Below are 230,166 nucleotides of genomic sequence, written 5' to 3' on the forward strand. Positions count from 1 at the left end.
GCGAGCCTTCCGATGTCCAACCGGAAGTAGCGGTCCAAACGGTGCTCCACTGAGTCCATTTGGGCGGCGTTCACCGCCTCAACGGATGTAGCTGTCCGCCTACGAGGTTGCATTTGAGAGCCGGCGTACGGCCCCACATCCACGTGCCGCAGTATCTAGGCATGGGACGGTTGCCATTAACGCGCAAGCAGTTGGGGAGCGCCCGCGACGCGGCGCGATCCGGGCGGTACCAACTACTCCTCGGCGCGGGCGCCAGCGTGGGTGCTGTCAACTCATACGGCCCATTGCCCCTAGCCAAGGAACTTGTAAAGATCCTGGCTGACCAGTACCCATCCGTGCCTATAAATGATAGTGACTCGTTGCCCCGTGCGTACCAGCGCGCCGTCTTCGCGAGCTCCTCCGACGCCGTTTGGAAATTCCTTCGAACGATCTTTGCTGATGCGTCACACGAGCCTTGGTTCATGGACATGGTCCAGTTGCCGTGGCGTAGAGTGTGGACTCTCAACATCGATGACACCTTTGAACGGGCGTACGACGCGACAATAAATCCTATTAGTAGAAAGCTTCAAATTGTCAACTGGGACGAGCCGTATTCGGAGAGTGGTGATTTGCAGGTCATCCACCTTCACGGCCACGTCAGGGGGTCTCGGCCGAGCAAGCTGGTGTTCTCTTTCGCGGAGTATCAGGCGGCAGCTAAGACCCATCCAGTGTGGGATCAAGTCTTGGCTGGCGTTATGGGTACTGAACCGTTCCTGGTTATTGGCGCTCGCATGCTCGAAGATCCCGACATTGAATCACTTCTAATGAAGAGACCGCCGAATGGAACGGCACCTTCATTTGTGGTTGATCCGTATATTTCAGCCGGCAATAAATGGGAGCTCGAACGGCTGGGCTTCGTTGTCCTCGAGCTAATGCCTGAGGAAGTTCTGCAGAAGTGGCGTCACGAATTCGACCTGATGCCCGAAGCTCTACTTGCGTTGACGCAGTCTCATGCGCTTTCTGTCCCGCAATTTTCGAAACTTCAGACCAACCGTACGAGTCCACCTCCAAGTGGTCATGACTTCTATGGTGGAGATTTGCCATTGTGGTCAGATGCCTGCGACGGGCGCATTGCCATATTCAGCTGGGTCAAGCGAGTTGTAGATGACCTTGAGCGATGGACTGACGCTTCATCGATAAGAAGCGAGCCAACATTGCATATCGTTTACGGCTTAAGACTCACCGGTTCGTCGTCTGGGTTGCATGCGGTTGCCCGAGAGGCGATCAGTATGCATGTCGACCCGTATGTCTTCGACAAGTCGTCGCGATGGGATGTGCCTCTTCTGGTTGACCTGGCTCGCCAACGGCCTGCGCTCATCATAATTGATGGAGGGGCAGAGTTCGCGGACGACGTGGACCGAACCCTCAAACTTGCAGAGGAGGACGGCGTTCGGCTATATATTTTATTAGCTGAGACGCCCCACAACGATCTTCGCCTCGAAGGCCGCTTGTCTGGTACATATTCGAAGGTTGTAACGCATGTGCCTGAGCGGCTGAATCGAATCGACGGAGCTGCACTGGTTACAAAGTTGGAAAAATTCGGTCGTCTCGGCTCGCTCGAGCTAAAGGAATCCAGGCAGCGATTGCAACATTTCGTTGGCCGCGACGTTTTTTCGTCCATGATGGATGTTGAGTACGCCCTGGGCTTCCGCAAACGTCTCGAGGGCGAGCTAGCCGAGCTTCATGCTGACTGGCGACTGGATTTGGTTTTCCTGCTTTCGCTTGCTGCTCAGGCAAATCGGCCCGTGGGTCTTATAGACGCCTCAATCGCGATAGGTGTCGCGGCTGACAAGATCAATGAGCAACTTCGTGCAGATGGGCATCTGGCGGCCGTGGTTGAACAGCTGGATGATCGACTGGTCGCAAGGCAGAGGGATCGTGCAGTTGAATCGGTAGCTAACATCATCGGCTCGAACCGGGCGCTCGACAAGCTGCTTGAATTCATTCAGAGACTGGCGCCACTCGCAAGTCGATCTAGCCTTCAGCGGCGAAATAGAGTACCCCTGCTGGTTGGCCACTTGATGACAAGTAAAAACTTGCAAGCGACATTTCCAGGGCATGATCTGGACAACTTCTATGAATCGCTGCGGCCGACTTTCGGCGACTGGAATGGGCGATACTGGGAGCAGCGCGCGATCTATGCTAAGGCGACATTAGATTGGTCTCGCGCCGAGTCCTTTGCGGCTCGCTCTGTCTCGCTGTACGACGACGCGTACACCCGCACCACCTATGGAACCATCCTTATTAACAAAGCCGAGAACCTCGCTGCGCTGGGTGATTCCGCGTGGCGTGAATATTACGACCGTGGAAGGCAGGAGCTAGAAACTGCCCAAGCGAAGGAGCCGGGCAGTAGAGTGACCGCATTTGCATACTTGGAGTCGACTCTTGCCCTATTACAACGACTTGCTGAGGCGGGCGCTGATGATAGTCAGGATGCGGTGACTGTGGCCGCGGACTGGAGCGCCTACTATGCGACCTTACGGATTGGTCTCACCGGCGAACACCTTCAATCTGTATCAAGAGCGGAGCGGCTCGGCGAGCGCTGGGAGCGCTTGAGGTTGGCGAACCGTTCTTGATGCTGTGAGTGCAACTTGCGGGTACTGTGAACGCCTGTTTCCTACCTTCGCGACGTGCGTCGTGGGCCCGCGGCCGAACACGCTCGTGACCCATTGAGCCATTTTCATCCTGAGTAGCGGCTGGTCTCGAGCTGGTGCAGGACGAGGATGGCCTGCACGATCGCGGTGGCTCGGTGCGGGCAGCAGCGCAGCTTGGTGAGGAGCTTCCAGGTCTTGAGGGCGGCGATTGCCCGTTCGCCGCAGGCGCGGACCTTCGCGTGGGCCTTGTTCACCGCCTTCTGTCGACGGGACAGCCTCGGCCGGTGCCGGTGGCGTTTGGACGGCGTCCGCACGGTTCCGCCGGCGCCTTGGTGGCCCTTGTCGGCGAACGTCATGACGCCCGCGTTGGTCAGGGCGTCGAGGATGCCGTGGGTGCGGGCGGCGGTCAGGTCGTGTACCGCGCCGGGCAGCGCTGCCGATGCCCAGAGGAGTCGTCCGGCGGCATCGGCGATGACCTGTACGTTCACGCCGTGCCGTCGATGCTTGCCGGAGTAATACGGCCGCTGGTCGGCGACACGGTCGATCGGGATGAGGGTGCCGTCCAGGATCGCGAAGGCGAGAGCACGGATGCGGGCCATCGCTGTGGCAAGGTCCTCGGCGGCCGCAGCCAGCAGGGCGACCGCTTCCTGAACGTAGCGCCAAGCCGTGGCCACGCCGACGCCGAACCCGGCAGCGAGGCGGGTGTAGGTGTCGCCGTTGCGCAGATGCGCCAGCGCGAGCAGGGCCTGACGGGCCGGGTCGAGGCGCCGCCACCGCGACCGGCGCTGGCGGCGGTGCCGGCGGATGCGGTCGGCAAGGTGCGTGAGGGTTCGGCTGGACAGCGGGATCGTGGCGGGGCAAGACAGCACAGCGAGACTCCGGTCGGGGCATCGGACCTTGGTCGACGCTTCTATATGCGTGGTGATCGAGTCCGGGTATTCGTGATCCGCTAGGTTCGGCGCTGGCCGTGACGGTGTGACCCCACAGCAATCTGACCATTGACGTATGTGTCGTGTAGTCGACCTGTCCACCGTCGCGGCCGGCATCGGCCGCCACCCTTACTGGCCTGATCAGAAGCATGTCCGCTGGCCACGCCAGCGTGACCCATCACAGATCTGCCGTCGGGTGAACCTCCCGGGCCGACGCCGTTGACCGGCATCAGCCTTCAGGAAGGACACCCACCGTCATGCCAATCGAGGCAGGCCAGCCCGCCGATTCTCGCCCTGATCGACGCCGATGGGTCGTCGGAGTCGACACTCACACCGACACCCATGCCGCCGCACTGGTCGACGCCCTCGGCGAGGTCCATGCCCAGACCGAGGTCAGCGCCGACCCAGACGGCTACATCCGGCTGCTGGCCTGGGCCGGCGAGCACCTTCCCGCCGGCCAGCGGATGTTCTGGGCCGTCGAAGGCACCCGCGCGCACGGACACGGCCTGACCCGAGTGCTCCAAGCAGCTGGCCACCAGGTCATCGAAGCCGTGCCCCCCGTGCGAGGCAGCCGCCGCCGCGGCGGCAAGTCCGACCGGCTCGACGCCATTCACGCCGCTCGCACAGCGTTGATCAACGACCATCCCGCCACGCCCCGCGCCGACGGCCCTCGCGAAGCGCTGCGCCTGCTGGTCACGGCCCGCCAGCACTACTCCACGACGCGCACTGCCACGATCAACGTCTTCAAGTCGGTGATTCTCGGCGCCACGGAGCTGCGCGAACAGCTACGTCATCTACTCACTGCGGCCCAGATTCGCACCGTGCTCACCCTGCCCGAGCCCGAGACCGCCGATGTTGAGGAACGCATCCGTCTGCAACAACTCCAGACTCTCGCGCAGACCGTCACCGACCTGAACGCCGTCCTGGCCGCCAACTACCAGCAGCTGGAAGACCTCGTCCGACAGCTCTGCCCAGCGCTGCTCGACCTGCCAGGCGTCGGGCCGCAAACTGCCGCTGTCGCACTGACCGCCTGGTCGCATCACACCCGGCTGCGCGACGAAGCGGCATTCGCCGCTCTCGCCGGCGCCGCACCGCTACCCGCCAGTTCAGGACGCCACCAGCGCCACCGCCTCAACCGCGGCGGAGACCGAACCCTCAACGCCGCACTCCACACGATCGTTACCACCAGACGTCGCATGAAACACCCAGCCACCAGCGCATACATCGCCCGCCGCACTGCCGAAGGACTCACCCCGAAGGAAGTCCTTCGCTGCCTCAAGCGCTACACCGCACGCCAACTCTTCCGGCTGATGCAGACCACCGCACCCGCAACCACTTGACAAACACTACTCACAGACTGCTGTCTTACCTGGAGCCTCGCCCTCATCGATCTCCGGGCTTGCCGCACCTACCTTGAACTGCACGGTCAGGTTGGAAATGGCTCATTGCCTGACTGGGCGCTATTAAGTGGATCACTGTCCATTGTGGGTCGGGCCGGGCTCGACACGTCCTCCGCTGTTTCTGGACCCCGCACCGTCGTCCTGGACGCGGCCCGCCGGGCTGCATGAGAATCTAGACAATATCCCACTAATTGACACCGACAATACTCGTAAAACCGGACATAACGCGCCTTGTAATCGGAAGGTTGCGGGTTCAAGTCCCGCCGTCGGCTCTCTGGATCAAGCCCCTGATGCGCCCGTATGGCGATGGTCGCCCGATCCCGGTTCATGTTCGGCGGATACAACGTGCTCGTTCTGTGCTCTGCGGATCGGCGCGGTGAGAAGTAGAGGGACTGATCTGTCCCTCCGCTGTAGGTGCGTTGAGTGCGCTACTCGTGGACTTTCTCCTTCATCATCTGTCGGCGAATGCGCTGCCGGTGACGCGTACACACGGTTGAAGCTTCGTGCAGGTTGAATCCTGCCGGGGGCATCACAAACAACTGCGACACGTCCGGCCGCGTCCTGGTCGTGAGCGCACACTTCCCCTTCCTGCACCGCGTCGCCGCAGCTGGGGCACCGCAGGGCACTCATTGGCGAGACTCCCAACAGGACGGTGGAGGTCGATCAACGCTTGCCTTCGCCGGAGTTCCACGCCGTCCACCCTGCTGACGACCACCGAAGTTGCCGCGTTGCTGCACTGCTCGCGGCAGCACGTCGTCGACCTGTGCAGCAATGGGACGCTGGCGTTCGTGCGGGCTGGTACGCATCGGCGGATCCGGCGGGACGACGTTGAGCGGCTGCTGCGGCTGCCGTTTCGTCGTGAGGTTGAGAAGTCGTTGTAGCTGCATCGGGCCGTGGCCGGCACGCTCGTTGCCGACCCGGTGCGCGGGATGGCGCTGGCGTACCGCAAACCTCGCGCACCGTCGGGAAGCCCACGCGGACGGCAGTGCTGACGCCTGGTTCGATGCCTGGGAGCGGCTGCTCGGCGGGGGAGTGGATGCGGTAGTGGACATGATCACGTCGCGGACCGAGCTGGCGGCGGAGTTCCGGCAGAACACGATGTTCGCCGGGCTGCTGGCTGAGCGGGAGCGCCTGAAGGTGCTGGCGGCGTTCGACACCACGCATCCCCGGGCGGCGAGGTCCGCATGAAGCGCGCGCAGCTCGAACACGTGCTGCGCGTCGGCTACGAAGGGCGGACGCTCGAGGACGGACCTCGGCGGATCGCCGGGTCGGGGCCGCGGCGGATCAGCGTTGCTCGACGACGCTGGCGCGCTGCTGCCGCCGGGCGCGGACGAAGCCTGTGACGACGAAGGCGACGACCAGCAGCGTCGTGATCGCCAGGGCGACGCCGTGCAGGCCGAGCATGGGAAGGATCAAGCCGGCGCAGACGATGACCCAGAACACCGGGCTCTTCGTCGTGATGATGTTGGACATATCGGCTCCTTTTCATGGTATCTCCGAGCCGGCGGTGCGGCGATCGGTCGATATGTCGATCACTGTAGGAATCGGCGCCGGGGTGGCATCAGGGTCACGGGTCAGCGCTCTGGCATGACAACTGTCACCGAAATGTCCGGACGCGTTATCGTGGCCCGCGACGGCGGCGGCGATCTTGGGAGGGGCGGCGGATGGTTCGGTGGAGCCGGTCGGCGGCGCCCGGTGAGGTCGCGGCCGTCCTGGGTGTGTGGCTGCTGGTCATGCTCCTGCTCCTCTTCAGCGTCGGGCAGGCCGTCGCGCAGCGCCGGCAGGCCGGCCTGGCCCCGTCGGTCGAGGCGGTCTGCGACGGGTTGAGTTTCGTGATCGCCGGGTGCTACCTGCGGTTCGCCGTCCTGCTCGACCGGGGGCGGCGGGGTCCGCGGATCCGGCTGCTCGTGTGGATCCAGGCGGTGGCCGCGCTGGTGGTGCTCGGACTGGGCAGTGCCTGGACGATGCTGTCGCTGCCCTTGGCGGCGGTGCTGCTCGTCGCCACCGGCCGGCGCGGGCTGCTGGCCGTGTCGCTGCTCGGTGCGGCCGACGTGGTCGGGCTGTTCGTGAAGCGGGACGGCACCCCGGTCGACTCCATGATTGCCCTCTTCGTGACGGTGATCGTGTGCGGCTTCGGCCTCTTCGCCATGACCCGGCTGCGCGAGGTGCTCCACGAGCTGCGCCGGACCCGGGAGGAGATGGCCCGGACCCGAGTGGACGAGGAGCGCCTGCGGATCTCCCGTGAGCTGCACGACCTGCTCGGCCGCACGCTCGTCGCGGTCTCGCTGCGCAACGAGGCCGCGCTGCGGCTGCTCGACTCCGACGTCGAGCGTTGCCGCGTCCAGCTCATCGCTCTGCAGTCGCTGGTCATCGACGGACAGGCCCGGCTCCGGGCCCTGACCAGCGGGCCGTCGCTCATCAGCCTCGGTGACGAGCTCGCCAGCGCCCGTGAGCTGTTCGACCTGCTCGGCGTGCGGGCGGAGATCGACACCGTCGCGGTCGACGACGACGTGGTCGGCCAGACGCTGGCCGCGGTCGTGCGGGAGGCGGTGACCAACACCCTCAAGCACGGGCGGCCCACCTGGTGCCGGATCGGCGTGCGGCGCGAGTCCGGGGACGTCGTCGTCACGGTCGTCAACGACGGGGTCGTCCCGTCGGCCGGCGATGGCGCCCGTACCGGGCTCGACGGCATCCGGGCGCGGGTGACCGCCCTGGGCGGTGTGCTCACCGCCGGACCGATGCCCGGCGGCCAGTTCCGCGTCACCGGACGAGTCCCGGACATTGCGGCGCATCCGCCGGCTCCGCGCGACGGAGAGCCGGCCCCGCGGGAGGCGGTCGGCTCATGAGCGAACAACCGCTCAGACTGCTCATCGCCGAGGATCTCGAACTCGTCGCCGAGGCGTTGGAAGCCCTGCTCAGCACCGAGCCCGCGTTCCTGGTCGTGGCCCGGGTCGGCCGCGGTGACCACGTGCTGCCGGCGGTCGAGCGGTACCGCCCCGATGTGGCCCTGCTCGACGTGGACATGCCCGGTGCCACCGGGATCGAGGCGGCCCGGCTGGTGACCGCCGGGTATCCCGACTGCAAGGTCATCCTGCTGACGGCCCTCCCGGGCAGCGGGCATGTGCACCGGGCGCTGACGGCCGGAGCGTCCGGCTACCTGGTGAAGGCGACGACCGGGGCGCGGCTCATCGACGCGATCAAGGCCGTCGCGGCCGGGACGATCGTCATCGACCCGCAGCTCGCCGCGGACGCCCTGCGCAGCGGGCCCAACGCGCTCTCCGAGCGGGAGCAGCAGATTCTGCGTCTCGTAGACCAGGGGTATAGCACCCGGGCGATCGCGGCCGAGCTGTTTCTCTCGCACGGGACGGTCCGCAACTACCTGTCCACCGTCATGACCAAACTCGACGCCCGTACCCGGGTCGAGGCGGTCCGGGCCGCCCACCGCCGCGGCTGGCTCTGAAGCGGACGGCCGCCACGCTGCTCCGCGCTGAAGTGCGTACGCCGTCCGAGCCGGCTGCGCTAGAACGGTGCCGGGCCGCGGCCGGCCAGCGACATCAGGATCTGGGTGGCGAGGAGACGCCGCGTGCCGGTCACTGCCACGTCGCCGAACTCTTCGTACGGCAGCTCGATCTGCAGGCCATCGCTCGGGGCCTGAACGGCGTCGGTGGTTTCGTCGGGCCGGAATGTGCCACCCCAGCCGGCGGGATGACCGTGTTGGTTGGTTTTGAGCGAGGCTGTACCCGGCACTCGTGTGCCGTCGGCGAGGATGAGTCGGGCCGGCCCCGAGTAGGTGCTCATAATGCCCAATTCTAGCTGCCGGGGGGTGCCACCGCCTTCGGCGGGTTGTCGCGGCCCGACAGATCGCGAACCTTTCCGAGCGGCAATAGGGATCGTCCCTTGTGGATCTTTCTGTGCTCGACGCGTGCTCCGGCGTGGCTGGATGCCGCCCTCCCGCGTCGGAATCAAGCCGATCGGCTGGACTGGAATCCGGACAAGACAGCACTAAAACGGACCGGTGCGTGTGCGACCCCGAACGGCGCAGTCGTCGGCAATGGCCCTGGTAGGCTTCGGCGCCCGCAGACCCAGACCTTCCGTGGAGGCGACGCGTGTCCAGCCAGCCAGTTGTCCTCATTACCGGTACGTCGTCCGGCATCGGTCTGGCTGTCGCGGTCGCGGCGGCCCGGGCCGGGTGGCGCAGCGTGGCCACGATGCGGGACACCGCCCGCGCCGCGCGGCTTGTCGAGGCTGCGGAGGCGGCCGGAGTCGTCGATCGCGTCGAGGTGCGGCAGCTCGACGTCACCGATGCGAAGCAGGTCGCCGACTGTCTCGGTGCGGTCGTCGCCGACCACGGCCGGCTCGACGCTGTGATCAACAATGCCGGCGCGGGGCATCTGGGCACTGTCGAACTCGAGCCGGTCGAAGCGATTCGCTCGGTGATGGAGGTCAACTTCTTCGGTGTGGTGCAGGTGAGCCGGGCGGCGATGCCGCACCTGCGCGCCTCGGGTGGGCGGCTGATCACCGTGACGAGTGTCGGCGGGGTTGTCGGGCAGCCGTTCAACGAGGCCTACTGCGCGGCGAAGTTCGCGGTGGAGGGGTTCATGGAGGCGCTCGCTCCGGTTGCCGCGACGGTCGGTGTCGGCGTGAGTGTCGTCGAGCCCGGGGCTGTCGCGAGCGACTTCGTCGCCAATGTCGGTGTCGACCCGGAGGCGGCGCTCGCGGCGGCCGGTCCGTATGCGGCTGCGCTCGGCGCGTATCTCGCGCGTACCCGCAGCCAGTTCGCCAACGCGGCGCAGAGCCCCGATGAGGCCGCGCAACGGATCGTCGAGGCGCTCACTGCCGACAAGCCCGCGTTCCGGCTGCAGACGTCCGGCTCGGCCCGGCAGTTCGTCGGCCTGAAGCTGGCTGATCTGGACGGCGCCGCGGTGCAGACGGTCACCGGCGGCTGGGTCGGGTAAGCGCGGCCGGTTCATCGCGAAGGCAACGGGCCTGTCACGCCGGTGGCGTGACAGGCCCGTTGTGGCAGGTGTTCGGTGGTTCAGCAGGAGAGGTTGCCGCCCGCGGGGACGCCGAGGATGCCGGCGAACTGGTTGTAGAGGTTGACCCGGCTCTGGACCTGGGCGGGGTTGCCGCCGTTGCACTCGATGCTGTTGATGGCGCGGATGGTGGTGCCGAAGCCCTGGCCGTTGACCATGGCGTTGTGGGAGGTGGTGCCGGCGTTGCCGGTGCCGGTCATCCAGTACCACAGCCCGGTCTGCCAGGAGATCGAGGCGTTGGTGCCGACCAGGCCGGGGTTGTTGAGCAGGTCGACGCCCAGCGCGTCGCCCGCGGCCTTGTAGTTGAAGTTCCAGCTGAGCTGGATGGGGCCACGGCCGTGGTACGCGGACTGCCCGGCCGGGCAGCCGTAGGGCTGGCTGGTGTCGCAGTAGTGTGGCCAGTTCGCGGTGTTGATCTCGTCGATGTAGACCAGGCCGCCGGTCTCGTGGCTGACGTTGGCCAAGAACGCGGCGGCTTCCTGCTTTCTGACCGTGTCGCTGCCGGTGGTCGCGAACGCGGGGTACTTCTGCATGGCGTCGGTCAGGCCCGCGTAGGTGTAGAAGCCGTTGCGGGACGGGAACATCTGGTTGAACTGCGCCTCGCTGACCACGAAGCCGCTCGTGCTGGGGCCGCCGCAGGAGTAGGGCGACCAGAACCAGGTGCTGATCGTCGGGTCGTAGCCGGGGTTGTCGTGGGTGGCCTGGTACAGCTGTCCGTTGGTGTACCGCACGACCGCGCCGGTGGTGTACGACTGTCCGGCGACCCAGTTCGGGTAGTTGCACGAGCCCGTGCCGCCGCCCGGCACCGTCCACTTCTGGTTGGCGCCGCCGTGGCAGGACCAGGTCAGCAGCGGCGTGCCGTCGGCCGTACCCCAGCCGGAGGCGTCGAGGCACTTGTTGGCCTGGGGGTTGACGATGTCGTTGGCGCTGCTGACGGCCCACTGCTGGGCGCCGGTGTTGTTGCAGTCCCACAGCTGGACCTTGGCTCCGTCGGCGGTGGAGCCCCCGGAGACGTCGAGGCACTTGCCGAGGGCGCGGATCGTGCCGTCGGTGCCCACTGTCCAGTTCTGGGCGCTCGTACCGTTGCAGGTCCACAGCTGGATCTGGGTGCCGTTCGCGGTGTTGGCGCCGGCGACGTCGACGCACTTGCCGCCGTATCCGGAGATGGCACCGGTGCCCGCGGCGGCCGCGGTGCCGGGGCTGAACGGAATCAAGGAGACGGTGCAGAGCGCGAGAGCGGCTGCCCCGACAAGCACCCGGCGCACGCGCGCCGATCTCGATCTGTCCATTGGGGACGCTCCTGGGAGGGGAAGTCGACCGAGGTGGATACCCGGTCCTAGGGCGTCTTTCTATCGCACGCCTGATTAACTGTAAAGAGTGTTTACTTTTGTCTGAGCACCGCAAGATCGTCGAGGGTTTGGGGCCGGTCGTCATGGGTGCTATGTGACCCAGGTCACGCCGATTCGCGATCCTCCAGGTGTCCCGCGGTCGACCATCTAGGCGTGGGAGGAAGCGACCTGGACGAGGAGCGGCTGCTGCGGCGGGTCGCGCGGGCTGACCTGGACGCGTTCGACGAGCTGTATCGGCGCACCTCGCCCTGGTTGGCGGTCCGGCTGCGGCGGCGGTGCAGTGACGACGGGATCGTCGCCGAGGTCCTGCAGGACACCTACCTGACGGTGTGGCGGGCGGCCGGGTCGTTCACCGGGCTGCGGCAGTCCGGTGGGGCCGATGCGCCAGGTGGGACGGCCGTCGGGTGGATCTGGACCATCGCGGCGCGCCGGCTCGTCGATGCGCTGCGGCGGCGGTCGCGGCTGCGCGAGGTGCCCGCCGAGGTACTGCCGGAGCGCAGCACGCCGGCCGCCGAGGACGAGGCGCTCGCCGGCTCGATCGGGCTGGAGCTCGGCGCGGCGCTGGACAGCCTGGCGCCGGAGCTGCGGGCGGTGCTGGCCGCGATGGTGCTGGACGGGCTCAGCGTGCGCGAGACCTCGATCCTGCTGGGGTTGCCGGAGGGCACCGTGAAGAGCCGGGCGCGGCGCGCTCGCACCGCACTACGGGAGGCGCTGACATGACCGCGCACGTCGCACCGCCGGCCCTCGCGGCATACGCCGCCGGCACCCTCGGGCCCGACCACGCCGCCACCTGGGCGCTCGAGGTGCACCTGGAGGGGTGCGCGCAGTGCCGGGCGCGGCTGGCCGAGCTGGCGGGCGCGCCGTTGCAGCGGCTGCTTGACGACACCCGCACCGCGATCCTCGCCCAGGCGCGCAGCGGGCCCCGGCCGGTGCCGCCGCGGCGGTGGCGATGGTGGCAGTTGCGGTGGGCCGACTGGTCGCTGTTCGGCTGGATGGCCATGACGTTCACCGCCATCCTCGCCGCCGTCCTGCTGGACGTGGGCTACCCCGACCGGCCGTCGACGGTGCTGCTGCTGGCGCCGGTCGCACCGCTCGCCGGGCTGGGAGTGTCCTGGTCGCGGCGGGCCAACCCGGACTGGGAGATGATCGCCGGTACGGCGCGGGCGGGGCTGGAGATGCTGCTGCGCCGTACCATCGCCGTCCTTGTGTTTGTCCTGCCTCCTCTGGCGGTGGCCGGACTGGTGCTGGGGCGCAACCCGGCGCTGTGGCTGCTGCCCTGTCTGACGTTCACGGCCGCCACGCTGCTGCTCGGCAGCCGGATCGGGGTGCCCCTCGCGGCGGCCGTGCTTGGCGGTGGCTGGCTGGCCGCGGCCGGAGCTGTCACAGGCATTGCCGCGGCGCCTGTCGAAGGGCTGATGCGAGCGCAGACCATGCCCGCGTGGGCGGCCGCCGCCGCCGTGCTGGCCCTGCTGACCGTGCTGCGGGCCGACCACCTGCGAAGCCCCGCCACCTGGCGCTGAAACCGAAGGAGACGACATTGGTACGCGCAGTGAGCGCCGACGAGGTGGCGCCGACCCGCCACGCCTGGCCCATCGAGGCGGCCGGGCTGTCGGTGAAAGCGGGTCGGCACCTCGCCGTCGACGGGCTCGACATCCGCCTCGGCACCGGCGTGCACGGGCTGCTCGGGCCCAACGGCGCCGGCAAGAGCACCCTGATGCGGGCCCTGGCCACGGTCGTGCGCCCGCACCGCGGCCGGCTGGTGCTGCTCGGCGCCGACGCCACCGCGGGCCGGGCCCTGCGGCCCGTCCGGGCCCGGCTGGGGTACCTGCCGCAGCAGTTCGGTTTTTACCCGCGCTTCACCGTGCGCGACGCCGTGGAGTACATGGCCTGGCTGCGGGAGATGCCGCCCGCGGCGGTGCCGGCGGCCGCGCAGCAGGCCATCGACCGGGTGCGGCTGACCGACCGCGCCGACGCGAAGCTCAAGTCGCTGTCCGGGGGCATGCTGCGCCGGGCCGGGATCGCCCAGGCGATCGTCAACGAGCCGGAGCTGCTGCTGCTCGACGAGCCGACGGTCGGGCTGGACCCGGAGCAGCGGGTGGAGTTTCGCGAGCTCATGCGCGAACTGGGCGCCGACAGCTGCGTGCTGGTCTCCACCCATCTCGTGGAGGACGTGGTCGCCGCCTGCTCCGACGTCATCCTGATGGATCAGGGAAGGCTGGTGTTCCAAGGGGTCCCCGCCGACCTGGTCCGCCACGGCGAGACGGGCGGCGTCGGTGACAGCGCCGCCGAGCGTGGCTACTCAGTGCTGCTGCACCGGCACCGGGGTGCGGCATGATCCGGCCGCTGCGCACCGAACTGCGTCGCTCGAACGCCCCGGTCGTGGCCACGCTGCTCGTGGCGGTCGGTGCGCTGTCCGCGGCCAGCATGTACACCTTCTGGCAGGGGCAGTGGCTTCGCTTCGGCTACGTGCAGACCTCAGGCATGTTCATCCTGGTGCCGCTCGCGCTGGCCGGCGGCGCGGTCCTCGGCCGCCGGGATCGCCGCACCCGCGCCGAGGACCTCCTGGGCAGCACCGGCCGGCCCCGCTGGCAGCGCGCGCTGCCAGCGATGGGCGCTCTGGGCATCGCCGTCGCGGCCGCCCACCTCATCGTCCTGGCCGCCGGGGCCGTCGTGGTCGCCGGCACGTACCTGGGGCTGCGCGGGGTCGGCGCGGCGCTCATCGACGCGCTGGTGCTCGTCGGTGCGGCCTGGACGGGCGTGGCCGTCGGCCGGCGCTGGTCCGCGCCGCTGCTGCCGCCCCTGCTCGCCGCTGTGGTGCTCGTCGTGCAGGTCGGCGCCTCGGAGATCGCGCACGGAGACGACCGGCTCGGCAACCTCTCGTTGATGATCTCGTGGCCGCCGGACACCGAGTGGGAGACGATGTCCACCCGCCTGCTGCTCAGCCACCTCGTCCTCGGCGTCGGGCTGCTCCTGGCCGGCGTCCTGCCGGCGGCGGGCGCGTCGTGGCTCTGGCGGGCCGGCGGGTTCGCGAGCCTGGCCGGCGGCGTGGCCGGCCTGGTCCTGATCGCCACGCCCGGCCCGGCCGGCATCTGGCAGCTGGACTCCGGCGCGTACCGGTACGTCTGCGCCGACGGTACCCCCCAGATCTGCGTCACAGCGGTGCACGCCCATCTGCTGCCCGGCGTCACCGCCGACGCCCGCCGCGCCCTGCACGCTCTGGCCAAACTCCCGGGCGCACCGACCCGCGCGGTCGAGCTGCGGCTGGACGGCATCGGCGACAACGACAGCGAGCAGTGGTTCCGCCCCAAGCCGCCGCCCGGCACCGTGCAGTTCCAGCTGGAGGTCGATCCGGCCACCGGCCGTGATCCCGACGTGGCGGAAAGCATGAGCATGGGTGGGGGTACCCGCTGGGCCGGCTGCGGTCACGCCGGCGACGACGTCGCGCAGGCCATCGCCGCCGCGTGGCTCCTGGACACCGACACGGTCCGGCTGTGGGACTCGTGGCTCGGCTTCGACTACATGGACAGGTATCAGAACGACATCCGGGCCGGGGTGCAGGCGCTGCGAGCGCTGCCGGCGGCCGAGCAGCTGCGCCGGGTGACAGCGCTGCGGGACGCGTCCGCGCGCTGCGAGCAGGACCTCATGCCGTACCTCACCGGCCAGGCCGCGGCGTGACCCGCGGGCCGTGGCTGTACCTGCGTTCGCGCCGGGTCGCGTTCGCCGTCGCGGGCTCGGCGGGCGGCGTGGCGCTGGTGACGGCCGCCTGGTCCGGCCTGATGAGCCGGGCCGACGTGCCCGCGGGCCTCGCGGTGCTCACCGCCGCGATGGCGGCGGCGCCGTTCGGCTCGACGCTCGCCGGCCCGGACCCGGCGCTCGACCGCACCGCCGCCCTGCCGTGGCCGCCGCGGCGCGGTGCGCATCTGCTCGCCTGCGGCCTCGTGGTCGCCGCCCTGCTGCTCGCCGCCCGCCCGTTCGGCGCCGACTTCGGCCCTGCATGGGTGGTCCTGCGCAACGCGGCCGGCCTGACCGGGCTGATCGGCCTCGGCGCCGCTGTGGCCGGCGCCCGCGCCGCCTGGCCGGCCCCGGTGGCGTGGGCGGCCTTCGCCGCATTCCTGCCGGCGCCGGGCGGACCGCGGTGGCGGCAGGCCGCGCTGTGGATGGTGCAGGACCCGAGCAGCCGCGTCGCCGCGCTCACCGCCGTGGTGCTGCTGCTGGCCGGGGTCGCCGCGTACGCCGTCCGGGTCGGCCCCCAGGTCGCCCCGGTCGAGGCGGCGATGGACCAGTAACCGGGACGGCCGGGAACCGGTTGGGTGATTCGCCGCCTTTGCGGCTTTCGCGGCGCACCCTCGAGGATCTGGAACCGGCCCGTCATGTCCCCTCTCGCTGCGGCGGCCCGGCGCCTGATGATCCGGCTCGGCCGCTGGGCCGCGCGCTACCTGCCGTCGGAGGTGGTCGGGGCGGCGGCGGCCGTCGCGACGGCCACCGCGTTCGCCGCCGCCGGCCACGCCGCCGTTGCGGCCGCCGTCGCGGCGACCGTCGCCGAGGTCATCGGCTTCTACGGCGTGATGGCCTTGCGTCTGTGGCGCCGGCAACGTCGTCATCGAGACGCCGGTGGCCGGCCCGACGGCGCCGGGCGGACAGCTGTCCGGGTGGCGCGGCAGCTACTCGCCGAGTTCGGCCTCGCCGAGGTCGCCGACTCGTTCCTGATCCGCCCGGCGGCCATGCTGGCCGGGCCGCTGCTCACCGGCGCCACGGCCGGCGGGACCCTGCTCGGGAAGCTGCTCGCCGACCTGGTCTTCTACACCGTCGTCATTCTCAGTTACGAGCGGCTGCGCCGGGCCGGCGGCGAGGTTTCCCCGGTCGCCGGGGTCGCCGGGCCGCCGCCGGAGGTGCCCCACACGCAGTGACCATCTATGTCACACTCCCCGGGTGACGCTGCCCCCTCGGCCGAACTTCCCGAACTATCCAGGTCAGCCGCCCTACCCGGGCGCCGTCCCGCCGATGTACGGCGCCCCGGTCCCGCCACTGCCGCCGCCGCCGAAGAGCAACGCCGGGCTCATCATCGGCATCATCGCGGGAGTGCTGGTGTTGGTCGCCGGCGTGTGTGTGGCCGGCGTGCTGGCCTTCGGCGCCTACCGGCACGACCGGGCGGCGTCGTACGCGGAGGATCAGGGGCCCCTCTCGGCGGCCACGCGCGACGACACGTACGCGGCGCCCACCACGAAGGCGGTGCCCACCACGCAGGCCGCTCCTCCGCCGGCGCCGGCGCGGGTCGGGGACTGCATCGTGGTCGACGAGGCCGGGACGTATCTGGGGCCGGGGAACTGCAACGGCACCCAGGGGACGTACAAGGTGCTCTCCGTCGACCACTCGCGGGACACCTGTGCCGATTCGCAGTCGCCGTACCTGACCGAGAGCGGGTACCGGCTCTGCCTCGAGCTGTACCTGGTGCGGACCTTCTGCTACAAGTTCCCGAGCGGGCCCGGCTGGGTCGTCGCCGCATCCGCGTGCAAGGCCAAGGGGACGGTGCACGTCATCGACATCGTGCCCGGGGCGGCCAACGGGAACAACTGCACGCGCGACCTGAAGTGGAACCGGTGGTATCAGTTCACCCACCCGACGGTCGTCTACTGCGTCATGCAGTACTGACGGCCCGGGCCGACCGGTGCAATGCCGGCGGCCGTGGCGTACTTCACCGGAGTGCTCAAGCAGCGGCTCGCCGTCGGGAACCATGTCGTCGTCCACGACCTCGGCGCGGGGACGTTCGACGTGAGCGTGGCGGGTGTACCGAGTCCGGATTCGATGTCGTCGCCGGCGGCGGGCTGCCCGATGTGGGCGGGCTGGACCTGGACGCGGCGGTGGTCGCGCACGCTCACGGGTTGACCGGCGCCGCGGCCGCGCTGTGCGGGCTGCTGGTGATCGTCAGTGTCATCTCGAGTCTGGGGACCGGGTCCAGTCCCGGGCTGCTCGTCGCGACGTTCGTCTGCGCCGGGGCGGGCGGACTCTCGTGCTGGCCCGCGGTCGGGCTGCGCCGATCCGCGCCGGGCGCCCGCGGAGCCGTCTACGTGCTGGCGTTCGCGGCCGTCGGTGTCTTCGTCACGCTGTGGCGGCTGCCCGGGCTGCCCATAGCGGTCGTCGTCATCAGTGCGGCCGTCGCGGTCAGCCGGCCCTCGGCGCGGCGTTGGCTGACCCGGTGACACGGGCGCCCGGCTGGCGCAGTTCGGGAGCCCCGCCCGGGAATGTGCTGCTGGAAGGCGGGAGTGGCGCTATGTCGATACCGTGCCGGGGGAGATCACACGGCAGGAGGCTTCCCCGGTGTCGGACAGCGCGTTTCAGGACTGGCTCGTCAGTGACAGCTGGCAGGACTACAGGCAGCAGCGGGCGATCCGGGAGATCGAGTCCTCCCTCGACGGGCAGCGCGCCGAGAGCCGGGCGCTGCGCTCGCAGCTCTCCCGGCTGCAAGGGTCGCTGGAGCAGCGCCTCAGCCGGCTGATCAGGTCCTTCGACGCGTTCGTCGAGCTGAGCGACAGGCGCGCCGAGCTGGCGGGGTTCGACGAGGCGGCGCGGGTGCGGTACAGGATGCGGCAGGTTCTGGCGTTTCGGGCCGGTGCCGCTCCCGCCCTTCCGGCCACGCTCGAGGACGTCGACGGATACTGGCTGGCACCGGCCGCCGCGGCTGTCGCCGCCATCACGCGGGGTGACGATCCGGCCGCCGAGCTGGCGCGCGCGGCGGAGCGGGACCACCGGCGCACGGCGCTGCTCCTGGTCATGTCGGGTGCCGACGTGGACGTACGGTGGGTGAGCGCGGCGTTCTCCGAACTGCTCGCCGACACCCAGGTCACCGTGGCCGAGCGCGCCCTCTGGGTGGCGGCCGCGGACGGTCACCTCGGCGACGCGGCCCTCGAGGTCGTGACCGCGCGGCTGCGGGCGCTTGTCGCCGGCCTGGGCGACGAGCGGCGGGCGGATCTCGACAGGTGGATCACGGAGCGTGTCCACGCTCAGCCGGTGACGCGCCTGACGTCGTCGGCCGACCGCCGGGCCGTCGTCGCGCTGACTGCCGCTTCCCGGCTCGCCGCCCTGCGGGACTGGGCGCGGGAACCCGCGAGCCCGGCCGCCGACAGCCAGTCGCTCGCGGCGTTGGAGGCGCTGCTGCCCGGGCTGGTGGACGAGGGCAGCGACGAGGAAGCGGCGACGCTGCACCGGATCAAGGAGCTCCGCGCGGTGATCGACGACCGGGAGATCGCGCCCGCCGCACGCTGGAGCGACCCGGTCGAGCTGCCGCTGACGCTGCTGGTGGCCGACGCGTTCGGGGAGGCCCCGGGGCCGCGGGTGCTGGCCCGGCGGGTGCTGCGGGACCGTGTGCTCGCGGTCGGGGAGGCCCTGCGCGCCGAGACCGACGTGCCCGACCCGCAGGAGCAGTCCGTGGCCGTGGAAGGGCAGACGGTCCGGGTCCGCACGAACGGCGCGGCCCCCGCCGACCTCGACGCACTGCACAGGGCGATCGAGGCGCGCTACCCCCTCGGGCCGTCGAAGGTGTGGCAGCGGTACGCCTGGTTCGGCGCCGCGGCCCTGCTGCTCCTCGGCGCGCTCGCGGTGCCCCTCGGATTCGCCGTCATCATGATCATTGCTGCGGTGGTACTCGCATTCGTCGGCGTTCGCCGCATCTTCGCCGACCGCATGGAGGCCAACGGGCGCAACGTGAGCATCAGCGCCGCCCGGGAGCGGGCCGACAAGACGGTTGAGCAGGAGCGCAAGTCCCTCGTCGAGCTGTGCCGCCGCCTCGACGAAGCCCGCCGGCAGGCGCCCGAGGACCTGGCCGCCCTCCGCACGGCCTTGTAGTTCGAGGGTGCCGCCGGTGCTTCACGGACCGACGTGCCACCTCGAGCACCATCTCCGTCAGCGGCCGGGCCGGTTCGAGCGCTTGTCGCCCGCCGCCGGTGGCGCCTCGGCCCACGCATCGAGCGCCTCGTGCACCGCCGCCGTTCGCCGCTCGTCCGAATCGGCGTCGGGGTCCGGTTCGAGGAGGGCCATGGCGGTGTTCGCCATCGCCAGGGCCGGCAGTGACCACGGCTCGGGGCCGGCGGCGCCCGGCGGGCAGGCGATGATCTCCCGGGTGGCCACGTCCGGCGTCGACAGCGCGGCCAGGACCAGGCCGCGCATGGAGGCGCTGAGCAGGGTGGCGAGGGTGTCGAAGCCGGCGGCGAGCTCCGGGCGCAGCCGATAGCCGATCACGGCGGCGATCTGCTGCCAGGCTCGCGCGATGAGCGCATTGTGACTGCTCTCGGCCTGGTTGAGCGCCGTCTGGACCTGGTCGCGCAGGTCCCCGTCGGCCAGGCCCGAGAACGTCGCGTGCAGCGCGAGGTACGTGCGCCACGCCGGTGAGGCCAGCACGCTGCGGAAGTCGAACAGCGCGAGCCGGCGCACCAGCTCCAGGATCAGGGCGGGCCGCTGCTGCGGACTGTGCAGCCAGTCCTCGTGCTCGTCGATGATCTCCCGGATCAGGGCGACCTCGTCGGCGACGATCCCGGGCGTGGCGGTTCGGGCCAGCTCCTTGATGAGGTCGCTGAAGAACAGGTCGCGGTAGGGCCAGTGCCGGTAGGCGGTGCTGCGGGCCACGTCCGCGTCCCGGATGACGTCCTCGAACCGGATGTGGTCGAGGCTCACCGTCAGCCCCTGCTGGTTGATCATGTCGATCGCGGCGCGCAGCATCCGGTCCCGCGTCTCCTCGTCGGACAGCCGGCGCTGGCGGCGGCCGAGACCGGGCTCGTTGCGCATGCCAGCAATCTAACATCGGGACTTTGGACTCTGTATCCCAAGTCTCAACCGCCGCATCCTCATCACCAGACGACGATGCAGAGGAGCGGGCGATGGCACGGTGGCCGTACAACCACGAAGACCTGCGGGCCATGTACGCGGGAGGGCGGGGCAATACGACGGCCCGCCGCTGGGCCCGCTTCTGGGCCGCCGTGCACGGCACCGGCGCGTTCCCGCGGCGCTGGGTGACGCTCGAGGTGCCGGGCCGCCGCTCGGGCCGGACCACCCGCTTCCCGCTCGGCCTGGCCGACTGGCAGGGCGGCTGGTACCTCGTCTCGATGCTCGGCGACGACTGCAACTGGGTCCGCAACGTGCGCGCCGCCGACGGCCGCGCCACGCTCCGCCACGGCCGCGCCCGACCGGCTCACCTCGTCGAGGTGCCGGTGGACGAGCGAGCTGCGATCATCCGGCGGTACCTGCAGAAGGTCCCCGGTGCCCGGCCGCACATCCCCGTGCACCGCACGGCGCCCCTGGCCGAGTTCGAGGCAGTCGCCGCCCGGTATCCGGTGTTCCGCGTCGACTACGCTCCCGCACCGGCTCGCCGCCGCCGTCGTTGGCTGCGCTTGTCGCTCGCCGCGATCGTGGCGCTCGTCGTGCTGCTGGCCGGGGCGGTCGTCGCGGCCGTGAAGCTGCAGCCGGTACCGTCGCCGCTCGCATTGCCGGCGACCGCCGCGGCACCGGCAGGCACCCTTGACGGTGCGTATCAGCCGGCGCCCGGCTCGCTGGCCGGCTTCCGGATCCAGCAGACGGTGCTCGGCCTGACGAGCGACGTGGTCGGCCGTACCGCCGACATCGGCGGCGCCGCGACCATCACCGCCGGCCGGGTCACCGACGCGACGCTGCGGATCGGGCTGCTCGCGCTCACGTCGGGCAACGGCAAGCGCGCGCCGCAGTTCGACATCAGCCTGGACACCGCGCACTACCCGGACGCGACGGTGACGCTCACGCAGCCGGCGCCGCTCGATGCGTCACTGTCCTCCGGCGCCGCACTGCCCGTGACCGGATCGCTCACCCTGCACGGCATCACCCGGCCGGTGACAGTGACCCTGTCCGTCCGCCGGGACGGCGCCGGCCTCGATGTGGCCGGATCGATGCCCGTCGCGTTCGCCGACTTCGACCTGGCTTCGCCGCAGGGCTACGGCGCATTCGGGTCGCTCGCCGACCACGGCACCGCCGAGTTCCTGCTGCTGCTGCAGCCTCGCGCTTAGCCCGGCTGCTCGGTCAGCTTCCGGGCATAGTTCGCCATGGAGCGCTGGTACCGCGGTAGATGCGGGGCCAGCGCCGCGACCGCGATCGACACCGCCTCGCGTTCGCGTCCGGCGTCGGTCAGGCACAGGGCGAGCACCGCGCTGACGGCGTCGCCCAGCCCACGGGTCGGCTCGTCAAGCGTCGCCGGGTCGACGGACCGCTCGGCTTCGAGGTGCTTGATTGCCTCGTCGAGCCGGCCGATGTTGCGCAGGGAGCTGGCCATCTGGATGACGGCACGGCGGCGTCGGTAGCCTGGCAACCCCTGGTCCAGAGCCTGGCGGTAGAGCGGCACGGCCCGATCGGAGTGGCCTGTCGAATCCCACGCGCAGGCGCGCTCGAAGGCGACTCTCGGGTCGCCGGCCGGGAGTTCGGCGGCCAGGTCGTCGATGCGGGCCCGGAAGTCAGCCTCGCGACCGTCGTAGTCGCCGATGGCGGCCCAGGCCTCGTCAACCCGCTGCTCCCAGTCGCTCATGTCCCTATGCTTTCACGGTGCCCCCTGCACTGCGCGACGCCGCCGACGGCTCTTCGATCATGAGGCGGGCCGTGCTGCTGGCCGGGTGGGTCGGGGCCGGCCGGCCGGTGACGGCGAAGGGCGTCCTGCGACCGGTCGACGTCGCGGGGGCGCTGGCGGCCATCGGGCGGTTGATGCGGACCGGGTGGCTGAATCGACGCATATCGGTCTAAGGTGTTGACGATCATCTTTCGCAGGCGCACGGGGGTGTCCTGGCGAGGCTGTGCTGTGCGACCCCGTGCGCCCTCTGTGTGAGGAGCGTCAAATTGAAGCAGCGCATGGGGGCGGCCCTGGCCGGGCTGTGCGTCGGGTTGCTGGCGGTGACGCTGGTGGCGCCGGCCGCTTCGGCATCGCGACCCGCGACGCTTACCGTTCCGGGTGACGACTACTACCCGGAGAGCATCTCCGCCGCGGCCAACGGCGACCTGTATGTCGGCAGCATCACGACCGGCGCCATCACCCGCTTCCGCGCCGGTTCGTCGGTGGCGGAGCCGTTCGTCGCGGCCGGCGTCAACGTCGGCACCGCGGGCGTGCTCGTCGACGACGCGCGGCGGGTGCTGTGGACCTGCAACATCGACCTGAGCTTCCAGCAGCCGACGTCGCTGCGGGCGTTCTCGCTGCGGACGGGTACGCCCGTCGCCGACTACGTACTGCCCGACGGCGGCGTATGCGCCGACATCACAAACGTACGCGGCGCCCTCTTCATCACCGACACCACCAACCCGACCGCCTCACCGCAGGCGCCGGGCCGCATCCTCAAGCTCACGACGCCCAACCCGGTGAGCGCGGCCGGCGGCACGCTCAGCGTCTGGTCGGCCGACCCGGCCTTCACCGCGGGCCCGGGGCTGCAGATCAACGGGATCGCCTTCGACGGCTTCGGCACGCTGTACACCACGAACTACGGCTCCGGTCAGCTGATCCGGGTCCGCATCGCCCCGGACGGCAGCGCCCAGCCGGCCGAGCTCATCGCGACGCCGCGGCCGCTCGTCAACCCCGACGGGATCCGCATGCTGAGCCCGACCCGGCTGCTGATCACGGAGAACCCGGGGCGGGTGAGCTACGTCGACGTACGGACCGGCGCGGTGGTCCTGATCAGCGACGCCGTCGACCAGCCGACCTCGGTGGTGCGGGTCGGCCGCGACCTCTGGGTCGCCGAGGGCCAGGTCCTGCGCCTCCAGGCCGGCGAGGCTCCGCACCTGCCGTTCACGGTACGTCGCGTGCCGCTCCCGGCCGGTCTCTGAGCAGTCTTCGCGGGTGGGCGATCATCGGTCGTCCACCCGCTCACATGTCACCGCGTAGTTCGGCCGCGTCCCGCAGCGCGGCGAGGTCGGCCACCGTCACCGAGCGATAGCCGGTGACGATAAGTCCATCCCGCCGGAAGTCCCTCAGCGCCTTCTGCACCGTCACCTGAGCGGCGCCGCACAAGCTCGCAAGTTCCAGCTGGGTCAGCTCGAATCCGATCTCGATGCCGGTCGGCGTCCACCGCCCGTACGCGAGCGCCATCTTCACCAGGACGCGCGCGACGCGGACCTTTGCGGAGTATGCGGTGAACTCCACCCGGAACTGGTTCGCCCAGCGCAGGCGATCGGCGACCATGCCGGCCAGTGCGAGCGCCGCACTGGGCTGTCGCTCGAGAAACGTCTGCAGCTGCCGGCGATGGATCACGCTGTACACCGATTCAGTGCACGCCGCGACGGTCGCGGAGCGTGGAAGATCGTTGAGGGCGGACATCTCCCCGACAAGATCCCCACCGACCCGGATCGCCAGAAGTGACTCCGATCCATCGCTCGTCAGGGCGGTGACCTTGAAGACCCCGCCCTGCAACAGCACGACGTACCGGTCGAGCGCGCCCTGATGTATCAGGATGTCGCCCGGCTCGGCGCGGCGGCGCGGGGCGATCGCCTGGAGGTCGTCGCACGCCTGAATGGTGAGTCGGTGCAAATAGGTCCCGGGCGGCCACTTGACCGCGTCGGTGTTCGCGAGGCCCATCGCCAATTACCCTTCGCCTCTTAGGGATACACACTCTGCCATATAGTGGTGGCTCGCTGTAGCGCTTACCGCGCGGCCAAGACGAGCCCGAGGCCGAGCCAGGTGATCGAGCTCGCCACGGTGACGGCCATCCAGGGCAAACACGCTTGGATTGCCCGGAACTTCTGCATCGCGATATCCGCCAGGGTCGCCGCGGCCGCCCAGGCCTCGTCGCGCTGCTGCTCAACCGACGTGACTGCGGCGGGTCGGCGGAAGGTCCCGAGATCCGGCAGCGCGAAGCGGTTGCCGGGCACACCTCCCGGCTCGCCCAGGCGTGGCGCGAGACAGCGGCCAAGATGCCAGATCGCGACAGCCGCACTGGTGGCGATCGTCGACCCGAGAGCGACCAAGCTGACGGTCGCCGCGACGCCGGACCCGGGTGCGGAGGAGGTGGCACCGGGCTGATCGGCGATCATGGCAACGATGCCGGCCAGGCTCGTGAGCAGCAGCGCCGCTTTGGTGTCGGCGTGTTGGATGGACGCCTGCGTCGACGCCCCTACCGCCAGGGCGAGCCGTAGATCTTCCAGAGGATCCAGGCACTCCGGTGTTTCGCTCATGAAAGCCATTGCAGCCGGCACCGATCGGAGCGATTGCCTCGGAAGATCGGTTGACCGCCTTCGGCCATGCCGTATTTCGACGGAATCTCCACCGACATTCATCGATATACAAGACGGGTCGCCGACGCTCATCGCGTGGCGGCCCGCGGGTCCAAGGAGGCGGCAATGCCCGAACCAGTTCATCCCCGACGTCGCATCGTTGTCGCCCTCGACATCGAGCGTTACAGCCCTCGGGACAACGTCCGGCAGTATCAGGCGCAACAGTCGTTCCGAGACGCCCTGCACGAGGCGGTCGAGAGTGTAGGACTCGACCGTCGCAGCTGGACCACCCAGCAGTCAGGCGATGGCGAGCTGGCGATTCTGCCGGCCGAAACCTCGGAACTGACAGTCGTGGCGGACTTCGTTCCGGCGCTGGATCGGATCCTGTGCGAGCACAATCGCAGCCTCCTGCCCGAGGCCAAGGTGCGGCTCCGGGTCGCGATCCATCAGGGCCTGGTCCATCTCACCGGCGCAAACGGGTATCCGGGCGAGGCCATTGTCGAGGTCTGCCGGCTGCTCGATGCCGAACCGCTCCGGCACGCCCTGACGGTATTTCCCCGCGCGTCCGTTGCGCTCATCGTGTCGCGCAGCATCTTCCAGGACGTCGTCCGGCACGGGTATCGCGGGCTGAGCCCCGAGCGTTTCGCTCAGGTTCACGTGGCGGTGAAGCAGCTGACGGCTGACGCCTGGATCTATGTGCCGGGCGAGGACGCGGGCGCAGTGCAGTGGCCGCGGCCGGCCGCGGCTCCGTCGGCTCCACCGGTTGAGCAACCGAGCTCGGACGCTGCCTCGTACCAGATCAGCGGTGTGACAACGCACGGCCCGGCGGTGTTCGGCTCCGGTGGCACGGCAATCGGTACGGTCAACGGATCGTGGGATGGAAGGTCCGGCCGGTGACCGCCATCAAGGAGCCGGGGCCGAAGGCGGAAGCGCCGGAGCAGGACGACGGCACCGCCGACGACGCGCGTTCTCTCTCGCCGCAGACAATCCGGTCCTACGGCATCTCCGACTCGGAGTTCCTCGGACCATCGGCCTTCGGCCCGAACTCGACGTCGATCGGCGCGATCCTGAATGTCGGCCGTGATCGGGAGAAGCGGCGGTCGGTGAACCGACCCCTGGACGGCGGACTGGTGCTCGAGCGCATGCACACCTATGCCGAGACCGCGACACCGGACCGTCTGGTCGGGCGGCTCAACCATCGGTCGGTCGCCTACCTCAGCGGCCCACCGGGCAGCGGGCGATTCACCGCCGCGCTCGTTGGGCTGGCTCGCCGCCACCCCGCGAACCAGATCACCCAGGTGTACCTCGTCGGCGACGATCCTCTCCATACGTACTACTCGGACCCAGAGCTACTGCGATCCGGATACGGACACATCGTGGAGCTCGCCCCGGCCGTCAAGCCGGACTTCTCGGAACTGGCCCAGCTGTCGGCGCTTGCCCAGGCCGCCCGAGCATCGATCGTGTTCGTGAGTGCCGACACCGGGCACGGACTCGTCGACTATCGCGTCGAGCATGAGAGCCCCGAACCCGGTGCCGTCTTCCTGGCGTGGCTGGAGCGGCGCCTCCGCGACCGCGGCCACTGCATCGATGCCTGCCTGCCGTGCGACGGCGAATGTGTGCGCCGATATGTCGAGTACTGTCGCGCTGAGTATCTGCGTCTTCTGTCGGTGACCACGATGACCGACGCAGTCCGCTTTGCGGCAGACTTCGCGGAGCGCCGGCCGGACCCCGGCAACGCGGCGGACCTGCTGGCCGACAGCGCTTCGGTGCGAAACAGGGCAATCGAACTGTTCAAAACGGCTCAGCCACCAGACGAAGCGAGCCGAGACCGGCACCGGCTCCGGCGAGCCGCACAGCACAGGCGCGCCGCCCGCCTGGCTTTCGCCGTGTTCGACGGCTACCCGTTGACACGAGTCTTTGCCGCGACGAGTGCATTGATGCGGCGGCTTGATGACGCGGCCGGTCGAGCCGCGAGCGACCGCACAGTGCTCGAGCACAACCTCGATGACCTGCTCGACGAGATCCGCTCGGATGCGCAGCCCGACGGCGTGGTCGGCGCCGCCCGGATCGCGCGGCTCCGGCAGCCGCGGTTGGTGCGTGGGCTGCTCGACGTTGCCTGGCACGAGTACGACACGGCTCGCCAGCCGTTGCTGCGATGGCTCGACGACCTGACCGAGACCGGCGATGTCCGTCCGGTTGCGGCGGCGGCTGGACTGCTCTGCGAATACGATTTCAAGCAGGTCCATCACGACCTCTTGGACAAGTGGGCGGTGAGCCCACAGCCGTCCCGCCGTCAAGCGGCCGCGCTCGCCTGCGAGTTGGCAGTACGCAATCCGGCTCTGACGTCCCGGGTGCTCGAATGCGTCGCGGGATGGGTGCAGCATCCCGGATACCGGCGAGATACGGCTGTTCGGACGTACGCCACCAACACCTTCAGGCGCGGCTACGCACTCGAGGCGCTGGCGGTGCTGGAGGTGGCGGCGCATGACGCGATGCAGAACGGAAGCAATGCGATACCCGTCGGCATCCGCGGAATCTATGACACGCACCCGGCTGAGGTCGTGAAACGGCTCGTCGACTGGGCGGATTCCGAGATTCCCAATCTTCGGAACATGGCCAGCCGCTGCCTGATACGCCTGGCCGCCGCGGACTCCGATGCCGTCGGAGCCTCGTCGACACGAGCGTGGCCAATGCTGCTGCACCAGACGGTGAACGGCGACGTGGCCGCCGCCGACCACGCCCGCCTCTGGCCCAATGCGCTGCTGCACCCGAAGACCGCCCGCCAAGCGTGGCCCGCCGTGGAGCGTTGGATCCGGCTGTCGGCCGACGATGCCCAGCTGCGAGACGTGTTCCGCCTGGTGTTCGGCCCGATCTTCCGCGAGGGTCCGATCAATCGCCGCGCCGACTTCTACCTGCGGTGCTTCTGGCGGCGCAGCATGCCTGACTCCCCGATCCTCGACACCGTCGCCGAGATGTTGCAAGGAGCGTCGCGATGACCACCGACTTCTACACGGCCGATCCAATGGCGACACGATCGCGAGGGCAGGGGTTCCGCGAATTCTTCGCCACGCTGCTGCGGCCTCCCGCGGTCCAGCAACCGGAACTCGAGTTCGAGCTGACCGAGGTACGGACGGATGCGCCGATCGCCCTGGCGGCGAAGGGCGAGGCGTTCGACTTCTACGTCCGCCCCACCTTCACCTGGCGGGCCGAGGACATGGTCCGGACCCGCTTCGAGGAGCTCGTCGATGCGTACACGCCCGACGCGTTGCAGGCGCTGCGCGATCGAGCCGAGCGGCTCGCCAGGGCCTTCGAGCCCCATCGATCGCAGGACCTCGAACACGAGATCAACAGGCTCCTGGCGGCCCGAAACTGGGCTCTGGGCCCGAAGCACGAGCGGATCACCTGTCAGCCGGAGGTCTTCGTGCTGCCGGATCGGCGTGTCCGGGAAGCGATGCAGCCCTACTGGCGCCAACGAATCGAGATGCAGACGGAGCACGAACTGGCAATGCGCCGAGCCGAGCTGACCCGCGAGCGAACACAGGCATGGTCCAGGGCCATGGCGGCGCTGGAGACCGACTCACGCAATCGCCACGCGGCCGCGCTGGTCGGGCACGAGGCGTTCGCCACGGCCTTCACGGCGATGACGCAGGGGCGTAAGGACGAGCTGCTGAAGCTGATCGACCTGCTGGAGAAGGCGGGGCACGGTTTCAACGGGCTCGGCTTGTACGAGTACGCGGAAGGGCTGGATGCGGCGCTCGCGGAGTACCGCAAGCGCGCGGCCATGGACGAGACCGGGTAGCGCTCCGCAGTCACCCGTCCGAGCGGTTTGGGGTTCGTCTGGTGGCCGTCGTCCGTCGCCTGACGGACCTATGTCGTTTGTCCCTTATGTACCGGTCTTTGGAACGGACATGGAGGGATTGGCGTATGAGGCTTCGTCAAGCGTTCACCGCGGCCACCGTCGCCGCCGTCGGGCTCATGCTCGTCGTTGGCACCGGGGCCTACGCGGCGGGGCAGGCGAGTGGGAAGCTGGTTCGGCTGGCGCCCTGCAGCACGGTTCGGCACGGCAATACCGAAGGGATTCTCACCACCTCCAACGGTGAGGCACCCAGCCCGACGAACCCCAACTCGACGGCTGTGCTCACGCTGCAGCGGGAAGGCGTCGACGCGACACTTCCGGACAACAGCGCGAAGGCTCTGTACCTCGAGGAGCCGAGCAGGACCGTCAAGCTCAACCGGATCGGCAAGCTGACGTACCGCACCGTGCAGCTCGCGCAGAGCGGTGTCGCCGTGTGGTCGTACCAGATCCCGATCGACATCAACGGCGGCACGCTGCAGGCCGGCGACTTCACCACGCTGGTGTACGAGCCGTACCAGGACGGGCAGACGATCACGCCCGGTAAGTGGCAGAACTGGGATGCGCTGCGTAAGGGGCAGGCCAAGTGGTGGAGCACCCGGGCGCTCACCAACGTGGCGAACGGGGCAACGCAGACCTTCCCGACCGCCTGGTCGACGATCATCGCTGCCTACCCGGACGCCACCGTGCTCGCGTACGGCCTGGACCTGGGCAAAGGCGCGCCCGGCGCCTCGTCGCGGGTCGACAGTCTGACGTTCGGGGCGGACACCACGTGCGCTCAGCACCGGTGGTCGACGCGCTTCGGGCGCACGTCACACCCGCTTTCGCTGTTCCAGATCTGGCGGAAGTGGTTGCTACGGTAGGGGCTTAGGCATCTCGGCTACGCAGGGGAGGGCAACGGGTGACGGAGCGTCGTCAACCGGAGCTCTCCCCTGTGGCGCACAGCTCGATGCGGGCGCGCTGGCGGGCGCTCATCCTCACCGACCCGGTTGCGCGTCTGGTGCGCAATGCCGTGCACGCGGACATTCACGAAGGCTATGACCTGCGGCAGCTCGCCCTCGCGGCGATCGATCTGGCCGTTGCGTCGCTCGGATTCGCGCGACCGCTCACGCTCGCGGAGCTGATCGAGTCGATCGCCGAGCTGGCCGGGCACATGCGGGCGGCCCCGACCGGCGAGCACGAGGACGCGGCCCGGTGGGTGGTCAAGGGCCTGCTCAACGACGCCGACAACCAGCGGGCGTTCGTCTACTCCTTCAACAACAGCGAGGAGTACGCGTTCAAGCTCCTCCAGCTGCAGGACGGCCCCGACGGGGCTGTGGTCCTCGCGTCGCCACAGGCTGTCATGTTGTACCTCTCGGGCCTCGATCTGGACGTCGACGACGCAGAAGCCGCATTTTCGGTGGTACTGCAGCGCCAGCTGCGAGACCGCCGGTTCGAGGCGGCCGGGCGCACGGCAATGCAGGCCGAGCGCGTATCCGTCGCCATGTCCGCCTCACTCGCCGACATTCTTGACGCGACGAAGCGGGACGTCCGGTCGGTCGACTGGGAAGCCGACGTGCCCCAGCGGCTGGCCCGGGCGCGGGAACACGTCGAGGCGCGGATCGCGGCCGACGCGGATGTGCTCAATCACGTTGCCGCCGGCATCGACACCGAGACCGATCCGGCCGTTCGGCGAGCCTCCGGGGAACTTGTCGACACGCTGCGGAGAATCCGCCAGGTGCACCTCGACCTGGCCGAGCGAGTCGGCGATGCCCGGAGCGTGTTTCTCGAAGCGCAGCTGCTGCAGGTCTTTGCCCGGCGAGTACACCTGCGGCTTTTGCATGTCGAGCAGGAACTGCTCCATCCGGTGCTCCGGCTGCCGCAGGAACCGGCCACCGAAGTGGTCGAGGCGTTCGGCGACCGGGTGGTCGGGATGCAGATTCCGCGGCTGCTGCAGCTCGACAACCTCGTCGATGTGCTGCTCGCGCCGCCGCGATTGAGCGGGGCCGAGGACGAGGAGGCCGAGGAGCCCGGCGAGACCGAGGGCGTCGAGCTGCAGGCGTATCCGCCGGCGGTGGTCGCCGAAGCCAACCGCATTCTGCGCCGCGTGAAGGATCGGCCGGCGTCGCTTTCCGAGCTGCTCGCCGACGCGGGTGACGGGCCGGCCGCAGAGCTGGTGCTGCTGTCGGCGCTGTGGGCTTATGCACCCGATGTCGCCGAGCCCGACGAGGAGCACAGAATCACCATTCAGGCCGAGCGGACCGGGGCGTCGATCGACCACCCGCTGGTGTGGGGAGACAACCTGTTGGTGTCGTACACGGAGGAAGCGTGACCATTTCCATCGAGGACGTTCGCGCCGCGGCGGAGTTGGTGGCGTTGGGGTTGCGGACAAGCGCGCGGCCCACCGACGGGAATCCGTACGGGCGGCTCGTCGAGCGATACCGGACGCAGACGCTCTTCCGCGACACCGTCGACGCGATCGCGGGCGGCCTCGGGCTCACGGTGCTCGGGGCGCCGGCGCGGACCGGGCTGGTGCTCAGCACGCAGCCGGGCAGCGTGTTCGCGGTGCGGATGGGCGACCTGCGCAGCACCGGCATGTCCGCGGACGAGAAGCTCATCTCCGGGCTGATCGTGCTCGGCGTGGCCGCGTACGCATTCCCGCAGGAGGCGGACCTGGACAGCACCGAGGTGAAGACGGTCGAGGTTTCGGCGCTCGACAAGTTCATCCGCGACACGATCGATCGGGTCCAAATGATCCCGGGTGCCGACGACACCGTCGATGGGCAGGCACGGGTCGCGGCCGAGATCTATCGGCGTACCGCGGCATTCCGACCCAAGGACCGGCAGCCCGGACCGGCCAAAGGGTGCACGCAGTTCGCGGTGGCCGAGGTGCTGGGATGGCTCGTCGAACGCGGGGCGGCCCGGCCGATGCCGCAGCTCGGGCCGAGCACATTTCAGCTCACCGACCGGTTCCGGCTGCTTGTCGCCGACGTGGCCGGCGGAGAGGCACTCGAGGCGATGCGGGCGGTGAAACACTGATGGCCGCGCCCGCAAAACTCTGGCGGATCCGGCGCATCTATCTGGACCGGATCGGGTCGCCGGCGGCGCGATTCCGGGAAGTGTGGCTGGATCTGACCGGCCGCGACGGCACACCGCTGGACACGATCCTGTGGATGCGCAACGGCGGCGGCAAGTCGACGCTCATCGCGCTGGTGTGCGCGCTCATTCGGCCCGATCGGCGGGACTTTCTCGCCACCGGCACCACCGGGCGGCACCTCGAGGACGCGATCCTCGGCTCCGACACCGCGCACGTCGTCGTCGAATGGATCGACCCGACCGGCCAGCGGCTCGTCACCGGCGGTGTCTACGAATGGGCCGATCGCGCACAACCTTCGGACCCGAACGCCGCGCACGAGCGGCTCCGGCAGACCTGGTACACCTTCACGCCCGCCGACGGCGTCGAGCTCGAACAACTGCCGTACGGCTCGGCCGAGCTCAAGGACTTCGCGAAAGCGGTCGAGGCGCTGCCGTACAGCTGCGAAATGGTCGTGACGAGCAAACAGGAGCGCTGGGCGCAGGCGCTCCAGGACCGCGGCCTGGACCCGGGACTGTTCACCGCCATCCTCAAAATCAATGCGACGGAGGGCGGTATCGAGCACCATTTCAAGTTCAAGACCGCCGATGAGTTCGTGCAGTATCTGCTCACGCTCGTCACCGAGCCGACGTCGGCCGGCAAGGTCGCCGCGATCCTGCGCACCACGCGTGACCGCCTCGCGCGCCAGCCGCGGCTGCGGGCCGAGGTCGCGTTCTGCGACGAGGCCGCCACGCTGCTCGTGGACGGCGCCGCGGCCCGGGACGCGCTCGTCGACGCCGAGCTCGCCGCGCGGGCCGCTCGCCTGGACGCCGCGGGCCTCGCGGGCGCGCTGAGCGCCGCCGTGCAGGCCGCCGTGACTGTCGCGGAGCGTCAGGACGCCATCGCCGGTGAGGCGTCTGCGGGGGTACTGCGCGCGGCTGCCGAATCGGCCACGCTCGACGCCCACGTGCGGCACTACCGGTGGCGGGCCGCGCAGCTCGTGCACGAACGCGCGGCGGCGGCGGCCCGTGCGGCCGAGTCGCTCGTCGCCGAGCGGCGGCACGCGCACCGGTCATGGCAGCTGGTGCCGACGCTGATCCGGCACGTCGAGCAGGCACAGCGCCTGGAAGTCGCGCGCCGCCGGCAGGAGCAGGCCGAGGCCGGCGCGGCGCCGCTGCGTCGGGAACGGGCGGACGCGGCGGCGGTGTTGCTCGCGGTGTTGCGCAACGCGGCGGACGAGCTCGATGCGCGAATGGACACGTTCGCGCACGAGGCGTCGTCTGCGCGTGAGCGGCAGGTGTCCGCCCGCTCGCTCGCCGACTCGCTGCGCGGGCGGCTCGGGAGCCTGGATGCGCAGCAGCGCACGCTCGAGGCGCAGGTCGGCGCGTTCAACAGTGACCTGGCCGCCGCGGCCGGGCACCTCGGCGACGATGACCTCGATGTCGCGCTGGCCAAGGCGCAGCGGGCCGAAGCGGCGGCCGCGCACACGATCGAACACGAACTGCCCGCCGACGCTGCCCGCTTGGACACCGATCGGCGCGCGTACGAACGCGATCGCGCGGAGGCGCAGACAACGCTCACGGAGCTGCTGCGGGACAAGGCGGTGCTCGACGCCGAGCGCGGCCCGCTCCTGGCCGAGATCGAGGCGCTCGGCACCGATCCCCGGTTGACGGCGCTGGCCGAGCAGGACCGCGTCGACCCGATCGCGTCGCAGCGGTTCCTGACCGACCTGCTGACCGAGGCGGTCATCACCGCCGATCGGCACCGCATCCAGCTCGCCGTCGCGGACGCCGAGGACGATCGGGCGGTGCAGGCCCTGGCCTCGCCGCGCGGCCTGCTGCCGGCGGCCCTGGACCTGGCCCGGGCGGCGGACGTGCTCGCCGCGGCCCGGATTCCGGCGAGCACCGGGTGGCATTTCCTGGCCGACTCGGTGTCGCCCTCCGCCTGGCCGGCCGTGATCGCCGACGCGCCGCACCTCGTGGGCGGGTTGCTGGTGCACGATCCGGACGACCTGGAGCGGGCGCGCACCGAGCTCGTGGCGGCGCAGCTGTTCGCGACTTCGGCCATTCAGGTCGCGACGACCGCCGACCTACGGTCCATTGTGGACGCCGACCCGGGCAAATCGTCCGGGTTCGTGCTGCCGCCGGCCTCCGCGATGTACGACCGGACCGCGGCGGCATCCGAGAGCGACAGGCGCAATCGCGGGCGGGACGAGCGCAACCAGCGCGTGCACGAGCTGCTCGAAATGCGCGACCGCGACATCCGGCTGCGCGGTCAGCTGCTCGATCTCGTCGCGCACTGTCCATCCGGGCACCGCGAGCATCTCGACGCTGCCCATTCGAACATCGAAGAGGCGCTGGCCGCGGTGCAGGAGCGGCTGGCCGGGCTGCAGGAGACCCGGCTGCTGCTCGACGAGCGGGCCGCGCTGCTCGAGCACACCCGCCGTGACCTGGCCGAACGACGCCGTGTGCTCACCATCCGCATCGCCGCGCTGGCCGATCTGACCCGGCGGGCACCTGACGTTGCGCAAATGCGCACCGAGCTGTCCGCGCTGCCCACTCTGCGCGCGCAGCTGCACGCGGAGATGGCCACGGCCGAGGAGGCGGAGCGCACCGCGGCGACCGCGGCGAACCGCCTGGCGGCCGATGCCGAGCGGGCCGGGTCGACTGTGCGCGAGTACAAGATCCGGTGTGAGGAGTTGCAGCGCATCGCCTCCGAGATCGTTGTCACGGCGCGGCCCAACCTGACCGAGGCGACGAACGCGTATCAGGCGGCGCACGACGCGTACGTGCGGCAGACGTCCGGGTCCGCGCTGGAGGCGACGATCGCCGAGATCACGAGCCGGCTGGCCGCACTCGACGAGGAGATCCAGCAGTTCGCGGCGGCCGAGCGCGCGACCGCGCAGACACTGCTCGACGAGTCCGACCCGGCGGCGGTACGGCGGGCGATCGAGCAGGCCGAACACGACTTCCTGACCGCCCAGCGCGACGCCACGCTGGCCGGGGCGGCGCTGTCGAATGCGCACGCGGCGCTGCAGGCCTGTGCACCGTCGACGCTCGATCTGGCGGTCGATGACGACGACGTCGTCCGCCTGGCCGAGCAGGCGCAGCGCGGGCTCGACGAGTCGCGCACGAACGAACAGGCCGCACGCGAGCGGGCGAGCACCGCCGAGGCCGCGGCGGTCACCGCTCGCCGCCGCGCCGACGACTTCCAGCAGCTTGTCACCGACCTCACCGAGGACACCGACGCGATCGCCGGTGCGGCTGACGTCGCCGCGTTCGCCGGCGATGTCGACGCCGCCCGCGAGTCGGCGCGCGCGGCCCGCCGGGCGTTGCAGGCGGCCGACCGCGCGGTCAACGCGGCGCGCAACCGGCTCAACGCCGAGGCGCACCGCATCGACAGGTGGGCGCTCGACGAGCGGTTCGCCACGGTGAGCCCCGAGGTTCGCGACCGGTTCCGCGAGGGCCGCCTCGACTTCGACACGACCGAGCAGCTGGCCGCGCAGCTCCTGACCTACCGCCACGGGCTGGCCGGCGAGCTCGACGCCGTCGAGAAGGACAAGCATCTCGTCGTGACGGCGCTGTGCGCGGAGGTGCGCGAGGGCCTCAAGACCCTGCAACGCGCGCAGCACCATGCGCAGCTGCCGCCGGGCCTGGCCGACCACTTGCGCAACCGCCGCTTCCTGGACGTCGGCCCGCGGTCCAGTGTGGACACCAGTGACGCCACGCTGCGCAGCCGGGTGGAGCGGCTGGTGGACAAGCTGGTCGCCGGCAAGGACCCGATCCCGGACGGCCTCACCCTGGCGTGGGAGGCGATCGCCGCCGTCGTGGGCCGCGGCAATTTCGTCGCCCGTGTGCTCAAGCCCTCCACCGAGCTGACCGATGACCGCCAGCCGGTCGAGCTCATGAGCAAGTGGAGCGGCGGTGAGAAGGTGACAATCGGGCTGCTGCTGTTCTGCATGCTGGCCCGCCTGCGCGCCGCGAACCGGGGCGGTGACGTGCCGGGCCTGGGAGTACTGCCGATGGACAATCCTTTGGGAACGGCGAACTACGTGGCCTTCCTGGATCTGCAGCGAAGAGTCGCCGCCGCCAACGGCATCCAGCTGATCTTCCTGTCGGGCCTGGGCGACATGCGCGCGGTGGGCCGCTTCCCCAACGTCGTACGCATGCGCAACACGCACAACCGCGGCCGCAACTACGCACGTGTGATGGACCGCGAGCTGAACGAGGACCAGATCCTGGAGAGCATCACGACGGCCAGGTTGACCTTTCCGGTACAGGGGACGCTGCTGTGAGGACTGCACGGCTGGAGCTGCGGCGACTGACCGCCGACGACGTGGACAACCTCGTCGAGCTGGACAGTGACCCGGAGGTCATGCGGTACCTCAACGGCGGGCACCCGACGCCGGTTGAGGAGATTCGGGACGTCGCACTGCCCCGCATCCTGGCGTACTACGACCGCGGGCCCGACTACGGGTACTGGGCGGTGCAGGCCGGCGGCGACTTCCTGGGCTGGGCGTTCTTCCGGCCGCACCGGGGCGACGGGCCGCCGGTTTCCGTCGACCGGTCCGGGATCGAGATCGGGTACCGGCTGCGGCGCGCCGCCTGGGGCAAGGGCTACGCGACCGAGGTGTGCCGGATGCTCGTCGCGCGCGGCTTCGACGAGGTCGGCGTGGACCGGGTGTTCGCCGAGACGATGGTCATCAACACGGGGTCGCGGCGGGTGATGGAGAAGTCCGGCCTGCGGCACGTGGCCACGTTCTACCCCGACTGGCCGGACCCGATTCCCGGGGACGAGCACGGCGAGGTGCAGTACGCGCTCACCGCCTCCGAATGGGCGGGCCGGGAGCGGTCAGAATCCTGAGCGCCGCCTGACCGCGGGTGCGCACTTCGCCGGCCACGGCTCGCCACCATTGCCCGGCCGCGCAGCTTCTCGATGATGCGAGGTGCGGCGTGGTCGGCGATGAGGACGTCGACGACGTCGGCCGTGCTCGACATGAGATCGATGGTGGCGTCGCCGCGGCGGAAACGGTGGGCAATCGCGGTTGGGCAGCCAGCCACCTGGCGGTGACAGGACCTCTATCGTGGGCCGCTCAGTCACGGAACCGCTCCAGCGCCGCAGTCAGCGCCTGCCGGCCGGCCCGGCGCTCGCGAGTGTCCGGCGACTCGGCCAGATCCAGTGCTGCGAGCACCGGCCCGGCCTCGGCGAGTTCGGCCACGATCTCGATCGGCATGCCGGTGGCGCGGATGGTGAAGCGTCCGTTGTCGTCGAGTACCAGCCCGTGTCGAGCGATCAACTGATCAAGGGCATTGGCGGAGACGTACCCGTCCACGGCGGCAGTGTCGGCGAGCCCGAGGACCGCGGCCCCGGCTGCGGTGTCGACGATCTCGTTGCGCAGACGTGGCCCGGTGCTGGGATGACCGGCGTACCGAGATGCCGTCGCGCGGGCCCTGGCCCGGACAACGAGCTCGGGAGAGTCCAGCCGGCGCAGCCGTCCTCGCAGACGCGAGCGCTGGCTGTCGCCCACCCACGGGGCGTTCCGGTCCGAGAGCAGTGCTACAGCGGCCCAAGCCGTCGCTTCCGACCAAGGCCGCGTTCGCGATCCGCCGCGGGCCGCCAGCAGCCGGTCGACGGAGGCGTCGTCGACGACTCCGCGGGCGAGGGCCCGCAGCTCTCCGCGCGCGATGAGGTACTGCACCCGTCGTGCACTCACCCCGAGCCGCTGCGCAACCTCGGTGACGGTGAGCAAGGCCATAACAGATAGGTTCGTAAAGGCGAACCTATCTGTCAAGTCGGACCCGCTCGGTGTCGTCTTGATCGCTGTGCGTCGAGAGTGTGACCCGGCGCCGGTCGCGGTGTGGTGAGAGGCGGCGTAAGCAGGCCGTTTGTCGCGATCAATCCACCTTTTCGTCGATATTTGTCCGGCGGGAGTTCTGTCACGTTGACGTGATGGACCATTCAACTCATGTCACGTTGGGGGGATTCCTGCTCGGTGGGCTCGTGGGGTTCGGGTTCGGCTTCCTCTACGCCATGGCGCGCCGGGCCTGGGCCAGTCACGCGTCGGCGCGGGAACTGGCCAGCGGGGCCGGCAAGTCGGCCTGGGCGCGGACCGGCGAGCTGATCGTGCTCGGCTTCTTCCTCGCCGTGTTCGCGGCACTCGTGCTCGGCGGCCTCGCCGATCGGTGACGGACAGCTTCGTGGCGGCGAAGCTGTCCTTCGTGCGCCGCCCGCTGCTGGAAGGGCCAGGTCCGGTGCCGCAGTGCCAGATGTTGAGAGTGCCGTCGGCGGTGTCCCGGCCGCCGGCGTCCAGTGTCTAGGCGGGGACGCGGTGCTGGTCGAGGTGGGTCATGACTGCCTCGTTGGCTTCCCAGCCGTCGGGGAACTTCACGATCTCGTTCAGGTAGACGCGGCCGGTTGACGGGTGGGCGTTCAGGAGTTCGGTGATGCCGGCTCGGGCTACCGCTATGCAGGCGTGCCGGTGGCGGGAGGTCAGGACGCAGAGGCGGCCGGCTTCCAGGTGGAACGCCGTGGCGTCCCTGCGGCCGGACAGTGGATGCCAGATGACCGTGACGTCGTACTCGCGGCCCTGGAGGCGGTTGGCTGTGTCGACGGTGATGCCCGAGTCGGCGGGTAGGTGCTGGCGCACGGCGGCGGCCTGGTCTCGGTGGGCTGTGCCTATGGCGATTCGGTCCGGCGTCACCGGGACCGGCTCCGGGGAGCGCTCTGAGATCGCTGTTGCGCCGCGCTCCACCAAGCGCTGGGCAACCGCTGCGCACGCCCTCGCTACCTCGGCGTCGGTTCGCATGCTGTGCCGGGCCGGGAGCTCGTGCAGGGCCCAGCCGGTCTCGGCGGCCAGTTCGAGCGTCTTGTCCACCGGTGACGATCCGAAGGCGTGGGTGGTGAAGGTCAGGCTGCGGTCGGATCGGGTGGTGCCCGCGGTGAAGCCGGTGAAGGGGTAGAAGGCGTCGGATACGACAGGGGCGGCTGTGGCCGGCAGGCGCCAGGAGACCGGCAGGCGGTGCTGGGGGATGTTCGGGTTGTGGCGCAGGAGCACTGCCACGGCGCTGAGTTGCGGGTCCCAGGACAGGCCGGCCCAGCGCTCGGTGTCCACTGTGGAGAACGGGTCCAGCTGGCCGGGGTCGCCGACGAAGAGGGTGCGGCTGAAGCGGCCGGCTATCTGCAGGAGGGCGTCCGAGCGCATCTGGTACGCCTCGTCGACGATGGCGCACGGCCACTCGCCCGACGTCACCGTTGACCACTTCGCGGCGGTGCCGATGACGATCGCGGAGCCGGCCAGGCCCGCCACCGCGCTGTCGACAGTGACGTTGCCGTGTCGGGCGATCCTCGGGGCCGCGGCATACCCTTGCGCTGACAGCCGGCCTATGGGCGACCGAGGGACAGCGCGAGCCAGGTTGACGATCAGGTCGTCCACCTGCTCGTTCGTCTGGGCGACGATTGCCAGGGGCTCGCCGTGTGCAGCGATGTGCTCCGCGGCTCGGACTACAAGCGTGGACTTCCCGGCTCCCGGCGGGGAGTCGACCACCACACCCGAGGACCGGGCCAGGTCCGACATGACGGCGGGGAGAATGTCGGTCATGACCAGGTCTCCACTGCGTCCTCTTCCGTCGGTTCCGGGGGCGGGGGCGGCCCGCCGTGGGTCCACGGGGTTTCGTCAACCGGCGGGAAGTTGCCGCCGGGCTGGTAGGCGGTCGAGACGGTGCTGTACGTGACCCGCTCGCCCAGCTCCGGGACGCTGCCCGGGGCCGGGGTCAGCGCCCGGCCCATGCCGCCGGTCAGCTCCAGGGTGATGTCGGTGCCGTCGATCGAGACGATGCGAGCGGTCTGCGCGCGGCGAGACGGGGACTGGAGGTCGGCGCCCACCGAGAGCTTGAGCGGGTCCGTCGTGCGGACTGTCACGTGTGGACGAAGCTTGCGGCGGGGGCCGGATGCGTCAAGGCGGGTCGGGTCGGCGGCTACCACGTCGCCGGCGAAGGCCTCGCCGGCCAGGCGGAACTCGGCCATGACGAGCGGGTCGTCGAGCGCGCGCTGGGCGTCGTACTGGGACTGGGCCCGTTCCAGGCGGTTCAGGCGCTTCGCGGCGGCTACCGCGCTGTCGCGGCGGGGCTGGGGTAGCGCACTGCCGGCCTGGAGGTACTCGATGTAGTTGGTGTACGTGTCGCGGTCGTCGGACCAGCGTTCCAGGACGGTGGCGCCGGGCGGCAGCGCGCGCAGCAGGCCGATGCCGCGCCACATCAGGGTCCAGGTCGGGTCGAGCTGGCTGCGCAGCGCCGCGGTCAGGTGCTCCAGCGCCTTCTCGCGGGCGAAGGAGTCGGCGTCGGTCTTGTCGTAGCGCTTCATGGCCGGGGCCAGCGTGGCGGCGTCGAACGTCGGGTCCGTGGTGGGGCCGACCGGGGGCCAGCGCTCCGCGTCCTCGGCCTCGCGGGCGGCGTCGAACGGGTCGGGTCCGAACCAGGCCATGAGCGCGGCCAGGTTGGCGTCCTCCATGGCGCTCTGACCGGTGGCCCAGTGGGCGGTGAGCACGGAGGTCATGGCCAGCGCCAGGGAGGAGCCCGGATACTCGGCCTGCTCGGCGAAGAAGGTGAGCCACTTGCCCAGCGTGGGGACCACGGGCTTGACGGCGTACTCGCCCCAGGTCCGGCGGAGCCTGGTCGAGCGGCCGAACAGGCGCAGGAAGCCTACGCCGCCCTCGTTGGGGACCAGGAGCTGCGGGGCGTCGGCGTACCGGCGCCGGCCGCGGGCCTCCTCCTGGTAACGCTTGAAGCTGTCCACATAGGACACGAGAATGTGGCCCAGCGCGGCGGCGAACTGGAAGCGTTGGTCGCGGTTTCTCGGCTGCGGGACGATGAGGAGGTGCGGCTCGTCCGGGTTGTCGCCAAGCATTGCGGCCAGGGGAGCGTTGGCCTCGCCGGCCAGGGTCAGAGGGATGAAGACCAGCGGGCGGTCGGCTATGTGGACGTGGCGGACAGTGGTGATGGGCTGGGCGGCCTCCGATCGGACGGCCAGGGCGCGGGCCAGGGCGGTGAGCGTGGTCATCGGGCCGGGCCCAGGGACTCTTCGCGGAGGCGTAGGGCGGCCTGCAGTACCGACGAAGCCTCGGTCTGTTCTATCGAAGGCAGGAGCTTGCCCTCGGCCAGCTGCAGCGCAGTCTCGACCCACTCGATGCTGCCCAGCTCCTCGGCCACCGACTTGCCCAGGGCGTGGGTGGTGCCGCGGGCCTCGTGGCGGCAGAAGTACGACATCTCGCACGTGGAGAGGCACTCCGGGGAGTAGCGCGCCGGGATGTCCTCCAGCGCGGCGCAGAGCTCGCCCTTCGGACGGGTGGGGTGGCCGTCGCGGTTGGGGGCCAGGTCGAAGGTGATGTCGGTCGAGACGTTGGCCAGCACCTCGTCGATCCGGGTCATGTTGCGGAGTTGGCGTTTGAGGACGGTGAGCTGGCGGCGTACGTCCAGCTTGGTGGCGACCGCCTGATTGGAGAAGTCTTTCGGGCAGACGAGGATCACCCGGTCGGAGACGGTGGCCGGGTCGTGGTCCAGCTCGTGCAGCAGCTGGCGAAGGGCCAGCACGTATACGCCGGACTGGACGGCGGCCGCGGCCACCTTCCCGCCGTCGGCCTGGCCGTCGATGACCGCGAAGCTCTTGATCTCGATGATGTGGAACGTGCCCCGGTACTGGAAGGCGATCAGGTCCGGCTCCAGGAACACCTGGCGGCCGCCCACCGGGAGGCGCAGGAGCGGGTGGTCGAACAGCGTTCCGGCGTCGTCGGAGAACGCCGCGGCGGCGCCCAGGATCTGGCGGGCCCGCTGGTGGCGGACCTCCTGGCTCTCGTTGCCGCCGACGTCCTCCAGGTCGTTGTAGGCGACCTCGGGAATTGACAGGTCGAGGACCTCGCGCAGCATCCGGAGCAGCTCCGCGCAGCCGTTGGCCTTGACCTGGTTCACGAAGGCGCGGGTGCGGGTGATGGCGAATGGCGACTGGCCGTACGGCGGGGGGAAGTCGATGCGGGCGGCGACGGCGCGCTTGTCGACCCCGGCGGCGTCCATGATCGCGCGGCGTCGGCAGCCTGGGTTGGTGGTCAGGGCGGCGATGGTGCGGGCGTTGTGGGGAAGCGGCGGGGTCGGGCCGCGCAGCTCGGCTAGCCGGTCTTCTGTGCTGTCCACGATGGTTGGGCACCTCTTCTTAGGTACCGGTGTGCGGCACCGCTTTCAGGTTGACGCCGAACAGCTGGCCGGCGTCGTCCAGTTGGGCCCGAGCCCGGGCGGCGGCCGCTTCGCGGTGCGACCGGTCGATCGGCTCGTGCGTCTCCAGCTCCGCGTTGGCGGCGCGGATGACGGCATGCGGCTTGGCCTGGCCGATCCCGTCCGCGGCGCCGGGGATGTTTTCCGCGAACAGCCACAGTAGGCGCGCGGTCGCCCGGTCGGTATCGGGAAGGCGGTGGACGTGTTCCGCGATGCTGACCGCGGCCCGCAGGAAGTCCACCCGTGGGCTCAGGGCCCCGACGATGCGCTGTTCGAGGGGCCAGGTCGAGATGGCGAGCAGGCCGCGCACCGGGGCGAAACGGTCGGCGGTGAGGGCGGCGCACAGGTAGTACGGGCGCGAGAACGGCGCCGTGCGGAACGATCGCTCCTCGTCGCGGCGCAGGCTGGTGAGCTTCGCGCTGTTGATGTCGCCGCCGAAGCAGGCGTTGTAGACCTGGGCGATCAACTTGGGTGCGGCCGCCACGTTGAGGAGCGTCAGGGCGCCGTGGACCTGTTCGCGCAGCGGCAGCAGCGAACCGCTCTCCCTGGGTGCGTCGGCTTCGCTGCGTGCGTCGGACGGGCCCAGATCGGTGAGCGCCGACTCCCACTCGTCGTGGAGAGCCTGGTGCTGGGCGCGCAGCATGCGCTCACGCGGCCGGTCCCCGGCCGCCCGGGCCTGCCGGATTTCCGCGAGCAGGGCTGTGAGCTGCTGCTCCAGCTCCTCGGCGGCGTCGGGCATGGTTCGACGGTACGCCTCCCAGTAATTTCCAGCAATCCCCACTTCTCTCCAGAGCGACGAGTTGCTAGCCTCCAGTATATTCCCGTAAGTTCCAGTAACTGCTCGGTGTCCGGTTCTAGGGAGTCGAGGGGGACCCCATGTCAGAGCCCGATGGTGCAGAGCCCCGGTCCGTCAGCATTTCTGGCGAATATCCCCTGGTGGCGAGCGAGTCGCGCCGCCGCGATGACGAGGTGAGCCAGATGGTCGCAATGTCTGATGAGCGCCGCATGACCGGCGGCGCCGCCCTGGAAGCCATCTTGGAAGGGCTGCGCTCGTCGGGATTGAACCCGGTCGTCGTGGCCGACTTTCCGGGTGACGGGGAGATCGTGGTCGTGGCGGTGACGCTGGGGCAGAGGCGGGGGTGGGCACTGCTGAGCGAGCGTGAGCGGGCCGTGGCCGAGCTGGCTCGCAAGGGCCTGATCAACCGCCAGATCGCGACGCGCCTCGGCATCACCACGCACACGGTGAACTACCACCTGCGGCGGATCTACCAGAAGCTCGGCATCGGCTCGCGCGTCGAGCTGGCCGCCTTCACCGGGCCGGAGTGAACGGCCGGGCGGTGGGCAACACGCAAGGCATGGCGGTTGTACTGCTGACCGGGGCTTCCGGTTCGATCGGGCACATGCTGCGCCACCGGCTGCGGCATCACGAGCTGCGGCTCACCGACGTCGAGGCCGGTGACGGGGTCGAGGCGCTCGATGTCACCGATGGTGCAGCGGTTGCGCGGATGTGCAGGGGTGTGGACGCGATCGTGCATCTCGGTGGCATTGCCAGCGAGGGGCCGTTCGAGGATGTGCTCGCCGTGAACGTGCGCGGGACCGAGCGGGTGTTGCAGGCCGCGCACGAGACGGACGTTCGCCGGGTAGTGCTCGCGTCGAGCAATCATGCGGTCGGGCTGTACGAACGCGGGGACGGCAGGCTCGCCGATGATGTGCCCGCGCGGCCCGACTCGTACTACGGGTGGAGCAAGGCGGCGATGGAGGCGCTCGGGCGGCTCTACCACGACCGGTACGGGCTGCACGTCGTCTGCCTGCGCATCGGGACCTGCAACGAGCGGCCCGAGCACGCGCGGGACCTGGCCACCTGGCTCTCGCCCGACGACGCCGGGCGGCTGGTCGGGGCGGCGCTGGGCGCGGACGGGTTCCGGATCGTCTGGGGCGTGTCCGCGAACACCCGGCGCTGGTGGTCGGACGAGGGCGGCCGCGCGATCGGGTACGAGCCGCGGGACGACGCCGAGCGCTTCAAGGACGAGGTCGACGGGCCGAAGGACGAGGACCGGCTGGTCGGCGGGGACATGGTGAGCCGGCCGCTCGGGGTGTAGAAAACTGCACCCCGAGGTGGGAATCCACCCTCAATCCGCCGGGGCATGAAGATCTTTAGATTTATCGCATGCCACACGACACGGAGCCGGCGCTCGCGATTGCCGGGTTGACCAAGCGGTTCGGGGACAAGGTCGCCGTCGATGCGATCGATCTGGAGGTGCCGCGGGGCTCGTTCTACGGGCTCGTGGGGCAGAACGGGGCCGGCAAGACCACCACGCTCTCGATGGCGGTCGGGTTGCTGCGGCCCGACGGTGGCGCCGCGCGGATCTTCGGCGCCGATGTGTGGTCCGAACCTGACAAAGCAAAAGCCTTGGTGGGTGTACTGCCAGACGGCCTCGCCATGCCCGAGCGGCTCACGGGGCGCGAGGTCCTGACGTACCTGGGGCTGCTGCGCGGGATGGCGAAAGAGGTCGTGGCGCAGCGGGCCGACGAGCTGCTGGCCGTGCTGGAGCTGGACGGCGCCGAGCGGACGCTCGTCATCGAGTACTCCACCGGCATGCGCAAGAAGATCGGGCTCGCCACCGCGCTGCTGCACGCGCCGCGGCTGCTGGTGCTCGACGAGCCGTTCGAGGCGGTCGACCCCGTGTCGGCGGCGACGATCAAGACGATCCTGCGCGGGTTCGTCGACGGCGGTGGGTCGATCGTGCTGTCCAGTCACGTCATGGCGCTCGTCGAGCAGCTGTGCGACCACGTCGGCGTGGTCGACCAGGGCCGGGTGAAGGCCGCGGGGCCGCTGGACGCGGTGCGGGGCGCGCGGTCGCTGGAAGAGACGTTCGTCGAGCTGGTCGGCGGGGACCGGAACACCGCGAAGGGGGAGCTGTCGTGGCTGTCGCGTTGACAATGGCGCAGATGAAGCTCGCGGTGATGCGCCACGCCTACCGCGGGCAGCGGGCCCAGACCGCCGGCACCGGCGCCGCCATCGGGGTGGTGCTGGCGGCCGGGACCGCGTACCTCGGGTACCTGAACCCCGACTGGCTGGCCGCCGGGCTCGCCGTGTGGATGCTCGGCTGGATGCTCGGCCCGGTGTTCATGGGCGGTGGCGATGAGACGCTGCGGCCGGAGTACTTCGCGCTGCTCGGACTCTCGCCCCGCAAGCTCGCGACCGGGCTGCTGGCCGCCTCGTTCGTGGGTGTCGCCCCGCTCGTCAGCCTCGGGGCGCTGGCCGGGCTCCTGGTGGCCGGGGTCCGGCTCGGCGTGGTCAATGCGCTTGTGGCAGTACCGGCGATGGCTCTGCAGCTTGGTGTTTTCGTGCTGCTGTCGAAGATCGCCGTTGCGGTCGTCGGGGTCGCGCTGCGGTCGCGGGCCGGGGCCGTCGCGGCGGGGGTCGTCAACGGCGTGATCCTGTCGTCGCTCGGCCAGATCTGGGTCTTCATGGTCGCGTTCGGCGTGACCGGGACGCCGGCCGCCGTGTGGTGGGCGCCGTCGGCCTGGGGCCTGCGCGCGGTGCGCGGTGAGTGGACGTTTCTGCTTGCTCTGGCGGCTCTGGTACTCGTCCTGCTCGCACTGTGGGCCCTGCTGCTCGGTCGCCGGGCCGGGCGGCCGCGGGTCTCCGGACGCGGACGGCGCCCGATCACCGCCGGCACCGCCGCCGGCGCGGTCGTCGCCAAGGAGCTGCGCACCTGGTCGCGGGACCTGGTGCGCAATCACCAGCTGGCGTTCGCGCTCGCCTACGGCGTGTGGTTCGCGGCCAGCCCGCTCATCCTCGGCTGGAACGGGATGCTGCCCTACGCCGGGCCGATCTTCATCGTCATGGCCGCCGGCATGGCATCGAACCTGTACGGGACCGACGGCACAGCGCTGTGGCTCACCGTGATGACGCCGGGCGCGACGGACGTGCGCGGCCGCCAGCTGGCCTGGGTCACCACGCAGGGCGCCATCGCGATCGTCATCACCGTGGTCTGCACCTCGATCACCGGTGGCCCGTGGCCGCTGGTCCTGGCCCTGCTCGCCGCGCTGCTCGGCGGGGCGGCCGGCCTGGTGCCGCTCGTCTCCGTGTACGCCCTCGTCCCCGGCACCGACCCCCACCGCCGCTCCGGCAACCCGCTGCGCACCAGCGAGGACGAGGGTGGGCTCACCGGCCTGGCGTACCTGATGCTGGCGCTGGTCCTGGTCACCGGCGCTCCGGCGGGTATCGTCGCGTACTGGCTCGGCTGGCCCGGTGTCGTCGTCGGCCTGGCCACCGGCGCGCTGTGCTACTGGTACTTCGGCCGGCTCGCGGCGCGCCGTCTCACCTCGCACGGCGACGAACTGCTCGACACCATGCGGACCGGGCGCAAGACGGGTAGGAAGGTCGAGTTCGCTCACCTGTCGAAGGCGCGCAAGAACGTCGCCGGCCTCGGGTTCGGCCTCGGCGCCATCCCGCTCTTCCCGCAGGGTGTCGTCGCGCTGCTCTTCCTGGCCGACGGGAAGGCTGACGCGTCGTGGTTCCTGGCCACGTATCTGCCCGCGCCGTGGAACTATGCGGTGGCGATCGGCTTCGTCCTGCTCGGCCTGACCATGTACGGATCGGCCCTGTGGGCGGTACGCAAGCGGCCAGAAGCTGACCGCATTACGGCCTAACGTTCTTCCTGTCAGCACCGCCTGCTTCTTGATTGGAATGATCACGATGACCGCTCAGACCCTCACCGGCGAGCGCGCCGACCTGCTCGAGACGCTCGGCACGGCCCGCCACTTCCTCCGGCACACCGTGCAGGGCCTCACCGACGAGCAGGCCCGGCTGCGGTCGACGGCGAGCGAGCTGACCCTCGGCGGCCTGATCAAGCACGTCGGCGAGATCGAGCTGGGCTGGGCCCGCTTCGTGACCGAGGGCCCGGCCGCCGTGGCGCCCCCGACCGAGCAGGCCGGCTGGGAGAAGTGGACGAACGACTTCAAGATGCTGCCGGGCGAGACGCTCGAGGCAATCCTGCAGCGGTACTCCGAGATCGCCGCCGCCACCGACGAGCTGGTCCGCACCGTCGACCTCGACGACTCCCAGGAGCTCCCCCCGGCCCCCTGGTTCCAGCCCGGCGCCCGCCGCTCGGCCCGCCGCGTCTTCATGCACATCGCCGCGGAGACCGCCCAGCACGCCGGCCACGCCGACATCATCCGCGAGTCGATCGACGGCCAGAAGACCATGGGCTGACGCTCGCCGGCTCTGCTCAGGGCACCCACACGACGGTGTGGGTGCCCTTCGCTGTCGGCCACTGCCCGCCGGCGTGCGGGTGCCCCGACTGCTTGCCGTTGCGCAAAGCTGTGTTGCCGCGATAGCACAACGTGCGAAACGAGTGCTGGCGTTCGCAATTGCAGACTGCAATGATGGGATTACACAATGGCACCGGGCTCCGTTGAGGAGGGCGTCATGGATCGCGACGTGACGCGGCACGACGAGATCAATCCCCAGTTCGCCCGGGACAGCGTCGTCCCGAAGCGAGACCCGAACCGCCTCGAGCGAGCGGCCGAGCTCCCCATCCGCCGCCACCGCCGCCGCGAGTACCCCCAGCCGGACGAGGCCTGAGCGACAGGCGTTCGCGGTGGCTGCCGCGGACGCCGTCGCATCCCGGAATGCGTCAGCAGTTCGGCCGGTGATGAGATCGGCCGCGCTCCGATAGCGTGTTGCCGCTTCACCAGGTCTGGGAGGGCGAGTGGCGCGTCGGCGGGGCATCATTGCGCAGATTCAGCGGGCGAACGCGCAGCAGGTTCGGGCGCACCAGCGCGCACAACTGGCCCATGTCAAGCAGCAGCAGGCCATGCACCGGGCGGCCGAGCAGGCGATGAAGGCGGCCGAGCGGGCCGCGGTAGCCGACGAGCGGGAACGCAAACGCCTCTACCTCGAAGCCCGGGCGGCCGAGGTCGCCGCCGACAACGCCGACCTGCAGGCGCAGATTGCGGAGCTCGACGGCGTTCTGCAGGCGACACTGGCCGTGGATGACCACGTGGATCTCGTCCGGCTCAAGCAGCCGTTCCGGTTTCCGCCGTTCGACCCGGGGCCGCTCGGAGTGCCGCTGCCGCCGCCGGACTGGTCGCGGTTCGAGCCGCCGGCCCCAGCCGGGCTCAGCAAGATGTTCGGCCGGGCGAAGCACGACCAGCAGCTGGCGGCGGCCCGGTCCCAGTTCCAGCTCGCACAGGCGCAGCACGCCGCCGCGGAGGCCGATCGGCAGCGTCGGTTGGCCGCCGCCCACGGGGCGTACCAGCAGCAGCGGCAGCAGCGAGAGGTGGAGGTCGCGGCCCAGAACGCGGAGATCGACCGGTTCGCGGCGGCATTCAAGGCCGGTGAGCCGGAAGCGGTAGTCGACTACTTCGGCATGGTGCTGGCGAACTCGGTCTACCCGGACGACTTCCCGCAGAACTACCGGCTGGCCTACGTGCCGGAGTCCTGCCAGCTCGTGGTCGAGTACGAGCTGCCACCGCTGGAGGTCATCCCGGCCGTTCGGGAGTACCGGTACGTCAAGACCCGCGACGAGGTGACGTCGTCCGCCCGCCCGGCGAAGGAGATCAAGGAGCGGTACACTTCAGTGGTCACCCAGGTGACGCTGCGGACCCTTCACGAGCTGTTCGAGGCCGACCGCGCCGGCCTCGTCGAGACGATCGCGTTCAACGGCGTCGTCGACACCACCGATCCCCGCACCGGCCAGAGCATCCTGCCCTGCCTGATCACCGTACGCACGACCGGCGAGCAGTTCCGCGTCCTCAACCTGGCCAAGGTCGACCCCGCCGCCTGCCTGCAGCACCTGAGCGCCGCCGTGTCGAAGCGGCCCGAGGCACTCGCGCCGGTGCGGCCGGTCCTCGAGTTCGACATGGTCGACAAGCGCTTCGTCGACGAGGTCGACGTGCTGGCCGATCTGGACGAGCGCCCGAACCTGCTGAAGCTCACCCCCACCGAGTTCGAGTCGCTGATCCAGAACCTGTTCACCCGGATGGGCCTGGACACCAAGCAGACCCGCCCGTCCCGTGACGGCGGCGTCGACTGCGTGGCGTTCGACCACCGCCCGATCTTCGGCGGCAAGGTCGTCATTCAGGCGAAGAGGTACCGCCACACCGTCGACGTCTCCGCGGTGCGGGACCTGTTCGGCACGCTGCAGAACGAGGGCGCATCAAAAGGCATCCTGGTCACCACGAGCGGCTACGGGCCGGCGTCCTACGAGTTCGCCTCGGGCAAGCCGATCGAGCTCATCGACGGCTCCAACCTGCTGTACCTGCTGGCCGAACACGCCGACCTCCGGGCCCGCATCGACCCGGCCGAGCTCGACTGACAGCCGAAATTGGGCGGCGGCTTCCGGCCCGGGCGGCTAGGTTGCCGGGGTGGGCAGAGTCATTTCCATCAATCTGGCCGTCCCGGAGCCGAACCCGGCCAAGGACGTCGGCACCACCGGCATCAACAAGCAGCCGGTCGACCGGCTGGTCGAGGTGCGCGCCCCCGGCCCGAAGACAGTCGGGCTGCAAAGCGGACTCATCGGCGACCAGATCTTCGACACCGTGAACCACGGCGGTGACGACCAGGCCGTGTACGCGTACGCCCGCGAGGACTACGACTGGTGGCAGGCCCGCCTGAGCCGCCGCCTCGCCAACGGGCTCTTCGGCGAGAACCTGACCACCGAGGACGTGGACGTCAACGGTGCGGTCATCGGTGAGCGCTGGCGGGTTGGGCCGAAGCTGGTGCTGCAGCCGACGTTCGGGCGGATTCCGTGTGCGACGTTCCAGTACAAGATGGGCGAGCCGCGCTGGCTGAAGACCTTCACCCGGGCCAACCGCACCGGCGCCTACCTGCGCGTCCTGGAGCCGGGCGCGATCTGGTCCGGCGACCCGATCACGGTGGAGGACCGCCCGGCGCACGGGGTGACCATCGCGCGGGCGTTCGCGGCGTACATGACCGCCACCGACCGGATACCGGAGCTGCTCGCCATCGACGGCCTGCCCGACAGCCTGCGCAAGGTCCTCGAGGAGCGCCTGCCCAAGCGGCGGTAGCGGATTCAGCAGGGGCGGGTGGCGGTGTTGGTCGGGGTGGCGGCCGTGCGACCGTCGGCTGCGGTGGCGCGGATCTGCCACATGGCCTGGGAGATCTGCAGGCCGCGGACCTCGGCGGCGGCCAGGGAGCCGCTGACCACCAGGGGCTGGCTGTGGCTCGAGCCGGCGGGGTCGGTCCAGGTGACGGTGGCCGAGGAGAGCTCGGTGTCGGCGGTGGCGCTGACCAGCAGGGTCCAGGCGGCGCCGTCGCAGCGGGTGGTGGCGAAGGGGGCCAGGGTGAACGGCTCCGCCAGGACGGCGGCGCCCGGCGGTGGGGCTTGTGACGTCGCCGGTGCCGCGGGGCCGGGAGTTGCCGGCGGCGCCGCCGGAGGTGCTGCGGATGGCGGTGGGCTCGGGCGGGTGGCGGGGGTGGAGGCCGGCGGCTGCGTGGGTGATGGCGGCGCGGCGGATGTGGGGGTTGTTGCGGCGGTCGGCGGCGTGGCGAGCGCTGTGTCAAGGGGGACGGCCGGGGGGTGGGGCGCGGAGTCGGCGGTGTCGTGGGATCGGGGGCCGGCCGGTGTGAGGGCCCAGATCGCGACCCCGACCATGAGCAGGAGCGCCAGGGCGGCGGCGGACAGGGCGAGGGCTTTGCGCCTTCGTCGCCCGGCGGTCTCCGCGGCCGAGGGTCCGAAGTCGCCGGCTCTGTAGACAGTTCCCGAGGCGGTCGGAGAGTCGTCGTCCCCGGTGTCGGTGGTTGCGTGCGAGACGAATGTCGGCGGCGGGGTCTCGTCGACGGGGAGGAAGACGGGGGCGTAGCCGGCCAGGAGGGCGGCCGGGTTGCAGTGCTCCCGGCGTTGCTCGGTGCACTTCGCGCAGGTGTCGACGTGCCTGGCTACCCGCTTGCGCATGGTGGGGGTCAGGCGGCCCTCCCAGCCCTCGATCAGGGTGGCCAGCTCGGGGCAGCCGGTCGAGCCGCCCCGGGCCACCAGCAGCGCGCCCAGGGCCCGTTCCAACTGGCTGCGGGCCCGGGACAGGCGGGCGTGGGCGTTCTTGGGGTTCAGGCCCAGCACCTCGCCGACCATCGGGGCCGAGAGGTCGTGCTGGATCGCCAGGTAGACGACCTCGCGGTCGCCGGGGCTCAGGGTGTCCGCCGCTGCGTGGACAAGCGCGCGGATCTGCGCGGCGTTCACCGGAGTGGCCGGGTCGTCGTCGGCCGCGGCCGGCTCCTCGATGGACTCCAGCGGAACGTCGCGGGTGCGCAGCTTGGACTGGCGGCGGCATTCGTTGCGCACTATCGCATACAGCCAGGGGCGTAGCTGGTCGGGCGCGCGCAGCTGGGCGATGTGTTCGGCGGCGGCCAGGAAAGCGTCGTGCAGCACGTCCGCGGCCGTCTGGTCGTCACGAAGCAGGGTGCGGGCGTACGTGAGCAGGCGGGCGGCGTAGCGACGGTACACGGCGGCCCAGGCCTCGGGGCGGCCGTCGCGCATGGCGGCTACCAGCGTTGCGTCATCGGCGTCCTCGTCAAGCAACGAAAAATCCCCCACCGAAAACTGTTGGCTCTGCCGGGCGGCCGCACTCCTACGGATGTCGCACACCACAGCAACCCGACGACAACCGAAGGAGACGTCATGAGGATTGCGAATTCCGTCCGCCGGGCGATCGCGTCCACCCTCGCGAGTGCACTGTTCGCGGGGCTCAGCTGCGCGATCGGGGTGCCGGCGGGAGCGGCCGATCCGCCTTCGGCGCAGCTTTCGTTCGAAGTGGACACGGGACTGCGCCCGGATGTGCGGGCGGTCGAACCGGTCGGGCGCTCTGGCAGTACCCGTGAAATCGGGGTTGTGCAGAGTCTTGACTCGGGGCCGGCCGAGCTCGTGCTCGACGAGGTGATGGTGCACACCGCCGATCAGGCCGGGCTCGACGCGTTCGTGTCGCGGTGGGGCGGGGAGGTGCTCGATTCGTACGCAGACGGACAGGACCACCTCGTGCGGGTGAACGTGGCCGCGGCGGACCCGGCCGCGCTGCCCGCCGACCTGCTCGCGGCCGAGCCGCGGCAGCGAGGGGTCTACCGGGCGAGCGACGAGCGGGTGTTGCGGCTGCTCGCGCTGGCGGCGAAGGAGTGGAAGGCCGGGAACGAGGTGGTGGTCAACTGGCTCGTCGAGCCGACCTCCATCGCGCAGGGCAAGGCGTTCGAGGCGCCGGACATCGCGGCGAACGTGTTCGACTGGGCGTACCTGCGGGCGGGCGGTGACCTGGACACCGGCGTGGCGCCCGCGTGGCAGCTGCTGCAGAGCAAGGGCAAGCTGCAACCCACGCTCAAGTACATGGTCGTCGACGGCGGTTTCCAGCCGAACAACGACTTCCCGGACGAGTACTCGATTCACAAGGGCGCCTGGGGTGACAGCAATCCCAAGGACTGCACCAATGGCGCCAGCTGCCCGTGGCACGGCACCGAGGTGTCGATGACCGGGGTGGGGCGGGTCGACAACGGGTACGGCGTCGCCGGAACGGGCGGGCCGGTCGTCAAGAAGCTCGTCGCGGTCGGCAACGGGCTCGACTACTGGAGCGTCATGCGCCGCACCGAGAAGGCGGCCGAGGACGAGCACCCGGACGTGGTGAACATGAGCTTCACCCGCGATGTGCACATCGGCGCCGGATACGCGCGCACGTGGACGGACCGGCGCATGCAGCACGTCGCCGCCACCGGCGCGTTCATCGTCGCCGCGGCCGGCAACAACGGGACGAGCGTCGACACGGACACGCTGTGGGTGCCGTGCGAAAGCAAGCACGTGATGTGCGTCGGTGGCATGAACAACAACGCCACCCGCGCCGCCGGCTCCAATTTCGGACAGGTCGACAACCAGACGTCGGTGGAGATCTACGGGCCGATGTGCGTGCGGGCGCTCGCCGACGCGGGGCACCCGCTGGCGACGGCGACCACCAACCGGTGCGGCACCAGCCTGGCGTCACCGTTCGTCGGCGGCGTGGCCGCGCTCGTCAAGGCCGCGAACCCGGCCCTGAGCGCGCCCGAGATCCGGCAGATCCTCAACGACACCGCACACGTCGGCGGGCTCGGCGCGGACGTCACCGGCAGCCAGCGGCGGGTCGATGCCCTCGCCGCGGTGGGCAAGGCGCTCAACGTGCCGATCGCCGCGCCGAAGGTGGTCATCGAGAAGCCCGCGCCGAACTCGAAGGCCAGCAACGGGGCGACAGTCGACCTGTGGGGCACCGCCATCGACTTCAAGGGCGCCTCCGTGCCGATCACTTGGACAAGCGACAAAGCCGGTCTCCTGGGTACCGCATCCAAAATGGTCGCAGGGCCGCTCGCGACCGGCACGCACGTCATCATCGCGAGCGCGACGGACAGCACCGGTCGCACGGGCACGGCCAAGGTGACTGTCACCGTCACCGACGCTCCGCCCACGGTGAAGATCTCGTCGCCGCCGGCCGGCATCGAGGTCGTCGAGGGCGAGGCGGTGAACCTGGCCGGCGTCACGTTCGACCCGGACACGTTCCAGCCGGTGCCCGACAGTCAGGCCAAGTGGGAGGTGCGGCGCAACAACGTGCTCGTCTTCACCGCGGCCGGGCACAAAGCGACACTGCCCGCGAACAAGGTGCAGCCCGGCGCGTACAGCGTGAAGTTCACCGCCGGACCGACAGCGGCAACCCGTACGTTCACCGTCGTCGCCCTGCCGCCCGGCGCGGGCAAGCCGACCGCGACGATCACGACCCCGGACAAGGACCTGTGGGTGCAGTCCCTCGGTGGCGCGCCGTTGGCGTTCGACCTGGCCGGAAAGGGCACCGACCCCCAGGACGGCGCGCTGGCGGGGGAGCGGTTCCGGTGGACCGCCTACTCGCCGGGCGGCGTCAAGAAGGTGCTCTGCGAGGGCAGCGCGATGCCGTCGCAGCACGGCGGCATCGTGCAGCCGCACAACTGCGCCACGACCACCGCGGAGCTGGGCGTCCTCTTCGACGAGGGGCTCGACGTGACGGCGTGGACAGTCCGGCTCGAGGTGTTCGACAAGGGCGGACTCGTCGGGACGGACACGGTGACCATCTCGGTGGCGTTCGCGGTGCTCTGAACCACGGCAACGCCCCGGACATCACGTGATGTCCGGGGCGTTCGCGCCTGTCGACCGGTCGGTCCCTGCCCGGGTCAGACGGCGGGGGCCTCGGGCATGATCGGGGCGATCGGGGCCGGGGTGGGCTCGGCCGGCATGAGGATCCACAGGATCGGGTAGATCAGGATCTGGGTGCCGGGGATGGCCAGCAGGATCAGGACGAACAGCAGCCGGGCCGGCCACGGGTCGATGCCGAACCGCTTCCCGAGTCCGGCGACGACACCGCCCAACAGCCGGCCGTGCGTCGGACGAACCAGACCGTGCTGACGCATCGTGCCGTAGACGGTTTCCATGTCGCGCTCCCTTTCGAGGTGCCTCATCTGATGCACCAAGCATGGCCGCGACAAGGGTCTGCGGGCATCAGGGACCGACCCCGGCCGGCCCCTGGCCCGCGTACCCTGAGTCGCCTACGGGAGCAGTGACCGGGGTTACGCGACGGCCGCGGCAAACATCGCGAACAGGTCGCCCGACAGCGGTGTTTCTAGCTGCCACGTGACGGCCATTGGGCGGTCGCCTTCGTGGGTAACGTATGTGGCGGGGCCGAGGAACCAGAAGGCTCGTTCGTCGACGCTGGGTCGCGCAAAGAGCAGGATCGTTCGCCCCATCGCCGCGTGAGTGCGGTAGCGGCGGCCGGTCGGGCTATCGCTGGCGGTTGTCGACTGACTCTCCCAGTGGATCAATTCCCGATTGATTGCATAGTCGCGGTAGCGGGTCGTCGGGGAGAAGCCGCCGCTGGTCTTATCGAGCGTGAAGGCAAGCAGGTCGACGCCGGCCGACTTGGCGTCATATACACCTTCGCGCCACTGCGGCGTCTTGGCGTTTACACCCTCGCCGACCGCTGCGAGGATCTCGATGCGGGTGTACTGGCTGTGGACCTGCAATGGGATGTCCGGAAGCGCCTGATGTTGCATGTGCCGAGGCTCGTCGCCGAGCACCTCAAGCAGCTCGCGAAGCTCGGCCCGGACCTGCGGATGCTCCCACATGAGCTCGACCGCCGACTGCAGTGAGGCATCCTTCGCAATGACCTGATCGCCGAGGTTGGCAACGAGCATGCGGGCCAGTCGCTGTTCGACGGTGTTCAACTGCCCGACGTCCGGCCGATTCACCCGATCCAGCAGCGCGCGGTACGCCTCTACCCGCTGCCGGTCGTCGACGTGCTGCATGCGCGCAATGCCGCGGCGCAGCGCCCGCTCGTGCGGCCCGGCGGCGGCAACGGGCAGGCCGGCCTCCTCCCGCAGGGCCGACCAGCCCCGATCGCCGCTGGTGTAGACATCGGCGAGCTCCAGGCCGGTCTCGTGGAGATAGGTGGCCAGTGACACTTCGGGCCGAGTCTGGGCGAGGGAGCGCAGCTCGGCGACCTTGGCCGGCCACCGGCTCGGGATGGCCTCACGGACACTGCGCAGCACGATGTCGCGAGCGACGCGGTCGAGCTCCATGTGACAGCCCGCCGGCAAGAACGGGAAGCCTTCCTCGACCGCCCGCTCCAGGTCTCGGCGGCTGCCACCGAGGAGCGCGCGGTACCGCAGATCGAAGCGGAACTCCTGGCGGTGCAGGCCGACGAAGTCGAGTACCGTGCAAACGCTCTTGTCTTTGGCCGTGCGCAGGCCGCGGCCGAGCTGTTGAAGGAATAGCGTGGCGCTTTCGGTCGGCCGCAGCATGAGCAGCGTGTCGACCTTCGGCACGTCGAGGCCTTCGTTGAACAGCTCGACCGAGAAGATGACCTGTAGATCGCCGTCCTTGAGCCGGCGGATCGCCGCGTCGCGCTCGACCTGTGGCGTATCACCCCACAGCGCGATCGCGTTAATGCCGAGCGCTCGGAACTGCTCGGCCATATAGCGGGCATGTGCGACTGTGACGCAGAACCCGAGGCAGCGCATGGCGGCGACGTTTGTGACGTGTTGCTGAAGCTGCTGGAAGACGAAGCGCACCCACGACTCGTTGCCGATGTAGACCTCGGCCAACGCTTCCTCGTCGTAACCTTTTCCGCGTTGCCACGGCACCTTGCTCAGGTCGGTGCCGTCGTGGATGCCGTAGTAGGCGAAGGGCGCCAGCCGGTGCTGCTCGATCGCGTCCCAGAGGCGCAGCTCAGCGGCGATACGGTCGCCGAACCAGTGCAACAGTTCCCGGCCGTCGGCGCGCTCGGGGGTCGCGGTGAGCCCGAGGAGCTCTCGCGGTGTGAGTGTTTCGACGAGCATGCGATAGGAGGGTGCCGCGGCATGGTGAAACTCGTCGATGATAACGACGTCGAAGTGGTCCGGGTCCAAGTGCGGTAAACCGTTGACGCTCAAGCTCTGTACCGAGGCGAAGACGTGGTCGAACCGCGATGGCCGCTCGCCGCCGACCCACATCTCGCCGAAGGCATGATCGCGCAGCGCGTGACGGAACGTCGCTCGGCTCTGGTCCAGGATCTGCTTTTGATGCGCGACGAAGAGCAGGCGGGAACGGTGCAGCCGTTCGCGCAGGCGTCCGTAGTCGACAGCCGCCATGACGGTCTTGCCCGTACCCGTCGCCGACACCAACAGGTTGCGATGATGGCCGCGCTGCCGCGAAAGCTCGATGAGCTCGAGCATGCGCTCCTGGAACGGCTCAAGTCGAATCTCGATCGGACTGAGCACGGCGGCTACGCGCTCCTCGGGCCGCTGCATCCGCTCGAGGGCCTCGTCGAATTCGGCCTTCACATACGGAACGAAGTCGACGCTCTCCCAGTAACTCTCGAAGACCGCCTCGATCTTGCGCAGCACGTCAGGATTGCGAGCACCGGAGACTCGGACGTTCCACTCCATGCCGGCGACCTGGGCCGAGTGCGTGAGGTTCGATGAGCCCACATACGCCGTGCTGAACGCCGATCGGCGGTGGAAGAGCCAGGCTTTCGCGTGCAGGCGTGTAGTGGAAAGGTCATACGACACGCGGACGTCGGCGCCGAGCTCGGTTAGCAGTTCGAGCGCCCGGCCCTCGGTCGAGCCGGTGTACGTCGTCGTGAGCACTCGCAGTTTCCCGCCGCGAGCGCAGTACTGGCGCAGCGCCCCGAGAATCGGATTCAGTCCGGTGACGCGGATGAAGGCCATCACCAGATCGATTCGGTCGGCGGACTCAATCTCGGTAAGAATCTGGTGCCCCACCCGAGGCTCGCCGGGCGAGTTCGTCAACAGCGTCGTATCCAGCAGCGGGATACGTGGAAGTCCGGCGTGGCGGACTGTGCCGTCGGGCCGGTACTCGCCGATGTGATTGAGCATTTCGCCCGGAGCCAGTGGCCATTCCAGGGTGGATTCGCTGTTCGGCAGTCGGGCATCGAGGGACTCGAGCAGGCGCTGCGCCACCTCGACGCCTACCGCGACCCGCTCGGTCTCCGGGACCGCGTCGAGGGCCCGCTGGATCTGGCGGGCCAGCAGCAGGGCGATGCGGTCGGCGGCGTCGGCCGACCGCATCGCGTTGCGCTTTACAAGGTCCGGGTCAATGCGCGCAAGTCGGGCCTCGAGTGCCTTCGTGACGACCGTCTCGTAGAGCCCTGCTGCTAACTCGTCATGCACTAACCCAGTCTGCCTCACCCATGGTGCTGGTGAGCGGATCGTCGACCGCTAGAACTGCGAGTTGACGCTGATGAGGAAGCCGGTATCGATCGGGGCGCCGGCGTTGGTGAAGCAGTTGACGTCGCGGACGACGGTGTCGGGTGGGAAGTGGAACCAGGGGGTGTTCAGGCCGCAGAAGTCCGACGTCGGGCCGGCTGCGGTCACCTGGACGGTGTCGGGGGTGATGGCCAGGTTGGGGAACTTCAGCAGGGACAGGCCGACGCCCGCGGAGGCGATCGAGTTGACGCCGCCTGTCGAGTTGAAGTTCGTCGAGGCGGGGCCCAGGGGCGGGCGGTTCCAGAGGTAGCCGAAGTACTTCGGCGGGATCGCGGCGCCGTACAGGGAGCGCTGGTACTGGTACGTCAGCGTGAACCGGGTGTTCACCGGTGCGCCGGCGGCGTCGAAGCAGCCCACCAGGACCGTCTGGCCGGACGGGTTCGAGGCCCACTTGAAGACCTTGCAGCGGGCCGCTGTCGCCGAGACCGCCGTCGCCTGCAGGCTGCCGTCGGTCGGGCCGGGGGTACCGAGGGCCGGGAACTTGACTGTCCACTGGCCTACCGGGCCGGGGACGACCGAGTTGGCGCCGCCCGCCGAGTTGAACGAGTCGACCAGCGCGCCGGTCGCCTGGGAGTCGACGTAGCCGAAGCGGCCGGGGACGGCGGCGATGGGTGGGGAGCTGCGCTCGAAGAACGCGGTGAACGGGGTGAAGTCGGGGGCGCCGCCGGCCTTGTAGCAGTCGACGTACACGACCTCGTCGGCCCCGGCCGGGCCCCAGGAGTTGGCCTGGCACCAGTGCGGGACGGTGTTGACGGCGGTCGTGTGGACGACGCCGCGCGGGGCGGCGGCGCCCGGGAAGACGATGCGGTAGCGGCCGGGCGGGCCGGTGACGACGGTGGTCGCGGCGGGGGTCGTGCCGGTGGCGACGGTGGCGGAGCCGTTCCAGAGCACGAATGCGAAGCTGTCCGGCAGGGCCGCGCTGGCGGGCGCGGTCCAGGCCGTGGCGCCGGCGGTGAGCGCCATCAGGAGTGCGGCCCCTCGGGCCAACAGTCTCTTCATGACCAGAGATAGAAGCATGTAAATCTATCCCTCTGTGTCGGATACGTTACACAGCGCGGTCACGGCGGACAAGGCGACGGTCGCGGCGGCGATGCCGAGCACCCACCCCCACGGCACCGCGATCGGGAGCGGGCCGGTGATGCGCAGCAGCGTGAGCCAGAGCCCGCCGACGGCCAGCAGGGCGCAGAGCCCGGCCAGCACGAGGCCCACCGCGACGGCGACAAGCGTCTCGGCGACGGTCACCAGCAGCACGAACGCGCGCGACGCCCCGAGCCGGCGCAGCGTGCGCCGCTCGGGCGCGCGGTCCGGGGCGGCCATGATCAGGGTGTTGACGAGGCTCAGCGCCGCATAGCCCAAAATGATGGCCAGGACGACGTATAGCCCGGTTTCGCTCGCGCTCGGGCGCGGCGGCGAAGTGCCCGCCGCGGCGGAGGAGGCGCCGGCGGCGGCGGAAGCAGCGCCAGCGCCGGTGGAAGAAATGTCCGCCGAGGTGGAAAAGGCATTTCCCGCACCCACCAGCACATCGGACGGGCTCCCGAGCGGAAGTTCCCCGATCACGCGCAGCGCGGCCGGCGATCCGTCGGCCAGCCACACGTGGGCCGTCGAGCCGACCGGCAGCTCGAGGTCGGGGGTCGCCATCATCGCGTCGTCGGGCACCCAGGCGACGGCGGCGGCCGGGCGGCGGATGAGGGCGCTGCCGCCTTCCAGGGTGTACACGGTCGTGGCCGTGCCCGGGGGCCGGCCCATCGCCGCCTTGGCGGTGCCGGTGAGCGCGGACGCGGTGAGCAGCGAGGTCGCGAGCCCGACGATCATCAGTACCGGGGCCGCGATGGCCGCGGTCCGCCGGGTCGACGCGCCCGCCGCAGTGGACGCGACAAGGCCCACCGCGCCCGGCGCCCGGATCGACATTGTCCGCTCCAGCACCGCCGCGCCGGACGAGAAGAGGCGGACCAGAGCGGGTGCGAGCAGGCCGGCCGCGGCCACGAGGAGCATCACGACGGGCATGTACGTCTTGCGGTTCAGCGCTCCCGCGGGGTCGGCTATGGCGTTCGTCGCCATCAACGCCAACGTGGCAACGAGCGTCCCCACGCCGAGCACCCAGCGCGTGATCGGCATCGTCCGCGACTCGACGACCGTCTCGCGCAGCGCCTCTGCGGGGCGTACCCGGCCGGCCCGCCACGCCGCCGTCAGGGAGCCGAGCAGGGCGACGAGCGCGCCGGAGCCGACGGCGGTCCACAGTGGCCAGTGGGCGTGGCTGAGTACGGAGATCCAGCCGGGCGCCAGCCGCGGCAACGCCAGCGAACCGAGCCAGGGGCCGCCGGCCGCACCGGCCCCCGAGGCCGTGGTGGCGATGAGGAGCGACTCGCAGTACACCAGGCGGCGAATTTGTCCGGAAGTGGCGCCGGTGGCCCGCAGGAGGGCGAACTCGGCCCGGCGCTGCGCCACGGCGAACGCGAACGTCGAGGCGACGACGAACATCGCCACGAAGACGGCGAATCCGAGCGCGATGCCGGCGATCGTCGCGGCGTTGTTGCGGTCGCGGGCGTCGGGCTCGCGGTTGGCGTCGAGGCGGGCCCGGTCCGCGCCGGTGAGCACCAGCGCGCGGTCGCCGACCATGGCCCGCACCTCGGCGGCCGGACGGCGCAGCGCCAGCGCGTCCGCGCGCGGGGAGAGTCCGGCCGCCCGCGCGTCGCTGAAGAAGATCGCCGGCTGCGGCCCATTCGAAACGAGACCCACGATGGTGTACTGCGAGGGCCCGCCGTCGGTCACCACCGGCACCCGGTCGCCGAGCCGCCCGTCCGCGACCGCTATCTCGTCATCGGCCGCTGGCGCCCGGCCCGCGGTCAGCACCTGCCCGGCCAGCCCGAGCGCCGACCAGGGCCGGCCGACGGACGCGCGTCCATGGGCGGCGCGGAACACCCGGTCCACGACCGCGTCCGGCAGCGCGGCGACGACATCGGCCGGCACACCGCGCGGCACGGCGAGCGGCGCGCTCGCGGAGCCACGCGCGGTCGCGACGGTGAGCGTCTGCGGGGCGGCGACGACGACGGGCACGGTGGAGTACCGCTGCGGGGGCCGGCTGGGAGCGGTGACGGTGGTGTCGAGAACCAGGCCGAGCGCGGCCACGAGCGCCGAGCCGAGCGCGAGCGCCACGAACGTGCCCGCAAACGACCGCCACCGCAGCCGCAGCCCGGCCAGCGCGATGGTGATCATGCGAGCCGCCCGTCGACGATGCACAGGACTCGATCGGCGTGCCCGACCGCGGCCCGGTCGCGCGCGGACGCGTCCCAGTTGTGCGCATCCGCGACCCGGTCGCGCCCGGACGCGGCCGGGTAGCGCGCGGACACGGCCCGGATGTGCGCGGACGTGCCCGGGTGGTGCGCGGACACGGCCCGGATGTGCGCGGACGTGCCCGGGTGGTGCACGGACACGGCCGGGTGGCGCGCGGACGCGGCCCGGTTGCGCGCGGGCGCGGCCCGGTTGCGCGTGGATGCGGCCGGGTGGTGCGCGGGCGCGGCCCGGTTGCGCGTGGATGCGGCCGGGTGGTGCGCGGGCGCGGCCCGGTTGCGCGTGGACACGGCCCGGTTGCGCGTGGATGCGGCCCGGTTGCGCGTGGACGCGGCCGGGTTGTGCGCGGGCGCGGCCGGGTTGTGCGCGGGCGCGGCCGGGTCGAGTGGGGTTCGGGCCGGGTCGTGGGTGATCGTGTTCATGCCAGCCGCCCGTCGACCATGTGCAGGACGCGGTCGGCGTGCGCGGCCGCGGTGGGGTCGTGGGTGACCATGATGATCGTCTGGCCGTGCGTGTCGACCAGGTCGCGCAGCAGCCGCAGGACGTCCTGGCCGCTTGCGGAGTCGAGCGCGCCGGTCGGCTCGTCGGCGAAGAGCACGGCGGGCGCGGTCACGAGCGCCCGGGCGATCGCCACCCGCTGCTGCTGGCCGCCGGACAGCTCGTGGGGCCGGTGCCCGCCGCGCTCGGCCAGCCCGACGGCGGCCAGACCCCGCTGCACCGTCGCCGCGTCCGCGCGCCGACCGGCCAGCCGCAGCGGCAGGCCCACGTTCTGCTTTGCGGTGAGCGCAGGCAGCAGGTTGAACCCCTGGAACACGAACCCGATCCGGTCCCGCCGCAGCCGGGTCAGCCGCCGCTCGTTGAGGGCCGTCAGGTCGTGCCCGTCCAGGACGACCCGCCCACTCGTCGGCCGATCCAGCCCGGCCGCACACTGCAGCAGCGTCGACTTCCCCGACCCGGACGGACCCATGATCGCGGTGAACGAGCCCGCGGCGAAGTCGATCGAGACCTCGTCGAGCGCGCGGACGCCGTTGGGGTACCGGCGGATGAGCTTTTGCAATTGCACGACTGGCATGGGGCGACGGTAGGAATCCGGTTACCCGAGGCGGTACCGGACGGATGACTGGGCGGCCCCGTAGGGGCGGGTAGGCTCGGCTGTCGTGTTGTGGGGGCGGGAGGCCGACCAGGCGCTGGTCGCGGGCGTGTTGCGGGTGCTGGCCGGCGGCTCGCGGGCCTCGACCGACGGCGCGCGGGTGCCGTTCACCGGCTCGGACACGTCGCGCGGTAGCGTGCCGCCGGCGAGCGACAGCCCGGGGCCGGCGGCCGGTGGCGTGCGGGTGCCCTTGAGCGGCTCGGACACATCGCGCGGTAGCGTGCCGCCGGCGAGCGACAGCCCGGGGCCGGCGGCCGGTGGCGTGCGGGTGCCCTTGAGCGGCTCGGACACATCGCGCGGTAGCGTGCGGCCGGCGAGCGACAGCTCGGAGCCGGCGGCCGGTGGCGTGCGGGTGCCCTTGAGCGGCTCGGACACGTCGGGCGGCGGCGTGCGGCCGGCGAGCGACAGCTCGGAGCCGGCGGCCGGTGGCGTGCGGGTGCCCTTGAGCGGCTCGGACACGTCGCGCGGTAGCGTGCCGCCGGCGAGCGACAGCCCGGGGCCGGCGGCCGGTGGCGTGCCGGTGCCGTTCAACCGCTCGGGGATGGCGGGCGGTGGCTTGCCTACGTCGCGCGGTGGCGTGGGGCCGTCGGGCGGTGGCGCGCGGGCGGCGGGTGGCGGCGTGCTGGTGCTGCGTGGGGACCCGGGGATCGGCAAGTCGGCGCTGCTGGATCAGGCGGCTGCGGCGGCGTCGGGATCGACCGTGCTGCGGTGTGCGGGGGTGCCGAGCGAGGCTGACATCCCGTACGCGGGTGTGCACCAGCTCCTAGGCTTGCCCCTCGACGGTCCGGCCGTCCTTGCGCGGCTCATCGAGCTCGCCCCCGTGGCGTGTTTCATCGACGACGCGCAGTGGCTGGACGACGCGTCCGCGCGGGCGCTGCGGTACGCGGCCCGCCGCCTCCCTCCCGCGTCGACCGCTCTCCCTCCCGCGCCGGGAGTGCTGCTTTCCGCGCCGAAAGTGGCACCCTCCGTGTCGGCCGCGCCTCCTCCCGCGTCGGCCGCGCCTCCTCCCGTGTCGGCCGCGCCTCCTCCCGCGTCGGCCGCGCCTTCTCCCGTGTCGGACACGCTTCCTTTCGCGTCGAACGTGGTCCACTCGGCGTCGACCACGCTTCCTTCCACACCGACCGTGGTTCCTTCCGCGCCGACCGTGGATCCTTCCGCGCCGGGCGTGGGCCACTCCGCGCCGGGCGTGGGTCACTCTGCGCGGAGCGTGGTTCCTTCCGCGCCGGGCGTGAGTCCCTCCGCGGCGATTGTGATGATCTTTGCGGCGCGCGACGAGTTCGATTCGGCTGATCTGCCGGCTCACCGGCTCGGGCCGCTGCGCGCGGACGCGGCCGAGCGCCTGGTCGCCGACCTGCCCGCGTCCGCGCGGGCGCGGGTGCTCGCCGAGGCGGCCGGCAACCCTCTGGCCCTGCTCGAACTGCCACGCACCTTCCCGGATCACCGCCCGCTGCCGTTGCCGCCGCGCATCCAGGCGGCGTTCGCGGAACGCCTCGACGCGCTCCCGCCACCGACCCGCGCGGCCCTGCACTTCGTCGCCGCGGACCCGGAGGCTGATCTGGCCACACTTTTTGCCTGCGGGTGTACCGCCGAAGCCCTCGCCATCGCCGAAGAGGCCGGCCTGATCGAGGTCGTGGGAGCCCGGGTCGGCTTCACGCATCCACTCCTGCGCGCCGCGGTGTACCGCCGGCCCACCTTCGACCGCCGCCTGGCCGTGCACCGCGCCCTGGCCGCCGCCGTCACCGATCCCGTACGCCGCGCCTGGCACCTCGCCGACGCCGCCACCGGGCCCGACGAGGAGGCCGCGGCCGCGCTGGAGGCCGTGGGTGCCTGGGAGCGGGCCGCCGACCTCAGCGCCGACGCGACCGCGCGTGACGCCCGGCTTGTCGCCGCGGCCTACGCGGCCGACTCCGACGACCGCGCCCGAGCGCTGCTCGACCGGCTCCCGCTCGACCGCGCGCCGGCGCTGAGAGCCCGGCTCACCTTTGCCGCCGGAGACGCCGCCACCGCGCACGACATTCTGGTGACCGCGGCCGCGAAGGCTCCGAAGCCCGAGGCGGGGGAGCTGCTCGTCGCCGCGGCCCGCAACGCCTGGCTGCTCGGGGACGGGCCGCGCCTGGCCGAGATCGCACGGCTCCTGCACGCCCGGGGTCTGCGCGCGGCCGCGGGGCTCGAGGCGGTCCGGGCGGCCGTCGAGGGCGACCCGGTATCGGAGGAGGGCCGGCAGGTCATCGCCAACCTCATCGCGGACCGCGACGGACCACCCGAGGCGCGCCGCACCGCCGAGTTCGTCGCCGGGCTGGTCGGTGCGTTCGAGGGCAGCAGCGACCCGGCGGCCGCGCTCTATCTGGGGCGCTTCGACGATGCATTGGCCTCGGTTGCTTCAGGCCATTCGGCTGCTTCAGGGCCTTCGGCTGCCTTGACTGCGTCGGCTGGTGCGCGCCCTCGGGTTGCCTTGGCCGCTGCGGCTGGTTCGGGCCATTCGACTGGCTCCGGTGCTGCGACTGGCGTGGGTGCTGCAACTGGCTTGGGTGCGCCTGGCTCGGACGGTGCGACTGGCTCGGGCGGTGCGGGTGTCTCCGGCGGTGCGGGTGTCTCGGGCGCGTCAGGTGCTTCGCGCGCCGAGGAGGTCGGCATCCGCGCGTGGCTCGCGGCTGTGCGCGGGGACGACGAGGAGTGTGTCCGCCTCGCTGCGACCGCGGATCGGGTCTGGGCCGAGTGGGCGCTTGCGCTGCTGGACCTGGCGCGCGGACGCGCGGATGCGGCGTCTGACCGGTTCGAGCGCCTGCCGGCCGCCGCTCCGGTGTTCCTGGTGCCCGATCGGGTGGAGGCGGCGGTTCGCGCCGGTCGTCCCGCGGTCGCAGCGGACGCGGCCGCGCGGTTGGAGGCGTGGCCCTGGCCGTCGAATTGGGCAACGGCGGCCCAGCATCGGTGCCGGGCCGTGCTCGGGGTCGCGGCGTCAGTGGATACCGACCTGCCGTGGGAGGCCGCGCGGACGCACCTCGTGCTGGGCGAGCGGCTGCGCCGAGAGCGCCGCAAGACCGAGGCCCGCGGCCATCTGCGCGCGGCGGCCGAGCTGTTCGACCGCCTCGGTGCCGCGCCGTGGGCCGAACGCGCCCGCGCGGAGCTGCGAGCCGCCGGTGAGGCCGTGGCCGAGGCGCGCGCGGGGCGGAACACGTTGTCCCCGCAGGAGCTGCAGATCGTCCGGCTGGCCGCGGCCGGGCGCACCAACCGCGAGATCGCCGCGATGCTGTTCATCAGCCCGAAGACGGTGAGCTACCACCTGTACCGCGCCTTCCCGAAACTGGGCGTCACGAGCCGCACGCAACTGGCCCGACTGACGCTCTGAACGGCGCCGTGAATACCGCGACCGACCCTCAACCGGCGCGACCGCGCGTTGCCGTAGCCAAACCCAGCATCGCCCCACCGGCCGCCACCTGTGCTGAGCGTTGCGGAATCCAGGCGTCACGCGGCGGACGCACTTCGCCCCGCTAAGGCTGTGAGCGATGCCGCGATCCGCGCGACCGCGCGTTGGTGAAGCGCAGCGTCACGCGTCGGACGCGGGGGAGTCGACAAACGCTGTGAGCGGCGTCGTCGGCACGGCGATCCAGCCCTCAATGCGCGCGACCGCGCGCTGGTCCGGGTCCGGCGTAGTGGCCAGGCCGAGCGCGGCCGCGCGGGCCGTGAGCGCGGCGATCACCGCGTCGAACGCGTCGTGGCTGGCCCGCATCAGCGGCGCGTGCGGCCCGAGGTCCAGCCAGGAGGGCAGCGCTTCGACAGGCATCTCGGCCTTTCCCTTGTACCCCCTGTGCGGCAACCCCCACCGCAGCAGCGACGCGGACGGGTAAGCCTCGACGATGCGCCCGGCGCCCGAGCGGTCCACGTCCACACCTGAAGCGGCAAGCATCGCCAGGATCGCCGCGCACCGCATCGCCGCGTGGGCCAGGCGGTCGGCGGAGACGCTCAGCGGAATCAGGCCGGGGAACAGGGCGCGCACCGCCTCGTCGGTCGTGCGGTACACCATCGTGCGCCGCCAGGCTGAGCCGGCGCCGGTCTGTGGCAGTTCGTGCAGGTGGCCGTCGCGGTGCGCGATGAGCATGCGGGTGAACGGTTCCGGCCAGCCGAGCGCGCAGTCGATGCCGGCCTTGTCGCACTCGGCCACCGCGGCCACGATCCGTTCGTCGCTGACGCCGAGCTCGAGGGTGCGCAGCTCGGCCCCGCGGGGCGACCAGGCGATCGCGGCCAGTGCGGTCCGCTCGTCGGCGGCCGCGAGGTCCACGCCCACCGTCAGCACAGTCTGTAATTTACAGCGACATTTGCCGATGTTACGTCACAACACGAGGCGTGTTTGCAGGGTTGTTGCAGGTGGTTGACGCTGATTTCGCGGCGCATCTACGGTCCCTGACCAGGAAAGCGCTTTCCACATGATGGAGGAGCAGATGCAGTCCAGTCCCACGCGGCGGCGGGTGCGAATCGCGCTGGCGGCCGCGTCCGGTGTCGTCGCGGTGGCGGGGGTGACGCTCGTCGCCACGACCTCGGCGTCGGCCGCCACCGTCGACACGAGCGCCACGTACGTCTTCGTCAACCGCAACAGCGGCAAGGCCATCGACGTGTACAACTGGGCGACGAACGACGGCGCCCCGGTCGACCAGTGGTCGCGCAACGACCTCGCGGTGCAGCAGTGGAAGTTCGTCGACGCCGGCTCCGGGTACTACAAGATCAAGTCGGTGATGAGCGGGAAGGTCCTCGACCTGCCCAACTCGACCGACGGTCTCCAGCTCGTCCAGAACGCCGACAGTGGCTCGACGACGCAGCACTTCCGGCTCCAGGACTCGTCGGGCGGGTACGTCCGCTTCGTCAACCGCCACAGCAACAAGGTCATCGAGACCTGGCAGTGGTCGACCGCCGACGGGGCGATGCTCGACGGATACCAGAACCTCGACGGCGCCAACCAGCAGTGGCAGCTCGTGAAGCTCGGCTCCGGCGGCGGGGGCACCACCCCGACCGCGGGCGGCGGCTCCACCCCGACCGGCGCGTGGCCGACCGCCACCGGCTCCGCGTCCGGTGCCAAGACGATCAAGGTGAGCGGCACGCTCGACGGCGGCATGAAGCGGTACTGCTGCATCGGCGACGGCGGCCAGAGCGAGTCGCAGGACCCGATGTTCGAGCTGGCCGACGGCGCGACGCTGAAGAACGTCATCATCGGCTCGCCCGCCGGTGACGGCGTGCACTGCCTGGGTCGCTGCACGATCCAGAACGTGTGGTGGGAGGACGTGGGCGAGGACGGCGCGACGTTCCTGGGCACCAACGGCGGTGACTCGTACGTCATCGGCGGCGGCGCCCGGTCCGCCAGCGACAAGCTGTTCCAGCACAACGGCAACGGCACTGTGCACATCAGCGACTTCTACGCCAGCGGCATCGGCAAGCTGTACCGCGGCTGCGGCAACTGCACCAACCACTACGAGCGCCACGTCGTGGTCGACAACGTGCTGCTGGTGAACGCGAAGTACGTGGTGGGCATCAACACCAACTGGGGCGACACCGCCACGCTGACCCGGGTGGTCGTGCAGAGCTCGTCGGGCATCCACATCTGCGCCGAGTACACGGGCGTGGCGAAGGGCAGCGAGCCGAAGTACCTCGGTGACGGCATGGGTGACGGCCACTGCAACTTCAAGTCGTCCGACATCACGTACAAGTAGGCGGTCCCCAACTCCTGCCCGCAGTGGTGGACAGCGCGCCACATGAGCCGGCGCCGACCCGTGCACATGCTGCGCGTACGGGTCGGCGCCGGGCACTGTACGTAGCTCGGTCCGAACTTTACGTAGCTGCGCGGCATCGTATCGATCCCGCTCGTCCCGCGCTGCCGTGCGCCGTGTGACATTGCCCAATCCGAGAGGGTCTTCGGTTTGCCGACAGTGCGTGATCAGGCCCCGGTGTAAGGTAGCCCCGTTCGCAAAGAGGCCGGTATGAAGAGGAACTGATGGTCGACGTTGCGCTGCTGCTGGGCGGCCCGTCCGAGGAGCGCGGAATCTCGCTCAACTCCGCACGCTCCGTAGCGGACCACCTGGAGGGCGCGGTCGTCACCCTCACCGAGATCATCTTCTTCGACCGTCAGCTGCGGCCGTACTCGATCCCGCGCGGCCTGCTGTACTGCAACACGCCGTCGGACTTCGACTTCAAGCTCGCCCACGAGGGCCGGCCGCTGACCGAGGACGAGCTGATCGAGCGCCTGCGCCCGGCGGGCCTCGTCTTCCCCGTCATGCACGGTGAGTTCGGCGAGGACGGGCAGGTCCAGGCGCTGCTGGAGAAGGCCGGGGTGCCGTTCGTGGGCACCGGCGCGCAGGCGTGTATGACGGCCTTCGACAAGTACCAAGCCAAAAATGCCCTTGATGCTGTTGGTATTGGCGCGGTGCCCGCCGTCCTGGTCCACGCCGGGATGTCCGACGCGGAGGCCGAGCGGGTCGTCGCCGAGGCGTTCCCGGACGAGGCGAAGCTGGTGCTCAAGCCGGCCAAGGGCGGGTCCAGCATCGACGTCTTCGTCGCCCGGGACCGGGCGGCGGCGACCGACATCCTGCGCACGCTGCGCCAACGCCACGACCGCATCGTCATCCAGCCCCGCATGGGCGGGCACGAGGTCACCACCATCGTGCTCGAGGGCGAGGACGGGCCGGTCGCGCTGATCCCGGTCGAGATCGAGCTGCAGAACCAGGTAGGCGACGACGAGATCTTCGACTACCGCCGCAAGTACCTGGCCAGCAACGACTCCCACTACCACTGCCCGCCGCCGCGGGACGACGAGACGATCGCGCACATCCAGCGCACCGCGGAGGCCGTGTTCGCCTCCCTCGGCCTGCGCGACTTCGCCCGCATCGACGCCTGGCTGCAGCCCGACGGCTCGGTCCTGGTCTCCGACGTCAACCCGATCAGCGGCATGGAGCAGAACAGCTTCCTGTTCATCCAGGCCGCCCAGCTCGGCATGACCCACGCCGACGTGCTGCGCGAGGTCCTGCGGGCCGCCGCCCGCCGCAACGGCCTGCCGTTCGCCGTCTCCTACGACACCACGATCCAGACCGGCGAGCCCGTGGCCGTCCTCTTCGGCGGCGCGACGGCCGAACGCCAGGTGTCGGTGCTGAGCGGCACCAACGTGTGGCTCAAACTCGCTCGTTCCGAGAAATACGCGCCTGTTCCGTACCTCCTGGCGCCGGACGGCACCGTCTGGCAGGTCTCGTACTCATCGGCGCTGCGCCACTCGGTCGAGGAGATCGTGTACGCCTGCCGCGACGGCCTGCGCCTCGAAGAGCGCCGCCGGCGGCTGGCCGAGCAGATCATCACGCGGCTCAAGCTGCCCGCGGAGGCCCTCAGCACTTCGGTCGCGCCGCCGGTGCAGCTGACGATGGACGAGTTCCTCGACCGCCACGACCTGGTCTTCATCGCCCTGCACGGCGGCGCCGGCGAGAACGGCACCCTCCAGGAGGTGCTCGACAGGCACCGGATCCGCTACAACGGCTCGGGCCCGGCCGCGTCCCGGCTGTGCGCCGACAAGTACGAGACCGGCCAGGTCATCGCCACGCTGGAGAGCGAGGGCATCCACACCGCCCGCCGCGTCCGCGTCGACGTCCCGGCCACTGTCGACGGCCCCGCCGTCGAGACGCTCTGGCACGACATCATCACCGAGGTCACCGACACGCGCGTGGTCGTCAAGCCGCTCGACGACGGCTGCTCGGCCGGCATCGTCCCGCTCGGCAATGCGGCTGACCTCGGCCGGTACCTCGAGCTGATCAACGCCAACGCCCGCCGCATCAAGGGCGCCGGCTTCTCCCTGCTGAGCCCCGACCAGCTGGTCGAGATGCCGACGAGCCGCCCCCAGCACCTGCTCTTCGAGGACTACATCGACACCGACGACGTCCGCGTCGACGACCACTCCGGCCAGGCCGAGCTGTCCTGGGGCCGCGACCGCGACACGGGCTGGATCGAGGTGACGGTCGGCGTCATCGGCCCCCGCGGCGCGATGGTCGCCATGAACCCCTCCATCACCGTGGCCAGCGCGGGCATCCTGAGCCTCGAAGAGAAGTTCATGGGCGGCACCGGCATCAACATCACCCCGCCCCCGGCGCCGCCCCTGGGCCGCGTGGAGCCGGGCGCCGTCGAGGCCGTCCGCACCCGGATCGCCCGCGTGGCGAACGTCCTGGGCATGGAGGGCTACGGCCGCATCGACGCCTTCATGCACCGCAAGACGGGCGAGGTGATCATCATCGAGGCCAACTCGCTGCCGGGCCTGACCCCCGCGACTGTCTTCTACCACCAGGGCCTGGCCGAGGACCCGCCGGTCCCACCCCGCCAGATCCTCGAACGCATCCTGGACCTCGCCACCCACTCCTGACGTGGAAGCTTGCACAGGATGCAAGGTACTATGCATCCTGTGCAGGTAAGGTCTCGGCTGCTGCCACTGCTGCGCTCGCCGCTCCTCGGTGAGCTGCTGGCTTGGCTGTACCTGCACCCCGGCGACAGCTCCTCGGTGGCGGAGCTGTCCCGCCGCTTCGGCACCTCCCAGTCGACGGTCAGCCGGGAGGCCGACCACCTGGTCCGGGCCGGCCTGCTCCGCGAGGAGCGGCGCGGCAACCTGCGCCTGCTCCAGGCCGACCTGACAAACCCGCTCGCCCGCCCGCTCACCGACCTGCTGGCGCTCACCTACGGCCCGGCCGCCGTGCTGGCCGACGTCCTGCCCGCGATCGCCGGCGTGGAGGCGGCGTACATCTACGGCTCCTGGGCGGCCCGCTACGCCGGCGAGGCCGGGCCCCCGCCGGTCGACGTCGACGTCCTCGTGGTGGGCGACGCCGACGAGGACGACCTGGCCGACGCCGCCCGCGCCGCCGAACGCCGGCTCGGCCGCGAGGTCAACATCCACCGCGTCTCCGCGGCCGCCTGGCACGCCCCCGGCGACGACCCGTTCCTGACGTCGGTCCGCTCCCGCCCGTCGTACGCCATCGTGGAGCCGGAGGCCTGACAATGAGATGGCAGCAGGGCCGCTCGACACTCGACGCCATGCTCGCCCGCGGCGACCTGGAGCGCGTCCCCGCCAGCCGCGACCACGCCGAGCTCCTCCTGGCCCAGTCCCGCCGCCACCTCGCCTCCGCCACCGCGATCGCCGCCACGGACCCGGCCGGCGCCTACCAACTCCTCTACGACGCGGCCCGCAAGGCGCTCGTCGCGGTGCTGGAGAACCAGGGCATCCGCGCCACGAGCCGCGGCGGCCACATCGCCGTCCGCGACGCGGTGACGGCCCAGCTCGACCCGCCCCTGGGCGCCGCCCTACGCCCCTACGACCGCCTCCGCCGGCGCCGCAACCAGGTGGAGTACCCGGCCGCGGGCGCCCCGGCCGTCAGCCCGGACGAGGTCGGGCGCGACATCCCCAAGGTCGAGCAGATCATCGACCTCGCCGCCCGCGTCCTCGACCAGATGGAGCCGCGCTGACCCCGGCTCGCTACTCGCAGGCCACGCCGTCGCCGTCGCGGTCCAGGGCTTTGCGGTAGCCGGGCTCGCCGCGGTAGAGGGGGGCCGCGCCGGCCTGCCTGGCCTCGGTGCAGTTCGTGTAGTAGACGAGGCAGTAGCCGTGGTCCTGCCGCGGCCTGGCCTCCTCCGGGACGATCATCTGGAGGTAGCCGGCCGGGGCGTGTCGCTCATGTCGCCAGCGCGCTGATGAAGCGGCCCATGCGCTTGACGGCCTCGTCAAGCAGCGGGAGGGCCGTGGCGTAGCTGCAGCGGATGTGGCCCTCGCCGCTCGGGCCGAAGACGCTGCCCGGGACCACTGCCACGCGCTCGGCCTCCAGCAGGCGCTCGGCGAACGCCTCCGAGGAGAGGCCGGTCGAGCGGATCGAGGGGAAGGCGTAGAACGCGCCCTGCGGCTCGTGGCAGGTCAGGCCGATCTCGTTCAAGCCCTTCACGAAGACCCGGCGGCGGCGGTCGTAGTCGGCGACCATCTCGGTCACCTGGGACTCGCCCGAGCGCAGGCCCTCCAGCGCGGCGGCCTGGGAGACGTGGGGGGCGCACAGCATCGTGTACTGGTGAATCCGCCCGGCCAGCTCCAGGATCGGAGCCGGGGCGCAGATGTACCCCACCCGCCACCCCGTCATCGCATGCGCCTTCGAGAACCCGCCCAGGACCACCGTGCGGTCGCGGGCGCCGGGGAGCGAGGCCAGGCACGTGTGCGGGGCGTCGTAGCTCAGCCGCTCGTAGATCTCGTCCGACACCAGGTACAGGTCGTGGCGCACGGCCAGCTCGGCCAGCTCGGCCAGGAGCGACGCCGGCTGGATCGCGCCTGTCGGGTTGGACGGCGACGAGACCAGGATCGCCTTGGTGCGGGGCGTGATCGCGCGCTCGATCTCGTCGATCAGCAGCTCGAACGTCGGCGACGAGGGCACGTAGACCGGGGTGCCGCCGGCGAACGTCACGCACGGGCCGTAGGCGACGTAGCACGGCTCGGGGATGATGACCTCGTCACCGGCGTCGAGCAGCGTCCGCATGACCAGGTCGAGACCCTGCGACACGCCCGAGGTGATCAAGCACTCCGTGGCGAAGTCGAAGCTGACCGCGTACCGCTGCGAAAGGTCCGAAACGATCGCCTGGCGCAGCTGCGGAAGCCCGGCGTTGGACGTGTACGTCGTGTAGCCCTGCTCGAGCGCGTAGATGCCGGCCTCGCGCACGTGCCAGGGCGTGACGTAGTCCGGCTCGCCGACGCCGAGGGAGATGACGCCCTCCATCGTGGCCGCGATGTCGAAGAAGCGGCGGATGCCCGACGGCGGGCAGGCGGCGACGATCGGGTTGAGCGGCTTCACGGCGTGACCGGGAGGCGACGGTCGGGAATCGGGGCCGCGTAGAGCTCGTCGTCGTCCTTGTAAGTCTTCATCACGAAGTGCGTGGCCGTCGCCGTGACCCGCTCGATCGTCGACAGCTTCTGCGCCACGAAGTCCGCGATGTCGTGCATGCTCCGCCCGGCCACGACACAGCGCAGGTCCTGGGCGCCGGAGACGAGGTACACCGAGCGCACCTCCGGAAAGCGCGAGATCCGCAGCGCCACGTCGTCGAACCCCAGCCCCCGGGCCGGCATCACGGCGACGTCGATGAACGCGGTGATCAGCTGCTCACCGCTTATCTCGCGCAGCCGGTCGGCGTCGACCACGGCCTTGTACCGCCGGATCACGCCCTGCTGCTCCCACGCCGCGACCTGCGCCCGCACCCGCTCGACGTCGATCCCCGTGAGGTCCGAGATCCGTTCGGGCGTCGCGTGCGCGTCTTTCCGGAGGATCTCCATGATCTCCAACACCGGGCAATCTTACTGTCCGTGCAGCAGCGCACTCCAGCCCGACGCGGCTCGCAACAACGATGTGGATGCTGTCGTGACCACCCGGATATCGAACCCATGTGCTAAAACAAAGCCATGCCTCGCCGGCGGAGCCCTGATGCGCCACGGGTGGTGTACCGCACCGCCCGGGTCGGGCTACGGCTGACCAACGCACAACGGAACCGCTGCTTCGGGCTGCTGCGTTCGGCGGGCGACGTGTGGGCCTGCGTCCTCGAGCTCAACGCATGGCGGCGGCAGCGACACGATACGCCGCTGGTGGCATACCAGGCGTTGTGCCGCGAGCTGGCCGCGTCCGGTCCCGAGACGTTCGCCGGACTCGACAGTGTTGGCGCCCGGTCGGTCCTGCGCCGGTTCTCCGACGCCTGGTTCGCCGCGGCGAAGCGGCGCAAGGCCGGCGACCTGGCGGCGCGATTCCCCCGCCGCCGACGCGCATTGCTGCCGGTGCGCTGGTATCACGGCACCTTCGTGCTGAACGGGCGACGACTGCGCCTGCCGTCTGCCGCCAGGGGTGCGCCGTTCTGGCTCCGGCTGGACCGAGAGGTGCCATACCCGGCGGAGCAGGTCCGGTCCGTGACCCTCCTCGCCGACGGCGGGCGACTCTGGATCGAAGTCACGGCAGAGGTTGCGATCGTGAGTTATCCGGCCGGGACGGCCCCGGAACCAGATCGGAAGGCCGGGGTAGATCTTGGCATCATCCATCGCTACGCGGTAGCCGGGCCGGACGGTCAGGCGTTGCTGGTGTCGGCCCGAGCGATCCGCGCCGAGCAGCACCTGCATCTGGCCGACACCAAAGGCCGTCGGCGCGCCGTGGCCCGCCGAGCGCCCAAGCCCGGACGGCGAGGGTCGAGAAGATGGCGAAAGTATCGGCGCCGCACCCGCCTCGTCGAAGGCCGTCACCGGCGTCGAATTCGCCAAGCGCAGCACGAAGCCGCTCGATCCGTCGTGGCCTGGGCCGTCGAACAGCGCATCGGCACCCTTGCGGTCGGTGATCCCCGCGGCGTGCTCGCACTGAAAAGCGGGCGGAGGCACAATCTGCGGGTCAGGAACTGGCAGGTCGGCCGGAGCATCGCGATCCTGCGCGACAAGGCAGAACTTGCTGGGATCGCCGTTCACCTCGTCGATGAGCGGGGCACCTCCTCCACGTGCCCGGTCTGCCGCAACCGCGTTCCCAAGCCGCCCGGCCGCACCATGGCCTGCACGTCCTGCAACGCAACCGGTCACCGCGACCTGCTCGCGGCGGCCAACATCGCCACCCGTGCACCTGCGGGCGGCGGTCTTGTCCAGCCGGCAGTACCGCCCGCTGTGATCACGCACCGTCGAGCCGGACGGCACCTTCCCGGTGCCGGACGGTCCCGGCGTGACCCCGTCGCCCGCACCGATCACCCGGTGTGACGCCGGTGGCGTCAGTTGGCCGCCTGAGGTCCGCCCCGCCCGAGGCAGCGGGGAGTCGCTCGTACGCATCCTGCGGCGAGGAACCATGAACAGCGCCACGGCCCAGGCAATGTTTACGGTTTCAGGATTACTATTCCGCGAATGGACCCAGTCTCGGTCGCCGGGGTGGCGTCGATTGTCGGCGGTAAGGTGCACTTCCAGGGCGAAGAGCGCGAAGTCGGCAGCGTCGCGATTCACTCGGACCGGTTACAGGCCGACAGTCTGTTCTTTGCGCTCAATGGGGTTACTGACGGTCACCGGTTCGTGGCGCGGGCGCTCGCGAACGGGGCCATTGCGGCGGTTGTGGACGAGGCGCGCCTGGCCGAGCTGCCCGCGGGGCAGGGGACGCTCATCGCCGTCGCCGATCCGCTCGCGGCGCTGCAGGCGATGGCGGTCTGGTGGCGGCGGCAGCTCAGCTCGACGACGTTCGTGGCCGTCGTGGGCAGCAACGGCAAGACGCTCACCAAGGATGCGCTCGTCGGGCTGCTCGCCGGGCACCGCACCACGTACGGCAGCCCGGGCAGCTACAACAGCCAGCTCGGCGTCGCGCTCTCGGTGCTGCAGTGCCCGAAGGACGTGCCGGTGGCCGTGATCGAGGCGGCCGCGACCGAGCCCGGGGAGATGGCCCGGCTCAAGCGGATGGTCGACCCGCACGCCGTCGTGTTCACCAACCTCGGCTCGCGCAGCGGGCAGAACTTCGGCAGTCGCGACGAGCACGCCCGTGAGCTGCTCAGCATGGCGGCCGGCCTGCCCGAAGACGGGTGGCTGCTGATGGGCGAGGACGATCCGGGGGTGATCGCCCAGGCCCGGCAGATCGTGCCGGAGCGCCAGATCCAGAAGGACGCGCTGCCCCGCCTGACCCGGCAGCGCCACGTCGAGCGGTCGTCGCTGGTGCGGGCCGCGCTGCCCGACGGCACCGAGGAGGACCTCCTGGTGGCGACGCCGTCACCGGAGGTACTCAAGGATCTGGAGCTGGCGATGGGTGCGGCGACCCTGCTCGGCATGCGGGGCGCCGACCTGCTGGCCGCGGTGGCCGACTACACGCCGCCGTCGACGCGGATGCAGATGTGGCGGCGGCCCGACGGCGCGACAGTCGTCGGCGAGCTGGCCAACATCGACCCGCTGGCGCTGAGCAGTGCGCTGCGGACGGCCCGCTCGCTCATGGGCGCACAGGGCCGCACGCTGATGATCATCGGTGATCCGCTGGCCGGGCTGACCGCCGAGACCGCCGAGGCGATGGCCCGCTGCCTGCGTGCCGAGAACGTCCAGCTGGTCTGCGGCCTGTCGGCCGACACGCACGGCCTGATCGAGGCCGCGCTGGTCGGCAGCGACGTGCGGGTGCACCGGTTCGCCGACGAGGACCGCATGCGCGCGTTCGTGGCCACCGAGCTGCGCCCGGACGACGTGGCGCTCGTGCACGTCCCGCGGGACACGATGGTCACCGACTCGTGGATGCACCTGGTGGAGACGGCCGCCGCGACCCGGCTCTACGTGGACCTGGCCGCGGTCAAGGACAACGTCGCCGCGTTCCGCAAGCTCGTCGGCCCGCACACGAAGCTGATGGGCGTCGTGAAGGCGGAGGCCTACGGCACCAACCCTGTGACAGTCGCGCACACCCTGCGCGAGGCGGGCGTGGACTGGCTCGGCGTGGCGACCGCTGACGAGGGGGTGGCGCTGCGGCGGGCCGGAGTACAGATGCCGATTCTGGTGTTTCTGGCGGTTCCGGGGGATCTCGATCGGCTCGTCCGCAACCGCTTGACGCCGTCGCTGTACTCCATGGAGATGTACGACGCCGCCTGCCGGGCCGCGGCCGGGAGTGGGCGGCGCCTCGACGTGCACGTCGAGGTCGACTCGGGGATGCATCGCAGCGGGCTGTATCCGGAGGCGGCGATCGAGCTGCTCGGGAAGCTGCGCGGCCACGAGCACCTGCGGCTGGCCGGCCTGATGAGCCACCTGGGCTGCCCCGACGACCCGGACGAGGACGACCTGACCCGCGAGCAGCTCAAGCGCTTCGGCTCGGTGTGCGCGGCCGCCGCCGAGCTCGGCTTCGAGGATGTCGTGCGGCACACCGCGGCGACGGCCGCCACGATCCGCTTCCCGGAGGCCCGCTACGACATGGTCCGCATCGGCCTGGGCCTCTACGGGCTTCAGCCGTCGACCGCGACCAGCAGCCTCATCACGCTGACACCGGGCGTGGGCCTGGTGTCACGGATTGTCGAGATCCACAACATGGTCCCGGGCGAGCGGGTCGGCTACGGCGGCCTGTTCCGCGCGCAGTCACCGGACACTCGCATCGCGCTCATCGCGGCCGGCTACTACGACGCCGTCCCGCGCGCGTTCCGCAAGGTCGGGTACGTCCTGGTGAACGGCCGCCGCTGCGAGATCGCCGGCACCATCTCCATGGACTCGATGGCGATCGACATCACCGGCCACCCGGACGCGGAGGTCGGCTCCGACGTGCTCATCTTCGGGCAGTACGCCGGCTTCTCCACCCCGATCGAGCAGGCCGCCGCGGCGATGGACACCGTGTCACACGAGGTCCTGACGCAGGTCGGCCCGCGCGTTCAGCGGATCTTCACCCAGCACTAGGCAGTGGCCGGGGCGACGGCGAGCGGGGCCTCACCGACTGGGTGAGGCCACCAGCTCGCGCCACTCGGGGCGCCCGCCCATCCAGGCGTCGGCGAGGATCTGCGCCGCGGCCCGGCTGGGGCACTCGTGCTTCTTCGTGGGGCCGGAGGCGCCGCCGGTCTGCGCCTGGACTTCCCACTGCGGTCCGTTAGAACAGAGATACACATCGCGTCGACCGCGCCCGCCGTGTACGCCGTTCCACCAGTGCCGCTCGACTGTCATGAACAGACCGTACCGGGCTGGAGGCCTTGAGCGGAATCCGCCGACGTCAACCGGTTGTTCATACTACTCAGACATCATGGCTCGATTACGGAGCGTGCCTGCCGGCGGTACGCGAACCAGAGCAGCACCATCGCACCGGCGGAGAAGATGACGTTGCCGGCCAGATCGACGGCGAGATCGGCCCCGCCGACCGGATTCTGGACGAACGAGTGCCAGGCGTAGGTCAGCAGCGCGGCGGCGCCGATGGCCAGGCGGTGCGCGTCGCCCCAGCCCGCCCGGGCCGAGAACAGCGCGGTCGCGACCAGGAAGGCGACGATGCCCGCGGCGGCGACGGCCACGCCGACCCAGACCGGGATGGCGTCGACGGTGGCGATGAGGATGAACGCGCCCGCCGTCACCAGCGTGGTCACGAACACGACCCAGGGGCGCGGGGCGGTGCCGGTGGGGGTCGCCGAGCGGAACCGGATGAGCGCACCGGCCGCGACGAGCGCGAGCACGAGCACGATGGTGACGGCGTACTGGGCGGGGCTCGCCGAATAGGGCCACATCGCCTGGGTGACGGCCGCGGTCGCCGCGGCACCGAGCACGAACAGGATCGAGATCACGATCAGGCCCCGGCGCTTGAGCCACGGGGCCGTACGCCGCTCGCCGGCGAAGCCCTCCATCAGCAGGATCGGTGCGCAGATGCTCCAGAAGACGTGGATGCCGACCACGAACAGCGTCCACGGCACCCCGATGCCGAGCGCGGGGATGTACCCGGGGTCGAGCAGGTGCTGGTCGACGTAGTTGGGGTTGAACAGCGACTGGGTCAGCAGCCCCTCCTCCAGCACGCCGTAACCGGTGGCCAGCAGGAGCATGTTGGGCCAGCCCAGGCCCCGGCGGCGGGCCAGCTCACGGATCAGCAGGGCGCCGCCGCCGTAGAGCGGGGCGTAGATGATGATCGCCGGCAGCAGCACGATCGGGGTGTTGCCCAGGAGGAACTCCCCGACGAGCGGGGCGAGGAAGAAGAGGCCGAGCACCAGGGCGTTGCGCTTGATCATGCCTACAAATAGACGCCTGTGGACGGTCCATCACCCGGTACATGCGCAGCGCATCGCCCGGTACAAATGTCATGCCCCGCCCGTGGCCATCCGCAGGCCCTTGGCCGCCAGGCGGTCGGCCCGCTCGTTCTCCGGGTGCCCGTTGTGCCCCTTGACCCAGTACCACTCGACCTGGTGCTTGGCGACGAGCGCGTCGAGCTCGGTCCACAGGTCGACGTTCTTGACCGGCTGCTTGTCCGACGTCTGCCAGCCGTTGCGCTTCCAGCGGGGTACCCAGGCGGTGATGCCGTTGCGGACGTAGGAGCTGTCCGTGTAGAGGTGTACGACGACCGGCCTGGTCAGGCTCTCCAGCGCCCGGATCGGCGCCGTCAGCTCCATCCGGTTGTTGGTGGTCGCCGCCGCCTCGCCGCCACACAGCTCCTTCTCCACCGCGCCGTAACGCAGGACGGCGCCCCAGCCACCCGGTCCCGGGTTTCCGCTGCAAGCGCCGTCCGTGTAAATCTCTACGTGGGTCACATACGTATTAAAGGCCACCGGCCCGCTGTCACACCGTGTGCCACTTCTGGTTGGCCGTGCCGCCGCAGTCCCACAGCTGCAGCCGCGCGTCGTTGGCCGGGTTCCAGTCCTTGATGTCGACGCACTTGTTGGCCTGCGGGTTGACCAGGTCGCCGGCCGCGCTGAGCACGAACTGCTGGGCCGCGTTGCCGGAGCACGTGGCGATCTGGATGTTCGCCCCGTTCGCGGTCGAGCCCCAGGCCACATCCATGCACTTGTTGTTGTCGGTGCGCAGCGTGCCGTTGACGAACGTCCACTTCTGGTTGGTGCCGCCGGTGCAGTTCCACACGATCAGGAACTGGCCGTCGTTGAAGTTCCAGTTCGGCACGTCGATGCACTTGCCGTTCCAGTTGCTGGCGACCGCCTTCACGTTGCCCGGGTTGGCCGGCGGCTGCGTGGTGCCGCCACCGGTCGGCGGCTGGGTCGTGCCACCGCCGGTCGGCGGCTGGGTCGTCGTCGGCGGAGGGTTGGAGCCGCCGGTGAACGGGCTCAGCGTGATGCCGGCCGAGCGGGGGTCGCCGTCGTGCACGAGCGACTCCTGGTTCTGCACGTCGTCGAACGCGAAGCCGTAGGCCTTGCCGTCGGCCATGTTCGCGTGGATCAGCCGCGAGTAGTGGTTGGTCAGCGCGCTCTTGTAGAAGTCGGCGGCGGTACCGCCGGGCTGCGTGTCGATGGTGCCGAGCGTGCTGCGGTGCAGCGCCGCGCAGAGCGTGCGCGCGATCGGGCCGACGACCTGGTCGTTCGGGGCACCGAGGGCGCCGTCGCAGCCCCAGACGTTCGACGTCGACGGGCGCTGGAACGAGGCGACCTGCTGGCCCGAGCCGTTCGTGAAGTTCATGACGGTGCCGCTGGTCCGGCCGAAGTACTTCACGTTCGGCTGGTCGGTGAACGGCACCACCGTCAGGGTCTTGGTGGTGTAGGCGTTCCAGGCGTTGGCGATGTACGGGTCGAGGTACGTGGCGCTGAACAGCCCGGCGTCGGCCGCCTTCCCGGGGCTGAGCACCCGCAGCACGGTGCCGTCGCCGCGCGTCACGACCGTGTTGCCCCAGCCGGCCTGGGCCTTGATCTGGTCGATGACGTTCTGCCGGCCGTTGGCCTTGAGTGCGCCGGTCGTACTCGTCGTGCCGTTCGATCCCGTGACGCTCACGGCGTGCGGCACGGCGAACATGTCGACCTGCGAGCTGTTGAGCCACAGACCCGAGTCGTTGTAGGTGAACTCGCTCCAGTCGAACAGGATGTCGTGGTTCGGGTCGCCCGCGGCCCACGGCGCCGGCTGGACCAGCCCGTCGGGGGTCAGGAAGAACTTCAGCTTCTCGCCGAGCGACATGTACACGCGGCCGGAGAGGTTCTTCGGCAGCTGGATCGTCTTGCTGGCGCCGTTGACCGGGCCCGGGATCGACACGTCGGGGGCGGGCATCGGCGGGTTGGTGCCGGCCGACCACTGCGTGAACGTCCCGTTGGCGGAGACGTACCCGAGCTTGCCGGTGCTGAGGTTGGTGCCGAGGACGTACAGGTAGACAGAGTCCCCGCGGCCCGTCGTATTGGTGACGTTGAACGGCAGCAGCGACGGGCCGGCCGCCTGAGCCGACGGCAGGGCGGCGATGGCCACGGGTATCGCGGCGGCGACCAGGGCCGCCGCGCCGAGCAGCTTTGTCCTCAAACGCACGGGAACTCCTAGGGAAGATCGTGAGAGCGCTTTCAGGGTCGCGGCCAGGAGGAACGCGAGTCAACGGAAGCGAACAAGACCCAACGATCTCTTAAGGATGTGTTGAGATAGACGGGTCTAGAAAACCGTACGTACGTCTTGCTACTGTGGCGGCATGCCAACACTGCCTACGGGGGCTCTGCGGCTGCTGGTCCTCATCTCGCTCGTCAACACCACCGGCACCGGACTGTGGATGGTGTCGAGCGCCATCTACCTCACGCGGTTCGCCGGGCTCTCCATCGCCCAGACCGGCCTCGCCCTCACCCTGACGGGCCTGGTGGGGATGGTGGCGAGCGCGCCGATGGGCTACGTGGCCGACCGCCTCGGTGCCCGCGAGGTCTTCGTCGCCGGGCTTGTCGTCCAGGCTCTCGGCACGACGGCGTTCATCGCGGTGCACAACATCTGGGTGTACCTCCTGATCGGCGTCCCGCTCGCCGTGGCCGACGCCGCCCAGCGCGGGGCCAAGGGCGCGGTGATCGGCGGCGCCGTCCCGCCGGAGGAGCGCGTGCGCACCCGTGCGTACCTCCGCTCCGTCACCAACGTGGGTATCGCCATGGGGTCCGCCCTGGCCGGCGTGGCCCTGGCGGCCGACACCCGCTGGGCCTACGTCGCCATGATCCTGGGCGACGCACTGACGTACCTGGTCGCCGCCGCCCTCGCCACCCGCCTCGACCCGATCCCGCGCACCGCCCACACGCCGGGGGCGCCGCGGCTGACCGCCCTGCGCGACCGGCCGTTCCTGGTGTTCGTCCTGCTCGACGGGCTGATGTCGACGCACTTCGGGCTGTTCGAGGTCGGGCTGCCGCTGTGGATCGCCCACCGCACCGACGCGCCGACGTGGCTCGTCGCCGTGGTGTACCTGACGAACACCACGGCGGTCGTACTGCTGCAGGTGCGGGCGGCCCGTGGCACCGACGAGCCCCAGGGGGCCGCCCGGGCCGCCCGCCGCGCCGGGCTGGTCCTGTTCGCGGCCTGCGGCCTGTATGCCCTCTCCGGCCACGCGAACGGGCTCGTCACCATCGCCCTGCTCATCGCCGGCGCGCTGGTGCACGTGGTCGGCGAGCTGTGGCACTCGGCGTCGGGCTGGGGCATCTCGTTCGGCCTGGCCCCGGCCGACAGGCACGGGCAGTACCAGGGGGCGTACGCGATCGGGATGCAGCTCGGGCAGATGCTCGCGCCGGTCATGGTCACGACGCTGGTGGTCGGCTGGGGCGACCCCGGCTGGCTGCTGCTCGGGGCCGCCTTCGCCCTGGCCGGCGCGGCGATGCCACCGACGGTCGGCTGGGCGCTGCGCAACCGGCCCGGCGGCACGGATCAGCCGACACCCAGGCTCGACATGGCGGCCGAGGGGTAGCGGTCGCCCCGGGCGGAGCCGGCCGGGACCGCCCGCTCGATCTCGGCCAGGTCCTCGGCGGTCAGGGTCACCGCTGTCGCGGCGAGGGCCTCGGCCAGCCGCTCCCGGGTCCGGGCCCCGATCAGCGGCATGATGCCGGCGCCCTGCGCGGCGACCCAGGCGATGGCCAGCTGCGCGACGGTGCACCCTTTGGCGTCGGCGACCCGGCGCAGGGCCTCGACAAGGGCCAGGTTGTGCTCGAGGTTGCCGGGGGAGAAGCGTGGAGTACGGCCGCGGAAATCTCCTGGAGCATTGCGGCCCGGTCGGTAGTGCCCGGAGATCAGCCCGCGGGCCAGCACCCCGTAGGCGGTCATGCCGATCCCGAGCTCGTTGAGCGCCGGCAGCACCTCGGCCTCGACGGCCCGCGACACCAGTGAGTACTCGATCTGCAGGTCGGCCACCGGGTGCACGGCGTGCGCGCGGCGGATCACTGCCGCGTTGACCTCCGAGAGGCCCAGGCGCCGCACGTACCCGGCGTCGATGAGCTCCTTGATCGCCCCGACCGTCTCCTCGATCGGCACCGCGGGGTCGAGCCGGGCCGGCCGGTACACGTCGATGTAGTCGGTGCCGAGCCGGGCCAGCGAGTGCGCCAGGAAGTTGTGCACCGCCTCGGGCCGGCTGTCCTGGCCGCCGGGCAGGCCGCTCGGGCTGAGCAGGACGCCGAACTTGACGCTGAGCTCGTAGCTGTCCCGCGGCCGCCCCTTGAGCGCCTCGGCGAGCAGCATCTCGTTGTGCCCGGCCCCGTAGTGGTCGCTGGTGTCGATGAGCGTGATCCCGGCGTCGAGCGCCGCGTGCACCGTCGCGATGCTCTCGTCGCGGTCGGCCGGTCCGTAGGAGCCCGACATGCTCATGGCACCCAGGCCGAGGTTTCGTGTCTGCATGCCCTTCACCGTGCCCCCGCCGCCCCGTTCGCGGGAGCGGAGCGCTCATCGTGGGAGAGCCGCTCCCTGGCTGCGCGTCGCCGCGGCAGGGAGGATTGGCTCATGCAGCGTGAGCAGCTGGCCGACTTCCTGCGCCGCCGTCGCGAGGCCATCCGCCCGGCCGAGGTGGGCATAGCCGACGGCCCCCGCCGCCGCACCACCGGCCTGCGCCGCGAGGAGGTGGCCCGCCTGGCCGGCATGTCCGTCGACTACGTGGTCCGCCTGGAGCAGGCCCGCAGCAGCCAGCCCTCACCCCAGCTCCTGGCCGCCCTGGCCCGCGCACTGCGCCTCTCGGAGGACGAGCGCACCCACCTGTTCCACCTGGCCGGCCACCAGCCCCCCGCGGCCGGCACCACGGCCGGCCTGGCCCGCGCCGGCCTCGTCCGCCTGCTCGACCTGCTGGGCGACAACCCGGCGATGGTCCTGTCCGACCTGGGCGAGGTGCTGGCCCAGAACCGCGCATCGGTCCTGCTCGTCGGCGACCAGACGGGCTTCACCGGCCTCAGGCGCTTCCTGGCGTACCGCTGGTTCACCGAGCCCGACGCCCGCATCATGCAGCCCGCCATCGACTACGCCGACCACGCCCGCCGCCTGGTCGCCGACCTCCGTGCCGCCGCCGGCCGCCGCGCCGGCGACCCCGTCGTGGACAACCTGGTGGCCCGGCTGTCGGCGGCCAGCGCCGACTTCCGCTCCCTGTGGGCCGAGCACGAGGTGGCCGTGCGGCGCGCCGACCGCAAGACGGCCCTGCACCCGCGCGTCGGCCCGATCGTCCTGGACTGCGAAACCCTGATCACCCCGGACCAGGGCCAGGAGCTGGTGGTGCTGACCCCGGCCGACGCCGAGTCCCGCGAACGCCTGGCCCTGCTGATGGTCCTCGGCGACGAGGAGTTCACCCCGCACTGACCTCGGGCGCCAGCCGGGTCGCGAAGGCTTTGATCACGTCCTCGGGGTCGGGGCCGGCGTCGATCGAGGTGGTGAGCAGGTCCAGGAGCAGGCCGTCCACGGCGTAGTGGAGCAGGGCGATCTCGAAGGCGCCGCCCGGCAGGCCCGTCGTGGCGTGGAAGGCCACGTCCTCGCGGTAGCCGCGGTGCAGGGTCTCGGCGAGCCGGCGGCCGAGTTCGGGGCGGCGGGCGCCCTCCAGGCGCAGTTCGAACAGGGCGCGCATCAGGTCCGGTTCGCGGGTGGTGCGGCGGACGATGTCCAGGAGGTGGTCGGCCTGGCTGCGGCCCTTCAGGCCGGTCAGGTCGGCCTCGGTCGGGGCCGTTCTGGCGAAGATCCGTTCGGCCAGGCCGCTGAGCAGGGCGTCGCGGGAGCGGAAGTAGTTGGAGGCCGTGCCCGCCGGTACGCCGGCCTCCTGGTCCACCGCGCGGTGGGTCAGGCCGCGGGCGCCGGAGTGGGCGAGGACCCGCAGTCCGGCGTCGGCTAGCAGGTCACGGCGCTGGGGGTTGCTGACCACGGGCATCAGGCTAGCACTAACCACGACAGGTGTTGTACTTTAACCACTACGTCGATAGTGGTTTACATCTGGAGGCAGTGCGCAATGCGAAAGCTCGTCTACTACGTGGCGGCGACGATCGACGGGTTCATCGCCGGGCCCGGCGGGCAGGTCGACTTCTTCCCGTTCGAGGCGGACCTGCAGGAGTTCATCCGGGCCCGATATCCCGAGACGCTCCCGACCCATGTGCGCCCGCACGCCGGCATCCCGGACGTCACGCCGAACCTGGTCTTCGACACGCTCGTCATGGGGCGGGCGACGCTCGACCCGGCGCTGCGGGCCGGGATCTCCAGGCCCTACGCGCACCTGCGGCAGTACACCTTCAGCCGGCGGTTGGACAGCGGCCCGGAGATCGTCGACGGGGACCCCGTCGCGTTCGTGCGGGAGTTGAAGCGGGAGGACGGGCTGGACATCTGGCTCTGCGGCGGGGGCGACCTCGCCGGGCAGCTGCTGGGCGAGGTCGACGAGCTCGTCATCAAGCTGAGCCCCGTGATCGCCGGGCAGGGCGTCCCGCTGGTCCGGCGCGGCTTCGAGCCCACGCGCTTCCGGCTGATGTCGGCGACGCCGCTGGAGAGTGGTGTCGTCGTGCTCACCTACGCGCGGGCGACCGGGGCGTGACCGCGAGGAAAATTCCGGTTCGTTACAGTATCAACGGTGATCAACCTGAAACGTATCGTTGTGAGTGCCGTGACCGTGCTGGCCGGCACCGCCATCGGCCTCGTCGCCACCGGGTCGCCGGCGCACGCGGCCACGCCCAAGTGCAACGCGGCCGGGACGCAGATGACGCTGCGGGGCGTGCTGCTCGACCTGCCCGTGTACCGGACGGGGTCGAGCAGCACGGTGCTCTGCGGCGTGTACTTCGGCGACCGGGGCGAGGACGTGATTGACCTCCAGTGGACGCTCGACTACTGCTACAGCGAGAGGCTGACGCAGGACGGCATCTTCGGCACCGGGACCAAGGCGGCCCTGGTGCGCGCCCAGGGCCGCGAGCACATCCCGGCCGACGGCTCGTACGGTCCGCAGACCGCCCTGGCCCTCTCCCACCCCCAGCCCGGGCCGGGCGGCTGCGGCAAGCTGTAGCCGGGCCGCGTCAGCCCTTGACGCCGGCCTGATCCTCGCTTGTCGCGGTGGCCGGCAGCGGCTTGATGGCGTTGGCGATCATCGCCGCCAGCGCCACCAGGACGGTGACCGCGACAAGCGACTTGACCACCGTGAAGTGGTCGCCCAGGAAGCCGATGAGCGGTGGGCCGCCCAGGAACGCGCAGTAGCCGATCGACGCGACGACGCTCACCCGCGGCGCGGCGAAGCGGGGGTCGTCCGAGGCGGCGCTCATGCCGACCGGGAAGCCCAGTGACGTGCCCAGGCCCCACAGCAGCGCGCCGAGGAAGGCGGTCAGCACGTTCGGGCCGAAGATGAACAGGGCCAGGCCGGCGACCGTGATCACGGCGAGGGTGCGCAGGACCGGCACGCGGCCGTAGCGGTCGAGCAGGTCGGGGCCGAACCAGCGGCCGGCGGTCATGGCGGCCAGGAAGACCGCGAAGGCCAGGGTGCCGACCGCGGCCGACGTCCGGTACCCGTCGATCATCGAGATGCTTATCCAGTCGATGCCGGTACCTTCGGCGAGCGCGAACGCCAGCACGAAGACCCCGACGAGCAGGGTCCGCGGCTCGCGCCAGAAGCGCAGGGTGTGCCGCAGGCCGCCGCCCTCGGCGGGGGCGGACTCGGCGGCACCGTCGGGCATGAAGTTGCGCACGGCGTAGATGGTGCTGACGCCGACGACCATCGCGGTCAGGGCGAGATGGAGCGTGACGGGCACGTGGGTCGTCACCATGAGGGCGCCCAGGAGCGCGCCCGCGACGGTACCGATGCTGAACCCGGCATGAAAACGGGCCATGATGGAGCGGCCGACCGCTCGCTCGACGACGGCGCCCTGCACGTTCATGGCCACATCCCAGGCGCCGTTGGCGAACCCGAACAGCAGCAGGCTCGGCACGACCAGGGCGACGCCGAAGTGGTACCCGGATGCGGCCCCGGCCAGGGCTACAGCCAGCAGTGCGGCCATCGCGGCGACCGTCTTGCGGGAGCCGAAGCGGGCCACGATGTGCCCGGAGCCGACGAGCGCGACGATCGAGCCGGCCGCGAGGGACAGCAGGACCAGGCCGAGCTTGGACGGGGAGAGGTGCAGCGCGTCGCGGATCTGCGGGATGCGCGAGGCCCAGCTGGCGGCGGCGACGCCGGACCAGAGGAAGGCGGCGTACGTGGCCCGGGTGGCCGCGCGGGCCTGGGTCTCGGCGGCGGTCGGGGTGACTGTGATCATGAGGTTCCGATCGTTCGGTCGACGACCGTCCGGATGTCCTGGCGGGACACCGGGCCGGTCGACAGGGTCTTGTGCATGACCAGGCCCTCGATCAGGGCGTCGATGCCCCGGGCCGTGGTCGGGTCGACGAACCGCTCCAGCACGGCCCGGCTCGCGCGCATCCAGGTCTCGGTGACCTCGCGCAGCGCCGGCTCCCGCAGGGCGGCCAGGTACAGCTCGTAGGCGATCGCCCAGTCGGCGCCGCTCGCCCCGGCGTCGCCGTCGATGAGGTCGGTGACCGCCTCGACGAGCTGCTCGCGGTCCTGGACCCCGCGGAAGTGCGCCTCGTAGGTCACCGACATCCGCTCGGCGTGGCGCCGGAACGCCTGGCACCGCAGGTCCTCGAGGCTCGTGAAGTGGTAGGTGAGCGACCCCAGCGGCACGTCGGCGGCCTTGGCGATGAGCCGGTGCGTGGTGCCGGCGACCCCGTGCTCGGCGATTACCGCAATCGCCGCGTCGATGATGCGATCCTTGCGATCGGGGTCGTGCCGCCGGACGGACATCGTTACAGCTCGCGGACGACGCGCGCGGGGTTGCCCACCGCGACGACGTTTGCCGGCAGGTCCTTGACGACCACCGCACCCGCCCCGACCACGGTGTTCGCGCCGATCGTGACGCCCGGGCCGACGATGACCCCGCCGCCGAGCCAGACGTTGTCCCCGATGGTGATCGGCGACCCCGCCTCCCACTTGTCCCGCCGCTGCTGCGCATCCACCGGATGCCACGCCGTCAGCAGCTGCACGTTGGTGGCGATCTGCACGTCGTCGCCGATCGTCACCCGGGCGACGTCGAGGCAGATGAAGCCGAAGTTCACAAAGCTGCGAGCCCCGAAGAAGGTCTGGTACCCGTAGTCGAACTGCACGGGCGTGCGGATCTCGGTCTCCTCGCCGAGCCCACCGAGCAGCTCGGTGAGCAGCTTGCGCTTGCCCTCGCCGTCCGACGCCGGGAGCGCGTTGATCCGCCGCGTGAGGTCCTGCGCCCGCAGATAGTCCCGCCCGATCTCAGCATCGGCGATGTACAGCTCCCCGTCGAGCATCCGCTGCCGCATGGACTTCTCGGTCATGTGTACAAACGTACATTGCCGCACCGGGGTCTGTATACGGCTTTTCTTTACCGATATTGAAAGATCGGAGCGCGCGGCTCACAACTGCCCGGGCGCCTCGATCAGGCTTCCACCCTCGTCGGTGCGGCCCAGCTGCACCGGTCCGGCGCGGGCTGCTCGGCTGGACGATCTATTCCAAGGGTTTAGTGGTCGTGGGCGGTCAGGGATCGCATGATCGGCTGGCCGGTGTGCCAGTTGTGCCAGATCGGCGGTCATGGCCAGGACTCGCTGCAGGACTCGGACGGCGACGCCGGCAGCGGTCCGGCCGCCGTGGCGTTCGAGGTCGAGTTGGCCTTGGAGGGTCTGGTTGACGGACTCGATGTTCTGCCGGACTGCTCGTAGCAGGGTCCGGCCGGGGCGTGGTGGTTCGGTGCGGTATGCGGGCCGGATGACGTCGATGTTGTGGTCGCGTTGAGCCAGGTTTCGGTGATCCGGTCGCGGTGGCCCTTGTCGACGACCAGGATCAGGCCGTTCGGGTGGTGGAACATGTTCGGCTGCAACGAGATCAGGTCGATGGGGATGTCGCGTTCGTCGGTATTGGGGTTGGTGAGGGCGAACGCGAAGGGTAGTTCGTGGACGGTGGTGACGAGGTGCAGGCCCCAGAACGGTCGGCAGTGGGGGGCGCAGTAGCCGTATCCGGCCCAGCCGGCGAGGTCGGAGCGTGTGACGGTCTCGTGGGAGGTGCCGCACTGCACGGGGGCGGAGTCGGCGATGCGGACCGGGTGCTGCCACAGGTCGGTGTCGGCGGCGAGGACGGCGATGCAGTGCGCGAGTTGGGTGATCAGGGCTCGGAGGCGTTTATTGTGTCCGGGCTGTTTGGGTAGTTGTGGGAGGAGATGTCCGATGGCTTTGCGGCGGCTCGGATCCAGCGGTTCTCGTTGTGGTGGCCGAGGAGGACCTGCGGGACCGCGACGGTGATCAGTTCGTCGTCGATCTTCACCTAGAGTGCGGTGGCGAGGGTGTCCAGATCGACGTGCACGTGGCCTCCATGGTCTCGTTGCTCAGCAACGTCGATCTTGGAGACCCTCGCCTTCGTTCGCAGCCCCGTACCCCTTGGAATGGATCGTCTAGGGCGGAGATGGACACCATGCGCCGGCCGGCCCCCGGCTCCGGCTCGGCGGCCGGCGTCGCCGCAGGATGCTCATCAGGCCCACCGCACCACGGCGTCGTGGGCCAGGCGCGGAAGGCGGGGGAGCCAGGCGTCCGGTCCCGGGTGGCCGATGTTGACCACCAGGATCGCATGGAGGCGGCCGTCCGGGAAGAAGTCCGCGTCCAGGGCGGCGGCGTCGAAGCCGCCCATCGGGCCGGCGGCCAGGCCTTCGGCGCGCACGGCGAGGATGAAGTAGGCGGCCTGAAGTGTCGCGTTGAACGCGGCCGTCTCCGCGCGCAGCCTGTCGTCGGCGGCGAAGACCTCGCGCAGCTGCGGGCGGAACGGCAGGACGGCCGGGATGTGCTCGTGGAACTGGGTGTCGGCGGCCAGGACGGCGACCGCCGGGGCCGCGGCCGTCTTGGCCCGGTTGCCCTCGTGCATGTGGGCGACGAGCCGGTCGCGCCCGGCGCCCGGGCGGACGTACAGCACGCGGAGGGGCTGGGAGTTGGCCGAGGTCGGCGCCCAGCGGGCCAGCTCCCAGATCTGCGTGAGCTCTGCGTCGGTCACGGGGGTGGGCGCGAACGTGTTGGCGGTGCGGGCCGCGGTGAACAGCGCCTGCTTGGTGGTGTCGTCCAGGCGCTGCGGGGCACAGGTCATGACTACCTCGCTTTGGTTAATGTGTTAACCAAAGGCTAGGACGAGATGGTTAATGCATCAACCAAAAGGGGAGTCCAGAGGTGTGAGCTGTGCCTCTCAGTCGCCGGCGGACTCCAGGGCCGCGAGGCGCCGGCGGACCTTGTCGGTGATCGTGGCCAGGGTCCGCAGCTCGGCCGCGGTGAGCTGGTCGATGACCGCGTCCCGGGCGTCGGCTACGTGCTGGCGGGCCGCGGCGGAGATCAGCTCCAGACCCTCGGCGGTGATGGTGACGACTGCCCCGCGCTGATCGGCCTCGGAGCGCTCGCGGGCCACCAGGCCACGGCCCTGCATGCGGGTCAGGTGCTGCGAGAGCCGGCTCTTCTCCCAGTGCAGCCGGTCGCCGAGCTCGAACGAGCGCAGCCGCCCGCCCGCTGCCTCCGACAGGTGGGCCAGCACCTGGTAGTCGGCGTGTGAGAGGCCGCAGCGGGTGCGGAGCCGGCGATCGATGAAGGCGGTGAGCCCGTCCTCCATCGCCATCAGGCCGCGCCAGGCGCGCTCCTCCTGCTCGTTCAACCACCGCGGCTCCATCACACCGCTCACACTAAATCGGGCGCGGCCCGGCGCGCGGCCTCGGTCAGGACGCGGCGCCCGCCGGGATGACGTGGGTGGCGCCCTCGCCCAGGCGCTGGACGACCAGGGTGGCGATCTCCGGGGTCAGGTTGCGGGCGTCGGCCACGTTCCAGCCCTCGCCGGCCGCGTAGGAGGCGCCCTTCCACGTCGGGTGCAGGACGGGGATCACCGTCTGCATGACGGCTTCGAAGGTGCGCTGGTCGGCGGCGGCGTCGAAGGTCGTGATGGTGACGACGGTGCCGTTGATGGTGCAGGTGCCCTGGTCGCGGTACTTGTACACGGTCTCGTCGTGCCGGCCCGCCTTCGTGTAGCCGTCGCAGGCCAGTGCGGTCGCCACCTTGGCGGCGTCCTCGCCCAGGTAGGTCGGCTTGGTGATGGCGGCGACCGCGTTCGGCGCCTGCCAGCCGGCCACACCGGCCGCTGCGGCCAGCGCCACGGCGCCCAGGACCAGCCGGGCCCGCTTCCGTTGGGGGGCAACGGACTCGGTGGCCGGCTGGTCCAGGTCGATGATCGTGGCCATTGGGCAACCCCGCTTCTGCTTCGCCGATATCGGTACGAGTTCAGGCTAGGTGCAGAAACGGTGCGGATCTGTCATCCGACCTGCCGCGGTCGGCCGCCCCAACCAGGGGACTAGAGCGCGGACGCGGGGATCGCCGACGTGAGCGGAAACCAGGTGGAGGGCTGCGCGGGGTTGGCGAACTCCACGCCCCGCAGCGTCCTCAGCAGCTCCGACTGGGGGATCGCCGCGCCGCCGTCGGCGTAGATCTCGGCCAGGTACCTGCCGTCGGGAGACATGCGGAAGCACAGGTTCGCGTTGCCGGCGTTGCAGTACGCCGCGCCGCCCGGCTGCCGGTGGGCGGTGTCGGTGAACTCCACCGGATACAGGGCGATGCGGACCGTGGGGCCGTGATCGAGGGAGGCGTCGACGGGCTCGGTAAGCGACGTGTACGACGGGCGGGTCTTCGACAGGCGGATGCTCGCCGACATGTAGGACGCGCCGGACGGGAAGTCGTCGGTGCGGCCGGCCGAGGTGAGGGAGTACCCCTGCGGCGTGTAGTCGGTTTTGAAGGCGACGGTGACGGGCGCCGGCGGTGACGGGGCCAGGCCGGCGGCGAGCTGCAGGAGTTCGGCCCGGTTGAACTCGCCGTCGACGACCGAGGCCGCGACCGCCCAGGCATTGTCGGCGTACTGCCACGCGAGGGCGACGTTCGGCCCGATGTCGGACGAGTCGATGTACATCATGCTGCTCGCGAACAGGCCCGGCCGGCCGTTCACGGTGACCTTCTCGCCGTTCGCGAACTTCGTGGGCTGGAACACGCCGGGGCGGTACACGGTGATGTTCGCGCTGTACAGCGGCGAGGAGGCGACCACGCCACCGCCGACGCCGTCGTAGAGGTCGGACATCTGCTTGCCGCGCTGCACGTACAGCTCCTGGTAGCCGGGCGTGACGTGCTCGGCGCCGGTGACGGTGAAGTCGCCGGTCCGGTACCCCTTGAAGCCGTACATCCAGTCGCTTGTGGGGTACGTGACAGCGGCGGCGGCGGCCGGCGGGGCGGCCACGACGTTGCCGGGCCGGGCCGCGAACGAGTGCGGCAGCGCGATCGCGGCGACGACAGCCGCGGCGGTCGCGACGGCGGCCCCGCCCTGGAGCAGCCGGTGCCGGCCGTGCCGCCGGCGGCCCTCGGCCACCACGTCATCGACACCGCGACCCATGGGCGGCGCCTCAGACAGTGCATCACTACGCGCCTGCCGCAACAGATCCCGCATATCCTGGCTCCGCTCCGTACCGCTCATGCCTGCACCTCCGCAAGCTTCGGCGCCGCCCTGAACTCCGCCCTGTACCACTGATGACCGGCCACTCCGCTGCGCTCCGTACCGCTCATGCCGACACCTCCGCAAGCTCCGGCGCCGCCCTGAGCCAATCCTGTGCTTGCCCGATCGCGGCCACTCCGCTCCGCTCCGTACCGCTCATGACGCCCTCTCGATGTATCCGGGTCCCGCGATGGTGCCCAAGGGTTCGGCGACGTCGAGCCGCTCGCGCAGCCGGGCCAGGCCGCGTGCGGTGTTGGTCTTGACGGTCCCCTCCGGGCACCGCAGCGCCTCGGCGGTCTCGGAGACCGTCCGGCCTTCGAGGTACCGCAGCACCAGGACCGCCCGCTGCTGCACCGGGAGCGTGCGCATCGCCTCCAGGACGGTCAGCCGGTCGATCACGTCGGGCGTGCCGTCGCGCACCGCCGGCTCGGGCAGCTTGTCGCCCACCGCGTGCTCGCGGCGCCACCAGGGGCGGCGGACCTCGTCGACGGCGGCGCGCACGACCATGGTGCGGGCGTAGCTCTCCGGGCGGTCGACCTTGTGCCAGCGGCCGTAGAGCTTGGCCAGCGCCGTGCACACGGCGTCCTCGGCCAGCTGCCAGTCACCGCAGGTGAGGTAGGCCAGGCCGCGCAGCTGCTCCATCTGCACGGAGACGAACTCTCGAAACGCCGCCTCGTCGTCGCGGTTCACCGGTGAGTGCTCCAATCGTCGCGAGGGCTAGACGGGTGAGCGCCGCCGTAGCGTTTCAGGTTCGCGCAAGATTTTTTGAAGAAGGATCGTGACTCGGGTCCGCGCTGCTTGCGGTCCGCTCCTCCCGCGAGACACCGGTCGGCGCCGGGGCGCCTCCCTTCGGCGTCCGCGGTACTTGCGGTAAGAGCAGAAAAGGCGAAATGCCCGGCGACGCAGTCGCCGGGCATTTCGCTGTCAGGAGGGAGCAGCCGGCTACATCGAACCGGCCGGGACGAAGGTGTAGCCCGCGCCCTGGATGCCCTCGACTGTCGCCTTCAGGTAGCTCACGTCGACGTACGGGTGGAAGAAGAAGCTCGCCACGCCGTCCTTCACCGCGGTGTTGAGCTGGGCGGAGGCGACCAGGTCGGCCGGCAGCATCGCCGGGTGGTTGTTGTACGGCTCCAGCTCGATGTTGCCCAGGTTCTCCGGGTAGGTCACGACGCCGTAGATGTCGCGGACCGTGTACGGGAAGAACTGCCCGATGATCCGGGTGTTGTCGAGCGGGCCGCCGCGCAGCGCGCCCGCCGGGTACAGGCCGCGGTCGTAGCGGGTGGTGAACGTCGCGGCCACCGCGCGGTTGGCGGCGTCGCTGCCGGCGTAGTGCGGGAACTCGAAGATCGTCGGCTTGGCCAGGCCGGCCTTGGCGAACTCGGCGAACGCGGCGTCGATGCGCGACTGGGCCCAGCTCTGCGAGTCCTCGGCGACCGGGCCGTCGTAGACGACGTTGTTCGTGGCCGGGTCGACGTGGGCCGTGTAGAACTCGAAGTCGTCGGCGCTGACGCCGTTGTATGGGTTGTCCTTGCTGGCGTACTGGTGCGTGTAGCCGTGCATGAGCAGCGTCCCGCCGTGCGCCTGCATGTTCTTCAGCGCGGCGACCACCTGCGGGCGGTCGGCGAGCGTGTAGTCCTGCGGCACGCCGTTGCTGTAGGCGCCCTTCGCGTCGACGTACCGCGAGTACACCGCGACGGAGAACGGGATGTTCAGGCTCGACAGGTAGGTCGTGATCGCGTTGAGCTCGACCGGGTCGGCATCGGGGCCGACGTCCTCGATGCGCACCAGGGCCCGGTGCCGCTCGGCGGTCTGCGGGGCGAGCGCCTCCTCCAGCAGGTTCGCGAAGGCGACGTACCGGTCGTTGGTGGTCATGTACGAGTACGGGATCTCGCCCAGGTAGGTGAAGTTGCCCGAGCGCACGCCCCACGAGAAGGCCGAGCTGTCGGCGTCGCGCACGGCGTTGCCGATCGCGGTGGCCTTGGTGGTGTCGTAGATGACAGTGTTCATGATGCCGGCCATGTTCTGCGGGTCGCGGGTGAAGGTCCGGCCCTCGTAGTTGACCTTCGACACCGGCGACACGTCGAACTGCGACCAGGTGAAGCCGCGGTTGGCGGCGAAGTTCGGGTCGCGCGCCGTGAGCTGCCAGATGTTGTCGTACACCCAGATGACCGGCTTGGTGGTCGCCGTCACGTCGTCGAGGAAGGCGGCCGGCAGCGGCTCGTCGTAGGTCGAGCCCATGTAGATGACGGCCTGGTAGTCGTTCAGCTCGCCGGCCTGGTAGTTCACGACGGGCTGCGCGGTCCAGTCGCCGAAGTGCGAGGACAGGTTGGCCGTCGCGATCGCGTACTGCTCACCCAGGAACCCGTACGGGCCCGTGGTGTCGTAGAGCACAAGGGTCTTGCCCGTCGCACCCGGGATGCCGGCGCCGGTGCGGGCGTCGACGAGCGGCGCGGCCGGCGTCGTCACGACCGTCGAAGGGGATGCCGCGGAGACGTTCCCCGCCGCATCGAGCGCCTCGACGCTGAAGGTGTACTGCGACCGCGCGCTCAGCCCCGAGACGGTGACACCCGTCGCGGTGACCGTCTGCACGCTCGGGCCACCGGTGACGCGGTAGGACACCACGCCGCGGTCGTCGGTCGACGCCGCCCAGGAGAGTGCGACGCTTGTCGCGGTGAGCTCGCCCGCGACGGGCGCGCCCGGTGCGCTCGGCGCTGTCACGTCCGGCGGGGGCGGCGGGGTCAGTGTGGTGAACCCGGCGGCGGCGCCGGCCGCGGAGACGTTGCCGGCCGCGTCGACGGCCTTCACCGTCAGCGTGTGCGCCGTCGACGGGGTGAGGCCGGACAGCGTCGTGGTCGTCGCCGGCGGGTTGCCGGTCAGCGTCGCGATCGGGGCCGTGGCGGTACCGTCGAAGATGCGGTATTCCGAAACGCCCGTGTCGTCGCTCGCGGCGCCCCAGCTCACCGTGGCACCGGTGGTGGTCACGTCGGTCACCGTTGTCGCGCCCGGCGCGGTCGGGGCCTGGCGGTCGGTGACGCCCGTGGTGAAGGCCCAGACGTACTGGTCGCTCAGCGAGCCGGACGTGCCCTTGACCTTGACGGTGAGGGTGTACCGGGTCGAGTCGGCAAGCGCCGCCCGCGGGACGAACGTGAAGGTGTGGGTGGGCGCGTCGTACGTGTAGTACGCCGGCACGGAGACGGAGCCGGCGGTCTTGACGAACGAGTACCGCAGTGAGGCCGGGTCGGTCGGGTCGTTGAAGGTGATCGTCGGACGGGCGGTCGCCGGGACTCCCGTCGCCCCGTTCTTCGGGGTGACAGCGGTGACGGCCGGAGCCGCGGCGTGAGCCACAGTCCCCAGTCCGCTCGCGACGATGGTGCCGACGACGGCCGACCCCACCAGCTTCACCGAGATGCGCACTCTTGTGGGCCTTTCTGGCTTGGGTTTGCCAGGGCCCCGGCTCCGAGGTGTCGAGCCGGGGCCCCGTTCAGGGGGTGTTCGTCAGCTGGCGCAGTAGAGGGTCGGCGTGAAGGACGCCGAGGTGACACCGCCGCGGGTGATCGTGAAGACCCAGCTCTTGCCGCTCTCGTCGGTCATGTCCCGGGCGGAGCCGCTCTGCGAGAGGCTGCCCGAGTTGATCGCGATCGAGCCGCCGAGCACCACGCCGGTGGCGCAGGTGAAGGTGTAGGTCCGCGAGCCGGTGCTGGTGATCGTGGTGGGGGACGTCGCCGTGACCTTCGTGTACCCGGCGCCGGCGGCACCCGTGGCACCTGTCGCACCCGTGGCGCCTGTCGCTCCGGTGGCGCCGGCGGCACCCGTCGCGCCCTTGATGCTGCCGAGGGCGGCCCAGGTCGTGGCGTCGGTCTTCTTGTACATCGAGAAGTCGGTCGTGTTCAGGTACACGTCACCGACCGCGCCGAGCGTCCCGGCCGGCACCCCGGCGCCGGTGAGGATCGCCGAGCCGTTGACGCCGTCCTTGCCGTTCGCGCCGTCCTTGCCGGCCGTCCCGTCCAGACCCTTCGCGCCGGCCGCACCGGTGGCGCCGGTCGCGCCCTGCTCGCCCTGGGCGCCGGCGGCACCCGCGGCGCCTGTCGCACCCTTCAGCGAGGCCAGCCACTCCTCGGGCGTGCCCGCGAAGAGTCCGCTGTCCAGCGCCATCTGGTAGGCGTCCTTGCCGTCGGTACCGTGACCCACCAGCGACTGGAGCCACTGCTCGACGGTCCCGACGGTGGGGTCGGCCGCCTTCGCGACGTCGTACGCGCTCGCCCCCGGCATGCCCGGCAGCCCCTGCGCACCCGTCTCGCCCTTCTCACCCTGGGCGCCGGCGGCACCTGTCGCGCCCGTCGCGCCGGTGTCGCCCTTCTCGCCCTGCGGCCCGGTGGCGCCGTCCTTGCCGTCGGCGCCGGGGATGCCCTGCAGCCCCTGGGCCCCGGTGTCGCCCTTCTCGCCCTTCTCGCCCTGCGCGCCGGTGGCACCCTGCGCGCCGGTGTCGCCCTTCTCGCCCTGGGCACCTGTCGCACCCTGTGCGCCGGTCGCGCCCGTGTCGCCCTTGAGGCCCTGCTCGCCCTGGGCGCCGGTGGCGCCGGTGTCGCCCTTCTCGCCCGTCGCGCCGGTGGCACCCTGCGCGCCCGTGTCGCCCTTGAGGCCCTGCTCGCCCTGGGCGCCGGTCGCGCCGGTGTCGCCCTTCTCGCCCTGCGCGCCGGTGGCACCCTGCGCGCCGGTGGCGCCGGTGTCGCCCTTGAGGCCCTGCTCACCCTGGGCGCCGGTAGCGCCGGTCGCGCCGGTGTCGCCCTTCTCGCCCTGCGCGCCGGTGGCACCCTGCGCGCCAGTGGCACCGGTGTCGCCCTTCTCGCCCTGGGCGCCCGTGGCTCCCGTCGCGCCGGTCGCGCCCGTGTCGCCCTTGGCGCCGGTGGCACCCGCGGCGCCGGTGGCACCTGTCGCTCCGGTGGCGCCGGTCTGGCCCTTGGCACCCGTCGCGCCGGTGGCGCCGGTGGCACCCGTCGCGCCGGTGGCACCTGCCGCGCCGGTGGCGCCCGTGGCGCCCTTGGCTCCGGGCGGGCCGACGGGGCCGGCCGGGCCCTGGGCGCCCGTGTTGCCTGTCGCGCCGGTGGCACCCGTGGCACCCTTCGGGCCCTGGTTGTTCCACTGGATCTGCTTCTCACCGCTCTTGCAGCGCTGGCCGCCCTGGTAGTCGATGACCCGCAGGGCGCCGGTGCTGGTGGTGCGGCAGCCGGTGATCACCCCGGTGCCGGAGTCCGGCACGGCACCGTAGGCGGTGGCGCCGACGCCGACGAGGACGGCCGCGGCGGTCGCACCAATAGCGGCGATCTTCTGCTTCTTGGACTGGAACACGAGCTCTCCCGAATCTCAGTGGCGGTACTGGTGCGCTACTTGCCGTTGACGACGACGCGCTCGGAGGGGCGCAGCTGCCGCGGCGCGGGCGGCGGCGGCATCTCCCCGTCCTTCGCGGGCCGGCTCTCCGCCGTCGGCGCGTGCCGCTGCGCGGTGTCCTGGTGCGCCAGGTCGATGCCGATCCCGAGCGCCACCACGCCGGCGGCGACCGCGGTGGCGATGCCGATGACGAGCTTCTGCATGACGACTCCCTCAGGATTTGGGCACGACGCAGCGACCGCGGAGCACGCGGCGAGCAAGACGCTGGAGCGGATGGAGCGGAGATTTCGGAAGCGAGCGTCAGAACGAGCGCACCGGATCCCCCATGGAACACGTGGAAACGTTGTCCGGGGCCGGTTTCGCCACTGGCTCCCCGCCGGGCCGATTCGGCGACCAAAATGTCGCCCGGCGGATCACTGCCTTCCCGTCAGCCCGTCACCGGGCTGGTCCACTTAAGGTAGCGGCCCGGGTGCAGACGCGTTGTCGGCAGCGCGGGATGCACTCCGACGCCAACCGGATGACAAGCGCTCAGCGCATCGAGTCGATCAGGTCGGTCAGCTCGCGCATGAGCCGCTCGGCCCGCTCGCTGCCGAACGCGTCCTCGACGGCGCGGTGATGCCCGGTGGCGGCATGGTCGAGGCGGGCAAGGAGGGTGGTGCCGGACTCGGAGAGGTACACGGCGACCCGGCGCCTGTCGTTCGGGTCCTGCCGGCGGTAGACGAGCGCGCCGTCGACGAGCCGGTCGACCGCCTTGGTCAGCGTCGGGTGCGGCATGAGCGCGGCCTCGGCCAGGTCACCCATGGAGTGCCCGCGCCCGTCGGAGAGCGCCTGCAGGATGCGCCACTGCTCGACCGTGACACCCTCGGACTGCAGCGCGGTGGCCAGGCCGCGGTTGACCGCCCGCTCGGCCTCGCTCAGCACGTAGCCGAGGTGCGCGCGCAGCCCTATCGCATCCACCATGGTCGCCCCCTACCACTCGCCCGCCATAGGAAAGATACTCGGCGTCGTGGATGAGGTCCGGGTGGTCGCCGACCCGCTCGAGGCGCGCCTGCTGGCGCCCGAGCCGGGCGGGGCGGTGCGCGTGGCGCTGGCCGTCCCGACCTCGGGCACGCTCGGGATGATGGCGCCGGCCGTGCTGAACTGCGCCCGCCTGGCCGTCGCGGAGCTCAACGCGGCCGGCGGCCTGCTGGGCCGCCCGATCGAGCTGGTGCTGCTGGACGCCGGCCGCCGCCCGCAGACCGTCGCCGCCGAGCTGGCCGAGCTCACCCGGGCCGGCGCCATCGCCGCCGTCGTCGGCACCCACGCCAGTGATGTCCGCGTCGCCACTGTCACAGCACTGCAGGGCCGGATTCCGTATGTCTTCACGCCCCCCTACGAAGGCGGCGAGCACGCGCCGGGCGTGTACCTGCTGGGCGAGACCCCGGCCCGCCAGCTGCGCCCGGCTCTGGACTGGCTCGTCCGGCACCGCCGGGCCCGCCGCTGGGCCCTCGTCGGCAACGACTACGTGTGGCCGCGCATGCTGCACCACGCCGCCGTGGCCTACCTCCGGGCCGCCGGGGCCCAGGTGGTCGCCGCCCGCTACCTCCCGTTCGGCGCCCTGGACCCCGCCCCGCTGCTCGACCTGATCGCCAGGCGCCGGGCCGACGCCGTCCTGCTGACCCTGGTGGGCAGCGACCTGGCCGCGTTCAACCGCGCCTACGGCGAGTCGCCCCTGCGGTCCCCGCGCCTGTGCGCCGCCCTGGAGGAGAACGGGCTCCTGGCCACGGGCGGCGACGCGACGGGCGAGCTGTACGCCACGATGGGCTACTTCGGCAACGTGGCCACCGACGCGGGCCTGGCGTTCGTGGAGCGGTACACCCACCGCTACGGCTGGCAGGCCCCGGTCCTCAACGGCCACGCCGAGGCGTGCTACGACGGCGTGCGCCTGCTGCACGCCCTGGCCTCGCGGGCCGGCAGCCTCAACCCGGCCGCCATGGACGCCACCGCCGACGGCACCACCATCACCGGCGGCCGCGGCCGGGTCACCGTCACCTCCCGCCACGTCGACCAGCCCGTCTACCTGGCCCGCGCCGACGGCCTGGACTTCGACGTCATCGATTCGTTCTGACGGCAGATCTTTCCGAATTCAAGTATTCGGTCTACCGTTGGCGGACATGGCAGCGGGTTCGCAGACGCCTTCCGATATCGAGCGGTTCGGATACACGCAGGAGCTGCAGCGCTCCCTCACGTTCACCGACCTGTTGGTGTACGGCCTGATCTTCATGGTGCCCATCGCGCCCTTCGGGATCTTCGGGGGCGTGTTCCAGGGCTCGGGCGGGATGGTGGCGCTGGCCTACGCGATCGGCATGGTCGCCATGGTGTTCACCGCGCTCTCCTACGCGCAGATGGTCAAGGCGTTCCCCATGGCCGGGTCCGTGTACAGCTACGCCGGGCGCGGGATCGCGCCGCCCGTCGGGTTCCTGGCCGGGTGGGTGATCCTGCTCGACTACGTGCTGGTGCCCAGCCTGCTGTACCTGGTCGCGAGCGTCGCCATGAACTCCGTCGTCACCGCGGTGCCGGTGTGGGCCTGGCTCGTCGCCTTCGTGGTGCTCAACACCGTGGTGAACCTGCTCGGCATCCAGCTCACCGCGATCGTCAACCGGTTCATGCTGCTCGGCGAGCTCGTCGTGCTCGGGATCTTCCTCGTGATCGGCGTGGTGGCGCTGGCCCAGGGCAAGGGGCGCGGCTTCGACACCTCCCCGCTGTACAACCACAGCACCTTCTCCTGGCCCTTGGTCTTCGGCGCGGTCTCCATCGCGGTCCTGTCGTTCCTCGGCTTCGACGGCATTTCGATGCTCGCCGAGGAGCACCGCGGTGAGGCCCGCCAGATCGGGCGCTCGATGGTGGCGGCGCTCGCCCTCGCCGGGGTGCTGTTCATCGTGCAGACGTGGGTCGCCGCGCTGCTCGTGCCCGACCCGCAGCGGCTGCTCGACGAGGGCGACCCGGGCGGCACCGCGTTCTACGACGCCGCGCGGGTCGGCGGCGGGGCCTGGCTGGCCACACTGACCGCCGTCGCCACCGCCGTCGCCTGGGGGTTCGCCAACGCGCTGGTGGCGCAGGTGGCCACCTCCCGGCTGCTCTACGCGATGGCCCGGGACCGGCAGCTGCCGTCGTTCCTGGCCCGGATCTCGCCGCGGCACCGGGTGCCGGTCAACGCGACGTTCGTCGTGGCCGTCGTGTCGCTCGGCCTCGGCCTGTACATGTGGTCGCGCGGCGACGGCATCACGCTCCTGTCGACGCTCGTCAACTTCGGCGCGATGACCGCCTTCCTGGCCCTGCACGTCTCGGTGTTCTGGCACCATGTGGTGCGCGGGGGGAGCCGGGACTGGCTGCGGCACCTGGTGTTCCCGCTCATCGGGTTCGCCATCCTGCTCTACGTCGTCATCAACGCCAAGGTCGCGGCGCAGATGCTCGGCTTCACGTGGCTCGGCGTCGGCGTGGTCGTCCTCGTGATCCTCTACGCGACGGGCCGGCGCCCTCGACTTTCGGGACAGGCAAATGACTGACCTTCACGTGTACTCCCCCGAGCCCGACGAGCTCGCCTACACCTTCGGCGGCCGGGCCCCGGTGCGCCGTCTACGGCCGGGCGACGCGCTGGAGGTGTACACCGAGGACTGCTTCGGCGGCCGCGTCACCGGCGTCGACACGCTCCCCACGCAGGTGGTCGAGTTCCCGTTCCTCAACCCGGTGAGCGGCCCGTTCCACGTGGAGGGCGCCGCGCCGGGCGACACCCTGGCGCTGCACTTCGTCAGCCTGCAACCGGCCCGCGACTGGGCCGTGTCCAGCACGTTTCCGCACTTCGGCGCCCTGACCTCCACCTCGCACACGGCGACGCTCCAGCCCCCGCTCGAGGAGCGCGTCTGGATCTACGACCTGGCCGGCGGCGTGGCCCGGTTCAGCGCGCGCAACAGCGACTTCGTCGTCGACCTCCCGCTCGACCCGATGCACGGCACTGTCGGGGTCGCACCGGCCGCCTTCGAGGCCCGCATGACGATCACGCCCGACGCCCACGGCGGCAACATGGACACACCCGAGCTGCGGGCCGGCGTCACCGCGTACTTCGGCGTCAACGTCGACGGCGCCCTGTTCGCCCTCGGCGACGGCCACGCCCGCCAGGGCCACGGCGAGGTCAGCGGCGTCGCCGTCGAGTGCGCGATGCGGACCACCCTGATCGTCGAGCTGCTCAAGGGCGTGCCGACCCCGTGGCCCCGCCTCGAGTCCGACGAGCACCTGATGAGCACGGGCTCGGCCCGGCCGCTCGAGGACGCGTACCGCATCAGCCAGCACGACCTCGTCACCTGGGTCGCCGGCCTCACGGGCCTCGACGAGCTGGACGCGCTCCAGCTCGTCAGCCAGGCCGGCGAGGCCCCGGTCGGCAACGTGTGCGACACGAACTACACGATGGTCGCCAAGGTGGCCAAGCGTTACCTGCGCGGCGCCCGGGCGTACGACGGTGTTCACGCGCGGCTGCGGGAGCGCGCGGCAACAATGGGGGCATGAAGCTAGGTCTGCACTACTGGAACTTCTCCAACCCCGCCGAGCCCACCGCGATCGGCCCGACGCTGCGCGAGACCGCCACGATCGCCGAGCAGGCGGGTGTCGCCTCGTTCACCGTCATGGACCACTACTTCCAGATGGAGCAGTACGCCCCGGCCGACGAGCCGATGCTGGAGGGGTACACGACGCTTGGGTACGTGGCCGCGCTGACCCAGGAGATGACGCTGGGCCTGCTGGTGACCGGGGTGATGTACCGCCACCCCGGCCTGCTGGCGAAGATCGTCACCACCCTCGACATCCTCTCCGGCGGCCGCGCCCGCCTGGGCATCGGCGCCTCCTGGTACGAGCGCGAGCAGCGCGGCTTGGGCGTCCCCGTCGTCCCGGTCGCCGAGCGCTTCGAGCGCCTGGAGGAGACCCTGCAGATCTGCCTGCAGATGTGGGGCGCCCAGCCCGGCGGCGAGTTCAATGGCAAGCACTACCAGCTCACCGAGCTCATCAACTCCCCGGCCGCCATCAGCACCCCCCACCCGATGATCATGATCGGCGGCGGCGGCGAGAAGAAGACCCTCCGCCTGGTCGCCAAGTACGCCGACGCCTGCAACCTCTTCGGCACCTCGCCCGACGACGTCGCCCACAAGCTCGACGTCCTCCGCGAACACTGCACCGCCGAGGGCCGCGACTACGACTCCATCGTGAAGACCGCCCTGGTGACCCGCCCACCCCTGACCGACCCGGACGCCTGGCTGGCCGACGTGGAGGCCTTCAAGGCCCTCGGCATCACCGAGGTCATGACCATGCCCGACCGCAACCCGGTCGAGTTCACCAACGGCCTGGCCGAAAAAATCCTCCCCCGCCTGGCCTCGATCTGATCCCCGCGACCCGCCGGTGACGTCCCGCGTCACCGGCGGGTCGGGTGGCTCTCCGGCTGTTCGGAGGCGGCCCAGCTGGCCAGGAGGCGCAGGGCGTCGGCGGTGGGGGAGGTGGGGTCCGCGGTGTACATGAGGAGGGTCTGGCCCTGGTCGGCGGCCAGTGGGGTGGCCTCGTAGGGCAGCTCCAGGTCGCCCACGACCGGGTGGTGGATGCGCTTCACGCCCGTCGTGTGGAGGTGGACGTCGTGCTTGGCCCAGCGGGTGCGGAAGGCCTCGCTGTGGGTCGAGAGCTCGCCGATCAGGGTGGTCAGGTCGGCGTCGCAGGGGTTGCGGCCCGCCTCGGTGCGCAGGGTGCTGGCGTTGTCGTCGGCGATTCGGGGCCAGTCGCGCCAAAAGGTCCGGGCGGCCGGGTCGAGGAAGGCGAAGCGGGCCATGTTGACCGGGCGGGCGGGGTCGGCGTAGAGCGGGGCGAGGAGGGCTCGGCCCAGGGCGTTGGTGCCCAGGATGTCCAGGCGGCCGCTGTAGACCAGGGCCGGGGTCGTGGTCATCGAGTCGAGGATGCGCTGGATCGGCGGGCGGAGCGTGGGCTCGGTGGGTAGCCGGCGCAGGGGGCGGGTGCCGCCGCTCGCGCGGACCAGGTCCAGGAGGTGGGCGCGCTCGGTCGGGTCCAGCTGCAGGGCGTGGTTGATGCCCTCCAGCACCGACTCCGACACGCCGTGGGCCTCGCCGCGCTCCAGCCGGATGTAGTACTCGACGCTGATGCCGGCCAGAGTGGCGACCTCCTCGCGGCGCAGGCCCTTGACCCGGCGGTTGCCGCCGTACACGGGCAGGCCCACCTGCTCGGGGGTCAGCCGGGCCCGGCGGGTGGCCAGGAACTCGCGGATCTGCCGGCGGGCGTCCGCGGCGGCCTGCTTCGGTTCTCCCACGACAGCAACCGTACGAGGTCCGGCGGCGGGGAAGGAGTCACCGGCAGTACCCCCCTCGCAGAATCTGCCCCCGCCGCGCGGCGCGGCAAAGCATTGAGCCCATGTCCAACACTGTCGCCGCCTACGCCGCGCTGTCCGCCGGCGCCCCGCTCGTCCCGCACACCATCGAGCTCCGCGACGTCGGGCCGCTCGACGTGCGCATCGACATCAGGTTCGCCGGCATCTGCCACTCCGACATCCACACCGTGCGCGACGAGTGGGGGCCGGCCAACTACCCGGTCGTCCCGGGCCACGAGATCACCGGGGTCGTCGCCGCGGTGGGGTCCGCGGTGACGCGGTTCGCGGTCGGGGACCGGGTCGGGGTCGGGTGCCTCGTCGACTCCTGCGGCGAGTGCGCGAGCTGCGTGCGCGGCGAGGAGCAGTACTGCCGCAACGGCAACGTGCAGACGTACAACGCCGTCGGCAAGGACGGCAGGATCACGCAGGGTGGGTACGCCCAGTCGGTAGTCGTCACCGAGCGGTTCGTCTGCCGCATCCCCGACGGCCTGGCGCTCGACGTGGCCGCGCCGCTGCTCTGCGCCGGGATCACGACCTACGCCCCGCTGCGGCGGTGGGGAGCCGGGCCCGGCAAGCGGGTCGCGGTCGTCGGGCTCGGTGGGCTCGGCCACATGGCGGTCAAGCTCGCCCGGGCGATGGGCGCCGACGTCACGGTACTGTCGCAAACCCTCAAAAAGCGCGAGGACGGCCTGGCTCTGGGCGCCACCGCCTATTACGCCACGGAAGACCCGGCGACGTTCGGCGCGCTGGCCGGCGCGTTCGACCTGATCCTCAACACGGTGAGCGCCCCGCTCGACCTCGACGCCTACCTGTCGCTGCTGGCGGTCGACGGCGTGCTGGCCGGTGTCGGCGCCCCGGCCGAGCCGATGACGCTGCACGCCGGCTCGCTGCTGTTCCAGCGGCGCACCCTGGCCGGCTCGATCATCGGCGGCCTGCGCGAGACGCAGGAGATGCTCGACTTCTGCGCCGCGCACGGCCTCGGGGCGCAGGTCGAGGTCATCGGCGTCGAGCAGGTCAACGAGGCCTACGAGCGGGTGCTCGCCTCCGACGTGCGGTACCGGTTCGTGATCGACACGGCCGGTCTGGACCGGGGTCGGTCTAACGGCTAAACAACACCGGCAATTTGTCCCAATTAGGGCGAAAACGGTACCGACTTCGACCGACAACAGTTGGACTGGAGCGATGAGAGTTCTGGTCACCGGCGGGGCGGGTTTCATCGGCGGCAACCTGTGCCGGGAGCTCGCCGCCCACCCACGGGTGTCGGAGGTCGTCGCGTTCGACGACCTGAGCACCGGCAGTGAGCACAACCTCGACGGTGTCGACGCGCGGCTGGTCGTGGGCAGCATCCTCGACCGGCCCGCGATCGACGCGGCCGTGGGGGAGGCCGACGTCGTCATTCACCTGGCCGCCCGGCCGAGCGTGCCGCGGTCGGTGGCCGACCCGATGCGCAGCCACCTGGTCAACGCCAACGGCACCATGCACGTGCTCGAGGCGTGCCGGATCGGGGGCACGCCGATCATCGCGGCGTCCTCGTCTTCGGTGTACGGGCCGACGCGGGTGCTGCCGAAGCACGAGGAGCTGCCGACCCGGCCGCAGAGCCCCTACGCGGCGAGCAAGCTGGCCGCGGAGTCGGCGGTGCTGGCCCACGGGGCGACCTACGGGCTGCCGGTGCTCGCGCTGCGGTTCTTCAACGTCTACGGGCCGCTGCAGTCGGTCGGGCACGCCTACGCGGCGGTCATCCCGACGTTCGCCGACGCGGCGCTGCGCGGGCAGCCGATCCACGTGCACGGCGACGGGCGGCAGACCCGGGACTTCACGTTCGTGGGCTCGGTCGCACGGCTGCTCACCGACGCCGCGGTGCGCCGGGTGGCCAGCCCGACGCCGGTGAACCTGGCCTTCGGGACCCGGACCTCGCTGCTGGAGCTGGTCGAAAAGATCAAGGTGCTGGTGGACCGGCCGGTCGAGGTGGTCTTCGACCCGGCCCGCCCCGGTGACGTCCGCGACTCCCAGGCCGAGTCGACGCGGCTGCAGGAGCTGTTCCCCGGGCACGGGCCGGTGCCCCTCGACGAGGGGCTGGCCGAGACCGTCAGCTGGTATGCACGACAGACTGCGCCGGCATCTCAATAGCCGGCACCACGCACAGGTCGGCCATCGCGCCGACCAGGTCGGCCCCGTCGCCGCTCAGGGCCCGCGCCAGCAGCGGGTGCAGCGACGGGACCCGGACGTGTGAGATCAGCGGGTGCAGCGGCCGGACGTCGGCCTCGCCCCGGCCGAAGAGCTCCTCGTGCAGCTTCTCGCCGGGGCGCAGGCCGGTGTACACGATCTCGATCGGGGCCGCGCCGATGAGCTGGCGGGCCAGGTCGGCGATCCGCACGGGGGTGCCCATGTCGAGCACCAGCGCCTCGCCGCCGGAGCCGATCGCGGCCGCCTGAATGACCAGCTGCACGGCCTCGGGGATGGTCATGAAGTAGCGCGTGACGTCCGGGTCGGTCACGGTGACCGGCCCGCCCTCGGCGATCTGCGCCCGGAACGCGGTCACCACCGAGCCCCGGCTGCCCAGCACGTTGCCGAAGCGCACGTTGAGGAAGCCGTGGTGCGCGGTGAGCCGCTCGGTGATCCGCTTCGAGTAGCCCAGGACGCTTATCGGGTCGGCCGCCTTGTCGGTGGAGATGTTGACGAGCCGCCGCACGCCGGCGGCGCGGGCCGCCTCGAGCACGTTCAGCGTGCCGAGCACGTTCGTCTGCAGCGCCTCGGCCGGGTGCCGCTCCAGCAGCGTGAGGTGCTTGAGCGCGGCGGCGTGGAAGACGACCTCGGGCCGGCGGGTGGCGAAGATGTGCTGGATGGTGGCGGCGTCGCGCAGGTCGGCCAGGATCAGCGACGGGTCGTCGAGCAGGGCCCGGCCGTGGATGGAGAGCTGCACCGCGTGCAGGGCCGACTCGTCGCGGTCGAGCATCATGAGCTCGGCCGGGGCAAACAGGTGCAGCTGGCGGCACAGCTCCGAGCCGATCGAGCCGCCGGCCCCGGTGACCAGCACCCGCTTGCCGGTCAGGTAGTCGCCGATGGAGGCCAGATCGGTGTCGATCTGGCGCCGGCCGAGCAGGTCGGCGAGCTCCACGTCGCGCACCTGGCCGACGTCGAGCGAGTCGTCGAGCGACGGCAGTACTTTCAGAAAATAGCCCGAAATTTCCGACATCTCAGTGCGCAGGCTCCGCAGCAGCGCGCCGTCCTCGTTGCGCACCGCGAAGATCACGCCGCAGGCGGCCGACGACTCCAGCGCCCGCCGCAGTGAGGGCCGCCCGCCGAGCACCGGCACGCCGGAGATCCGCAGCCGATGCTTGCGCGGGTCGTCGTCCAGAAAGCCCACGGCTCGGTAGCGGCAGTGCCGGTCCTGCTGCATGGCGCGCAGCAGGCGGTGCCCGGCCGCGCCCGCCCCGTAGATCAGCACGGGGGTCTTGGCGACGGCGTGCGCCCGCCGGGCCAGCCGCGCCCACCGCATCGCGACCATGGCCACCAGCGCGGCCCCGCTGCCCAGCAGCACGATCAGGCCGGAGGCCGGGGCCAGCACCAGCAGCAGCCCGCAGACGACGAGCACCGTGCAGGCCAGTGCGCGGAAGAAGGCCATGGAGGCGTACTCGTAGCGGCGCCGGTACAGCTGCACCGGCCACGACACCGCGGAGTGCAGCGCGGCGGCGAGCAGGATCGTGCCCGCGGCGGCGGCCAGCGGCGGCCGCGACGGTGCGATGGCCACGGCGAGCGCGAGCCCGCCGGTCCAGGCGTACAGGTCGGCCGGCCAGTCCCCGGGCCCCGCGGGTCGGTGATCGTCCACGCGACGATTCTTCACGAATGAGAGTCCTATTTCGGCGTAAAAGCCCGTATCGCTCCCGAATCTCGGACCGGGATGTCACTCTGAGTTGAGCAAGCGGCTACGGGAGGTCATGGCGTATGGAGCTGCGCGACTACGTCAGCGCGGTCCGCAAACGCTGGTGGCTGCTGGCCACGACGGCGTGTCTGGCGCTGGTGGCCGCGGTGGTGGTGACCGCCCAGACGGCACCGACCTACGCGGCAAGCGTCACCTTCTTCGTCAGCACCCCGAGCAGCGGCGTCACCGACGCCTACCAGGGCGGCCTGTTCTCGCAGCAGCGCGCCCGCTCGTACGTCAACCTCGTCGGCAGCGACCGCCTGGCCCGCGCGGCCGCGGCCGATCCCGGGGTCGGGCTCGACGCGGCCGGTGTGCGCAAGCGGATCAGCGCCCGCACGATCCCGGACACCGTGCTGCTCGAGGTCACCGTGACCGACACCGACAGCAGCCGGGCCCTGCGGGTGACCCAGGCCGTCGCGACGCGCTTCGCCGAGCTGGTCGCCACCCTGGAGACGCCGCCGGGCAGCACCGCCCCGACGGTGCGCGTGGACGTGGTCACCGGCCCGTCGGTGAGCACCGACCCGATAAGCCCGCGGCCCGCCCGCAACTTCGCGATAGCCCTGCTGCTGGGCCTGGTCGCCGGGGCCGCGGCCGCCGTGCTGCGCGAGCTGCTGGACAACAGCATCCGCTCGGTCGCCGCGCTGCGTCAGGCGACGAAAAAAGCGATCCTGGCGGCGGTACCGCACGACGCGCACGCGATCGAATCCCCGCTGCTCGTGGAGGATGCGGCCTGGTCGCCGCGCGGCGAGGCCATGCGGCACCTGCGGACCAACCTGCAGTTCGTCGACCCGGACCGGCGGGCCCGCTGCGTCGTGGTGACGAGCGCGCTGCCCGACGAGGGCAAGTCGACGATCGCCTGCAACCTGGCCATCGTGCTCGCCGAGGCCGGGCACCGGGTGCTGCTCGTCGACGCCGACGTGCGCCGGCCCAAGCTGGCCGAGTACCTGGACCTGGAGGGCGCGGTCGGCCTGACGAACGTGCTCGTCGGGCAGGTCGACGTGGCCACGGCCGTGCAGCGCTGGGGCGAGCAGGAGCTGTTCGTGCTCTGCAGCGGCACCATCCCGCCGAACCCGAGCGAGCTGCTCGGCTCGCAGCAGATGACCCGGCTGCTGGCCGAGGTGAGCGAGGACTACGAGTACGTCGTCGTCGACACCTCGCCGCTGCTGGTCGTCACCGACGCGGCAGTGGTCGCCAGCCGAGCTGACGGGGCGGTGCTGGTGACCCGGGCCGGGCGGACCACCGTCACCCAGGCCCAGGCGGCCGTCGAGGCGATCGAGGCGGTCTCGGCGCGGCTGTTCGGCTGCGTGCTCAACGGGGCCAAGGGCGGCAACGGCGACGGGTACACCTACGCCTACTACGGCCCCGCGGAGGCCGACCGCCCGCAGCGCGCGCTGCCCGCCGCGCCCGCGCAGCCGAAGGAAGAGCCGGCGCCGATCAAAGCCGGGACGCGAGGGGCCTGAGGATGTCCGCGATCGTCTCAGCGCAGACGCGGAAGCCCTCGATCGGGCCGCCGAAGGGGTCCTCGAGGTCGTCGTCGGCCGGCTTGCCGGGCTGCAGCCGGCCGCGGACGGCTCCGACCGCCCGCAGCGTCAGGGGGCCGTCGGGCACGGCCGCGGCGTACCGGGCGTACTGGCGCAGCGTGAACGTCCGCGCCGCGGTCACCGGGGCCAGGGTGACGCAGTGCGCCCGCTCGGCCCGGGTCGCGGTCAGGATCAGCGACGCGCCGAGCAGCAGCGACGGCACCACCCGGCGGCTGGTGAAGCCCTCCGGGTCGGCGCCGTGCTCGCGCAGCACCGTCCGGGCGTGCTCGGGCATCTCGAGGCCGGGCACGGCGTGCGTGCCGGCGCTCGCGGCGTCCAGGCCGAGGGTGCGGGCCAGCCGCTCGGCCATGGCGGACCGGCACAGGTTGGCCCGGCAGACGAACAGCATCAGGGCCGGCTCCAGCGGGGGTATGTGGTGAACACGCGGATCTTTCTGTCGGCGCCCGACGTTTCCGGCGTCGAGGAGCGCTATCTGGTCAACGCGCTGAGGTCCGGGTGGGTCGCGCCCATCGGACCGGATCTCGACGCTTTCGAGGCCGAGATCGCCCGCCGGTGCGCCACCGCGTACGCCGTCGGGGTCAGCTCCGGCACCGCCGCGCTGCACCTGGGCCTCATCGCGCTGGGCGTGCAGCCGGGCGATGCGGTGATCGTGCCGACGCTGACGTTCGCGGCGACGGCGAACGCGGTCGTGTACACCGGCGCCGAACCGGTATTCGTCGACAGCCTGCCCGGTGACGGCAACCTCGACCCCGACCTCACCGCGGCCACCGTCGCCGAGCTGCGCCGCGAGGGCCGCAGGGTGTCCGCGATCGTCCCGGTCGACCTGTTCGGGGCGGTCGCGGAGTACGCGTCGCTGGAGGACCTCGGCGTGCCGGTCCTCGAGGACGCGGCCGAGGCGCTCGGCTCGACCCGCGGCGGCCGCCCGGCCGGCTCGTTCGGGCGCGCGGCCGCGCTGTCGTTCAACGGCAACAAGATCCTCACCACGTCGGGCGGCGGCATGCTCGTCACCGACGACCGCGACCTCGCCGCCCGCTGCCGGCACCTGGCCACCCAGGCCCGCGAGCCGGTCGCGCACTACGAGCACCGCGACATCGGCTACAACTACCGCCTCAGCAACCTCCTGGCCGCCGTCGGCCGGGGCCAGCTGACCCGCCTCGACGAGATGATCGCCCGGCGCCGGCAGCTCCGCGAGCGCTACCTCAAGCTCTTCGCCGCCACCGACGGCACGCGGCTGCTCGGCGACGACCCGGGCGCGAACTGCTGGCTGACGACGCTCGTCGTGGAGCCCGAGCGGGCCGGCTGGACCGCGTCCGACCTCGGCGCCTGGCTCGGCCGCCACGACATCGAGACCCGCCCGGTCTGGAAGCCGATGCACGCCCAGCCGGTCTTCCGCGGCCACCGGGCCGCCGTCACCGGTGTGGCCGACCGGCTCTTCGCCACCGGCCTCAACCTGCCCAGCGGCTCCGGGCTGCGCGATGACGACAAGCGCCGGGTGTTCGACGCGATCGGCGAGTTCTTGGACGCCCGATGAGGCGTCCGCTCGATCTCGTCGTCGCCTCCGCCGCCGCGGTGGTGCTGGCCCCGGTCATCGCGGCCACCGCTGTCTTCGTCCGGCTCGCGCTCGGCAGCCCGGTGCTGTTCCGCCAGGAGCGGGCCGGGCGCAACGGCGAGCCGTTCACGCTCGTCAAGTTCCGCTCGATGCGCGAGGGGCCGGGCAGCGACGCCGAGCGGCTCACCCCGGCCGGGCGGTTCCTGCGCTCGTCGAGCCTCGACGAGCTCCCGGCGCTCTGGAACGTGCTACGGGGAGACATGAGCCTCATCGGACCGCGGCCACTGCCGCTGACGTACCTCGACCGCTACACCGACGAGCAGCGCCGCCGCCACGACGTGCGCCCCGGCATCACCGGCCTGGCCCAGGTGCGCGGGCGCAACTCGCTGAGCTGGGACCAGAAGTTCGCCTACGACCTCGAATACGTGCGCGGCCAGTCACTGGGGCTGGATCTGCGCATCCTGGCCGAGACGATCCGCACCGTGCTGCGCCGCGACGGGATCAGCGCCGAAGGTGCCGCCACGGCCCACGAGTTCGAGGGCGGTCGCCGATGAAGAACGGTCTGGTCATCGTCGGCTGCGGGGGCCACGGCCGGGAGCTGCTCATGATCGCGCGGGCGGCCGGGCTGCCGGTCCGGGGCTTCGTCGACGACAGCCCCAGCCAGCGCAACCTCGACCGGATCGCCGCGCTCGGCGTGCCGTTCCTGGGCCCCAGCGCGCGGCTCAGCGACGAGCGGCCCTCCATCGGCTACGTCATCGGCATCGGCGACCCGCGCATCCGCGCCCGCATCGACGACGACCTGCGCCTGCACGGCCTGGCCGCGGCGACCCTGGTGCACCCGGCGGCCACTATCGGCCCGGACGTCGTCACCGGCGAGGGGTTCGTCGCGTTCGCCGGCGCCCGGGTCACCACAAACGTCACCATCGGCCGGCACGTGCACCTCAACCAGAACTGCACTGTCGGGCACGACACCGTGCTGTCGGACTTCGTCCAGGTCAACCCGCTGGCCGCGATCTCCGGCGACTGCCACATCGGCCCCGGCGTGCTCATCGGCACCACCGCCTGCGTGCTGCAGGGCCTGCGCGTCGGCGCCGACGCGACAGTCGGGGCCGGTGCCTGCGTGACCCGGGACGTCGAGGCGAAGACGACCGTGAAGGGAGTGCCGGCCCGATGAAGCGGGACGACACCGCCGCGCGGCCCCGGTCAAAGCCGCTGCGAGTGGCGCTGGTGCTGAAGACGGCGGAGGGCGGCCGCTGGACTTTGCCGCACGTCGACGAGCTGCGCGCGCGGGGCCACGAGGTGGTCGCGGTCCTGCCGCCCGGCAGCGAGGGGCGGCTGCGCAAGGCCCTGCACGACCGGGGCGTCGACGTGATCCAGTCCGCGTTCGACTTCCGCTTCCGGCCCGCGCCGAAGACCCTGACCGGCCTGCTCGGGCTGCGCCGGCAGCTCAAGACCGTCGCCCCGGACGTGCTGCACTACCACCTGTACGCCTCCGCGCTCGCCTGCCGCCTCGCCGCGCTCGGCCTGGACGTCGCCAAGGTGCACATGGTGCCGGGGCCGCTGTTCCTGGAGTCGCCGCTCATCCGTCAGGTGGAGCGGCTCCTGTGCCGGCTCGACGACGTCACCATCGGCGGCAGCGCGCACATCGCGAAGCTGTACCGCGCGATGGGCCTCAGCCCCGAGCGCACCCCGGCGATCCCGTACGGCGTCGACACCGACGACTTCACCCCGCCCTCGCCGGCGCACCGGGCCGCGGCGCGCGACGCCCTGTGCGCCGGCGACGACACGTTCGTGGTGTGCATGGTCGCCTACGTGTACGCCCCGAAGCGCCTCACCCACCGGGGCCGCGGCGTGAAGGGCCACGACGTACTCCTCAAGGCCTGGCAGGAGTTCGTCAGGGATCGCCCGGACGCGAAGCTGGTGCTGCTCGGCGGCGGCTTCGACGCGGCCGGGGCGGCGCACAAGCGCGAGCTGCTGGAGCGCTTCGACGTCACCGGCGACCCGACGATCGAGTGGCACGACTCGGCCCTCGACGTGCGCGACTGCTACGCGGCGGCCGACCTCAGCGTGAGCCCGTCACTGTCGGAGAACCACGGCGCCGCCGTCGAGGCCGCGGCCATGGGCGTGCCGAGCATCGTCTCCGACGCCGGGGCCCTGCCCGAGGTCGTCGACCCGGCGTCGGGCTGGTGCGTGCCGGCCGACGACCCGCCGGCGCTGCTGGGCGCGCTGCGCCGGGCCCACGCCGACTTCCTGACCGGCGCCCTGAGACGCCGGGGTGAGCTGGCCCGCGACCGGGCCGAGCGGCTCTTCGCCCAGCGCCCGGCCGCCCGGGCCGTCGCCGACGTCCTGGAACAGGCCGCCCGATGACCACCACCAGGCAGCCGGGCGACACAGGCCATCGCCGGCGCGACGGAGTCAGCCGGCGCCGGCATCGCCCGGCGGCGCTGCCGAGCTTCAGCGGCAACCTCAGCTGGAGCGTGGCCGGCAACGGCGGCTACGCGCTGTGCCAGTGGTTCGTGCTCGTCGTCATCGCGCGGCTGGGCAACCCCGGCATGGTCGGCGACTACGCGCTCGGCCTGGCCGTCGGCGCGCCGATCGTGCTGCTGGGCAACCTGTCGCTGCGCACGGTGCTCGTCACCGACCCCAACGGCGACCACCCGTTCCGGCGCTACCTGTCGATCCGGCTGGCCGGCATGGCGCTGGCCATGGGGGCCGTGTCCGCCGCCGTGGTGCTGTTCGACCTGCCCGCCGCCGTGGTGCTGCTGGTGGGTGCGGCCAAGGCGTTCGACGGCGCCGGCGACATCTACCTGGGCCTGCTGCAGCGCCACCACGACCAGCGCAGCATCGCCATCGCCCAGCTCGTCAACGGCGGCCTGACCGTCACCATGGTCGCCGCCCTGCTTTACGGGACCAGCAGCATCGCGTGGGCCGCGGCCGGCTCCGCCGGGGCGTCGCTGCTCACCTGGGTCGTGTGCTGCGTCCCGTTCGCCGGCCGCTTCCACAACCGGCCCGACCCGCGGACCCGCCAGCACACGCACCGGGCGGCCGGTGGCGTCGCCGAGCTGCTGTGGATCGCGCTGCCGCTGGGGCTGGCCTCCGGGCTCTCGTCGCTGACCATCAACGTGCCGCGGTACGCGCTGGAGCACCGGCTCGGCGCGACGGCGCTGGGCGTGTTCGCCGCCGCCGGATTCCTGGTGCTCACCGGCAACGTGTTCTTCTCCGCCATCGCCCAGACCCTGCTGCCCCGGCTGACCCAGCTGCGCCGCAACGGTACCCCCGCGGGCTTCCGGAGTCTGCTCGTGCAGTCACTGCTCGGTGTCGGGGTGGCCGGCGGCCTCGGTGTGTGGGCGGCCGCGCTGTTCGGCGCGGGCGTCCTGCGGCGGCTCTACGGCTGGCAGTACGCCGGGGCCGAGGCCGGTCGGGTGCTCACCGTGCTCACCCTGGCGACGGCGCTCGGCGGGGTCTGCTTCGTGCTCGACGCCGGCCTGTCCGCGGCCCGCCGCTTCACCGGCCAGCTCGCGGTCAACGGGGTAGTGCTCGTCACCGCCGCCCTGGCCGCGCTGGCCCTGGTGCCGCGCTACGGCGCGCTCGGCGCCGCCTGGACCACCGCGGTCGCCGCTGCCGTCCACTGTGGACTCAAGTGGGAGGTGCTGCGGCGTGCCCTTTGACCTCGCGAACCAGCCCTGGTGGTCGGCCGTCCTCGCCGCGCTGGCCGTGCCGCTGCTGCTGGTCGTGGGGGGCCGCCGCGACATGCTGGCCTACCTGGCCGCATACTTCCTGCTCTTCGGCTTCGGCCCGGTGGTGAGCTACCAGCTGGGCGGCACCATCTACTTCGGCACCAACACGCTGCTGATCGGCCGGGCCGCGCTGGGCCTGCTGCTCGCGTTCACGGGCGTCGTCGCCGTCGGCGTGCTGCTGCGCCAGCGCCGCGACATCCGGGATCCGCGGCAGGGCCTGGACCGGCAGCGGCGGATGCCGCTGGTGCCCGCGGTGCTGGCCCTGCTCACCCTCTACGCGCTCGCGGTGCTGGCCTGGGGCGGCCCCGCGTTCCTGGCCGGGACGAAGCTCGACCGGATCGCCGTCGCCGGCCCGTTCCACTACGACTACCTGCTGCTGGAGATGTGCGCGTGCGCGCTGTACTTCATCGCGCAGGAGACGTCGACCGGCCGCTTCGCGTATCGGGTCAACCTCGGCGTGTACATCGCCTACTGCCTGGCCACCGGGGAGCGTGACTTCATCTTCGTGCTGTTCGCGCTGGTACTGCACCGCGAACTCGTGCGCGAGGAGCGCCGCATCCCGCGCTCGGTGCTGTGGGGAGCCGGGCTGGCCGTCGGCGCCACCGCGCTGTTCGCGCTGCGCGGCGGCGGCGCACCCGGCGACAGCGACGCCTCGCAGATCCTCAACCAGGGCTCGGTGCTCTTCGTCGACACGTGGGTGATGGGCCACGTGCCGTCGACGGAGCCGTACCAGCACGGGGCCAGCTACCTGCGCGCGCTGGTGAACCTGATCCCCGGCCAGCACCAGACCCCGCTCGCGCAGTGGCTCGTGGACCGGTACGCCCCCGGCAGCTTCTCCGGCTACGGCTTCTCGCTCACCGGCGAGGCCTACGCGAACTTCGGCCTCTACGGCGTCCCGGCCCTGTTCGCGCTGCTGACCGCCGCCCACCGCTGGCTGGTCAACCGCATCGACCGGGCCCCGGTCTACGCCTACGCCAGCATCCTGTTCACGGTGGCCTGGATGTACGGCTTCCGCGGCGAGAGCCAGTCGCTGCTCAAGACCGTCGTCTACGGCGCGGTCTTCTTCGGCGTCATCCGCGCGGTCTCGGCCAAGGTCGTCACCGATGACGAGGAGGCCCGCGAGTGCGCCTCTGTGTGACGACCGAGCAGCGGTACCTGCGCACGCCGGACGGGCGCGTCTGGTCCACCTCGGATGCCGGCAACGAGTTCTGGCAACGGTATCGCCCCGTGTTCGACGAGGTCCGCGTCGTGGCCCGCTGCGCGCCGGTCCCGGGCGCCCCGGTCGATGCGCGGCGGGTCGACGGCAACGGCGTCGAGGTCTACGGGCTGCCCCACTACGTCGGACCCATCGGCTTCATCCGGCAGCTCGGACGGCTGCGCAAGGCGGTCCGGGCGGCCTTTGCGCCCGAGGACGCCGTGCTGCTCCGGGTGCCGTCCGCCGTCGCGGGCAAGCCCCGGCAGCCGTTCGGGCTCGAGGTCGTCGGCGATCCCCACGACGTGTTCGCGCCCGGCGTCACCCGGCACCCGCTGCGGCCGCTGCTGCGCTTGTGGTTCACCCGGCGGCTGCGCGCCCAGTGCCGGGCCGCCTCCGCCGTCGCCTACGTGACCGAGCGCGCGCTGCAGGCCCGCTACCCGGCCGCGCCCGGCGCCGTCACCGCCGCGTATTCGAGCATCCAGCTCGACGAGGCCGCGTTCGCCGAGCGGCCGCGCCCGGACACCGGCATCGCGCGGGTGCGGCTCCGGCTGGTCAGCGTCGGCTCACTGGAGCAGCGGTACAAGGGAATCGACACGCTCATCGAGGCCCTGCCCCGCCTGGCCCGCTCGGGGCTGGAGGCGAGCCTGGTGCACGTCGGTGACGGCCGGTGCCGCCCCGAGCTGGAGCGGCTGGTCCGCGAGCGTCGGCTCGGCGGCCGGGTCTCCTTCGCCGGGGCCGTCCCGCCCGGCGCGCCCGTGCGGCTGTTCCTCGACGACGCCGACCTCTTCGTGCTCCCCTCGCGCACGGAGGGCCTGCCCCGGGCCCTGATCGAGGCCATGGCCCGCGGCCTGCCCGCGGTGGCCAGCAACGTCGGCGGCGTCCCCGAGCTGCTCGGCCCCTCGCGGATGGTGCCGCCGGACGACCCCGAGGCCCTGGCCCGGGCGATCACGGCGCTCGCCGCCAACCCGGCCGCCATGGCCGCCGCGTCGGCGCTGAACCTGGCCCGGGCGCGGACGTACTCCGCCGAGACCCTCACCCGCCGGCGCGCGGACTTCTACCGCGCCCTGCGGGTCCTCACCGCCCCCGATCGAGTCGAGGAGGTGGTCGGCGGTGCCGATTGAACAACTGAAGCAGCTGTTGCGGACCCGGAGGCGGCGGCTGGTGGCCGGCGCGATCGTGCTGGTGGTGGTGCTCGCCGGCTTCGGGCTGCGGCTGGCGATCGTCGGCGCGGACGCGGCCGGGCACTTGCAGCGGGCGGCCACGCTCGTCGGGCAGCTGGAGTCGCAGCTGCGCGGCGGCGACCTGGCCGCGGCCCGGGTCACCGCGGCCGACCTGCGCCGGCAGACCGCGGCGGCGAGGGCCGACGCGCACGGCCCGAGCTGGTGGCTGGGCAGCGCGCTGCCGGTCGCCGGTGACGACCTGACAGCGGTCGGGGCGGTCGCCGACGCCGTGGACGCGCTGGCCGCCGAGGTCGTGCCGCCGCTGCTGGACGCGGCCGACGGCATGACCGACGCGATGGGCGGCGCCGGAAAATCGAAGAATCAGGACCTCAGGTCGGTGGCGAGCGCGGCACCCCGGATCGCCGCCGCGGCGGCCGTGGCCGAGGCCGCCCGGCAGCGCCTGGCGAAGCTCGACCGCGGCGGGCTCAACGCCCGGGTGCGCACCGCACTCGACCAGGTCGACGCGGGCCTCGACCGGGTGGTCCCGCTGCTCGACCCGGCGGCCCGGGCGGCGAAGCTGCTGCCCGCGCTGCTCGGCGCGGACGGGCCGCGGACCTACCTGGTGCTGTTCCAGAACCTCGCCGAGGTCCGGGCCACCGGCGGCATGCCCGGTGCGTTCGCCGTCGTGCAGGCCGACCACGGCCAGATCTCGCTGGTGGAGCAGGGCACCGCGGCCAAGACGCTGCGCGACTTCGACGCGCCCGTGCTGCCGCTCGACGCGGACCAGGAGGACCTGTTCACCAACCGGCTCGGCACCTACCCGGCCGACGTGAACCTGACCCCGGACTTCCCGACCGCGGCCGCGCTGATCCGCGAGATGTATCGGCAGCGCTCGGGCCGGGCGGTCGACGGGGTGCTGGCCACCGACCCGGTCGCCCTGGCCTACCTGCTCTCCGCGACCGGCCCGGTCGACGTGCCCGCCGGTGGCGCGCTGGGCGGCCGGCTGACCGGGGCGACGGCCGTGCGGCAGCTGCTGTCCGAGGTGTACCTCAAGATCGCCGCGGAGCCGGACCAGGACGCCTACTTCGCCGGGGCGGCCAAGGCGGTGCTCGACAAGCTCATGGGTGGGGTGCCGATGAGCCAGAATCTGGTGCAGGCGCTCGCCCGGGCGACCGACGAGCGCCGGCTGCTGGCCTGGAGCGCGCACCCGCAGGAGCAGACCGAGATCGCCCGCACCCCGTTCGCGGGCACGCTGCCGGAGCGCGACGGCCGCCGGCCCACCGTGGGCGTGTTCCTCAACGACGGCACGGGCGCCAAGCTCGGGTACTACCTGACCCGCTCGGTGCAGCTGGACACCGGCCGCTGCCTCGACGACGGTTCCCGCCCGCTGCGGCTGACCGTCACGCTCGGCTCGAACGCGCCCAAGAGCGGCCTGCCGCGCAGCGTGCTCGGGCTCAGCCTGGCCGGAGAGGGCGTCATCCGCACGAACGTGCTCGTCTACGCCCCGACCGGCGGCTCGCCCGTCGCGGCCCGGCAGGACGGCACCGAGGTCGACTTCGGCACCGGCTACGAGAAGGGCCGGGAGGTCGCGGTCTTCCCCGTCGACCTGGCCCCGGGCGCGACGAGCACCATCGTCGTCGACCTGGTGACCGCGCCGCTCGACACCCGCGACGCGATCGAGCCCCGGCTCATCACCACACCCGGGATCCAGCCGTGGGCCACCCGGTTGACGCCGGGCCGGCAATGCCGGAATTGAATTAGTGAGAATTAGTCCGGTTCACCCCTATCGAGGGGATTTGCCGGGCTAACGTGATCACGGGGAGAGGAAAGGGAGAGCAATGCGAGCACGAACAAGAACGTCGCTGTCAACACTGGCCGGCCTCGCCGGTGCCGTCGTCGCGGCGGCCGTGCTCGGCGCGCCGACCAGTGCCCAGGCCGCCCCGGAGGCGGCCTATCCGGCGCCCGCGCCGCAGATCCGGGTGAGCGCCGCGTCGATCCGGGCCGGCGATGCGGTCCGCCTCCAGGGGCGCGGCTTCATGGACGGCGAGCCGGTCGACATCGCCGTGAAGTACAGGAACTCCGACACCTACGGTGTGTGCATCACCGGCGACCGCCGGGCTGACGACCGGGGCCGCTTCTCGGCCCGCGTGCGGCTCGACGCCGCCGGCTATGCCGTCATCCGGGTCATCGGCAAGGAGTCGCACAAGACCCTCAAGGTGGCCGTCCGCGTGAAGGACGGGCACATGCAGTACAACTGGGGCAACGGCTGGGGCGGCTGGCCGGACGACATCTTCGACGGCACGCCGCTGGCGTCGAACCACCACCGCCACTGGGACGGTCACGACCGCCCGGTCGGCTTCTACGGTCCGTTCCGCGCCGGCTGGTCGCCGTTCCGCCTCCAGGCGAACGAGACCACCACGACTGCCGCGCCGGAGCACAAGACCTACGGCGCCGACCTGATCCCGGGCATCCTGGGCCTCACGGCGCTCGCGGGCAGCGGCTGGATCTCGTTCCGCCGTCGCCGCACGAGCTAGGTGCTCGGTTCGCGAAGCATCGCGCCGCTGTGCGAACCGATGCTTCGGACGTATCACTTTTGAGTATCCTCCTTGGCCCGTCGGGTGTTGCTGCCCGGCGGGCCGAGTGCTTCCCGAAAAGGATGATCATGGGCAAAGTCGTCATCATCGGGCAGGGGTACGTCGGCCTGCCGCTGGCCATCCGGGCCGTCGAGGCGGGCGACGACGTCGTCGGGCTCGACGTCGACACGGACCGCATCAAGGCGCTCGGCGCCGGGCTCTCGTTCGTCGAGGACATCTCCGACGAGCGGCTCGCGCGGGCGCTGGAGACCGGGCGCTACCGCCCGACCGACGACTACGCCGACGCGGCCGGCTTCGACACCTGCGCCATCACGGTGCCCACCCCGCTCACCGACGGGGTACCGGACATCAGCCACATCGAGCACGCCGCCATCGCGATCGCGCCGTACCTGCGGCCCGGCTGCACGGTGATCCTGGAGTCGACCACCTACCCCGGCACCACCGAGCAGGTGCTGCGGCCACTGCTCGAGCACGCCAGCGGGCTGCGCACCCCCGACGACTTCCACCTCGGCTACAGCCCCGAGCGGATCGACCCGGGCAACCCGACCTGGCACCTGGAGAACACGCCCAAGCTGGTGTCCGGCATCGACGCGAGCTCGCTCGCCGCCACCCGCGCGTTCTACGAGCGGTTCGTCGAGCGCACGGTCCCGGTCTCCGCCCCGCGCACCGCCGAGCTCACGAAGCTCTTCGAGAACACGTTCCGGCACATCAACATCGCGCTCGTCAACGAGCTCGCGATCGTGGCCAACCAGCTCGGCGTCGACGTGCGCGAGGCGATCGGCGCGGCCGCGACGAAGCCATTCGGGTTCATGGCTTTCGACCCCGGCCCGGGCGTCGGCGGACACTGCCTGCCGATCGACCCGTCATACCTGTCATGGCAGGTCAAGCGCGAGGTCGGGCAGCGGTTCCGGTTCATCGAGCTGGCCAACGACGTCAACGAGGGCATGCCGCGATACGTCGTGCAGCGCCTCGCGGCCGGGCTCAACACCCGGTTCAAGCCGGTCAACGGCAGCCGGGTCCTGCTGCTCGGCCTGGCCTACAAGAGCAACGTCGGCGACCTGCGCGAGTCGCCGGCCCGGGCGGTCGCCGAGCTGCTCGTCGACCTCGGCGCCGACGTGCGCGCGGTCGAGCCGCACGCGCTGCCGCGTGACGTGGGCAACCTCGGCCCGGTCACGCTCGTCGACCTGACCGCGGCCGAGGTCGCGGCGGCCGACGCGGTGGTGCTGCTCACCGACCACGACGACTTCGACTATGCGCTCGTGGAGGAGCACGCACAGTACATCTTCGACACCCGCAATCGTTGCCAAGGTCGCGTTGTCGAGCGCCTGTAAGGCGGCTCCCAGCGGAGTTCGATAGCCTGCCGCGGTGCCTCTTGCGCCGACTCGCCTCACTGTGATCCGTGCCGGGCTCGTCTTCGGCACCGCGGCGGTCGTGCTTGTCGAGCTGCTCTCGGCCGTCCATCTGCTCGACCGCCCCGCGATCATGGTGATCTGGTTCGCGGCGGCCCTGGCGTTCGGCTACTTCGGGCTCCCGTTCTTCCGGGCCCTGATCCCGCGGCTGCGCGCCTTCTGGGCGGACGCCGGGCGGGCCGAGCGGGTCATCGCGGTGCTCCTCGGCGGGCTGTTCCTCACCGACCTGGTCATCGCGCTCGTGGCGCCGCCCAACAACTTCGACTCGCAGACCTACCACCTGCCGAAGATCGAGCACTGGGCGGCGCAGGGCGGCGTGGAGTTCTACCCCACGATCATCGATCGGCAGCTGGCGATGGCGCCGGGTGCGGAGTACATCCTCCTGCATCTGCGCCTGCTGACGGGTGGCGATGCGTTCTACAACCTCGTCCAGCTCGCGGCGGGCGTCGGTGGCGCGCTCATCGCGTCCCGGATCGCGGCGCAGCTCGGCGGGGCCCGGCGCGCGCAGCTCGTCGCCGCGCTGATCTTCGGTACCACGCCCATCGTCCTGCTGGAGGCCACGAGCACCCAGACCGACCTCGTCGTGGCGCTGTGGGTCGGCGCCGTCGCCACCCTCGTGCTCGACGAGCGCGACCGGCGCACCCCGTGGCCGGCGATGCTCCTGCTGGGCGCGGCCGCCGGCCTTGTGCTGCTCACGAAGGCGACCGGCCTGGTGGCGGCCGGCCCGCTGCTCGTATGGTGGTTCTTCGGCCAGGTCCGGGCCCGGCGGATCGCCCGGGCGCTCGCCGGCACCGCGATCGTCGTCGCGCTGATGGCGCTCATCGCCGGCCCGTACCTCTGGCGCGTCGAGACCACCTACAGCAACCCGCTCGGCCCCGACCATCTGCGCGACTCGATCACCATGCAGCGCCACGACCCGGCCTCGGTGCTGATCAACGCGCTGCGGATCGCCGAGACGGCCCTGCAGCCCCCGAACCGCCCCGGCCACCCCCCGGTCGCCGCCGCCCCCATCCGCGGCCTGGCCCACGCGCTCGGCGTCGACCCGGACGCCCGCGAGATCACCTACTGGGGCGCGACATACCCCTACGACTCCTGGCCGCCGGACGAGGACCGCGTCTCGCTGCCGGTGCAGGGCGCACTGATCCTGATCGGCGCCGCCGTCCTGCTCTGGCGCCGCTCACCGGCCCGCCTCTACGCCGCGCTGTTCTGGGTCGCGATGCTGGCATACGTCGCAACCGTCAAGTGGCAGCCCTGGGGAAACCGGCTCATCGTCTTCCTGATCCTGCTCGGCACGCCGCTCGCCGCCCTCTGGATCGAACCCCTGCTGGTGTACCGCCGCCGCTCCGTCGCCCGCGCGATGTCCGCCGTCCTCGCGGTCGGTGCCCTGGCCGGCGTGGCGGCCGTCAGCGTCGGCTGGCCGCGCCGCCTGATCGGCCCGGGCTCGGTGCTGACGACGAGCCGCATGGACGAGCGGTTCATCCGGCGCCCGGAGTGGGGCCGCGACTACCGGTGGGCGGCCGACGCGGTGCGCAGCTCCGGCGCGAAACGGGTCGGGCTGCTCCAGGGGTACAACACGTGGGAGTACCCCTGGTGGATCCTCCTCAAGGGCGACGACCTCGTGTCGCTGCAGTCGCTGCAGCCGGACCTCCCCGCGCCGAAGATCGAGACGGTCGACGCCGTGGTGTGCGTCGACCCGCCCAACGGCTGCCGCTTCTACATCCCCGAGGAGTGGAGCCCGCAGACGCAGGGCTCGGTGACGTACGCCATCCGCCCTCGTTGATGCAAAGGTTTCGGCTGCCCCGCGCGTGATAGGTCGCGAGGGAGGTAGCCGCGTTGGAGGAGACCGAGTTTTCAGCGTTCGTCGCCGAGCGCGCCCACGCGCTGCTGCGCACGGCCTACGCGCTGACCGGTGACCGGCACGCCGCCGAGGACCTGGTCCAGTCGGCCCTGGCCAAGGCGTTCGCGCGCTGGCGGCGCATCGATGAGCCGGAGCCGTACCTCCGCCGCATGATCTACAACGACTTCGTCTCCGCCTGGCGCAGCCCGCGCCGCCGCCGCGAGGTGAGCGTGGCCGAGCCGCCGGAGCGCGGCTCACCGGCGATCGTGGAGTCCGACACGGCGCTGCGGCTGCTCCTGCGGGATGCCCTGCAGCAGCTCCCGCCCCGGCAGCGGGCGGTGCTGATCCTGCGGTACTTCGAGGACCTCACGGTCGAGGAGACCGCCGCCGTCCTGTCCTGCCGCCCCGGCACCGTCGCCAGCCAGGCGTCCCGCGCCCTGACCAGGCTGCGCGAGCTGGTCCCGCAGGTCGAGTGGTCCGTCGACCTCGTGGAGAGGAGGAGCTGATGCGCTTCGAGGAGCTTCTGCGCGACACCGTCGACGAGATGGGTGCCGAGCTGCGGTCGGTCCCGCCGGGCCTGGCCCCCTCGGCCATGGCCGAGGGCCGCCGCATCCGCGTCCGCCGCCGCGTCGCCGTCACCGTCGCCGCGCTGTCCGCCGTGGTCGCGGCCCTGCTCCCGGCCGTGCTCTCGACCGGACCCGACGAGCGCCCGCAGCCGCCGCTTGACGCCACGGCGGTCCCGAGCGACCGGCCCGGGCCGTCGCTGCCGCAGGCCGGACCATCCGCCGGACCGTCGGTGAACGTGACGGGCGTCCTGCCCGGCGGCTGGCGGGTGATGGCCGCCGGCGACCTGGCCCTGCGCGCCTCCGGCAGCTACTGGCCGATGGGGCTGCCGACGCCCCTGACGCAGGTCGCCCCGGCCGGCTACCGGTACCTGACCCGGCTCAACACGCAGGCCCCGCTGCAGATCGCCGACGTCGACGGCGAGCACGCCGTCAGCGTGGACCAGCGGTGGGGCAACGGCGTGTATCACTGGTCCCCGACCGGCGACCGCGTCGTCACCTCGTGGACGCCGAAGGACGATGTCTCCGGCTTCATGGTCATCGAGGCCCGCACCGGCAACACGACAGGCACCTCCGTCGACCGGGCCACGTACGACTGCGGCCGCTGCGACTACGCCTTCACCCGCACCGGCACCGAGGTCGTCGTGGCCCTGGCCGACCGCACGGCCGGCGTGGGCGTCGAGCGCTTGACGCGGGGCCTGCAGTTCTTCGACGCGCTGACCGGCGCGCCGACCCGCACGCTCCTCGCACCCGGGATCCAGGTCCCGGACAGCCCGTTCGCCTTCTCCCCGGACGGCCGGTTTCTCATCACCCAGTCCACCACCCTGTCGGCCGGCAGTGTGCTGGTGAACCTCACGACCGGGGAGACGAAGCCGTTCCCGTTCGCCGCCGTCTGGGTCACCGACGACCAGCTCGTGGCCCCGGCCGGCACGGTCGTCATGATCCTGCGCCCCGACGGCACCGTCGCCGGCGAGCTCACCCCGGCGGTCGCGGGCGTGCCGATCGTGCTCGGCCCGCCGGCCTAGCTCCGTCCTGCGCGCGGGCGGGCTAGGAGAGGGCGGGCTCGGGGGTCTTCGCCGCCGTCACGTCGGCGGGCTCGTCGCGCTGCAGGAGCGTGAGCGCCTCGCCGGCGGTCAGGATCAGCCAGATGGCGCCGTTGGTGCCGCCGATGAGCCAGTCCTCGGTGGCGATCGTCGGGACCACGGCCAGCGCGCCGACGGTGAACCAGGCGGCCGGCATGGCGCCGTTCACCCGCCGGCGGATCGCGTGCCACAGGAGCAGGGCCAGGCCGAGCAGGAAGGCGAGCGCGCCCAGGACGCCGCCGCGGCGGAAGGCGCCCACGGCGGCGTTGTCGGTGTTGAGATCACGGCGGGGGCCCTCGACCGGGTTGCCGTCGTTGACGCGGTGGACCACGGCTCGGGAGGTCTTGGCGTCGCCGAAGGTCTTCTCGGCCCAGCCGGCGTGCTTCCAGTCGACCCAGACCTTGCGCCAGGTGTCGGTGCGGCCGCTCGTGACGTCGCCCGGGTTGTCGGCGAAGCGGTCCTTGAGGACCCACTGGTAGCCGCCGCCGACGGTCAGCACGAGGGCGATCACGACGAACGGCGTGGCCAGGGCGGGCCAGCGGCGGTCCACGTCCCCGTGGCGCTTCCACAGCGCCACGCCGAGGTAGACGACGGCGGCGGCGGCCGCGAAGACGAATCCGGTGCGGGACTGGCAGATCGACAGGACGAACGCCGCCAGTGCCGCCACGCCGAGCCGCTGCCACCAGAGCAGCGCCCGGTCGAAGCCGATCCGGATGGCCGCCACCGTCATGAAGCCGGCCAGGGAGTTCGGGTGGTAGTAGAGCCCGGGGCCGCCCCAGAAGCGGTCGGTCATCATCCGCGCGGAGGCGTTGTCGGGAATGGCGTGGACGCTGTCGAAGAGGCTGCCGGAGCCGGCCAGCAGCAGGGCCGCGATGCCGAGCAGGACGGCCGCCGCCATGCCGATCGAGAGGTCGCGGCCGCGCCTGCGCCCGGTCGTGTGCAGCGCGATGATCGCGAGCACGGCCAGGGTGAAGACGCCGGCGTAGGCGACCCGCTGGCCGGCCACCTTCCACTGGGCGACGAAGATCGCGCCGAGGATGCCGAAGAACCAGTAGGCCAGGCCGAGCCAGGCGGTGCCGAGGCGGGGCAGGCTGCGCAGCGAGCGCAGCCACGGCCACGCCCACACCGCAAAGACGGCCACCTCGATCACGAGGACGGCCCAGATGATCCCCGGGCGCTTGGTCGCGGTCCAGGTGAGGATGCCGGCCAGCACGAAGAGCCCGCCGAGCACCAGGCCGGGCAGCGTGATCCCGGGCAGCGTCAGCGCGATGCCGACCACGGCCATGGCGATGAGGCCGGCCGCGAACGCTCCGGCCGACTGGCCCGGACTATCTGTCCGGGTGTACTCCAAGATGCCCGCGAGCAGCGCGATGACCACGGCCGCCACGGCAAAGGCGGCGCGCCCCTTGGAGAAGTTCATCCGGCATTCGTCCTTGCTCGGCGGCGGCTGAGGAAGAAGTCGCGGACCACCCGGCGCGGACCGGCGGGAACCAGCCAGACCTGCAGGAAGGTCACGTAATCGGTGAAGCTGGGCTTGCCGTGCGTGCGGGCCTCGCGGAGCAGGCCGAAGAACACCTTGGGGCTGCGGCTGGCCGCGGCCATGGAGCCGACGACGCTCATCGCCAGGGCCGCGTAGGCCCGGGGCGTCACGCGCGGACGCGTCTGCTGCAGCCACTCCAGCGACTGCTTCCAGGGCGCGTCGAAGCTGATCCGGGGCCGGTTCTCGTCGGCGTACCAGATGACGAGCGGCTCCTCGGCGTAGATCAGGTCCACGCCCTCCTCCTGGAGGCTGCGCAGCGTCCAGTCCAGCTCCTGTAACCGGCGCAGGCCGTCGGCGAACGGCACCTTCTTCAGCAGCGCGGTCGGAGCCATGATCGTCGAGGTCTGGATGAAGCCGTCGCCGTGGAACAGACCGTGGCGCACCGCGAGGTACTCGCTTATCGGCTCGCCCGGTGCGGGGATCCGGCGGGGCATGATCAGCTCGGCCCGGGGCGTGCGCATGTAGAGGCGGCTGCCCACGATCGGCTGGGGCGCGGCCGCGGCCCGGGCCCGGCTCAGCTGCGTCGTGAGCTTCTCCGGCAGCCACTCGTCATCGTCGTCGAGGAACGCCACCCAGTCGGCCCGCGCGTTGTCCACGCCGCGGTTGCGGGCGTTCGGCGCGCCTCCGGACTCCGGCAGCTCCACCGGGCGCACCCGCTCGTCGCCGATCGCGGTCAGCGCGGCCACCGTCGCCGGGTCGGGGCCGTCGATCACGACCACGACCTCGATGTCCGTCAGGGTCTGGGCCAGCGCACTGCGAACGGCCCGTACCACCAGCTCCGGCCGGTTGCGCGTAGGAATGACGACGCTGACCTCGGGTTTTTGCACGATGACCAATCCGTCTCGGTTGCGGTGCTGCGCCACCACACTGAGTCCTATGGGTTCGCTGGCGTAGCGTACACGACCTGCACTTTCGCCGGATATTTCGCAGCCAGCGCCCGGACCGCCGCGACATTCGTCGGCGCGGCCGGGTCGCCGAACGCCACCGGGAGCGGCTGACCAGGCTTGACGTTCGGCCGGTACGGGTGCTCTCCATCGACAACGAGCAGGCTCGCCTCCGGGTCGTGCACGAAGAACCGGACGGGCACCGGGCTCTCCCGCACCAGCCGGTCCAGATCGTCGATCGTGCTGCCCTTGCCGGCCGATCCCGGGTACAGCAGCCCCGACCAGGCCGGGAAGTGGCGGTACTGATGCTGCAGGGCGGCCGCGCCGAGCGTCGCCGACCAGTTGCGCCACGGGCTGCCCATGAGATCGACGTTCACCGCCCCGCCGCCGTCCGGGAACATCCTGGCCATCAGCAGCGCGTCGCGGGCCGCCTCGGGGGAGCCGCGGTCCTTGCCGAGCGCGAGCTTCACGCCCGGCGCGACAGGGGTGGTGTGCCACTCGCCGCCGGCGATCGCGAGCGCCGCGACCACGGGGATGGCCACCGCGATCCGGGCCGCGACGCCGAGGCCGGGCAGGAACCGCACCAGGCCGCCGAGCGCGCACAGGCACACCACGATCAGCAGGTGCAGGAGCTTGTCGAAGTAGTACACCGGGCGGCCGATGGTGGCGATCTGGTAGAGCCCGAGCCCGGCGGCCAGTGCGAACGCGACGGCGACGGCGAAGAGCGCGGCCCGGTGGCTCGGCGCGCGCAGGCCGCGGCGGAGCAGTACCGCCGACAGGGCAAGTGCCACCAGCGCCAGGGTGGCCGGCCGGTCCACGACCCGCGCGGTGCCGTTGAGCAGCAGCTGGGTGCCGCTGGAGGCGGTCATGGCGGTCAGCGGGCCGATTGCGCTGACGACGGCGACGAGCATCGCGGCCAGCCAGCCCCACCAGAATCGCCACAGCCGGGCCCGCCCGATCCACCACAGGGCGGCCAGGCCACCGAACGGCAGGAACAGCGGGTAGCTGAACGAGATCCCGACCAGGAGCAGCGCCACGGTCACGGTCTGCTCGCCGAGCCGGTGCAGCGGGCGCACGACGATCGCGGTGAGCACCGCCGCGCAGGCCAGGCCGGCCAACTCGTTCGGGTAGCCGCGGGACAGCACCGTCACCGGGTCGCCCAGCACCAGCCAGGCGGCCGCGATGAGCAGGACCGGCAGCAGGCGGGCCGGCGCGGCACCCGGGCCGGCCAGGCGGCGCACGGCCCACAGGACGGCCAGCGCCAGCAGCAGGAACGTGCCGACCAGCAGCCAGACCATCGCGTCGACGGCGGCCGCGGCGCTCGTGCGGCCCGTGGTCGAGGCGATGAAGCGGTCGAGCACGGCGTAGGAGAAGTGCAGGCCCTGCGGGTAGTTCGCGATGCCGGTGAGCTCCTCGTCCGGCACGAACGGGCGCAGGGCCTCGGGCCGCAGGAACAGGTAGCCGCCCGTGCGCCCGATCACGTCGTAGATCAGGTAGTGGCGGGCGATGTCCTCGCCGGCCAGCGGCAGGCCCAGGCGGCCACCGAGGTCGCGCGCGGCGTACGGGATGAGCGTGACGACGGTGACGCCGGCGGCGGCCATTGCCAGGAGCGTGTCCAGGGGAGCCTTCCGCGGCCGGTTCAGCCGGCCCGTGGCGGCCGCGATGAGCACGAGCGCGGTGAAGGCCACCCCGGCGACCAGGGTCGGGTGCAGGTGGCCCGGCCAGAGCGTCAGGCCGAGCCCGAAGACGCAGGCGGCCCCGAACAGCTGGGCGCAGGCGAGCACGAACCTGTCGATCAGGCCGGTGGCGCCGCGCTGGATGGCCATCGTGCCCACCAGCACCAGCAGCGGCAGCAGGGCGTCCAGGCGCAGCGGATGGGCGGCCAGCGGGACGGCCCAGGCCAGCACCAGGGCGAGCGCAAAGGTTAGGGGGCGGGGCCGTGCCGTCTCCATGCACTCTCCGTAACTGGCCTCTGTTCCATTTACTGGGAGGTGACGATATCGCGTTGCCCGGGTACCTTCGGGGCGGGCGTCATCGCAGTGACAGAAGGTGATGGAGCGGCAGGGAGAGGGCCTTGGCACAGGGCAAGACCCGCAAGCGCAAGAAGCGCCGGAAAGATCCGGTCTGGGCGAGCACGCTGGTGATTGTCGGCGCCCTGATGATGATCGTCGCCGGGGGCACGTTCGTCATCAAGGACACCGTGTTCGGGTTCGCGACACGCAGCGTGCACACCGAGGATCTGCTGCCGCAGGAGAACGAGGGCCGGCACGCGTCAATCAACGGCGCGAAGAACATCCTGCTCATCGGCATCGACCCGCGGCCCAACCAGAATCCGAACGACGCGATCCGGGCCGACTCGATCCTGCTGCTGCACATTCCGGAAACGCACGACATGGCGTTCCTGATCTCGATTCCGCGTGACACCTGGGTGTCGATCCCCAAGTACAACAACGGGAACCGGACCTATAAGGGAGGCAAAGACAAGATCAATGGCGCGTTCGCCGAGGGCGGCTACGGGCTGACCGGCAAGGAGCAGCGCAAGCACGGCACCACGCTGCTGGCCGCGACCATCAAGCAGAACTGGGGCGTGACCTTCGACGCGGCCGCGATCGTCGACTTCGTCGGCTTCCAGGACGTCGTGAAGGTCCTCGGCGGCGTCGACATGTACATCGACGTGCGCACGGTCTCGGTGCACATCGGCCACGACGCCCAGGGCAACACCAAGACGCCGTTCGAGCAGCGCGACGCGCCCGGCGGCGGCACCCAGCTGATCCCGATCAAGGGCGTCACGCCTGTCGTCTACGAGGTCGGGTACCGCCACCTCGAGGCGTGGGAGGCGCTGGACTTCGTGCGCCAGCGCGAGACGCTGCCCAACAGCGACTACGACCGCCAGCGCCACCAGCAGCAGTTCATCAAGGCGCTGCTGAAGAAGATCGCCAGCAAGGAGGTGATCGGCAGCCCGGGCACGCTCAACAAGGTCCTGGACGTCGTCGGGCGGGCGATGACCATCGACACCGGGCCGTTCGGCCTCGACGACTGGATCTTCGCGATGCGCGGGATCGACGGTGACCGGCTGCTGACGCTCAAGACCAACAACGGCGGGTTCCACGCCTCGACCGAGAACTCGGGGGCCGAGGCGCTGGATCAGACCACGCTCGACCTGCTGGCCGCGGTGCGGGCGAAGACCGTCCCGGAGTTCGTGCAGAACCACTCGGGGATCGTCGGATCCTCCTGAGACACGGCTGTACAGCGGGCGCCCGTCGTTTCCCCCCGACGGGCGCCCGCTACTTTCCCCCCCACGCAGGTGGTGGCTTCTTTACGCGGCCGGTCTACTCCGCGACAGCGCTGAGCTCCGAGCGCAGGGTGCGCAGCGCGGCGGCCAGCAGCCGGGACACGTGCATCTGGGAGATGCCGAGTTCGGACGCGATCTGGGACTGGGTCAGGTTGCCGTGGAAGCGCATCGCGATGATTTTCTGCTCGCGCTCCGGGAGCTTGGCCAGCAGCGGGCGGAGCGCCTCGCGGTTCTCCACGTTCTGCATGTCCGGGTCCACGTCACCGAGCAGGTCGCCGAGGCCGGCCGCGCCCGGGTCGCTGCCCTCGCCCGCCGGGGCGTCGAGGGAGAGCGCACGGTACGCCTGCCCGCAGTCCAGACCCTCGATGACCTCTTCCTCGCTGACGCCGAGGCGCGTGGCAAGGTCGGCGACCGTGGGAGAGCGGCCCAGGTCCTGGGCCAGATCGCCGGAGACCTTGGAGATCTCCAGGCGCAGCTCCTGCAGCCGCCGCGGGACGCGGACGTCCCAGCCCTTGTCGCGGAAGTGCCGCTTGAGCTCGCCGACGATCATCGGGATGGCGTAGCTGGTGAACGCGGCCCCGCGGGACGGGTCGTAGCCGTCGACGGACTTGATGAGCCCGAGGTTGGCGACCTGTACGAGGTCGTCGAAGTGCTCGCCGCGGTTGCGGAAGCGCCGGGCCAGGTACTCCGCGAGCGGGATGTACAGCTCGATGAGCCGGGCGCGGACACGGGCGCGGTCGGCGCCCGCGGGGAGGTCGGCCATCAGCGACAGCAGCGCGCGGGCCTGTGCGTCGGTCGCCCGGGTGCTGGTGCTTTCGCTCGTCCCGGAGCTGGCCGGGGCGGCGTCGGCGAGGGCGCGGTCGATGGCACGGTCGACAGAGATGGTGGTCATGGGTTTGTGGCCCTTCTGGTACTTTGACCGGCTTTTGCGTGTGGTCGGCCGCCATTACGCAGACTCGTGCTGCGTCCGGGAAGGAAAGAAGGCAAGCGCCGCCACGCCGGTCGGGAATCGCTACTCGGCACCCGTTTCTTGAGTGCCGGTGCAAGACCTGCGGTGGCTCGTCGGGGTCGTGTCGCCGCTGCTGGACGACACCCCGCAACCGAACTGCCGGTTCGGCTGAGATGAGCTGAGCCGACTGTACTAGATCTTCGCGCTGTTGGCGAGAACCAAGTGTTGAAGCCGGTCGCTATATCACCGACTGTCCAGTAGGACAATACGCTGAGTATCCACAAGCTTCGCGTGTGCATTTCGGTTTGGTCGTCGATCCGGTCCGCATGCCAAAGACGGGGCTGCGTTTTCGTAGCGCGCAGGCTACCGTCTTTCACCGTGGCGCGCGCCTGTTTCAGCATTGATCCGTGAGGTGCGGATCGGGGCGGCGTCGCTAAGGAGTTACACGTGGCATCAGGCACGGTGAAGTGGTTCAACTCGGAGAAGGGCTACGGCTTCATCTCGCAGGACAACGGTGGACCTGACGTGTTCGCGCACTACTCGGCGATCCAGGCGACCGGCTACCGCGAGCTGACCGAGGGTCAGAAGGTCGAGTTCGAGATCACGCAGGGCCAGAAGGGGCCGCAGGCCGACAACATCCGTCCGGTCTGAACAACACCCCAAGTCGTAGGCCGAGACCCGCTTCACGGCCGAAGGAGTAGCAAGCCCCCGTCCGAAGTCTTTCGGCGGGGGCTTCGCAGTTCCTGCGGTCACCGGCTCGAGCCGGCGACCGCATGTGGAATTTTCAGATTCTGCGGATATTACCGGGCCGGTTGGGCCAGTGCCTTCGGCCGGACGAAGACCTCCGGCGTGCACGACGCGGCATAGGCGTGGCGAATCATTCGCAATGCCCAGTTCATCCGGTTCGAGGCGCACTCCGGGTGCTCGCCGAACTCGGTCGCGACGCGGGCCACACAGCCCTGGACGCCGATGCGGCGCAGCGTGTGGGTGACGGCGGCGCGGACGTCGGCGTCGACCGGGCCCTGCGACATCTGCAGCTGGGAAGCGAAGAGCGCTTCGGCGCGGACCGCTTCGAACGTTGACTCCATCACTTACCTCCTGCCGAACTTCCCTGCTGTGGTCCAGCAAACTCCTGTCCGGGTGCCGACGCGGGAACTGTCCGGTTGCCAATCGGTTGACTTACGTGGGGGAGAGGCCGAACTCCTGCAGCACGCCGGTGAGCTGGAGCAGCCGGTGCACCGCGGGGCTGGTGCCGGTGATGCGCAGGCCGCCGCCGACGTCGGTGTTCGCGGCCACGAGGACCTGCAGGCCTGTCGAGTCCATGAACGTGACGCCGGTCAGGTCCAGGTCGACCCGGGAGGGCCCGTGCGCGTGGATGGCGTTGCGGAGCACGTTGATCAGCTCGGGGGCGCTGGTCATGTCGAGCTCGCCGGAGGCGGTCACGGTGACCGTGCCGTCCGGAGCGGGGGTGGCCACAGCGGCGAAGTCGGTCATAGCAGCTTTGTCACCTTCACGAGCAGCCCGTCACTGTCGACGGAGACGTCGTCGGCGAGACTGCGGATGACCTTCAGAGAGTGCCCGGACGACATCACGTTGGAGAGGGTCTCGGTGATGGGCTCGCCAGGTTTGGTGACTTCAATCACACACTGCATCTCGTCGACCGTCGCGCGGACCTGAAACGCCACACCTACCCGCACATGACCGATCACGTTCGCCCACGTCTCGGTGACGATCAGGCCGATATCTGTTCGAGTCTGTTCGGCTACGCCCAGTCCGGCCAGCGCCCCGTCGAGCACGTGTCTGAGCGTGCTCATGCGGTCGATGTCGTGCGGCAGGTCGACGGTGAGGCGAAGGTCCACGACTCAACTCATACCGCACCAGTTCAACGGAGAAACGTCAGTCCGGTCGCAATTGGATCAAGGGGAATGGTGGCGGTGAAGTTTCGGTTACAAAGTCTGGATCGGGCTCAGCCGGCGAACGCGAACTCCTTCGAGGCCAGCGCCTCGTACGCGGAGCGGACCATCTCCAGGGCCCAGGACATGCGGCGGGCGGCGCTTTCCGGATACTCCCCGAACTCACCGGCAACCCGGGTGGTGCAGCCGTTGACACCGTAGCGGCGCAGCGTGGTGGTGACCGCCGCGCGCACCTGCAGCGGCGTCGGCTCCTGAGAGATCTGCAGCGCGGAGGCGAAGAGGGCCTCGGCCCGGACCGTGTCGAACGTGCTGTTCATGTCAACCCCCCGGTTGGTGTGCTCCCTGACACCACCCAGAGAACCGGGCGGCCGGTGCGCGGCCAGGACCCGTCCGGTTGCCGGACGGTAGCGCGGCTCCCGGCCCCGCGTGGACGCGCCGCCGGGCCCCGCAGCCGTTCGGGTGCTAACCGGTTGACCGGGCTCGTTTTGCCTGGTCGCAGCCGTCCCGATCGGGTCGGATGGCCGACCGAAAGCACGCCACGCCCGCGGTGGGGCTTGCCGACCGTTGGCGTTCGGGTTACGGTCGAGCCAGTCCCGCGGAAGTCGGCGCTCGCCGCCCGGGGACGCCCTATCGCCACCGCGTGTCACGCTCTCGCGCAGGAAGCCAGGCGGCCACCGCACACGCAGCGCAGCCCGTTCCTCGAGCTCACGCGTATCCGGAGATACTTTTTCTCACGGCCGAACAGTCCTTAGGAGGACGCATATGGCCCCAACTGAAGTGTTGGAACGCACTACCCAGAAACCGAATCCCGCAGGTCAGAGCCAGGAACGCCGGCGCACCCGCTCCTCGCAGCGCGGCCGCGACCGCAGCCGCCCGGCCAACCAGCCCCAGCCGCCCACCCCGGGCGAGGCCCGCGATGTGGCCGGCATCGCCGACGTCCACCGCGACAAGATGATCCTCCGGGTCGACAGCTACCTGCCGGGCCCCGACGACGTCGCCATCCCCGCGGCAATGGTCCGCAAGTACGGCCTCCGCCAGGGCGACGCCATCACCGGCAGCGCCAACGGCGCCACGCTCACCCGCCTGGACACCGTCCACGGCAACGACCCCGAGTGGGCCCGCACCCGGCCCGAGTTCAGCAAGCTCACCGCCCTGTTCCCGCAGGAGCGGCTGCGGCTGGAGACCGGCCCGCGCCAGCTGACCGCCCGCCTGATCGACCTGGTCATGCCGATCGGCAAGGGCCAGCGCGCGCTCATCGTGTCGCCGCCGAAGGCCGGCAAGACGATGGTGCTGCAGGCGATCGCCAACGCCGTCGCCCAGAACAACCCCGAATGCCACCTCATGGTGCTGCTCGTCGACGAGCGCCCCGAAGAGGTCACCGAGATGCAGCGGTCAATCAACGGCGAGGTCATCGCCTCGACGTTCGACCGCCCCGCCAACGAGCACACCGGCATCGCCGAGCTCGCCATCGAGCGGGCCAAGCGTCTCGTCGAGCTCGGCCATGACGTGGTCTTCCTGCTCGACTCCATCACGCGCCTGGGCCGCGCCTACAACAACTCGGCGCCCGCCTCCGGCCGCATCCTCACCGGCGGCATCGACTCCAACGCGCTGTACCCCCCGAAGCGCCTCCTCGGCGCCGCCCGCAACATCGAGAACGGCGGCTCGCTCACGATCATCGCCACCGCGCTCGTCGAGACCGGCTCCGGCGGCGACACCGTGATTTTCGAGGAGTTCAAGGGCACCGGCAACGCCGAGCTCAAGCTGGACCGCAAGCTCGCCGACCGCCGCGTCTTCCCGGCGATCGACATCGACGCGTCCGGCACCCGCCGCGACGACGTGATCCTGCACCCCGACGAGCTGGTGGCCGTCCAGCGGCTGCGCAAGGCCCTCGGCGCATCGGGTCAGCCCTCGACGGAGCAACTGCTTGACCGCCTGGCCAAGACCCAGTCGAACGCCGAGTTCCTGACGCTCCTGCTGCGCGGGCAGGCTTAAAGGGCGACCCGCGAGCGCATCAGGGCCTCCTCGGTCGGCAGGACGCCCAGTGCGGAGGCGAAGGCCATCTCGCGGCCCCAGGACGCCACGTCGGCCGGTGCGAGGTCGTTGACGCCCTCCACCGCGACCAGGTGTGCGCGGTACGCCAGCCAGGACCCGGCGACCCGGCTGCCCTCCGGGGTGTTCCTGTCGCTCCAGCGCAGCTCGACCAGGAAGTACATGACGAGGTAGATGGCGGCCGCGGCCATCAGTGAGCCGGTGATCTGGTCGGCCAGGTTGGCCTTCAGCTTGTACGCCGCCCACATCCAGGTGCCGAACATGCACCCGGCCGGGACGAACGCGGCACCCAGCAGCGTGCGGCGCATCGGGCGGGACAGGCGGCGCTGGGAGAGGCCCCGGGTGCGGGCCTCCTCGACGACCGCGCGGTAGAAGGCACCGCGCCAGCGGCGGGCCTCGGTCCAGCTGCGGAAGGCCAGACTCGTCAGCGACGCCTCGCCGTTGGCGGACAGCCGGCTGACCCGGTCCAGGACCTGCTGCTCGTAGGGCGTGAGGCTGCGCCCGTCGCCCTTGCGGAGCCGGACCGTCGTCTCCTGCGGCTCCTCGCCGGGCTGGCGCAGCTCCAGGAAGCCCCGCGCGGCCAGGTCGAGCAGCGTGCTGTCGATCGCGTCCTCGTCCGAGCGCCACCGGTTGATCAGCAGGCTGACCACCGCCGGCGGCTCTTCACCCGGCGGGGTGGCCAGCGGCGCCCCGGGCTCGGGCAGCCGAGGCCGCGAGCGCCAGAGCGCGACGGCCGTCAGCAGCACCCACGCCGCGAGCGTGACGGGCACGCTGAGCTGCAGGAACGGTGGCCAGTCCACGGGAACCTCCGGGCAGAACGGATCTTGGGGTGGCGCGGCGGTGAGCCCAACCACCTTAGACCGTCAATCCCGGAAGCCGCTGAGCACGACCTTCCCCGTCATGTGGCCGTCCTCGACCAGCTCGTGGGCCTTGCGCAGACCCTCCGCGTCGATGCGCCCGAGGTGCGCCGTCATCGTGTGCCGCACGGTGCCGGCGTCGACCAGCTCGGCGACCCGGTTGAGCAGCTCGTGCTGCACGATCATGTCGGGCGTCCGGAACAGCGGCCGGGTGAACATCAGCTCCCAGTGGAACGAGATGCTCTTCACCTTCAGCGGCAGCAGGTCCAGGCCCGGCGGCTCGTCGATAGCCGTGATCGCGCCGCCCGGCCGCAGCGCCCGGGCGAAGTCCTCGATCCGGCCGGCGGTGAAGGGGGAGAAGATGTAGTCCACGTCCTCGGGCAGCTCGTCGTGGCCGACCACCGCGTGCGCACCCAGGTCGAGGGCCCACTGGCGGGAGTCGGGGCGACTGGCGGTACCGATGACGCGAAGTTTGGTAAGGGCGCGGGCCAGCTGGATGACCATCGAGCCCGCCCCGCCGGCCGCACCGAGCACCACGAGCGTGCCGGTGCTGTCGGCGCCGAGCCGAAACCGGTCGAACAGGGTCTCCCAGGCCGTGATCGCGGTCAACGGCAGCGCGGCCGCCTCCGCGAAGCCCAGCGACACCGGCTTGCGCCCGGCGATCCGCTCGTCGACGAGGTGCAGCTCCTGGTTGGTCCCGGGCCGGTCGATGGAGCCCGCGTAGTACACCTCATCACCGGGCGCGAACAGCGTGACCTCCGCCCCCACGGCCTGCACGACCCCGGCCGCGTCGAACCCCAGCACCCGTGGCTCGCCCCCGGGATCGGTGCCGGCCCGCACTTTCACGTCGACCGGGTTGACCGACACCGCCTCGACCCGCACCAGCAGATCGCGCGGCCCAGGAGTGGGCGCGGCAAGCTCGAGGTCTTCCAGCACGCTCGGCCCACCGGGCGTGCGATAACCGACAGCTCGCATCATGTGCTCCATGAACTGGACGCTATTCCGATGACCCCGGTTACCTGCAAGGGCCATTACTTCCTTTTGGGTACCATCGCGGCATGCCCGCCCCCGACGACGTCTACGCCGCCTGCTGCCCGTGCCGCGACATGCTCGACCTCCTGGCCAACAAGTGGAGCGCGCTGGCCCTGGGCGCGCTCGAGGACGGCCCGCAGCGATTCGGCGCCCTGCGCACCCGCCTCCAGGGCGTCAGCCCGAAGGTCCTCACCGCAACCTTGCGCCGCCTGGAAGACCACGGCCTGATCACCCGCCACATCTACCCCGAGATCCCACCCCGGGTCGAGTACACGCTGACCGCCCTCGGCCACGACGCCAACGGCCCGCTCTCACTGCTCCGGACCTGGGTGGAGAGCAACATCGACCGCTTCCCGTCGGGCCGTGAAGCGTCCGATGTGTCGGCCTAGCAGCGTGCCGCCGCTCTCCCGCTAATACCTTGCGGAACTTGATCACGCAGCCTGAAATCCGACATCGCGGAGGGTGGACTTGCGACCGCGACCTGGTATCTCTGGTGTCCGCAATATGCCGGACCCGGATCGTCACTTCTGCGGGTGGCTTCGGTTGAACCGGAAGCCTCTGTGAGCCTTTTAGGGAGCGCCAACGCTGCCGAAAGAGCAGAGTGAGCAAGTGGAGTCAGGCATGGCAGAGATCGGGCATCCGGAGGCGCAGTAGATCATGGGTAACGCACCCACCGTCACCGAAATGTCTGGTTTTTCCCGGCAGGCGACCGATGGACCTGACTCCATGAGGCTACTCCTGCCGCACCCCGCCGAGGCCTCCGAGGCGAGCGCCATCTCGGACCTGGCAGTGATCCACGACCTGCCTCTGGACGAGGTCCTCGGCCTTGATCGCTCGGTCCTGGCGGAGTCACTCCTGCGGGTCCGTCAGTTCTTGAACAGCGACGCGTCCGAGCACGTTTCTCGTTTCAACGCCGCCTTATGAGTCAGGCGGGTGCGATGACGGGCGTCCCGCCGTCAACCCGCCAGGTCCTTATCAAGATTCATGGGCGTTGTAATCTTAAATGTACCTATTGCTATATATACGAACACGTCGATCAAAGCTGGCGCCGGAAATCGGCGGTGATGTCGGATGCGGTCGTCGCCCAGGTCGCCAAGCGGCTGGCCGAACACGCCATCGAGCGGCGGTCGAGCGGTTTCGAGATCGTCTTTCACGGCGGCGAGCCGCTGCTGGCCGGGCCCGACGGCATCGACCGGGCCGCCTCCATCCTGCGCGATGCCGTGCCGGTGCCCCTCTCGTTCACGGTGCAGACCAACGGGACCCTCATCAACCCCGCGTTCCTCGACGTCTTCCGCCGGTACGGCATGCGGGTGGGCGTCTCCCTCGACGGCGGCCAGGAAGCGACGGACCGCCACCGCCGCTACGCCGATGGCCGGGGAAGCTTCGACCTGGTAGCCCGCGGCCTCGACCTGCTGCGCACCGAGCCCCGCCTCTACGCCGGTGTCCTGGCCACGATTGACACGGCCAACGAGCCCGTCCAGGCGTACGAGGATCTGCTCCGGTTCTCCCCGCCACGGATGGATCTGCTGCTGCCGCACGGCACCTGGGACCGCCCGCCGCCCGGCCGGGGCGCCGACCAGATCGGCACGCCGTATGCCGAGTGGCTCATCGCCGTCTTCGACCGCTGGTACGACGCGCCGGTGCGGGAGACCTCCGTCCGGCTCTTCGAGTCCATCTGCGACCTGCTGCTCGGCGGCCCGGGTGAGAGCGAGGCCGTCGGCCTCGGCCGGGACATGACGGTGACGATCGAGACCGACGGGTCGATCGGCCACAACGACTTCTTCAAGGTGACGGCGGACGGGGGCGCCGAGACCGGCCTCAACGTCTTCGACCACGACTTCAACGACGTGCTCGCCCACCCCGCGTGGAACGTGCCGTCGGGGCTCGAGAGCCTCTGCGCCACCTGCCGCTCCTGCCCGGTGGCCCGGGTTTGCGGCGGTGGCCTGCGGGCCCACCGGTTCAGGGCGGGCGGGCTCGACAACCCGTCGGTGTACTGCCCTGACCTCCTCGCGCTCATCCAGCACATCGAGCGCCGCCTCACCGCTGACCTCCGGCGGCTGCGCCCGGCCTTGGCGGAGGCGGTGGCGTGATCGAGCGGTATGCGCTCACGGCCGGAGAACTCGACGCCCTCGGCGCCGGATACGGGACGGTCGGAGTGCACCGGATGCTGGCCGCCTCGCAGAAGACCCGCCGGATGCTGTACATCCGGGAGCTGCACGACACCGCCCGTGATCCGGATCTGCGCCGGGCCGAGGGCTTCGACGACGCCCTTGCGCTCTTCGCCCGTGCGCAGGCGGCAACGCCCGCGGCCGCGGATGCGGTGCTGCACGACCCGTTCTTCGGGGTCTGGGCGGGCAACGCGATCCGCGAGCCGGCCGGGCGGCTGCGCATGTTCGGCGCCTACGCCGCGGCGGCGGCCGTGCGGGCCGGTGTGCCGTTCCGCATCGCCGTGCCGGCCCCCGAGGGTCGGCTCACCCTGCCCGGGCTCGGCGCGTTCATCGGCGTCGACGGCGGCTCCGCGGTGGTCGAGGGCGGCCCTGACGGACACGTATCGCTGACGGAGGGCCGACCGGCCTGGGCGCCCCTGCGACGGCTCCGCTGCGGCATCGCCATCGACGATCTCGACCCGCACCGCGACTGCTTCGAATGGTCCCCGGTGGCCCGCCTCGGCGACGCGGCCGCCGCCCCGTTCGCCGAACGTCTCGAGCAGGCGCTCGAGCTGCTCGACGGGCACCATCCCGAGCATGCGGCGGGCATCCGGGCCACGCTGCGCGCGCTGGTCCCGGTCACCGCGCCCGACGGCGGCAACGCCAGCGCGGCGTCCCGGCGGGCGTTCGGCGCGATCGCGCTGGAGGCTCGGGGCGGCCCGGCCGACCTGGCGCTCTCGTTGATCCACGAGTGCCGTCACATGACGCTCGGCGCCGTGCTCGACCTCGTCGACCTCTTCAGGCCCGGCGGAGACCCCTGGCACTATGCGCCGTGGCGGGCCGATCCGCGAACCGTCTCCGCGCTTTTGCAGGGCACGTACGCCCACGTCGGGGTGACCGACTTCTGGCGGGTCGAGCGCCGGCGCACCGGCTCCGTGGCCGCGGAGTTCGAGTTCGCGTACTGGCTCGAACAGACCTCCGCCGGCGCCCGCAGCCTCCTGGCATCGGGCGAACTGACACCGTGGGGCGAGCGGTTCGTGACCCGGCTGGCCGAAACCCTGGGCCGCTGGGAGACGGAGGACGTCCGGCCCGACGTGCGCGCCGCCGCGTCGGCGGCCGTGCTGGCCGTCGGCGTGCAGTGGCGCCTCGACAACGTCCGCCCGGACCCGGACGGAGTGGAGCGCCTGGCCGCGGCCTGGCGCGGCGGCTCGCAGTGCCCGGCCCCGCCCGGCGCGGAGATCCGGCCGGGCCCGGCCCGCCCGGCCCGCGTGCCGGCCGTCGCCGACCGCCTCCGGCAGCAGGTGCTCGGCGAAACCGCGGCCGCGCCGGACGGCGCGGGCGACGTGTGGATCAAGCTGGCCCTGGAGGCCGGCCGGGGGCCGCTCGTGCAGTGGCCCGAGGTTGTCCGGGCCGTCTGCGCGAGCACGGGCGCCGACCCGTCGCGGCTGGCCGGCTGGCTCACGTCGGCGGCGGCTCGATATCGCAGTTGAACCGGGTCTGCAGGGCCGCCGGTAGTGCCTCCTCGGTCCGGACCTGCAACACGCTCGGGTGCCCCGCCCCGAGTGTCGCGACCATCCGGGCCAGGGTCGGCTGCAGCAGCGCCGCCGCGCCGATGGTGTCGCCGACCCGGGCCCGGCTGATGCTCAGGTTGACGCTCGCGGCCAGGGTGTCCGGGTGATCCTGGCCGAGCGAGCGGGTGAAGTTGCTGACCGTCCGCTTGTCGAGCTGGAGCGCGGCCTCGATCTCGCCCAGCGCGAACAGGTCGTTGGCGAGATTGAGCTCGGCGGCGAAGACGTAGGGGTGCTCCCGCCCGAGCGTCCCGTGCAGGCCCGCCACTGCCGCCTCCGAGTCCGCGAGGGCCAGGGCGTACTTGCGCTGGCGCCGCAGGAAGATGGCGAGGTTGTTCAGGCAGGCGAGCGTGAACGCGTGGGTCGGGCCGAGCAGCTCGGTGTAGCGTTCCAGCACCTTCTCGGCGTACCGCTGGGCGAGGGCGTCGTCGTCCTGCGCCGAGGCGTCACAGGCCAGGTTGAGCTGGCACGCGAGGAAGTCCAGGTCATCGGCCTGCACGGTGCGCCGGTAGATCTCCCAGGCCCAGGTCGTCAGGTCGCGGGCCTCGGCCAGCTCACCCAGCTTCCGCAGCGTCACGGCGAGGTTCTTGGCCGTGCGCAGGGTTTCCGCATGCTCGCCGCCGAGCACGAGGCGGCAGTCGGCCAGCGCGTTCTTGAGCACGACCCGGGAGTAGCCGAAGTTGCCGACCTCACGAAGATCGCGACCGTAGTTGTTGGCCGAGAACAGCGTGTAGGTGTCGTTGGGCAATGTCGCCTGGCGCTGCTCCCAGATTCGCTTGTCGAGCTGCTCGGCCTCGTGGAACTCGCCCACCAGCCGGAGACTCACCGCCAGGTTGTTCATCGCCATGAGCGTCAGGCGGTGGTCATCTCCGAGCTTCTGCCGGGTCAGGTTCACCGTGAGCTGGTCGAGGGCGCGGGCCTCGTCGTAGTGGCCGAACGTTCGATGGTGGCTGCCGAGCCCGTTCGCGGCCACGAGCGTGTGGGTATGGTCGGGGCCGGCCACGACTTTGAGGCGCTCGTAGACCTCGCGATTCTCGTCGTACGCCTCGAGGTGGGCACCGCGGGCCCGCAGCGCGATCGAACGCTGGTAGCGCATGAGCAGTACCAGCCGGTGATCCGGGCCGGACGTGCGGGTCCACTCCTCGATCGCCAGATCGGCCAGCTGCACCGAGCTGTCGAAGTCACCCCGCCGGCGGTGGTAGACGACCGCATCGATGACCAGCAGCCGCACCTCGGCGACCTCGGACAGCAGCGCCTTCGACGGTCCGAGGTGGGGAACGATTCCCCGGTACCTGTCCCACGAATGGCTGTCGGCCGGATCGTCGGGCCGGCCGTGGGCGAGAATCAGGTGGACCTGAGCCCGGTTGACCTCCCACGCATCCGGATCGAGGCTCTCGCGGATGACGGCCTGCACCAGGCGGTGCACGGAGACGACGCCCGGGCCGCCGGAGTCGCTCGTGTCCTCCTGGAGCAGCGCGTACTTCGTCAGCTCCCGCACCTTCGGCTCCACCAGTGTCCGGTCCCGCAGCTCGGCGATCTCGTCGTCGAACTCGGCCAGGATGCCGACGCAGACGTCGCCGTAGAGCAGCGACAGCGGGATCCGGTCCGGCCCGAAGAAGGAGCACAGCTCGATCAGCTTCGCCGCGGCGGCGTCACGGGCGCGGACGCGCTGCAGCGACACCGTCCAGATGGCCGCCGCCCGCTCCGGGTAGTCGCCTTCGCGGCGGGTCGGCAGCGCGGCCTGCGGCTCGGCGTCGAGCAGGCGCAGGTAGTCCTCCACCGACTGCCGCGACCCCGGCGTCTCGCTGGCCGACTCGGCGACGAGGTACGCCGCGGCCTGCTCGACCGCCAGCGGCAGGTCGCCGAGCTTCGCCGCGATCCGATCGGCGTCCTCCGTCGCCAGGCCGTCCACCATGAGCCGCAGCAGCATCACGCTCTCGGCCCGGGAGAAGACGCTGACCCGGATCGGGCGGCCCAGGTCCGACCAGGCCGGGCTGCGGGAGGTCACCAGAACGTGACCGGTGCCTCGCGGGATGTAGGACCGGATGTGTCCGGGGTCCTCGACGTTATCGAAGATCAGCAACCAGCGGCTCGTCGGGCGGTTCTCGCGTAGCGCGCGGATGACCTCGGCCGCGGTGTCCTGCACATTCGACGCCGTCGGCAGCCCGATCGCGCGGGCCAGCTGGTCCAGGTGGCCCGGGATCTCGGCCGGGTCCTCGGCCGGGATCCACCAGACGATGTCGTAGTCGGCGCTGAAGCGACTGGCGTACTCGTGGGCCACGACTGTCTTGCCGACCCCGCCGAGCCCGTGGAGAGCCTGGAGGACAACGGCTCCGGCCCGGCGCGACAGTTCGTCACGGAGGTTTTCCAGCAGCTGGGCCCGGCCGATGAACCGGGTGCTGCGCACGGGCACGTTCCACACCGACGGCCGGTCGCCCGGATACCGCGGGGCCAGCGAGGGTTCGGCGGTGATCGCGGCGACCGGCGGCTGCTCGGTGATGCGCAGCGCCTCGAACAGCGCGGTCCGGACGTCCTGCCAGCTGCGACCGGCGATCTCGATCGGCGGCCGGTCGGCGAAAGGGCCGGTGGGCTGGGTCTGGCCGGTGCGGATCGGCTGCACGAACCGCCGGCGGCCGCCCCACTCCCGATCCACGCCGAGCTTCCACGCCTCGACACCGCTCGTGGAGCGCATGAGGTCGTCGGAGAGCAGGAGCAGCAGCCGGCTGGCCCGGCCGACGCCGTCGGCGAAGTCAGCGGCCCGCTGCGGGCCGAGGTGGTCGCCGATCTCGCGGTAGGCCGCCCGGATTCCGGCCAGCGTCAGGATGGCCTGGAGCCACTCGGCCCACATCCGGTCGACCGCGGCGTAGCCGATCAGGACCTCGGACGGCGACTTGGACGTCCCGACCTCGAAGTCGGCAAGCACCCGGGACCGTTCGGCCTCCGCGATCGGGGCCAGGCGGTCGACCAGGCCGCTGGTCAGGTACGCGGCGAGGTGCTCGTAGGAGCGCAGCACCACGTGCTCGCCGCCGCCCGGATCTCCGAACACGGCGAGCGTCTCCTCGGCGGCGTAGCGGGGGTGGTAAGGCACCTCCACGTCGGTCCAGTACGCCTCGGCCGACTCGTCGTCCAGCCCGATGGGGTAGCCCTCGAACCGGAACCGGGCCAGGTTGCGCAGCGGCTGCACCCGGTCATCGTCGACCGGGTCGACGCACATGGGCACCGGCAGCATCCGGATCGGTGCGGGCTCGCCGCGCCGGGCGATCGACTCGGCCACGGCGGCCGAGCCTTCGATGCCCTGCAGGTTGAGGCGGAAGCAGTTGACGACCTCGTCCGCGAGCGACAGGGTGCACAGGCTCGGCACCGGGCCGAGACCGGCCGGGCTGTCGATAAGCACGAAGTCGTAGTCGGCCCGCATGTCCGCGGCGAGCGCCCGCAGCAGCACGGCGCCCCGCATCTCGCGGAGGAATGTCCACCAGTCGAAGGAGCGGAGCCGCTCGGAGTACACCTCGTCCTGCCGGCCGGCCGACATGATCTCCAGCCGCCCGGGGCCGCCGAAGTCCCACTCCAGCCGGGTCGCGTAGTCCTGGATCCGGGCGTAGTCGAGGTACCAGTCCGGGCCCTCGCCTTCGGCCGGTTCGTCGAGCACCGCGTTGCTGTAGCGGCGGATGAGGTCGATGACGCCCTCGGTGCTGCGGAGGTAGTCCGGGGGCAGGAACGGGCGGAAGTACCGGGACAGCGCCGGCGCCTCCAGATCCCAGTCGACGGCCAGCACCCGCAACCCGCGGCTGGCCAGAATCCAGCCGATGTTCGCGAGCGCCATCGTCCGGCCGGTGCCGCCCTTGTACGAGTAGAACGTGATGATCCGGCCGGTGCCCCCGCCCGCCGCCGGTTCTGTGCCGGTGCTCATGCCACCCCCTTCGCGCTCGGCCCGCGCCGTGTCTACCTGGTCGGCGCCGACAGCAGTGGCGGCTCTTCGCCATCTCTGCCCGGAAGCCGGCGACGCACCTTGCCGTCGCGGAAAAGGTCGTTGTTCGCCGCGACAAGGGCCTCGTGCAGCATCCGCGGCAGCGCGACGACGTCCAGGACGGGCAGGGGGAGGGGGCGGTGGTCGCCGACCTTCGTGAAGTACGGGTCCAGCAGCTCCAGCACCTCAGGCTTCAGCTCACGCCACTGCAGGTAGGTCTCGGAGTCCTGTTCGTTGAGCGGCACCAGGACGACGTCGCGCCGCTTGAACCCGTCGTTGAAGCGCTCCACGGCCCGGCGCTTGGCGGAGCGGGTCACCCAGGCGTCCATGAGTAAGACGAGCAGCTCGTTGTGCTCGCGAATGCTTGCGCGCAGCCTTGGTAACTCCTCGATCGCGCCGATCCGGGCGCCGAAGTCGTTGTCGAGGGCCACGTTCGCCGCCATCCGGGCCAGGGCGGGCGGTTCGGCCAGCGGATACGGTTGCCAGTCGCGATCGCGGTCCTTGTAGAACTCGGTCTGCCGGCGGACGCCGCTCATCTCGGAGCGGGTGCCGGCGGCGATGACGAAGTGGACCATCCGCACCTTCTGGTCGGCTCGGGTCGCGGCGCGGCCGTCACCGGCGGCCGGCAGCGCGGCGACCACGACCGGCCGGTCGGGCACCGCCGGCGCGTTCAGCGCATCGTCGGGCGGGCCGAAGGCGTTGATCGCGGACTCGAACCGCTCGGTCGATGGCAGGACCGGCAGCTCGTAGCGGTCCCGGGCCTGGATGATGTGCTCGGCCAGCGCCTCGATGAGCAGGGCGCGCCGCTGGTAAAGACCGCGCCGGAACCAGTTGAGCAGGCCGTCGTTCGCGTAGCGGGGCCCCAGCTGGTCGGTTGCGTACTGCACCCGCTGGGCCACGGCCGGGAGTCTGGTGTTGCGGACCCAGAGCAACGGCAGCATGACCGGTGGGCGTTCATCGGCCGGGAAGCCGGACAGCCGCTCGTCGAACAGTGACCACTCGCGGCCGCACTGCGGGCTCTTGAAATACGTCGGCGTGCACAAAGCGACAAAGGTGGAGCTGTCCGACAGCGCTCCCATCAGCGTGCGCTCCCACGCGCTACCCAAAGGAATACTCACATTGTCGCGAAAGCCGATGTTGATCTCGTCGCCCACGCCCGCATGGCTGCGAATCTCGTCTGTGAGCTGCGTAAAGAACCGCTCGACGTACGTATTCCAGTCCCGCCGCGCATAGCTGAAGAAGAAGTAGTGGCCCACGGTCAAACCCCCTGGCCGCGTGCTGCTCGCCTGCTCAACCCTGAGCCGTACTTCAGTCTAACTGCTACCACATTGACGAATAATGATCAGTTCAAGATTGGCACAGGTGGGCACGACCAATCAATGGAAATAGCTCGATCGCGTTATTGACAAACATGGGTAGGCTGGGTTCGTGCGTGTGTCGCTGCTGCCCGAGGTGGAGCTCCTACTGGCCGCCGAAGGGGTCGGGCTGTTCGACGCGACAGGGGGCTATCGCAGCGATACGCCGCCGCCGTTCTGGGCCTTCGCCTGGCCCGGCGGGCTGGCGTTGGCGCGGTATCTGCTCGACGCTGCGGAAACCGTGCGCGGCAAGCGGGTCGTCGACCTCGGGACCGGGTCGGGTGTGGTGGCGATCGCGGCCGCGCTGGCCGGGGCGGGGCACGTCGTAGCGGTCGACACGGACCCGCAGGCGTGCGCGGCGGCGTTGAGGAATGCCGCGGCGAACGGCGTGGCGCTGGAAACGGCCGCCGAAATGCCGCCGGCCGACGTGATCGTGGCCGGGGACGTGTTCTACTCGCCGGCCGTTGTCGGGCCGGTGCTCAAGCGGTTGCGGGAATCCGGCGCCGACGTGCTTGTCGGTGACCCCGGGCGCGGGTTCCTGCCCGAGCGGCTGTTCACCGAAGTGGCCGCATACGACGTCCCCGTCCGCCGGGCTCTGGAGGACGAGGACGTCATGCGCACGACCGTGTGGAGGCTGGTTACCGCTTCCGCTTCTGGTCCTTGCTGAGGCCGTCCAGGCCCTTGTCCAGGCCGGCCCGCCGCAGCGCGTCCGCCAGCGCGCCGCCGCCGGTGAACGGCTGCTGGTCGCGGGAGCGCCCGCCACCGCCACCGCCGCCGCCACCGCCACCGCCGCCACTGCGCTGAGGGCGGCCGCCACCCCCGCCGCCGCTGCCCTGCGGGCGCCCGCCACCGCCACCACCGCGCGGGCGGTCCTCGCGGGGGCCGGACTGCTTGGGTGCCGCCTCGTCCTCCAGGCGCAGGGTCAGCGATATGCGCTTGCGGGGGATGTCGACGTCCAGGACCTTCACGCGGACGATGTCGCCGGGCTTCACGACCTCGCGCGGATCCTTCACGAACGTGCGTGACAGTGCCGACACGTGGACCAGGCCGTCCTGGTGGACGCCCACGTCGACGAAGGCGCCGAACGCGGCCACGTTCGTGACCACGCCCTCCAGGAGCATCCCCGGGGTCAGGTCGGAGATCTTCTCGACGCCGTCGGCGAACTCGGCGGTCTTGAAGGCCGGCCGCGGGTCGCGGCCCGGCTTCTCGAGCTCCTTGAGGATGTCGGTGACCGTGGGAAGACCGAAGGTGTCGTCGACGTAGTCGGCCGGCTTCAGCTTGGCCAGGGCGGTGCCGTTGCCGATCAGGGTCTTCACGTCGCCGCCGGTGGTCGCCAGCATGCGGCGGACGACCGGGTACGCCTCCGGGTGGACCGAGGAGGCGTCGAGCGGGTCCTCGCCGTCGCGGATGCGCAGGAAGCCGGCGCACTGCTCGAACGCCTTCGGGCCGAGGCGGGGGACCTCCTTGAGCGCCCGGCGGCTGCGGAACGGGCCGTTGGCGTCGCGGTGTGCGACGATCGCGGTGGCGAGCGTCGAGCCGATGCCGGAGACCCGGGTCAGCAGCGGTGCGGAGGCGGTGTTGACGTCGACGCCGACGCCGTTCACGCAGTCCTCCACCACGGCGTCGAGGGAGCGGCTCAGCTTCGACTCCGACAGGTCGTGCTGATACTGCCCCACCCCGATCGACTTCGGATCGATCTTGACCAGCTCGGCCAGGGGGTCCTGCAGACGGCGGGCGATGGAGACCGCGCCGCGGATCGACACGTCGAGCTCGGGGAGCTCCTGCGAGGCGTAGGCGGAGGCCGAGTACACCGAAGCGCCCGCCTCGGACACCATCACCTTCACGACCGACAGCTGCGGGAACTGCTTCACCAGGTCGGCGGCCAGCTTGTCGGTCTCCCGGGAGGCGGTGCCGTTGCCGATCGCGATGAGCTCGACCTTGTGCTTCTGGCACAGCGCGGCCAGGACCGCGATCGACTCGTTCCACTTGTTCTGGGGCACGTGCGGGTAGATCGTGGCGTGGTCGACGACCTTGCCGGTGGCGTCGACGACGGCGACCTTCACGCCGGTGCGGAAGCCCGGGTCGAGGCCCAGCGTGGCGCGGGTGCCGGCCGGTGCGGCCAGGAGCAGGTCGCGCAGGTTGGCCGCGAAGACCCGCACGGCCTCCTCCTCGGCCGCCTGCCACAGCCGCATCCGCAGGTCGATGCCGAGGTGCACCAGGATGCGGGTACGCCAGGCCCAGCGCACGGTGTCGTTGAGCCACTTGTCGGCCGGGCGGCCCTCGTCGCGGATGCCGAACTTCGACGCGATGGTGGGCTCGTAGAGCGACGGCGCCTCCGGGTCCTGGGACGGCTCCATCACCAGGTCGAGCATCTCCTCCTTCTCGCCCCGGAACATGGCGAGGATGCGGTGGGAGGGCAGCTTCGTGTACGGCTCGCTGAAGTCGAAGTAGTCGGCGAACTTGGCGCCGTCGGCCTCCTTGCCCTCGCGGACCTTCGCCACGAGCCGGCCCTGGGCCCACATCTTCTCGCGCAGGTCGCCGATCAGGTCGGGGTCCTCGGAGAAGCGCTCGACGAGGATGGCCCGGGCGCCGTCCAGGGCGGCGGCGATGTCGGCCACGCCCTTCTCGGCGTCGACGAAGACGGCCGCGGCCGCCTGCGGGTCGACGTTCGGGTCCGCCAGCAGCCCGTCGGCCAGCGGCTCCAGCCCGGCCTCGCGGGCGATCATCGCCTTGGTCCGCCGCTTGGGCTTGTACGGCAGGTAGATGTCCTCCAGCCGGGCCTTCGAGTCCGCGGCCATGATCTGCGCCTCGAGCGCCTCGTCGAGCTTGCCCTGGCTGCGGATCGACTCGAGGATCGCGGCCCGCCGCTCCTCCATCTCGCGCAGGTACCGCAGCCGCTCCTCCAGCGTGCGCAACTGGGCGTCGTCGAGCATCTCGGTCGCCTCTTTGCGGTACCGGGCGATGAAGGGCACCGTGGCGCCGCCGTCGAGCAGGTCGACCGCCGCGGTCACCTGCCGCTCCCTGACGCCGAGCTCTTCCGCGATGCGCTGGTGAATCGAGACCGTCACAGCCAAGCATTGTGCCCCACCCGCCCCGCCCGCACCCAGCAGCTACAGGCCGAGCGCCGGGGCGGGTTACAAGCCGTGACGGAAAGTAGTTTTTCCGGAATCGTTATTGACCCTGCGCCACGACGTCTCCTGAATAGGTCTGACAGGAGGCGCGGATGAGCACGGCCACGGTGATCGCGGCACGAGCCGGCGACCAGCGGGCACTTGATGCCCTGGTCGGCGAGTACCTGCCGCTGATCTACAACATCGTCGGACGCGCGCTGCAGGGGCACGCGGACGTCGACGACGTCGTGCAGGAGACCATGCTGCGCGTCATCGACGGCCTGCCCCGGCTGCGCGAGCCGGACAGCTTCCGGTCCTGGGTCGTCGCGATCGCGATGTCGCAGGTCCGCGACCGCCACCGCCGCCAGACCCAGGCGCCGCTCGTCGGGGACTGGGCCGACCCGACCGACACCGCCGACCCCGGTGCCGACTTCGCCGACCTGGCCATCACCCGGCTGCGCCTGTCCGGGCAGCGCCAGGAGGTCGCCGAGGCCACCCGCTGGCTCGAGCACGACGACCGCGAGCTGCTCTCGCTGTGGTGGCTGGAGGCGGCCGGGCAGCTGGAGCGGGACGAGGTCGTCGAGGCGCTGCAGCTGACCCGCCAGCACGCGGCCGTGCGCATCCAGCGGATGAAGGCCCAGCTCGACGCGGCCCGGGCGGTCGTGCGGGCCCTCGCCGCCAAGCCCCGCTGCCCGGAGCTCACCGCTGTCCTGCACAGCTGGGACGGGCGCCCGAGCGCGCTGTGGCGCAAGCGGCTGGCCCGACACACCCGTGAGTGCCGCCAGTGTGACCGCGCGTGGTCGGACATGGTCGCGGCCGAGCGGCTGCTGGCCGGCGTGGCCCTGGTGCCGGTGCCGTTCGTGTTCAGCGCCCTGGCCGCCGGCACCACGGCGACCACCACCGCCACCACTGCCGCGGTGACCACGACGAAGGCCGGCGGGCTCAAGGCCGTCCTGTTCGGCTGGTTCGCCGCCTCGAAGCCGGTCCTGGTGGGCATCGCGGCGACCGCGGCCATCGCCGGTACCGCGGGTGCGGCCTACGTCGCCACCCAGGGCGACGAGAAGCCGGCAGTCGTGGCCGCGGCTCCCTCGGACTCTCCGACGGTGTCGCAGAGCCCGGCCCCGCCGCCGAGCCAGGCCCCGCCCAGCAGCGCACCGCCCAGCCCGACCCCGGCCAAGAGCACCGTGGCCGCACTGCCCCCGGCGACGAAGAGCGCCAAGAAGGGCGTCAGCACCAACGACAAGTTCGGGGCCAACAACGGCCCGGCGATGAAGGACGTCAAGGCGGCCTGGTACTACGACTGGTCGCCGAACCCGATGTCCGGCGTCTCCGGCGTCGAGTTCGTGCCGATGGTCTGGGGCAGCGGCAACGTCGCCGGGGACCTGGCCAAGGCCAAGGCCAACGGCAAGACGCTGCTGGCGTTCAACGAGCCCGACCTCAAGGAGCAGTCGAACATGACGCCGGCCCAGGTCCTCGACCTGTGGCCGCAGCTGGAGGCGACCGGGATGCGGCTGGGCAGCCCGGCCCCCGCGTTCGGTGCCGACACGCCCGGCGGCTGGTTCGACCAGTTCATGGCCGGCGTGAAGCAGCGCGGCCTGCGGGTCGACTTCATCACCCTGCACTGGTACGGCGGCGACTTCGGCCCGAACGCCGCCAACCAGCTCAAGACCTACATCCAGAACGTCTACAACCGCTATCACCTGCCGATCTGGTTGACCGAGTACGCGCTGATGCGCTTCGACAACGGCACCGTCTACCCCTCGACGGACCAGCAGGTCGCGTTCGTCAACAGCTCGACGGCCATGCTCCAGGGCCTGTCCTACGTCGAGCGGTACAGCTGGTTCCTGCTCTACACCAGCAAGTCCGGCGACACCGGCCTCTACAGCAACGGCACCACCCCCACCCAGGTGGGCGCCGCCTATCGAGCCGCAGGAGGATGATCGGAAATGTCTCTGGACGCGAGATCGAGTGGGGCCGCCGACCTGCTCGCCGCCCTCAACGAGGCGTGCGAGGACTTCCAGATGTACGGCCAGCAGGTCGCGCACGCCCATTCGGTGCCGGGCTCGATGCACTGGGAGCTCATCGGCCGGATCGGGCGCATCGGGCCCGGCGAGTCGCCGTTCGCGCTCGTCGGGGTCGTGCTGCGCTACGAGCGCACGACCGTCGACCTGGGCGTCGACGTCTGGGTCCGGGACGGTAACTTCGAGGTGAGCGGCTACGCGACGATCGATGGGCGGCGCATGTTCATCGACCTGCCCGACGTGCTGACCGATGACGTCGATGAGGCCATCCGGGCGCTCAGGGAGTACACCCGGAAGCTTTGCGCTCATCGAAACGTCCTCGAGGAAGTGGCCTGAGGACGCGGACCAGCACCGCGACCAGACCCAGCAGCACGATCGCGCTGCCGCACGCCACCAGCGCCGTGGCCGCGCCGGTGGCCTGGACGAGCGGCGCCCCGAGCAGCGTGCCCAGGGGCGTGGAGACCACCAGGACGGCTCCGCGCGCGGCGAGGACCGACTGCAGGCAGGCGGCCGGCGTCAGCCGCTGGAACAGCGACATGCTCGCCGTCGGATAGGGCGCCCAGGCCAGGCCGGCCAGCGCCAGCGTGAGCAGGTCGGCCCAGTGCGGCAGGCCGAGGCCGAGCGGCAGGAGCAGCAGGCCGAAGCCGAGCACCGAGCCGATCGCGGCCGGCCACAGCGGCAGGCGGGGCAGGTGCCCGGTGGCGATCGCCCCGGTCACCGCGCCGACGCCGAACGCCGTGTAGAGCATCGCGACCTCCTGCGCCGAGGAGGCGTAGACCGGCACGGCCACCGGCACCGGCCCGAAGAGCAGGAAGAACCCGAACGACAGGCCCATGATCGCGAAGAGCCGCCGGTCCCGCCGGATCGCCGCGAAGCCGGCCAGGCGCCGCTCCCGCGCGGGTAGTGGCGCCGGGGTGCGCACGAGCGCGAACGATACGGCCAGCACCGCGAACGTGGCCGCGTCGACGGCCAGCACGGCGGCCGCGCCCAGCCAGGCGATGAGCAGGCCGGCCAGCATCGGCCCGGCCACCGTCGCCGCCTCCGTGAGCACCGTGAGCAGCGCGTTTGCCGGAAGGTGGAGCTCGGTCGGAAGGACCTGGGCGACGAGGGTGTACCGCCCCGCCGAACCCCAGGCCGACAGCAGCGCGGAGCAGGCCAGCAGCGCGGTGTAGCGGCCGATGGTGAGCCCACCGGTCCAGGCCAGCACCGGCACCGCACCGAGGAGCACCGCGCGCAGGCCCGCATCCAGCGCGGCCAGGTGCGCCCCGCCGCGCCCGCGCAGGAGCGGGGCCAGCAGGATCGCACCGGCCGCGCCCGGCAGCGTGTAGGCCGCGACGGCCAGCCCGATCCACAGTCCCCGCTGGTGGGGCGGGGCGTACTGCAGCGCGAGCCAGCCGATCGCGACCGCACTCATCCCGTCGCCGAGCGCGGACAGCGCCAAACCGGGCAGGACCCGGCCGAACACCCGGTCCCGGACCACCGGCCAATAGGGAGGCATCGATTGATGATGCCCTATGCCCTAGGCGCGGCTACACCCCGCCGGGGCGCAGGCGCGGCAGGCGGCTGTCGACGTCCGGCACCGAGTAGCCGAGTGCCCGCAGCCGGGTGCTGACCTCCTCGATCGGCTTGCGGATCTTCTGGGCCGCGGCCAGCAGGTGGTTGAGCGGCACCGGCTGCGACGCGTCGAGCCACGGACGCGAGCCGTCCAGGTCGGTGCTGGCCAGCAGCAGGTCGTTGGGCTTCACCGAGTCGACGGCGATGCTGCTCAGGTCGACGTCGACGGTGTAGCCGAGCGTCTCCAGCCGGGCCGCGATCTCGTGCACCGGCCGGCGCACCCGGCGGGCGGCCTGCAGCAGATGCGGCAGCGGCACCTGCTCGTCGAGGTCCAGCCACGGCTGCGACCCGTCCAGATCGCGGCTGGTGATGAGCAGGTCGTCGGGCTCGACCTGGTCCAGCGACGGCCCGCCGCCCTGCAGGCTCACCGCGTAGCCGAGGAACGTCAGCCGCGCGGCGATGTCGTGCACGCTGCGGCGGGTGCGCTGGGCCGCACGCAGGATACGGATCGTCGGGATCGGCTTCATCGGGTCGAGCCACGGGTCCGACCCGTCGAGGTCCTCGCTGGTGATGGTCAGGTCGTCGGGCTCCAGGTGGTCGATGAGGATCGCGTCGGGGTCGATGTCGACGCGGTAGCCGCACGCGGCCAGCCGGGTCGCGACCTCGCGCACCTCCCGCCCGGTGGCCTCGGCCGCCCGCAGCAGGTGGATCAGCGGCACCGGGCGCGACGAGTCCAGCCACGGCTGCGACCCGTCCAGGTCGCGGCTGGCCAGCTGCAGGTCCTCCGGCTCCAGCTTCACGACCCCTTCGATCGCGTCGAGGAGCTCGGGGAGCCGGAAGCCGAACGAGCGCAGCCGGGCCGCGACCTCCGTCACCGGCCGCGCGCTGCGCTCGGCCGCGCGCAGCACGTGCACGGGCGCGACCTCCTCGTTGAGGTCGAGCCAGGGCGACGTGCTGTCCAGGTCGCGGGAGATGAGCACCAGGTCGTCGGGCTCGGTGGTGAGCGTCTCCCAGCCGCCGTCGAGCGGGTAGCCCAGCAGCGCCAGGCGGGCCGCTGTCTCGTCGGCCAGCAGCCCGACCTTGTGGGCGGCGCGCAGCAGGTGCAGCAGCGTCACCGGCTCCCGCGGATCCAGCCACGGGTGCGAGCCGTCCAGGTCGCGGCTGGCGATCGTCAGGTCCTTCGGGCCGAACTGCTCGAGCGGCAGCACGTCGACGTCGACGTCCACCTCGAAGCCGAGCCGGCGCAGCCGGGCCACGACCTGGTGGACGCTGCGGCCGGTGCGGTGCGCCGCGCGCAGCAGGTGGACCAGGTGGACCGACTGGTCGGGCTGCAGCCACGGGCGGGTACCGTCGACGTCCCGGCTCGTGAAAATGAGGTCGTCCGGGTCCACGCCGACGGTCTCGGCGCCCACCGACGGCTCGAACCCGAGCTGGTCGAGCCGGGCGGCGACCTCGACGGCCGAGCGGCCGGTCTTGCGGGCCGCCCGCACCAGGTGGACCAGCGGCACGATGTCGACCGGGTCGAGCCACGGGCCGGTGCCGTCGACGTCCACGCTGAGCAGCAGCGCGTCGGACGGCCGGGCCCGCAGCGCGCGCTTCCAGTCGGGCCCGGGCTTGAGCACCTTGCGGTAGCGCCCGCCCGCGGCGAGTGCCGTCAGCCGCCACTCGACAAGCTCGTCGGGGCCGCCGACCGGGCCGTCGTTGGCCACGAAGCAGCCGGTGACGGCCGCGTCGACGGTCTCGCCGTCCATCTCCCACTTGCCGTGCCCGCGCTCGATCGCCTGCTCGTAGATCAGGTCGGCGACCAGCGGCCGGACCGGGGCCAGCCGGCACAGCCACTCGTAGCCCAGCAGCGTCGTGCCGGGTGCGGTGAGTGCGGGCACGGCCTCCCACAGCAGGCGGTCGACGTCGTCCTCGCGGTACGCCAGGATCTTCGTGCGGTCGACGGACAGGCGCGGCGCGAGGTCCCGGTTCAGGTTGACCACCGCCCCGAATATCTCCTTGCCGGCGTAGAGGCCGTCGGCCAGCAGCGCCCCGTTGTTGCGGCACCACCAAACCCGCGAGCCCTCGGCCGCGACGACGCCCGGGCCGACCCGCTCCTCCTCGTCCTCGTCGTCGCCGAGGTCCTCGGCCGCGGCGCTGAGCTCGCCGGGGGCCCAGACCTGGCTCTGCACGCCGTCGGTCGCGTCGGTGGCGAACTCGGCCACCCACAGCAGCTTGCGCAGCTCCTCGACCGCGCTGACGGTCACGCCCTCGCGCAGGTGCAGCCGGACCGTCGTGCCGGTCTCGGTGCCCGGCCCCAGGTCCTGGATGCGGAACAGGCTGCCCGGGCCGGCGATCGAGACCCGCAGCCGCTCGCCGGCCTGCCCGTCGCGGCCCATCCGGCACGTCTCGACGGTCAGCTCGTCGGCGAGCATGAAGTAGCTGAGCACGCCGATGCCGAAGCGGCTGTTCGGGAACAGCTGGACCGGCGGGTCGAGCCGAGCCCACTCGGCCTGCTCCTCCAGGAACTCGGGCAGGTCGGCCAGGCGCACACCGGCCTGCGAGAAGACCTCGCTGAGCTCGCGCACGCCCATGCCGATGCCGTTGTCCGAGCAGTCGAGGTAGCCCCGGCCGTCGGGGTCGTTGCCCTGGGTGAAGCGGATGCGACCGTCCCACGGCGGCTTCTGACCGCCTTGTTCGTTGGTGGCGGCCCGGGTCAGGTACTCGGTGCGGGCCTCGCGGTAGCGGCAGGCGTCGAGCGCGTTCTGGTACAGCTCGCGGATCGCCAGCGCCGGGTCGCCGTAGAGCTGCTCGCCCATCAGCAGCTCCCGGACCCGGTCCTCGGCCAGCCGGAACCGCACGCCGGCCGACTGGTAGGCCGGGACGCCGTCGCGCACCAGCGGCCCGACGTCGTCGGTCGCCGCCCGGTTGGGCAGGTGCCGCAGCGGCAGCATCGCCTCGTCGCGCCCGGTCGCGCGCTGCGCCTCGGCCAGCAGCTGGTTGAGCGTGTCGATGTGCGCCCGCAGCGCCACCTCGATCGACGGGTGCGCGCAGGCGGCGGTGAGCACGAGCGTGGCGCCGCGCAGGTCCCAGCGCGCGCCGCGGACGGTCTCCAGCACCTGGCTCGCGGTGACCGGGTCGCCGATGCCGAGGTGCTCGCCGACGACCTCCGGCAGCACGGTGACCTCGATGGCCAGCCCGCGGGCGATGGCCAGCAGGAAGCCGATCAGGCGCTCGCGCACCTCCCCGTTGACCGACAGCAGCGACTCGGGCCGGTCGTGCCGGTTGAGGAACGCCGGGTCGGCCCGGATCGCCCGCAGCGTCTCGGCGGTGCGCCCGTCGGCCGCGAACCCGGTGAGCGCCGCGATCGTCGCCGGCTGGTACGCCTGCGGCCGCCGCCCGATCCATCGGTGCAGCAGCCACCAGCCGAGCTCGGCCGCGGTCTCCCGGCGCCCGGCCCGGATCGCGGCCAGGGCCCGCCGGTGCGGCTGCGCGTAAGTCTGGGTGAACCGCTCGAACGCGGCCCGGTCGCTCGACGCGTCCTGCGAGGGCTCCAGGTCACCGGGCTCGACGCCGCGCTCCTGAGCCGCCAGTCCATTCCAAAGAACATCGTGCAGCATCGGTACCGTCACGAGGAGCAACGCCTCGGGCCCACTGAACGCCACGGTCTCCGGCAGCAGCGCGATGAGCTGCTGGACCTGCTTCGACATCCGATCGCCGAAGTCGTCGTCCTGCCACGGGTCGTCGCCGAGCGAAGCGCCCGCCCGCCCGCGCGCCGCGGCCAGCTCGCGCGCCAGCGCGACGGCTTGGTCACGGAATGTGGACGCGTCCTCGACGCGACCCCAAACCGTATGCTGCCCCGCATTCGTTTCCCAGCCCGTTGGCACCATGCGGGAAAACTTACCGGCCAACCGCAACGCACTGCGCGGAATACCGCTCGCCGCGATCCGGGTGTGCGCAAATGGGACCTCCGGCCGGTCGCGATTTGGTCCGGGAGCCGCTACGGTGCACCGGGCGTCTTCTTTGTTGGAAGGGGATCGGGCATGTCCGTCGCTGGAGACGGTGACGACGCGGACCAGGCAACCGGACCGCGTGGCCTGCCGCCCGTGGCCGGCCCGCCGCCGCGCCACCGGGTGCCGCCGACGGCCTCCGCGGCGGCCCGGGTCCTCCCGGAGCCGTTCACCCCGCCGAAGCCGGCGATTCCCCACGTCCCGCACCAGCGCCGTCCGGACGGCCCGACCGCCATGGCGACGGCCGCGGTCGCCGCTTCCGCCGCTGACGCCGCGCCGGATCCCGACGAACCGGACCCGCTGCCGGTCGCGACCCTGGCCGGCCAGGCGCGGGCCGACGCCGCCGCCATGGACCGGACGCAGAACCTCGAGTTCATCGTGTCGCTGCCCGGCCTCACGAACGACCCCGACGTCGTGGGCCCCGACTCCGCCGGTCCCGGTTCGACCGGCTCTGGTCCGGCCGGTCCCGGTTCGGTTGGTCCCGGTTCGACCGGCTCCGGTTCGGCCGGCTCCGGTTCGGCCGGCTCCGGTTCGGCCGGCCCTGATTCCGCCGGTGCCGACCTCGCCGGCCGGGACGAACCCGTCGAGACCGTCGAGGGCGAGCTCATGCCCGTCGGCTCGACGATGGCCGCCGACGACTCTCCTACGGTGGCCGACTACCGGGCGCCCGCCCTCACGATCGTCACCGACTACGCCCACGAGGACGCCGACGACTACCGCGGCAGCCGCCGCCGCATGATCCCGTGGCGCCGCTATCCGGTGGGCGCCGTGGCCGTGGCCGTGCTCATCCTGCTGATCCTGGGCGCGGTGGTCTACCAGGCGGTCGGCCGCAGCGACCCGGGTGGCCCCCGCAACAGCTCCCTGCCCGGCCAGGTCCCGGGCGTCGACACGGGCGGCAACAATCCAGCCCCCGCGGGCGGCGCCGGCAGCCCCACCGCCGACGACCCGACCACCGAGCCGGAGACCCAGGCCGCCACCGCCGTCGGCGCCACGCCGACCCGCCCGCAGACGGCCACCACCGTCCCGGCGCTGCCCCAGACCTCCGCCCCGGCCCCGTCCACGGCCGCCACGACGAGTTCACCGACCCCGCCGCCCCCGGTCGCCCAGCCGCCCCAGGGCCACATGACCGGCGCGCAGTCGCACAAATGCCTCGAATACCGCAGCGGCTCCGGCAACCGCGTGGTCCTCGACAACTGCTCGTCCGACGGCAACCAGCAGTGGAAGCTGGTGGGCAACCCCGCCACGGGCGCCACGCTCGTCGCCGACAACGGCATGTGCCTCGACGTGGCCAACGCCGGCACGGGCAACGGCAACGCGGTCCAGGTGTACGCGTGCAACAACTCGGTCGCCCAGAAGTGGGTCCGCCGCGCCGACAACAGCTGGCAGAACCCGAACTCGAAGCGCTGCCTGTGGCCGTCGAACAACGGCACGGGCGCCGGCACCCCGCTCGTCATCTGGGACTGCGTGTCCGGCGCTCAGAGCCAGATCTTCACGCTGGCCTGATCCGGCCGCCCCGGCGGGTGGCCGCGCCGGCCACCCGCTTGCCGATACGATGATTTGGTTACGCGTCGCTCGCGCTTTTCACCGCTTCGGGCGCCGAATGTGAAACTCCGCCGAATCGCCGGCCCGGGCCGCTCATGCCCGGCGTCGGCAAGTGCGCGCAGTTCAGCCACGGTCGGGCATTTATCAAATGATTCCCGGCCCGCCGCCGGGGTGCATATTGCACACGCGATATGTTTGACCGGCTCCGGCCGGCCGAATCATTTGGCCCCCCGTTGGTGGTACGTCGGTTTGACCTCTGATCATGAAACGGAGCGAGAACAGACGGGACGAACCTACGAGGAAAGGCGCAGGAAATGCCCGTTTTAGTGCGTTAGATTCATCGAGTCCGGGAACAACATTGAGAGGACTCGAACGGAATGAAGCGCAATACCCGCAAGACGATCACGCTGGTCGGTATGGGTCTCATGGCCGGTGCGTCACTCGGCCTGACCGCGACGGCGGCGTCCGCGAACACCGTGCACGCCGACCACGACGGCGCGACGGTCGCCAATCACGGCGTCGGCGACCACGACGGCCAGGGCGACCACCGCGGGGGGAGCAACCAGCACGACGGCCGGGGCGACCACGACGGCCGGGGCGACCACGACGGCCGCGGTGGCCACGACGGCCGGGGCGACCACGACGGCCGCGGTGGCCACGACGGCCGGGGCGACCACGACGGCCGCGGTGGCCACGACGGCCGGGGCGACCACGACGGCCGCGGTGGCCACGACGGCCGCGGTGGCCACGACGGGTGGGGCGACCACGACGGGTGGGGCCACCGCGACGGCCGGGGTGGCCACGACGGCCGGGGCGACCGCGACGTCCGGTTCCACTCCGTCGACTGGCGGGCGCGCGGCGCGGGCGGGCAGGCGCGCACCTACACGGTCGCGCTGTTCCAGGGCCGCAATGCCTGCGAGACGGCCGGCCACTACGGCGAGTGGCTCGGCCAGTGGGACGACTCGGCCTGCGTCAAGGTCGGCGGCGGCAACGTCTACGCGCTGCAGGCGGTCGACTACCAGGGCCGTCACCGCGTCGTCCGGGCGGCCGCCCACCACAACGGGCAGGCCCGCAACCACCGCGCGAACAGCAACGGCTGGGGCGCCTGGCACGGTGCCTCCAACGGCCACAGCAACGGCCACGGTGCCTCCAACGGCCACGGCAACGGCCACAGCAGCGGCCACGGTGCCTCCAACGGCCACAGCAACGGCCACTCGTACGCCAACGCCGCCGGTAGCGGCGGTTACGGCGCCTGATCCGCCGGTGCGGCCGGCGGTGACTGCGACCGGGCCGCGAGGTGCGTTCCGACGCCTCGTGACTTTGTCGCCGCCGGCCGCGCCGGTCCCCGACGATCTCGAGGACCTATGAAATCGTTTTCCGGCTTGAACCGGCGCCGTGGTGCCGGCCTTACGTTGGGGTTGGCGCTGCTCGTCGTGGCGGCGCTGCCGGCCGCGAGCGCCCATGCGGCAGGCGTCTCCGCAGTGCGCTTCACCGATCGGTGCGACGGTAGCGTCGAGGTGCTGCTGCCCAACCAGTACAGCAGCGGCAACCTCATCTACACCGTCAACGAGGAGCTCGTGGTCGTCGGGCCGGGGCAGCGGCCGGTGCAGTCCGTCGCGGCGGCGCCGACCGGAGACCTGGTCGTTCACGTGTCCGTCCAGGAGCGCGACGGCAAGGAGTACCGCACGTCGCACGACTGGATCGAGCCCGACTCGTGCGATGCCCCGACCGGGGAAGGGCAGAAGCGGCACGCGGCCGCTGCCGGCGACGCGGGTGGTAGTGCATCCGTGGCCGGCGACGCGGGTGGTAGTGCATCCGTGGCCGGCGACGCGGGAGGCAGTGCATACAGCGCGGCCGCCGGCGGATACGGCGCTGACCAGGGTGGCTCGGACGGCCAGGCCTACGGCTCGGCCGCGGGCGCAGTGGACTCCGACCTCGGTGCCGACGCCGTGCATCAGGACGCGTTCGGGCTTCCCGCACGCGCCCAACAGCCGGCGACCGGCGCGCTGGCGCTGACGGGAACCAACACCATGCTGCTCAGTGCGGTGGGCGTGCTGCTGGTTCTCGTCGGGGTGGGCCTGTTTCGGCGGCGGCGGCGAATCACCTTCGTCGCGAAATAGCCATGCGAGCGGCGTTGCGTGACCCTTCGCCGCTCGCATCGGCTGTGGATCACCCGCGGAGACGATGCGCCGTGCCCCGCTGCCCCACGGCGAATCGGCAGACCGGGTCCGCCTCGGCGGATCCGGTCTGTTTGCCGTTGCCGCATCAGCAGACATCCGAAGGAGCGGCGGCCTCGGGGTGCCGCCGGCCATTCAGCACTGGAACAGAGCGGAGCAACAACCATGGTTCCCCGGACCTGCGACAACCCCCCGCGCTCGACAGTCGCGGCCGCGCCTGCGCCGACCGGGCCCCCGCCGAAACAGACGGCCCGGCCGAAGCCCTACCCGGACAAGCCCGCCGAGGAGCCCGCTTTAGCCGAGCGCGGCCGGACGCCGGTCCGGCCCGGTCCGCGCCCACGCCGTCAACGCAACCGGGTGAGCGTGCTGCTGGTGGACGACCACGACCTCATCCGGCGCGGCCTGCGCCATGCCTTCGACCGGACCGGGCAGTTCGACGTTGTCGGCGAGACGGGCAGCGCCGCCGAGGGAATCCGGCTCGCGAACCTGCTACGGCCGGACGTCGTGATCCTGGACGTGCAGCTGCCCGACGGCTCCGGCCTGGACACCGCCAGCGCGCTGCGCCACGAGCGGCCCGGCATCGGCATCGTGGTGCTGACGACGTTCGCCGACGACGATGTGCTCTTCGCCGCCATGGAGGCCGGTGCGAGCGGCTTCGTGCCGAAGTCCGCGCCGGTGAGCGAGGTCATTGCGGTCGTCAGGTATGCGGCGAGTGCGCCGGCGTCCTTTGCCGCCGCGGACCTCGCCGAAGCCATGAAGCGCCGGCTGGCACCGAAGGAGCCGCAGTTGAACGCCCTGGAGCGGCAGGTCCTGGCACTGTTGGCCGACGGTCTGAGCGTCGCCGGCATCGCCCGCGGGCTGTACGTCTCGAACTCGACCGCGAAGCACCTCGTGGCCCGGGTGGTGGAGAAACTCGGCGCCCGCAATCGGGTGCAGGCGCTCATGGCGGCACTGCGGCTGGGACTCCTGCCGACCGACACCCATCAAACGGGCGACCACTTCGGCTGAGGGCGACGCCCGACAGACGACGAGGGCCGGCGGACGCATCGTCCGCCGGCCCTCGTGTTTCGGGTTTCTCATACCAGGACATCGACCGCCATCGTCAGCAACCCCAGCACCAGCAGCCCGATCAACGCATCCACGGCGATGGACCACGGCCACCGGTGCCAGCGCGACAGGCGCGAGGCGCTGCGCCTCTCCTGTGCTCGATGCCGGCCGGGCGCCCGCCAGAACACGTCGGTCGGGTCCGCCACCGGTGCGACGGGTGCGGCCGGCGCCGGGCGGGGCCGGATCACCAGCCGGGGCCGCGCGACCGGAACCGGCGCGACGGCCCGGGCGTTGGGAACCGGCCGGACCGGGTGCCGGGCATGTCCGACCGCGCCGGGGGAGGTGCGGTCGTGCCGGGAGATGAGGGTGGGACGCCGGGCCCGCAGCGCCGCCCGGCGCTCCGTCAAATCGATTGTTGCGACGTTTCCCGCCCCGTCAACGTCGGATTCGTCTTCGCTGTGCATGGCTCTCCGAACATCGTGCCGGCTGTGCTCACATCCGGGCTCAGCATCGGGCGGGTGACTCCCGAGCTGCGTTCGTGGCGGGGGCCGCGTGTCCGCGGCCGTGGCACTCCCCGCAGTGATGTCCTTCCGCGAGCCGGCAGCAGCATGGCGCCGGCAACATGCCGTCAAGCGTGGTCAAGGGCACGACGGGCGTGAGGCGGCGCCGCTCGTCGGTCCGGCCGGCGAGATACGCGGTACGCATGCCGACCATCATCATGTCGATGAGCTCGGACGCGGCACGGCCACCCTGAACCGTGCGCAGAATGCCTTCACGGGTGCGCTGGTATATCTCACTGCTCCACAGCAGATTCACCACAGGATCATCGAACATCGCTCTGCCCTCCGGTAATCCCCCGTGCTCATGCCACCCGCATATCTGAATATCACGCACGCGATCGTGGGCGCGGCGAGCGGATTTGTTTCGGCGGTTCGGAGAGCGGAAAAGCACCAATCGAAGGCCCGGCCGGGCATCGAGTCGAACCGTACAGAGTGAGGTCCAGGGTCCTGTCGTTTCGGGACTTTAGACCCTACCGCCGGCGGCTGATGTGTGTTTCTGTCGGCGATTGCCTATTGTGCACGTGCGAATTACTTATCGGCCGGGCGGAGACTACTGGCTCTCGGACGCGCCGGTGCCGGCCGCGATACCCCATTACGTCGGCGTGGCTACCAATTCGCTCATTCCTCGCAGCCTCGACGGGCGTCGGCCGGCCGTCGTACGCGGCGGCCGTTGCCAACGCGTGCTCGCTGCGGTAGTAGGCGACGCTGTACGTCCGCACGCGCGCGTTGTTGCGGCGGTCGCGTCGATAGAGCGGGTGCAGCTCCGTGTGGGCGCGGGCCCAGGCTCCCCGGTTCGGCGTGGCCGGCACCTCGGCGATCGGGTCGCGCTGCTCGGGCTCGCGCTGCTCGGGCTCGCGCTGCTCGGGAACGGCGGCCCTCGGTGGCTCCGGTTCGCCGGCCGCGAGCGCTTCCTCGTGGTCGTTGATCTCGTCGTCGTTGAACCCGACCGGCAGCCGGGTGTCGGTGATCGACAGGCCGGTGGGGCGGTGGGGCCTGGAGGGGTCGGGCAGCGCCATCCCCATGGCCTCCAGCACCCCGACAAGCTTCATCGTCGATGGCTTCGCGCTCATATCCAACATTCCGCTCAATCTTGAACTAACAACGATATCGGGCATTCTAGGAATTTCGGCCGTCGAGCCCTATCGACGAACTAGGTCAGTCCACGGCAACTAGGCCGACCCCCTGGGTGCGACGGCCGCCGCTGTCGGGTCCTCGCCCGCCGGCTCCGGCCGGACCCGGCCGTCGCGGGCCCGCCGCTCCTGCAGGGCCAGAGCGGCGACGGCGGCCAGCAGGGTGGCGCCGCCGGCGGCCGACCACGGCGTCAGCGGCTCGTGCAGGACCAGCGCGCCGAGGGCGACCGCCGCCAACGGCTCGCTCAGGGCGACCACGGAGGCCGTCGTCGCCCGCACCACCCTGAGCCCCTGGAAGAAGAGGGCATAGGCCAGCGCGGTCGGGATCGCGCCCAGGAACGCCAGCAGGGCCACGGTCTCGCCCAGGTGCTCGGCGCGGGGGAGCGGGCCCTCGAACGCGGCCAGAGGGAGCAGCGCGGCGGTGCCGATGGCGAAGCCGGCCAGGGCCGAGTCGTACGGGTCGTCGGACTCGGCCCGGTTGAGCAGGGTGACGCCGGCGTAGCCCGCGGCTGAGACCAGGGCCACCGCCATGCCGGCCAGGGGGTGCGGGCCGGTCTGGGGGTTCTGGGCGACGAGCAGCGTCAGGCCGACGACCGAGGCGCCGACCGTGAGCGCGCCCGTGCGGCCCATGCGCTCGCCGAGGAAGAGGCGGGCGCCGATGGCGATGAGGATCGGGCCGGAGCCCAGGGTCACGACGGTGACCATGCCGACGCCGCCGAGCGCAATGGCCACGTAGTACGTCGTCTGATAGAGCGCCATGCCCAGGCCGTTGAGGATCAGCCGGCGCGGCTTGGGGCGGCGGGTGCCGGAGGTGCGCAGGAACGGGCGGAGCGCGGCCAGCAGGGCCAGGCCGCCCGCGTAGCGCCAGAACGTGACGGCGATCGGGCCGAGGCCGCTGCGGTGATACAGGATCGCGGCGACGAAGCCGCCCACGCCCCAGGAGATGGCGGCGAGGGCGATGCAGGACAGGTTGAAGCCGACGGATTTCGGCATGGTCGAGTGCTCCCGGAGATCGGATCGGGCTGGAGGCGTACCGAACGCGGGCAGCCATCACCGACCCGGCTCACCGGCCGGGGTTCACGGAGTGTCTTCGCCTGCCCGCTAGTGGAGGGGCGGCGGGCACACGACACGCAAGCACATGGGAGCAGACTCTAGCGATCATCACCGGCCCCCGGCATCGCAATAAATCAGCCTGACGCGCTGACCCCGGCGTTGGGTTGTCGCGCTCACCCGATGGGTTTACCGGCGGATTTGCCCACGATCACGATGTGGTGACAAGTCGCCGACAGTTACGTGGTGATCGACACCTACCGCGACCGCGACACGCCGCGCGACGCGCCCGGTGAGCGGGGGTTTCTTGCCTGGCGATTACTTATCGTGTACGCAACTTTGCCGAATAGTCACTTTTCTATGGGATGCCGGGCTGGTTGGTGGCGTTTACGCTGTAGCGACACGCTCAGCCGGAGGTCGCGCCGTGGCTCTTGAAACCCCCACCACATTGGCGCAATCGCACGTCGACCTGCCCTGGACGCTCGACGGCGGGCGCGGGATCTTCGGGCTCGACCCGATCTCCGGAGCCATCGTGCTCTGGCTCGGGTTGATGGTCCTCATCGTGCTGTTCGTGCTGCTGGCCGCGTTCCTCTCGCGCTGGAGCCTCTACCGCCTCAACCGGGACGACCGCCGCGCCGCCGTCGAGCAGGCCGAGGCGAGCCTGAGCCCGGCCGAGCGGGCCCGGCTGCGGACCGAGGCCGGCGAGCTCATCCGCCAGGCCGCCGCGACCGCCGCGGCCGCCAAGCGGGCCCAGATCGAGGTGGCCGAGGCCCAGGCCCGCAGCGCCGCCGCGCAGATCGCCCGGGAGCACGCCTGGTCGACGTTCGACGTGGCCCAGAAGGCCTACCAGGAGGCCCTGCGCGCGGCCGGGCAGGTCGCCGAGGCGCAGCAGCCCGCGGCCGAGCCGGGCGACGACGCCAAGCGCGACGTGTCGCGGGCCGCGCTCGACGCCTTCAAGCGCGGCGACATCACCGTCGACGCGCTGGAGCAGGTCTTCAAGGCCGCCGCCGGCGCCGACCCGCTGCAGGAGCTTGCGGCGCGCGAGGTCGAGCTGCGCCGGACCGCCGAGAGCCGGGCCCGCCGCCTGTACGAGGCCGCCGCCGCGACCGAGCGGGCCGCCGTCAAGGCCGCGGACGTCGCCGTGGTGGCCGCCGCCGCGCTGGCCCACGAGGCGGCCGAGGTCGCCCAGGAGGCCGCGGAGCTGCGCGACACCCTTGACGCCGCCCGCCAGGCCGGGATCGCCGCGTCGACACTGCTGCCGAAGTCGCGCGTGCCGCGCCAGCGCACCCGCAACTCCCGCTCGACCCTGGCCGCCGACAAGGCACTCTCGACCGCCGACACCGTCGCCCTCCCCGCCGACGCCGCCTGACCCGCTCGCCTCACCGCCGCGCGGGTGCCGTGCGGTGCAGTGCATCGGCCGCGCGATGGCCGGAGTGTTCGGTGCTCAGGCCGTGTCGGAGAGCTTGTCCGCCGGTGGTGCGGCGTCGGACGCGGCGTCGAACTGCATGCCGGCCAAGGCTTCCTGCAGGCGCGGAAGGTCGGTGTCCGCGAGCTGGAACGACGCGCGGCAGATCCGGTCCACCCACAGTGACACGACCACCGTGCCCTGCTGCGGATGGCACGTGACCCGCATGGTGCGGTCGCCGCCGCGGCGGTCGTCGAAAATGTCGCCCGATTTGGGCAGCACCACCAGCTCACCCATGCATCGATGGTGCGGCACTGAACGCGGGTTCAGCAAGAGCTCAGCGCCGCCTCATCCGAGGGATCCCCCGGTGCTCAGAGAGCGACGGGGACCACTGCTGTCGGTGACGGGTGCTCCAGGACGACGCGGGCGGGGTGCGGTACCCCCGAATCGCTGTCCAGTTCCAGCAGCGCCACCGTGTTCGAATGCTGGTTGGCCACGCAGAGGGCGCCCTGAAGGACCGTGAAGTGGCGGGGCCAGGTGCCGCCGGTGCTGACCTCGTCGATCGGCAGGAGGCCGCCGCTCTCGACGGCGAAGGTGGTGATCGTGTCGTTGCCGCGGTTGGCCACGTAGAGGTGGCGGCCGTCGGCGGACAGGGCCAGCTCGCTCGGCAGGTTGTCGCCGACCGGCTGGACCAGGCAAGAGGGTTTGACGTCCAGAAGCTCGAATCCCGAGGTGTACGTCGAGACGGTCGACGCCAGCTCGTTGGCGACGAACACGCGGCCGTCCGGGTGGAACACGAGGTGCCGGGGGCCGGTCCCGAGCGGCTGGACCGTCGTGGTGCGCAGGTGCTCCAGGCCGCCCTCGGGCGTGACGCGGTAGTGCACGATCGCGTCCATCCCCAGGTCGACGGCGTGCAGCACGGTGCCGCGGACCGTCACCTGGTGGGCGTGCGGGCCCTCCTGGCGGTCGGCGACGATGCTCGCGCCGGCGTGCTGGGCGAGGTCGGTCCGGCCGTCCAGGCCCCCGTCCGGGCGCAGCGCGAACGCGGTGATGCTGCCGCTGGCGTAGTTGGCCACGAACAGCCGGCCGTCGGCGACCGCGAGGTGGCACGGGGAGCTGCCGCCGGTGGGGAGCGTGTTGATCAGCTCGCCGCCCGGCGTGAAGGCCGAGACCTGGCCCTCGTCGAGTTCGGCGACGGCGTACCGCACACCGCCGGGCCCGACGGCCAGAAAGCTGGGCGCGGGCGTCTGCACCGGGGGCACGAGCGGCTTGAAGTCGTCGTCGTAGGTGGAGTACTGGTCTGCGTAGGAGCCGATGAGCACTGGCACCCGCCCAAGCCTAGGCTCCGGCGCTCCGGTCCGCAGCGCGGCCGCCCGACACCGGGAATGTGGCCCTAAGGTAGGGGCAGCACCACCAGTGATCCAGGTGCTGACCGGTTCGATCCGGACGCCCTTCCCCGGAACGCTTAGCGCATGACAGCGCTGGCGCAAGCGGAACGCACAACCGACTTTGCCGTCCTTACCCAACGAATTCGCGCGGCCGGGCTGCTCGATCGGCGGCCGTGGTACTACACCGTCCGCCTCACCCTGGTCTTCGCCCTCTACGCCGCCGCCTGGACCGGGCTCGCGCTCACCCACAGCCTGTGGTTCGGCGTGCTGCTCGGTGTCGCGTTCGCGCAGGTCGCCCTGGTCGCCCACGACCTCGCGCACAAGCAGATCTTCCGCGGCCGCCGCCTGTCGGAGGGGCTCGGCATGGTCGCCGGCAACCTGATGATGGGCATGAGCTACGGCTGGTGGATGAACAAGCACACCCGCCACCACGCCAACCCCAACCACGAGGACCACGACCCGGACGTCGCGCCCGACATCATCGTGTGGTCGACGCGGCAGGCCGAGCAGGCCAAGGGGCCGGCCCGGTTGATCGGCGGGCACCAGGCGCTGCTGTTCTTCCCGCTGCTGCTCCTCGAGGGCTTCAACCTGCACGTCTCGAGCCTGCGCGCGCTGCCGACGGTCAAGCGCCGCGGCCTGGAGTCGGTGCTGCTGTGGGGCCACGTCGTGGGCTATCTGGCGGCCGTCTTCCTGATCCTGCCGCCGCTGCCGGCGATCGGGTTCATCCTGATCCACCAGTGCGTGTTCGGGCTGTACCTGGGGATGACGTTCGCGCCGAACCACAAGGGCATGCCGATGCTCACGGCCGCCGACGAACTGGACTTCCTCCGCAAGCAGGTGCTGACCTCCCGCAACGTGCGCGGTGGCCGCTGGCTCGACGCCGCCCTCGGCGGCCTGAACCTGCAGATCGAGCACCACCTGTTCCCGAGCATGCCCGCGCCGAACCTGCGCAAGGCCCAGCCGATCGTGGAGCAGTACTGCGCGGAGATCGGCGTCCCGTACCGGTCGGCGACCTTGGTGGGCTCCTACGTCCAGGCGCTTCGCCACCTGCATGAGGCCGGCGCGCCGCTGCGGCGGTAGCGTCGGGGCGTGGATCATCTTGCGCTCGCCGACTACCGGGCCCGGGTCGCCGCCATGTACCTCTCCGACGAGGACCTGGCGGGGTTCCGGGCCCGCCGCGACGACCTGTTCGCCACCCACTCCCAGTCGGCCGCGCCGGGGCCGCTGCGGTACTTCCCGCCGTCGAGCGAGTTCGTCGCGACAGTCCCGCTGACCCCGGCCGACGGCGAGCTCGAGATCGCCACCGGTGGTCCTGACGGGGTGTTGCGGTACCAACGCGCAGGGATTTTGGCAACGCCCTGGGGCCAGCTGACGCTCTTCTGGCTCGATGCGTACGGCGGTGGACTTTTCCTGCCGTTCCGCGACGGGACCAGCGGGCACGAGACGTACGGGGCCGGCCGCTACCTGACCGACACCGTCAAGGGCACCCACGGCCGCGGCGTCGAGGTGCTGCTCAACGGCCAGGTGCGTCTCGACTTCAACTATGCGTACAACCCGTCGTGCGCATACGACGACAAGTGGGCGTGTCCGCTGGCGCCGTACGAGAACCGGTTGACCACGCGGATCGAGGCCGGGGAGCTGACGTACGCACCGCTGCCGTGACTCGCCCGATCAGCGGCGGCGGGCGCGTGATGCCCGCAGCCGGCGCAGACGCTGGACCACGATCGGGTCGTGGGCCAGCGCCAGCGGATCGTCCAGGAGCGCGTTGAGCAGCTGGTAGTAGCGGGTCGTGCTGAAGCCGAAGGTGTCCCGGATGGCCTGCTCCTTGGCCCCGGCCTGCCGCCACCACTGCTTCTCGAAGGCCAGGATCTTCCTGCCGCGCTCGTCGAGCTCGGCCGGCTCCTCGGCGGCCGCGAGATCGGCGGCCGGCGCCTGCTCGAAGTCGTCATCGAGCGCGTCGTCGACGTCCTCTGTGGAGGGCTGCGCCGGGACGCGGGCGGCGGCGAGGTCGTCGCGCTTCATCGTCAACCACCCTAACGGCTGACGTCGTTGATCGCCCTCGCGCAACGCTGTGACAAGCGCTCACCCGGTGCCGGCCAGCCCTGTCGATGTGCCAGCCGGCTCTTGCCGATGTGGCGGCCAGCCGGGATGCGCTTCTTGGGGACGTCGCGTTCCGCGCCTGGGTATGCGGCGTGCTTGGGCGTGTGTTGAGGCTGGCGGTGGGGGGCCTCTAGGCGGTGACGATGTTGACGCCGGCTTCTTGGAAGGCGTCGAGGGTTGTCTGGGTGGCGTTCGAGTCGGTGACAAGCGTGTCGATGCGGTCGATCGGGCAGATGCGGGCGAATGCGTGGCCGCCCAGCTTCGAGCTGTCCGCGATGATGACGACGCGGCGGGCGCGGGCGACCATCAGGCTGTTCATTGCGGCCTCGCCCTCGTGGTGGGCGGCCGCGCCCAGGGTTACGTCAAGCGCGTCCACGCCCAGCAGGGCGATGTCGAGTGTGACGTCGCGCAGGATGTTGCCGCCCAGCGGGCCGACGAGTTCGAACGACTGGGGGCGGACGACGCCGCCGGTGACGACGATCTTCATGCGGGAGCGGACCAGGAGCTCGTTGGCGATGTTCAGCGCGTTCGTGACCACCGTGAGCTGGGCGTCGTCCACGCCGCCGGTCAGTTCCGGGCGGACGGCCAGGGCGCGGGCCACCTCGGTCGTCGTGGTGCCGCCGTTCAGGGCCACCACCATGCCGGGCGAGACCAGGGCGGCCGCGGCGGCGCCGATGCGCTGCTTCTCCGGGGCGTGCTTGGCCGTCTTGTACCGTAGCGGCAGGTCGTAGGACACCCCGTTGGCGACCGCCCCGCCGCGGGTACGGGTGATCATCTGCTGCTGCGCCAACTGGTCGAAGTCGCGGCGGATCGTGGCCTGGGACACGTCGAGTCGCTCGGCCGCGTCCTCCACGCTGATCCGGCCGCTGTCGGTGAGGATCTCGAGGAGCGCGTTCCAGCGCGCGTAACGGTCCACGCGACCCCTCTCTGCGCGTACGGTGCGAGATGTGTGCACAATAATGCGCGAAACAATGGGTAAACGCAAAGGCCATTGCGCGAAGTAGAAACGGGTGATGGTTGCGAGGCCCGCCGGGCGTGCGCGATGATGCCGCAACCGGAAGGTTTGTTGCCAATAAGAGGGTTGAGCCGCCACATGACGCAGACCGTGATCGCCCTCGATGTCGGGGGTACCGGGATCAAGTGCGCACTGGTCGGCGCGGACGGCGACGAGCGCCACACGGTCCAGCACGCCGAGCGCCACCCGACCGGGGCCGAGCGCGGCGGCGCGGCCGTGATCGCCGACATCCTGGACATCGCCGAGGGCCTGGCCGCGACCGCGCGGGCCAAGGGTCTGGAGCCGGTCGGCGCCGGGCTGGTGGTGCCGGGGGTCATCGACGAGGTCAACGGTGTCGCGGTGTGGGCGGCGAACGTCGGCTTCCGGGACGTACCACTGCAGGCTCTTCTGGAAGAACGCCTCGGCCTGCCCGCGGCGCTCGGGCACGACGTGCGTGCGGGCGGCCTGGCCGAAGCGCGGCTCGGCGCGGGCCGGGGGCGTGACTACGTGCTCGTCATCCCGATCGGCACCGGGATCGCGGCGGCGAACGTCGTGCACGGCCAGGTGTACACCGGCGCGCACGGTGCCGGCGGCGAGATCGGCCACATCGTGGTGCGCCCGGGCGGGCCCGAGTGCGGCTGCGGCCAGCGGGGCTGCCTGGAGGCGATCGCCTCGGCGTCTGCTGTCGGCCGGCGATACTCCGAGCAGGCCGGTCGCCCCGCCACCGCCGAGGAGGTGGTGCGCCTCGCCACCGCGGGTGACCCCGTCGCCGCCGAGGTGTGGCGGGAGACCATCGACGCGCTCGCGGACGGGCTGCTGACCGGCATGGCGCTGTTCGACCCGGCGGTGGTCGTGCTCGGTGGCGGCCTGGCCGAGGCCGGAGAGGCGCTGCTCGCGCCGCTGCGTGAGGGCGTGCACGCGCGTGTGACATTCCACCGCGAACCGGAGATCACCCGGGCCGCGCTCGGCGACGAGGCCGGCTGCCTGGGCGCGGCGCTCATCGCGCTCGACAACCTGCATGCAAAGGGGAACGACTCATGACGCTGGTGCCCGGGCTCAAGGTCGTCGCGGGCGACCGTGTCATCGACAACGGCTTCGTGCGCGTCGAAGGCGAGCGGATCGCCGAGGTCGGAGCGGGCGACCGGCCGACCGGGACCGCGGCGTTCGTACTCCCGGGCTTCGTCGACATCCACGTGCACGGCGGCGGCGGGGCGACCTTCACGACAGGCGACCCCGAGGAGGCGCGCAAGGCGGCGGGGTACCACCTCCAGCACGGCACCACCACCATGCTGGCCAGCCTCGTCACCTCCCCGCCCGAGCTGATGATGGGTGCCACCAAGGCGTTCGCCCCGCTGGCGGCCGAGGGAGTGCTGGCCGGCATCCACTTCGAGGGCCCGTACCTCTCCCAGGCCCGCTGCGGCGCCCAGAACCCGGCCCACCTGCGCCACCCCGACCTCGCCGAGCTCGGCGCGCTCATCGACGCCGGCGACGGCGCCGTCCGCCTGGTGACGGTCGCACCCGAGCTGCCGGGCGCCCTCGACGCGATCCGGCTGCTCGTCGAGCGCGGGGTCGTCGCCGCGATCGGGCACACCGACGCCACCTACGAGCAGACACTGGCCGGCGTCGCGGCCGGCGCGACAGTCGGCACGCACGTGTTCAACGGCATGGCCCCGCCCCACCACCGCCGGCCCGGCCCCGTCTTCGCGCTGCTCGGCGCGGCCGGCGTGGTCTGTGAGTTCGTCGCCGACGGCATCCACCTGCACGACGGCACCCTGGCCTTCGCGACCTCGGTCACCGGCCCGGCCCGAGCCGCCCTGATCACCGACGCCATGGCCGCGGCCGGCATGCCCGACGGCCGCTACGACCTGGGCGGCCAGGGCGTCGACGTGGCCGGCGGCGTGGCCCGGCTGACCCGCGACGGCTCGATCGCCGGCAGCACGCTCACCATGGACGCGGCCTTCCGCCGGGCCGTCGGCGCCGGCGCGTCGCTCGTCGCCGCCTCGCGGATGGCCTCCGGCACCCCGGCCGCGGCGATCGGGCGCCACGATGTCGGCGAGCTCCGGGTGGGGGCGCGGGCCGACCTGGTGCTGCTGGACGCGGACCTGAACGTTCAGCGCGTCATGCGCGCGGGCACCTGGGTGTCGTAGAACGGGCCGGTCCAGTCGCCGAAGCGCCGCGGCAGCGGGATGTCGTCCCACGGCACCCGCTGCAGGACCCGGTCGAGCACCACGCCGACCAGCAGCCCGCTCAGGCCGTCGGTGAACCAGTGAAAGCTCAGGTAGGTCGTCGTGAACAGCACGATCAGCGGCACCACGATCCGCAGCGCGAGCACGTATCCGGGGCGCAGCACGCCGGCGAGCATGCTGGCCAGCACGCCGTAGAAGACGATCGTGTTGATGACGTGCCCGGACGGGTACGACATCCCGGAGTCGATCCGGAAGAGCTCCTCGGGGCGGCTGAGCACGTGGTTGCTGGGCGCGGTGCGGTCGGTCCACAGCTTGATCGGCCCGATGGTGAGGTACGTGATCAGCTCCGCCCCGATCAGCGGCAGAAACGGCCGGATCGTGTGCCGGGCCCGGCTCATGAAGAAGGCGGCGATCGCGACCATCGGCGTCAGCACACCCCCGCCCTGGCCGAGCAGGTTGCCGATGCGCAGCACGATGTAGAACCAGTACGGCCGGTGCGCGTCGGCGAAGTCGCGCACGCCGGTGTCGAGGTGCAGCAGCGAGGTCTTCGCGGCCAGCAGGATCGTGATGGTGGCGAACCCGGCGAGCAGCAGCGCGTCGAGCCACCAGCCGGCGGGCCGGACGGGTCGTAACTGCAGGCGCACGAGTGGCAACGGTACCCGAACGCGCGAAAGGGCCCGGTCGCCCGGGCCCTTTCTGCACACATTCTCCAGATGTATCGACTACATGAGGGAGCGCAGCTGCTCGGCGATCCGGTCGATCCGCACCCCCGAGTTGGGGCAGCCGCCGAAGTGGTGCAGCGCGATGACCTTGTTCGTCCGCCGCGAGATCACCGGCGAGCCGGACGAGCCGCCGTCGGTGTCGCAGTAGTAGGACATGTCGGTGCCGGTGGCGTAGCCGTCGTAGGTCGGGTTGCTCACCGCGCAGTTGCCGCTGCGCTCGGTGCTGTCCTCGGTGGTGATCACGGTCGGGGCGCCCCGCGGGTGCTGCGGGATGTACAGCTCCTCGCCCCGCACCGGCGCCCGGTCGTCGATCTCCAGGTAGCCGAACTGCTGGATCTGCGCGAAGTTCTTCACGCTGAACAGCGTGTAGTCGAGGATGTCGTCGGTCGCGAGCACCTGGTCACCCATGACCTTCGTCGGACGCAGCGTGGCACCGCCGCTGCACTGCGCACACTCGTAGTTGAACCAGACCTCGGTGCTCTTGGCCTCCCGGGTCGTGGTGAAGCAGTGGTGGTTGGTCAGCATCCGGTTCTGCGTGCCGACGCGCCACGCCGTGCACAGCTCGACGCCGTTGATGAGCAGCCGGGCCACGGGCTTGGCGTTCGCGTAGGCCACCGGGTCCGACGACTTGTAGCAGGCCGCGTTCTCGGTCTCGTTGGTCCGCCCGCAGATGCTCTCCTCGTGCGGCGCCGCCGCCAGCTGCGCCCGGCGATCCGCCTCCGTCTTGGCCCGCTCCGCCGCCGTCTGCCCCCGCGCGATCCGGTCGACAGTCACGCCCATGCTCGCCAGCTTCGACCTGATCCCGAAGACGTCGTCGCCCGCCTTCACGACCCGCACGACCGCGCGGTCCCCGGAGACCGACATGGTCCAGTTGTCACTACCTTCAAGATCTTTTCGGGTGTACTCGTAATGCTCCGAACCGCCCGCATCGCTCACGACGACCTTGTCGGCGTCGTCGAGCGCGAGCCGCGAGAAGTGCACCTTCACGTAGTCGGCCCCGGCGTAGGTGAACGTCCGGCTGGCCGCCCGCTCGATGCTCCCGCCCGCCACGGACTCGAGTACGCCGGTCGGCTGCCCGCCCGGCTCCTGGAGCCCCGACACGTCGTGGAACAGCCGCAGCTTCGGCGCACTGGCCGGCCCTTTCGACGGCTGCGCCGAGTCGGAGGACGCCATGGCGACCCCCGCCCCGGTGATTCCGAGCAGGGCACAGACCCCGGCCACCAGCAACGACCTACGCCGCATGAGCGCGTCCTTCCATGGGTTCGCAAAAGCAGAAGGAACGCCCGCCGAAGGTAGGGGTAAATCGGGCGATCCTGCCCATTCAACGACGCATGCCCACGCAAGGGATCGGATTCTCGCCGTGATCCATCAACCGTCCCGGTGGTCCGATCCATACGGTTGATGCTTTTTGCCCGGGTCGCTACCGACCGTCCGCCCGTCGCCGGTCCGCAGCGCTCAGGGCAGAGCGTCCGCCGCCACCGCCATCTGGCCCGGGCGGCCGCCGAAGCTGGTCCGTGCCGCCGGTCGTCGAGCGCCCTTCGACGGTGCCCCCGGTCCGGACGCGCCGGCCGAGTCCCCAGGCCAGGCCCGGGTCGCTAGACGGTCGGGCGGCCGTCGACGGTGCCGCCGGTCTGGGCGAGCAGGTTGCCGAGGCCGACCCGGGTCGTCACGACGGTGAGCAGGTCGTCGGCCCGCAGCACGTACGACTCCGGCGGCGCCCACACCGTCTGGCGCTCCCCATCGGTGGCGACCGCGAGCACCCGGACCTCGCCCACGTCCTGGGCCGCGGCGACCGGGCGGCCGTCGAGCTCGGAGCCGCCGCAGACCGGCACCTCGGCCAGCAGCAGCACCCGGCGGCCGACCGGGATCGTGCCGATGACCTCGCGCTCCAGGAGGGCGGCGGCGAAGGCGGGCGCGGCGAGGTACGACACGCTGCGCGAAGCGGTGATCCCGAACGCCCGCTGCACCCGATCCGCGAATCGGCCGTCGAAGAGGCGCAGCACCACCCGCAGGCCCGGGTTCAGCGCGCGGCTCTCCAGCGCCGCTTCGAGATTTGCCTGGTCGTCGGTGGAGACCACGACGAGGGCCCGGCAGGTGTCGACGGACGCGGCCCGCAGCGTCTCGACATTGCTCGCGTCACCGACGATGAACGGCACCCCGCGCGTGCGGGCGGCCTGCGCCCCGCGGGCGTTCTCGTTGCGGTCGATCACCACGACCGGCACGCCCAGGTCCACGAACGAGTGCATGACCCGGGTGCCGACGTTGCCGAGCCCGACCACGACGACGTGGTTCGACACCGGCTCGCGCAGCCGGCCAAGCGCCAGCGCGAGCCGGGCGTTGACCACCGCCTCGACGACCGCGGCCGTGATGACCGGGATCAGCGCCACGTTGACCAGGCCCAGCAGGGTGGTGACGAGCTTCTCCGGCCAGTGCGACTCGAGGTCGGGGCTGGCCCCGGTGAGCTCGGCCAGCAGCGTCACGTATGCGGCGTTCCACCAGCTGATGTGCTTGTAATGGGCGATGACCGCGGTGCCGGCCGCGAGCATCGCCAGCAGCACCAGCGCGGTCAGCCAGAGCTTGCGGCTGACCAGGCTGCGCAGCGTCTGCAGCGGGCTGTGCAGCTGCCGGCGCCACCAGCGGCGCAGCCGGCTCTCGCGGGCCGCGGTGCTGCGCTCGGTCCGCTCGTCGCGGGTGACGACCGTGGCCGCGCGCTCGCCGCTGGCCACCGCCAGGACCAGGTTCGCGTCCCGCGCCGGGAGCAGCTCGGCCGACTCGTCGTCGCCCTCGTCGCCGGTGCGGGCCAGGCTGCAGACCACGTCCTCCGGCCGCACCTCGGCGCGGCGGGCCACGAACAGCGTGCGCTGCGCCACCCGGACGTGCACCGGCGCGACCTCGCCCAGGGCCTCGGACACGAACGCCGGCGCGGCCATCTGGGCGTCGGAGAGCACGCGGACGTCGGCGAAGTTGCGCCGCACGCTGTTGCCGAGGCGGAGGTTGAACATGCGCACGACCAGCCGGATGCTGGGGTTGAGCTCCTGCGCCTGCAGTGCGGCGTCGAGATTGCCGATGTCGTCCTGCTTGAGCAGCGCCAGGGCGTCGGCTCCGGCCAGCTCGGCCCGCTCGAAAGCCTCGGTGTCCGGCCGCTCCGCCTCGATGACCCGGCCGCCGTGCTCGGCGAGCAGCCTGGCGATGTCGGGCCCGTGCCGGCGCTGGCGGCTGGGCAGGATCGCGGTGACGTGCACGCCGTACTGCACGATCAGCTCGGAGATCACCCGATGCGCGATCGGGTCGTCGCCGCACACCACGACCCGCTTCGCCGGAGCGTGCACCACGTGCCGCTCGCCCTCACCGGCCGGCGCGATCGCCCACGGACGGGTGATCGCCTGAACGCGTGGAAGGTTGCCCCGCAGCCGCCTCATCAGCCACGACTCGGACGTCACGGGCCGATCGTAACGAAGATCAGCAGTTTCCGAAGGCCCGCGACCTCGTTGGTCCCGGCGAATCGCATTGTCGACCAGATGGGTTTTCGAGACATGAGGTCAAGCGGCACCAAGCCGGAGACAACGTCTTCGTCCGTGAACACCTGGCTTCGCCGGACGGTTGGGACCGTCGGTATCGCGGGCGGCATGTTGCTGCTCGGTGCCGGCGCCGCGCACGCCGATGACACCGCGCTGGCGCCCGGTGCGCTGGACGACCTGTTCTCGCCCACCGGTGGCCCGAACAACCAGTCTCTGCAGCTGCAGGCGCACAGCGACCGGATCGACACCAGCACCGAGTCGACGGCCGCCGGCAACCAGCGCACGACGTCGACGTCGTTCACCACGAACCGCGTCAACCGCCGGGCCGTCCCGAACATGCTCCAGGGCCTGCCGGTCTCGAGCCTGGTGCCGACCGACAGCCTGGGCCTGCCCCGCACCACGTCGAGCCGCCTGCCGAACCTCCCGGCCCTCCCGACCGACGCGGTCGCGAGCAGCGCCCTGCCGGTCGCCGGCCAGGCCCCGTCGCTGGCGAACACCGAGAGCTCCCTGTCCACGCTCCCGCTCGTCGGCGGCCTGACCGACCTGTCGCAGCTCGGCCTGCCCGGCGCGGGCCTCCCGGGCACCGACGCGCTCCAGACGACCTCGATCGCCGACACCTCCACCGCGTTCCCGTCGGTGCAGAAGCCGTCCCCGCGCAAGGCCAGGAAGGCCCAGACCGAGGCCCTCCCGATGGTCGGCGGGCTGCCGGTCGTCGGCGGTCTCCCGCTCCTGCGCGGCGGCGGCCTCCCCGTCCGCGGCAACCTGAACCCGGTCGACAACGTCGGCCTCCCGGTCGGCGGCGGCCTCCCGGGCGCGGGCCGCGGTGCCACCGAGGCCGGCGGCCTCCCGGTCGTCGGCGACGCCCTCCCGCTGGGCGGCAGCGACGTCCTGAAGAGCGACTCGGTCACCGGCGTCCCGGTGATCGGCGGCGTCGGCCCGACCCCCGGCGTGAGCACCACGGCTGTCGCCAACCGCCTGGTCCCGACCACCGGCGCCCTCCCGCAGGCCGCCAGCAACCTCCCGCTGGTCACGGAGTCGGCCGCGTACGCCCCCCGCCACGCCGAGTCGGCCGCCTACGCTCCCCGCCACTCCCAGACCGAGGCCCTCCCCGTGGTCACGGGCCTGCCGGTCGTCGGCGGCGTCGCCCAGGGCGTCCTGCCCTTCTTCAGCGGCATCGCGGGCTGACAGAGCACCGGCACGACACTGCAGCAGCACGAGCGAGGCCGGTCCCCCCGTGGTGGACCGGCCTCGCTCATCTCCCCCCGCCCCCCGCTCCTTCGAGTCCCCACCCCTCTGATCCGTTCCACGAAAACCGCTCGGAATGCGCTGCCTCGTGCCGGACCTGGGCCGGGCCGATCACTCGCCGCACGCAGCCGGGGCAGGCACAGCGTGCGGCACACGGCAGCACAGACGCAGCACCACCGCCCGGCCGGCGCCGTGGCAGACCGGCGCCGCGACAGACCGGAGCCCTACTCGACCGTCTTGACGAGCTTCCTGACCAGGTTCTCGCGGGCCAGCCGCAGATTCGACCGCACCGTTGCCGGGCTCCGGGCGGTCAGCGCCGCGATCTCGGTCGGGCGGAAGCCGTCGACCGTCAGCGCCATGACCAGCCGCTGTTCGGGTTTCAGGGTCCGCAGGGCCTGGAGGACCTCACGGACCTCGGTCTGCGGCTCCGGTGCGGCGAACGTGCGCAGCTTCGCCATCTTCACCACCAGTGCCAGGTCGCGCCGGCGCCGGGAACGCTCCGTGATGAGGGTGCGGATCGCGGCCTTGTACACGTAGGCCGTCCGGTTCGTCGCGCTCGGCCACACCTTGAGGAGGCTGAGCATCGCCTCCTGGGCGAAGTCGTCGGCGTCGGGGCGGCTGCTGCCGCTGCGCAGCAGGAACGCGATCAGGCGCTCATAGGTGGCTCCGTAGAACTCGGCGAACTCGTCGGCGTCGGTCTTTGGCGACATGCACTGCTCCTCGTCGTTCGGGGAACGTGCGCGACCGTCTTCATCAGAATGGACTCCTCCCTAGGTCCTGGCCCCCGAATGTCTCCAAAGCGGCCGAAGGCCGAAGCCGGCCGCCAAGGGCACACGCGGGGTCACTGCCCGGACCGTCAAGCCGGCTCGCGCAGCCTCACCTGATTAGTACGCCCCGCCCCGCCCGCCGTGCAGTCCCGGCCGAGCTTTTTTCCGGGATCAGCCCGATGACCCAGCTCCAGTCGCGGTGCCCGGACATGCCAGCCCTCCAAATCCCGCCGCGCCGCGCGGCGAGTCACTGGAGTAGTGCGGGCGAGCGAGCCGAACGTGCAGCCGGAGACGCTCAGCGTGCCTTCTGCTGCTCCGCGTAGTTCGCCAGCCACTCGACCTGCGTCGGGTCGAGGGAGGGCCGCACGCGCGAACGGGCCAGCTCGACGTGCGCCGCTGTCACCTCGGTGGCGTCGAGCGACTCGCGCATCGCGGCCAGGGCCGACTCCCGGATCAGGGCCGCGCAGTCGGCGGCCGAGAAGCGCTCCAGCGACCCGGCCAGGGCGGGCAGGTCGACGTCGGCGGCCAGGGGGACCGACTTGGAGGCGGTGCGGAGGATCTCGGCGCGGGCGGCGGCGTCCGGCGGGGGTACGAACACCAGGCGCTCCAGGCGGCCCGGGCGCAGCAGCGCCGGGTCGACCAGGTCGGGGCGGTTCGTGGCGCCGATGACCACCACGTTGCGCAGGGACTCCACGCCGTCGAGCTCGGTCAGCAGGGCGGCGACCACGCGGTCGGTGGTGCCGCCGTCGGTGGCCTGGCCGCGGGTCGGGGCCAGGGCGTCGACCTCGTCGAGGAAGACCAGGGTGGGTGCGGCCTCGCGGGCCCGGCGGAACAGCTCGCGGACGGCCCGCTCGGACTCGCCCACCCACTTCGACAGCAGCTCCGCGCCCTTCACCGACAGGACGTTGGCCTTGCCGGTGCCGGCGATCGCCTTGACCAGGAACGTCTTGCCGCAGCCGGGCGGGCCGTAGAGCAGCACGCCGCGTGGCGGGTCGACGCCGAGGCGGGAGAACGCGTCGGGGTACGACAGCGGCCACAGCACCGACTCGGTGAGCGTCTGCTTCACGTCGACCATGTCCCCGACGTCGTCGAGGGTGACCTTGGCCAGCTCGAGTGAGCTCTCGGCCATCGACGTCGGCCGGACCACCTCCAGCGCGGCGTCGAAGTCGGCCATCACGACCCGGGGCGTCTCGGCTTCGCGGCGATGGCGAAGCGCCGCGCGGACACCCGCCTCCCGGGCCAGAGCGGCGAGGTCGGCGGCGACGAAGCCGGGGGTGCGGGCGGCGACGTCGTCGAGCTTCACGTCGTCGGCCAGCGGCATGCCACGGGTGAGGACCGTCAGCTGCTCGCGGCGCAGGGCGGCGTCGGGCAGGGGTAGGGAGATCTCGTGGGCCAGCAGGTCGGGGGAGTGCAGGGCGGGGTCGACGGACTCCGGGCGGCTGGTGGTGCACACGACCGCCTCGCCCTCGCGGATCAGCTCGGCGAGCAGCTGGCGGAAGACCGTGGACAGCGGGCCGGGCTGGTCGCGCGGCGCCAGGGCGTCGACGTCGGAGATGAGCAGAATGGCCGGGCCCGGTGCGCGCATCTCGTCCGCCGCCTTGCGCAGCCGCGCGGCGGCGTCGTTGTTGGCCAGCGCGGCGATCTCGGGTGCCCACAGGGCCACCACCTGGGCCTCGACCTCGCCGGCGACGGCGTGCACGAGCGCCGACTTGCCCGAGCCGGCCGGCCCGGTGATCAGCATGCCGAGCGACACGGTGGTGCCGAGCTTGGCCAGCACCTCGCCGTGGTGGAAGCCGAGATCGAGCAGCTCGATCAGCTGCTCGGCCTGGCTGCGCAGGCCGGGGAGGTCGTCGAGCGTGACCGCCGCAGTCACGGTGGCGGTCGGTGCCGGGGCCGCGGTGGCGGTGGCCATCACGCCGCCGGGGGCGTGGGTGGCCTGGCCGTGCTGCCAGCCGACGGCGGTGTCCATGGTCACCAGGGCGCCCGCGTCGGGCTCGGCCGCGACGACGGTGAGCAGGGCGCTGGTGAACGCATACCCGACGGTGTTCGAGAGGCTCCGGCGGGCCGCTTCGACAAGACCCCGATCCACCATGTGTACCGCCGGTGCCGAAACCGACATCGCCCCCAGCGACACGTCCTGCGGCAACAGGGACACGTTGTCGCCGACCGTGACGACCTTGCCGAGCAGTGCCAGCCGCAGCATCTCCGGCGACACGACCGCCATGATCTCGGCCGGGCCGGCCAGGGTGACGGCCGCCGCCGCGCGCAACGGGGCGGCGGACACGGTGACCTGCCCGCCGTCGCGCAGGCCGAGGTTGCCCAGCAGCAGGTCGTCGGCGTAGAGGAGGGCGCGGCTGGCCCCGGGCTCGGCCACGGCGGCGATCCCGGCCGACGTGCGGCGCCCGGTGATCGTGACCGGGTCGCCCGGGCTCAGGCCCAGCGCGGTGAGGACCTCCCGGTGCAGGCGAACGACGCCGCGGCGGGCGTCGAGCGCCGCCGGGCGGAGGCTGGCAGTGAGCGTCAAGGTCGCCGACACGCGTTCGAGCGTAGCCGTTGCTGTGAAGGGCCTGAGTCTTTACGCAACTCGCAACATCATGTGCGTACGTTTGGTCAATGCGGATTCGCCTGCCCAGGCTCAGCCGGCGCCAGATCATCGCCGGCGCTGTCGGGTTCGTGCTGGTCGCGGGGCTCATCGGGTGGGCCGCCGCGCCCACGCCCAAGAGCTACCGCACCACCGAGCAGATGCTCCCGGTCAAGACCGGGCCGGACGACGCGGCCGAGGTCACCCTCGACACGACGCTCTACCTGCCCAAGTCGGCCAGCGCGTCGAGCCCGGTGCCGGCGATCCTGCTCGCCCACGGGTTCGGCGGCACGAAGCAGAGCGTCGACAGCGACGCCCGGCTCTACGCCGAGCAGGGCTACGCGGTCCTCGCCTGGACCGCGCAGGGCTTCGGCCGCTCGACCGGCGAGATCCACCTGGACAGCCCGGACTGGGAGGTCAAGGACGCCCAGCGGCTGATCGACTGGCTGGCCGGCCGGGCCGACATCGCCCGGAACGGCACGGACCCCAAGGTGGCGGCGGTCGGCGGCTCCTACGGTGGGGCGCTCTCGCTGCTGCTGGCCGCCCAGGACGCCCGGGTCGACGCGATCGTGCCGATGATCACCTGGAACGACCTGGTCAACTCGTTCCTGCCGGGCGGGGTGTTCAAGAAGCAGTGGGCCGGGCAGTTCTTCGGCGCGACCGAAAACCCGGCCAGCCCGCAGTGCGGCCGCTTCGCCGCGGACCTGTGCCGGGCCTACCTCGACATCGCCACGACCGGCAAGGCGACCCCGGCCGCCGAGGCGCTGCTGCGCAAGTCGTCGCCGTCCGCGGTGCTCGACCGCATCAAGGCGCCGACGCTGCTGATCCAGGGCCAGGTCGACACGCTGTTCCCGCTGAGCGAGGGCGACGCCAACGCCCGCGGCATCGCGGCGAACGGCACCCCGGTCCGGGTCGCCTGGTTCACCGGCGGCCACGACGGCGGGACGGGCCCGCAGTCCGAGGTCGACCGGCTGCGGCTGCTCACCGGCCAGTGGCTCGATCACTACCTCAAGGGCAACGGCGCCGCGCCCGCGAACAGCTTCACCTACTCCCGCGTCTCCGGCCTCAACGCCCAGGGCCGCGGCCTGGTCACCGCCGCGTCCAAAGTGGACAGCTACCCGGGCCTGAACACCTCCGGCCCGGCCGTCGGCCTGCGTGGCCCGGCCCAGCCGATCGCCAACCCGCCGGACGGCAACCCGGCCGCGATCTCGTCACTGCCGCTGGCCGCCGGGCTGTCGGGGCTGCTCGGCTCCAGCGGCCTGGCCGGCGGACTGTCCCAGGAGATTCCGGGCCAGCACGCCGACTTCGTCTCCGAGCCGCTCGGCGCCACCCTCGACGTGGCCGGCTCCCCGCGGGTCCAGATCCGCGTGGCGTCCCCCACCGGCGAGGCCACGCTGTTCGTGAAGCTCTACGACGTGCCGGCCAACGGCTCACCGACGATCCCCGACGGGCTCATCGCGCCGATCCGGCTGACGGGCCTGCCGAAGAACATTGCGGATGCGGTACCCATGACCGTCATCCTCCCCGCCGTCGTCCACCGCTTCGAGGCCGGCAGCGCGGTCCGCGTCACCATCGCGACGGCCGACACCGCGTACTGGTCGCCGTCCGACCCGGCCGTCTACACCGTCGCCGTCGACGGGGCGATCACCATGCCCGCCATCGCCGGCGCGCCGATCGCCAATCCGGATGTCGTCTGGCGATACGTCCTCGCCGGCCTCATCGCACTCATCGTCATCGGGCTCATCGTCGCGGTGCTCGTGGCCCGCGGGCGCGCCCGGCGCATCGATCGCAGCGTGGCCACCGACCTGGTCGACATGCCGCTGGTGGTGCGAGGGCTGCGGAAGGAGTACAAAAACTTCGTCGCAGTGTCGAAAGTGGACTTCACCGTGAGCCGGGGGCAGGTCGTCGGCCTGCTCGGTCCGAACGGGGCCGGGAAGACCACATCGCTGCGGGTGCTCATGGGTCTGACCCGGCCCACGTCCGGCGAGATTCTCGTCTTCGGCCACCGGCTGCTGCCCGGCGCGCCGGTGCTGTCGCGGGTCGGCGCGCTCGTCGAGGGGCCCGGCTTCCTGCCGCACCTCACCGGCGCGCAGAACCTGGAGCTGTACTGGCGGGCGACCGGCCGGCCGCGGGCGGATGCGCACTTCGAGGAGGCGTACGACATCGCCGGCCTCGGCACCGCGGTGCACCGGCGCGTGAAGACGTACAGCCACGGCATGCGCCAGCGGCTCGCCATCGCCCAGGCGATGCTCGGGCTCCCCGAACTGCTCGTGCTCGACGAGCCGACCGACGGGCTCGACCCGCCGCAGATCGCGGAGATGCGCAAGGTGCTGCGCCGCTACGCCACCGGAGGGCGCGCCGTCCTGGTCTCCAGCCACCTCCTGGCCGAGGTCGAGCAGACCTGCACCGACGTCGTCGTCATGCACAAGGGCGAGGTCGTCGCGGCCGGCCCGGTCGACGACATCGTCGGCGACTCGCCATCGGTCCAGCTCGACGTGTCCGATGTGGACGCCGCGGAGAAGGTGCTCGAGGAGCTCGACGGGGTGCGCTCGGTGAGCTGGTCCGGCGGGAAGGGTCTGGTCGTCGACATCGACGGCACGCCGCGGGCCGAGGTGGTGGCGGCGCTGGTGCGGGCCGGGGTCGGCATCGACCGGGTCACGCCGCGGCGGCGGCTGGAGGACGCGTTCCTGTCCCTGGTGGGCGGGGACACCAAGGCGAGCGGGGAGCGGTCATGAGCACGTCCACGTCAACGTCACCGGACGCCGAGATCGTCGGGGGCGCTGCCGGGTATCGGCCCGGCGCCACGCTGTCGCTGTGGACGGAGATCCTGCGGCAGGGGTCGCGGCGGCGCACCCAGATGGCCCTGGCCTTCATGGTGCTGCTGCCGATCATCATCCTGATCGCGTTCCAGCTCGACACCGGCAACGACAACGGGGACAACGGCGGCGGGGGCGGCGAGTTCTCCCGCCTCTCCGACCTGGCGACGAGCGGCGGGCCGAACTTCACCCTGTTCACCCTGCTGGTCTCCGCGGGCTTCCTGCTCGTCGTCGTGGTCGCGCTGTTCCACGGCGACACCGTGGCGTCCGAGGCGAGCTGGGGGAGCCTGCGGTACCTCCTCGCCATGCCCGTGCCGCGCTCCCGCCTGCTGGCCATCAAGCTCGCCGTGTCGCTGCTCTACAGCCTGGCCGCGGTCCTCACGCTGGTGCTCACGGCGCTCGTCGCGGGGACGCTGCGCTACGGCTGGTCGCCGCTGAGCGCACCGATCGGCGGCGAGATCCCGGCCGGGACGAGCCTGGTGCGGCTGGCCGAGATCGTCGGGTACCTGTGCATCACCCTGCTCGTCGTCGCCTCGCTCGCGTTCCTGCTGTCGGTGTCGACCGACGCGCCGCTCGGTGCGGTCGGCGGGGCGGTGCTGCTGCAGATCCTGTCCAACATCCTCGACCAGATCACCGCGCTCGGAAACCTGCGCACGGTCCTGCCGACGCACTACGCCGACGCGTGGCTGGGGCTGCTCTCGAATCCGATGCAGACCGACGACCTGGTCAAGGGCGTGATCGCCGCACTGGTGTACGCGACCGTGTTCTTCTCCCTCGCCTGGTGGCGATTCCTGCGCAAGGACGTCGTCAGCTGACCGATCTTGGCGGGCCCCCTACCGCCGGGTAGGGTGCCCGCTCATGCGGATCTCCGCCCTGTCCGGCGCATGCGTTCTGGCCGTCGGTCTCGCCGCTCTCGCGGCGGGGCTGTACTACGACCAGGCCCACGTCTATGAGTGGACCCACTTCGCGCAGAGCTCCAACCTGACGAAGGGGCCGGTGGAGGCGCAGACCGCGAAGATCTTCACGCTCGTCGGGGCGATCGCCAGCGCGTTCGGCGCCGCGGTGGCCGCCGGCGGTGCGCTGCTGGCCCGGCTCGGCGGCCGGGCCGGGTTGTGGGTGCTCCGGCTCGTCACGGTCCTGCTGCTGGTGCTGATGCTGCTGGTCACGGTGGTGGTGGTCGTCGGCTCGTTCACCGGCGACGCCCCGGTGGCCGTCGTCGAGACGCCGGGCTGGCTGCTCGCCGCCGAGTGGGGCGCGCTGCTGCTGGCGGTGGCGGGGGCCGGGGCGTCGGTCGCGGACCTGTGGCGGTTCGTGCCCGCTCAGGAGGAGTAGCCGGGGATCGTGCGCATCGGAGGGCGGTCCGGGTGCGCGACGGGCGTCTCGCGCGGTACCACCGCCGAATCATGGCGCTCGAACTGCGTCAGCGTCGGCCAGAGGGAGTGGCGCGGCTCGACGCGGGCGTTGATGGTCTGCAGGATCGTGGCCGCCATCCGGCCGAGGGCGGCCGTGTCCTGGTGACCGTGGGTGCGCTGGCCCAGGTCGACCTGCGCGACCGCGTCGAGGCCGTGCCCGCGCCAGGCGTCGATGAGCAGGCCGGTCTCGACCCCGTAGCCGGCCGCGAACGGCAGCGTCTCCAACAGGGTGCGCCGGGCCGCGTACTCGCCCGCGAGCGGCTGCACGACCCCGGCCAGCTCCGGGAAGTAGGCGTTGAGCAGCGGCCGGGCGGCCAGCTCGGTGACCCGGCCACCGCCGGCCGCCGACACGTCGAGCAGGGGCCGGTCGTAGAACGCCTTCACCATCAGCGTCGCCGGGTCGGCCAGCAGCGGCCCCAGCAGGCCCGTCACGAAGTGGGGGCGGAAGTCCGTCAGGTCGGCGTCGACGTAGACCAGGATGTCGCCCTTGGTGACGGCCAGGGCCTTCCACAGCACCTCGCCCTTGCCGGGGCGGGAGCCGGTGGCCGGGAGGATGTCGTCGCGGTGGTGCACGGTGGCGCCCGCGGCCGCGGCCACCTCGGCGGTGCGGTCGACGGAGCCGGAGTCCACGACGATCAGCTCATCGACGAGCGGACCGAGCGTCCGGACCCCGGCCACGATCTCGCCGACCGTCGGCTCCTCGTCGAGGGCCGGGAGCACCACGCTGACACGGGTGTCACCCTTGGCCGCGAGCACCTCCTCGGCCGGCCAGTCGGTCCACCGGGTCGTGCGCCGCGTGAACCAGTCCGCCGCTGTGTGGTGCATGAATGAAACGCTAGCGCCGCCCACCTCGTGAGATGACTCATACCGGCTCGGTGGTGGTGGTGCTTACACTGGTCGTACGCGTCACGGCGCGTTCACAACTGAATACCTCATCCAGAGGGGCAGAGGGATACGGCCCGATGAAGCCCCGGCAACCCCTGCGGCAACGGCTCGATGACGAGGCCCGTCGCGGTAGGTGCCAAATCCGTCCCGGTGCGCGCCCGCGCGCTTGGGAAAGATGAGAGGAAGGCCTCCGCCATGACCTCGACGCTCAGCGTCTTCACCGACTCTCCCGCCCGCAACCTCGTGTGCCGCGGCTGTGGTGCAACGTTCCCGCTGGCCGCGCAGCACGCCTGTTACGAGTGTTTCGGCCCGCTCGAGGTCGGCTACGACACCGAGGCGCTGGCCCGGGTGACGCGGGAGCAGATCGAGGCGGGACCCAAGAACATCTGGCGGTATGCGCCGCTGCTGCCGGTCGGCGTCGACCCGGCCACGCGGGTGACCCTCGACCCGGGCCTCACCCCGCTCGTACGGGCCGACGGGCTCGGCCGGGAGCTGGGGTTCACCGCACCCCTGTACGTCAAGGACGACTCGGCCAACCCCACGCACTCGTTCAAGGACCGCGTGGTCTCGGTGGCGCTGACCGCCGCGAAGGCGCTGGGCTTCACGCGGTACTCCTGCGCCTCCACCGGCAACCTGGCCAACTCCGTGGCCGCGCACGCCGCCCGGGCCGGGGTCCCGTCGACAGTGTTCATCCCGGCCGACCTCGAGCCCGGCAAGATCGTCATGACCGCCGTGTACGGCGGTGAGGTGGTCGCCATCGAAGGCTCCTACGACGAGGTCAACCGGCTGTGCTCGGAGCTCACCGAGACCGACGAGTTCGAGGACACGGCGTTCGTCAACGTCAACGTCCGCCCGTTCTACGCCGAGGGCTCCAAGACGCTCGGATACGAGGTCGCCGAGCAGCTCGGCTGGCGCATCCCGGCCCAGGTCGTCATCCCGATGGCCAGCGGCGAGCTGTTGACCAAGATTGACAAGGCGTTCGCCGAGCTGGTCGAGATCGGCCTGGTCCCGCCGAGCGAGTGGAAGGTCTTCGGCGCCCAGTCGGCCGGCTGCAACCCGATCGCCACGGCCCTGCACGACGGGCGCGACGACATCATCCCGGTCAAGCCGACGGGCATCGCGAAGTCGCTGAACATCGGCGACCCGGCGGCCGGCGTCTACGCGCTGGAGTCGGTGCGCCGGACCGGGGGCTGGATGGAGTACGTCGACGACGACGAGATCCGCGCCGGCATCCAGCTGCTGGCCCGCACCACCGGCGTCTACGCCGAGACGGCCGGCGGCGTGACCACGGCGGTGCTCAAGAAGCTCGTCGAGTCGGGCCGCCTGGACCCGAACGCCGAGACCGTCGTGTTCAACACCGGCGACGGCCTGAAGACCCTTGACGCGGTGGCCGACCGGGTGGGCCCGACGCACCGCGTCAAGCCGTCCCTGAAGTCGGCGCGCGAGGCCGGCCTGCTCGGCTGACCGGCGGGGCGGCGACTGTTGACCTTGCCCGGCCGGATGATTTTTTGGACCGGCCCGATCACCCAGCGTTCACCTGCGGAGAGCGCTCCCAGGCCGGGACGAGGAATGCCTGGTCCCGGCCGGGGCGTCGACCGATACAGAGCGTGATCGTTGGTGCGCGGATCGTCGGATCGAGGACTTGACGACCTGTTGCCCTAGGTTCAGGATGCTCGGTGCGGGAGGACGCGTCGCCGCGAGGCCCCTGGGCCTCGTGACCACAGCACCGGAGGTGTTGGCGAGCGTCCTCTCGACCAATTCCGGCACCCATCGGCCGCTCTTGATCAGCCGCCGTAAATGGTTTGCCTTCCCTCCCGGCGCGGCGCCACGCTGGCGACATGTCTCCCACCACGCTCGAGATCGCCGAGGTGCGCGCCGATGACCCGGCGGCCGTCGGCGCGGTCTACGACCTACTCGACGCGGCCCTGCGGGCGGACCGGCCCGAGCTGCCGCCGATGTGCCGCTACCAGTTCGAGCGGCAGTTCGAGGTCCCCCCGCCGAGCCTGAAGCGCTCGTTCCACCTGGCGCTGCGCAGCGACGAGCCCGTCGGGGCCGTCCAACTCGACCTGCCCTTCCTCGACAACCTCGACAAGGCCCACGTCGACCTGTTCGTCCGCCCGGACGCCCGCCGCCAGGGCGTCGCCCGCGCGCTGTACACGCGCGCCCTGACGGCGGCCCGCGCCGACGGGCGCACGAGCGTCCTGGGCTTCAGCCCGGCGACGGACGGCCCGAGCGGCTTCGCGTCCGCCGCCGGTCTGCGCAACGGCCTCCTGGACGCCCGCCGCCGCCTCGACCTGGCCGGCGTGGACGACGCCGCGCTCGACGCCATGTACGCGGAGGGCCTGACCAGGTCCGCCGGCTACCGGCTGGTGCAGTGGCAGAACCGGCTGCCGGAGGAGTACATCGAGGACATAGCCGCCCTGGACAGCTCCTTCCTCGCCGAGACCCCGATGGGCGAGATCGACTACGAGCCGGAGAAGGTCGACGCGGCCCGCCTGCGCCGGCTGTACCGGGCCTTCGACGCCTGGGGCTCCCGCCGCTACGAGGCCGGCCTGGTCCACGAGGCGAGCGGGCACCTCGTCGCCTGGACCGCGATGCGGGTCGCCCGCACTGTCGACTGGCACTGCTGGCAGCTGATCACCCTTGTCCACCCGGCCCACCGCGGCCACCGCCTGGGCCTGGTCGCCAAGATCGCCAACCTCCGCGCACTGCGCACGGCGGAGCCTGCGGTGACCACTGTCGACACCTTCAACGCGGCCGACAACCCGTACATGATCGCCATCAACGAGGCGATGGGGTTCCGGTTCCGCGACGACTGGGCCAACTGGCAGGGGCCCCTGCCCGCGGCGGCCTAGCCCGGCCGCGTCCGCCGCCCCTGCCCGGGCCGGTCCGGCGGCCGGCCCGGTTCGGCCGTCCGGCGGTCCGGTCGCGATGTGCGCGGGCGCGCGGCGCGGGGTGGTGGTTGCCCGGTCGCCAGAAGTCGTCAGACGGTCGGCGGGGCGGTTCGGCGGTGGCAGGATGGCGCCATGGAGAACTCACACCCCATGTTCACCAGCCACGCCGACACGCTGGAGCGGGCGCTGACCGCGATCGCTGAGCGTGCGTACTGGTCAAACTATCCCGAGTCGCCCAGTCCGCGGATCTACGGCGAGCATGCCGCGGCGGAGGGGGAGGCGGCCTACCGGGCGTACCTCGGCACCGACTTCCCGCTCAAGGATCAGCCGGCGATCACCGGGTGGGTCGCGACCGAGAAATCGCCCTTCGGGACGGCTATCGATGTGCGGTACCCCCAGATGGATCTCGATCTTGCTTTTGCCGCGCTTGCCGAAGGGATGCCGACCTGGCGGGCGGCCGGGCCGCAGACGCGGGCCGGGGTCTGTCTGGAGATCCTCGCGCGCCTGCACAAGGCCGCGTTCGAGCTGGCCAACGCGGTGCACGTCACCACCGGGCAGGCGTTCGTGATGGCGTTCCAGGCCGGCGCGCCGCACGCGTTCGACCGGGCGCTGGAGGCGATCGCCTACGCGTACCGCGAGATGACCCGCACGCCGGCCGCCGCCGACTGGGAGAAGCCGGCCGGCAAGGGCCAGACCCTCAAAATGACCAAAACCTTTCACGTGGTACCGCGGGGCGTCGCACTCGTCGTCGGCTGCAACACGTTCCCGACCTGGAACTCGTACCCGGGGCTCTTCGCGTCGCTCGTCACCGGCAACCCGGTGATCGTCAAGCCGCACCCCGGAGCCGTACTGCCGCTGGCGATCACCGTGAAGATCGCCCGCGAGACGCTCGCCGACGCCGGGTTCGACCCCAACCTCGTGCTGCTGGCCGCCGAGGCGCCCGGGGAGGGGCTGGCGAAGACGCTCGCGCTGCGGCCCGAGGTGCGCATCATCGACTTCACCGGCTCGACCGAGTTCGGCGACTGGCTCGAGGCGAACGCCCGGCAGGCCGTCGTCTACACCGAGAAGGCCGGCGTGAACACGGTGGTCGTCGACTCGACCGACGACTTCGCCGGAATGTGCCGCAACATCGGTTTCTCCTTGGTCCTGTACTCCGGGCAGATGTGCACCACTCCGCAGAACATTCTCGTGCCCGCCGCCGGCATCGCGACGAACGAGGGTCACAAGAGCATCGACGACGTCGCCGAGGGCATTGCCGGGGCCGTGCGCGCGCTCACGGCCGACCCTGCGAAGGGCGTTGAACTGACCGGCGCAATCGTGAACGACGGAGTTCTGGAAAGGCTCCAGAAAGCCGCTTCCGTCGGTGATGCGGTGCTCGAATCCTCAGACGTTTCACACCCGGCTTATGCCACCGCGACTGTGCGTACACCACTCATCCGGAAACTCGGTGCCGGTGACGAGCAGACGTATGGCACGGAGTGGTTCGGACCCATTTCCTTCGTTGTCGCCACCGATTCCACGCAGAGCAGTTTGCGGATCTTCAGCGACACCGTCGGCCGCAAGGGCGCATTGACCGCCTCGGTCTATTCGACTTCGCCGGACGTCCTCGACGCCATGGAAGAGGCCGCTCTGCTTGCCGGTGTGCATTTGTCAGTCAACCTGACCGGCGGCGTCTTCGTGAACCAGTCGGCCGCGTTTTCCGACTTCCACGCCAGCGGCGCCAATCCGGCCGCCAATGCCGCGCTCACCGACGGTGCGTACGTCGCGAGCCGTTTCCGTGTTGTCCAGTCACGCCGCCACGTCTAGGCGCGAAAGTTACTAACACGTAGTCGCCGGGCGATGCTTGCATCTGCAACAAAAAATTGCGGAGAAGGCATGCTCGGCGACCTTTTACAGCTGTTTGATTCGTGACCTTGCTGTCCGATTTGTGCCTGTCGGCAGTCGGGTTACTCCTGTACCGTGCGGTTCGGTCATCGTTCCTTCGTCGGGGCCACCCCCGGAACCGGCGGTTGTGCGCGAAGACCCGAGCTGGTCCCCACAGCCAGCCGAGGAAGCAGCAGGACCGAAGTAGAGGAAGTGCACCGTGGCACAGGGCACCGTCAAGTGGTTCAACAGCGAGAAGGGCTATGGCTTCATCGCGGTCGACGGGGGGCAGGACGTGTTCGTCCACTTCTCCGCGATTGAGATGGACGGCTACAAGTCGCTGGAGGATGGTCAGCGCGTCGAGTTCGAGATCGCGCAGGGTCAGAAGGGTCCGCAAGCCGAGCAGGTACGTCTGCTTGCCTGAACCCAGCTCCTCAAACAACCCGCCGGGGCACCGTCCTCATTGACGAGGAGCGGTGCCCTGCGCGCATTTGTTGCCCGCCCCATGTAATGCCCGTTTTATTGGGGTTAGTGGATCACAATGCGATTCAACGCATTCGCGGGCCCCGCCGCTGCCCGCAACGCCACCCCCTCGGGCCCCACTCGCCGCCACGCGCCTCTCCTGCGCGCCCTTCTGTGCCGGTGCTCCCTCGCGCCAGGCCGCCGGGGCGCACCCACCGCATCCCGTCGTGCCCGTCGTGACCCGTCGCGCCCGCGCGTGCGCACCCGCGGGTGACGTGCGCGGCTGCGGGTGAGACGAGAGCGCACCCGACGGTGTCGGGCCGGCGGGGTGTCTGCGGGCACCCTCCCAGATCACCTGGCGCAGCCCTCCCGTTTGCTTGCACTCGACCGGCCAGAGTGCTAAACAAGGACTTGGCACTCGCAACCCGTGAGTGCCAAGGTCGGGACGGTGCAGTCCTCTGGTGGGCAACTACCTGAGGCTGGTCGTCGCGGGCTCATCCGGCCCGACCGCCGGGGATCCCAGCGGGTCCTCGAAGGTGCGAAATGCAGGCGGTGCGCCGCCGGCTCCATGCGGGCCGCGGCGAATCGTGAGTGTCCAGGAGGACAACGCCGAATGGCCAAGATTATCGCGTTCGACGAAGAGGCGCGCCGCGGCCTCGAGCGGGGCATGAACACCCTCGCTGACGCCGTCAAGGTGACGCTGGGCCCCAAGGGCCGCAACGTCGTCCTCGAGAAGAAGTGGGGCGCGCCCACCATCACCAACGATGGTGTGAGCATCGCCAAGGAGATCGAGCTCGAGGACCCGTACGAGAAGATCGGCGCCGAGCTGGTCAAGGAAGTCGCGAAGAAGACCGACGACGTTGCCGGTGACGGCACGACGACGGCCACCGTGCTGGCCCAGGCGCTGGTCCGTGAGGGCCTGCGCAACGTGGCCGCCGGCGCGAACCCGATGGCCCTCAAGCGCGGCATCGAGGCGGCTGTCGCCTCCGTGGCTGACGAGCTGGCCAACCTCGCCAAGGACGTGGAGACGAAGGAGCAGATCGCCTCCACCGCCTCCATCTCCGCCGGTGACACCACGGTCGGCGAGATCATCGCCGAGGCGATGGACAAGGTCGGCAAGGAAGGCGTCATCACCGTCGAGGAGAGCAACACCTTCGGCCTCGAGCTCGAGCTCACCGAGGGCATGCGCTTCGACAAGGGCTACATCTCCCCGTACTTCGCGACCGACAGCGACCGGATGGAGGCCGTCCTCGACGACCCCTACATCCTCATCGTCGAGTCGAAGATCTCCGCGGTGAAGGACCTGCTCCCGGTGCTGGAGAAGGTCATGCAGGCGGGCAAGCCGCTCGCGATCATCGCCGAGGACGTCGAGGCCGAGGCCCTGGCGACCCTCGTGGTGAACAAGATCCGCGGCACCTTCAAGTCGGTCGCCGTCAAGGCCCCCGGCTTCGGTGACCGCCGCAAGGCCATGCTTGCCGACATCGGCATCCTGACCGGCGGCCAGGTCATCAGCGAGACCCTCGGTCTGAAGATCGAGAACGCCGACCTGAGCCTGCTCGGCCGCGCCCGCAAGGTCGTCGTCAGCCGCGACGAGACCACGATCGTCGACGGCGCCGGTGACGCCGAGGCGATCAACGGCCGGGTCGCCGAGATCCGCGCCGAGATCGAGAAGAGCGACTCCGACTACGACCGCGAGAAGCTGCAGGAGCGCCTGGCCAAGCTGGCCGGCGGCGTTGCGGTCATCAAGGTCGGCGCGGCCACCGAGGTCGAGCTCAAGGAGCGCAAGCACCGCATCGAGGACGCCGTTCGCAACGCGAAGGCGGCCGTCGAAGAGGGCATCGTCCCCGGCGGTGGCGTGGCCCTCGTGCAGGCCGGCAAGACCGCGTTCGACAAGCTCGACCTGGTCGGCGACGAGGCCACCGGCGCGAACATCGTCAAGGTCGCGCTGGACGCCCCGCTGCGCCAGATCGCCGTGAACGCGGGCCTCGAGGGCGGCGTCGTCGTCGAGCGCGTGCGCAACCTCGAGCCGGGTCACGGCCTCAACGCCGCGACGGGCGAGTACGTCAACCTCCTGGCCGAGGGGATCATCGACCCGGCCAAGGTGACGCGCTCGGCGCTGCAGAACGCCGCCTCCATCGCGGCGCTGTTCCTCACCACGGAGGCCGTGGTGGCGGACAAGCCGGAGAAGGAGAAGGCCCCGGCCGCCCCCGGCGGCGGCGACATGGACTTCTGAGTCCACCAGCTGCACCATCGCGCGGGTCGACCCTTTCGGGGGTCGGCCCGCGTTGTGCTTCCCGACCACCGGCCGAGCCCTACGCCGAACCACCGGCCGAGCCCTACGCCGTGCGACCGAGCCCTACGCCGTGCGCCGAGCCGTACGCCGAGCGCTGGCCGAGCCGTGCGTTGTGCCGCCGGTTAAGCCGTAAGCGCCCGTGCCGCCGGCCGAGCCGTACGCCGTGCGCCGAACCGTCGGCCAAGCCGTAAGCGCCCGTGCCGCCGGCCAAGCCGTGCGCCCCGGCTGCCGGCCCAATCCGTAAGCGCGGCACCGTTCGAGCCGCAGAGCGGCACCAGCCGAGCTGTGAGTTAGGCCGCTAACCGCCGTCTCCGTCGTGCTGTTCAACAGTTCTGAGCTCCGGGCCGCCGGCCAAGCCTTAGCTCGGGCTGCCGGCCAAGCCTCAGCCAGGGCTGCCTGCCAGGCCTTGAGCCCTGTGCCGCCAGCCGAGTCGTGAGCCCGGCACTTGCCGAGCCGTACGTTAAGTCGCCAGTCGTGCTGTAGACCCGGCCACCGCCAGTCGTGCTGTAGACCCGGCCACCGCCAGTCGTGCTGTAGACCCGGCCACCGCCAGTCGTGCTGTAGACCCGGCCACCGCCAGTCGTGCTGTAGACCCGGCCACCGCCAGTCGTGCTGCAGACCCGGCCACCGCCAGTTGGGCGGTAGGCCCGGCCACCAGCCACGTCGTGAGCCGGCCGCGCGCCAAGACCCGGAGCCGGTCGTGCGCCGATCCCGAGGCATGCGGCGCGGCAGGCTGTGCGGCGTTCGATGCCAAAAGCCGCGACATATCGCCTGGCGGGGTATAAGTCCGAAAAGTCGCGGCGCGGAGCGCCCGACTTTTCGTGTTGCACGCCCACGCCGTGAGCTGCGGCCAAAACAGTTAGGTATGTTTACCAAATGATCGTGGAGCTCGACGTTGATGCTGTTGGAGGGCTGCTCGGCCGGGCGCTTGATCTGCCGGAGGACGCCGGCGACGGGGCTGCGCTGGCGGCTCGGCTGATGGAGCCGCCGGGCGGGCGGGCGGTGGTGCGGCTGGGGACGGCCGACGGTGCGGGTGCAGCGTTCGGCTCGATCAGTGACGTCGATCCGCGGCTCGGGCACGTCGAGCTTCTCGCGGTCGCGCCCGAGGCTCGCCGGCGCGGTGTCGGGAGTGCGCTGCTGCGGGAGGCCGAGCGGCGACTCGCCGGGCTCGGGGCCACGCGGGTCCGGCTCGGTGGGAATCCGCCCTGTTACGCGTGGCCGGGGGTCGATGTGCGGTACACGCCGGCGGTCTGCCTGGCCCAGCGGGCCGGCTACCAGTTGACCGACACCGCGTGGAACATGACGGCGGATCTCGGCCGGCCCGAGCTCGACGGCCCGGTGGACGAGGGGCGTCTGCACGATCGAGGCGTGAAGGTCGTGCCGGCCGGCCCCGACACGCCCGAATGGGTGCGCTCGATCTGGGGGGACGGCTGGGGCTGGGAGGTGGCGCAGAGTCTGGGGCGCGGCGGCGCCGGGTGCTATGTGGCGGTGCGGGACGGGGAGGTGCTGGGGTTCGCGGCGTACGGGGCGAACCGGCCCAGCTGGTTCGGCCCCATGGGGACGGCTCCGGCCGCGGAGGGGCTCGGCATCGGGCGGGTGCTGCTGCGCCGGTGCCTGGCCGATCTGCGGGCGGCCGGTCACGCGACGGCGCAGATCGGGTGGGTCGGGCCCGTCGCGTTCTACGCCAAGGCGGTCACGGCGCGCATCGAGCGGGTCTTCTGGATCTACACGAAGACGCTGTGAGCGATCTACACGAAGGCGCTGTGAGCGCGGCCCGGCGATAGGGTTCGGGTGTGAGCACGCTCGAGGCCTGGCAGCTGATGTTTCCCGGGGAAGCGGTCGCCGGGCGGGAACTGCTCGCGCGGTGGTCCGAGCCGCACCGGCGATACCACACGCTCGAGCATCTCGCGGTGGTGCTCGGGGTCATCGACGAGCACGCGCACCTGGTCGACGACCCGGACGTCGTCCGGCTCGCCGCGTGGTTCCACGATGCCGTCTACGACATCGGTGCACCTGACAATGAGGAGCGCAGCGCGCTTTTGGGCAGTACCACCGCGGAGGCTCTTGGCATTGCCCCGGCCCGGGCGGCGGAAGTGGCGCGGCTGGTCCGGCTGACGGCGGGGCACCACGTGGCGCCGGGAGACCGGCACGGGGCGCTGCTCGCGGACGCCGACCTGGCGATTCTTGCGGCCGATCCGGACGATTACCGGCGTTATGCGGCGGCTGTACGGCAGGAGTACGCGGCGGTGCCCGACGAGGTGTTCCGGCCCGGGCGGGCGACCATTCTGCGCGCATTGGCGGACATGCCGGAGCTTTTCCGGTTCGTACCCGCACGGGCGGCCTGGACCGCCCGTGCCCGCGCGAATCTGGAGGCGGAGATCGTCACGCTTCTGGGTGCTCGGTGACGTTCTGCAGGTAGAGGGCCTCGCCGAACTTCTCGATGAGGCCGAGCTGGGTCTCGAGGTAGTCGACGTGGTGCTCTTCGTCGGCGAGGATCTCCTCGAAGATGTTGGCCGACGTGATGTCGCCGATGGAGCGCATGTATTCGATGCCGCGGCGGAGGCGGTCGACGGCCTCCAGCTCGATCTGCATGTCGCACTTGAACTGCTCGGGCACCGATTCGCCGATGCGCAGGGCGAACAGCCGCTGGTAGTTCGGCAGGCCCTCCAGGAACAGGATGCGATCGGTGAGCACCTCGGCGTGCTTCATCTCGTCGATCGACTCGTGCTTGGTGAACCTGGCCAGTTTGGTGTATCCCCAGTTCTCCTGCATCTTGGCGTGCAGGAAGTACTGGTTGATCGCCGTGAGCTCGGCGGTGAGCTGTTCGTTGAGAAACTCGATGACTCGTTCGTCCCCGTGCATGCTTGGCAGGTTACGCGGATTGGTCCGTTTTCTAGGTGAAAACGGGCACTGCGTCCGAGTTTTCCGCGTCGATCAGGTCGGCGATCCGGTCCAGGCAGGTGCCGCAGCCGGTGCCGGCGTCACAAGCGTCGCCGACGGAGTCCTCGCTGCGCGCGCCGGCCTGAATGACCCGGCGGATCTCGCACTCGCGGACGCGGTGGCAGATGCAGACATACACGCCGTGCTCCCTCGCTTAGCCTTACCTAAGCAAGGGTTACCTAATGTCGGCCGGGAAACAAGGTCTGACCTGCCTTTTTCTTACCCTTGGAAGCGGACAAATGGCGCGGTCGGCGCAGCCCGGCGGCAACCAGGCGCTCGACGATCTCCCGCGAGCTCACCGGTGTGGCCCCCAGCCACACCGCTATCCGCGCCCGGTCGGCCGCCACGTCGTAGTGGTCGCGCTCGAACGCCCGGCGGGGCACCCCGATCAGCTCGGCGAACACGTGCAGCTCGGCCACCGACACGTCACTGACGAGATGGGCGAAGAGCCGCCCGTGGGCGGGCCACCGGGGCGTGTCGATGTAGAGCACACGCACTAGCGTGCCAGGTATGGAACGTGACGTGGCCGGTCTCATCGCACAGCTGCGGGCCGCCCTGCCGCACGACGGCGGCGTGCTCACCGATCCGGACGTGCTGCGCTCGTACGAGCACGACGAGGCCGACCTGGTGCCCTACGGCACGCCCGCCGTCGTCGTGCGGCCCCGCACCACCGGCCAGGTGTCCGCCGTCCTGCGGGCGGCCGGCCGCCACCGCGTCCCGGTCATCCCGCAGGGCGCCCGGTCCGGCCTGGCCGGTGGGGCCAACGCCATCGACGGCGCGATCGTGCTGTCCCTGGTCGGGATGAACGAGATCATCGACATCGACACCGAGAACCGGATCGCCGTCGTGCAGCCCGGCGTCGTCAACGCCCAGCTGCGCCGCGCGGTCGCGGAGGTCGGGCTGTACTACCCGCCCGACCCCGGCTCGTGGGAGCAGTCGACGATCGGCGGCAACGTCTCCACCGACGCCGGCGGCATGTGCTGCGTCAAGTACGGCGTGACGAGCGACCACGTCCTCGGCCTCGAGGTCGTGCTGGCCAGCGGCGAGGTCCTCGCGTGCGGGCGGCGCACCGCCAAGGGCGTCGCCGGATACGACCTCACGAGCCTCTTCGTCGGGTCCGAGGGCACCCTCGGGGTGATCACCGAGATCACCGTCCGGTTGCGCCCAGCCCCCGAGCCGTCGCTGACGCTCGTCGCGGTGTTCGACACGTTCGCGGCGGCCGGGGCGGCCGTCTCCGCCGTCGTCGGGTCCGGGCTCCAGCCGAGCATGCTCGAGGTCATCGACCGGGTGGCGATGGGCGCCATCGAGGCGTACCGGCCGATGGACCTGCCGACCGCCGCGGCCGCGCTGCTCATCGCCTCCGTCGACTCGGGGTCGCGGGCGCCGGACGACCTGGCCGCCATCGCCGCCATGTGCCGCTCGGCGCAGGCGTCGGACGTGTTCGTGGCGGCGGACGAGGCCGAGGCCGACGCCCTGCTCGCCGCGCGCCGGCTGGCCCATGTCTCGCTGGAGGCCCTGGCCGCCCGCCTGTTCCCCGGGGGCGGCGGGATCATGGTCGATGATGTGGCGGTACCCCGGACCCGGCTCGTCGAACTGATCGAAGGAATCGAGCGGATCTCCGCGGAGCACGGGGTCGTCGTGGCGACCGTCGGGCACGCCGGCGACGGGAACCTGCACCCGGTCATCGTGATCGACCGCTCCGATCCGGTGTCGATCGCGCAGGGCCAGCGGGTGTTCGACGCCATCATGGCCCTCGGGCTGGCGCTCGGCGGCACCTCGACCGGCGAGCACGGCGTCGGGCTGCTCAAGCGCGACTGGCTGGCCCGCGAGATCGGCCCGACCGGCCTGAAGGCGCACCGCTCGATCAAGGCGGCCCTCGACCCCGACAACATCCTGAACCCCGGCAAGATCTTCTGATGGTGACAAAGCCCGGCGGCGTGTTCTGCGTCGAAGGCAACTGGAACAACGACCTCGCCGCCCGCGGATCGGTGCTGCCGACGCTGGACCTGCTGGAGCGTCTGGGCGCCATCCGGTACATCCACCGCCGCACCGCCACCCCCCAGGAGCTGCGGTTCTACGTCGAGACCTGGCTGTCGCGCAAGTACGCGGCCTACCACGTCGGGTTCTTCGCCCTGCACGGCGCGCCCACGAAGCTGCACCTGTCGGAGGCGCACACCGTCGGCCTCGCCGAGCTGGGCAGCTGGACCGCCGGTCGCTGTGAGGGCAAGCGGCTGTACTTCGGCAGCTGCTCCGCGCTGCGGGCGTCCGACACCACCCTTGCCGAGTTCCTGCGCGAGACGAAGGCGGCGATGGTCTGCGGCTTCACCAAGGAGATCGACTGGATCGAGTCCGCCGCCCTGGAGACCGTCGTGCTCAACAACCTGGTCAACGGCTCCCGGGTGGACAGTGTCGAGCGGCTGATGAAGACGGTCCGCTGGGCGCCGCTGGCCCAGCACCTCGGGTTTCGGGTGGTGTACGCCAACGGCCGCTCGACCTGACGCGCGTCAGGTGGCCCGCACCCCCGCGCGGTCGGCCTGGAACCCGCGGACGTCCGGGGCGCCCAGGCGGGCGGCGTCGGCGGTGAGGTCGTCGAGCATCCGCTGCGACTCCTGCTCCGCGGCGACCCGGGCCAGGTAGTGGTCGACCTCCCGGGAGCGGGTCGCGGCGTCCCAGCCGAGCACGTCGCCCATCACCCGGGCGGCGTCCTGGGCCGAGGCGGTGCCGCGGTGGTCGGTCTCGAACGAGATGCGGGTGCGGCGGGTGAGGACGTCCTCCAGGTGCAGGGCGCCCTCGGCCCGGGCGGCGTACGCGACCTCGGCGGCCAGGTACTCCGGGGCGCCGGTCACCGCGCGGTGCAGGTCCGGGTCCATGGCCAGGATCTCGAAGGCCATCGAGCCGTAGCGCTCCAGGAGGTGCTCCAGGACCCCGACCGGGACGCCGTGGCGGCGGGCCAGGTCCGCGCGGTTCGTCCACAGCGGGTGGTAGCCGTCCGCGCCGAGCAGCGGCAGGTCGGCCGTGCGGGAGGCCGGGACCAGCCCCCCGTGCCGGCGCAGGCCGCCCAGGCGATGGGCCACGCGGTCGATGACGTCGGCCGCCATGACCCGGTAGGTCGTGTACTTGCCGCCGGCGATCAGCATCAGGCCGAGCATCGGCTCGACCACCGCGTGGGTGCGCGAGAGCGCCGAGGTCTGCTCGTCGCGGCTGTGCGGCTGGCGGTGGCGGGCCTCCTTGGACAGCAGCGGGCGCAGACCGGCGTAGACGCCCTCGATGTCGGCGGTGCCGAGCGGGCGGTCCAGGACGGCGTTCACCTGGCCCAGCAGGTAGGAGATGTCGGTGGCGGAGGCGGCGGGATGGCCGCGGTCCAGGTTCCAGTCCGTGTCGGTCGTGCCGATGATCCAGTGCCCGCCCCACGGGATCACGAAGAGCACCGAGGACGGCGTGCGCAGGATGAGCCCGGCCTCGCCGGTGATGGCCGAGCGCGGTACCACCAGATGCACGCCCTTGGAGGCCCGGACCTGCAGGCCGGCCGACTCCCGCGGGCCCTCGCCGGACAGCATGCCGGCGATGTCGTCCATCCAGACGCCTGTCGCGGCGACGACCGTGCGCGCGTGGACCTCGAACTCCTCGCGGGACTCGAGGTCGCGGACCCGCACGCCTGTCACCTCCCGGGCGTCGCGCAGCAGGCCGACCGCCCGCGCGCTGGGGACGATCGCCGCGCCCAGGCTCGCCGCGGTGCGGGCCAGGGTCACGACCAGCCGGGCGTCGTCGACCTGGCCGTCGAAGTACTGGATCGCGCCGCTTATCGCGTCCTCGCGCAGGGAGGGGAAGCGGCGGTGGGCCTCGGCCCGGGACAGGTGGCGGTGCAGGGGCATGCCGCGCGGTGACGACCGGCGCAGGCGGGCCGTCGCCGCGAAGGCGTCGTAGAGGCCGACCCCGGCGCCGTAGTACGCGCGCTGCCAGACCCGCTGGCCCAGGCCGGCGAGGCCGCGGTGGGACGGGAGCGGGACCAGAATGGGCACCGGACGTACCAGATGCGGAGCCAGCCTTGAAGCCAGCAGGCCGCGCTCCTGCAACGCCTCGGTGACCAGGCCGAACTCGAGCTGCTCCAGGTAGCGCAGGCCGCCGTGGATCAGCTTCGAGGAGCGGCTGGACGTGCCCGAGGCCAGGTCGCGGGCCTCGATCAGCGCCACCGACAGGCCACGGGACGCGGCGTCGACAGCGGCACCCGCGCCGGTCACGCCGCCGCCGATGATCAGGACGTCGAAACGCTCGCGGCGCAGGCGGGCCACGTCGGCGGCGCGGCGGGCCGGCGACAGTCGGGACGCCTCGAAGCGGGACGTGGAGGGTTCACGGCGCACTACTACACGGTAGCCTCGCCCGTCACGCGCTGGTGTGAGATGCCCCGCTGAGGGAATTGGACTGGGGTGTCCATCACCGAACGCATCATCCGTGCGCCCGCCGAGGCCGTGTTCGCCGTACTGTCCGACGGCTGGTCGTACTCCGACTGGGTGGTCGGCACCGCGCACATCCGCAACGTCGACGAGAAGTGGCCGGCGCCCGGGTCGCGGCTGCACCACAAGGCCGGCCCCTGGCCCCTGTCGATCAAGGACCGCAGCGAGTCGCTCGAGTGGGAGCCCGGGCGGATGCTCCTGCTGAAGGTGCACCTGTGGCCCTTCGGCGCGGGCCACGTCAAGTTCACCCTCGACGCGCTCGACGAGCAGGCCACCCGGGTCACCATGCAGGAGCAGTTCACCGAGGGCCCCATGCTCGGCGCCCGCAACAAGGTCGGCGACGTCTTCCTGCACTTCCGCAACACCGAGGCGCTGCAGCGGCTGGCCGACATCGCCGAGCGGCGGTGACGGCCGGCGCTGCGCCTTCCCGGTGTCAGCGGTAGATCCGCCGCAGCGCCGCGTCGATCGCCGCCCGGTAGGCGTCGCCGAGCACGGGGCGGCTGCGGGCCAGCGCCGCGCGGGCCGCGTTGGCGCCGGGTGCGCCGTGCACGCCGCCGCCCGGGTGGGCGCTGGAGCTGGCCAGGTAGAGCTTATCGATGGGCGTGTCGGCCCGGCCCAGGCCGGGCGTCGGGCGCCAGATGAGCTGCTGGTAGGCGCCGGCGGTACCGCCGTTGATCGCGCCCTGCACCAGCGACGGGTTCTTGGCCTGCAGCTCGGCCGGGCCGGCGACATAGCGGGCCAGGATGAGATCGTCGAACCCGGGCGCGTGGCGGCGCATGGTCTCGGTGACGGTGTCGATGTGCTTTGTCACCTGCTCGGCGCTCACGTCGCGGGGGATGTGGGTGTACGCCCACAGCGACTCGGTCCCGCGCGGTGAACGGGTCGCGTCGGCCGTGGTCATCTGACCCGCCAGCAGGAAGGGCTCCTCCGGCATCCGGCCCTGCGCGATGTCGTGGGCGTAGCGGACCGGGTCGGCTCCCAGGTGCACGGTGCCGGCCCCGGCGACGTCCGGCGAGATCCACGGCACCGGGCCCGACATCGCCCAGTCGATCTTCAGCGTGGCGTTGTCCCAGCGGAACCCCGCGAGGTCGGCCAGCAGCCGGCCCGGCAGGTGGTGCGGCTTGATCATGTCCTGGTACAGCGGCAGCGCCGGCACGTCCGCGACGACGGCCCGCCGGGCCCGGAACAGCCGCCCGTCCGCGCAGCGCACGCCGAGCGCCCGGCCGCCACCGACGACGATCTCCTCCACGGCCGCGTTGCGGTGCACGACCCCGGGGAACCGCCGCAGCAGAGCCTCGGTGATCTGCTGCGCGCCGCCCACGGGGACCGGGAAGCCGTACTGCTGCGCGAGCATGGCCAGCAGCCAGCCGAACCCGCCGCCCGCCGCGTCGTCCGGGGCCAGGTCCGTGTGCAGGGCGAGCCCGGTCAGCAGCATCCGGGCGCCGTCACCCTCGAACAGCTCCTCGCCGAGGACGCGCGCCGGCACCAGGAACCGCCGGCCCAGGCGCAGCGCACCGCCGAGACCCGCCTGCGCGGCGAGGCGCACGCCGGCGCGCACGGGCGGGAACGGGGTGAGCAGGGCCGGCAGGAGGTCCGGAGCGAGCCGGCGCCACTCGGAGTACCAGTGCCGCCACGCCTTTCCGTCTCCCGGCGCGAACCGCTCGAGCGACTCGGCGGTGAGGTCGAGCTCGCGGCTGATCACCGCGGACCGGCCGTCCGGGAACAGGTGGGCCACGACCTGCGGCGCGTGCGTCCAGCGCAGCCCGTGCGCCTCCAGATCGAGCGCGAGCAGCGCCGGCGAGCCGGCCGAGAGCGGGTAGAACGCGCTGCACAGGTCGTTGACGAAACCGGGCGCCGTCACCTCCGCCGAGCGGACCGCCCCGCCGACCTCGCCGGTCGCCTCCAGAACCGCCACGTCCCAGCCCGCATCGGCGAGCATGTTGGCCGCGACCAGGCCGTTGTGCCCGGCCCCGACGACGACCGCGTCGACCGTTTCCGTCATACCACTCAGTCTCCTTCGTCGCCCTTGAGGTTTTGTCATACCCGCGTCGTAGAGTCCGGACCATGAATTCCCCAGCGGTTCCGTCACGCCGGGCCTGGGGCTGGTCCCTGGCCCTGACCATCGTGCTCGGCCTCTGGATGCTGATGTGGGGGGTACTGCCCCAGGCCGGTCTGTGGCTCGTGACTGACGCGCTCAGCCTGGAGGGCACCGTGGCGCCCCGGTGGCTCTGGCCCCTGGTCGCCGTGGCGGCGCTGCTGATTGCCGGTGTGCCGGCGCTCCTGCTCGGCCAGCTGTCGCCCGTCTGGTTCGCGCGGACGGCCGGCCGGCAGTGGCTGCTCGCTGCCGGCCTCGGCGCGCTGCTCGGCTTCGCGCGCCTGGTGCCGCCCACCTATCACGAGCTGTACCTCGCCGTCCTGGCCGCGCTGGCCGCCGGTGCCGCGCTCGTCCACCGCCTCGTCGGTGGGCGGCCGGAGCGGCGCATCGAGCCCGACCGCCGGCTGCCGTGGCTCTCGCTGGCCGCCGGGCTGTTGCTGCTGCTGCCGTGGCTGTGGGTGGGGGCGCTGGGCGGGGTGACGGAGACCGTCCTCGCGCTCGTCGCCGCGCTCGCCGTGGCCTGGCTGGCCGCCCGGCCGCTGCTCGCCCTGACCGTCCGGTTTGCCGGCGGCGGCAACGCGTGGGGGCGGGCGGCGCTCGGGGGGCTGCTCGCCGGGGTGGGCCTCGCCGGGCTGGCGGCGGGGGTGGGGGAGCCGGCGGTACAACTGCTGGCCCTGCTGTCAGTGCCGCCGGTGGCGTTCGCGCTGGCGGCGCTGCGGCGGCTCGGGGTGCCGTCGGTGATCGCACTGCTCACGCCGGTGCTGTTCGGCCCCCTCGCCCTCGTCGACGCCGACGAGACGTCGCTCGTCCTCGGGCTGCACGACGGGCTGTTCTGGGGCGGCGTGGGAGCCGCCGCGGCCGGGGCGCTGGCGCTGGTGGCCGCGGCCGCGCTGCTTGCCGTGTTCCGGCGCGTCCGCCTGCACGCCTGGCTCGCCGGAGCCCTCGCCGTCGTGCTGGCCGCGACCGGAGCCATCGTCTACGTCGGCCTGGGGCAGCCGGGCCTGACCGGCGAGCGGCTGTTCGTGGTCATGCGCGAGCAGGCCGACCTGTCCGGGCTGTCAGCGGTGGCCGACCGCACCGAACGGGTCCGGCAGACGTACGAGCGCCTGGTCGCGACGGCCGAGCGCACCCAGGCGCCGCTGCGGGCCGAGCTGCGCTCGAAACACGTGTCGTTCACGCCGTTCTACCTGGTCAACGGCGTCGAGGTGGACGCCGGCCCGGTGGCCCGGCAGTGGCTGGCCGGCCGCGCCGACGTCCTGCACGTCCTGCTCAACCCGCAGCTGCGCCCGCTGCCGGCCGCCGCCGAACCCATGCACGGCTCCCAGGCCGCGCCGGCCACGCCACCGTGGAACCTCACCCTCATCGGCGCCGACCGCGTCTGGGCCGGGGGCACCACCGGCAAGGGCATCGTCGTGGGCAGCTCCGACTCCGGCGTCGACGGCACCCACCCGGCCCTGCGCGCCAACTTCCGCGGGGGCGACGACTCCTGGCTCGACCCGTACAACGGCGCCGCCGCACCCACCGACCCCAACGGCCACGGTACCCACACCGTGGCCACCGCCGTCGGCGCCGGCGTCGGCGTGGCTCCCGGCGCCACCTGGATCGCCTGCGAAAACCTGCCGCGCAACCTGGGCAGCATGTCGAACTACCTGACGTGCCTGCAGTTCATGCTCGCGCCGTACACACCGGGGGCCGACCCGTGGCACGCCGGCCGCCCCGAGCGCGCCCCGCAGGTGCTGACGAACTCGTGGGGCTGCCCGTCGCTGGAGGGCTGCGACGCCTTCTCGATGCGCCCCGCCATCGACGCGTTCACCGCCGCCGGCATCTTCTTCGTCGCCGCCGCCGGCAACACCGGCCCGGGCTGCTCCTCCATCACCGACCCGCCGGCCACGTACGCATCGACCCTGACGGTGGGCGCCGTGGACCGCAACACCCGCGTCGCCGAGTTCTCCAGCCGCGGCCCGTCCCTCGACGGCCTGGCCAAGCCGGACGTGATGGCCCCGGGGGTGGACGTACTGTCGGCCCTGCCCGGCGGCGGATACGACGTGTTGAGCGGCACCTCGATGGCCGCCCCCCACGTGGCGGGCGTGGTCGCACTGATGTGGTCAGCCAACCCGGCGCTGGTGGGCAACATCGCCCGGACCCGCGACATCCTGCGCTCAACAGCCCGCCCGGCCCAACCCCAGGGCACCGCCTGCGGCACCGAAGCCAACACCGTGGGCGCCGGCCTGGTCGACGCATATGCCGCCGTGCAAGCCGCCAAAGCCTGACGAAGCCCCGCGCGGCTCGTCAGCTCCCGCGTCGGCTCGTCAGCTCCCGCGTCGGCCCGGGAGCTCCGCGCGGCACGGAAGCTCCCGCGCGGCTCGCAGCGCCCTGCGCGGCTCGCAGCCCCCTGCGCGGCTCATCCGCCCTTGCGTGGCTCGGCAGCCCCCGCGTCGGCCCGGGAGCTCCGCGCGGCGCGGAAGGTCGGTTTGGCTCGAAGGCCGGCGTGGCTTGACGGTAAGTGGTGGATAACTACGGTGGGTGAGCGGTCCAAAAGTGAATTAGCTTCGGGTGTTAGGGTGCTTTCAGGGAAGCGGAGCGGGGCACGGTCGCCCTCGTATCCCGCGTGTGATCGCCGCAAGCCTGATCACTCCGCTCTCCGCAATCTCGCCACTCGCTCGTTCTCGCCTTTCGGCCTGTGCTCGCCGCTCCTCGCCAGTGCCGTTCCTCGTGCCTCGCCCTTCCCCGTTCCCGTTCCCGTTCGCCTCGTTGCGGTGCTCATGCCGTTATCCGGGTCTCGCCGTTTACTCGTCCTCCTCCTCAGTTCTTCGCTCAGGCAGTTCGCCGCTTGCCGTTGTTTGCTTTGTCTTGTCTTGCCTTGCTCGGTCGCCGCCTGATCGGTGCTCATGGCCTACTCGCCTGGCCTCCGTTGATCGCCGCCCGCGCACGCTGCGAGGCGCCGTGCAGCGCGACGCCACGCCATGACCGTTGAACGCCCGGCCGCCTGTGCAGTTCGGCCTGCCTGCCCTGCTGTGCCGTCGTTGCTGGAGCTTGGCCTGCCGCCTTGCCTGGGTCGGATCGTTCATGGCGCGGCGTGTGGTGATCGCAGACCGCGACGGCCAGGTGTTGATCGACGGTGGGATTCGGGCGGGGTGAGGATGCGCCGCCGCCGCGGCGGCTGGGCGGCTGGCGGTGGTGTGGCCGGCGGGGCGTACCCGCTGCTGGGCGTCGGCTCGTCTGCCTTGCGATTCTTGGTAGACCTCGCGGATTCGACCTGTTCTGGCTGCCTCGCCCGCGTGCGTGGCCGGCAAAGGCAAAGTTCTGGGTCCGGCGAAAAACAGGCGCATTTTGCCGGCGCTGCGGAGATTCGGTGGTTGCCATTTCGCGTTTGTGGCGGAATTGGTCACCCGCAGGTGGCGCGGAGGACTCGCATTGCGTTTTCCCAGGCCAGTTTGCGGAGTTCGGGGTCGGTCCAGCCGCGTGTTTTGAGCTCGGCGAACAAGGTTGGGTACGTCGATACGTCCTGCAGATCGCGGGGGAGCAGCTCGGTGCCGTCGAAGTCGCCGCCCAGGGCTACGGCGTTCAGGCCAGCTACCTCGCGTACGTGGTCGATGTGGTCGGCGACGTCGCGGGCTGTCGTTGGGGGGCATGGGTGCTTGTCGATCCATGCCTGGCGTTGGTGCAGGAAGGCGGGGGTGTCCCATGGTGCGTCAAGGGAGTCCTCCAGGTTGGTCAGCTCCTCGCTCCACGCCCGGCACTCGTTTTTCAGAAAAAATGGGACGAAAGTGACCATCACTACGCCCTCTGAGTCGCGGACCCTCGTCAGGACGTCGTCGGGGACGTTTCTTGGATGGTTGCAGAGGGCTCGGGCTGAGGAGTGGGAGAAGAACGCCGGGTGGGTTGTCGTGTCCAGGGCGGCGTGCATCGTCTGATCGGAGACGTGGGACAGGTCGCACAGCATGCCCAGGCGGTTGAGCTCCCTGACCACCTCGTGGCCGAACTCGGTCAGGCCGCCGTGGGCGGGGGTGTCGGTGGCGCTGTCGGCCCAGTCGGTGTTGCGGGAGTGGGTCAAGGTCAGGTAGCGGATGCCCAGCCGGTGCAGGGAGCGTAGGACCACCAGCGAGTTGTCGATGCAGTGGCCGCCCTCGGCGCCCATCAGGCACGCTATGCGGCCGGCGGCGCGAGCCTCGTCGACGTCGGCTGCGGAGCCGGCCGGGGCGAGAGTGTCCGGGTAGCGGGCTATCAGGCGCCTGACCAGTTCTACCTGCTCGACGACCTGGATGGCGGCCTGGGGGCCGGGGCGGTCGGCGGGGACGTAGACGCTCCAGAACTGGGCGCCCACCCCGCCGCAGCGCAGGCGGGGGAGGTCGGTGTGCAGGCCCGTGCCGGAGAGGTCGGCGTTGAGGTCCAGGCGGCCCTCGGGGTCGCGGATGCGCAGGCGCCAGGGGAGGTCGTTGTGGCCGTCGATCACGTCCATGACGCCGACCTTAAGGGCCGGGAGTGATCGCGCTCCGAAATACCGCGTTTGCCGGAAACATACGAACGGTCCTCATATGGTGAAGCTGAGCCGACATGAGGGGGGACCTTATGGGCAAGTCAAAGAAGAACGGCAACTTCGACAGCCAGGGCATCGAGCGCGGCATGCACCGCAGCGAGGACGACCTCGGGTACCTGGATCAGGACCTCACCGACGACATGACGATCACGCCGGACTCCATCATGTCGGGCGAGACGACGAACGCGAACACGGCGACCATGCGGGCCCGTACGAAGACCCAGCAGGAGCAGACCGCGATGCAGAAGAAGCGCGGGAACCAGCCGGATATGTAGAGGCGACGCCGTAGCCCGTGACATGACGGGGGATCACGGGCGGCGGCGGCACGTGTGCGGGGCAGGACTGTGGCGAACCCATGGCCTGCCCCGCATGCGTTTCCCGGGGCGCGGTTGCGGAGGGTATCAGCGCCGGCCGCGGCCACGGAGACCACCGGCGCCAGCCCTTACGCGCCGCGAGGTGGGTGGTGGCGTGCGCTTACCCGCTGAGGTGGGCGACGTGTTCGACGATGTGGTCGAGGCTCACCGCTCGCCCCGCCGCGCGGTCGCGTTGCTGGTCGGCTGTGCGCGGAAGGGTTTGGGAGCGCAGGGTCTGGGCGTCGGGCGGTTCGGGCAGGCGGTGGCGGGCGCGGAGGGCGTCGGCCGCGCCCAGGAGGCGGGCGGCGTGGGCCGGGTCGTCGGGGGCGAGCAGGGACGCGACGACGTCCAGTGAGATGGCCAGGTCCAGGCGGTCGCCCACCTCGTGGCGGGTGACCAGGGCGGCGACCAGGAGGCGGAGGGCCTCGGCGCGGTCACCCTCGGCCAGGGCGGCCAGGCCCAGGGCGTGCTGGGCCATCGCGGCACCGAAGGCGTCGCCGATCTGGCGGCTCAGGGTCAGGCTCTCGTCGAGCGCGGCGCGGGCGCCGGGGACGTCGCCCTGGCCGAGGAGGGCCTGGCCCACGCACTCCAGCGCCAGCAGGATGCCGCGGGTGTTGCCGCCGGCGCGTTCGAGGTCGAGGCACTCGCGGGCGTACGTCTCGGCGGCCTCATGGTCGTTGCGGCTCAGCGCCACCTTGCTGAGGTTGCCCAGCGACGCGGCCACGCCCTGGGGTACGTCCAGCTCCCGCCACACGGCCAGGCTCTCGCCGAAGTGCGCGGTCGCGGCCGCGTGGTCGCCGCCGCCGATCGCGGCGATCCCCATGGCGTTGTGGGCGTGGCCGATCGTGGCCCGATCGCCGGCGGCGGTGGCGCGCTCCAGGCTCTCCGCGCCCAGGCGGTAGGCGGCCTCGTGCTCGTCCTGCCCAGCGGCCAGGATCGCCGCCGCATGCAGCAGCTTGGCCCGCACGCCCGGGTCGGCCCCGCCACTCGCGACTCCGGCCGCCGCGCCGCCCACCGCCGGCCCGTCCCCGCCGCTCGCGCGTGTGGCAGAGCCGGCGGAATGAGCCGGCGGGAACGAAGGGCTGGAAGAGGGAGCAGGCGGCTCCATCGCCAGGACCTGGGCGAGCCAGTCGCGGCCCTCGGCGATGTGGGCGCCGTTGCGCCAGTAGCGCCACAGGCCCAGGCAGATGCGGGTCCGGGTGGGGCCGTCGCCGTGGCTGAAGGCGGCGCGGACGTTTTCGTAGTCGGCTTCGATGCGGCCGGTCCACTCGGCCTGGTCGGGGCCGGTCAGGCCGACGGCCGAGGACTCGGCGAACGCGGCGTAGAAGTCGGCGTGGCGGGCGGCGGGGGCGGGCTCGTCGCCGAGGCGGTTGCGGGCGTACGCGCGGATGGTCGAGAGCAGGTGGTAGCGGCCCGTGTCGTCGTCGCGGACCACCAGGTGCTTGTCGACAAGGGCGGCCAGCCGCTTCTCCAGCAGGTCCAGGTCGCCGCTTGGGCCGGTCACCGCCAGCGCGGCCGCGCCCGTCCAGCCGCCGACGAACACTGACAGCTCGGTCATCAGCCGCTGCTCCTCGGCGTCGAGCAGGACGAAGCTCCAGTCGATGGCGCCGCGCAGGGTCTGCTGGCGGGCCGGGAGGTCGCGCGGGCCGGTGCCGCCGAGGGTGTCGAGCTCGCGGTCGAGGTGCTCGGTGAGGTGGTCGAGGAGCTCGTCCGGGCTCCAGCGGTCGATCCGGGCCGCGGCCAGCTCGATCGCCAGGGGCAGGCCGTCGAGGCGGCGGCAGAGCTGGGCGACCGGGAGCGCGGTGTCGATGGTGATCTCGAAGTCGGCGTCGACCGCGCGGGCGCGCTGTTCGAACAGGGTGACGGCGGGGGAGTCGGCGAGCGTCGGGACCTGGTACACCTGCTCGCCGTAGAGGGAGAGCCGCTCGCGGCTGGTGACCAGGGCGCGGACTCCGGGCGCGGCCGCGAGCAGGTCGCTGACCAGCGCGGCGCCGTCGTCGACGACCTGCTCGAAGTTGTCGAGCACGAGCAGCTGCTCGGCCTCCGCGAGCTGGTCGAGGACGGTGTCGAAGAGGTGCTGGCCGGGCAGTTCGGTGACGTGCAGGGCCCGGGCCAGGGCGGCGGTGAGCAGCTCGGCGTCGGTGGTGTCGGCCAGGGGCACGAACACGGCGCCGTCGGCGAACTCGTCGGCGACCGCGCCCGCCGCGGCCAGCGAGAGCCGGGTCTTGCCGATGCCGCCCGGACCGACGAGCGTCACCAGCCGGCCGTCGCGGATCAGCGCGGCGACCCTGGCGGTCTCCCGGTCGCGGCCGACGAGCCTGGTCATCGGCACCGGCAGCCGGGTGCGCCGCCGCTTCGGCGCGGCCGGCTTCACGCCCCAGGTGCCGTCGCCGGCCGCGACCAGCTCGCCCTGCGCCCGCAGCCGCTGCAGCTCCGCCTCCGCGCGCGCGGGCAGGCCGCCGGAGCGCTCGACCAGCCGGTCCAGCAGGGCCCGGGTCGGCTCCCCGGCGAGGGCGATGCGCAGCCAGATCCGCAGCGTGGCCGGCGACCAGGGGGTGAGCTCGACGACCGACTCCGGCAGGTCGGTGCGCGCGGACGCGTCGAGGTCGGTGCTGGCGTAGACGAGCGCGACGGCGTCCCCGAGCGCCGGGATGGGGTCTCCGACGTCGGCCAAGAGGATCTTCGGTCTCGTCGAAGCGTTGGCGGTACCCCCGGAAATGGCGGTTTGAAAGCCTCGCAAATGCGCAATCTGGGCCACTTCGCGCAGGAATCGCGTGTGCCCGGCGCCTTTCGGGCCGGCGATCCGCAGCGCCCCGCGCAGGCCCGCCGAGACCCGGGTCATGAACTCCTGGGTGGTGCTCAGGGCGCCGTCACGTTCCCAGAGACGCGACGAGCCGGCCGCCGGGTCGGCCTCCGCGTCGTCGCCCACGGCCTGGCCCCGGCCCCGCCGCTTGGCCAGGTAGTTGCGGCGGTCGGCGGCGGCGATGAGGGTCTCGCCGTCGTCGCCGTCGGCCGGGCTGGAGGCGACGCCCATGCTTATCGACAGGTGCAGGGGCGGCGTGCCGGGGAACTCCCGGGCCCGGATCTCGTCGGTCAGCCGGATCGCGAGCCGCAGCGCCTCGTCGGGCGCGGTACGGGGCAGCAGGAGCACGAACTCGTCGCCGCCGTAGCGGAACAGCACGTCGCCGCCGCGGATCAGGCCCTGGATGCGCTCGGCGAGCTGGCGCAGGAGCATGTCGCCGCGCAGGTGGCCGAAGGCGTCGTTGACGGTCTTGAAGTGGTCGACGTCGAAGAGCAGCAGGCTCGCCCCGCCGACCGCGTGCAGGGCATCGTCGAGCGCGGCGCGGGACTGGGCGCCGGTGACGGGATCCTGCAGATTCATCGGTTGCCTGATCGGCCTTCCGACCGCCCCGCTGAGGTGTTCGCGCAGTTATTGCCCTGTTGGGGGACACGCCCGCCCCGGCCGCGGCCGCACCACCGGCATCGGCGGTCCCGGACGACCCAACCATTCACCGGCCCGGCCGCATCTCATGGTCGTGCGCGACGACCATGAGCGGGAGTACGTGGAGTATCTCCGCGCCCGGATGCCCGGCCTGCGCCGCCTGGCGTACCTGCTGACCGGCGACTTCGACCGCGCCGACGACGTGGTCCAGACGACCGCGACGAGCCTGTACGTCAAGTGGCGGCAGGTGCGCGCGGCCGGCAACATCGACGCGTACGTGCGCAAGATGGTCGTGCACACCTTCCTGTCCGAGCAGCGCCGCTCGTGGGCCCGGACCTGGCTCACCGACCGCCTGCCCGACCGCGCGGCCGCGGAGCCGCCGACCGACGACGCCCTCGTCGTCCGGGACGCGCTGCGCCGCCTCGCCCCGCGCCAGCAGGCCGTCCTGGTGCTGCGCTTCCTGTGCGACCTCCCGGTCGACGAGACCGCCGCCGCGCTGGGCTGCGCCGCCGGCACCGTCAAGAGCCAAACCGCGGACGGCCTGGCGGCGCTGCGGCGCATCCTGGGCCCGAGCGCCGCTGCGACATTCGGTGGAGGTACCCGGTGAACGACGCGCTGTCGTCGCTGCGATTCGACGGCGACCTCCCACCATCCAAAGTGGACATCGACCGGGCCGTGCGCACCGGCCGGCGCCGGGAACGGCGTCGCCGCACCCTGCTCGCCTCGGCCGGCATCGCGGGCTGCGCCCTGCTGGTCAGCGGCATGCTCGTCGCGCAGGACCGCCAGCCGCCGGCCGATACGGCCGTGAAGAACGGCTGCCGGGTCCAGCGCCTGCCCACGCCCGGCAACGCGCCGGGCACCGTCACCGCCACCTCGGGCCGATATGCGGTGGGCGTGCTCGACAATCCGACAGGCGACCCGCTACTGTTCTGGGACGACGGCCGGCTCCGCCCGGTCACCGGCACGCCGCGGCCCGATCCGACCCCGGTGGCGGTCGACGACTCCGGCACCGTTGTCGGCAACAGCGGCGACAAGGATCCGTGGCTGCTGCGCGACGGCGGCTTCACCCACCTCGCGACACCGGCGGGCGCGACCCGGACGATAGCAACTGCAATCAATGCCAAAGGCTCCGTCATCGGTACCGCAACGTGGCTGGACGCCGGCGGGCGCGCCACGCAGACCCGCACCGTTCGCTGGAGCGTGGCCGACCCCGGCCGGTTCCAGTACGTGGCGACCGACCCGGCGCTGGCCTACGTCTCCGGCATCAACGGCGACGATGTCATGGTGGGCCGGGCGAGCGCCGGCGGCACCGACTACAACGCTTTTGCGTGGACCCCGGACGGCACTCCGGTGCGCCTCAATCGCATCGACGGCAAGCCGGCCGAAAGCGCCTTCCAGGTCGCCGGCGACTGGGCGATCGGCTCCTACGACGACGGCAGCACGTGGTTCAGCCACGGCGTGCGGTGGAATCTGCGAACGGGCGAGCACATCGAGTTCGACACGTTCGTTCCCAGTGCCGTCGACGCCTCCGGCACCATGGTCGGCACCGTGATGAACAGTGCCGACGACACCGCGCCGGCCCGGTGGAAAGACGGAGCAGTGCTGATGCTGCCGGTACTGTCGGCGGGCCAGTCGGCCACGATGACGTCGATGAGCAGCGACGGCCGGGTCGCGGTGGGCTGGCTGTTCCGGGAGAAGAACGACCCCATCGTTCCGGTGCGGTGGCTCTGCTCCTAGCGCCGGGCCCGTCAACCCTTTGCCGCTGGCACGTTTCCGGGATTCGCGTCGCGCGCGGCTTGCCTAACGTTCATGTCACCACCAAGTGATACGAATTCGGTTCTGAGGGAGATAACCATGAGCGACGTCGACTACGGCCAGTACGAGGCGGGCCAGGAAAGCGGTTCGCTGGACCAGCTGCACGAGGCTTCGGGTTCGGAGGCCGACTACGGCAACCAGTTCGGCGTGTACGAGCAGGACCACCACGCGGCCGAGTCCACCGACTTCTCGCAGGGCAAGCACGTCGAATACGACGCGCCCGGCGCCGTGCACTTCGAGTCCGACGACTACACGAACTACAGCCACGACGCCTCGGTCGACGACCACGTCTTCGCCGCCGAGGGCAGCGAGTCCTCGCACCAGGCCGAGTTCTCCGAGCTCGACGCCCTCAAGGCCCGCTTCGACAACGCCTTCGTCTCCGGCACCGAGTTCAGCGGCAGCGACGCGGCCCTCACCGCCGCCTGATCGCCAGCCCCACAATGCGGCCCGCCCAATCCGGCGGGCCGCATTCGTTCGTCCGGAGCGTCGCCGCCACGACGTCAGCGGTCGGGTACGCGTTCGTACTGCTCGGCGTCGGCCGGGGTCGAGGGGTGTGGCCTTGTCGAACGGGACCAGAGGACCATCAGGGCTGCGAAAGCGGCGTACCCGCAGTACCAAGGCCAGGGGTTCTGCCCTGTTCCGGGGACGGTCTCGACCGTCGGCCACCAGGTCGGCAGGTCGGGGAGGCCGAGGCTGGCGGCCTGCTCGTCGAGGATGCGGTCCACGCCCGGGCCGTTGCTGGAGGTGAAGCGGCGCAGCGGGTACAGGTCGCCGGTGAGCGTGTATGCGAACGCGAACGCGGCGGTCAGTGCGGCAAGGGTCGGGGGCAGCCAGCGGGGGCGGCTCTGGAGTGTCAGGGCCACGTAGTACGCGAGCAGGGGGACGAGCACCACCGGCAGGCGCCCGGGCGGGGTGTAGCCGGCCCACCAGGTGCGGAACGTCGACACGGCGAGGATGTAGGGCACGATCGCGGCGAGCAGTGCCCAGTGTGGGGATCGGCGTGGGGCCAGGAACATCCCGGGGACGGCCAGGGCCAGGAGCGGGAAGTGGCTGATGAGGCCGTACTGGCGGTCGAAGAGGATGCCGGCCAGCCCCGTCCAGGGCGAGATCTGCAAAAGCCCGTCACCGAGGGCGGCGTTGCCGGGGGCCGGGCTCAGCGAGTGGTACTGCGTGAAGTTGAACAGCTCCAACGCGAGCACGAGCCCGAGCATCGGTGCGAGCGCCAGGGCCCGGTGCTTCCGCATGGCCAGCAGCAGCCCCAGCGGGATGGTGAGCAGCAGGAACCGCCCGTGCACCCACGGCATCCAGCCCAGCCCGGCCGAGGCGAGCCCGACCTGCCACCACTTCGGGTCGGCCCGCACGACGACCAGGGCGGCGTAGGCGGTGAACAGGGCGCCGAACGGGTCGACGAACTGCATGGACGCGTACATGTACAGCGGCGTACCGACCGCGAACAGCCCGGTGACGACGCCGGCGTACACCTGCGTGATACCGAGTTCGCGCTGGAGGCGGTAGGTGACCCCGACGGCGAGGACGCTCGCGAGCACCACCACGGCCGCGGCGCCGGGCCGGCCCCACAACTGGAACGGAACCGTCCACAGGATCGGCCCGCCGAAGTTGTGCAGCGGCACCATGATGCCCTCGGCGTTGGGGTACACATGGGCGTCGAGCGGGTCGGCATAGAACGCCCGCCAGTCGCCGTTGGCATAGGCCTGGGTCAGGTCAAAGGTGTGGTACTTCCCCAGCGCCACGCTCATGACGAGGTAATGCGGCTCGTCACCGAGCGGCTCCATCCAGAACCGCAGGTTCGCGGCGATCGCGTAGAGGACGGCCGAGGCCGCCATCAGTGACCAGACGACCACCCGGTCACCACCGCGCCGCACACCGGCGAACCTAACACGCCCCCGCCGGCGCCATCCCGGCCGACCTGCCCGCGGGGCAGCGGCGTGCGCGGCCGGGTGGCCGGCCCGACTAACGGCGAAGGGCCGGGCCGACCTCATGAGGGCTCGCCGCGGTCGTGCGGGCCGCCGGCCGGGTAGGCGGGCGTCTGGCCGGGCGGTCCGGCGGACCGGCAAAGGTCGATGGCTACAGCACTAGCGGGACTTGTGGAGGGTGTCGCCGGTCAGGCTGTTGTCGCCACGGCCGGCCAGGCAGCGAAACGTCGTCGGGCCCGCCTTCTGCTGGGCCTCGGTCGGGAGCAGGACGTCCTGGCGCCACTGGGCGGCGCCGATGTTCACCGTGACGAGGGTGCCCACGTTGCAGACGGTGGTGACGGTGCGGTCCTTCTTGTCGGTGACGTGGCTGCCCGCGGGGAGGTCGCCGTACGCGAACACCTCCCACGTGTGGACGCCCGTGCAGTCGACGGCCGTGAGTCTGGTGTCGAAGCACTCGGCGGCGTCGGTGCAGTGGGCGCTCGGGTCGGTGCCCAGGCCGCAGGCGAACGTCGGCGGGGCGGCCAGGACCGAGGCGGACGGGGAGGGGCCGGGGGTGCCGTCGCCGAAGCCGTACGCGATCGCGACAGTCACAAGTGCGGCCACCACCAGCAGGCCCGCGGCCACACCGATCAGCAGGCCGCGGCGGCCGCCCGAGCCCACCGGCGTCTTCGGCGGCCGGCCCACGAACGGGTCGGTCGGGGGTGCGGCCGGCGGGGCGGCGGCACTGTCGGCGGGCAAGGCGGGGCGGGCCTTCAACGGGTCGGTCGGAGGCTCCTCCGGGCCGGCCTCGTGCGGCACCGTCTGCTCCGGGTCGCGCGGGAACCCGCCGACCAGGAACGGCGACTCCAGCAGGCGGTCGGGCGGCGGGGGCGGGGTCGCCGGCGGTGACGTGTACACCGGCTCCAGCGGCGGCGAGCCGAGGGGCGGGATGATCACCTGTGGGGCCGGGGACAGCTGCAGCGCGATCAGGGCATCCCGCAGCTGCAGGGCCGTCGGGCGCTTGGTGTCGTCGTTGCTCATGCCCGCGCGCAGGATCGCCATCAGCTCGTCGGGGCAGCCGGGCAGGTCCGGGATGTGGTCGTTGAACATGTCGACAAGGGAGAGCAGGCTCGGCATCTGGTCCTCACGCCACCGGGGCGGGCGGCCGCGCATGAGGGCGTAGAGCGTGGCGCAGAGCGCGTAGACGTCGGCGGCCGGGCCGGGCGGGGCGTGGCGGAACGTCTCCGGCGGGGCGTAGGCGGGGGTCAGGACGTCCAGGGTGATGGACACGTCGCGCCACTCGGCCAGGATGGCCAGGCCGAAGTCGGCCAGGGCCGGCTCGCCGAAGCGGCTGAAGAGGATGTTCGCCGGTTTGACGTCGCGGTGCAGGACACCGAGGGAGTGCGCGTCGGCGAGGGCGTCGGCGATCTTGAAGCCCACCTCACGGACCTCGGCCGGCGAGAGCGGCGCGCTGCGCATGCGCTCGGCGTAGGAGCCGTCGCAGAGCTCCATGATCAGGTAGGGGTGGTTGTCGCTTGTGACGCCCGCATCGAAGAGGTCGACGACGTGGGGGTGGCTGGACATGCGGCCGGCGGCACGGGCCTCGCGCAGGAAGCGGCGGCGGTCGCGCTCGGTCTCCAGGGTGCGGTTCTCGACCTTCACGGCCACGTCGCGGCCGACCGACTCCTGCACCGCCCGGTAGACCGTCGCATAGCCGCCGCGGGCCAGCACCGAGAACCCGGTCAGCCCGGGTACCGACGGGAGCGGAGCCGATGCGGTCACGGCTAAGACGGTACGGCAGAGGTACGACAGTTCTCAGTCACGCATCGGCCACGGCCGAATTTCACGACTCGGCAACCGCCGGCAGTGTCGCCGCCGCAATCGCCGCCGACGCAACGGAGTCGTCCGTGCACTCCTGGTTGGCCTCCAGCGCTTGCCGCAGTACCCCCGCTGCATAATCGCGACCGCGGACGTCCTCGCCCGGGGCTCCCTGCGCCTGCCGGGCCCAGTCCAGGGCCTCCGCGTTGCGCCCGGCCACCAGCAGGGCGGCCGCGTAGGCGGCCACGGCCTGGCGGCGGGAGAAGATCACCGAGGGGCCGGGGCGCTCCGCGGCGACGCACCCGAGCGTCTCCAGCGCCGTCGGCAGATCGCCCTGGGCCAGTCGGGCCAGGCCGAAGAGCACGCGCGGGCCGACCGTCGCCGAGTCCAGCACGTCGTGGGTCTCCACGACCTGCAGCACGGCCCGGGCGTCGGCCTCGGCGGCCACCGGGTCGCCGCGGTCGAGGCTCACGAAGCCGCGGATCGTGCGGGACATGCCCAGCAGCAGCGGGTGGCCGGTCTTGTCACCCCACTCGGTGGCGTCGGAGAGCAGGTCGTAGGCGTGCGGCAGCTCCCGCAGCTCGCGCGCGACGACGCCCCGCACGACGAGGGCCAGGCCGCGGCCCCAGTCGTCGCCGGCCGCGGCGAACTCGCGATAGGCCCGCCGGGCCTCACGGTCGGCCTCGGCCAGGTCGCCGCTCTCGGCCGCTGCGAACGCCTCGACGGCCCGCAGGGTGCCGACCACCCACGCGTCGCCGACCCGCTCGCCGAACGGCAGGAACGCCTTCGCCAGCCGCCGGGCCTCGCCGAGCCGGCCGGCCAGCAGGCGCACGAACGCGGTGGTGCCGCGCAGCCAGGCCCGGCCGACCGGGTCGCCGAGCTCGGCGAAGCGGCGGGCGGCCCGGCCCAGGGCGGCGTCGGCCCCGGCGAAGTCGCCCCGGGTCGTGGTGACCCAGGCCAGGTGCTGCAGCGACCACGCCTGGGCGCGGCGGTCGCCCGCGGTGACGGCGATCTGGAACGACTCGGCGAACCGGCCCCCGGCCTCGGCCAGCCGGCCCTCCAGGAAGTCGGCCATGCCGAGGCGGCGCATGGCGTCCCCGCGCTCGTAGGTCAGGTGGGCCGCCGTCGCCGCCTCCAGCGCGTCGGACAGCGTCGCGTAGCTGCGCCGGTGATCGCCCAGGCCCCGATAGGCCCGCCCGGCCACCAGCAGCGCGCCGACCTGCACGGCCGCGTCGTCGCCGGCGTTGGCGGTGATCTTCTCGGCGTATCCGAGCGCCTCCGCCGAGCGCCCGAGCTGCAGCAGCGCCCGCGCGTGGACGAGCCGGTCGGCCGCGGGCAGGATCCCGCCGCCGAGCACCGCCGCGCGCTCCGCGGCCTGGGCGGCCTGCGCCGGCTCCCCGGAGGCCAGCGCGGCCCGGGCCGCCCGCCCGAGCGCCTGCACACCCAGCGGCGCGGCCGAGCGGGCGAGCGAGTCCGGCCGCAGCCCGACCACGTCGGCGAGCTTGCCGGCCCGCTCGGCGTGCTCGGCGATGAACGCGTCGGCCGAGCCGAGCGTCATGTTCAGCCCGGCCACGTTCCCGGTGCCCCCGGCGGCCAGGAACGAGGTGACGGCGGCCGACGCCCAGCGGGACAGCGCCGCGTGCCGCTCGGCCAGGTCGGCCTTGCCGATGCCGGCGTACGCGGCCTCGCGCAGCAGCGGCGTGGCGAAGGCGAACCCGCCCCGGCCGCGGCGCAGCATCCGGCGCTGCAGCAGCTCCTCGACGGCCCGCTCGAGCTCGACAGCGGCCACGACCGCGGGCCGGGCCGGCTGGCCGGGCGGGTTGAACCGGAGCGCCTCCAGCGCGCGGGCGGGCACGGTGTCGCCGATGACGGCCGCGTCGCGCAGCACGGCCCGGGTGTCGCTCGGCAGCGCGTCGATGCGGGCCGCGAGGACGGCCGCGAGGTCGCGCGACAGCAGCCGCCCGCCGAGGGACCCGGGCGCGAGCCGCCAGCCCGGCGGGTCGGTGCCGGCCACGGTGGTCAGCGCGCCCCGCTCCTGCAGCAGGGTCACGAGCTCGGCCAGGTAGAACGGGTTGCCCTGCGCGGTCGCGAGGAGCCGGTCCTCGTCGGCCGGCGCGAGCCGTCCACCCCCGAGATAGGCGGTCAGCAGGCGAGCGGCGTCGGCACCCCGCAGCGGCGGAATCGGTACCACTTCAGCGTCGGCGATCCGGGTGAGCACTCCGGCCGAGCGGACCAGCTCGGGCCGGCCGAGCAGCACGATGAGCACGGGGCCCTCGAGCCGCTCGATGGCGGCACCGAGCGCGTCGAGCGTCTCGGCCGTCGCGTCGTGCAGGTCGTCGACGGTGACGACGAGCGGGGTCTCCGCGGCCAGCCCGGACAGCAGCTCGGCGACCGCGGCCGGTACGGCGTCGAGATCCAGCTCGTCGGCCTTGCCACCGGGTGCGACCCAGGCGGTGTCGCCCACTGCTTCCGTGTACCCGATGAGCGTCAGGAGCAGGTCAGAGGCGAACCGCGGCGGCTCCGGGCGTCCGCGCGCGGCCCGGGCGAGGCGCTGGGCCAGCCGGCGCAGCCGCTCCTCGACCGCCTCGCGGGTCAGCGCGGCGTCCGGGGGCAGCCCGATCGCGGCGCGCACGAGGTCGGCCAGCGGGGCGAGCCGCCGGCGCTCCCCGAACGCCGCACAGTGCACCGACAGCACTCGCGCCCCGCCGCCAGGAGCAAAACCGGCACTCGGGGTGTACCCCGCGCCGCCCAGATAGCCGGCCGCGAAGCGCTCGATCTCGCCGGCCAGCCGCGTCTTGCCCAGCCCCGCCTCGCCGGTGAAGACCAGGACCCGGGGCTCCTGCCGGTCGGCGATCTCGGCGAGGCGCCCGGACACGCGCCCGAGCTCGGGCTCCCGCCCGACGAACGGCGCCTCGTCGCCGAGCCCCGACCGGGTGCCGGGCGCGTCGAGCAGCCCGAGCAGCTCGAAGGCGTCGACCGGCTCCCGCTTGCCCTTGAGCCGCAGCGGCCGCAGCGCCCGCCAGGAGGCGAGCAGGCGGGTGGAGCTGGAGGTGCGGTCGCCCGCGTACACCGCGCCGATCGCGGCCGCGTCGGCGAGCCGGGCGGCGGTGTTGACGGTGTCGCCGATGACCGTGTATTCGATGCCGGCCTGCACCCCGGCCACCACCGGCCCGGTGTTGAGCCCGATCCGCAGCCCCAGGGGCGCCCCGCCGCCGCGCTCGTCGTCGAGCACCCGGCGCACGGCCCGCTGCATGGACAGCGCGGCCCGCACGGCCCGCTCGGCGTCGTCCTCGTGCGCGACGGGCGCGCCGAACACGGCCATGATCCCGTCGCCGGTGAGCTTGTCGACGTGCCCGCCGAACGTCTTCACGGCCCCGGCCAGCGCGGCCAGGACCCGGTCGGTGACGGCGCCGACCCGCTCCGGGTCGAGATCCTCCGACCAGGCGGTGAAGTCGGACAGGTCGCCGAAGAGGACGGTGACGATCCGCCGCTCGGCCGCGGGCAGGGTGGCCGCCGCCGGCAGCGCGGAGCCGCAGTGGTGGCAGAACCGCGCACCGGGCACGGCAACGGTCCCGCACACCGCACACGTCACGCCGTCACCTCCGCAAGCCCCGGTGATCGGCCTCGCGCCTTCGCTCCCAACCGCTCACGCCGAGTCCAAACCACGGGGACCGTGGTGTGATTCCCGTCGCAGGAAATCGAGCTGCGCCCGCACGCTCATCTCGGCCGCCGGCCACAGTGAACGGTCCACGTCGGCGTACACGGCGGCCACGACGTCGCCCGCCTCCGACGCCCCGCCCGCCACGGCCGCCCGGACCTGCTCGAGCCGCGCTTCGCGGTGCCGGCGGTAGTACCGCGCCGCCACCCCGGTGTCGCTGAGCGAGGGCCCGTGCCCGGGCAGCGCCGGCCGCCCGTCGAGCGCGGCGAGCTTGCCCAGGCTCTCGAAGTAGTCGCCGAGGTCGCCGTCGGGCCAGGCCACCACCGTCGTCCCGCGCCCGAGGATGGTGTCACCGGTCAGCACGACTTCTTCGCCGCGGTACCGCACCACGAAACACACCGAGTCCCTGGAGTGCCCGGGCGTCACCAGAGGCTCGACCACGACCCCGTCCGCGTCGAGGTGCTCGAGGACCGGCGGGTCGTACACCCGCGCGCCGGTCAGCTCGGCCAGCCGCCGCACACCCTCGGTATGGTCGATGTGCCCGTGCGTGAGCACGATGGCCGCGACTGGCGAGTGCGCGGCCACGGCCCGCAGGTGCCCCTCGTCGAGCGGCCCGGGGTCGACCACGACCGACCCGCCGCCCGGGGCACGCAGCAGCCACGTGTTGGTGCCGTCGAGCGTCATCGGGCCCGGATTGGGCGCGCGGACGAGCGTCACCCAGTCGGGCAACGCGGCGAGCACTTCAGCGGCGGGGGTGGTGACGTGGCTTACCACACACAGATCCTACGGTGAGCCGGTTCACCGGCTGCGTCACCCGACTGGCCAGGGGGTTGGCACGAAAAGTCGGGCGCTGGCGCGCCACGATTTTTCGGACTTATACCCGGACGGGTGACATGTCGCTTTCGGCGGAACTACATCGGTCTTGAGCAGGTGAGACGCGAGGTGTGGCTAGCAAATGGTGATAAGTCCGAAATATCCGGTGAGGAACGAGCCGGATATTTCGCGGCGTGGTCACTGTGTGCTGGAGGCGGCGTGGTCGGTCACGAGCGGCACGTGGCCCGTCCGGCCACGCGTCCGGACGCGGCCCGGGCCGGCCGCGTATCGACGCGGCCGGCCGGACCGGACGAGCTCAGGAGAGCTCGAGAATCGCCTCGACCTCGACCGGCGCGTTCAGCGGCAACGCCGACACGCCGACCGCGCTGCGGGCGTGCTGCCCCGCCTCGCCGAACACCTCGCCGAACAGCTCCGACGCGCCGTTGACGACGCCCGGCTGCCCGGTGAAGCCCGGCGCCGACGCCACGAACCCGACGATCTTCACGACCCGCACGACACTGCCCAGCCCGGCGAGGGCCTCGACGGCCGCCAGCACGTTGACGGCGCAGGTCCGGGCCAGCTCCTTGGCCCGCTCGGGGGCCACCTCGGCGCCGACCAGGCCGGTGGCGGCCAGCGCGCCGCCGACCATCGGCAGCTGGCCCGAGACGTAGACGTGGCTGCCCGTGCGCACCGCGGGAACGTAGGCGGCCACCGGCGGTACCACCGGCGGAATGGTGATCCCGAGCTCGGCCAGGCGGGCGTAGACGTCGCCCACGTCAGCCGGCCTTGGGGCGCTTGAAGTAGGCGACCAGGTTCTCCGGGTTGGGGCCGGGCACGATCGCCACCAGCTCCCAGCCCTCCTCCCCGAAGTTGTCGAGGATCATCTTGGTGTTGTGGACCAGCAGCGGCGCGGTCAGGTACTCCCATTTCTGCATGTGGGGACAGTAACGCCGAGCCTGGGGCCACCGTCGGGCACAGGCTGGTATCGGGACCCCCATAGCTGGCCCGGTGACGCTACTGTGAGGGCCGCCGTCGTGGTTGTCGCGCAAAGGTGGGAAAAATGACGCAGCCGCCCCCGTACCCGGGTCAACCCGAGTATCCGGGTCAACCCGGACAACCCGGGCAGCCGGGCTGGCCGCCACCGCCGCCGGTCCAGGATCCGTTCGCCGTCCCGCCCGCGCCGCAGCCGGAGCAGTACACGGTGCAGCCGCCCGTGCAGCAGCCCGACCCCTACGCGGTGCCGCCGCAGCCGGACCCGTACGGGGGGCCGCCCACCTCGGCACCGCCCACGTCCGCGCAGCCGTACGGGCAGCCGGCGTACCCGCCACCGCCGCCCACCGGCGCGTTCGGCCAGCCCACGGGGCAGTTCCCGCCGCCCACCGGGCAGTTCCCGACCGGACCGATGGGGGCCCCGCCCACCAGCGGCATCCCGGGGATGGCCCCGCCGATGTCCGGGCCGCCGATGTCGGGCCCGCCGTACCCGGGGGCGCCGGGCTACCCCATGTACCCGCAGGCGGCTCCGCCGAAGAAGAGCCGGGGCCTGCTCATCACCCTGATCATCGTGGGTGTCCTGGTCGTGCTCGGCGGCGGTGGCGGCGCCGCGGCCTACTTCGTGTCGAAGAGCAACGAGGGCAAGGGCGCGCCGACGGCGGCCGAGGCGGTCAACAGCTTCCTCACCGCGGTGTACAAGAACAAGAGCGTCGACGAGGCGCTCAAGTACGTGTGCTCCTCGTCTCGCAACAAGGAGAAGGTGACCGCCCGAATCGACGAGATCCGCAAGTACGACGCCGGCCTCGTCAGCCCGACGTACACCTGGCCGGCCCCCAGCGTGGAGAAGCAGGACGGGGATGAGGCCACGCTCACCACCTCGGTGAAGGTGACCACGTCCGACGAGAAGGTCGCCGAGACGAAGTACCGCTACATCGCCACCCACGGCGACGGCTGGTGGGTGTGCGAGATCACTGCGGCCTGACGGTGAGCCCGGACCGGGTAGCGTCGAAGGCGTGACAGCACGCGAGTCTTCGGACGGGCGGGGCGGCTACGGCTGGCCCGCCCGTCTGCACGTGGTCACCGGCAAAGGCGGCACGGGCAAGACGACCGTGGCCGCCGCGCTGGCGCTGGCCCTCGCCCGGGACGGGAAGCGGACCCTGCTGATCGAGGTCGAGGCGCGGCAGGGCATCGCCCAGCTGTTCGACCGCGACCCGCTGCCCTACAAAGAGTTGCGCATCGCCACCGCCCGCGGCGGCGGTGAGATGCGGGCGCTGGCCGTCGACGCCGAAGAGGCGCTGCTGGAGTACCTCGAGATGTTCTACCGCCTGGGCGTCGCCGGCCGGGCCCTGCGCAAGGTCGGCGCGGTCGACTTCGCCACCACCGTCGCCCCCGGCCTGCGCGACGTGCTGCTGACCGGCAAGATCAAGGAGGCCGTCACCCGCACCGTCGACGGCCGCCGGGTCTACGACGCCGTGGTGCTCGACGCCCCGCCGACCGGGCGGGTCGGGCGGTTCCTCAACGTGACGGCGGAGACGGCCCGGCTGGCCAAGGTCGGGCCGATCAAGACCCAGAGCGAGGGCGTGGCGGCCATCCTGCGCTCGCCGATGACCGCCGTGCACGTGGTCACGCTGCTGGAGGAGATGCCGGTCCAGGAGACCGCGGACGCGATCGACGAGCTGACCCGCCTGGGCATCCCGATCGGCACCGTGATCGTCAACGCCACCCGCCCGCCGGTGCTGGCCGGGGTCAAGGTCACCCAGGCCGACCTGCGCCGGGGTCTCGCCGCGGCCGGGCTCCCGGCCGACCGGGAGGCGCTCGGCGGCCTCGTCGGGGAGGCGCGGGCCTACCAGACGAAGGTCGCCGCGGAGTCCTCCCTACGCACGGAGCTGCTGGGGCTCGGGCGCCCGGTGGTCGAGCTGCCGGTGGTGCCCGAGGGTGTGACGGCGGCGACCCTCGAGTCGCTCGGTGATCTGCTCCTCACGACTGCTTGAGAGTGCTCGCAGCGGATACGCTCGCAGAGTGCCTGCCACTGCCGAGACGCCCGGGTCGTCGCCGGACCTGGAGCTGGATGCGATCCTCGCAAACCGCGCGATCCGGATCGTCGTCTGCTGCGGCTCGGGCGGCGTCGGGAAGACCACCACGGCCGCGGCTCTCGCGCTGCGCGCGGCGGAGGAGCACGGCCGGCGTACGGTCGTCCTGACCATCGACCCGGCCCGCCGGCTCGCCCAGGCCCTCGGCCTCACCGAGCTGGACAACACGCCCCGGCAGGTCAAGGGTCTCCAGCCGGACTCGGCCGAGCTGCAGGCGATGATGCTGGACATGAAGCGGACCTTCGACGAGGTCGTGCTCGCGCACACCGACCCGAAGAAGGCCGAGGAGATCTTCGCCAACCCGTTCTACCAGGCCATGAGCTCGACATTCTCCGGCACGCAGGAGTACATGGCGATGGAGAAGCTGGGCCAGCTGCGGGCCCGCGACGAGTGGGACCTGATCGTCGTGGACACCCCGCCGTCGCGCTCGGCCCTGGACTTCCTCGACGCGCCGGCCCGGCTGTCGCGCTTTCTCGACGGCCGGATGCTGCGCCTGCTGCTGGCGCCGGCGCGGGCCGGGGGCCGCAGCGTGTTCAACCTGGTCTCGGCCTCGTTCGGGCTGTTCAGCCGGACCGTGACGAAGATCCTGGGCGCCCAGCTGCTGACCGACCTGTCGGGCTTCGTGGGTGCGCTCGACTCCATGTTCGGCGGCTTCCGCGAGCGCGCCGAGCAGACCTACCGCGTGCTGCAGGCGCCGGAGACGGCGTTCCTGGTCGTCGCCGCGCCCGAGCCCGACGCGGTGCGCGAGGCGGTGTACTTCGCCGGGCGGCTCGCCGCCGACCACATGCCGCTGGCCGGCCTGGTCCTCAACCGGGTGGTGCCGGTCGCGGCGCCGAGCCTGGCCGCGGCCGATGCCCGGGCGGCCGCGGAGCGTCTCGACGGGCTCGGCGGCCACCAGGCGACGGCGGACGTGCTGCGCATCCATGCGGAGCTGGCGGACCAGCACGATCGGCAAGCGGCGGTCTCCGGCCGGTTCCTGCGCGCCCACCCGGGCGTGCCGGTCATCCGTGTCCCCGCCCAGCCCGCCGACGTCCACGACCTCGACGGGCTGCGCGCTATCGGTGCGACCTTCTGAGAGCCGGGCCCCCCGGTCCGGCTCGCAGACGGCAATCTGACACTGGAATATCTGATGATCAGCCGGTCGGGACCAGCTCCTTGGTCGTGTCCTTCTCGTTGCGGTCCATGGCCGCTTCGAACATCTTGCGCCAGCTGGGCACCTGCGGGTGACGGCGCAGCAACGCACGGCGCTCGCGCTCGGTCATGCCGCCCCACACCCCGAACTCGATCCGGTTGTCGAGGGCGTCCGCCAGGCACTCGTACCGCACGGGGCAGCTCCGGCAGATCCGCTTCGCCACGTTCTGCTCGGCGCCCTGAACGAACAGGGCGTCCGGGTCGCCATTGCGACACGCGGCGATGCTGGGCCAGTCGACGACCATGCTCATATTTCCTCTTCCCCCCTTGGACTCCCCCCGGGTCCATCCGCCGTGCTTGCCCCGGCGAAAAGCGCCCAAACCACGTCCCCCCATGGCATTCGGGTGCAGTTCGCCGGATCGCCCGGCGCGACAGCAGGGTCCCCGGCCACGGGAACCCCGAGAGGAGCTTTCCGGAACATCATGCTCTGTAGTCGTCCAGTTACGCAACGTTGTTGCACCAGGTTAACCGGCCATTTGCGATCCACCAAAGGGCCGATCGGGGCTAGTCCTACGCCACTACCGGGTGCGATTTGCCCAAAATGCCGACGGCCCCCGTGCCACGTGCCGCAGAATCGGAAATGGGTCAACCTCACGCTCGGTGTCACGCGTCTAGGACAACGAGACCGCCTCCATCTGGACGCGGCCTCATGACGGCGTCCCGTAGGCTGAGGAAGTGACCTGGATGCGCAAACGCGAGCACGGCCTGCTGCCCAATGCAGCTTCATTGCTGCTTTGTGGCCTCTTGGCGGGCCTTGTGGTTGCTGCGGCGGCGTTCCCGGCGGTTGCGATGTCGGGCCTGGCGGCGAAGGCCGGCTCCGACACGTTCGAGAGCCTTCCGACCGACATCGACGTCCTGCCGTCGCCCCAGATCAGCTACGTCTACGCCTCCGACGGCAAGACGCTGCTCGCGACGATGTACGACGAGAACCGCCGCGACGTGAAGATCGAAGACGTCGCCGAAGTCATGCAGAAGGCGATGGTCGCGGCCGAGGACAACCGCTTCTATCAGCACCGCGGCGTGGACGTGAAGGGCGTGGCCCGCGCGTTCGTCGCCAACCAGAACGCCGGCGGGCAGACGGAGCAGGGCGCCTCGACGCTCACGATGCAGTACGTGCGGCAGGCGATCGCCTACTCGGCCAAGACGCCGCAGGAGGTCGTGGACGCCACCGACAAGACGCCCACCCGCAAGCTGCGCGAGATGAAGTACGCGATCGACCTCGAGAAGAAGCTTTCGAAGAAAGAGATCCTGGAGCGGTACCTCAACATCGCGCCCTTCGGCCACGGCGCCTACGGCGTCTACGCGGCGGCGCACGTCTACTTCGACAAGGACCCCAAGGACCTCACGCTCGCCGAGTCGGCGCTCCTCGCCGGCCTGGTGAAGGCGCCCGGCACCAATGACCCAGCCACGGCCGAGGGCCTGCCGCGGGCGCTGGACCGCCAGAAGTACGTGCTCAACCAGATGGTCGGCATGCTGTACGTCGACCAGGCCACGGCCGACGCCGCCGGCAAGGAGAAGCTCACGATCGTCGGCAAGCGGACCCCGGAGGGCTGCGAGTCGATCCAGCGCCCCGAGCTCGGCGCCGGCTTCTACTGCGACTACCTGCGCCGCTGGTGGAACCAGCAGAAGGTGTTCGGCGAGGACGAGTTCCAGCGGGCGAACCGGCTGCGGGCGGGCGGATACACCGTCATCGCCTCGCTGGACATCGCGACGCAGACGGCGGCGTTCAAGTACGCCAAGGAGCAGCCGTTCGTCTCCAAGGACCAGCAGGTCAGGATGGGCAGCCAGAACGCGATGATGCTCGCGTCGGTGCAGCCCGGCACCGGCCGCGTCCTCGCCCTGGCCACCAACCGCAACTTCAGCAACGACCAGACGCAGAACGGCGCGAACACCAACCCGGACAAGAAGGGGCAGAAGGGCAACTACCCCAACACGACGGTGCCGATCATCACCGGCGACACCGACATCCCGGGATACCAGGCCGGCTCGGCGTTCAAGATGTTCACCGCGGTCGCGGCCCTCGAGTCCGGGCTCCCGCTCGCCACGACGATCAACACCGAGAAGCAGTTCGTCTCGGACTTCATCATCGGCCCCGGCCCGGCGACGTGTAACGGCAACCACTACTGCCCCAAGAACTCCGGTGGGCAGTCCGGCCCGTACAACATGTGGACCGGCTTCGGCAGCTCCATCAACACGTTCTTCGTGCCGCTGGAGCAGCAGGTCGGCGTCGACCACGTGGTCGACGTGGCCAAGCGCCTCGGCATCCAGTTCAACGCCAAGGAAGACGCCCGGCTCGCGGCCGACCCGAAGGGCTGGGGCGCCTTCACCCTCGGCGTGTCGGCGACGACCCCGCTGCAGCTGGCCAACGCCTACGGCACCCTCGCCGCCGACGGCGTCTACTGCGAGCCGTCCCCGATCAACGAGGTCAAGGACAACAGCGGCAAGAAGGTCGAGGGGCTCGACCCGAAGTGCAAGCAGGCCGTCGACCCCGAGGTCGCGCGGGCCGCCGTCGACATGGCCCGCTGCCCGGTCGGTGACCAGTCGGCGACGGGCAAGTGCGCCGGAGCCACCGCGCAGTACGCCCGCGACTTCGTGAAGCGGCCGATCGCCGGCAAGACGGGCACGACCGACTCGGAGAAGAGCGCCACGTTCACCGTCATGACCAAGCAGATGGCGGTGTCCGGCTTCCTGACCGACCCGGACTGGCCCGAGACCAACAAGGACATGAAGCACCCGCCGGTCAACTACGCGGCACTGGGTGTACTGCGAGACGGCTTGGCCGGCCAGCCGGTGGTCCAGTTCACGGCGCCGACCAAGGACCGGGCGCAGGGCAAGCTCGTCGACATCCCGTCGGTGAAGTGCCTCTCCGTCGACCAGGCCCGGGCCAAGGTCAAGCAGGCCGGCTTCTCGGTCTCGGTGGCGTCCGGGCAGGTCGCCTCCCAGTGCCCGCCGGGGACCGTCGACCGGACCAGCCCGGCCGGCTCGACCACCAAGGGCGGCGCGGTCCAGCTGGTCGTCAGCAAGGGCCCGGGCGCTCCGGCCCCGCCGTACGTCGGCGGTGACGGCGACAACGGCAACGGCGGCCGCGGGCACAACGACGTCTTCCCGAACGGGGACGTGCCCGACAACAACGGCAACGGCGGCTGCCCGATCCCCTGGGTCTGCTGACCGCCTGATCGAACGACAACAGCGGGCGTCCTCCGACCGGGGGACGCCCGCTGTTCTGCGCGGTGGGCACGGTTACGAGAGGAGCTGGGCCTTCACGATCGCGGCGACCCGGCCGCCCTCGGCGCGACCGGCGACGGCGGCCTGCGCGGCCTTCATCGCGGGGCCCATGCTGCCCGGGCCGCTGAACCCGCCGGCGGCGAGCGCCTCGCGCACGATGCCGGTGAGCTCCTCCTCCGAGAGCTGCTTGGGCAGGTAGCCGGCGATGACCTCCTCCTCGGCCCGCTCCTTCGCCGCCTGGGCCTCGCGGCCCGCGCCGGCGAACGCGTCGGCGGCCTCGCGCCGCTTCTTGGCCTCCTTGGTGAGCACCGACAGGATCTCGTCGTCGGAGAGCTCACGGGCGGACTTCCCGGCGACCTCGGCGTTGCGCACCGCGGCGATCGCCATCCGCAGGGTCGACGTCACCAGCTCGTCGCGAGCCTTCATGGCGTCGTGCAGATCGGACTCCAGGCGTTCCTTCAGCATGGGAAAAGTCTATCCAGCCGATCGGTGCTCATATTGCGTTGAAAAGCCGCCGGTACGCTGATCTGATGCGCTCGAAGACTGTTCTGCGACTCGCGGCCGGCACGGTAGCCGCCGGCGCCGCCACCTTTGCCTACGCCTCGCTCGTCGAGCGCAACATGTTCACCCTGCGCCGCTTCGACGTGCCGGTCCTCGCGCCCGACGCCGAGCCGCTGCGGGTGCTGCACATCAGCGACCTGCACATGATGCCCGACCAGCACCGCAAGCAGCGCTGGGTGGCCGAGCTGGCCGGCACCGACCCGGACCTGGTCATCGTCACCGGCGACAACATGGCCCACGTCGACGCCGTCCCGGGCGTCGTGCGCGCGCTCACCCCGCTGCTGGACCGGCCCGGCGCGTTCGTCTTCGGCTCCAACGACTACCGCGGCCCCGTGCTGAAGAACCCGCTGAGCTACTTCAACAAGCGCAAGCCCTACGTC

Annotated in this window: 200 protein-coding genes, 2 pseudogenes and 1 riboswitch (1 of these 203 only partly in view); of the genes and pseudogenes, 111 read left to right on the plus strand and 91 right to left on the minus strand. The window is 71.5% G+C overall.

All coding sequences use genetic code 11. The annotated features are described in order from the left end of the window. Positions 1–461: 461 nt before the first annotated feature. Complete coding sequence (locus tag Dvina_RS01885; RefSeq protein ID WP_223100641.1) at positions 462–2,615, plus strand: SIR2 family protein; 2,154 nt, start codon at positions 462–464, stop codon at positions 2,613–2,615. Between the two features lie 104 nt (positions 2,616–2,719). Here Dvina_RS01885 and Dvina_RS01890 read toward each other — a convergent pair whose 3' ends face one another. Beyond that, positions 2,720–3,502: a transposase family protein gene (locus Dvina_RS01890; RefSeq protein ID WP_223105263.1), complete on the minus strand. Its 783-nt coding sequence runs from the start codon at positions 3,500–3,502 to the stop codon at positions 2,720–2,722. A gap of 317 nt (positions 3,503–3,819) precedes the next feature. Between Dvina_RS01890 and Dvina_RS01895 the strand changes: the two genes are divergently transcribed. From Dvina_RS01895 to Dvina_RS01905, 3 genes are all read left to right on the plus strand, one after another. Continuing rightward, positions 3,820–4,902 carry an IS110 family RNA-guided transposase gene (locus Dvina_RS01895; RefSeq protein ID WP_223100642.1) on the plus strand — a complete coding sequence of 361 codons (1,083 nt, stop codon included), beginning with the start codon at positions 3,820–3,822 and terminating at the stop codon, positions 4,900–4,902. A 563-nt stretch (positions 4,903–5,465) separates the two neighbouring features. Next, a complete protein-coding gene (locus Dvina_RS55630; RefSeq protein WP_380030062.1) occupies positions 5,466–5,843 on the plus strand; it encodes a helix-turn-helix domain-containing protein in 378 nt (125 codons plus the stop codon). A gap of 169 nt (positions 5,844–6,012) precedes the next feature. Continuing rightward, a complete protein-coding gene (locus Dvina_RS01905; protein WP_223100644.1) occupies positions 6,013–6,150 on the plus strand; it encodes a hypothetical protein in 138 nt (45 codons plus the stop codon). Positions 6,151–6,246: 96 nt separating this feature from the next. On the opposite strand, the gene Dvina_RS01910 is transcribed toward Dvina_RS01905, so the two are convergent. Next, a complete protein-coding gene (locus Dvina_RS01910; RefSeq protein WP_223100645.1) occupies positions 6,247–6,435 on the minus strand; it encodes a hypothetical protein in 189 nt (62 codons plus the stop codon). A gap of 191 nt (positions 6,436–6,626) precedes the next feature. Between Dvina_RS01910 and Dvina_RS01915 the strand changes: the two genes are divergently transcribed. Both Dvina_RS01915 and Dvina_RS01920 read left to right on the plus strand, forming a co-directional pair. After that, a complete protein-coding gene (locus Dvina_RS01915; RefSeq protein WP_223100646.1) occupies positions 6,627–7,808 on the plus strand; it encodes a sensor histidine kinase in 1,182 nt (393 codons plus the stop codon). After that, on the plus strand, positions 7,805–8,422 hold the full coding sequence (locus Dvina_RS01920) for a response regulator (RefSeq protein WP_223100647.1): 618 nt from the start codon (positions 7,805–7,807) through the stop codon (positions 8,420–8,422). The genes Dvina_RS01915 and Dvina_RS01920 overlap by 4 nt, the downstream gene beginning before the upstream one ends. Before the next feature lie 59 nt (positions 8,423–8,481). Here the strand turns inward: Dvina_RS01920 and Dvina_RS01925 are convergent, their stop codons facing one another. Continuing rightward, the gene (locus tag Dvina_RS01925; RefSeq protein ID WP_223100648.1) at positions 8,482–8,760 is read right to left on the minus strand and encodes a hypothetical protein; all 279 of its coding nucleotides are present in this window, start codon (positions 8,758–8,760) and stop codon (positions 8,482–8,484) included. Positions 8,761–9,068: 308 nt separating this feature from the next. On the opposite strand from Dvina_RS01925, the gene Dvina_RS01930 reads away from it, so the two are divergent. After that, entirely contained in the window at positions 9,069–9,917 is an 849-nt protein-coding gene (locus Dvina_RS01930) for an SDR family NAD(P)-dependent oxidoreductase (RefSeq protein WP_223100649.1), read from the plus strand. A gap of 80 nt (positions 9,918–9,997) precedes the next feature. On the opposite strand, the gene Dvina_RS01935 is transcribed toward Dvina_RS01930, so the two are convergent. Beyond that, positions 9,998–11,284, minus strand: coding sequence for a glycoside hydrolase family 19 protein (locus Dvina_RS01935; RefSeq protein ID WP_223100650.1), 1,287 nt, complete (start codon positions 11,282–11,284; stop codon positions 9,998–10,000). Positions 11,285–11,497: 213 nt separating this feature from the next. Between Dvina_RS01935 and Dvina_RS01940 the strand changes: the two genes are divergently transcribed. The 10 genes from Dvina_RS01940 to Dvina_RS01985 all read left to right on the plus strand — a co-directional run bounded on the left by Dvina_RS01940 (position 11,498) and on the right by Dvina_RS01985 (position 19,183). Further along, the gene (locus Dvina_RS01940) at positions 11,498–12,064 is read left to right on the plus strand and encodes an RNA polymerase sigma factor (RefSeq protein WP_246655968.1); all 567 of its coding nucleotides are present in this window, start codon (positions 11,498–11,500) and stop codon (positions 12,062–12,064) included. After that, on the plus strand, positions 12,061–12,864 hold the full coding sequence (locus Dvina_RS01945) for a zf-HC2 domain-containing protein (RefSeq protein ID WP_223100651.1): 804 nt from the start codon (positions 12,061–12,063) through the stop codon (positions 12,862–12,864). The genes Dvina_RS01940 and Dvina_RS01945 overlap by 4 nt, the downstream gene beginning before the upstream one ends. Positions 12,865–12,881: 17 nt before the next feature. Beyond that, positions 12,882–13,679 carry an ATP-binding cassette domain-containing protein gene (locus Dvina_RS01950; RefSeq protein WP_223100652.1) on the plus strand — a complete coding sequence of 266 codons (798 nt, stop codon included), beginning with the start codon at positions 12,882–12,884 and terminating at the stop codon, positions 13,677–13,679. Continuing rightward, positions 13,676–15,019, plus strand: coding sequence for a hypothetical protein (locus tag Dvina_RS01955; RefSeq protein ID WP_223100653.1), 1,344 nt, complete (start codon positions 13,676–13,678; stop codon positions 15,017–15,019). Before Dvina_RS01950 ends, Dvina_RS01955 begins: the two co-directional genes overlap by 4 nt. Continuing rightward, positions 15,016–15,630 carry a hypothetical protein gene (locus tag Dvina_RS01960; RefSeq protein WP_223100654.1) on the plus strand — a complete coding sequence of 205 codons (615 nt, stop codon included), beginning with the start codon at positions 15,016–15,018 and terminating at the stop codon, positions 15,628–15,630. The genes Dvina_RS01955 and Dvina_RS01960 overlap by 4 nt, the downstream gene beginning before the upstream one ends. An 84-nt stretch (positions 15,631–15,714) precedes the next feature. After that, on the plus strand, positions 15,715–16,251 hold the full coding sequence (locus Dvina_RS01965) for a hypothetical protein (protein ID WP_223100655.1): 537 nt from the start codon (positions 15,715–15,717) through the stop codon (positions 16,249–16,251). A 22-nt stretch (positions 16,252–16,273) separates the two neighbouring features. After that, complete coding sequence (locus tag Dvina_RS01970) at positions 16,274–16,993, plus strand: hypothetical protein (RefSeq protein ID WP_223100656.1); 720 nt, start codon at positions 16,274–16,276, stop codon at positions 16,991–16,993. Between the two features lie 33 nt (positions 16,994–17,026). Continuing rightward, entirely contained in the window at positions 17,027–17,227 is a 201-nt protein-coding gene (locus Dvina_RS01975) for a hypothetical protein (protein WP_223100657.1), read from the plus strand. Next, positions 17,224–17,541: a hypothetical protein gene (locus tag Dvina_RS01980; protein ID WP_223100658.1), complete on the plus strand. Its 318-nt coding sequence runs from the start codon at positions 17,224–17,226 to the stop codon at positions 17,539–17,541. The genes Dvina_RS01975 and Dvina_RS01980 overlap by 4 nt, the downstream gene beginning before the upstream one ends. A gap of 118 nt (positions 17,542–17,659) precedes the next feature. Then, complete coding sequence (locus tag Dvina_RS01985) at positions 17,660–19,183, plus strand: hypothetical protein (RefSeq protein ID WP_223100659.1); 1,524 nt, start codon at positions 17,660–17,662, stop codon at positions 19,181–19,183. A gap of 57 nt (positions 19,184–19,240) precedes the next feature. Here Dvina_RS01985 and Dvina_RS01990 read toward each other — a convergent pair whose 3' ends face one another. Beyond that, positions 19,241–20,119: a TetR/AcrR family transcriptional regulator gene (locus Dvina_RS01990; protein WP_223100660.1), complete on the minus strand. Its 879-nt coding sequence runs from the start codon at positions 20,117–20,119 to the stop codon at positions 19,241–19,243. 92 nt (positions 20,120–20,211) lie between these two features. Here Dvina_RS01990 and Dvina_RS01995 point away from each other — a divergent pair, with 92 nt between their 5' ends. After that, on the plus strand, positions 20,212–21,366 hold the full coding sequence (locus Dvina_RS01995) for a YceI family protein (protein ID WP_223100661.1): 1,155 nt from the start codon (positions 20,212–20,214) through the stop codon (positions 21,364–21,366). On the opposite strand, the gene Dvina_RS02000 is transcribed toward Dvina_RS01995, so the two are convergent. Continuing rightward, positions 21,363–21,878, minus strand: coding sequence for a tetratricopeptide repeat protein (locus Dvina_RS02000; protein ID WP_223100662.1), 516 nt, complete (start codon positions 21,876–21,878; stop codon positions 21,363–21,365). The two genes, Dvina_RS01995 and Dvina_RS02000, sit on opposite strands and share 4 nt — an antisense overlap. Positions 21,879–21,895: 17 nt before the next feature. Between Dvina_RS02000 and Dvina_RS02005 the strand changes: the two genes are divergently transcribed. Both Dvina_RS02005 and Dvina_RS02010 read left to right on the plus strand, forming a co-directional pair. Then, positions 21,896–22,090: a hypothetical protein gene (locus Dvina_RS02005; RefSeq protein WP_223100663.1), complete on the plus strand. Its 195-nt coding sequence runs from the start codon at positions 21,896–21,898 to the stop codon at positions 22,088–22,090. Between the two features lie 93 nt (positions 22,091–22,183). Further along, complete coding sequence (locus Dvina_RS02010; protein WP_223100664.1) at positions 22,184–23,158, plus strand: SMP-30/gluconolactonase/LRE family protein; 975 nt, start codon at positions 22,184–22,186, stop codon at positions 23,156–23,158. Between the two features lie 40 nt (positions 23,159–23,198). Here Dvina_RS02010 and Dvina_RS02015 read toward each other — a convergent pair whose 3' ends face one another. Beyond that, positions 23,199–23,906, minus strand: coding sequence for a Crp/Fnr family transcriptional regulator (locus Dvina_RS02015; RefSeq protein ID WP_223100665.1), 708 nt, complete (start codon positions 23,904–23,906; stop codon positions 23,199–23,201). Positions 23,907–23,971: 65 nt separating this feature from the next. Next, the gene (locus Dvina_RS02020; RefSeq protein WP_223100666.1) at positions 23,972–24,502 is read right to left on the minus strand and encodes a Pycsar system effector family protein; all 531 of its coding nucleotides are present in this window, start codon (positions 24,500–24,502) and stop codon (positions 23,972–23,974) included. A 165-nt stretch (positions 24,503–24,667) separates the two neighbouring features. Here Dvina_RS02020 and Dvina_RS02025 point away from each other — a divergent pair, with 165 nt between their 5' ends. The 7 genes from Dvina_RS02025 (at position 24,668) to Dvina_RS02055 (ending at position 36,309) form a co-directional block, all read left to right on the plus strand. Continuing rightward, positions 24,668–25,438, plus strand: coding sequence for a hypothetical protein (locus Dvina_RS02025; protein WP_223100667.1), 771 nt, complete (start codon positions 24,668–24,670; stop codon positions 25,436–25,438). Beyond that, positions 25,435–27,537, plus strand: a complete 2,103-nt coding sequence (locus Dvina_RS02030) for a hypothetical protein (protein ID WP_223100668.1) — start codon at positions 25,435–25,437, stop codon at positions 27,535–27,537. Before Dvina_RS02025 ends, Dvina_RS02030 begins: the two co-directional genes overlap by 4 nt. Further along, a complete protein-coding gene (locus Dvina_RS02035; RefSeq protein WP_223100669.1) occupies positions 27,534–28,340 on the plus strand; it encodes a hypothetical protein in 807 nt (268 codons plus the stop codon). The genes Dvina_RS02030 and Dvina_RS02035 overlap by 4 nt, the downstream gene beginning before the upstream one ends. A 125-nt stretch (positions 28,341–28,465) precedes the next feature. After that, the gene (locus Dvina_RS02040) at positions 28,466–29,257 is read left to right on the plus strand and encodes a hypothetical protein (RefSeq protein ID WP_223100670.1); all 792 of its coding nucleotides are present in this window, start codon (positions 28,466–28,468) and stop codon (positions 29,255–29,257) included. A 38-nt stretch (positions 29,258–29,295) separates the two neighbouring features. Further along, a complete protein-coding gene (locus Dvina_RS02045) occupies positions 29,296–30,705 on the plus strand; it encodes a hypothetical protein (RefSeq protein ID WP_223100671.1) in 1,410 nt (469 codons plus the stop codon). Between the two features lie 565 nt (positions 30,706–31,270). After that, complete coding sequence (locus tag Dvina_RS02050) at positions 31,271–35,740, plus strand: coiled-coil domain-containing protein (RefSeq protein ID WP_223100672.1); 4,470 nt, start codon at positions 31,271–31,273, stop codon at positions 35,738–35,740. Continuing rightward, positions 35,737–36,309, plus strand: coding sequence for a GNAT family N-acetyltransferase (locus Dvina_RS02055; protein ID WP_223100673.1), 573 nt, complete (start codon positions 35,737–35,739; stop codon positions 36,307–36,309). The genes Dvina_RS02050 and Dvina_RS02055 overlap by 4 nt, the downstream gene beginning before the upstream one ends. A 229-nt stretch (positions 36,310–36,538) precedes the next feature. On the opposite strand, the gene Dvina_RS02060 is transcribed toward Dvina_RS02055, so the two are convergent. After that, on the minus strand, positions 36,539–37,201 hold the full coding sequence (locus tag Dvina_RS02060) for a helix-turn-helix domain-containing protein (RefSeq protein WP_223100674.1): 663 nt from the start codon (positions 37,199–37,201) through the stop codon (positions 36,539–36,541). 194 nt (positions 37,202–37,395) lie between these two features. On the opposite strand from Dvina_RS02060, the gene Dvina_RS02065 reads away from it, so the two are divergent. Further along, the gene (locus Dvina_RS02065; protein ID WP_223100675.1) at positions 37,396–37,632 is read left to right on the plus strand and encodes a hypothetical protein; all 237 of its coding nucleotides are present in this window, start codon (positions 37,396–37,398) and stop codon (positions 37,630–37,632) included. Positions 37,633–37,759: 127 nt separating this feature from the next. Here the strand turns inward: Dvina_RS02065 and Dvina_RS02070 are convergent, their stop codons facing one another. Genes Dvina_RS02070 through Dvina_RS02085 form a run of 4 tightly spaced genes read right to left on the minus strand, consistent with a single transcriptional unit; the run spans position 37,760 to position 42,441 of the window. After that, on the minus strand, positions 37,760–39,043 hold the full coding sequence (locus Dvina_RS02070) for an AAA family ATPase (RefSeq protein ID WP_223100676.1): 1,284 nt from the start codon (positions 39,041–39,043) through the stop codon (positions 37,760–37,762). After that, positions 39,040–40,500 (minus strand): hypothetical protein, encoded by a 1,461-nt coding sequence (locus Dvina_RS02075; protein WP_223100677.1) that lies wholly within the window; start codon positions 40,498–40,500, stop codon positions 39,040–39,042. The genes Dvina_RS02070 and Dvina_RS02075 overlap by 4 nt, the downstream gene beginning before the upstream one ends. Further along, a complete protein-coding gene (locus tag Dvina_RS02080) occupies positions 40,497–41,624 on the minus strand; it encodes a hypothetical protein (protein WP_223100678.1) in 1,128 nt (375 codons plus the stop codon). Before Dvina_RS02080 ends, Dvina_RS02075 begins: the two co-directional genes overlap by 4 nt. 19 nt (positions 41,625–41,643) lie before the next feature. After that, the gene (locus Dvina_RS02085) at positions 41,644–42,441 is read right to left on the minus strand and encodes a hypothetical protein (RefSeq protein WP_223100679.1); all 798 of its coding nucleotides are present in this window, start codon (positions 42,439–42,441) and stop codon (positions 41,644–41,646) included. Positions 42,442–42,638: 197 nt separating this feature from the next. Here Dvina_RS02085 and Dvina_RS02090 point away from each other — a divergent pair, with 197 nt between their 5' ends. The 8 genes from Dvina_RS02090 (at position 42,639) to Dvina_RS02125 (ending at position 49,742) form a co-directional block, all read left to right on the plus strand. Then, complete coding sequence (locus Dvina_RS02090) at positions 42,639–43,028, plus strand: helix-turn-helix transcriptional regulator (protein ID WP_246655969.1); 390 nt, start codon at positions 42,639–42,641, stop codon at positions 43,026–43,028. A 29-nt stretch (positions 43,029–43,057) separates the two neighbouring features. After that, positions 43,058–43,801: an NAD-dependent epimerase/dehydratase family protein gene (locus tag Dvina_RS02095; protein ID WP_223100681.1), complete on the plus strand. Its 744-nt coding sequence runs from the start codon at positions 43,058–43,060 to the stop codon at positions 43,799–43,801. Positions 43,802–43,869: 68 nt separating this feature from the next. Continuing rightward, a complete protein-coding gene (locus Dvina_RS02100) occupies positions 43,870–44,640 on the plus strand; it encodes an ABC transporter ATP-binding protein (RefSeq protein WP_223100682.1) in 771 nt (256 codons plus the stop codon). A gap of 11 nt (positions 44,641–44,651) precedes the next feature. After that, positions 44,652–46,361, plus strand: a complete 1,710-nt coding sequence (locus tag Dvina_RS02105; protein ID WP_223100683.1) for a hypothetical protein — start codon at positions 44,652–44,654, stop codon at positions 46,359–46,361. A 46-nt stretch (positions 46,362–46,407) separates the two neighbouring features. Beyond that, a complete protein-coding gene (locus Dvina_RS02110) occupies positions 46,408–46,923 on the plus strand; it encodes a DinB family protein (protein WP_246655970.1) in 516 nt (171 codons plus the stop codon). A gap of 216 nt (positions 46,924–47,139) precedes the next feature. Then, entirely contained in the window at positions 47,140–47,295 is a 156-nt protein-coding gene (locus Dvina_RS02115) for a hypothetical protein (RefSeq protein ID WP_223100685.1), read from the plus strand. A 127-nt stretch (positions 47,296–47,422) separates the two neighbouring features. Then, positions 47,423–49,030: a restriction endonuclease gene (locus Dvina_RS02120; protein ID WP_246655971.1), complete on the plus strand. Its 1,608-nt coding sequence runs from the start codon at positions 47,423–47,425 to the stop codon at positions 49,028–49,030. A gap of 49 nt (positions 49,031–49,079) precedes the next feature. After that, positions 49,080–49,742 carry an MOSC domain-containing protein gene (locus tag Dvina_RS02125; RefSeq protein WP_223100686.1) on the plus strand — a complete coding sequence of 221 codons (663 nt, stop codon included), beginning with the start codon at positions 49,080–49,082 and terminating at the stop codon, positions 49,740–49,742. A gap of 5 nt (positions 49,743–49,747) precedes the next feature. Here Dvina_RS02125 and Dvina_RS02130 read toward each other — a convergent pair whose 3' ends face one another. Beyond that, positions 49,748–51,250 carry an RNA polymerase sigma factor gene (locus Dvina_RS02130; protein WP_223100687.1) on the minus strand — a complete coding sequence of 501 codons (1,503 nt, stop codon included), beginning with the start codon at positions 51,248–51,250 and terminating at the stop codon, positions 49,748–49,750. A gap of 309 nt (positions 51,251–51,559) precedes the next feature. On the opposite strand from Dvina_RS02130, the gene Dvina_RS02135 reads away from it, so the two are divergent. Beyond that, positions 51,560–53,800: a S8 family peptidase gene (locus Dvina_RS02135; RefSeq protein WP_223100688.1), complete on the plus strand. Its 2,241-nt coding sequence runs from the start codon at positions 51,560–51,562 to the stop codon at positions 53,798–53,800. Between the two features lie 74 nt (positions 53,801–53,874). On the opposite strand, the gene Dvina_RS02140 is transcribed toward Dvina_RS02135, so the two are convergent. From Dvina_RS02140 to Dvina_RS02170, 7 genes are all read right to left on the minus strand, one after another. Then, positions 53,875–54,132: a PspC domain-containing protein gene (locus Dvina_RS02140; RefSeq protein ID WP_223100689.1), complete on the minus strand. Its 258-nt coding sequence runs from the start codon at positions 54,130–54,132 to the stop codon at positions 53,875–53,877. 135 nt (positions 54,133–54,267) lie between these two features. Then, positions 54,268–57,366, minus strand: coding sequence for a DUF3427 domain-containing protein (locus tag Dvina_RS02145; protein WP_223100690.1), 3,099 nt, complete (start codon positions 57,364–57,366; stop codon positions 54,268–54,270). 48 nt (positions 57,367–57,414) lie between these two features. Next, positions 57,415–58,461, minus strand: a complete 1,047-nt coding sequence (locus Dvina_RS02150; RefSeq protein WP_223100691.1) for a hypothetical protein — start codon at positions 58,459–58,461, stop codon at positions 57,415–57,417. 24 nt (positions 58,462–58,485) lie between these two features. Then, a complete protein-coding gene (locus Dvina_RS02155) occupies positions 58,486–60,675 on the minus strand; it encodes an ABC transporter permease (RefSeq protein ID WP_223100692.1) in 2,190 nt (729 codons plus the stop codon). Beyond that, a complete protein-coding gene (locus Dvina_RS02160) occupies positions 60,672–61,172 on the minus strand; it encodes a hypothetical protein (protein WP_223100693.1) in 501 nt (166 codons plus the stop codon). The genes Dvina_RS02155 and Dvina_RS02160 overlap by 4 nt, the downstream gene beginning before the upstream one ends. Next, positions 61,169–61,822 carry an ABC transporter ATP-binding protein gene (locus Dvina_RS02165; protein WP_223100694.1) on the minus strand — a complete coding sequence of 218 codons (654 nt, stop codon included), beginning with the start codon at positions 61,820–61,822 and terminating at the stop codon, positions 61,169–61,171. The genes Dvina_RS02160 and Dvina_RS02165 overlap by 4 nt, the downstream gene beginning before the upstream one ends. A 21-nt stretch (positions 61,823–61,843) precedes the next feature. Next, positions 61,844–62,431: a hypothetical protein gene (locus tag Dvina_RS02170; protein ID WP_223100695.1), complete on the minus strand. Its 588-nt coding sequence runs from the start codon at positions 62,429–62,431 to the stop codon at positions 61,844–61,846. Here Dvina_RS02170 and Dvina_RS55070 point away from each other — a divergent pair. Next, the gene (locus Dvina_RS55070) at positions 62,421–65,246 is read left to right on the plus strand and encodes a helix-turn-helix domain-containing protein (protein WP_223100696.1); all 2,826 of its coding nucleotides are present in this window, start codon (positions 62,421–62,423) and stop codon (positions 65,244–65,246) included. The two genes, Dvina_RS02170 and Dvina_RS55070, sit on opposite strands and share 11 nt — an antisense overlap. A 198-nt stretch (positions 65,247–65,444) precedes the next feature. Here the strand turns inward: Dvina_RS55070 and Dvina_RS02180 are convergent, their stop codons facing one another. Continuing rightward, complete coding sequence (locus Dvina_RS02180; RefSeq protein ID WP_223100697.1) at positions 65,445–66,191, minus strand: DUF429 domain-containing protein; 747 nt, start codon at positions 66,189–66,191, stop codon at positions 65,445–65,447. A 145-nt stretch (positions 66,192–66,336) separates the two neighbouring features. Here Dvina_RS02180 and Dvina_RS02185 point away from each other — a divergent pair, with 145 nt between their 5' ends. The 4 genes from Dvina_RS02185 to Dvina_RS02200 all read left to right on the plus strand — a co-directional run bounded on the left by Dvina_RS02185 (position 66,337) and on the right by Dvina_RS02200 (position 71,368). Further along, on the plus strand, positions 66,337–67,596 hold the full coding sequence (locus tag Dvina_RS02185) for a pectate lyase (RefSeq protein ID WP_223100698.1): 1,260 nt from the start codon (positions 66,337–66,339) through the stop codon (positions 67,594–67,596). Between the two features lie 281 nt (positions 67,597–67,877). Beyond that, positions 67,878–70,277, plus strand: a complete 2,400-nt coding sequence (locus Dvina_RS02190; protein ID WP_223100699.1) for a D-alanine--D-alanine ligase family protein — start codon at positions 67,878–67,880, stop codon at positions 70,275–70,277. A gap of 39 nt (positions 70,278–70,316) precedes the next feature. Then, positions 70,317–70,901 (plus strand): MarR family transcriptional regulator, encoded by a 585-nt coding sequence (locus Dvina_RS02195; protein WP_223100700.1) that lies wholly within the window; start codon positions 70,317–70,319, stop codon positions 70,899–70,901. A 2-nt stretch (positions 70,902–70,903) separates the two neighbouring features. After that, a complete protein-coding gene (locus Dvina_RS02200) occupies positions 70,904–71,368 on the plus strand; it encodes a hypothetical protein (protein WP_223100701.1) in 465 nt (154 codons plus the stop codon). Between the two features lie 10 nt (positions 71,369–71,378). On the opposite strand, the gene Dvina_RS02205 is transcribed toward Dvina_RS02200, so the two are convergent. The 3 genes from Dvina_RS02205 to Dvina_RS02215 are packed head-to-tail and all read right to left on the minus strand — an operon-like array spanning position 71,379 to position 73,217. After that, on the minus strand, positions 71,379–71,546 hold the full coding sequence (locus Dvina_RS02205; protein WP_223100702.1) for an excalibur calcium-binding domain-containing protein: 168 nt from the start codon (positions 71,544–71,546) through the stop codon (positions 71,379–71,381). Between the two features lie 28 nt (positions 71,547–71,574). Continuing rightward, positions 71,575–72,729, minus strand: a complete 1,155-nt coding sequence (locus Dvina_RS02210; protein WP_223100703.1) for an aminotransferase class I/II-fold pyridoxal phosphate-dependent enzyme — start codon at positions 72,727–72,729, stop codon at positions 71,575–71,577. Beyond that, complete coding sequence (locus Dvina_RS02215; RefSeq protein ID WP_223100704.1) at positions 72,726–73,217, minus strand: Lrp/AsnC family transcriptional regulator; 492 nt, start codon at positions 73,215–73,217, stop codon at positions 72,726–72,728. The genes Dvina_RS02210 and Dvina_RS02215 overlap by 4 nt, the downstream gene beginning before the upstream one ends. Before the next feature lie 147 nt (positions 73,218–73,364). On the opposite strand from Dvina_RS02215, the gene Dvina_RS02220 reads away from it, so the two are divergent. Together Dvina_RS02220 and alr are read left to right on the plus strand one after the other, a co-directional pair. Further along, positions 73,365–74,648 (plus strand): RNA-guided endonuclease InsQ/TnpB family protein, encoded by a 1,284-nt coding sequence (locus tag Dvina_RS02220; protein WP_223100705.1) that lies wholly within the window; start codon positions 73,365–73,367, stop codon positions 74,646–74,648. Positions 74,649–74,789: 141 nt separating this feature from the next. Next, positions 74,790–77,276, plus strand: coding sequence for an alanine racemase (gene alr, locus Dvina_RS02225; RefSeq protein ID WP_223100706.1), 2,487 nt, complete (start codon positions 74,790–74,792; stop codon positions 77,274–77,276). Between the two features lie 30 nt (positions 77,277–77,306). On the opposite strand, the gene Dvina_RS02230 is transcribed toward alr, so the two are convergent. The 4 genes from Dvina_RS02230 to Dvina_RS02245 form a co-directional block, all read right to left on the minus strand. Further along, the gene (locus tag Dvina_RS02230) at positions 77,307–77,537 is read right to left on the minus strand and encodes a hypothetical protein (RefSeq protein WP_223100707.1); all 231 of its coding nucleotides are present in this window, start codon (positions 77,535–77,537) and stop codon (positions 77,307–77,309) included. Positions 77,538–77,611: 74 nt separating this feature from the next. Beyond that, the gene (locus Dvina_RS02235; protein ID WP_223100708.1) at positions 77,612–78,577 is read right to left on the minus strand and encodes a hypothetical protein; all 966 of its coding nucleotides are present in this window, start codon (positions 78,575–78,577) and stop codon (positions 77,612–77,614) included. 69 nt (positions 78,578–78,646) lie between these two features. Beyond that, positions 78,647–79,093, minus strand: a complete 447-nt coding sequence (rnhA, locus tag Dvina_RS02240; RefSeq protein WP_223100709.1) for a ribonuclease HI — start codon at positions 79,091–79,093, stop codon at positions 78,647–78,649. Between the two features lie 28 nt (positions 79,094–79,121). Next, positions 79,122–80,798: a beta-1,3-glucanase family protein gene (locus Dvina_RS02245; RefSeq protein ID WP_223100710.1), complete on the minus strand. Its 1,677-nt coding sequence runs from the start codon at positions 80,796–80,798 to the stop codon at positions 79,122–79,124. Between the two features lie 154 nt (positions 80,799–80,952). On the opposite strand from Dvina_RS02245, the gene Dvina_RS02250 reads away from it, so the two are divergent. Further along, positions 80,953–82,191 carry an MFS transporter gene (locus Dvina_RS02250; protein WP_223100711.1) on the plus strand — a complete coding sequence of 413 codons (1,239 nt, stop codon included), beginning with the start codon at positions 80,953–80,955 and terminating at the stop codon, positions 82,189–82,191. Here Dvina_RS02250 and Dvina_RS02255 read toward each other — a convergent pair. After that, positions 82,152–83,111, minus strand: coding sequence for an aldo/keto reductase (locus tag Dvina_RS02255; RefSeq protein ID WP_223100712.1), 960 nt, complete (start codon positions 83,109–83,111; stop codon positions 82,152–82,154). The genes Dvina_RS02250 and Dvina_RS02255 overlap by 40 nt on opposite strands. A 102-nt stretch (positions 83,112–83,213) precedes the next feature. Between Dvina_RS02255 and Dvina_RS02260 the strand changes: the two genes are divergently transcribed. Next, entirely contained in the window at positions 83,214–84,053 is an 840-nt protein-coding gene (locus tag Dvina_RS02260; RefSeq protein ID WP_223100713.1) for a helix-turn-helix transcriptional regulator, read from the plus strand. On the opposite strand, the gene Dvina_RS02265 is transcribed toward Dvina_RS02260, so the two are convergent. After that, positions 84,040–84,606, minus strand: coding sequence for a TetR/AcrR family transcriptional regulator (locus tag Dvina_RS02265; RefSeq protein ID WP_223100714.1), 567 nt, complete (start codon positions 84,604–84,606; stop codon positions 84,040–84,042). The genes Dvina_RS02260 and Dvina_RS02265 overlap by 14 nt on opposite strands. Positions 84,607–84,690: 84 nt before the next feature. Here Dvina_RS02265 and Dvina_RS02270 point away from each other — a divergent pair, with 84 nt between their 5' ends. Both Dvina_RS02270 and Dvina_RS02275 read left to right on the plus strand, forming a co-directional pair. After that, entirely contained in the window at positions 84,691–85,263 is a 573-nt protein-coding gene (locus Dvina_RS02270) for a dihydrofolate reductase family protein (protein WP_223100715.1), read from the plus strand. 60 nt (positions 85,264–85,323) lie between these two features. Then, positions 85,324–85,725, plus strand: coding sequence for a peptidoglycan-binding domain-containing protein (locus Dvina_RS02275; protein ID WP_223100716.1), 402 nt, complete (start codon positions 85,324–85,326; stop codon positions 85,723–85,725). Positions 85,726–85,735: 10 nt separating this feature from the next. Here Dvina_RS02275 and Dvina_RS02280 read toward each other — a convergent pair whose 3' ends face one another. The 13 genes and pseudogenes from Dvina_RS02280 to Dvina_RS02345 all read right to left on the minus strand — a co-directional run bounded on the left by Dvina_RS02280 (position 85,736) and on the right by Dvina_RS02345 (position 98,616). Beyond that, positions 85,736–86,962: an MFS transporter gene (locus Dvina_RS02280; RefSeq protein WP_223100717.1), complete on the minus strand. Its 1,227-nt coding sequence runs from the start codon at positions 86,960–86,962 to the stop codon at positions 85,736–85,738. Beyond that, the gene (locus Dvina_RS02285; RefSeq protein ID WP_223100718.1) at positions 86,959–87,504 is read right to left on the minus strand and encodes a TetR/AcrR family transcriptional regulator; all 546 of its coding nucleotides are present in this window, start codon (positions 87,502–87,504) and stop codon (positions 86,959–86,961) included. Before Dvina_RS02285 ends, Dvina_RS02280 begins: the two co-directional genes overlap by 4 nt. Positions 87,505–87,506: 2 nt before the next feature. Then, positions 87,507–88,064, minus strand: a complete 558-nt coding sequence (locus tag Dvina_RS02290) for a maltose acetyltransferase domain-containing protein (protein WP_223100719.1) — start codon at positions 88,062–88,064, stop codon at positions 87,507–87,509. A 182-nt stretch (positions 88,065–88,246) separates the two neighbouring features. Then, positions 88,247–89,043 (minus strand): annotated as a pseudogene (locus tag Dvina_RS55635) (transposase). 204 nt (positions 89,044–89,247) lie between these two features. After that, positions 89,248–89,850, minus strand: coding sequence for a malonic semialdehyde reductase (locus tag Dvina_RS02305; RefSeq protein WP_223100722.1), 603 nt, complete (start codon positions 89,848–89,850; stop codon positions 89,248–89,250). 96 nt (positions 89,851–89,946) lie between these two features. Beyond that, positions 89,947–90,417: a MarR family winged helix-turn-helix transcriptional regulator gene (locus Dvina_RS02310; RefSeq protein ID WP_246656479.1), complete on the minus strand. Its 471-nt coding sequence runs from the start codon at positions 90,415–90,417 to the stop codon at positions 89,947–89,949. A gap of 46 nt (positions 90,418–90,463) precedes the next feature. Then, a complete protein-coding gene (locus Dvina_RS02315; protein ID WP_223100724.1) occupies positions 90,464–90,979 on the minus strand; it encodes a hypothetical protein in 516 nt (171 codons plus the stop codon). A gap of 110 nt (positions 90,980–91,089) precedes the next feature. After that, positions 91,090–92,172 carry a hypothetical protein gene (locus tag Dvina_RS02320; protein ID WP_223100725.1) on the minus strand — a complete coding sequence of 361 codons (1,083 nt, stop codon included), beginning with the start codon at positions 92,170–92,172 and terminating at the stop codon, positions 91,090–91,092. Positions 92,173–92,427: 255 nt separating this feature from the next. Further along, positions 92,428–92,961 carry a SigE family RNA polymerase sigma factor gene (locus Dvina_RS02325; protein WP_223100726.1) on the minus strand — a complete coding sequence of 178 codons (534 nt, stop codon included), beginning with the start codon at positions 92,959–92,961 and terminating at the stop codon, positions 92,428–92,430. Between the two features lie 252 nt (positions 92,962–93,213). Next, complete coding sequence (locus Dvina_RS02330; RefSeq protein ID WP_223100727.1) at positions 93,214–95,673, minus strand: DUF2334 domain-containing protein; 2,460 nt, start codon at positions 95,671–95,673, stop codon at positions 93,214–93,216. Positions 95,674–95,766: 93 nt separating this feature from the next. Continuing rightward, on the minus strand, positions 95,767–97,617 hold the full coding sequence (locus Dvina_RS55075; RefSeq protein ID WP_223100728.1) for a collagen-like domain-containing protein: 1,851 nt from the start codon (positions 97,615–97,617) through the stop codon (positions 95,767–95,769). A gap of 35 nt (positions 97,618–97,652) precedes the next feature. Next, positions 97,653–97,859 carry a hypothetical protein gene (locus tag Dvina_RS02340; RefSeq protein ID WP_223100729.1) on the minus strand — a complete coding sequence of 69 codons (207 nt, stop codon included), beginning with the start codon at positions 97,857–97,859 and terminating at the stop codon, positions 97,653–97,655. Between the two features lie 325 nt (positions 97,860–98,184). Further along, the gene (locus Dvina_RS02345) at positions 98,185–98,616 is read right to left on the minus strand and encodes a MarR family winged helix-turn-helix transcriptional regulator (protein WP_246655972.1); all 432 of its coding nucleotides are present in this window, start codon (positions 98,614–98,616) and stop codon (positions 98,185–98,187) included. Between the two features lie 46 nt (positions 98,617–98,662). Here Dvina_RS02345 and Dvina_RS02350 point away from each other — a divergent pair, with 46 nt between their 5' ends. The 4 genes from Dvina_RS02350 to Dvina_RS02365 are packed head-to-tail and all read left to right on the plus strand — an operon-like array spanning position 98,663 to position 103,061. Then, on the plus strand, positions 98,663–99,763 hold the full coding sequence (locus Dvina_RS02350; RefSeq protein WP_246655973.1) for a substrate-binding domain-containing protein: 1,101 nt from the start codon (positions 98,663–98,665) through the stop codon (positions 99,761–99,763). A gap of 46 nt (positions 99,764–99,809) precedes the next feature. Next, the gene (locus tag Dvina_RS02355; RefSeq protein WP_223100731.1) at positions 99,810–101,201 is read left to right on the plus strand and encodes an APC family permease; all 1,392 of its coding nucleotides are present in this window, start codon (positions 99,810–99,812) and stop codon (positions 101,199–101,201) included. After that, positions 101,194–102,195, plus strand: a complete 1,002-nt coding sequence (locus tag Dvina_RS02360; protein ID WP_223100732.1) for an acetamidase/formamidase family protein — start codon at positions 101,194–101,196, stop codon at positions 102,193–102,195. Before Dvina_RS02355 ends, Dvina_RS02360 begins: the two co-directional genes overlap by 8 nt. Continuing rightward, entirely contained in the window at positions 102,192–103,061 is an 870-nt protein-coding gene (locus tag Dvina_RS02365) for an LLM class F420-dependent oxidoreductase (protein ID WP_223100733.1), read from the plus strand. Before Dvina_RS02360 ends, Dvina_RS02365 begins: the two co-directional genes overlap by 4 nt. A 29-nt stretch (positions 103,062–103,090) precedes the next feature. Here Dvina_RS02365 and Dvina_RS02370 read toward each other — a convergent pair whose 3' ends face one another. Continuing rightward, entirely contained in the window at positions 103,091–103,987 is an 897-nt protein-coding gene (locus tag Dvina_RS02370) for a helix-turn-helix domain-containing protein (protein WP_246655974.1), read from the minus strand. A gap of 101 nt (positions 103,988–104,088) precedes the next feature. Here Dvina_RS02370 and Dvina_RS02375 point away from each other — a divergent pair, with 101 nt between their 5' ends. Together Dvina_RS02375 and Dvina_RS02380 are read left to right on the plus strand one after the other, a co-directional pair. Then, a complete protein-coding gene (locus Dvina_RS02375; protein ID WP_223100734.1) occupies positions 104,089–105,153 on the plus strand; it encodes an NAD(P)-dependent alcohol dehydrogenase in 1,065 nt (354 codons plus the stop codon). Positions 105,154–105,226: 73 nt separating this feature from the next. Next, entirely contained in the window at positions 105,227–106,171 is a 945-nt protein-coding gene (locus tag Dvina_RS02380; RefSeq protein ID WP_223100735.1) for an NAD-dependent epimerase/dehydratase family protein, read from the plus strand. Here the strand turns inward: Dvina_RS02380 and Dvina_RS02385 are convergent. Continuing rightward, positions 106,131–107,870, minus strand: a complete 1,740-nt coding sequence (locus Dvina_RS02385) for a polysaccharide biosynthesis protein (protein ID WP_246655975.1) — start codon at positions 107,868–107,870, stop codon at positions 106,131–106,133. The two genes, Dvina_RS02380 and Dvina_RS02385, sit on opposite strands and share 41 nt — an antisense overlap. Before the next feature lie 116 nt (positions 107,871–107,986). Here Dvina_RS02385 and Dvina_RS02390 point away from each other — a divergent pair, with 116 nt between their 5' ends. Beyond that, positions 107,987–109,423 carry a tyrosine-protein kinase domain-containing protein gene (locus tag Dvina_RS02390; RefSeq protein WP_223100736.1) on the plus strand — a complete coding sequence of 479 codons (1,437 nt, stop codon included), beginning with the start codon at positions 107,987–107,989 and terminating at the stop codon, positions 109,421–109,423. On the opposite strand, the gene Dvina_RS02395 is transcribed toward Dvina_RS02390, so the two are convergent. After that, entirely contained in the window at positions 109,398–109,892 is a 495-nt protein-coding gene (locus tag Dvina_RS02395; RefSeq protein ID WP_223100737.1) for an arsenate reductase/protein-tyrosine-phosphatase family protein, read from the minus strand. The genes Dvina_RS02390 and Dvina_RS02395 overlap by 26 nt on opposite strands. A 27-nt stretch (positions 109,893–109,919) precedes the next feature. On the opposite strand from Dvina_RS02395, the gene Dvina_RS02400 reads away from it, so the two are divergent. The 13 genes from Dvina_RS02400 to Dvina_RS02460 all read left to right on the plus strand — a co-directional run bounded on the left by Dvina_RS02400 (position 109,920) and on the right by Dvina_RS02460 (position 124,573). Continuing rightward, positions 109,920–111,035, plus strand: coding sequence for a DegT/DnrJ/EryC1/StrS family aminotransferase (locus Dvina_RS02400; RefSeq protein ID WP_246655976.1), 1,116 nt, complete (start codon positions 109,920–109,922; stop codon positions 111,033–111,035). Next, positions 111,032–111,607: a sugar transferase gene (locus Dvina_RS02405; protein WP_223100738.1), complete on the plus strand. Its 576-nt coding sequence runs from the start codon at positions 111,032–111,034 to the stop codon at positions 111,605–111,607. The genes Dvina_RS02400 and Dvina_RS02405 overlap by 4 nt, the downstream gene beginning before the upstream one ends. Further along, positions 111,604–112,227, plus strand: a complete 624-nt coding sequence (locus tag Dvina_RS02410) for an acetyltransferase (protein ID WP_223100739.1) — start codon at positions 111,604–111,606, stop codon at positions 112,225–112,227. The genes Dvina_RS02405 and Dvina_RS02410 overlap by 4 nt, the downstream gene beginning before the upstream one ends. Next, positions 112,224–113,420, plus strand: a complete 1,197-nt coding sequence (locus tag Dvina_RS02415) for a glycosyltransferase (RefSeq protein ID WP_223100740.1) — start codon at positions 112,224–112,226, stop codon at positions 113,418–113,420. Before Dvina_RS02410 ends, Dvina_RS02415 begins: the two co-directional genes overlap by 4 nt. Continuing rightward, a complete protein-coding gene (locus Dvina_RS02420; protein WP_223100741.1) occupies positions 113,417–114,721 on the plus strand; it encodes a lipopolysaccharide biosynthesis protein in 1,305 nt (434 codons plus the stop codon). The genes Dvina_RS02415 and Dvina_RS02420 overlap by 4 nt, the downstream gene beginning before the upstream one ends. Continuing rightward, positions 114,711–115,928 (plus strand): O-antigen polysaccharide polymerase Wzy, encoded by a 1,218-nt coding sequence (wzy, locus tag Dvina_RS02425; RefSeq protein WP_223100742.1) that lies wholly within the window; start codon positions 114,711–114,713, stop codon positions 115,926–115,928. Before Dvina_RS02420 ends, wzy begins: the two co-directional genes overlap by 11 nt. Beyond that, entirely contained in the window at positions 115,913–117,106 is a 1,194-nt protein-coding gene (locus Dvina_RS02430; RefSeq protein ID WP_223100743.1) for a glycosyltransferase family 4 protein, read from the plus strand. Before wzy ends, Dvina_RS02430 begins: the two co-directional genes overlap by 16 nt. Then, complete coding sequence (locus Dvina_RS02435; protein ID WP_223100744.1) at positions 117,096–118,901, plus strand: DUF4012 domain-containing protein; 1,806 nt, start codon at positions 117,096–117,098, stop codon at positions 118,899–118,901. Before Dvina_RS02430 ends, Dvina_RS02435 begins: the two co-directional genes overlap by 11 nt. A gap of 82 nt (positions 118,902–118,983) precedes the next feature. Next, positions 118,984–119,679 carry a hypothetical protein gene (locus Dvina_RS02440; protein ID WP_223100745.1) on the plus strand — a complete coding sequence of 232 codons (696 nt, stop codon included), beginning with the start codon at positions 118,984–118,986 and terminating at the stop codon, positions 119,677–119,679. 128 nt (positions 119,680–119,807) lie between these two features. After that, complete coding sequence (locus Dvina_RS02445; RefSeq protein ID WP_306425129.1) at positions 119,808–121,070, plus strand: nucleotide sugar dehydrogenase; 1,263 nt, start codon at positions 119,808–119,810, stop codon at positions 121,068–121,070. A 34-nt stretch (positions 121,071–121,104) separates the two neighbouring features. Continuing rightward, complete coding sequence (locus tag Dvina_RS02450; RefSeq protein WP_223100747.1) at positions 121,105–122,928, plus strand: ArnT family glycosyltransferase; 1,824 nt, start codon at positions 121,105–121,107, stop codon at positions 122,926–122,928. Positions 122,929–122,981: 53 nt separating this feature from the next. Then, positions 122,982–123,491, plus strand: a complete 510-nt coding sequence (locus tag Dvina_RS02455; protein ID WP_223100748.1) for a SigE family RNA polymerase sigma factor — start codon at positions 122,982–122,984, stop codon at positions 123,489–123,491. Continuing rightward, positions 123,491–124,573 (plus strand): hypothetical protein, encoded by a 1,083-nt coding sequence (locus Dvina_RS02460; protein WP_223100749.1) that lies wholly within the window; start codon positions 123,491–123,493, stop codon positions 124,571–124,573. Before Dvina_RS02455 ends, Dvina_RS02460 begins: the two co-directional genes overlap by 1 nt. A gap of 22 nt (positions 124,574–124,595) precedes the next feature. Here the strand turns inward: Dvina_RS02460 and Dvina_RS02465 are convergent, their stop codons facing one another. Genes Dvina_RS02465 through Dvina_RS02475 form a run of 3 tightly spaced genes read right to left on the minus strand, consistent with a single transcriptional unit; the run spans position 124,596 to position 129,006 of the window. Continuing rightward, positions 124,596–126,050 carry a hypothetical protein gene (locus tag Dvina_RS02465; protein WP_223100750.1) on the minus strand — a complete coding sequence of 485 codons (1,455 nt, stop codon included), beginning with the start codon at positions 126,048–126,050 and terminating at the stop codon, positions 124,596–124,598. Next, positions 126,047–126,997, minus strand: coding sequence for a glycosyltransferase family 2 protein (locus Dvina_RS02470; protein ID WP_246655977.1), 951 nt, complete (start codon positions 126,995–126,997; stop codon positions 126,047–126,049). Before Dvina_RS02470 ends, Dvina_RS02465 begins: the two co-directional genes overlap by 4 nt. A gap of 47 nt (positions 126,998–127,044) precedes the next feature. Then, positions 127,045–129,006 (minus strand): hypothetical protein, encoded by a 1,962-nt coding sequence (locus tag Dvina_RS02475; protein WP_223100751.1) that lies wholly within the window; start codon positions 129,004–129,006, stop codon positions 127,045–127,047. A gap of 122 nt (positions 129,007–129,128) precedes the next feature. Here Dvina_RS02475 and Dvina_RS02480 point away from each other — a divergent pair, with 122 nt between their 5' ends. Continuing rightward, complete coding sequence (locus Dvina_RS02480; RefSeq protein WP_223100752.1) at positions 129,129–130,289, plus strand: LCP family protein; 1,161 nt, start codon at positions 129,129–129,131, stop codon at positions 130,287–130,289. A gap of 94 nt (positions 130,290–130,383) precedes the next feature. Here the strand turns inward: Dvina_RS02480 and Dvina_RS02485 are convergent, their stop codons facing one another. Further along, positions 130,384–131,238, minus strand: a complete 855-nt coding sequence (locus Dvina_RS02485) for an RNA polymerase sigma factor SigF (RefSeq protein ID WP_223100753.1) — start codon at positions 131,236–131,238, stop codon at positions 130,384–130,386. Positions 131,239–131,742: 504 nt separating this feature from the next. Here Dvina_RS02485 and Dvina_RS02490 point away from each other — a divergent pair. Continuing rightward, a complete protein-coding gene (locus Dvina_RS02490; RefSeq protein WP_033363591.1) occupies positions 131,743–131,946 on the plus strand; it encodes a cold-shock protein in 204 nt (67 codons plus the stop codon). 149 nt (positions 131,947–132,095) lie between these two features. Here Dvina_RS02490 and Dvina_RS02495 read toward each other — a convergent pair whose 3' ends face one another. The 4 genes from Dvina_RS02495 to Dvina_RS02510 form a co-directional block, all read right to left on the minus strand. Beyond that, the gene (locus Dvina_RS02495; protein ID WP_223100754.1) at positions 132,096–132,383 is read right to left on the minus strand and encodes a hypothetical protein; all 288 of its coding nucleotides are present in this window, start codon (positions 132,381–132,383) and stop codon (positions 132,096–132,098) included. 91 nt (positions 132,384–132,474) lie between these two features. Continuing rightward, positions 132,475–132,789 (minus strand): STAS domain-containing protein, encoded by a 315-nt coding sequence (locus tag Dvina_RS02500; protein WP_223100755.1) that lies wholly within the window; start codon positions 132,787–132,789, stop codon positions 132,475–132,477. Continuing rightward, positions 132,786–133,154, minus strand: a complete 369-nt coding sequence (locus tag Dvina_RS02505; RefSeq protein WP_223100756.1) for an ATP-binding protein — start codon at positions 133,152–133,154, stop codon at positions 132,786–132,788. The genes Dvina_RS02500 and Dvina_RS02505 overlap by 4 nt, the downstream gene beginning before the upstream one ends. Positions 133,155–133,261: 107 nt before the next feature. After that, entirely contained in the window at positions 133,262–133,525 is a 264-nt protein-coding gene (locus tag Dvina_RS02510) for a hypothetical protein (protein WP_223100757.1), read from the minus strand. Between the two features lie 496 nt (positions 133,526–134,021). On the opposite strand from Dvina_RS02510, the pseudogene rho reads away from it, so the two are divergent. Beyond that, positions 134,022–135,200 (plus strand): annotated as a pseudogene (gene rho, locus Dvina_RS02515) (transcription termination factor Rho); the annotation flags it as partial. Here the strand turns inward: rho and Dvina_RS02520 are convergent. Next, positions 135,197–136,057 (minus strand): DUF2207 family protein, encoded by an 861-nt coding sequence (locus Dvina_RS02520; RefSeq protein ID WP_223100759.1) that lies wholly within the window; start codon positions 136,055–136,057, stop codon positions 135,197–135,199. The pseudogene rho and the gene Dvina_RS02520 sit on opposite strands and share 4 nt — an antisense overlap. Before the next feature lie 63 nt (positions 136,058–136,120). Then, positions 136,121–137,101, minus strand: coding sequence for a zinc-binding alcohol dehydrogenase family protein (locus Dvina_RS02525; RefSeq protein WP_246655978.1), 981 nt, complete (start codon positions 137,099–137,101; stop codon positions 136,121–136,123). A gap of 71 nt (positions 137,102–137,172) precedes the next feature. Here Dvina_RS02525 and Dvina_RS02530 point away from each other — a divergent pair, with 71 nt between their 5' ends. From Dvina_RS02530 to Dvina_RS02545, 4 genes are all read left to right on the plus strand, one after another. Beyond that, the gene (locus tag Dvina_RS02530) at positions 137,173–137,535 is read left to right on the plus strand and encodes a winged helix-turn-helix transcriptional regulator (protein ID WP_223100760.1); all 363 of its coding nucleotides are present in this window, start codon (positions 137,173–137,175) and stop codon (positions 137,533–137,535) included. Between the two features lie 268 nt (positions 137,536–137,803). After that, the gene (locus Dvina_RS02535) at positions 137,804–138,070 is read left to right on the plus strand and encodes a hypothetical protein (RefSeq protein WP_223100761.1); all 267 of its coding nucleotides are present in this window, start codon (positions 137,804–137,806) and stop codon (positions 138,068–138,070) included. A gap of 14 nt (positions 138,071–138,084) precedes the next feature. Next, positions 138,085–139,236, plus strand: a complete 1,152-nt coding sequence (locus Dvina_RS02540) for an FxsB family cyclophane-forming radical SAM/SPASM peptide maturase (RefSeq protein WP_223100762.1) — start codon at positions 138,085–138,087, stop codon at positions 139,234–139,236. Beyond that, entirely contained in the window at positions 139,233–140,783 is a 1,551-nt protein-coding gene (locus Dvina_RS02545; RefSeq protein ID WP_223100763.1) for an aKG-HExxH-type peptide beta-hydroxylase, read from the plus strand. Before Dvina_RS02540 ends, Dvina_RS02545 begins: the two co-directional genes overlap by 4 nt. On the opposite strand, the gene fxsT is transcribed toward Dvina_RS02545, so the two are convergent. Beyond that, positions 140,752–144,768, minus strand: coding sequence for an FxSxx-COOH system tetratricopeptide repeat protein (gene fxsT, locus Dvina_RS02550; RefSeq protein ID WP_223100764.1), 4,017 nt, complete (start codon positions 144,766–144,768; stop codon positions 140,752–140,754). The two genes, Dvina_RS02545 and fxsT, sit on opposite strands and share 32 nt — an antisense overlap. Before the next feature lie 32 nt (positions 144,769–144,800). Continuing rightward, positions 144,801–146,081, minus strand: a complete 1,281-nt coding sequence (fsxC, locus tag Dvina_RS02555; RefSeq protein ID WP_223100765.1) for an FxsC protein — start codon at positions 146,079–146,081, stop codon at positions 144,801–144,803. 172 nt (positions 146,082–146,253) lie between these two features. On the opposite strand from fsxC, the gene Dvina_RS02560 reads away from it, so the two are divergent. Then, the gene (locus Dvina_RS02560) at positions 146,254–146,847 is read left to right on the plus strand and encodes a class I SAM-dependent methyltransferase (RefSeq protein WP_223100766.1); all 594 of its coding nucleotides are present in this window, start codon (positions 146,254–146,256) and stop codon (positions 146,845–146,847) included. Here the strand turns inward: Dvina_RS02560 and Dvina_RS02565 are convergent. Further along, the gene (locus tag Dvina_RS02565) at positions 146,819–149,248 is read right to left on the minus strand and encodes a Tex family protein (RefSeq protein ID WP_223100767.1); all 2,430 of its coding nucleotides are present in this window, start codon (positions 149,246–149,248) and stop codon (positions 146,819–146,821) included. The genes Dvina_RS02560 and Dvina_RS02565 overlap by 29 nt on opposite strands. Before the next feature lie 155 nt (positions 149,249–149,403). Here Dvina_RS02565 and Dvina_RS02570 point away from each other — a divergent pair, with 155 nt between their 5' ends. Together Dvina_RS02570 and Dvina_RS02575 are read left to right on the plus strand one after the other, a co-directional pair. Beyond that, on the plus strand, positions 149,404–151,230 hold the full coding sequence (locus tag Dvina_RS02570; RefSeq protein WP_223100768.1) for a sigma-70 family RNA polymerase sigma factor: 1,827 nt from the start codon (positions 149,404–149,406) through the stop codon (positions 151,228–151,230). Between the two features lie 6 nt (positions 151,231–151,236). Next, positions 151,237–151,647, plus strand: a complete 411-nt coding sequence (locus Dvina_RS02575; protein WP_223100769.1) for a hypothetical protein — start codon at positions 151,237–151,239, stop codon at positions 151,645–151,647. On the opposite strand, the gene Dvina_RS02580 is transcribed toward Dvina_RS02575, so the two are convergent. Together Dvina_RS02580 and Dvina_RS02585 are read right to left on the minus strand one after the other, a co-directional pair. After that, positions 151,589–152,809 (minus strand): MFS transporter, encoded by a 1,221-nt coding sequence (locus Dvina_RS02580; protein WP_223100770.1) that lies wholly within the window; start codon positions 152,807–152,809, stop codon positions 151,589–151,591. The two genes, Dvina_RS02575 and Dvina_RS02580, sit on opposite strands and share 59 nt — an antisense overlap. A 31-nt stretch (positions 152,810–152,840) precedes the next feature. Then, positions 152,841–156,737, minus strand: coding sequence for a wHTH domain-containing protein (locus tag Dvina_RS02585; protein ID WP_223100771.1), 3,897 nt, complete (start codon positions 156,735–156,737; stop codon positions 152,841–152,843). A 153-nt stretch (positions 156,738–156,890) separates the two neighbouring features. Between Dvina_RS02585 and Dvina_RS02590 the strand changes: the two genes are divergently transcribed. The 4 genes from Dvina_RS02590 (at position 156,891) to Dvina_RS02605 (ending at position 161,584) form a co-directional block, all read left to right on the plus strand. Beyond that, positions 156,891–158,360: an RICIN domain-containing protein gene (locus Dvina_RS02590; protein ID WP_223100772.1), complete on the plus strand. Its 1,470-nt coding sequence runs from the start codon at positions 156,891–156,893 to the stop codon at positions 158,358–158,360. A 416-nt stretch (positions 158,361–158,776) separates the two neighbouring features. Then, positions 158,777–159,655 carry a hypothetical protein gene (locus Dvina_RS02595; RefSeq protein WP_223100773.1) on the plus strand — a complete coding sequence of 293 codons (879 nt, stop codon included), beginning with the start codon at positions 158,777–158,779 and terminating at the stop codon, positions 159,653–159,655. Between the two features lie 162 nt (positions 159,656–159,817). Further along, the gene (locus Dvina_RS02600) at positions 159,818–160,519 is read left to right on the plus strand and encodes an LPXTG cell wall anchor domain-containing protein (RefSeq protein ID WP_223100774.1); all 702 of its coding nucleotides are present in this window, start codon (positions 159,818–159,820) and stop codon (positions 160,517–160,519) included. A 429-nt stretch (positions 160,520–160,948) separates the two neighbouring features. Further along, entirely contained in the window at positions 160,949–161,584 is a 636-nt protein-coding gene (locus Dvina_RS02605; RefSeq protein ID WP_246656480.1) for a response regulator transcription factor, read from the plus strand. A gap of 68 nt (positions 161,585–161,652) precedes the next feature. On the opposite strand, the gene Dvina_RS02610 is transcribed toward Dvina_RS02605, so the two are convergent. The 4 genes from Dvina_RS02610 to Dvina_RS02625 all read right to left on the minus strand — a co-directional run bounded on the left by Dvina_RS02610 (position 161,653) and on the right by Dvina_RS02625 (position 164,306). Continuing rightward, a complete protein-coding gene (locus tag Dvina_RS02610) occupies positions 161,653–162,030 on the minus strand; it encodes a hypothetical protein (RefSeq protein WP_223100776.1) in 378 nt (125 codons plus the stop codon). A gap of 97 nt (positions 162,031–162,127) precedes the next feature. Further along, complete coding sequence (locus Dvina_RS02615; RefSeq protein WP_223100777.1) at positions 162,128–162,457, minus strand: hypothetical protein; 330 nt, start codon at positions 162,455–162,457, stop codon at positions 162,128–162,130. A gap of 196 nt (positions 162,458–162,653) precedes the next feature. Then, on the minus strand, positions 162,654–163,298 hold the full coding sequence (locus Dvina_RS02620; protein ID WP_223100778.1) for a hypothetical protein: 645 nt from the start codon (positions 163,296–163,298) through the stop codon (positions 162,654–162,656). A 54-nt stretch (positions 163,299–163,352) separates the two neighbouring features. Beyond that, positions 163,353–164,306, minus strand: a complete 954-nt coding sequence (locus tag Dvina_RS02625; protein WP_223100779.1) for a DMT family transporter — start codon at positions 164,304–164,306, stop codon at positions 163,353–163,355. A gap of 481 nt (positions 164,307–164,787) precedes the next feature. Here Dvina_RS02625 and Dvina_RS02630 point away from each other — a divergent pair, with 481 nt between their 5' ends. Further along, positions 164,788–165,732, plus strand: coding sequence for a hypothetical protein (locus Dvina_RS02630; RefSeq protein ID WP_223100780.1), 945 nt, complete (start codon positions 164,788–164,790; stop codon positions 165,730–165,732). A 75-nt stretch (positions 165,733–165,807) separates the two neighbouring features. Here the strand turns inward: Dvina_RS02630 and Dvina_RS02635 are convergent, their stop codons facing one another. Together Dvina_RS02635 and Dvina_RS02640 are read right to left on the minus strand one after the other, a co-directional pair. Next, a complete protein-coding gene (locus tag Dvina_RS02635; RefSeq protein WP_223100781.1) occupies positions 165,808–166,065 on the minus strand; it encodes a hypothetical protein in 258 nt (85 codons plus the stop codon). Between the two features lie 74 nt (positions 166,066–166,139). Further along, positions 166,140–167,096 (minus strand): lactonase family protein, encoded by a 957-nt coding sequence (locus Dvina_RS02640; RefSeq protein WP_223100782.1) that lies wholly within the window; start codon positions 167,094–167,096, stop codon positions 166,140–166,142. A gap of 144 nt (positions 167,097–167,240) precedes the next feature. On the opposite strand from Dvina_RS02640, the gene Dvina_RS02645 reads away from it, so the two are divergent. Both Dvina_RS02645 and Dvina_RS02650 read left to right on the plus strand, forming a co-directional pair. After that, positions 167,241–168,236, plus strand: coding sequence for a fatty acid desaturase family protein (locus tag Dvina_RS02645; RefSeq protein ID WP_223100783.1), 996 nt, complete (start codon positions 167,241–167,243; stop codon positions 168,234–168,236). A 9-nt stretch (positions 168,237–168,245) separates the two neighbouring features. Beyond that, entirely contained in the window at positions 168,246–168,818 is a 573-nt protein-coding gene (locus tag Dvina_RS02650) for a DUF1684 domain-containing protein (RefSeq protein ID WP_223100784.1), read from the plus strand. A gap of 9 nt (positions 168,819–168,827) precedes the next feature. Here Dvina_RS02650 and Dvina_RS02655 read toward each other — a convergent pair whose 3' ends face one another. Continuing rightward, positions 168,828–169,178, minus strand: a complete 351-nt coding sequence (locus Dvina_RS02655; protein ID WP_223100785.1) for a DUF3263 domain-containing protein — start codon at positions 169,176–169,178, stop codon at positions 168,828–168,830. Between the two features lie 208 nt (positions 169,179–169,386). Beyond that, positions 169,387–170,172 (minus strand): DeoR/GlpR family DNA-binding transcription regulator, encoded by a 786-nt coding sequence (locus Dvina_RS02660; RefSeq protein ID WP_223100786.1) that lies wholly within the window; start codon positions 170,170–170,172, stop codon positions 169,387–169,389. Between the two features lie 177 nt (positions 170,173–170,349). On the opposite strand from Dvina_RS02660, the gene Dvina_RS02665 reads away from it, so the two are divergent. Continuing rightward, positions 170,350–171,291, plus strand: coding sequence for an ROK family protein (locus tag Dvina_RS02665; RefSeq protein ID WP_223100787.1), 942 nt, complete (start codon positions 170,350–170,352; stop codon positions 171,289–171,291). Next, positions 171,288–172,397, plus strand: coding sequence for an N-acetylglucosamine-6-phosphate deacetylase (gene nagA, locus Dvina_RS02670; protein ID WP_223100788.1), 1,110 nt, complete (start codon positions 171,288–171,290; stop codon positions 172,395–172,397). The genes Dvina_RS02665 and nagA overlap by 4 nt, the downstream gene beginning before the upstream one ends. Here nagA and Dvina_RS02675 read toward each other — a convergent pair. The 3 genes from Dvina_RS02675 to Dvina_RS02685 form a co-directional block, all read right to left on the minus strand. Further along, the gene (locus Dvina_RS02675; RefSeq protein WP_246655979.1) at positions 172,361–173,080 is read right to left on the minus strand and encodes a phosphatase PAP2 family protein; all 720 of its coding nucleotides are present in this window, start codon (positions 173,078–173,080) and stop codon (positions 172,361–172,363) included. The genes nagA and Dvina_RS02675 overlap by 37 nt on opposite strands. Positions 173,081–173,158: 78 nt before the next feature. Beyond that, a complete protein-coding gene (locus Dvina_RS02680) occupies positions 173,159–174,400 on the minus strand; it encodes a trypsin-like serine peptidase (protein WP_223100790.1) in 1,242 nt (413 codons plus the stop codon). A gap of 353 nt (positions 174,401–174,753) precedes the next feature. Next, positions 174,754–176,598 (minus strand): NAD-binding protein, encoded by a 1,845-nt coding sequence (locus Dvina_RS02685; protein ID WP_246655980.1) that lies wholly within the window; start codon positions 176,596–176,598, stop codon positions 174,754–174,756. Between the two features lie 186 nt (positions 176,599–176,784). Between Dvina_RS02685 and Dvina_RS02690 the strand changes: the two genes are divergently transcribed. Beyond that, on the plus strand, positions 176,785–177,861 hold the full coding sequence (locus Dvina_RS02690; protein ID WP_223100791.1) for a hypothetical protein: 1,077 nt from the start codon (positions 176,785–176,787) through the stop codon (positions 177,859–177,861). A 284-nt stretch (positions 177,862–178,145) separates the two neighbouring features. Here Dvina_RS02690 and Dvina_RS02695 read toward each other — a convergent pair whose 3' ends face one another. Both Dvina_RS02695 and Dvina_RS02700 read right to left on the minus strand, forming a co-directional pair. Beyond that, complete coding sequence (locus Dvina_RS02695; RefSeq protein ID WP_223100792.1) at positions 178,146–178,631, minus strand: RNA polymerase sigma factor; 486 nt, start codon at positions 178,629–178,631, stop codon at positions 178,146–178,148. 352 nt (positions 178,632–178,983) lie between these two features. Next, positions 178,984–181,224, minus strand: coding sequence for an AAA family ATPase (locus Dvina_RS02700; protein ID WP_223100793.1), 2,241 nt, complete (start codon positions 181,222–181,224; stop codon positions 178,984–178,986). A 77-nt stretch (positions 181,225–181,301) separates the two neighbouring features. Between Dvina_RS02700 and Dvina_RS02705 the strand changes: the two genes are divergently transcribed. The 3 genes from Dvina_RS02705 to Dvina_RS02715 are packed head-to-tail and all read left to right on the plus strand — an operon-like array spanning position 181,302 to position 185,417. Further along, complete coding sequence (locus Dvina_RS02705; RefSeq protein WP_223100794.1) at positions 181,302–184,004, plus strand: alpha/beta fold hydrolase; 2,703 nt, start codon at positions 181,302–181,304, stop codon at positions 184,002–184,004. Further along, the gene (locus Dvina_RS02710; protein WP_223100795.1) at positions 184,001–184,900 is read left to right on the plus strand and encodes an ABC transporter permease; all 900 of its coding nucleotides are present in this window, start codon (positions 184,001–184,003) and stop codon (positions 184,898–184,900) included. The genes Dvina_RS02705 and Dvina_RS02710 overlap by 4 nt, the downstream gene beginning before the upstream one ends. 43 nt (positions 184,901–184,943) lie before the next feature. Beyond that, positions 184,944–185,417, plus strand: coding sequence for a hypothetical protein (locus tag Dvina_RS02715; RefSeq protein WP_223100796.1), 474 nt, complete (start codon positions 184,944–184,946; stop codon positions 185,415–185,417). Here the strand turns inward: Dvina_RS02715 and Dvina_RS02720 are convergent. Continuing rightward, positions 185,405–186,322 (minus strand): glucosyl-3-phosphoglycerate synthase, encoded by a 918-nt coding sequence (locus Dvina_RS02720; protein ID WP_223100797.1) that lies wholly within the window; start codon positions 186,320–186,322, stop codon positions 185,405–185,407. The two genes, Dvina_RS02715 and Dvina_RS02720, sit on opposite strands and share 13 nt — an antisense overlap. A 104-nt stretch (positions 186,323–186,426) precedes the next feature. Then, positions 186,427–186,564: riboswitch (SAM riboswitch) on the plus strand. A gap of 13 nt (positions 186,565–186,577) precedes the next feature. On the opposite strand from Dvina_RS02720, the gene thrC reads away from it, so the two are divergent. From thrC to Dvina_RS02755, 7 genes are all read left to right on the plus strand, one after another. Then, entirely contained in the window at positions 186,578–187,846 is a 1,269-nt protein-coding gene (gene thrC / locus Dvina_RS02725; RefSeq protein WP_223100798.1) for a threonine synthase, read from the plus strand. A 374-nt stretch (positions 187,847–188,220) separates the two neighbouring features. Next, on the plus strand, positions 188,221–189,237 hold the full coding sequence (locus tag Dvina_RS02730) for a GNAT family N-acetyltransferase (protein WP_223100799.1): 1,017 nt from the start codon (positions 188,221–188,223) through the stop codon (positions 189,235–189,237). Positions 189,238–189,408: 171 nt separating this feature from the next. Next, complete coding sequence (paaN, locus tag Dvina_RS02735; RefSeq protein WP_246655981.1) at positions 189,409–191,082, plus strand: phenylacetic acid degradation protein PaaN; 1,674 nt, start codon at positions 189,409–189,411, stop codon at positions 191,080–191,082. Positions 191,083–191,359: 277 nt separating this feature from the next. Further along, complete coding sequence (locus Dvina_RS02740) at positions 191,360–191,563, plus strand: cold-shock protein (protein WP_223100800.1); 204 nt, start codon at positions 191,360–191,362, stop codon at positions 191,561–191,563. A 651-nt stretch (positions 191,564–192,214) separates the two neighbouring features. Beyond that, on the plus strand, positions 192,215–193,834 hold the full coding sequence (groL, locus tag Dvina_RS02745) for a chaperonin GroEL (protein ID WP_223100801.1): 1,620 nt from the start codon (positions 192,215–192,217) through the stop codon (positions 193,832–193,834). A 936-nt stretch (positions 193,835–194,770) separates the two neighbouring features. After that, positions 194,771–195,637, plus strand: coding sequence for a GNAT family N-acetyltransferase (locus Dvina_RS02750; protein ID WP_223100802.1), 867 nt, complete (start codon positions 194,771–194,773; stop codon positions 195,635–195,637). Between the two features lie 50 nt (positions 195,638–195,687). Then, a complete protein-coding gene (locus tag Dvina_RS02755) occupies positions 195,688–196,299 on the plus strand; it encodes an HD domain-containing protein (protein ID WP_246655982.1) in 612 nt (203 codons plus the stop codon). Here Dvina_RS02755 and bfr read toward each other — a convergent pair. Genes bfr through Dvina_RS02770 form a run of 3 tightly spaced genes read right to left on the minus strand, consistent with a single transcriptional unit; the run spans position 196,277 to position 197,325 of the window. Further along, positions 196,277–196,756 (minus strand): bacterioferritin, encoded by a 480-nt coding sequence (gene bfr, locus Dvina_RS02760; protein WP_223100803.1) that lies wholly within the window; start codon positions 196,754–196,756, stop codon positions 196,277–196,279. The two genes, Dvina_RS02755 and bfr, sit on opposite strands and share 23 nt — an antisense overlap. A gap of 31 nt (positions 196,757–196,787) precedes the next feature. Next, positions 196,788–196,973 carry a (2Fe-2S)-binding protein gene (locus tag Dvina_RS02765; RefSeq protein ID WP_223100804.1) on the minus strand — a complete coding sequence of 62 codons (186 nt, stop codon included), beginning with the start codon at positions 196,971–196,973 and terminating at the stop codon, positions 196,788–196,790. Positions 196,974–197,013: 40 nt separating this feature from the next. Then, positions 197,014–197,325 carry a DUF4031 domain-containing protein gene (locus Dvina_RS02770; RefSeq protein WP_223100805.1) on the minus strand — a complete coding sequence of 104 codons (312 nt, stop codon included), beginning with the start codon at positions 197,323–197,325 and terminating at the stop codon, positions 197,014–197,016. Positions 197,326–197,356: 31 nt separating this feature from the next. Here Dvina_RS02770 and Dvina_RS02775 point away from each other — a divergent pair, with 31 nt between their 5' ends. Together Dvina_RS02775 and Dvina_RS02780 are read left to right on the plus strand one after the other, a co-directional pair. Continuing rightward, positions 197,357–198,751, plus strand: a complete 1,395-nt coding sequence (locus Dvina_RS02775) for an FAD-binding oxidoreductase (protein WP_223105274.1) — start codon at positions 197,357–197,359, stop codon at positions 198,749–198,751. After that, complete coding sequence (locus Dvina_RS02780) at positions 198,751–199,332, plus strand: DUF6642 family protein (RefSeq protein ID WP_246655983.1); 582 nt, start codon at positions 198,751–198,753, stop codon at positions 199,330–199,332. The genes Dvina_RS02775 and Dvina_RS02780 overlap by 1 nt, the downstream gene beginning before the upstream one ends. A gap of 6 nt (positions 199,333–199,338) precedes the next feature. On the opposite strand, the gene Dvina_RS02785 is transcribed toward Dvina_RS02780, so the two are convergent. Continuing rightward, positions 199,339–201,192, minus strand: coding sequence for a glycerol-3-phosphate dehydrogenase/oxidase (locus Dvina_RS02785; protein WP_223100806.1), 1,854 nt, complete (start codon positions 201,190–201,192; stop codon positions 199,339–199,341). A 66-nt stretch (positions 201,193–201,258) separates the two neighbouring features. Here Dvina_RS02785 and Dvina_RS02790 point away from each other — a divergent pair, with 66 nt between their 5' ends. After that, the gene (locus Dvina_RS02790) at positions 201,259–201,693 is read left to right on the plus strand and encodes an SRPBCC family protein (protein WP_223100807.1); all 435 of its coding nucleotides are present in this window, start codon (positions 201,259–201,261) and stop codon (positions 201,691–201,693) included. A gap of 25 nt (positions 201,694–201,718) precedes the next feature. Here Dvina_RS02790 and Dvina_RS02795 read toward each other — a convergent pair whose 3' ends face one another. Next, positions 201,719–203,287, minus strand: a complete 1,569-nt coding sequence (locus Dvina_RS02795; protein WP_223100808.1) for a phytoene desaturase family protein — start codon at positions 203,285–203,287, stop codon at positions 201,719–201,721. A 62-nt stretch (positions 203,288–203,349) separates the two neighbouring features. On the opposite strand from Dvina_RS02795, the gene Dvina_RS02800 reads away from it, so the two are divergent. Next, on the plus strand, positions 203,350–205,650 hold the full coding sequence (locus Dvina_RS02800) for a S8 family serine peptidase (RefSeq protein ID WP_246655984.1): 2,301 nt from the start codon (positions 203,350–203,352) through the stop codon (positions 205,648–205,650). Between the two features lie 1,115 nt (positions 205,651–206,765). Here the strand turns inward: Dvina_RS02800 and Dvina_RS02805 are convergent. After that, positions 206,766–207,839: a dipeptidase gene (locus Dvina_RS02805; RefSeq protein WP_223100809.1), complete on the minus strand. Its 1,074-nt coding sequence runs from the start codon at positions 207,837–207,839 to the stop codon at positions 206,766–206,768. 95 nt (positions 207,840–207,934) lie between these two features. On the opposite strand from Dvina_RS02805, the gene Dvina_RS02810 reads away from it, so the two are divergent. Further along, positions 207,935–208,192 carry a hypothetical protein gene (locus Dvina_RS02810; RefSeq protein ID WP_223100810.1) on the plus strand — a complete coding sequence of 86 codons (258 nt, stop codon included), beginning with the start codon at positions 207,935–207,937 and terminating at the stop codon, positions 208,190–208,192. A gap of 199 nt (positions 208,193–208,391) precedes the next feature. On the opposite strand, the gene Dvina_RS02815 is transcribed toward Dvina_RS02810, so the two are convergent. Continuing rightward, complete coding sequence (locus Dvina_RS02815; RefSeq protein ID WP_223100811.1) at positions 208,392–211,652, minus strand: diguanylate cyclase; 3,261 nt, start codon at positions 211,650–211,652, stop codon at positions 208,392–208,394. Between the two features lie 154 nt (positions 211,653–211,806). Between Dvina_RS02815 and Dvina_RS02820 the strand changes: the two genes are divergently transcribed. From Dvina_RS02820 to Dvina_RS02830, 3 genes are all read left to right on the plus strand, one after another. Next, positions 211,807–212,319: a SigE family RNA polymerase sigma factor gene (locus Dvina_RS02820; protein WP_223100812.1), complete on the plus strand. Its 513-nt coding sequence runs from the start codon at positions 211,807–211,809 to the stop codon at positions 212,317–212,319. After that, positions 212,316–213,449, plus strand: a complete 1,134-nt coding sequence (locus Dvina_RS02825) for a hypothetical protein (protein ID WP_223100813.1) — start codon at positions 212,316–212,318, stop codon at positions 213,447–213,449. Before Dvina_RS02820 ends, Dvina_RS02825 begins: the two co-directional genes overlap by 4 nt. A 117-nt stretch (positions 213,450–213,566) precedes the next feature. Next, positions 213,567–213,953, plus strand: coding sequence for a hypothetical protein (locus Dvina_RS02830; protein ID WP_223100814.1), 387 nt, complete (start codon positions 213,567–213,569; stop codon positions 213,951–213,953). Between the two features lie 74 nt (positions 213,954–214,027). On the opposite strand, the gene Dvina_RS02835 is transcribed toward Dvina_RS02830, so the two are convergent. From Dvina_RS02835 to sp36, 6 genes are all read right to left on the minus strand, one after another. Next, positions 214,028–215,410, minus strand: a complete 1,383-nt coding sequence (locus Dvina_RS02835; RefSeq protein WP_223100815.1) for a hypothetical protein — start codon at positions 215,408–215,410, stop codon at positions 214,028–214,030. Positions 215,411–215,620: 210 nt separating this feature from the next. Continuing rightward, positions 215,621–217,222: a serine/threonine-protein kinase gene (locus Dvina_RS02840; RefSeq protein WP_223100816.1), complete on the minus strand. Its 1,602-nt coding sequence runs from the start codon at positions 217,220–217,222 to the stop codon at positions 215,621–215,623. A 61-nt stretch (positions 217,223–217,283) separates the two neighbouring features. Further along, on the minus strand, positions 217,284–220,850 hold the full coding sequence (locus Dvina_RS02845) for an adenylate/guanylate cyclase domain-containing protein (RefSeq protein ID WP_223100817.1): 3,567 nt from the start codon (positions 220,848–220,850) through the stop codon (positions 217,284–217,286). A 54-nt stretch (positions 220,851–220,904) separates the two neighbouring features. Next, positions 220,905–221,690: an MBL fold metallo-hydrolase gene (locus Dvina_RS02850; protein WP_246655985.1), complete on the minus strand. Its 786-nt coding sequence runs from the start codon at positions 221,688–221,690 to the stop codon at positions 220,905–220,907. 355 nt (positions 221,691–222,045) lie between these two features. Continuing rightward, entirely contained in the window at positions 222,046–222,504 is a 459-nt protein-coding gene (locus Dvina_RS02855) for a RidA family protein (RefSeq protein ID WP_223100818.1), read from the minus strand. 1 nt (position 222,505) lies between these two features. Further along, entirely contained in the window at positions 222,506–222,664 is a 159-nt protein-coding gene (gene sp36, locus Dvina_RS02860) for a Sp36 family protein (protein ID WP_190251269.1), read from the minus strand. A gap of 125 nt (positions 222,665–222,789) precedes the next feature. Between sp36 and Dvina_RS02865 the strand changes: the two genes are divergently transcribed. From Dvina_RS02865 to bagB, 3 genes are read left to right on the plus strand one after another with little or no spacing between them, the layout of a single operon-like run. Next, positions 222,790–223,701, plus strand: coding sequence for an Rv0361 family membrane protein (locus Dvina_RS02865; RefSeq protein ID WP_223100819.1), 912 nt, complete (start codon positions 222,790–222,792; stop codon positions 223,699–223,701). Positions 223,702–223,732: 31 nt separating this feature from the next. Next, positions 223,733–224,710: an ATPase BagA gene (bagA, locus tag Dvina_RS02870; protein WP_223100820.1), complete on the plus strand. Its 978-nt coding sequence runs from the start codon at positions 223,733–223,735 to the stop codon at positions 224,708–224,710. 28 nt (positions 224,711–224,738) lie between these two features. Next, on the plus strand, positions 224,739–225,884 hold the full coding sequence (gene bagB / locus Dvina_RS02875) for an ArsA family ATPase (protein ID WP_223100821.1): 1,146 nt from the start codon (positions 224,739–224,741) through the stop codon (positions 225,882–225,884). Positions 225,885–225,942: 58 nt separating this feature from the next. Here bagB and Dvina_RS02880 read toward each other — a convergent pair whose 3' ends face one another. Further along, positions 225,943–226,251 carry a WhiB family transcriptional regulator gene (locus Dvina_RS02880; RefSeq protein WP_223100822.1) on the minus strand — a complete coding sequence of 103 codons (309 nt, stop codon included), beginning with the start codon at positions 226,249–226,251 and terminating at the stop codon, positions 225,943–225,945. 433 nt (positions 226,252–226,684) lie between these two features. Here Dvina_RS02880 and Dvina_RS02885 point away from each other — a divergent pair, with 433 nt between their 5' ends. Then, positions 226,685–229,168, plus strand: a complete 2,484-nt coding sequence (locus tag Dvina_RS02885) for a transglycosylase domain-containing protein (protein ID WP_380027288.1) — start codon at positions 226,685–226,687, stop codon at positions 229,166–229,168. 72 nt (positions 229,169–229,240) lie between these two features. Here Dvina_RS02885 and Dvina_RS02890 read toward each other — a convergent pair whose 3' ends face one another. Continuing rightward, positions 229,241–229,690, minus strand: a complete 450-nt coding sequence (locus Dvina_RS02890) for a GatB/YqeY domain-containing protein (protein WP_223100824.1) — start codon at positions 229,688–229,690, stop codon at positions 229,241–229,243. Positions 229,691–229,755: 65 nt separating this feature from the next. Here Dvina_RS02890 and Dvina_RS02895 point away from each other — a divergent pair, with 65 nt between their 5' ends. Further along, positions 229,756–230,166, plus strand: the 5' end (the start) of a protein-coding gene (locus tag Dvina_RS02895; protein ID WP_223100825.1) for a metallophosphoesterase. It continues 483 nt past the right edge of the window; only the first 411 of its 894 coding nucleotides appear in the window; the start codon lies at positions 229,756–229,758; its stop codon lies off the right edge, out of view.

It is taken from the genome of Dactylosporangium vinaceum, from assembly GCF_019904175.1.
GTDB lineage: Bacteria > Actinomycetota > Actinomycetes > Mycobacteriales > Micromonosporaceae > Dactylosporangium > Dactylosporangium vinaceum.

Excerpts from the sequence above, each read along its gene's own strand:
- Dvina_RS02570 (WP_223100768.1), top strand. The coding sequence starts at position 149,404 with ATGAGCACGGCCACGGTGATCGCGGCACGAGCCGGCGACCAGCGGGCA.
- Dvina_RS02710 (WP_223100795.1), top strand. The coding sequence starts at position 184,001 with ATGAGCACGTCCACGTCAACGTCACCGGACGCCGAGATCGTCGGGGGC.
- Dvina_RS02530 (WP_223100760.1), top strand. The coding sequence starts at position 137,173 with ATGCCCGCCCCCGACGACGTCTACGCCGCCTGCTGCCCGTGCCGCGAC.
- Dvina_RS02500 (WP_223100755.1), bottom strand. The coding sequence starts at position 132,789 with ATGACCGACTTCGCCGCTGTGGCCACCCCCGCTCCGGACGGCACGGTC.
- Dvina_RS02445 (WP_306425129.1), top strand. The coding sequence starts at position 119,808 with ATGGGCAAAGTCGTCATCATCGGGCAGGGGTACGTCGGCCTGCCGCTG.
- Dvina_RS02105 (WP_223100683.1), top strand. The coding sequence starts at position 44,652 with ATGAAGCTCGCGGTGATGCGCCACGCCTACCGCGGGCAGCGGGCCCAG.
- Dvina_RS01965 (WP_223100655.1), top strand. The coding sequence starts at position 15,715 with ATGTCCCCTCTCGCTGCGGCGGCCCGGCGCCTGATGATCCGGCTCGGC.
- Dvina_RS02655 (WP_223100785.1), bottom strand. The coding sequence starts at position 169,178 with ATGAAGCGCGACGACCTCGCCGCCGCCCGCGTCCCGGCGCAGCCCTCC.
- Dvina_RS02070 (WP_223100676.1), bottom strand. The coding sequence starts at position 39,043 with ATGACCGACATTCTCCCCGCCGTCATGTCGGACCTGGCCCGGTCCTCG.
- Dvina_RS01945 (WP_223100651.1), top strand. The coding sequence starts at position 12,061 with ATGACCGCGCACGTCGCACCGCCGGCCCTCGCGGCATACGCCGCCGGC.
- Dvina_RS01910 (WP_223100645.1), bottom strand. The coding sequence starts at position 6,435 with ATGTCCAACATCATCACGACGAAGAGCCCGGTGTTCTGGGTCATCGTC.
- Dvina_RS02795 (WP_223100808.1), bottom strand. The coding sequence starts at position 203,287 with ATGACGGAAACGGTCGACGCGGTCGTCGTCGGGGCCGGGCACAACGGC.
- Dvina_RS02695 (WP_223100792.1), bottom strand. The coding sequence starts at position 178,631 with ATGTCGCCAAAGACCGACGCCGACGAGTTCGCCGAGTTCTACGGAGCC.
- Dvina_RS02375 (WP_223100734.1), top strand. The coding sequence starts at position 104,089 with ATGTCCAACACTGTCGCCGCCTACGCCGCGCTGTCCGCCGGCGCCCCG.
- Dvina_RS02635 (WP_223100781.1), bottom strand. The coding sequence starts at position 166,065 with ATGGGTGAGCTGGTGGTGCTGCCCAAATCGGGCGACATTTTCGACGAC.
- Dvina_RS02065 (WP_223100675.1), top strand. The coding sequence starts at position 37,396 with ATGGACCATTCAACTCATGTCACGTTGGGGGGATTCCTGCTCGGTGGG.
- Dvina_RS02535 (WP_223100761.1), top strand. The coding sequence starts at position 137,804 with ATGGGTAACGCACCCACCGTCACCGAAATGTCTGGTTTTTCCCGGCAG.
- Dvina_RS02320 (WP_223100725.1), bottom strand. The coding sequence starts at position 92,172 with ATGGGTCGCGGTGTCGATGACGTGGTGGCCGAGGGCCGCCGGCGGCAC.
- Dvina_RS02815 (WP_223100811.1), bottom strand. The coding sequence starts at position 211,652 with ATGAATCTGCAGGATCCCGTCACCGGCGCCCAGTCCCGCGCCGCGCTC.
- Dvina_RS02100 (WP_223100682.1), top strand. The coding sequence starts at position 43,870 with ATGCCACACGACACGGAGCCGGCGCTCGCGATTGCCGGGTTGACCAAG.
- Dvina_RS02540 (WP_223100762.1), top strand. The coding sequence starts at position 138,085 with ATGACGGGCGTCCCGCCGTCAACCCGCCAGGTCCTTATCAAGATTCAT.
- Dvina_RS02880 (WP_223100822.1), bottom strand. The coding sequence starts at position 226,251 with ATGAGCATGGTCGTCGACTGGCCCAGCATCGCCGCGTGTCGCAATGGC.
- Dvina_RS02365 (WP_223100733.1), top strand. The coding sequence starts at position 102,192 with ATGAAGCTAGGTCTGCACTACTGGAACTTCTCCAACCCCGCCGAGCCC.
- Dvina_RS02315 (WP_223100724.1), bottom strand. The coding sequence starts at position 90,979 with ATGGCCACGATCATCGACCTGGACCAGCCGGCCACCGAGTCCGTTGCC.
- Dvina_RS02465 (WP_223100750.1), bottom strand. The coding sequence starts at position 126,050 with ATGAACTTCTCCAAGGGGCGCGCCGCCTTTGCCGTGGCGGCCGTGGTC.
- Dvina_RS02620 (WP_223100778.1), bottom strand. The coding sequence starts at position 163,298 with ATGCCCGATATCGTTGTTAGTTCAAGATTGAGCGGAATGTTGGATATG.
- Dvina_RS02440 (WP_223100745.1), top strand. The coding sequence starts at position 118,984 with ATGCGAGCACGAACAAGAACGTCGCTGTCAACACTGGCCGGCCTCGCC.
- Dvina_RS02290 (WP_223100719.1), bottom strand. The coding sequence starts at position 88,064 with ATGACCGAGAAGTCCATGCGGCAGCGGATGCTCGACGGGGAGCTGTAC.
- Dvina_RS02235 (WP_223100708.1), bottom strand. The coding sequence starts at position 78,577 with ATGATCAAGCGCAACGCCCTGGTGCTCGGCCTCTTCTTCCTCGCCCCG.
- Dvina_RS02025 (WP_223100667.1), top strand. The coding sequence starts at position 24,668 with ATGCCCGAACCAGTTCATCCCCGACGTCGCATCGTTGTCGCCCTCGAC.
- Dvina_RS02415 (WP_223100740.1), top strand. The coding sequence starts at position 112,224 with ATGAAGCGGGACGACACCGCCGCGCGGCCCCGGTCAAAGCCGCTGCGA.
- Dvina_RS02160 (WP_223100693.1), bottom strand. The coding sequence starts at position 61,172 with ATGAACACGATCACCCACGACCCGGCCCGAACCCCACTCGACCCGGCC.
- Dvina_RS02390 (WP_223100736.1), top strand. The coding sequence starts at position 107,987 with ATGGAGCTGCGCGACTACGTCAGCGCGGTCCGCAAACGCTGGTGGCTG.
- Dvina_RS02420 (WP_223100741.1), top strand. The coding sequence starts at position 113,417 with ATGACCACCACCAGGCAGCCGGGCGACACAGGCCATCGCCGGCGCGAC.
- Dvina_RS02280 (WP_223100717.1), bottom strand. The coding sequence starts at position 86,962 with ATGATCACAGTCACCCCGACCGCCGCCGAGACCCAGGCCCGCGCGGCC.
- Dvina_RS02590 (WP_223100772.1), top strand. The coding sequence starts at position 156,891 with ATGTCCGTCGCTGGAGACGGTGACGACGCGGACCAGGCAACCGGACCG.
- Dvina_RS02750 (WP_223100802.1), top strand. The coding sequence starts at position 194,771 with ATGATCGTGGAGCTCGACGTTGATGCTGTTGGAGGGCTGCTCGGCCGG.
- Dvina_RS01905 (WP_223100644.1), top strand. The coding sequence starts at position 6,013 with ATGATCACGTCGCGGACCGAGCTGGCGGCGGAGTTCCGGCAGAACACG.
- Dvina_RS02625 (WP_223100779.1), bottom strand. The coding sequence starts at position 164,306 with ATGCCGAAATCCGTCGGCTTCAACCTGTCCTGCATCGCCCTCGCCGCC.
- Dvina_RS02200 (WP_223100701.1), top strand. The coding sequence starts at position 70,904 with ATGAGATGGCAGCAGGGCCGCTCGACACTCGACGCCATGCTCGCCCGC.
- Dvina_RS02595 (WP_223100773.1), top strand. The coding sequence starts at position 158,777 with ATGAAGCGCAATACCCGCAAGACGATCACGCTGGTCGGTATGGGTCTC.
- Dvina_RS02810 (WP_223100810.1), top strand. The coding sequence starts at position 207,935 with ATGAGGGGGGACCTTATGGGCAAGTCAAAGAAGAACGGCAACTTCGAC.
- Dvina_RS02580 (WP_223100770.1), bottom strand. The coding sequence starts at position 152,809 with ATGCCTCCCTATTGGCCGGTGGTCCGGGACCGGGTGTTCGGCCGGGTC.
- nagA (WP_223100788.1), top strand. The coding sequence starts at position 171,288 with ATGACGCTGGTGCCCGGGCTCAAGGTCGTCGCGGGCGACCGTGTCATC.
- Dvina_RS02260 (WP_223100713.1), top strand. The coding sequence starts at position 83,214 with ATGCAGCGTGAGCAGCTGGCCGACTTCCTGCGCCGCCGTCGCGAGGCC.
- Dvina_RS02360 (WP_223100732.1), top strand. The coding sequence starts at position 101,194 with ATGACTGACCTTCACGTGTACTCCCCCGAGCCCGACGAGCTCGCCTAC.
- Dvina_RS01925 (WP_223100648.1), bottom strand. The coding sequence starts at position 8,760 with ATGAGCACCTACTCGGGGCCGGCCCGACTCATCCTCGCCGACGGCACA.
- Dvina_RS02270 (WP_223100715.1), top strand. The coding sequence starts at position 84,691 with ATGCGAAAGCTCGTCTACTACGTGGCGGCGACGATCGACGGGTTCATC.
- Dvina_RS02410 (WP_223100739.1), top strand. The coding sequence starts at position 111,604 with ATGAAGAACGGTCTGGTCATCGTCGGCTGCGGGGGCCACGGCCGGGAG.
- Dvina_RS02020 (WP_223100666.1), bottom strand. The coding sequence starts at position 24,502 with ATGAGCGAAACACCGGAGTGCCTGGATCCTCTGGAAGATCTACGGCTC.
- sp36 (WP_190251269.1), bottom strand. The coding sequence starts at position 222,664 with ATGCAGAAATGGGAGTACCTGACCGCGCCGCTGCTGGTCCACAACACC.
- Dvina_RS01895 (WP_223100642.1), top strand. The coding sequence starts at position 3,820 with ATGCCAATCGAGGCAGGCCAGCCCGCCGATTCTCGCCCTGATCGACGC.
- Dvina_RS01885 (WP_223100641.1), top strand. The coding sequence starts at position 462 with ATGGACATGGTCCAGTTGCCGTGGCGTAGAGTGTGGACTCTCAACATC.
- Dvina_RS02730 (WP_223100799.1), top strand. The coding sequence starts at position 188,221 with ATGTCTCCCACCACGCTCGAGATCGCCGAGGTGCGCGCCGATGACCCG.
- Dvina_RS02885 (WP_380027288.1), top strand. The coding sequence starts at position 226,685 with ATGCGCAAACGCGAGCACGGCCTGCTGCCCAATGCAGCTTCATTGCTG.
- Dvina_RS02575 (WP_223100769.1), top strand. The coding sequence starts at position 151,237 with ATGTCTCTGGACGCGAGATCGAGTGGGGCCGCCGACCTGCTCGCCGCC.
- thrC (WP_223100798.1), top strand. The coding sequence starts at position 186,578 with ATGACCTCGACGCTCAGCGTCTTCACCGACTCTCCCGCCCGCAACCTC.
- Dvina_RS02830 (WP_223100814.1), top strand. The coding sequence starts at position 213,567 with ATGAGCGACGTCGACTACGGCCAGTACGAGGCGGGCCAGGAAAGCGGT.
- Dvina_RS02150 (WP_223100691.1), bottom strand. The coding sequence starts at position 58,461 with ATGAAGAGACTGTTGGCCCGAGGGGCCGCACTCCTGATGGCGCTCACC.
- Dvina_RS02075 (WP_223100677.1), bottom strand. The coding sequence starts at position 40,500 with ATGACCACGCTCACCGCCCTGGCCCGCGCCCTGGCCGTCCGATCGGAG.
- Dvina_RS02805 (WP_223100809.1), bottom strand. The coding sequence starts at position 207,839 with ATGGACGTGATCGACGGCCACAACGACCTCCCCTGGCGCCTGCGCATC.
- Dvina_RS02230 (WP_223100707.1), bottom strand. The coding sequence starts at position 77,537 with ATGACAGTCGAGCGGCACTGGTGGAACGGCGTACACGGCGGGCGCGGT.
- Dvina_RS01955 (WP_223100653.1), top strand. The coding sequence starts at position 13,676 with ATGATCCGGCCGCTGCGCACCGAACTGCGTCGCTCGAACGCCCCGGTC.
- Dvina_RS02285 (WP_223100718.1), bottom strand. The coding sequence starts at position 87,504 with ATGTCCGTCCGGCGGCACGACCCCGATCGCAAGGATCGCATCATCGAC.
- Dvina_RS02355 (WP_223100731.1), top strand. The coding sequence starts at position 99,810 with ATGGCAGCGGGTTCGCAGACGCCTTCCGATATCGAGCGGTTCGGATAC.
- Dvina_RS02485 (WP_223100753.1), bottom strand. The coding sequence starts at position 131,238 with ATGACCACCATCTCTGTCGACCGTGCCATCGACCGCGCCCTCGCCGAC.
- Dvina_RS02110 (WP_246655970.1), top strand. The coding sequence starts at position 46,408 with ATGACCGCTCAGACCCTCACCGGCGAGCGCGCCGACCTGCTCGAGACG.
- Dvina_RS02085 (WP_223100679.1), bottom strand. The coding sequence starts at position 42,441 with ATGCCCGACGCCGCCGAGGAGCTGGAGCAGCAGCTCACAGCCCTGCTC.
- paaN (WP_246655981.1), top strand. The coding sequence starts at position 189,409 with ATGGAGAACTCACACCCCATGTTCACCAGCCACGCCGACACGCTGGAG.
- Dvina_RS02050 (WP_223100672.1), top strand. The coding sequence starts at position 31,271 with ATGGCTCGTCGAACGCGGGGCGGCCCGGCCGATGCCGCAGCTCGGGCC.
- Dvina_RS02000 (WP_223100662.1), bottom strand. The coding sequence starts at position 21,878 with ATGAGCGACTGGGAGCAGCGGGTTGACGAGGCCTGGGCCGCCATCGGC.
- Dvina_RS02345 (WP_246655972.1), bottom strand. The coding sequence starts at position 98,616 with ATGGTGGATGCGATAGGGCTGCGCGCGCACCTCGGCTACGTGCTGAGC.
- Dvina_RS02035 (WP_223100669.1), top strand. The coding sequence starts at position 27,534 with ATGACCACCGACTTCTACACGGCCGATCCAATGGCGACACGATCGCGA.
- Dvina_RS02310 (WP_246656479.1), bottom strand. The coding sequence starts at position 90,417 with ATGGAGCCGCGGTGGTTGAACGAGCAGGAGGAGCGCGCCTGGCGCGGC.
- Dvina_RS01915 (WP_223100646.1), top strand. The coding sequence starts at position 6,627 with ATGGTTCGGTGGAGCCGGTCGGCGGCGCCCGGTGAGGTCGCGGCCGTC.
- Dvina_RS01995 (WP_223100661.1), top strand. The coding sequence starts at position 20,212 with ATGGCACGGTGGCCGTACAACCACGAAGACCTGCGGGCCATGTACGCG.
- Dvina_RS02405 (WP_223100738.1), top strand. The coding sequence starts at position 111,032 with ATGAGGCGTCCGCTCGATCTCGTCGTCGCCTCCGCCGCCGCGGTGGTG.
- Dvina_RS02890 (WP_223100824.1), bottom strand. The coding sequence starts at position 229,690 with ATGCTGAAGGAACGCCTGGAGTCCGATCTGCACGACGCCATGAAGGCT.
- Dvina_RS02705 (WP_223100794.1), top strand. The coding sequence starts at position 181,302 with ATGCGGATTCGCCTGCCCAGGCTCAGCCGGCGCCAGATCATCGCCGGC.
- Dvina_RS02780 (WP_246655983.1), top strand. The coding sequence starts at position 198,751 with ATGGTGACAAAGCCCGGCGGCGTGTTCTGCGTCGAAGGCAACTGGAAC.
- Dvina_RS02525 (WP_246655978.1), bottom strand. The coding sequence starts at position 137,101 with ATGGAGCACATGATGCGAGCTGTCGGTTATCGCACGCCCGGTGGGCCG.
- Dvina_RS01935 (WP_223100650.1), bottom strand. The coding sequence starts at position 11,284 with ATGGACAGATCGAGATCGGCGCGCGTGCGCCGGGTGCTTGTCGGGGCA.
- Dvina_RS02475 (WP_223100751.1), bottom strand. The coding sequence starts at position 129,006 with ATGGAGACGGCACGGCCCCGCCCCCTAACCTTTGCGCTCGCCCTGGTG.
- Dvina_RS02155 (WP_223100692.1), bottom strand. The coding sequence starts at position 60,675 with ATGATCACCATCGCGCTGGCCGGGCTGCGGCTGCGGTGGCGGTCGTTT.
- Dvina_RS02865 (WP_223100819.1), top strand. The coding sequence starts at position 222,790 with ATGACGCAGCCGCCCCCGTACCCGGGTCAACCCGAGTATCCGGGTCAA.
- Dvina_RS02255 (WP_223100712.1), bottom strand. The coding sequence starts at position 83,111 with ATGCAGACACGAAACCTCGGCCTGGGTGCCATGAGCATGTCGGGCTCC.
- fxsT (WP_223100764.1), bottom strand. The coding sequence starts at position 144,768 with ATGAGCACCGGCACAGAACCGGCGGCGGGCGGGGGCACCGGCCGGATC.
- groL (WP_223100801.1), top strand. The coding sequence starts at position 192,215 with ATGGCCAAGATTATCGCGTTCGACGAAGAGGCGCGCCGCGGCCTCGAG.
- Dvina_RS02380 (WP_223100735.1), top strand. The coding sequence starts at position 105,227 with ATGAGAGTTCTGGTCACCGGCGGGGCGGGTTTCATCGGCGGCAACCTG.
- Dvina_RS02460 (WP_223100749.1), top strand. The coding sequence starts at position 123,491 with ATGCGCTTCGAGGAGCTTCTGCGCGACACCGTCGACGAGATGGGTGCC.
- Dvina_RS02095 (WP_223100681.1), top strand. The coding sequence starts at position 43,058 with ATGGCGGTTGTACTGCTGACCGGGGCTTCCGGTTCGATCGGGCACATG.
- Dvina_RS02395 (WP_223100737.1), bottom strand. The coding sequence starts at position 109,892 with ATGCTGTTCGTCTGCCGGGCCAACCTGTGCCGGTCCGCCATGGCCGAG.
- Dvina_RS02665 (WP_223100787.1), top strand. The coding sequence starts at position 170,350 with ATGACGCAGACCGTGATCGCCCTCGATGTCGGGGGTACCGGGATCAAG.
- Dvina_RS02800 (WP_246655984.1), top strand. The coding sequence starts at position 203,350 with ATGAATTCCCCAGCGGTTCCGTCACGCCGGGCCTGGGGCTGGTCCCTG.
- Dvina_RS02165 (WP_223100694.1), bottom strand. The coding sequence starts at position 61,822 with ATGCCAGTCGTGCAATTGCAAAAGCTCATCCGCCGGTACCCCAACGGC.
- Dvina_RS02305 (WP_223100722.1), bottom strand. The coding sequence starts at position 89,850 with ATGACCTGTGCCCCGCAGCGCCTGGACGACACCACCAAGCAGGCGCTG.
- Dvina_RS01990 (WP_223100660.1), bottom strand. The coding sequence starts at position 20,119 with ATGCGCAACGAGCCCGGTCTCGGCCGCCGCCAGCGCCGGCTGTCCGAC.
- Dvina_RS02715 (WP_223100796.1), top strand. The coding sequence starts at position 184,944 with ATGCGGATCTCCGCCCTGTCCGGCGCATGCGTTCTGGCCGTCGGTCTC.
- Dvina_RS01920 (WP_223100647.1), top strand. The coding sequence starts at position 7,805 with ATGAGCGAACAACCGCTCAGACTGCTCATCGCCGAGGATCTCGAACTC.
- Dvina_RS02040 (WP_223100670.1), top strand. The coding sequence starts at position 28,466 with ATGAGGCTTCGTCAAGCGTTCACCGCGGCCACCGTCGCCGCCGTCGGG.
- bfr (WP_223100803.1), bottom strand. The coding sequence starts at position 196,756 with ATGCACGGGGACGAACGAGTCATCGAGTTTCTCAACGAACAGCTCACC.
- Dvina_RS02185 (WP_223100698.1), top strand. The coding sequence starts at position 66,337 with ATGCAGTCCAGTCCCACGCGGCGGCGGGTGCGAATCGCGCTGGCGGCC.
- Dvina_RS02205 (WP_223100702.1), bottom strand. The coding sequence starts at position 71,546 with ATGATCGTCCCGGAGGAGGCCAGGCCGCGGCAGGACCACGGCTACTGC.
- Dvina_RS02495 (WP_223100754.1), bottom strand. The coding sequence starts at position 132,383 with ATGGAGTCAACGTTCGAAGCGGTCCGCGCCGAAGCGCTCTTCGCTTCC.
- Dvina_RS02615 (WP_223100777.1), bottom strand. The coding sequence starts at position 162,457 with ATGTTCGATGATCCTGTGGTGAATCTGCTGTGGAGCAGTGAGATATAC.
- Dvina_RS02510 (WP_223100757.1), bottom strand. The coding sequence starts at position 133,525 with ATGAACAGCACGTTCGACACGGTCCGGGCCGAGGCCCTCTTCGCCTCC.
- Dvina_RS02720 (WP_223100797.1), bottom strand. The coding sequence starts at position 186,322 with ATGCACCACACAGCGGCGGACTGGTTCACGCGGCGCACGACCCGGTGG.
- Dvina_RS02645 (WP_223100783.1), top strand. The coding sequence starts at position 167,241 with ATGACAGCGCTGGCGCAAGCGGAACGCACAACCGACTTTGCCGTCCTT.
- Dvina_RS02115 (WP_223100685.1), top strand. The coding sequence starts at position 47,140 with ATGGATCGCGACGTGACGCGGCACGACGAGATCAATCCCCAGTTCGCC.
- Dvina_RS02140 (WP_223100689.1), bottom strand. The coding sequence starts at position 54,132 with ATGGAAACCGTCTACGGCACGATGCGTCAGCACGGTCTGGTTCGTCCG.
- Dvina_RS02340 (WP_223100729.1), bottom strand. The coding sequence starts at position 97,859 with ATGCAGAAGCTCGTCATCGGCATCGCCACCGCGGTCGCCGCCGGCGTG.
- alr (WP_223100706.1), top strand. The coding sequence starts at position 74,790 with ATGGACCCAGTCTCGGTCGCCGGGGTGGCGTCGATTGTCGGCGGTAAG.
- Dvina_RS02585 (WP_223100771.1), bottom strand. The coding sequence starts at position 156,737 with ATGGTGCCAACGGGCTGGGAAACGAATGCGGGGCAGCATACGGTTTGG.
- Dvina_RS02690 (WP_223100791.1), top strand. The coding sequence starts at position 176,785 with ATGTTGCTGCTCGGTGCCGGCGCCGCGCACGCCGATGACACCGCGCTG.
- Dvina_RS02015 (WP_223100665.1), bottom strand. The coding sequence starts at position 23,906 with ATGGGCCTCGCGAACACCGACGCGGTCAAGTGGCCGCCCGGGACCTAT.
- Dvina_RS02250 (WP_223100711.1), top strand. The coding sequence starts at position 80,953 with ATGCCAACACTGCCTACGGGGGCTCTGCGGCTGCTGGTCCTCATCTCG.
- Dvina_RS02190 (WP_223100699.1), top strand. The coding sequence starts at position 67,878 with ATGGTCGACGTTGCGCTGCTGCTGGGCGGCCCGTCCGAGGAGCGCGGA.
- Dvina_RS02060 (WP_223100674.1), bottom strand. The coding sequence starts at position 37,201 with ATGGCCTTGCTCACCGTCACCGAGGTTGCGCAGCGGCTCGGGGTGAGT.
- Dvina_RS02680 (WP_223100790.1), bottom strand. The coding sequence starts at position 174,400 with ATGCGGCGTAGGTCGTTGCTGGTGGCCGGGGTCTGTGCCCTGCTCGGA.